The following is a 213,468-nucleotide window of genomic DNA, read 5'->3' on the forward strand; positions in this document are numbered from 1 at the left end:
CTTTTTCGGCTGCGCAACGAGTGTTGCCGGATTCAAGCCGGAGTAGCCGCGTTAGGATCAAAGGGATCATTGGGCGTGGCCGCACCCATGTTGCGGAAACAAAAACGGCGCCCCGGGGGGCGCCGCGTTTTGGTCCGAATGGAGCGGGCGATGAGATTCGAACTCACGACCCTTACCTTGGCAAGGTAATGCTCTACCCCTGAGCTACGCCCGCGCTGCCATTCGGCGGTCCAATCTGGAGCGGGCGATGAGATTCGAACTCACGACCCTTACCTTGGCAAGGTAATGCTCTACCCCTGAGCTACGCCCGCGCCGATTGGTGCGCGTCAGATAGGAAAACCGCGCGGGACGCGCAAGAGGAAAATGCGCCCCGCCCCGCGATTTCTGATCTGACCAACATCAGGATCACGACAATTGCGCCGCTGCCGCCCGCATGGCCGCGCGGGTCTGGTCAAGGTCGGCGTCGGACAGGGCAAGACAGGGATAGGTCTTGCCCGGCGACTTGAATATCCCGCCAGCCCGCAACGCATCGTTCCAGACCTTTGCCCGCCCCGCGTCCGCCGCCTGCACCGCGCGGTAGTCGCGCGGCGGCTGGCCGGTGAACACCACCTCAAACAGGGTCGGATCGCCGACGATCTGGTAGGGGATGCCGGTGGGATCGAGCGCCTCGCGCACCATACCCTGAACCTTCTCGCCCAGCCCGCGCAGCCGGGCATATTGCCCGTCGCGCCGCAGGATTTCCATCGTCTTCAGTCCGGCCACTGCCGCCACCGGATTGCCCGAAAGCGTGCCCAGCTGCATCAGCCAGCGGTCCGCGCCCACAGCGGATTTGTCGAAATGGGCCATGATGTCTGCCCGCCCCGCGATCGCCGCCAAGGGGAAGCCGCCGCCGATGATCTTGCCCAGCGTGGCGATATCCGGGGTCACCCCGTAAAGGGTCTGCGCCCCGCCATAGTCAAAGCGGAACCCGGTCACCACCTCGTCGAAGATCAGGACGATGCCGTATTTATCCGCCTCGTCCCGCAACAGCTGCAGGAAACCGGGCAGGGGCGGGATGATCCGTTGCAGCGGTTCGACGATGATCGCCGCCACCTGATCCCCCCATTCGGCGAGAAGGGACCGGATGTAGTCGAAGTCGTTGAAGGGCGCGATCAGCATCTCGGCCGCGACCGAGGCGGGGATCCCGGCGCTATCCGGCACGGCTTGCGGAAAGTTCACCCGCGTGGTGGGGGCCAGCGACATTTGCGCCTCGGCGCTCATCCCGTGGTAGCCGCCTTCGAACTTCACGATCTTGTCGCGGCCGGTGAAGGCGCGGGCCAGCCGCATGGCATACATGTCCGCCTCGCCCCCGGACGAGACATAGCGGATCTGCTCGGCGCAGAGCACGGCGCGGCAGATCTCCTCGGCCAGGTCGATGCCGGCGGCATTGTTGGCGAAAAAGGTCATCCCTTTGGGCAGTTGGTCGAATACCGCTTCCAGCACCTCGGGGTGGCCGTGGCCCAGCAGCATTGGGCCGGACCCGATCAGGTAATCGACATAGTCGTTGCCGTCCTCGTCGCGGACGCGGGCGCCTTGACCGTCGCGGATCACGATACCGGGGTCGAAATTGCCGAAACCGCCGCCGGGCAGGACGGCGCGGGCGCGGGCAGTCCAGTCGGACTGGCTGTGAATACGGTTCATCGGGGCTACTCCAGAATCAGATCAGGCTGGCCAAGCCGGTCACGGTCGGGGGTGATGCCAAGGCCGGGGCCGTCCGGCGGGGCCAGCCGCCCGGCTTGGCGCATTGGCCCGTTATCGGCGATACGCGGGGACACATAACCCGACAGGTCGCAGACGTTCAGCACCCGGCGCGGGTCTGTCGCCGCGCCCAGATGGGACAAGGCGGCGGTGGCGATGTCCGATCCCCAAGTGTCTTCGATGCACATTTTCGGGCCAAGATGTAGGCACAGGTCGCGCGCCGCCCGCATGGCCGACAGCCCGCCGAATTTCGACAGTTTCAGCGCCACCGCGTCCATCACCCCGGCCCGATGCCCGTGCAGCAGGCTGGCGGTGTCATGGGCGTTTTCGTCCAGTTTCATCGGCAGGTTGGTGGCGGCTTTGACCCGGGCGCAATCCTCGATCGTGGCACAGGGCTGTTCCAGCATCACGTCAAAGGATGCCGCAGCCCGTCCGACCCGGATCGCATCAAGCGAGGTCGCGCCGCAGTTCCAGTCCCCATAGACCAAGGGCCCCGCGCCCACTGCCTCGCGCACCAGCCGCAGGCGGGCCACGTCGGTTTCCCAATTCGCGTCGGCGCCCAGCTTCACCTGAAACTGGGTGATCCCCTGCTCCTGCGCGTCGCGGGCGATGCGGGCCATCTCCTCCGGCGCGATACAGGTGATGGAATGGTAAAGCGGCATATCCGCCGTCCGCCGCCCGCCCAGAAGCGCGAACAGCGGCAGGCCCGCCACCTTGCCGGTGATGTCCCACAGCGCGATGTCCAGCGCCGATTTGGCATAGCGGTGGCCGGGCAGCCAGTCGTTCACCTTCGCCATCAGCGCCTCTGGCCCAACCGGGTCGGCCCCAAGGATCACCGGGGCCAGTTCGCGCAGGGCAGGGGCCACGCCGCGCGCATAGGCCGGCAGGTAATGGGGGATCGGGCAGACCTCTCCCCAGCCGGTCAGGCCGGCGTCCGTTTCAGCCGCGATCACGGCCGTTTCAACGGTGTCGCAGGTCTTGCCATCGGCCATGTAATAGGCCTCGTGGCTGGTCAGGGGCAGGTGCCACAGGGTCAGTCTGGTGATCTTCATTGGTAGACTCCAACAGGATCGCCAAGCGCCCCTTCATCCGGGTGAACTCCAAGGCCCGGCGCCTCGGGCAAGTGCAGGTGGCCGTCGATGTTCCGGGGGCCGCGCCCGCCCGCGATGTCGACGGTCAGCATGTCCTGACAGGCCCAGACCGCGTGGCAATTTTCATCGGGGATGGTTGCGGCAAGATGCAGCGCCTCGCAATCGGCCAGCACGGACCCGCCGGTGGCCATGACGAACATGTCGATCCCATGGGCAAGGGCGATGTCGCGCATCCGCGCCGCCTTGGTCAGCCCGCCGACGCGGTTCAGCTTGATCCCGAACACCTCGGCCAGACCGTCGCGGGCGATCCGGGCGGCGTCCTGAAGGGTGACAAGGCTTTCGTCCACGCTGACCGGGGCGGAATGCAGCGGCCGGATCGCGGCGATATCGTCCAGCGTTTCGCAGGGCTGTTCGAACATGACCTGAAGGTCTTCGGTCGCCCGCATGACCCGCAGCGCCTGCTGCCGGGTCCAGCCCCGGTTCACGTCATAAAGGACGATCTCGCCGGGTTTGCGGATCGATTCCACGTCGCGGATGCGGGCGATATCGCGTTCCACATCGCCGCCGATCTTGACCGAATGGGCCACGTATCCGCGCTGGCGATAGCGGTCCATCACAGCGCGGGTTTCTTCCACGGTCTTTGCCCCGACGGACGATGCGATGGGCCGCGGTGTGCGGCTGCCCCCGCCCATCAGGTCGGCAATCGGCTGGCCCGCCGCCTGCCCGGCGATGTCCCAGCAGGCCATGTCGATGGGCGACTTGGCGTAAAGATGGCCGGGCAGGGACAGGTCCATCACCCGTTCGACCTCCAGCACCTTGCGCGGGTCGAGGCCAAGGAGGAACGGGGCCATGGTTTCGATGCCCGCCCGGATGCCGGGGCCGTGCGCGGGCACATAGGTATGCCCCCACGGCGTGCCCTCGCCCCAACCGGTGATCCCGGCGTCGGTCTCAAGCTTCACCAGCGTGGCATCAAGGCATTCGAACTTCAGCCGCCCGCCGGACAGCCAATAGGGATGCTCCAGCGGCAGATCGACGTGGTAGACGGTGATCGCGGTGATCTTCATGGGGTCACCACGATATTGCCGGTGTGTTGTTTGGCGATAAAAGCTGTCTGCGCCGCGTGCAGCTGGTCCAGCGGATAGGTGGCCGCCAGCGCCGGGCGGATTGCCCCGGATTCGATGTAGGTCACAAGGTTTGCCATCACCTCCGGGTCGATCACGGTCGATCCGGTAAAGGTCAGGTCGCGCAGGTAAAGCGTCCGCAGGTCAAGGCTGACCATCGGCCCGGCAATCGCGCCGGAACAGGTGTAACGCCCGCCGCGTTCCAGAATGTCGATCAGGGTTGGCCAATAGGGGCCGCCGACCACATCGGCGACCACGGTGATCCGGTCGTCACCAAGTGCTGCACGCAGGTTGTCCGGCGCGCGGGGCAACACCCGGTCCGCGCCCTGCGCCGCCACGTCGGCGTGTTTGGATTCAGAGGCCAGCGCAATCACCCGTGCGCCGCGCCGCTTCGCCAGTTGGACCAGCGCGCCACCGACCCCGCCCGAGGCGCCGGGCACCAGAACGGTATCCTCCGCCGTCACTTTGGCGCGGGTCAGCATCCCCTCTGCGGTGGAATAGGAACAGGAAAACGTCGCCAGTTCCGCGTCCGACAGATCGGACCGGATGGCGATGGCATTGCGTGCCGGGATCGTCGTGTACTCGGCAAAGCCGCCATCCCGTTCCGACCCGAAATAGCCGGTCTTGTTCTTGTTCGTCGGGTCCGCCGGGTCGCGCAGCCAGTTGTCGGTGATTACCCTTTCCCCGATCCGGCCCGCGTCCACCCCGTCGCCCACGGCCACGATCCGGCCGCAGACATCGGCGCCCTGAATGCGCGGGAACGCGATCGGCGATCCGCCCCAGGCCGGGTCGTCGTCGTTCAGGGCGGCGAAGGCGCCGCCGGTGGTGGCCTCGGTCACGGCCTTGGAATACCAGCCGGACCGCGTGTTCACGTCGGTGTTGTTCAGCCCGCAGGCGCCGACCCGGATCAGCACCTCTCCCGGCGCGGGATCGGGCCGGGGCCAGTCGTCGCGCATCACCATCTGGTCCATATCGCCATGGCCCATCGTGACCATCGCGCGCATCGTTTTCGGAAGTGTCATTCGGCTGGCTCCATGATTGCGTCGGTTCGGGGCAGAAGGCTTTGGGGATCATGGGCAGGCGCCCCAAGGATACGGCCCTTGCGCGGCTGGCCCGCGATGATCAGATCGACCTCTTGTCCCGGCTGGTTGGCGGCGGGTTTGACATAGGCAAAGGCCAGGATCTTGCCGACCGTATGCCCATAGGCGACCGAGGCGGTGGAGCCCACGACCTTGCCGTCGATCAGCACCGGTTCGCCGCCGTGCCCATCATGCACCCCGTCCGGGTCGATCTCGAGATAGGCGCAGACCCAGCGCAGGGTCGGGTCCAGTGTCCTGTCCTTACCAAGATACGCCTTGTCGGTCCGGGTAAAGCGCAGCACATCGGCCTCGGCCAATGTCACCTCGTTGGTCAGTTCGCCCGCGCCCTTGAACGCCTTTTCCATCCGCAGGCTGTTCATGGCGAAGCTGCCGTAGTCGGCGATGCCATGATCCACGCCCGCTGCCCAAAGCGCGTCATAGACGGCCAGCGCCCCGTCGCGCGGGATGTGCAATTCCCATCCCAATTCGCCTGCATAGGACATGCGGAACGCCCAGAGCTTTACGCCCGCGACGGTGATTTCCTGCGCGGTCAGCCAGCGGAAACCGGCGTTCGACAGGTCCGCATCGGTGCAGGCCGCCAGCACGTCGCGCGCCCGTGGCCCGTTCAGCGCGATCGCCGCCCAATCGGTGGACAGGCAGTTGATCGTCACCTCCTCGTCCGCGCGGTTCTGGGCAAGGTGGTCCAGCAGCCGCTGTTCGAAGAAGGCCGCGCAGACAAGGTAATAGCGCCCCTCGGACAGCTTCACGACAGTGGTTTCCAACTCGATCCGTCCCGCGCGGTTCAGCATATGGGTCAGGGCGATCCCGCCGGTCCTTTGCGGCAGCCGATTGGCGACCAGCCGGTCAAGCAGCGCTTCGGCGTCGGGGCCCGAAACCTCGACCTTGGTGAAGGCCGAGATATCCATGATGCCCACGCGATCGCGCACGGCGCGGCATTCGGCGCCAACCACGTCATGCACCGGGGTGCGGGTGAACCCGTAGTAGTCGCGCTGTTCGATCCCGTCCCGCGCGAACCAGCGGGGCCGTTCGTGGCCATAGACCTCTTCATAGACCGCGCCCTTTTCCTTCAGCCGGTCATAGAGCGGCGAGGGTTTCACCGGGCGGCCTGCCAGCCGGTTGAAATGCGGGAAGGGAATCTCGTGGCGCAGGCAGTAATCCTCATGCGCCTTCACGACCTGCCAATCCTTGGTCGCGTAATTGCCGAAGCGGCGCGGGTCATAGTCCCGCATCGAGATGTCGGCGGCCCCATGCACCATCCAGCGGGCCAGTTCGCGTGTCAGCCCCGGCCCCCAGCCAATCCCGATCTGGGTCCCGCAGCAGCACCAGTAGTTCCGCACCCCCGGCGCCGGGCCGATCAGCGGGTTGCCGTCCGGCGGGTGCGAAATCGCGCCGTGCACCTCGCGCTGAATGCCCAGATCGGCAAAGATCGGCATCCGGTTCAGGCTTTCCTCCAGCCAGGGCATGACCCGGTCGTAATCCGCGTCGAACAGCCAGTTTTCATAGTCCCACGGGCATTCGTCGTGCCAGACGGAATTCGGGTTTTCCTTTTCATAGATGCCGATCAGCCCGCGTTTCTGTTCCATCCGGATATAGCCCGACACCTTGCGGTCGTCGCGGATCACCGGCAGTTCGCGGTCCAGCGCTTCGAATTCCGGCACCGGTTCGGTCACGAAATAATGGTGCGTCATCGAGGTCATGGGCAGTTGCAGCCCTGACCATTCTCCCATCTGCCGGGCATAGGTGCCGCCCGCGTTGACCACATGTTCGCAGGTGATCGTGCCCTGATCCGTCTCGACCACCCATTCGCCACTGTCGGCCTGGGTGATGTTCGTGGCCAGGCAGCGGCGGATGATCTTCACTCCCTTGGCCCGTGCGCCCGCGGCCATCGCCATGGTCACGTTGGTCGGATCGACATGACCATCGTCGGGGGTGTGCAGCGCGCCCAGAACCCCCTCAAGGTTATAGAAAGGGTGCAGTTCAGCGATCTTTTCCGGCCCGACCAGGTCTATGTTGAACCCAAGGCTCCGGCCCACCGACAGCGTGTGCCGCAGCCAGTCCATCTCGTCCTCTGTATAGGCAAGGCGGAAAGACCCGCAGCCATGCCACGTGACCGGCTGCCCGGTCTCGGCCTCCAGCCCGCCCGAGTAGAGGCCGATGTTGTAGTCCACGCATTTGCCAAGGCTGTAGGAGCTGGTCGAATGGGTGATCTGCCCGGCCGCGTGCCAGGTGGACCCGCTGGTCAGTTCGGCCTTTTCCAGCAGGACGGTATCCGCGCCCCAGCCTTCGTGGCCAAGGTGATAGGCAAGGCCAACCCCCATAACGCCGCCACCGACAATGACGACGCGGGCATGGGAGGGCAGGGAGGAAGAGGACATGGGGCTCGCTTTCCGATGTGAGACTCGCAATTTCTGCTCGACAGGCTAATCGGACAAATATACCATCGTCAATCATGAATGATACAAACATACCATCCGAACCGACAACCGTCCTTGATCGCCTGACCGAGGAATGGGATGCGCTGACGCCCGAGGCGCAGAAGGCCGCCCGCTACGTTCTGGAAAACCCGCAGGATGTGGGCGTGTCGACGGTGCGCGAGATTGCCGAGGCGGCGAAGGTCAAGCCTAACACGGTGGTCCGCATGGCCAGGCAGGTGGGCTTTGACGGATACGAGGGTTTCCGCGCCCCCTTCCGCGAGGCGATCCGGCGCGGGTCGGTGACCTTCGAGGATCGTGCCCGCTGGCTGCAAAGCATCGCCAAAGAGGGCGAGTTGGGCGGGCTGTTCGCCGATATGATCGGCGCGGCCATCCGCAATATCGAGGAAACCTTTTCCGCCACCTCTGCCGAGAAACTGCAAGCGGCGGCACAGGCGATCTGGGCCAGTGACAGCACCTATACGCTGGGCGTCGGGGTGAACAACGCCAACGCCCGTAACTTCACCTATCTCGCCTCGACCGGCATGGTCCGGTTCCACGCGATCCCCGGGCCGGGCAATTCGGCGGTGGATGACCTTGCCTTTGCCGGGCCAAAGGATGTGCTGATCGCCATCACCTGCAAGCCCTACCGGGCCGAGGTTGTCGCCGCCGTCGAGGTGGCCCGTGAACAGGGGATGACGGTGATCGGGATTTCCGACAGCCCCGCCTCGCCCATCATCCGCGCTGCCGACCACGGGTTCGTCGTCCGCGCCGACACCCCGCAATTCTTCCCCTCTTCGGTTTCAACCATCGCGCTTCTGGAAACGCTCCTGTCCTTCGTGATCGCGGGCGCCTCGGACGAGATCGTTGGCCGGGTGGAACGGTTTCACGCCCGCCGCCACCGGCTGGGCATCTATCACGAGGACTGACATGACGGCCCCCCTCATTCATTCGCTGGACGCGCGCTACTACACCGATCCGAAGGTCTATGAATTGGAAAAGGCCGGGCTTCTGGCCCGGACCTGGCAATTCGCGGGGCACGCCAGCCAGCTGGAAAACCCGGGCGATTATTTTGCCTTCGATCTGGCGGGCGAAAGCCTGTTTTGCATCAAGGGGCGCGATGGCGAGATCCGTACCTTCTACAACGTCTGCCAGCACCGGGCGCACCAGCTTGTCGAAGGGTCGGGCACGACCCGGGTCGTTGTCTGCCCCTACCACGCCTGGACCTATGAACTGACCGGAGAGCTGCGCGCCGGCCCCAACCTGAAGGCGGTCGAAGGGTTCGACCGGTCCAAGGTCTGCCTGACCAGTGTGCAGACCGAGGTCTTCCTTGGGTTCATCTTCGTGAACCTTGATCCCGATGCCAAGCCGATGGACGACTGGTTTCCCAACGTCCGCGCGGAACTGCGGGATTTCGTGCCGAACTGGGCCGACCTGAAGCCGCTCGAATGGGTGGAGATCCCGGAAAACTGCAACTGGAAGGTCTCGGTCGAGAATTACTCGGAATGCTACCATTGCAGCATCAATCACCCGACCTTCGCCACCGGGGTGATCAAGCCCGAAACCTATGACATCCAGCCGCAGGGCTATTGCCTGCGCCATACAACCGAATGCAATTCGCTGGAAAACATGACCTATGACATCAATTCCGGCTTTGAAAACAACGAGAAGTATTCGTCGTGGTTCCTCTGGCCGATGTTTAGTTTTCAGGTCTATCCCGGCAATCTTCTGAACACCTATCACTGGCGGGCGGTTGATGCCGATCATGTGGTTGTCTGGCGCGGCTGGTATTCGGTGGGCGGCGAAGACAATGAAACGGTCCGCCGCATGGCGGTTCAGGACCGCGCCACCACGGTCGAGGAAGACATCCGGCTGGTGGAATCGGTGCAGCGCGGGTTGAAATCGCGCGGCTATGTCCCGGGACCGCTGGTTGTCGATCCCGGCTGTGGGGTGAATTCGGAACATTCCATCATGCACCTGCAAAAATGGATGCGTGCGGCGGTGGACGGCGCTGCCTGACGGCCCGATACCGCATTCAGGCAATCGAACCGGGGGCGGGCGGGGTAGTCTGCCCCCGAAACACGAACAGCGGAGCCCGACAGATGGCCGACATCAAACCCTATTGGCAGAACTATATCGACGGCGCTTGGGTCGATGGCGGCGAAGGCCGGATCGACGTGACCGACCCGGCGACGGGCGAAAAACTGGCCGAGGTGGCATTGGCCGACGCGGGCGATGTGGACCGCGCGGTGATGGCGGCCCGCCGGGTCCACTTGTCCGGCGCGTTGACCGCGATGCGCCCCATCGAGCGGGGCCGGATGGTGCAGGCGATGGGCCGCTGGATCCTCGACCGCAAGGACGAGATCGCCGAGGTGCTGACCCGCGAACAGGGCAAGCCCCTTTGGGAAGCCGTGATCGAGGTCGAGGGCGCGGCGCTCTACTTCGAATATTACGGCAATCAGGCCAGCACGGTTGAAGGCCGGTCGATCCCGCTGGGCGCGGGTTATTTCGACTTTACCGACCATGAGCCCTTTGGCGTGTCGGCCCAGATCATCCCGTGGAATTACCCGCTGGAAATGACCGCGCGGTCGCTGTCGGCCTCGCTGACCACGGGCAATACGGCGGTGATCAAATCGCCCGAAATGACACCCCTGACCAACACCTATTTCGCCCTTGCGGCCGAGGCGGTGGGTTTCCCAAAGGGCACGGTCAACGTGATCTGCGGGATGGGGCGCACGGCGGGCGCGGCGCTGGCGGGCCACCCCCATGTGAACCAGATCGTCTTTACCGGATCGGTCCCCACCGGCATCGCCATCGCCAAGGCGGCGGCGGGCAACGTTGTGCCCTGCGTGCTGGAACTGGGCGGGAAGTCGGCGGCCATCGTCCATGACGACGCCGATCTGGACGCGTTCGAGACCGACATTCGCTGGGGCATCTATTTCAACGCCGGTCAGGTCTGTTCGGCCATGTCCCGCGTGATCGTCCACGAAAGCCGCCATGCGGAACTGGTGGAACGGGCGACGGCCATTGCCAAATCGCTGTCGGTCGGGCCGGGGATCGAACGGACCGAGTTCGGCGCCAACATGGGCGCGATGGTGTCTGACGGGCAGCGCGACCGCGCCGCCGACATGGTCCGAGATGCCGAGGGGCAGGGGGCCACGGTGGCGGCAGGTGGCCGCCCGCTGAACCGCCCCGGCGCCTTCCTTGAACCCACCGTCCTGACCGGCGTGACCCCCGACATGACCATCGCCCGCGAAGAGGTGTTCGGCCCGGTCCTCTCGGTCCTGTCCTTCCGCGATGACGCCGAGGCGATCGAGATTGCCAATTCCACCGACTACGGGCTGGTTTCGGGCGTCTTCACCCGCGACCTGGACCGCGCCACCCGCGCCGCGCGACAGCTGCGGGCCGGGCAGGTTTTCGTGAACCAATGGTATGCGGGCGGGGTCGAAACCCCCTTTGGCGGCTACAGCAAATCGGGCTACGGTCGCGAAAAGGGGCGCGAGGCGCTATGGAACTACGTTCAGACCAAGAACGTGGCGATCAAGCTGGGGTAAAACGATGGCCAGACTGACGGGGCGCTGCCTGTGCGGCGCGGTGCGATGGGAAACAGACGGGCCGGTCCTTTGGGCCGGGCACTGCCATTGCGACAGCTGCCGCCGCGCGACATCGGCCCCGTTCACCACCTTCTTTGGGGTGCCCCGTGACGGGGTGGTCTGGACCGGCCAGTTGGCCGACCATGTGACCAGCGGCGGATCGGTCCGGCGGCAGTTCTGTCCGGACTGTGGCAGCCAGTTGACCTATCAATCCACCCGCTGGCCCGAGGAAACCCACCTCTACGCCGCCTCGCTGGATGACCCGTCGCAGATCACCCCGGCCGCGCATTTCCATTTCGAGGAAAAATTGCCCTGGCTGGCGATCACCGACGACCTGCCGAAATATGCCGCCACCGCCGATGGGGCGGTGCCGATCCAAGACCAATGAAGGAACCCACGGATGACCGCATTTGACGAAGACCTGTTCCTGAAGGGGCTGGAGCAGCGCAAGGCCACGCTTGGCGCGGAATACGTCGAAAAGAACCTTGCCGCGGCGGATGAGTTCACCCGGCCCTTTCAAGAGGCGATGACGGCCTGGTGCTGGGGCTTCGGCTGGGGCGACGATGTGATCGACCCGAAGACCCGCAGCATGATGAACCTGTCGATGATCGGGGCGCTGGGCAAGATGCACGAATGGGAATTACACTGCCGCGGCGCGCTTAACAACGGCGTCACCAAGGACGAAATCCGGGCGATCATCCATGTGATCGGTATTTACTGCGGCGTGCCGCAGGCGCTGGAGTGCTTCCGCGCGGCCCGCAAGGTGCTCGAGGCGGAAGGGCTGCTCTAGCGCTCTGCCAGAAGATCCTGCACCACCGGGTTCGGGAACCGTCGCCGCAGGGTGATGGCGTAGAAGGTTTCGACAATGGCCGGGTGATCCCGGGCCTCGACCAAGCGGCCCGAGGCGAGTTCATCCTTCACCACGATAGGCGGCACCAGCGCCAGCCCGATGTCCTCGCGGGCCAGAAGGCGCATCATCGCCATGTCGTCCACCTCGGCCACCACCTGCGGGCTGATCCCAAGGCGGCTGGCCTGCGCGTCAAAGGCCATGCGCAGGGTGCTGTCGCGGGTCGGCAGGATCACCGGCTGATCCCGCAGCAGCGTTGCCAGTGGCAGATCGGGGTTCAGACGGGCAGGGGTGCCGACAAGGCTGACCGGCTGTTCGGCCAGACGGTGCGTCTCAAACGGCGCAAGCCCGTCGTCCGGGGGTTCCCGGTTCAGAAGCACAAGGTCGAAGTTCAGGGTCGCCAACCCCTCCAGAAGTTCGGTGGGATGGCCCGACCGCAGGATCACCTCGACATCCGGACGCGACAGGATCGGCCGCAGGAACCCGATCTGAAAGTTGCGGGATAACGTCGCCTGCGCCCCGACCCGCAGCGCCTGCCGGCTGCGCCCGCTGTCCTGCAAGGTCGCCACCAGTTCCTGCCCGGTGGCAAAGATCGCATCGGCGTGGTCCAGCGCGATACGCCCGGCCTCTGTCAGGTGCAATTGCCGCCCGCGCCGGTCAAACAGCGCATGGCCCAGCCGGTCCTCCAACTGCTTGATCTGGGTGGACAGGGCCGATTGCGACAGGTTCAGCCGCTCCGCCGTGCGGGTCAGGTTCCCGTCATGGGCGACGGCCCAGAAATAGCGCAGATGATGATAGTTCAGCGGCATATCGTTCTTAATAATAGAACGATAATCATCAAACAATGAATTTTTATTAAGTCACGTCAGGCCCTATCCCTCCGCCAACGCGTTTGATCCCGTGGAAGGAGCCCGCCGTGACCCATCTGTTCCTGCCGTATCTTGGTCCGATCCTGTTGCTTCTGGTGGCGCTGCGCGCCCGCACAACACCCGGACGCAGGCCCGGTACGCTACCGCGACTGGCTGAATGGGTGGCGCTGGCGGCCTTCGGGATCGCCGGCCTGTCGGTCGCGGCCCTTGTTGCATGGGGCGGCGGAACCTCGCCCCTCATCGGGGTCTGGGGCATTGGCTTGTCGGTCCGGCTGGATGCCGTAAGCGGGGCGATGCTGACCCTTGTCAGCTTCATCGGCTGGGTCGTGCTGCGCTACTCGGCCACCTATCTGGATGGCGAGGACCGGCAAGGCGCCTTTACCGGCTGGATGGCGGCGACGCTGGCGGCGGTCCTACTGCTGGTCACGGCGGGCAACCTTGTGCAGCTTTTCGTGGCCTGGGTCGCAACCAGCGTCCTTCTGGACCGGCTGCTTCTGTTCTATCCCGACCGGACCACGGCACAGCGGGCCGCCCGCAAGAAACGGGTCGTGGCCCGGGCAAGCGAAGGGCTGCTGGCGCTGGCGCTGCTCCTCTTGGCCATCGACTATCAGACCGCCGACATCGCAACGATCCTTGCGGCGGCCACGCCCAGCCTGCCCACCCTTGGCGCGGCGCTGTTGATCGGGCTGGCGGCGGTCCTCGCCTCGGCCCAGTTCCCGGCCCACGGCTGGCTGACCGAGGTGATGGAGGCGCCGACGCCGGTATCGGCCCTGCTGCACGCAGGCGTCATCAACGCCGGGGGCTTTCTGCTGATCCGCTTCGCCGATATGATCCTCGTGGCCCCCGGGGTCATGGCGGCGCTGGTGATGCTGGGCGGGTTCACGGCGCTGTTCGGCGGGCTGGTGATGCTGACGCAACCGGCGGTCAAGACCTCGCTGGCGTGGTCGACCATCGCCCAGATGGGCTTCATGATCCTGCAGTGCGGGCTGGCCCTGTTCCCGCTTGCGCTGCTGCACATCGTGGCCCATTCGCTGTACAAGGCCCACGCCTTCCTCAGCGCGGGCGAGGCGGTGCGCAATGTCGCCGCCCTGCGCAGGCCCGGCCCGGTCGCGGTGCCCAGCGGGCGCAATGTGGTGCAGGCCTTTGGCGTGGCCATCGCGATCTATCTTGGGATCGGCCTGCTTCTGGGCTTTGACGGGAAATCGGTGCAGGCGATCGCGCTGGGCGTGATCCTGATCTTCGGGGTGGCCTATCTTCTGGCACAGGGGCTGGCCGATGCCGCGCCGATGGCGCTGACCCGGCGGACGATCCTCTATGCCGGGGCGACCTCGCTGGGGTACTTCGCGCTGCAAAAGATCGCCGGGGTGTTGACCCATGGCACCCTGCCCACCGCGCCCGCCCCCGGGCCGCTGGAATGGGCGCTGATCCTTCTGGCGCTGTTCAGCTTTGGGATCGTCGCCGTGGCGCAGGCCACCTTCCCGCTCTGGGCCGCGCATCCGGCCGCCGCCGGGCTGCGGGTGCACCTGTCCAACGGACTTTACGCCAACACGGTTTTCGACCGGCTTCTCGCGGGCTGGTCAAAGCGGACCCACGCCTGAAACGGAGTTCCACCATGTTCATGAAGCACGAAACCTATCCCGCCGAACTCCTGTCGCTGGTGGCGACCGCGAACGAGGCTGTCCGGCAAATCCCGCCGCTGTTCCCGCTGGAGGCCAGCGTCGCGGTCAACCCCTTCCTCGGTCAAGTGCAGGAACCGCTGGCGGTGACGGCGGCGCGGCTTGCGCGGGTCGCGGGCGTGCCGGTGTTCCCCGACCGGGCCGTGCGCGCGGCACAGGTGGACGGCGGCCAGATCACCGACACCGACCTGACCGACGCCTTGGCCGCGCAACCCGCCTTCGGACCCCTGACCCTGGCCGAGGTAACCGCTGCCCTGAAAGCCACCCCCGAGGCGCCCGTTGCGCTGCCCACGGTGGCCGATCTTGCGGCGGAGGTATCCGGGATCGACTGGCCCGGCCTGATCGACGACCGGATCGGCCATTGGGCCGCCAGCCATTTCGACCGGGGGCAGGCCCTGTGGCAGCCGGGCCGCGCCGGGGGCGTCTATGCCGCGTGGCGGGCCTACGCGATGCGCGACCTGACGCCGGAAATTCAGGGCCTGTCCGGCTTTGGGGCCTTCGTCGCCGCGACCCCGGCCTCGCCCTGGCGGGCAATGGGCCGCGCGGTCGAGGGGCTGGGGGTCACCCCCGCCGCGACACCCACCGCGCTGCACCGACTGCTGATGTCGCTGGGCGGTTGGGCGCAATACGCCCGCCACCTGCTGTGGCAGGCGGAACTGGCCGGGGACACGGACCCGACGACCAACGAACTGCTGACCATCCGGCTGGTCTTTGACGAGGCGCTGTTTCACCAGTATCGCGACCAGATTTCCGCCCGCTGGGCCAAAGTCATCGCGGCCCACGAACAGCCCGTCACCCCCAGCCGGGACCAGCAGATCGACGCCATCCTGCAAGAGGCAGCCGAACGTGCCGAACAACGGCGGTTGGCAGACACCCTTGCCGCCGCCACGCCGCGCGCCCAACCGGACCGTCCCGCACTTCAGGTCGCGTTTTGCATCGACGTCCGGTCCGAGGTCTTCCGCCGTGCGCTGGAGGCGCAGGATGCAGGCATCCAGACGCTGGGCTTTGCCGGGTTCTTCGGACTTGCCACGCTTCACCACGGGGCCGGCTCGGACGTGGGCGAAAGCCGTGGGCCGGTCCTGCTGACGCCGGGCGTGACCTCCTCCAGCGTCGAGCCGACGGCGACCGACCTTGACCGCCGCTACAAGGCGCGGGCGAAACGGGCTTGGGGGCGGTTCAAACTCGCCGCCGTGTCGTCTTTCGCCTTTGTCGAGGCGACCGGCCCGGTCTACGCGGGCAAGCTGTTGCGCGATACGCTGGCCCTTGGCGGCGCGGGGGCCAAACCGGACCCGATGCCGGAACTGGACCCAGGCGTCGACCTGCCCACGCGGGTGAAAACGGCGGCGACGATCCTGCGGGCGATGTCGCTGACCTCGGGCTTTGCGCCGGTGGTGCTGCTGGCCGGGCATGGGGCCAGCGTCACCAACAACCCGCATGAAAGCGCCCTGCATTGCGGCGCCTGTGGCGGGCACAAGGGCGATGTGAACGCGCGACTTCTGGCCGGGCTGTTGAACGATGCGAACCTGCGCAAGGACCTTGCCGGGGAAGGGATCGAGATCCCCGCCGATACGGTCTTCATTGGCGCCCTGCACGATACGACGACCGACGCGGTCACCCTTTTCGATGGCGACCTGCCCAAGGCGGGCCAAAGGCCCGACCTTGCCCCCCTGCGGCGCTGGCTGGCGGCGGCGGGGCGTCAGGCGCGGACCGAACGGGCCGCCCGCCTGCCGCGCGCCCGTGGCGAAGGCGACGTGTTGCGCCGGGCCGCTGACTGGTCGGAACTGCGGCCGGAATGGGGACTGGCGGGGTGCCGGGCCTTCATCGCGGCCCCGCGCGGGCGGACCGATGGCACGGGGCTGGACGGCCGGGCCTTCCTGCACAGCTACGACTGGCAACAGGACGACGGGTTCCGGGTGCTGGAACTGATCCTGACCGCGCCTGTTGTCGTGGCCAGCTGGATCAGCCTGCAATACTACGGATCGACCGTTGCGCCGCAGGCGTTCGGCGGCGGCAACAAGCTGTTGCACAACGTGGTCGGCGGGATCGGCGTGCTTGAGGGCAACGGCGGCGCGCCGCGCCCGGGCCTGCCGTGGCAATCGGTGCATGATGGCGAAGGGTTCCAGCACGACCCGCTGCGGCTGTCGGTGGTGGTCGAAGCCCCGCGCGAGGCCATCAGCGCGATCCTGACCCGCAATCCGCAGGTTCGGGCGCTGTTCGACAACGGCTGGTTGCATTTGCTGGCGATGGGGGACGACGGGCGGTTGGACTGGCGCTATGTCCCGGGCGGGTCCTGGGCACCCATGCGGGATCAGGCCGATGCCCGGCCCGCGATGGCGGCGGAATAAACGAAAAAGGGCCGGTCAAACCGGCCCTTTTCACATCTGCAAGACCTGTCAGCCCAGCTGATCCTTGACCAGCGGCCCGACCTTGCCGAAATCCATCTGCCCGGTATAGCGGGCCTTCAAGGCGCCCATGACCTTGCCCATGTCGCGGATGCTGGTGGCGCCAACCTCGGCGATTGCATTGGTGACGGCCTTGGTCACCTCGTCCTCGGACAGCTGCCGGGGCAGGAATTCCTCGATCACTCGGACTTCGGACAGTTCCTTTTCCGCCAGTTCCAGCCGGCCGCCCTCTTCATAGGCGCGGGCCGATTCATGGCGTTGCTTGACCATCTTGCCAAGGATGCCAAGGATCATGTCGTCGCCGACCTCGCCCTCGTCGCCGTCGCCACGGGCGGCAATCTCGCGGTCCTTGATCGCGGCGTTGATCAGCCGCAGGGTCGAAAGCCGTTCGGTGTCCTTGGCCTTCATCGCCTCTTTCAGGGCGTCGCTGACCCGCTGTCGCATTTCCATCGTTTCGGTTCCCGATTGTCCCATCCGTTTGCGCAAACGCAGGCCGTTCCTTTATCCTGACGGGGCAGGGGTTACAACCTTTCGAAGCGACAGGCAGTCGCAACGGCACGACCTTGCCGCAAAGGGGCTTTGGCCCCTTGACCCCCCCGCCGCCAGACCTTAGGACCGCAACAATTTGCGCAAATGGGAGTCGTGTGATGCCGGATCGGAACCAGAAGAAACCGACTGCCTGCCTCGCCCTTGCCGATGGCACCGTGTTCTTCGGCAAAGGATTTGGTGCAACCGGGCAGGCCGAGGCGGAATTGTGCTTTAACACCGCCATGACCGGGTATCAGGAAATCATGACCGACCCGTCCTATGCCGGGCAGATCGTGACCTTTACCTTCCCGCACATCGGCAACGTCGGCGTGAACGTCGAAGACGATGAAACCGCTGAACCGGTCGCGTCCGGCATGGTGGTGAAATGGGACCCGACCGAGCCGTCGAACTGGCGCGCGACCGAAAACCTGACCGCATGGCTGACCGCCAAGGGCCGGATCGGCATCGGCGGCATCGACACCCGCCGCCTGACCCGCGCGATCCGCCAGCAGGGCGCGCCGCATGTGGCGCTGGCCCATGATCCCGAAGGCAACTTCGACGTCGAGGCACTGGTCGCCGCCGCCCGCGGGTTCAAGGGGCTGGTCGGGCTGGATCTGGCCAAGGACGTGACATGTGCCCAGTCCTACCACTGGAACGAAATGCGCTGGGCCTGGCCCGAGGGCTACCTGCCGCAAGAAGCCCCACGTCACAAGGTCGTCGCGCTGGACTATGGCGCAAAGCGTAACATCCTGCGCTGCCTTGCCAGTGCCGGCTGCGATGTGACCGTCCTGCCCGCGACCGCCACGGCGGACGAGGTGCTGGCCCACAACCCCGATGGCGTCTTCCTGTCCAACGGCCCCGGCGACCCTGCGGCGACCGGTACCTATGCCGTGCCGATGATTCAGGAAATCCTGAACAAGACCGACCTGCCGGTCTTCGGGATCTGCCTTGGGCACCAGATGCTGGCGCTGGCGCTGGGCGCCAAGACCATCAAGATGAACCACGGCCACCACGGGGCGAACCACCCGGTGAAGGACCACGAAACCGGCAAGGTCGAGATCACCTCGATGAACCACGGCTTCGCGGTGGACAGCCAGACCCTGCCCGACGGCGTGCGCGAAACCCATACCTCGTTGTTCGACGGGTCGAACTGCGGGATCCGCATGACCGACCGGCCGGTATTCAGCGTGCAGCACCACCCCGAAGCCAGCCCCGGCCCGCAGGACAGCTTCTACCTGTTCGAACGGTTCGCCGATGCGATGGAGGCCCGAAAGGGCTGACAAAAGGGGGCCGAACAGGGTAGGATGGGCGCATGGATCATCCGTTGATTGACCTGATCACCGCCCGCATCCGCGCGGCCGAGGCCGAGGGGCAGTTCGACAACCTGCCCGGCGCGGGAAAACCGCTGCCGCCCTGCGATGACCCGGAAAACGCGCTGATCAACCGGCTGATGAAGGAAAACGGCGCGACGCCGGAATTCGTCAGCCTGTCGCGGGAACTTCAGCGCCTGCGCGAGGAATTGCGCGATACCGGCGACCGAACCCGCCGCCAGGACATCATGAAAGAGATGTCGATGATGGAAGCGAAAATCGCAATCGCACGTCAGGCCTGGCGGAAATAAGCACGGCCCGCCGCAAGGCAGCAGGCCGTGACAACCATATCAATGCGCCGGTTTGATGAAGGTGCCGTTGCGCAGGTCGCGCATCGCCTGCCGCAGTTCGTCCTGCGTGTTCATCACGATCGGTCCGTGCCAGGCCACGGGTTCCTGGATCGGCGCGCCCGAGATCAGCAGGAACCGGATGCCCTCTGGCCCGGCCTGCACTGTCACCTCCTCGCCCGTGCCGAAGCGGACCAGCGTGCGGTTGCCCGACAGGTCGCGGATGTTGACCTCTTCGCCCATGACCTCTTTTTCCAGCAGGACGCCGAAGGGGTCCGACGCATCAGCGAACTTGCCCGATCCGTTGAAGATATAGGCGAAGGCCCGGCGGTAGGTGTCGATCTTGAACGTCTTCTTCACCCCGGCAGGGACAAAGATATCAAGGTATTGCGGGTCGGCGGCGATCCCGTCGACCGGGCCGGACTGGCCCCAGAAACTGCCGACAATCACCTTCACCCGCGTGCCGTCATCGTCGATGATTTCGGGAATGTCCTTGCCCTTCACGTCCTGATAGCGCGGCGCGGTCATCTTCAGCGACGAGGGCAGGTTCGCCCAAAGCTGGAACCCGTGCATCTGGCCCGCGATGTTCCCCTTGGGCATCTCCTGATGCAGGATGCCCGACCCGGCGGTCATCCATTGCACATCGCCCGCGCTCAGCGTGCCCTCGTTGCCAAGGCTGTCGCCATGTTCGACGGTGCCCTGCAGGACATAGGTGATCGTTTCGATCCCCCGGTGCGGGTGCCACGGGAAGCCGCGCAGGAAATCCTCGGGCCGGTCATTGCGGAAATCATCGAACAGCAGGAAGGGGTCCAGCTCGGTCGGGTCCTGAAACCCGAAGGCGCGGTGCAGCTTCACGCCTGCGCCCTCCATCGTGGGCATGGCCTTGCGCAGTTCGACTGTGGGACGAATGGACATGGTGTGTCTCCTTTCATGACCCAAGGTAGGGCGCGGCGGCCGGGTCGGCAATCTGGCGGGCTGTGTGCAGGCGCATGGTGCCCCTGCGCAAATGATAGAAGCACTGGCAATGGTCCCGAAGCGCGGGTAGGGGTGGGGCGACATTTCCGCCAACAAAGGTGCCCGCCCATGTTCCATCCCGACGACAGCGGAGTCTACGCCCGCACCGCCGCATCTCCCGGCCGGCGATGGCTGGGGGTGGGGATGCAATACCTGCTGGGGCTGCTCGTGCTGTATGTTCTTCTGATGCAGCCGCCCGCGCCGGTCTGGGCCGTGCTGATGGCGGCGGTCGGGATCGGGGCGCTTGTGCTTGGGGAACGGATGCGGCGGGCCACCACCCGCGCGCTGGAACTGCGGGCCGAGACGCTTTGCGACGATACCGGACAGGTCATCGCCCGCATCGAGGATGTCGTGGCGGTCGAACGGGGGGTCTTCGCCTTCAAGCCGTCCAACGGTTTCGTGCTGGTGATGAAGGAAAAGGGAAGCCGCGCCTGGGCGCCCGGCCTGTGGTGGCGCGCCGGTCGGCGGGTCGGCATCGGCGGGGTGCTGCCGCAGGCCGAAACCAAGTTCATGGCCGAGGTGATCGCGACCTGGATCGCGCAGCGCGGCTGATCCCGGTCAGCAGGTGGCGGTGGTATAGTCGCCGTCGTTCACGCTGTTCCAGCACAGCTGATCCGGGGTGAAACGCGGCCGCGTGAAGACCATGTTCTGGAATGTGAACGCATCAAGCCCGATGGAAAAGATCGGCTCGTAGGCGATCCAGTTTTCATACAGGATCAGGATTTCATTGTCCGGCATGACCGGCAGGCGGTCGCGCATGGACAGAAGGGTTGCAGTGGTCAACGGGTTTGCGCCGCCTTGCTGCTGGGACCAGACGACATTATAGGCGTCCGCCCCCTCATCATAGCGGATAACCGTAACCCGGATGCGGCTGTCGTGGTTGGAAGAGGTCAGCGCCTCTTGCAGCCGGTGCAGTGACGTCAGGTATTCGGGCGTCACATAGCCCGACTCGCGGCTGAGCGCGTCCGAGATGGTAAAGGCGGCCTTCAGGTTGTTCGACTGGGACCGGAACGCATCGAAATAGACAAAGGTCGCCAGCACCGCCCAGAACAGTACCGGGAAGACAAGGATCGCCTCGACCGCGATCGAACCCTGATCGTCACGCCGGAACCGGCGCAGGAAATTGTGAAGGGGGGCCAACATCCTACAGGGGCTCCATCACGAAGGCGCTGAGCGAGACCAGCGCATATTGATCGCCCGACTGACGCGGGATGTGATAGCCGATCCCGGTCGTCGGAAAGATCGGGCTGAACAGCGAACAGGCCCGCAGCACCATCAGCTGGTTTTGCTGGCCGCTTGAAAATGACCGCACCGGGGCAAAGGGCTGATCCACATCGACGCAATCCGCGCGCGTGTTGAAATCGGCCCAGTCGCGCGGGTTCAGCACGATCATTTCCAGCTTCAGGCTTTCCATGCAGTTCGGGATGATCCCGGCCCCATTGCAGATCATCCGCTTGACCTGATCATGGGTGGGGGTGACTGCGGTGTTCAGGCGGATTTCCCGGATCGTCATGTCCAGTGCCCGTTCCAGCATCGCGTGGCGCGTCATCATCAGCCCCAGTTCAAAGGCCGAAACGAACAGGATCATGAAGGCCGGGAAGACCAGCACGAATTCGACCGAGGCGGTCCCGTCTTCGCCACGCCGGAAGACTCTGAACAGGTTGAAGATGCGGCGGATCATTGGGTGAGCTTCAGCTGGCGGATGTCGGTCGCGATGGCCGAGAAGGCGTCGGCAATATTCGTGCCCGAGGCGATGAAGAAATGGTTGGGCGAACTGGCGCAATTCTCCAGCGTGGCTTGACCATGCGCCGGCGCCTCGAAGGCGACCGTGTAGATGACGATCCCCGACTGACGGGCGGCCGCGCAGATGTTGGCCAGCCGGCTGTCGGCGCTGGCGCCGCCGACAATCGCGGTCAGGGCGTAGTCGGTGGAAACGTAGGTATCATAGCTCAGCCAGCCATTCTGGTAGGGCTCGTAGAACAACTCGTTGTTCACCCGGCTGTAGACCCAGGTTGCAAAGATGTCCTGCCAGCTCAGATGCCGGACCTGACTGGAATAGTCTATTCCGTGGCCGGGCGTGGCCACCACCCGCGACTCGGAGCGGTAGTTCGGGTAGCCTTGGGGATAGTCGTAAACCGGCGGGCTGTAGGAATTGTAGTAGCCCTGCGCCAGCCAGTAGAACCGGTCGTCGTTTCGGCTCTTGGTGTTGGCGCCGGACACCTGAATCGAGAACCGGCTGCGCGGCACATCGCCAATCGGCTGAGTCGGGTAGTCCTTGTTGATCCAGACGATGGACAGGTCTTCCTTGAAGGTGTCGATCAGATCGTATTCGGTCGTGTTCTGCCCGTCCGTCATCAGGACCATGACCTTCATCACTTCGGCGCTGATGGGGTCCAGCGGCCGGTTCGACACCTGCGTGCCGGAACCGACAACGGCCTGAACAACATTCTGCATTCCGGGATCGAGCATGGCCGCGCCCCATTTGGCGCCAAGGTCGATGGCGGTGTTGCCAAAGGGCTGCAACCCGTTGATCGCACCATGCAGGTCGGATTCGCTGGTTGAATGCACGACCATCTCGTTCTCGGTCCCGGGGAAGCACCACGGGCGGGTGATCGGCGTGGCATAGTAATTCGTGCTGGCGCCGTAGTCGAAATGCGCCAGCCGCTCATAGGTCAGCGACTGATTGAAGCTAGCGGATGAAAACTCGCTATCGGGGAAGATCAGGCAGCTGGAGTAGTCGTGGGTGTTGGTTACATTCAGTTGCGCGACCACATCAGCGCCCGGGTTCACGACCGCCGAATAGGCGATCATCGACACGCTGACCAGCGCGCCGGTCGATGGGTCGTTATTGCTCAGAACCGTCGAGACGAATTCGCGGGCGGCGGGCTTGAGGTTTTCAAACCGGCTGTTGGACAGCATCGACGACGACACGTCGAGGATCAGCGAGACCTCGACCTCCTTCACCCGCTCTTCGGCGGTGCCCGCTGCGGGGGCCGACAGGACGGGCGTCACCGGGGTATAGGGGTCCGCCTCGCCCGAGAACACGTTGAGAAGCCCCCCGAACAGCATCGGCGTGTCCACATGAGCGGTGGCCGAAACCGTGCGGAAGTTCAGCCCTTCGTCCACCATGATGTCGGCGGGGTCGATGGCATAGCCGAGGCCTGATTTTTCGAAATAGTCCACAACCACGTCGCGGGCGGGAAGCGTCTGGTCAAGGTCGGCCGCAGCAAGGACCGCGCGGTCCAGCGTGCCCTGAAGCCGCGTGCGGTTGGTCTCGAAGCGCATCAGGTCCACGGCAAGACCGGCCGCGGCCAGCATGAGTACGAAAATCACCATCGCAAAGATGATGATCCCGCCATCTTCGGACCTACGGAAAGCTCCTCCCCCTGGCAGCGACCTGATTACGGACCTGCCCGGGACACATGGGCGACGTACACACATTGTTAACCTATCCTCGATGACGGTCCGGACTGCAGGCAGACTCGGGCCTTTGGTAAGGTTTGTCGCAAATCCTCATGGCAATAATTGGGCGGAGTCAGGCGAAACCTGGGCCGATTTTCGGGGCAACCGGAAACAGTCCGCCAGGTTTGCCCATCAGTTATGCCGGATTGATGACAGTCGCCGGATATGCGGCAGGCAACCTAAGACTCGAAGTTCTTCCAAATTCGTTAAAAGGGTCCACCTTGGACACAGTGCCTTCCAAGTTTTGCCTCATTTCGCCTCCAGATTGACCGTCTAGTGAAAGAGTCATGAGCGATCTTGAGATGAAATATGTAGCGGCATCAGAATGGGCCCGCCGGTTCCGGAAAGAGGAAACCGGCTCTGCGACCGTTGAAGCGGTGCTTTGGCTGCCGCTGTTCGTCGTCGTCTTTGTGATGATCGCGGACGTGTCCTTCGTCTTCCATCGTCAATCGCAAATGATGCGCATCGTGCAGGATGCAAACCGGGCCTTCTCGGTCGGGCGCCTGTCGAGCGAAGCAGAAACGGAAAACTTCGTCACCGATGCGCTTGCCGGCCTGAGCGAATCCGCCGTTGCGGTGACGACGCTGAACGCCGGGGTCATTTCGACCAGCGTGCAGGTGCCCGTGACTGACATGGTCGCCGTCGGCTTCTTCAATTTTCTCAGCGGCTACAACGTAGAAGTGTCATCTGAACACTATCTGGAGTACTGATCATGTGGATGAATGCAATCGGTCGTAAGTTCCGCGCGTTCTTCAAAGACGAAGAAGGCGGCATGGCCATCTTCGGGCTCTACATCTTCATGGCGATGGCGATCATGGCCGGTGTCGCGATCGACACGTCGAACCTTTTCACCGCCCGGACCCAGCTTCAGATCACCGCCGACATGGCGGCGCACGCCGCACTGTATACCCGCGATACCGAAGATGCGGCGACGGCCCGTCTTGCCGCGCTAGAAGTGGTCGAGGCCACCATGCCGCAAAGCCGCTACGGGATCGTGCTGACCGCCGAGGATATCCAGTTCGGCTACTATGATCGCGACAGCGATACATTCACGGTTGATAATGACAGCCGCGATGCCGTGCTGGTCACCAGCACCCGCCTGTCTGAAAAGGCAAACCCGGTGTCCAGCTTCCTGCTGCAATTCGCCGGTCTGTCGAATTGGGACATCGGGGTGCAGTCGGTCTTTACCACCTTCCGCCCGGCCTGTTTCCGCGAAGGGTTCGTCGCTGACGGCGTCGTCGACCTGCAATCGAATAACGCCTACACCAACGGGTTCTGTATCCACTCGAACAGCCATGTGTCGCTGAATTCGAACAACACCTTCGAGGCGGGGACCGTGGTTTCCATGCCCAACACCACCGACCTGGAACTGCCGACCTCGGGCTGGGAAACCAACGAAGGTCTGGACGCGGCCCTGCGGTCCGGCGCTTACCGGTTGCGGATCATCAACAAGCTTTACGACATCATCGACGGGCTTGCGAACATGGACCCGGAATATCTGCCCGACTACATCGACGCCACGCAGCCGCCGGTGTCCGTCCGGGTGCGCAATGGCCGCGGTCTGTCGATGGCGGATCTGACCCCGAACCGGGTCAACATCGTGGGCTGCCATTCGAACGGCGTCCTGACGTTGAACAACGGCCAGTCGGGCACCATGACAATCAACAACGTGGTCATCCTGGCGGCCTGTGAATTGAAATTGGACCAGAGCCTGATCATCGAAGACGCGATCATCGCGACCACGAACCCCTATATCAAGTCGATCACGGCCAGTTCCAACGTCCAGATCGGCCGCAACGACAACTGCGCCAGCGGTGGCAGTGCCCAGATCCTATCCCTTGGGGGCATGGAGTTCAGCTCGGGCCTCAGCATCTTCGGAAGCCAGCTTCTGGCCGAGAAGGACATCGTTTTCACGGCCAACGCGGACGGTATTCAGGGCGCGTCGATCGTGTCGGGCGGTGTGGTCAGCGGCACGTCGAACATGAACATGGGCTTCTGCGGCACCGGCATGGAAAACAACTTCGAGGCAGAATACTTCCGCCTCGCCCGCTAGGCGCTACGAAAAGAACAGCAGGCAGGCGGTCTTCGGGCCGCCTGTTCCTTTTTGACCCATGGCCCCGTTTTTTCGGGGTCGCAGACAGCGTATTTTTGTCGGCTCCGACCGTTGAACCACTGGCTTGAATTGATAGTGTCGCGCGCAGGACCGGCCCGTCAGGGCCGCAGATGCGAAGGGGCGTTCGATGGGCTATTCCGGGTTCAGGGTGCTGAAGGAAGGGCTGTTTGGCCAGAAAGGGTGGAAACCCGTCTGGCGCGATCCAGAGCCGAAGCCCGAATATGACGTGATCATCATCGGCGGCGGCGGGCACGGGCTGTCCACGGCCTACTATTTGGCCAAGAACCATGGCATCACCAATGTCGCGGTGCTGGAACGGGGCTACCTCGGCGGTGGCAACATCGGCCGCAACACGACCATCGTGCGCGCCAACTATTTCCTTCAGGGCAACTCGGAATTCTATTCCCACTCGCTCAAGCTTTGGGAAGGGCTGGAACACGAACTGAACTACAACGTGATGCATTCGCAGCGCGGGCTGATCAACCTGTTCCATTCCGATGGCCAGCGGGATGCCTTTGTCCGGCGCGGCAATTCCATGGTCAATCAGGGCGACGACGCGATCCTTCTGGACCGTGAAGGGGTGCGCAAACACCTGCCCTATCTTGATTTCGACAACCACCGTTTCCCGATCTACGGGGGGCTCTATCACCCGCGCGGCGGCACCGCCCGGCACGACGCCGTGGCCTGGGGCTATGCCCGCGGGGCCGACCGGCGCGGCGTGGACCTGATCCAGAACTGCGAAGTCACCGGCATCGACATCCAGAACGGCAAGGTCACGGGCGTTCAGACCTCGCGCGGGGCGATCAAGGCCAAGAAGGTGGCGATGGTCGTCGCGGGCCGGTCCAGTCAGGTCGCGGCGATGGCCGGGATGCGCCTGCCGATCGAAAGCCACGTCTTGCAGGCCTTTGTCACCGAAGGGCTGAAGCCGGTCATCGACCATGTGGTCAGCTTTGGCATGGGCCATTTCTACATCAGCCAGTCGGACAAGGGCGGGCTGGTGTTCGGGGGCGATCTGGATTTCTACAGCTCCTACGCACAGCGCGGCAACCTGCCGATGGTCGAACATGTGATGGAGGCGGGGATGTCGCTGATGCCGATGATCGGCAAGGCGAAGGTGCTGCGCAGCTGGGGCGGGATCATGGACATGTCGCCCGACGGCTCGCCAATCATCGACAAGACCCATGTGGACGGGCTGTTCCTGAACTGCGGCTGGAACTACGGCGGGTTCAAGGCGGTGCCTGCCTCGGGCTGGTGCCTTGCGCATCTCATGGCCACCGGAAAACCGCATGACGTGGCCGCGAAATACCGCCTCGACCGGTTCGAAACCGGCCGCAGCATCATGGATGAAGAGGGCAAAGGCTCTCAGCACAACCTGCATTAGGAGACGGGCACATGCGTATCACCTGCCCACATTGCGGCACGCGCGACGGGCGCGAGTTCACCTATCAGGGGGCTGCCGAGATCCTGAACCGCCCCGACCGGGACGCCGATCTGGCGGTCTGGGCCGACTACCTGCACAACCGCGACAACCCCGCCGGCGACACCCGCGACATGTGGTATCACAACCCCTGCGGCGCATGGGTGGTCGTTGACCGCAACACCGTGACCCATGCCGTGCAGGGGTCCACGCTCGCCTCGGAGGCCCGGACATGAGAGTCGCAGGCAAGGGTCTGATCGACCGCTCCCGCTCTGTCCCGTTCGAGTTCGATGGCGAACGGATGACCGGCCACGTGGGCGATACGCTCGCCTCGGCGCTTTTGGCCAATGACGTGCGGCTGATCGGGCGGTCGTTCAAATACCACCGCCCGCGCGGCATCCTGACCGCCGGTTCGGAAGAACCCAACGCGCTGGTGACCATCGGCAACGGGGCCGCGACGGACCCCAACGTGCGGGCCACCACGCAAGAGCTGTTCGAAGGGCTGACCGCCCGCAGCCAGAACCGCTGGCCCTCGCTGCGGTTCGACCTTCTGTCGGTCAACGACCTTGTGTCGCCCTTCCTTGGCGCGGGGTTCTACTACAAAACCTTCATGTGGCCGCGCAGCTTCTGGGAAAAGGTCTATGAACCCTTCATCCGCCACGCCGCCGGTCTGGGCGCGCTGAGCGAGGAATCGAACGCGGACCATTACGAAAAGGCCTTTGCCTTCTGCGACGTTCTGGTGATCGGGGCCGGGCCTGCCGGGCTGATGGCGGCGCTGACCGCCGCGCGGGCCGGGCTGGACGTGATCCTGGCCGATGAAGACAGCCAGATGGGGGGGCGGCTTCTGGCCGAAACCCATCAGGTCAACGGGATGGCCGGTGCCGACTGGGCCGCGCAGGTCGTGGCCGAACTGGCGGGGATGGACAACGTCCGCCTGATGACCCGCACCACCGTCACCGGGGCCTTCGACCAAGGCACCTTTGGCGCGCTGGAACGGGTCAGCCACCACCGGGCGCGGGCCGACGGGCTGCCGCGCGAATGCTTCTGGCGGATCGTGGCGCAGCGGTCGATCCTGTGCGCCGGGGCGCTGGAACGCCCCATCGCGTTTCCCAACAACGACCGACCCGGCATCATGACCGCCGGGGCGGTGCGCGCCTACCTCAACCGCTGGGGGGTCGTGGGCGGCAAAGAGGTCGCGATCTTCGGCAACAACAACGACGCGCATCAGACCGCGCGCGATCTGACCGCCGCCGGGGTCAAGGTGACGGCCCTGATCGACAGCCGCGCCGATGCGGATGTGTCGGGCGATTTCCCGGTCTATACCGGTGCGCAGGTGGTTCAGACCGCCGGGCGGCTGGGACTGGACAGCGTGACCATCGACCAGAACGGCAAGCGGACGAAAATCCGCGCCGATGTTCTGGGCATGTCCGGCGGCTGGAACCCGACCGTGCACATGACCTGCCACATGAACGGGCGGCCCGTCTGGAACGAGGCGATCCAAAGCTTCGTGCCACGGCCCGACATGATCCCCGGGATGACCGTGGCTGGGGCGGCGAACGGAACCTTCTCGACCCACGGCTGCCTGTCCGCCGGGGCCGAGGCCGCCAATGCGGTCGCGCAGGATCTGGGCAAGAAGGCGCAGAAGATCGACCTGCCGCAGGCCGAAGATGCGCCCTATCGCCTGACGCCCCTTTGGGCGGTCGAAGGCAAGGGCCGCAAATGGCTGGACTTCCAGAACGACGTGCATGTGAAGGACGTGCGGCTGGCGGCGCAGGAAAACTTCCGCTCGGTCGAACATATGAAGCGCTACACGACGCAGGGCATGGCCACCGATCAGGGCAAGAACTCGAACGTCTCCGCCCTTGCGGTGCTGGCCGATGCAACGGGCCGGGGCATTCCCGAAACCGGCACGACGACCTTCCGGCCGCCCTATTCCCCGGTCGCCATCGCGGCGATGGGGGCGGGTGGGCAGGCGGCGGGGTTCGCCCCGCAGCGGTTCACCACCAGCCATGACGCCAGCACCGAACGCGGCGCCCCGATGATCGAGGCGGGGCTGTGGTATCGCCCCTCCTACTTCCCGCGCGCCGGCGAAACACACTGGCGGCAATCCTGCGACCGCGAGGTCAACATGGTGCGCGAGGCGGTGGGGATCTGTGATGTGTCGACCCTTGGCAAGATCGACATTCAGGGGCCGGACGCGGCCGAATTCCTTGATTTTGTCTATGCCAACACCTTTGGTACGCTGAAGGTCGGAAAGGTCCGCTATGGGCTGATGCTGCGCGAAGACGGGCACGTGATGGACGACGGCACCACCGCGCGTCTGGGCGAAAACCACTACGTGATGACCACGACCACCGCCGCCGCCGGTCTGGTGATGAGCCACCTTGATTTCGTCGCTCAGGCGCTGCGGCCCGATCTGGACGTGCAGATCGTCTCGGTCACCGAACAATGGGCGCAGTTCGCCGTTGCCGGTCCGAAATCGCGGGACCTGCTGAACGGGGTGCTGGACGCGGCCATCGACGACGACACGATGCCCTATATGGGCTGTGCGGCGGTTGGGGTGTCCGGGGTGGAAGGGCGGCTGTTCCGCATCTCCTTCTCGGGCGAACACGCCTACGAAGTGGCCGTGCCTTCGCGCTATGGCGAAAGCCTCTACCGGCTGCTGCTGGCACAGGCCGAAATGCTGGGCGGCGGTCCCTACGGGATGGAGGCGCTGAACGTCCTGCGGATCGAGAAGGGGTTCATCACCCACGCCGAGATCCACGGGCGGACCACGGCCTTTGACATCGGCATGGACCGGATGGTCAGCCAGAAGAAGGATTGCATCGGCAACGCCCTGTCGCGGCGTCCGGGGCTGATCGACGAGGACCGGGAGCAGCTTGTCGGGCTGAAACCCAATGGCGCGTCAAAGCAACTGACCGCGGGCGCACATCTGTTCAACCCCGGCGACAAGGCCGAACGGGTCAACGATCAGGGCTATGTGACCAGCGTCTGCTATTCGCCCACGCTGGGGACGATGCTGGGGCTTGGGTTCCTGAAAGGGGGCCGGGCACGGATCGGGCAGACGGTGCGGCTGGTCGATCACCTGCGCGGGGTCGAAACTCTGTGCGAGGTCTGTGACCCGGTATTCTTCGACCCGGAAGGAGGGCGGCTTCGTGGCTAAACTGATTGCGAAAACCCCGTGCGAGGGGCTGCTGCCCAAGACGATCGGCACCGTAGAGCTGTCCGAGGTCGTGATCGACCGGGCCTGGTCCGTGGCCCCCTTCAAAGGGCAAGAGGCGGCGGTCAGCGAGGCGCTGACCAAGGCGCTGGGGGTCGGATACCCGGCCGCGAACCGGGCGCTGTCCAAGGGCGGCGCGCGGGCGATCTGGGCCGGCGCGGGCCGGGCGCTGGTGATCGGCGCGGAAATGCCGGACCTGTCGGGGCTGGCGGCGGTGACGGATCAGGGCGACGGGATCGCCGCGGTCCGGATCGACGGGGCCGGGGCCGAGGCGGTGCTGGCCCGGCTGGTGCCGCTGGACCTGCGGGCGGGCAGCTTCAAGCGCGGGCACACCGCGCGAAGCTTCGTCAACCACATGACGGCCAGCGTCACCCGGCTGGGACCGACCAGTTTCGAGGTGATGGTCATGCGGTCGATGGCGCGCACACTGGTGCACGACCTGACCGAGGCCGCAACCGGCGTCGCCGCGCGGGCCGTCTAGGGGCGGTGGGTTAAAACCCACCTTACGTCAGGGGCTCTGCCCCTCTGGCCCTTTCGGGCCATTCACCCCGGAGTATTTGGGGCAAAATGAGAGTCCCTTCTTCTTTGGGTTCAAAATATCCTCGGGGGGTCCGGGGGGCGAAGCGCCCCCGGGTAAGGTGGGTCTTGACCCACCAGCCCCCTTGCCGCCAGCCGGTGGAAGGCCGATATTGCCCCCCATGAGCCTGCCCCCCGGATTCCTTGATGAGCTGCGTGGCCGCCTGTCCCTTGGGCAGGTCGTGGGCCGCAAGGTCATGTGGGACACCCGCAAGTCCAATCAGGCCAAGGGCGACCTTTGGGCCCCATGCCCCTTCCATCAGGAAAAGACCGCCAGCTTCCACGTCGATGACCGCAAGGGCTATTACTACTGCTTTGGCTGCCACGCGAAGGGCGACGCGATTTCCTTTGTCCGCGAGACAGAGAACGTCAGCTTCATGGAGGCGATCGAGATCCTTGCCCGCGAGGCCGGGCTGCCCATGCCCGAGCGCGACCCGCAGGCGCAGGAAAAGGCAGACCGCCGCACCCAGCTGGCCGAGGTGATGGAAGAGGCGGTGAAATTCTACCGCCTGCAGCTGAAGACCGGGGCCGGGGCCGAGGCGCGCGATTACCTTGCCCGGCGCGGGTTGTCGGAGGCGGCGCAGGACCGTTGGGGCATCGGCTTTGCCCCGCCCGGATGGGAGGCCCTGCGCGAGCATCTGACGGCCAAGGGGATCGAGGCGGAGTTGATCCTTGCCGCCGGTCTGGCGCGACCTTCGGACAAGGGCCGCGCCCCCTATGACACCTTCCGCAACAGGATCATGTTCCCGATCCGGGACCTGCGCGGGCGCTGCATTGCCTTTGGCGGCCGGGCGATGGACCCCAATGACAACGCCAAGTACCTGAATTCGCCCGAAACCGAACTGTTCGACAAGGGCCGCAGCCTCTACAACCACGCCCCCGCGCGCGAGGCGGCGGGCAAGGGCCATCCGCTGATCGTGGCCGAGGGCTATATGGATGTCATCGCCCTGTCCGAGGCTGGGTTCCCCGCCGTGGTCGCCCCGCTTGGCACCGCCATTACCGAGGATCAGCTGCGGCTGATGTGGCGCATGGCGCCGGAACCGGTGATCGCGCTGGATGGGGATACGGCGGGCTTGCGGGCGGCTGACCGGCTGATCGGTCTAGCTCTCAAGGAGCTGAGTGGGCATAACAGTCTGTTCTTTCTTGAGATTCCGGGGGGCCAAGATCCGGACGATTTTCTCAGGGCGGATTCAGAGACTGGCCGAAAAGAAAGGCGGCAGGCGTTCCAGGAGTTGCTAGACGGCGCTATGCCGCTGGTCCGCAAATTGTGGAATTCAGAGTTCGGCAAACGTTCAACTGAAACACCCGAACAGAAAGCGGACCTCGACAAGAGACTACGCGGGCTTGTCGCTCAGATTCCTGACCCTGACGTCAGGAAATATTACGGGGAGGCGCTCAAGCAATATAGATTTGAGGCGTTTAGGCCCCAGAACTGGGCTCCAGAATTCAAGCGCAAGCCCCAACGCGCTGCCACGACGGCGGAAGCAAAATCGTCGCTTTTGGCTAGCGGCGTATCCGAGGCGCAGTTGTTTCTTGCGAGAGATCGTATCGTCGCTGGAATTTGTCTCGCGAATCCTTTGGCAACGAGAGAGTTTCGGGACGGCTTGGAACGATTTGATGTGGTTGACGCGAATGCACGAACAATCATTGACGCCGTTTTGGGCTTTGAAGCTGATGATGAAGGAGAGGCCTTTATCAATGCGATACGTGCTGCTGTGGGGAACGCGACAGTGGAACGAATTCTTTTTGATCCACTTGTCAAAATCCAACCAGTAGTCCGCGAGAACTACCCTTTGGACATTGTAAAGCATGAGTTCGCTTACCATATCGCGATTGTAACCTCGCGCCGGGCTCAGCTCGTGGAGAAGGCTGAGGCCGAAGAAGACATTGACCACCTAGCGAATGAAACACTTACATTCCGACTTCGTCAGGCCGGTCTGCTGGTTGACCGAGCTATGAAGGGTGGAGGGGAAGACCGGGCCGAGTTTGAAACCGGCCCGAATGGCGCCCGGATGAAGAAAGAGGAACGAACCGCCTTTGACCGCCTTTTGTCCCAGATCGACTATTCCAAGGGCAGCGGAAAGCGCCGCCCGCACTAGCCCTGCAACAGTTGATTGAAAATACAGGCCGGGTGGTTGCGAATCACCGGCATGCAAGATTGATTCGGCACGAACGAATCGCCTGATTCGAACGACGGCGGCCAAAGGCCCGCCCCAGCAGCCCGTGAAGGAGCCATCATGGCCGCGAAAGACACCGACGACAACGCCAAGACCGACGATCAGGACAACGACATTTCGATGGATGTCAGCCAGGCCGCCGTCAAGAAGATGATCGCCGAGGCCCGCGAACGTGGCTACATCACCTACGACCAGCTGAACGCCGTCCTGCCGCCCGATCAGGTCTCGTCCGACCAGATCGAGGACGTGATGTCGATGCTGTCCGAAATGGGCATTCAGGTGACCGAGGACGACGAAGAGGCGGAAGAGACCGACGAGAACAGCAGCTCCACCGATGTGGTTGCGGTCAGCGGTGGCCGCGACGTGGCCCTGTCGTCGGGCGAAACCGAAAAACTGGACCGGACCGACGACCCGGTACGCATGTATCTGCGCGAAATGGGCAGCGTCGAACTCCTGTCCCGCGAGGGCGAGATCGCCATTGCCAAGCGGATCGAGGCCGGCCGCAACACGATGATCCTTGGGCTGTGCGAAAGCCCGCTGACCTTCCAGGCGATCACCATCTGGCGCGACGAACTTCTGTCCGAAGACATCCTGCTGCGCGACGTGATCGACCTCGAAGCGACCTTTGGCAACCAGATGGACGAGGACGAGGACGAACCCGTCGTCGATACCACCGCCACCGGGACCGCCGAGAAGAAGGAAGACAGCCCCGAGCTGGACGCCGATGGCAACCCGATTGCCAGCGATGACGACGACGATGACGACGAACAGGCCAACATGTCGCTGGCCGCGATGGAGGCCGCGCTGAAGCCGCGCGTTCTGGACACGCTGGAAATCATCGCCCGCGACTTTGCCAAGCTGTCGGACATGCAGGACGCCCGGATGTCCGCCACCCTGAACGAGGACGACAGTTTCTCGGACGGGGACGAGGCGACCTATCAGAAACTCCGCTCCGAGATCGTTGAACTGGTGAACTCGCTTCACCTGCACAACAACCGGATCGAGGCGCTGATCGACCAGCTGTACGGGATCAACCGCCGGATCATGTCGATCGACTCCAGCATGGTGAAACTGGCCGACCAGGCCCGGATCAACCGCCGCGAGTTCATCGACGAATACCGCGGGTCCGAGCTTGACCCCAACTGGCTGGACCGCATGGCCGAGAAATCGGGCCGTGGCTGGCAGATGCTGATGGAGAAATCCACCGACAAGATCGAAGAGCTGCGCTCGGAAATGGCGCAGGTCGGCCAATATGTGGGCGTCGACATCTCGGAATTCCGCCGCATCGTGCAGCAGGTCCAGAAGGGCGAGAAAGAGGCCCGTCAGGCCAAGAAGGAAATGGTCGAGGCGAACCTGCGGCTCGTCATCTCCATCGCCAAGAAATACACGAACCGTGGCCTGCAATTCCTTGATCTTATTCAGGAAGGCAACATCGGCTTGATGAAGGCCGTGGACAAATTCGAATACCGGCGCGGCTACAAATTCTCCACCTATGCGACATGGTGGATCCGGCAGGCGATCACCCGCTCCATCGCCGATCAGGCCCGCACCATCCGTATCCCCGTGCACATGATCGAAACGATCAACAAACTGGTCCGCACGGGCCGCCAGATGCTGCACGAAATCGGCCGCGAACCGACGCCCGAGGAATTGGCCGAAAAGCTGCAAATGCCGCTCGAAAAGGTCCGCAAGGTGATGAAGATCGCCAAGGAACCGATTTCGCTCGAAACCCCAATCGGGGACGAGGAGGACAGCCAGCTTGGCGATTTCATCGAGGACAAGAACGCCGTCCTGCCGCTGGATTCTGCTATTCAAGAGAACCTGAAAGAAACCACGACCCGCGTGCTCGCCTCGCTCACCCCGCGCGAGGAACGGGTGCTGCGGATGCGGTTCGGCATCGGCATGAACACCGACCACACGCTGGAAGAGGTTGGCCAGCAGTTCAGCGTGACCCGCGAACGGATCCGCCAGATCGAGGCCAAGGCCCTGCGCAAGCTGAAACACCCCAGCCGGTCGCGCAAACTGCGGTCGTTCCTGGATCAGTAGGAGGCGAAATGCGGAAGGAAAACGAGTATTCTCCTGTCGCTCAAAGCACCTTGGAGCGCCTCCGCGATCTGGCGTCAGAATTGTTGAACGCAAAGATCGCGCCCGAGGCGCGAGATCGGATCGCGGCTGAGCTGGATCTCCACGAAGCGACCTTGAATGACGCATTCGCATATCGTCAGAAGCACGGGCCGGAACTGGGGGCTGCGGACTCTTTGGGATATTTCAGAGAGAAGCTGTGTGGCGCGATGAGCTTTGTAAGAATGGCTGTCGGCATCGATGAGCGTGGTGGATATTCAGACGAGAAGATCATCGACAATATCGATCATTACTCCTTCCTCGTTTCGCGTCTCTTGGCTGTGAACTGGTCCTCGAGGTCAGCGCGCCCCAAGACCGACCGGGTGATCCGTGAATCATCCTTTGACAATCGTGAGGCGCTACAAAGGCTCGTTGATAGGTGAGCCATTATCGGGTTACGCTTGAAGACGTTCTAGCGGCTCACAAGGAGGCTTTGACCTACGGTGGTCGTGCGGGCCTCGTAAACCTGTCTTTGGTCGAATCTGCAATCGGACGACCGTATTCTGGATATCACAGATCGATATCCAGAAAAGCGGCGGCCCTTCTTGAGGCACTGGTCAAGAACCATGGGTTTGCAGATGGAAACAAGCGCACAGCGCTTCTTGTTGTTGAATTGCTAATTCGCCGAAGTGGATATCGGCTTGTGTTGCTTGAAGGCGAGCGGTTGGACGATATCATTGTATCGACAGCTTGCGGCGATCTTCAGTTCGATTCATTACAGGTTTGGTTTCAGTCAAGGCTGGTCAGATATTCAGATCAAGACTAGCGAATGGGGCTGCGCCCGCGAACCACGCCTTGTCTAGTAGGGAGTTCATTCTGTCGATCCTATCCAAACTTTTCGGCGGCGGTAAACCAGCGCCGGAGCCCGTCGTCTACAAGGATTTCCGCATCTTTGCCGATCCGGTGAAAGAGGCGGGCGGCTATCGCATTTCCGCCCGCATCGAAAAGGACTTCCGGGGCGAGACCAAGACCCATCAGATGGTCCGCGCCGATACGGTCCCCTCGCTGGAGGAGGCGCTGGGCGCGACCGTGGACAAGGCGAAATTCTTCATCGACCAGATGGGCGACAAGATTTTCGGCTGACCGGATGCATGGGGCCTTCACCATCCGCACCTCTGGGCAGGGGCTCTATGAACTCACCGATCAGGTGGCGGATTGGGTGACGGGCTCTGGCCTCCTCACGCTGTTTGTCCGCCACACCTCCTGCTCGCTCCTGATCCAGGAAAACGCCGACCCCGAGGTGCAGACCGACCTGGCCGCGTTTTTCCACAGGCTGGTGCCGCCCACGAGTGACCCCTCCATGGCCTATCTGACCCATACCTACGAGGGGCCGGACGATATGCCAGCCCATATCAAGGCCGCGATGCTGCCGGTCAGCTTGTCGATTCCTGTCGAAAACGGGCGCATGGCGCTGGGAACATGGCAAGGAATTTACCTTTTCGAACATCGCGATCGGCCCCACCAGCGCACCGTCGCCGCCCATCTGCTGCGCGACAGATAGCCCCACGATCTGGTGGGTGACAATTCAGGCTACCCAAATCCTGCCAAGCCCCCTATAGTGACTGTGGATAACTGGGACAAAATACCCAGACGGCAGTAGATGAGGACAGGACCATGCGTTGCCCGTTTTGTGGAAACGTCGATACACAAGTGAAGGATTCACGCCCCGCCGAAGACCACGTCGCCATTCGCAGGCGGCGGTTTTGTCCGGCCTGTGGCGGACGTTTCACCACCTATGAGCGGGTGCAGCTGCGCGACCTCGTGGTGATCAAATCGAACGGCCGGCGCGAGGATTTCGACCGCGACAAGCTGGAACGGTCGATCCGCATCGCGCTTCAGAAACGCCCGGTCGAACCAGAGCGGATGGACCAGATGATTTCCGGCATCGTGCGCAGGCTGGAAAGCATGGGCGAAACCGACATCCCGTCTTCGACCATTGGCGAGATCGTGATGGAAAGCCTGGCCCGGATCGACACCGTGGCCTATGTCCGGTTTGCCAGCGTCTACAAGAACTTCCAGGCCGCCGACGACTTTGACAAGTTCATCGACGAACTGCGGCCCGATCCCAAGCCGGAAGGGTGACCCCCGCCGCTGACAGGCGGTTCATGGCGCTTGCGCTGGCCCTTGGCCGGCGCGGGCAGGGCCGGGTCTGGCCCAATCCGGCGGTGGGCTGTGTCATTGTTCGGGGCGGGCGGATCGCCGGGCGCGGCTGGACCGCCGATGGCGGGCGGCCCCACGCGGAACCGCGGGCCCTGGCGCAGGCCGGGGATGCGGCGCGCGGCGCCACCGCCTATGTCACGCTGGAACCCTGCGCCCATCACGGAAAATCACCCCCCTGTGCCGATGCGCTGATCGCAGCCGGGATCGCGCGGGTGGTTGTCGCCACCGGCGACCCGGACCCGCGCGTCGCGGGCCGGGGCATTGCCCGCCTGCGCGACGCGGGGATCGAGGTGGTCGAAGGCGTTCTGCAGGCCGATGCCGACCGCGACCATGCCGGGTTCTTCCTGCGGATCACCGAAAACCGCCCCTTCGTCACCCTGAAACTGGCCCTGTCCATCGACGGGCGGATCGCCACGGGCAGCGGCGACAGCCAATGGATCACCGGACCCGAGGCCCGGCGCATGGTCCATGCCATGCGGGCGCGGCATGATGCGGTCATGGTCGGGGCGGGCACGGCGCGGGTGGATGACCCATCGCTGACCGTGCGCGGGATCGGGATCACCCGGCAACCGGCGCGGGTCGTGGTGTCGCGCAGGCTGGACCTGCCGCGCGACGGGGTGCTGGCCCGGACCGCGCGCGAGGTGCCGCTGTTCCTCTGCCACGGGCCGGATGCCGATGTCGGCCCATGGCATGATCTTGGCGCGGTGCTGCTGCCGGTGCCGGTCGAGGGTGGTCAGGTGGACGCGGGCGCGGCCCTTTCGGCGTTGGCGGGCGAGGGGATCACGCGGGTCTTCTGCGAAGGGGGCGGGACGCTGGCCGCCTCGCTATTGTCTGCCGATCTGGTGGACGAACTGGTGGTGTTCGGCGGCGGCGTGGCCATCGGCGCCGAGGGCACGCCGGGACTGGCCGCTATGGGCATCGCCGCCCTGTCCGAGGCGCCGCGATTCAGCCTGTCCGAGACCCGGAAAGTTGCGCAAGACGTGCTGACGGTCTGGCGCAGAACTTGAACTTTTCGAACATTTCGGTCCCGGCTACCGCCATAAATGCGCGTATGTGGCAAAGGCACCTTGCAGTTTTGCAATAATGCGATTGACCCGCCCCGGGCTGGGGATCGTGCCCTCCTCCAGCCGTTCCAGCGCCACCTCGACCGGGCAGGGCAGCCCGGTCAGCGGGTCGAAATAGCGCGGGTAGTCGATCAGCGCGGCGTGGGCGAGCGCCACAAGATCGGGCCGCGCCTGCCTGTGTGGCACCGGCATGGCCCTGTCGTCGGTCAGCCCCCATCCGGCATAGAACGGCCGCCCAAGGCAGGTCACCCGCTTGCCCCGCAACAACGCCTCGAACCCGAGGGTCGAGGTGATGGTCCAGACCTCGTCGACCGCATCTATCGCCGCGACCGGATCGGTCCGGGTCAGCACGGCATCTGCCAGGTCTTCGGCCCCTGACACCGCACCCTGGCGCAAACCGGCCTCGACGTCCGGGTGCGGCTTGTACAGGATCACCGCCGCCGGATTGGCCCGACGCGCGGCCTCCAACAGGGCCTGATTTGTCTTCACCTCGCCCGCGCCAAGCTGGATCGAGGCGTCGTCTTCCACCTGTCCCGGCACAAGGATCCGGCGCCCGGCGGGCAGACCGGGGGGCAGGCCCGCGCCGCCCAGATTGTATTTGGTGACACCGGATTTCGTGATCCGCCGGATCAGGCGCTCGGCCCGCGCCCGCGCGTCCCCGGGCAATTCTTCCGCCGCTGCCTCGACCAGCCGGTCCAGCCTGCTTTCCCGCGTCGGGTCATAGTAGATGCCCAGATCGTCGCAGACGAGGCTGAGCGGCGGGATCAGGTCGGCGCCCAAGCCCCGCGACCGCAGGAACCCGTCCTCGACCCGGACCGCGGCGGGGTAGGGAGCGGATTTCCCGGCCCAGACCATCTGCCGCCGCCCGTCCTGTTCGGCCCGCGCCGTGGCGCGGTCTGGCGCATCTTCGAACACCAGTTTCCGGTGCCGCCCAAAGGCGCGCTGCAACGGCCCGCGCTTCCACAGCCGCATTCCCGAGGCGACCCAACCGCGATGGTCCTCGCGCCAGCCACGGGTCAGCGCCTCAAGCGTGGTGATCGCCTCTTCGAGGCTGCACAGCCTGTCGCGGTAGGGGTCGTACCATTTTGGGTAGAGGATCATGGCGCCCGCGAATAACTGTGCCCGCGTCAGCCGCCGTTGCCGCCGGTCCAGCGGCATCCGGTCGTCCGTCAGGCCCCAACCGGCATAAAACGGCTGGCCCATGACCACCGGCTTGTGGCCCGCAAGGATTGCTTCGAACCCCAGTTGCGACGACACCGTATAGACCGCCACCGCGCCCTCCAGCAGGCGCCATGGGGACAGGGCGGCGTCGATGATCTCGGTGTTGTCGTCGCAGTCGTCGGCGGTGAAATACCCCTGCCGGTGGCCCGCGTCACTTTCCGGATGGGTCCGGATCAGGATGCGGGCGCCGGGGTTTTCGTCGCGGGCCAGAAACAGCATCTCGCGGAAGGTGTTGCGATCCGCCCGGCTGGCCTTGATCGAGGCATCGCCCCGGGTCTGATCAATGACAAGGACATAACCGGGGTCGGGCGCGGGCAGGGCGGGATCGAAGGCGTTGTATTTCGACAGATGCCCGGATTTCAGCCGCGCTATCGCCGCGCGGGCGCGGTTCAGGATCACTGTGTCGTCCAGCGGATCGTCCGTCAGAATCCGTTCCAGATCAGAGGGTTGCGCGGGGTCAAAATGCACGCCCGACCGGTCCAGACACAGGCCAAGGGGCGGTTCCCCGTCGCGGCCCGGCAGGACCGACCGCAGAAAGGCGTCTTCGACCCTCAGCACCGGCGCGCCGGTCCAACCGGCCACCTTTTCCCCACGTGGGCTGGTCGGGCTTTGGCCCCAGACGCCGACCATATCGCCCTCGGCCCCCGGCTTGCCGATCCGGATATCATAGCCTGACAATTCCAGAATTCGGCGCACGGTGCCCTGCGTCAGGAACCCGCCGTTATAGACGAAAAGCCGCCGCGAGGTGTCCCCCGCGGCGGGCGTTTCCGGGTTTGACCGCTGTGTCACTGGCCAAGGTTTGCGGCAGCATCCACCTGTTGCAGCGACCCGAAGATGGCGGCGATCGTCTTGTTGAACTGGACGAACGGGGCCTCGGTCACATAGACAGTGTCGCCGTCGCGGATCGCGAAATCGCGGGCCATGAACATGCCGTTGGGCTGGGTCAGGTCAAGGACGTAGATCATCCGCTGGGTGCCGATCAGCGTCGGGTCTCCGACCAGTTGCTGGGCAATCTCCTCGGGTTCGTTGCGGAACACGAAGACGCCGGTCGGGTCGGCCACGTTGGACGACAACCCGCCGACCTGTGCAATCGCCTCGATCGCCGAAATCGACTGGCTTTCAAAGGTCAGGCGGCTTTGCGACCCAGTCGCGCCAAGCGCGGTAAAGCTGCGGGTGTCTTCCTCGACGATGATCCGGTCGCCGGGGCGCAGGGCGATGTCATGGGCGGGGTGGTTGTACAGGTCTTCGAACCAGACCGATCCGGTATGGTCGCCGCGCACGACGCGGACCTGGGCAATCTCGGGGCGGATCGCGATGCCGCCCGCGCGGGCCAGCATGGACGACAGGGTCCGGGTCGGCCGTTCGATGGCATAGACGCCCTGACTGGCGACGCCACCCACGACGGACACGGTGCCACCATCGCCGGCAAGGCGGCGGACCTGCACTTGCGGGTCGGGGGTCTGTTCGCCCAGTTTCTCGGTGATGATCCGGCGGATCGCCTCGGGCGTGTTGCCCGACGCCCGGATGCGGCCCGCGTAGGGCACAAAGATGAACCCGGCGCCGTCAACCTGCACCTCTTCCAGCACGGTCGCGGGCTGGCCCGCGGGCACCAGAAGCCCGTCATCGACGTTTTCCCAGATCGTCAGGCCCAGAACATCGCCCGGCCGGATCGTGTCGGACCCGACAAGCGAGGCGTTCAGGAAACCTTCGGAAAAACCAAGGGCAGGGGTGACAGAGGCGATCCGGTTCACCCGGTCGTCCACGGCCAGAACGAAGGCATCGCCGTCCCGCAGGACAGAACCCGAGAAGATTTCATTCTTGTTCGGGCCCGATCTGGGCAGCCCGCAAGAGGCCACGAAGGCGCATGCGGCAACGATGGCCGCGCCCCGGGCAAGGCGCAAACGAATGGAAGTCACTGCTCGGTCTCCTCGACCTGTTATTTTTCTGCCTCAACTTTTGACGCCAAGCTACCGCAATCGGGGGACAATTGCTAGCCATAGGTCTGGTATTGGGGCATTGCGTGGCCACAACTGTTGCCGTGCCGCCGCGCTGCCTGTTTGGCTATTTGACCACGCGAAGTGTCTGACGCGGCGGGGATTTCCCGGTTGTCAGCGCGTCATAGGGGTCGTCCTCGTCCAGCATCATGTCGACGACCTGCCGCAGCAGTTGCCGACGTCCACGCGCCGAATAGAACCCGCCCGGCACCTGGCTGGTTTCCAGAAGGAACCGGCGATAGTCGCGATAGGCCAGCGCGTCGGGGCGTCCGGGGTGGGCAAAGAATTCCGCCAGCGGCAGGGTCGAAACGAATTCCGGCTTGTCAAAGACCGCCCGGCCAAAGGCCTTGAGCGGGATGCCCCGCCACAGCACCTGCTGCGCGGCGGTGGAATTGACTGTCACGGCGGTGCGGGCGTTGTCCAAAAGCCGGGCAAGCTTGCCCCCGCGGATATAGTGAACCCGGGCGCCGACCCCCCGCCGGGCCGCTTCCCGCCGGATGATCGCCTTCATTGGCGACCGGCCGTTTTCCAGCGGATGCGCCTTGAAAACAAGGTGATGATGGCGCGGCGCGCCTTCGGCAAAGCCGTCGATCAGCAGGGTCAGGAACTCTTCCATCCGGGTAAAGGGCGAATGTTCCCGGAAACTGGCGTCATGTTCCAATTGCAGCAGCGCAAGGTGATAGGGAAAGCCGCCAAACCGGACCCGCGCCGTGGCGATCCGCCGGTCCAGCGCGATCAGCGGCATCAGGAACAGGCGGCGGGTATATAGCCAGGCTTCGGTCAGGACCGGCAGTTCCCGGTGCGGGCGGAAATTGCGATAGTCCCGGTTCCGGAACAGCACGAACCAGTGATACAGCGCGCCATAGAACACATGGTGGCGCATGTCCCCCCAATGGGCGGGCGGTTCCGGCAGGTCCATCTGGCTGACCCGCAGCCGGTCGCGCATATCGGCGATGCTGAAGTCCATCAGCCGCGAATGGCCGTTCGATCCGCCCCGTTCATAGGTCACCCAATAGGGCCGCATGTAGCCTTCTTCGAAGACATGGACCGTCAGCCCGAAGGCTTTCGCGATCTCGACCGCCTGTGCGTGGATTGGGCGGGTGTCGCCGTAAAGCGCGATATCGGTGATCCCGTGGTCGGCCACGATCTGGCGAAAGGTCTCGGGCCAGTCTTCGGGCGTGCCGCGAAAGGGGATGTAGCCGGGCCCGCCGAACCAGAACGCCCGGTCGCCCGCGTTGAACCCGACGCGCCAGACCTGCGCGCCCGCGGCCCGCAGCATCTTGGCAAGCCGATGGAAGAAGGGCCCGTGCGGTCCTTGCAGGAACAGAAATCGCCTGTCTGACGGGGAACCTGTCAAAACCCGTTTTCCCTCATACCCATGTCGCCGCCTGTCATAGCGTTTCGTTAAGGCAAAATTAAGACCCTTGGGGCCGCCGAACCCGCCCCACATGCTTGTCTGGCATCTGGCGACAGGCTAGGTCAGGGGAAAGAACGAAGGGTTAAGGCATGTTTACCGGCATCATCACCGATCAGGGCGACGTTCTACAGCTGGAGCAGCGGGGCGACCTGCGCGCGCGGATCGGCACCACCTATGACGTGGCGGGGATCGACCTTGGCGCGTCCATCGCCTGTAACGGGGTCTGCCTGACGGTGATCGCCACGGGAACCGAGCCGAAAAACTGGTTCGATGTGGAGATCAGCGCGGAATCCGTGTCGCTGACCAATATCGGGGATTGGGTCATCGGGTCCGTTCTGAACCTTGAACGGGCGCTGAAGGTCGGGGACGAATTGGGCGGCCATATCGTGTCGGGCCATGTGGACGGGGTGGCAACCATCACCGCGATGCAGGCGGAAGGGGACAGCACCCGCTTCACCTTTGACGCGCCTGCCGCGCTGGCGCGGTTCATCGCGCCGAAAGGGTCTGTCGCGCTGAACGGCACCTCGCTGACCGTGAACGAGGTCTCGGGCACGACCTTCGGGGTCAACATCATCCCCCACACCAAAGAGGTGACCACCTGGGGTGCGGCGCAGGTCGGCGACCGGGTGAATATCGAGATCGACACGATGGCCCGCTACGTCGCCCGGCTGCGGGAGTTTGAGGCATGACGCAAATCGGTCATAACGGCGGCCCGACGATGGAACCGGGACACAGCTGGCGCAAGACCAGCTGGCAGAAGGCGCGGAAGTCGCTCTTGCCGTCGCTTCCGGTCGAAGTGGTGCGGCTGCGGGTGAAACGGGCGCGAGAGCTGGGTCTTCCCTACAAGACCTATGCCGGGTTCCGCGCGTCGACGGGGCACGACCTTATTGGTTTTCTGTTTTCTTCCAATGCGCTGGGCGTCGAGACCCGCCAAGAGATCAGCCAACAGGCCAAGGAGGTTCTGTCGCGCATCAACGCCGACCGAACAGCGATCGTTCACGCGCCGGTCCGCCCTGAGGATGTCGTGGCCGCCAACGCGATTGACGCCGCGTTTGCTGCCCCGAACCTGACGCATAGCTGGTCCGAAATCCGCAACCGCCTCAAAGCGATTGCCCGCGCCCGCGGATATCCGGCAGACCGTTTCGTGATCGTGGGCAAGACCGCGCTTGAACGTGACTGGGTCGCGGCCTGCGGGGCTGCAGGATATCTGGATGGAACAACCTATTTCGACACCGCATTTGGCGCTGTCTGACTGTGGGGCCTATGCCGATGGCAAGCCTTCCAATAGCGGGGCAGGTGGTCTATCTGCCTGTCCAAAGCCCAAAGGAACGCCCATGACCAACCCCTTCGACGCCCCCGGTCCGGTAGAACGCGATCTGGCCGCCGCCATTTCCCCGATCGAAGAGATCATCGAAGAGGCGCGACAGGGCCGGATGTTCATCCTTGTCGATCACGAGGACCGCGAGAACGAGGGCGATCTTGTGATCCCCGCGGCCTATGCCGACGCCAGGGCGATCAACTTTATGGCGACCCACGGGCGCGGGCTGATCTGCCTGACCCTGCCCGCGGAACGGATCGAACAGCTGCGCCTGCCGATGATGGCGGTTAACAATTCCTCGCGGCATGAAACCGCCTTCACCGTCTCGATCGAGGCACGCGAGGGCGTCAGCACCGGCATTTCCGCCGCCGACCGGGCGCTGACCGTGGCGACCGCGATCAACCCGCAATGCACCTCTGCTGATATCGCCACGCCGGGCCATGTGTTCCCGCTGCGGGCGCGGCGGGGTGGGGTTCTGGTGCGCGCCGGCCATACCGAGGCGGGCTGCGACGTGGCCCGGCTTGCCGGCCATTACCCGGCCTCGGTCATCTGCGAGATCATGAAGGAAGACGGGACCATGGCCCGGCTGCCCGACCTTGTGGACTATGCGGCCACCCATGGGCTGAAGATCGGCACGATCTCTGACCTGATCACCTACCGGTCCCGCAATGACTACCTCGTGCAGGAAACCAGCCGGTCCAATGTCACCTCGGAATTCGGCGGCGACTGGGACATGCGCATCTTCACCGATCAGGTGCACGAGGTAGAGCACGTGGTGCTGGTCAAGGGCGACATCACCACGCCCGACCCGGTGCTGACGCGGACCCACGCCCTGCACGAGGCGCAGGATGTGCTGGGCCTTGGCCCGAAACCGGCGGGCGAACTGGCCCGCGCCATGCAGATCATCGCCGACGAAGGGCGTGGCGTCGTCTGCCTGTTCCGGCAGCCGCGCAAATCGCTCTATGCGCATGAAGACGACGGCCCCCGCACCATCAAGCAGACCGGCCTTGGGGCGCAGATCCTGTCGGACATGGGGCTGCGCGACCTGATCCTGCTGACCGATTCACCGCAGACCCGCTATCTGGGTCTGGACGCCTACGGGCTGAACATCACGGGCACCCGCCCGATCCTTTCGAAGGGCTGAACCCATGGCTGGCGCATCTCATTACATCCTTCCCCGCCCCGAGTTTGACAAGCCGGTCAAACTGCTGATCGTCGTGTCGCCCTACTACAAGGACATCGCCGACAACCTGATCGCCGGAGCCAAGGCAGAGATCGAGGCGGCAGGTGGCACCTGGGAGATCGCCGAGGTGCCCGGCGCGCTGGAAATCCCGACCGCCATCGGCATGGCCGAACGGATGTCCAACTTTGACGGCTACGTCGCGCTGGGCTGCGTGATCCGGGGTGAAACCACCCATTACGACACCGTCTGCAACGACAGCAGCCGCGCCATTCAATTGCTGGGCCTTCAGGGGCTGGCCATCGGCAACGGCATCCTCACGGTCGAGAACCGCACACAGGCCGAGGTCCGCGCCGATCCGGCCGACCAGAACAAGGGCGGCGGCGCCGCCGCTGCGGCCTTGCACCTGATCGCGCTGGGCCGTAAGTGGGGCCGCGCCGACAAGGGGGTCGGCTTTACCGGGGACATCCTGCTCGCCCGGTCCGGTGAAGGAAAGACGACCGCATGACCACCAACAGCCGCCAGATGAAATCCGCCGCCCGGCTTTATGCCGTGCAGGCGCTGTTCCAGATGGAAAGCTCTGGCCAGACGGTGGAACAGGTCTGTTCCGAGTTCGAGACGCACCGGTTCGGCGCGGTCTACGAAGGCGACGAAATGGCCGAGGGCGACGTCAAGCTGTTCCGGGCGCTGGTGGACGAGGCGGTGGACGAGCAAGCCAAGATCGACCAGATGACCGACCGGGCGCTGGTGGCGAAATGGCCGATCGCGCGGATCGACCCGACCCTGCGGGCGCTGTTCCGGGCCGCCGGGGGCGAGCTGTCGCTGGCCAAGACCCCGCCCAAGGTGGTGATCGTCGAGTTCGTGCAGGTGGCCGAGGCGTTCTTTCCGGACGGCAAGGAACCGAAATTCGTCAACGCCGTGCTGGACCACATGGCCCGCGAAGCCCGGCCCGAGGCGTTCTAGATCAATTCCGCCGGGAGGCTTGCGGCCCGGCACACGCCCGCCCGCCCCCCAGGCGGGCGTGTTCCACGCCCCCCTCGGCCGGGCGCGTGCCTGCGAATTCCTGAAGCCACTAAGTCCCGAAAGGGCGCGGGAACAAGGCCGCAGGCCGCCCGCGCATCGCCTGCCCGTCCCGGCGGGCTGGCGACTTGGTGATCGACGCCCGCAGACCCGACCTTGCCCTGACATTACACGATAAACCGCGCAGCAAATCCGGCGCATCGCCACCCCACGGGCAGGCAATGCGCGGGCTTTGTCTTATCCTAAGGCGCGTCGAAAATCAGCGGCGCAAGGTCCGATAACCGGCTGCCCGCCTCGGTCAGCCCCAGCATCGCATCCCTGATCCGGCCCGCCCGCTCCGCGCCCACCACCGGGTCGGCAAAGCTGTGGTATTTCGCGACTACGTCGCTTTCGGAAAACGGCGCTTCCGGACCGCCCCGCGCGTGCACGTCGCCGCTGTCCAGCCGCCGCCCGTCCGTGGTGACAATCGTTACATCGGCCCAGCGACCCAGCGGGAAGCGGTCGGAATGGCGTTTGTCCTCGGCCACGGTGATCCGTTCCATCATGGCGATGACCGCCGGGTCGGACAGGCCCGCGCCGCTGATCTGGTCCACAAGGATCGTACCGTGGGTAAGGAAAGCCGCCACCGCAAAGCGCAGCGAATACTGCGCCTTCGATGTGGTGTCGGGCACCCCGTAGAACAGGCAGGCCGCCTGATGAAAGCTGCGCACCTCGACCCGCGCGATATCCGTCGCGGCCAGCCCATGCGCCAGAACCACCGACCGGACCGCGTCAATCGACCCATGCGCCCAGCGGCAGATCGGGTAGGGCTTCACATATTGATGTTCGACCTGCCAGAACTGCCCCAGATCCTCCCAGAACGGCGCGGCCTCTGTCGCCTCGATGGTAATGGCCGGGGCCCCGGTAAAGCCGCGTTCGGCCATCATCGCCGACGACAGACCGACCAGCGCGCCCCAGCCCGACCCGTCGTGCAGCATGGTCGGGTTGGCGATCTCGCGCATCATCTGGCTGCGGGGGCCGTGGTATTCGGCAATCCCCAGCGCCTCGCGGAACGGGTCGGGGCCCATGCCCCGCATCCGGGCCGCCATCGCCACCACCCCCAGCGCGTTCCACGCGCCCGAAGTGTGATAGTCGCTGACCGTGGCGTGCAGGGTCATTGCCGCGCGGCCCGCCACCTCGTATCCGACCACGACCGTGGCCAGCGCCTCTGGCCCCGTCAGGTCGGGGCAGACCTGCATCAGGGTCGCCAGCGTGGGCAGAACGACCACGCCGATATGGCCCTTGGTCGGGTTATAGCCGTCATGGCCGTCCAGATTGTCGATCTGGCTGGCAAGGGCAAAGGCCGCGCCGGGGATACCCGCCTGCCGCCCATCGAACATCATCCGGGCGCGGGCGTCGGGATCGTCGGAATTGAACATCAGGCAGGCGCTGTCACGGGCGATCCGGCCCGCCTCCATCGGGGCTGCGGCAACGGCGATGCCCATCGTGTCCAGCATCATCCGCGCCGCCGCTGACAGGGCCGAGGCGGGGAAATCCCCGGCGCCGCGTCGTAGGGTGAAGGTTGCAACCTCATCGAAAACCCGCGTCATCCCGTTTTCTCCTCCCCGGCGCTGATGCGCTATTGAGGATCGGCGCGGGGCCGGGTTCACGAAAACAAAATGGGGTCTCAGGCATTGTTTTCGTTTCTCTTGCCGCCATTCCACGCCAGTATGAACCGCAACGAGTCGCCCACAGGGGCACCACCGAAAGGGACCGCGTGAAACATCGCCCGCACCTCAGCTATATCCGCTCGTTCGAGGCGGCGGCCCGGCACCTGTCCTTCACGCTCGCGGCGGAAGAACTGAACTATACCCAGGCCGCGGTCAGCAACCACGTCCGCTCGCTCGAGGAATATCTGGGCCGGCCCCTGTTCATCCGCCATGCCCGCAGCCTTGAACTGACCGGGTTGGGGCAGGCCTATCTGCCCGGCGTGCGGCAGGCCCTGCGCCAGATCGAAGAGGCGACCGAGGCGATCATTTCCCGCACCCATGACAAATCCGTGGTGATCTCCAGCCCGATCAGCTTTGCCGAAAACTGGCTGGCGCCGCAGGTGGCGCGGTTCATGGCCGGGCATCCGGAATATTCGATCACCGTGCATGGCACCATCTGGGGCGATGTCGAGGATGAGGTTGCCGACCTGTCCATCGCCATCAAGCATGACGACAGCGCCCGACCGGGCGAACAGAAGCTGTTCACCGACGGGCTTTGCGTGCTCTGCGCGCCTGACTACCGGATTGATGGCAAGCCGCTGACGCACCCCAAAGACCTGCACAGGGCGCAACTGATCCACATCCTTGCCCGGCAGGATTGCTGGAAACCCATCGCCTCGGCGCTGGGGCTTGAGGAACTGGGCGTCGAAGGCGGGCTGAAAAGCAATTCGTCCAACATCGGGCTGGAACTGGCCGCCAACGGGCTGGGCTGCGTGGCGATGCTGCGGTCACTGGCGCGGCCCTATCTGGACCGGGGGGTTCTGGTGGAACCCTTCCCGGTGTCCGTGCCAAGCCCTTGGAACTATTATCTGACCAATCGAAACGGTGGGTCGAAACCCGCCGTGAAGACCTTTCAGAAATGGCTGGTGGATCAGGCCGCCAGCTACAGCGCGGCGGCCTGATCCGGCCCGCGCCGATCATGGATTTCGCAAGGGACGGCCGCCCTGCGCATGGTCGCAACCGAATGCGTCCCTGAAACCGGAACGAACCCGCGCTTCCCTCTGAAGCCATAGCAGCAGGACCCGAACATGAGCGCCTATCTGATCTACGACGTCGATATCCATGATCCGGCACCCTACGGTGAATTCATGGAAAAGGTGAAACCGATCGTCGAGGCGTTCGGCGGGCGCTATTTGGCGCGTGGCGGGCGGCACGAAGTTCTTGAAGGGACATGGGAGCCCAGCAGGCTGGTGCTTTTCGAGTTTCCGGACATGGATGCTGCCCGCAAACTTTTCACCAGTGATGATTACGCGCCCCTGAAAGAGCTTCGACAAAGCTGTTCAACGGGTCACGCGGTGATCGTGGAAGGCATCTGAAGGCACAGCAGAAGCAGTGGGCGGCTCAGGCCCTAAGCCGTCCGACGCGCAGGTGATGACGCGCCCGGGGAATGGATTTTCTGTCGGGGTCGGAAAGTGACTGTCGCCCATAGAACCGGATCGGTTCCCGTGGGGTCGTCAATCTTGGGTGGTCTGCCGGGCCGCCGTCAATGACGCGGCAGCCCGGAGGGTCGTTGAATTCCCTGCCTATCCCCGCAGCCGTTCGCCCGCTGGATCGAACGGCGGTTCGGACAGGATCACCGCCTTGTGCGGATGCCCAAGGATGTAAACCTCGACCGCGTCACCCGGTTTCGCCACGCCTTCCTTGATCATCGCCAGCGCCAGCGACTTGTCCACGTGATAGCCATAGGCGCCGGAACTGACCTTGCCCGCCGGGGTCCCATCGGGCAGGAAGATCGGCTCGCCGCCGCTGGCGTCGGCGTTCTGGTTGGCCTCGACCGCCAGAATGCGCAGTTGTTCGCGCGGGGCGCGGTCCATCAGCGCGGCATAGGCGGGTTTGTTCAGGAACGCCTTGTCCATCTTCACCAGCCGCTCCAGCCCCAGTTCCTGCGGCCAGTATTCGGGGCTGTATTCGCGGCCCCACGACCCATAGCCCTTTTCGATCCGGAGCGAGGCAAGCGCCCGCCCGCCGACCGGCCCGCCGCCCAATTCGCGGGCGGCCTCGACCAGCGCGGTATAAAGGGCCACCTGATCTTCCTGCGCGCAATGCAGCTCCCAGCCCAGATCGCCGGTAAAGGACACGCGCAGCGCCACCACCTCGACCCCGGCGACCGTGATCCGGGCCGACCGCATGAAGCGGAACGCCTCGTTCGACAGGTCGGCATTGGTCAGCCGCTGCAGCAGGTCGCGCGCCTTTGGCCCGGCCACGTTATAGCCGCAGATCACGTCAGTCTTGTTTTCAAAACTCGTGCCGGCGGGCAGGGGGACCATGTCAAAGAACCGGCGGTGATAGCGCTCGGCAAGGCCCGAGCCGACCATCATGTAGTCGTCCTCGGCCAGCTTGGTGACAGTGAAATCGCCCGCCACGCCGCCGCGGACGCCGATCAGCGGCGCAAGGCAGGACCGGCCCACCTCGGTCGGGATCTTGTTGGCCAGAAGCTGGTCCAGCCAGTCATAGGCCCCCGGCCCCTTGATGAAGTAATTGGCAAAGTTCGAGATATCCAGAACGCCGACGCTGTCGCGCAGCATCCGCACTTCGCGGCCCACCGGTTCCCACCAATTCTGGCGGGTAAAGCCGTTGGTTTCTTTAACACCCGGCTCATCGGCGAACCATAGCGGGTGTTCCCAGCCGCAGTTCAGGCCAAACACCGCGCCCATGCCCTTTTGCATCTCATAGGCGGGGCGCACGCGGGCCGGACGACCGGCGCTGCGTTCCTCGTTCGGGAAATGGATGCTGAACCGGTTGGCATATTGGTCCTGCACCCGCGCCTTGGTAAACTTCTTGTCGGCCCAGTGGCCGAACCGGGCAAGGTCCCAGCCGAACATATCAAGGCTCGACTCGCCCTGAATGATCCATTCGGCGGTCATCTGGCCAAGGCCGCCAGACTGCGAAAATCCGGGGATGATCCCGTTACAGCAGAAATAGCCCTTCAGTTCCGGCACCGGGCCGAACAGGGCGCTGCTGTCCGGCGACCAGATCATCGGGCCGTTGATGACCCGCTTGATCCCGGCCTCGGCGGCGGCGGGGACACGGTCCATCGCCCGCATGACGTTGTCCATGATCCGGTCAAGATCGTCGGCGAACAGCTCGTGGCCGAACCCGCCGGGGGTTTCATCCTCGGCCCAGAACCGCATGTCCTTTTCGTAGGCGCCGATCAGCAGCCCGTTGCCTTCCTGACGCAGGTAGTATTCGCCATCCCGGTCCGCGACCGAGGGCAGGCGGCGGCCCGCATTGGCCACGCCTTCGATGGTTTCGGTCACGAAATACTGGTGCTCTGTCGGCATCAGCGGCAGTTCGATCCCCGCCAGACGGGCCACCTCGCGGCCCCAAAGACCGGCCGCGTTGATCACCCATTCCGTCTGGATGTTGCCCTTGGGCGTTTCCACGATCCAGCTGCCATCGGGCTGCTGCACAGTCGCGGTGACGGGGGTAAAGCGGTGAATCTCGGCCCCGCGCGCCCGCGCCCCTGCCGCATAGGCCATGGTCACGCCCGAGGGGTCAACGTTGCCGCCATCGGGTTCATACATGATGCAGCGGATACCGTCGAAGTTCACCAAGGGGTGCAGGCGTTCGGCCTCGTCCCGGCTGATCTTGTGGAAATTCATGCCGTAGTAACGGGCCTTGGCCTCTTGCAGCAGCAACTGATGTTCCCGCGCCTCGGTCTGCGCCAGATACAGCGACCCCGGCTGGAACACGCCACAGCCCTGACCGGTCTCTGCCTCCAGTTCCTTGTACAGGTTCATCGTGTAGTGCTGGATGCGGCTGATGTTGGTGTTGTCATGCAGGCCATGAATGTTGGCCGCCGCATGCCAGGTCGAGCCGGAAGTCAGCTCGTCCCGCTCAAGCAGCACCACATCCGACCAGCCCAGCTTGGCCAGATGATACAGGATCGAACAGCCGACCAGCCCGCCGCCGATCACCACTGCCTGTGCATGGGTCTTCATCTTATGTTCCTTTTCAGGGTTGCTCAGGAGGTAATCTCGGCCATGACCGCCAGCAGGCGGGCGACCTCTCCCTCGGTGTTGTAATGGCACAGCGATATCCGCACGCAGTCGGCCCGGCCGAGCGGCGCAAGGATATTGCCGGAATAATGGTCCGCCTTGCGGATGTGGCAGCGGATGCCCGCCGCGTTCAGCCGCTCGACAATCTCGGCCGAGGCGACGGTGTCGGACCAGACCGAGACCAGCCCCTCGCGCCCCGGGTTGTCGACACCGCCGACGATATTCAGCCCCGGCAATTCGGCCAGCCCCTTCAGGTTGCCGGTGCCGTGCAGCATCGCCTCGGTCAGATCGTGTTCATGGGCGTGGATGGCGCGGCCCGCGGCCTCGATCCGTTTGCGGCGGTCGGTCTCGTTCGACACCTCGCCGCCCAGCCAGTCCAGATAGTCCACCACGTCCGACAGGGTGGCATAGGCTCCCGTGTCGCGGGTGCCGAATTCCCAGTTCAGGGCGGGGCCACCGTCAAGGCATTCATGGGGCAGGGCGGCCAGACGGTCCGATACCCAGCCCACGCCATAGCCATGCCGCGAAAACATCTTGTAGGGAGAGATCGCATAGCCGTCGATGCCATAGGACGCGATGTCGATCCGCCCGTGGGCGGCGTGCTGGATGCCATCGACGATGATGAAGCAGTCAGGCGATTTTTCGCGGATCGCGGCGGCGATTGCGGCCACGTCCACCCCCATCCCGGTCACCGGCGAGGTATGCAGGATCGTGGCAACGCGGATGTCCGCGGTGATTTCCGGCAGGTAGTCCGCGGCGGTCACCACGCCCGTGGCATCGTCATGGGGCACCAGCACATGGGCCCGGCCCGACCGGTCCGCCCAATGGTGCGCCGCGCTGCGCGATGCGGGGTGTTCCAGCGTGGACCCAAGCACGCGGCCACCCGGCGCGGCCCCCATGCAGGCGGTGCGGATCATCCGAAACAGCATCTCGGTCCCGCTTTCACCGACCACGATCTGCCCGCCCGGCGCATTCAGCAGGAGGGCCATGTCGGCGCGGGCCTTGGCGATGATCTCGACCAGCGCCCGGCTGGCCACGTTGTCGCGGCCCTGATTGTCGGGGATCGCCGCGAACTTGGCCGAAGTGTCGACAACGGATTTCAGGGTCAGTGCCCCGCCCGCGTTTTCGAAGAAGATACGCTCGCCCGCGAAGGGGCAGCTGTCGACATGGGCGAAACGGTCGCGCACGGCCGCAAGAAGTTCGGGGGATTTCAACATGGGCACATTCCGGAATTTCAGGTGAAAGGACTATGGTGCACGGGGGCAGGCGTCACTCAAATATTTTCCTACCTCAGGGGGCGGAATTTTTGCGTCAGCCTTGCCGGGGCGGCGAAACCGGCACAGGATTAGGGCAGGCGTCGCCATCATGTTTACAATGACCCGCGACTCGGTCAGGCAGACCGGACGGTCGGTCCGGGCGCGAAATGTCGCTTTCGGCGGGTCCGTCGGGCCGGGATTGGCCCACTGAGGGCGCAGGCAGCTAGGAAAGAGACGCGAAATGATTCAGGTATTTACAGGGTCTTGGGCGCTCTTCCTTGGCATGTTCATGCTGATGATCGGAAACGGGCTTCAGGGCACGCTTCTGGGGGTGCGCGGCGAATACGAAGGGTTCTCGACCCTGTCGATGTCGCTGATCATGTCCGCCTATTTCGGCGGGTTCCTCCTGTCGTCGCGGATGGCGCCCCAGATGATCCGCCGGGTCGGGCACGTGCGGGTCTTCGCCGCGCTCGGCTCCACCATCTCCGCCGTGCTGATCCTTTACCCGGCCCTGACCGAACCCTGGGCCTGGATCATCGGGCGGGCGGTGATCGGCTTCTGTTTCTGCGGGGTCTATGTGACGGCGGAAAGCTGGCTGAACAACGCCGCGACGAATGAAAACCGGGGCAAGGCCCTGTCACTTTACATGATCGTGCAGATGGCCGGTATCGTGGCCGCGCAATACATTGTGACGCTTGGGGATATCAACGGGTTCATCCTGTTCATCGTCCCCTCGGTCCTTGTGTCGCTGGCCTTTGCGCCGATCCTTCTGTCGATCAAGCCGACCCCGGCCTTTGACACGACCAAGCGGATGTCACTGAAAGACCTGATCGCAGCCTCGCCGCTGGCCTGCGTGGGGATGTTCCTTCTGGGTGGGGTCTATGCGGCGCAGTTCGGGATGTCGGCGGTCTACGGGTCGCGGGCCGGGCTGACGATCGGGCAGATATCGCTCATGGTGTCGGTGATCTATGTCGCCGCGCTGGTGCTGCAATATCCCATCGGCTGGCTGTCCGACCGGATGGACCGGCGGCTTCTGATCCTCGGGCTTGCCGCGGTGGGCGGGCTGGGCGGGGCCGTGGCGATCTTCTTCGACAGCTACCTCATCATCCTGTTCAGCGCCGCCGTCATGGGGGGCACGTCAAACCCGCTCTATGCGCTGCTGATCGCCTACGCCAACGACTACCTCGAACACGAAGACATGGCCGCGGCCTCTGGCGGGTTACTATTTATCAACGGGGTGGGTGCTATTGCTGGTCCGTTGATCGTGGGTTGGGCCATGGATCAGGTCGGCCCGGAAGGGTTTTGGATCTATGTCGCCGTGCTGATGTGCGGGCTGGCGATCTATGCCGCCTGGCGGATGACCCGTCGCCCGACCGTGACCGCGGTGTCGGACATGGTGTCCTACGCTCCGATCAGCGCTTCGGCGACCCCGGTCGCCGCCGAACTCGCCCAGGAGGTCTATATCGAGACCGACCTGGAAGATCAGGCAACACAGAACGCGGGGGCATAAATCCTTGCGTCAGAACCGTTGGTGTGTTGGAATTTCTCCAATAACACCGGGCAAGGAGAAGAGCAGTGGTCACCCCGGAAGATATCCTGCGCTATTGGCTGGACGATGTCGGGCCACGGGGCTGGTATGGCGGCGGCGCGGATCTGGACACCGAAATCCGCGAGAAATTTCAGGAAACATGGCTGGAAGCGATGGAAGGGGCCTGCGGGCTCTGGCTGACATATCCCGCCGGAACGCTGGCCTATATCATCCTGACCGACCAGTTCCCCCGCAACATGTTCCGCGATCAGGGACGGGCCTTCGCCTCTGACAAATCGGCGCGGGCGGCCTCGAAAATCGCGATCACGCGGGATTGGGACCTGAAAATCAAGGAACCGGCCCGGTCTTTTTTCTACCTGCCGCTGGTGCATTCGGAAAATCTGATTGATCAGGACCGCGCGGTGCGGCTGATCTGCACCCGGATGCCCGACACGGGCGACGGCAACCTTTTGCACGCCAAGGCCCACCGCGAGGTGATCCGCCAGTTCGGCCGCTTCCCCAACCGCAACGCGGCGCTGGGCCGGCCGTCGACCGCGCCGGAACAGGCCTATCTTGATGCTGGCGGCTACATGACGACCGTGCAGATGATCGAAGCGCGCGAAACGGCGGCCTGAAGCCTGTCAAATTGTTGCTAGCTTCCGGGCCGGATGACCGCCCGTATTAACCGGTCGACAAGGGTTCTCTCGCAGGATTGGCCAAAGTGCCAGTCGGAGTGGAGCCGTTTTTGTGAAACATGAAAAGATCGCGCAGCCCGGTAAATCGGTCGCCAGCTGGTCGGACGAGCCTGTCGACGCGCCCAGTGACATTCACGACCTCGCGACCGAGATCATGAACATCATGGAACAGGGCATCCTTGTCTGGTCCAAGGATGGCATCTGCGAGTTGCACAACACCCGTATCTTCGACGTGCTGGAACTGTCCGGCGGCGACCTTCAGATCGGCGCCGAACGCGAAGAATTCCGCGACCGTGCCCTTGCCCGTGGCGAGATGAGCGAGGAAGACCGCCGGATGTCACAGGCGCAGATCCGGGCGCATCAACCCTATTCCTTCGACAGGCACCTTCCTTCGGGGCGGGTCGTCCTGACCAGCGGACGGCCCGCGCGGGGCGGCGGCTATGTCGTCACCTTCACCGACGTGACCGAGGCACGCCGCGCCGCCCGCGAAATCGCCAAGGCCAAGCAGGACGCCGAAGATGCCGAATTGCGCGCGCGCGAGGTTCTTGCCTCGGAACGGGCCCGCCAGAACGAAGCGCGGATGCTGGGGCAGCTGGATGAATGGCTGCAATCCTGCAAATCCCTGAACGAACTTTACATGATCGTGTCGCGGTTCATGGAACGGCTGCTGCCCGGGTCCAAGGGCGAGTTGTACATTTATTCAAACAGCCGCGACGCGCTGGACGGGGTCTGCAACTGGAACACCATCGACCTGCACCAATCCATCGCCGCCGACAGCTGCTGGGCGCTGCGCCGGGGCCGGGCCTATGAATATGAATCGGACGGGCTGTGTTTCGTCTGCGACCACGTCGAGGCGCACAACCACGGCGTCGACACCAACGAATATATCTGCGTCCCGATCGTCGCACATGGCGACACAGTGGGGCTAATGCACATGCGGTTCGATCATGCCTCGGACGGGGCGGCTCATGTGCGCGACAGCGCGCAATTCGCGGTGCGGTGTGGCGAACATATCTCGATGGCCATCGCCAACGTCAAACTGCGCGACGAACTGCACGACCAGTCGATCCGCGATCCGCTGACGGGCCTCTATAACCGGCGCTACTTCATGGATGCGATCCGGCGCGAGATTTCCATGTCCGACCGGCGCGGGCGGACCTTTGGCCTGATTTCCTTTGATGCCGACAAGTTCAAGAACTTCAACGACAACCACGGGCATGACGCGGGCGACATGGTGTTGCGGGCCATCGGCACGCGGCTGCAAGAGGTGATGAACAACGGCGAAACCGCCTGCCGCTTCGGGGGCGAGGAATTCGCGGTACTGGTGCCCGAGGCGAGCCTTGAAAAGACGGTGGACCTTGCCGAAACGCTGCGCGACGCCATCGCCGCAACGCAGGTGCGCTATCTCGACGGGCCGCTGCCGCGCGTGACGATTTCTGCCGGGGTGTCGTCCTATCCCAATTGCGGGAATACGCCGCAGGCGCTTCTCAAACGTGCGGACGAGGCGCTCTATCGGGCCAAGGAGGACGGGCGCAACTGCGTGCGCACCGCCAGCGCCAAGAAGGCGGGCCGCGCCAAGGCCGAAAAGACCTGACAAAACGGGCCGGCCCCATGGGGACCGGCCCGGCAGTCATGACTTACCTTCGGAGCTTAGCCGTCGAAGTTCACTTCTTCCATGATCCGCAGCGCGGCGGGGCGGTTGCCAGCCACATCCGACAGGTTCACGTCATCGGCGACAAAGCTGCCCCAGCTGGCCACAAGGTCCGACACCTCGGCCCCCGGCACGACGGGGTATTCGTTGTTCAGCTGGGCATAGATCGCCTGCGCCTTGGGCGAGACAAGGAATTCCATCAGCTGCAGCGCCTCGTCCCGGTTCGGCGCGGCCTCGGTCATCGCAACGCCCGACACGTTCACATGGGTGCCGCCGTCTTCGAAGGTCGGGAAGATGATCCGGACGCTGTCGGCCCAGGCCTTCTGCTCTTCGTCGCCCAGCATCAGGCCCATGTAATAGGTATTGCCAAGGCTGATGTCGCATTCGCCCGCCCAGATCGCCTTGACCTGTGCGCGGTCGTTGCCTTCGGGCTTGCGGGCCAGGTTTTCGCGGACACCGGCGGCCCAGTCGCGGGCGCCGTCCTCGCCGTGGTGGGCGATCATCGCCGACATCAGGGCAAGGTTGTAATCATGCAGGCCGGAGCGGGTGCAGATGCGGCCCTCCCAGGCGTCGCTGGCCAGATCCTCATAGGTGGTCACCTCGCCATCGGCCACGCGGTCGCGGCTGGCATAGACGATCCGGGCGCGGGTGGTCAGGCCGAACCACAGGTTGTCGGGGCTGCGCAGGTCCGCCGGGATGGCCGAGGTCAGCGCCTCGGAGGTGACCGGCTGGACCACGCCCGCATCGACGATCTGCTGCAGGTTGGCGATATCAACGGTCATCACCAGATCGGCGGGCGACCGGCGGCCTTCGGCCTTCAGCCGCTCCACGATGCCTTCGGAGACAAAGGCGAGGTTCACCGCGATCCCGGTTTCCTCGGTAAAGGCGTCCATCACCGGCTGGATCAGCTCGGGTTGACGGGTGGTATAGATGTTCACATCGGCCAGCGCGGGCAGGGCGGTTGCAGTGGCCAGAAGGCTTGCCAGAAGGGTACGAGTTTTCATCTCGGGCTCCGTTGTTTCGATGGCTCCGATAAACCCGAGTCTTTTGGTCAGGTCAATACCTGAATTTTTTACTCGGAATAATTTCGCCCAGCTTTCTCGGCCTGTTTGATCCGGGTCCAAAGGTCGTCCATCTCGGCCAGATCACTCTCGGCCGGGGTCTTGCCTCGGGTCGCAAGAATGTCCTCTATCTTGTTGAACCGGCGCGTGAATTTGGCGTTGGCCGCGCGCAGAGCGACCTCGGGGTCGACCTTCAGGTGCCGGGCAAGATTGGCCATGACGAACAAAAGGTCTCCCATCTCCTCCTCAATCTCGGCCTGGGTCAATTCGTCCCGCGCCTCGACGAGTTCGCGCGATTCTTCGACGATCTTGTCGATCACCTCGTCGGTCGAGGGCCAGTCGAACCCGACCCGCGCCGCCCGCTTTTGCAGCTTTACCGCCCGCATCAGCGCCGGCAGGCCGAGCGCCACGCCGTCCAGCACCCGCACCTCGGCCTTGGCGGCGCGTTCGGCGGCTTTGATCTTTTCCCAATCGGCGGTTTGCTGGTCCGCGCTCTTGTCGCGGGTCTCGTCGCCAAAGACATGCGGATGACGGGCGACCATCTTGTCGGCCATGCCCTGCGCCACCTCGTGAAAGGTGAACAGCCCGGCCTCCTCGGCCATCTGGGCATGGAACACCGATTGGAACAGCAGGTCGCCCAATTCGCCCTTCAACTCGTCCCAGGCCTGCCGGTCGATCGCATCGGCGACCTCATAAGCCTCCTCGATCGTATAGGGGGCGATGGTGGCGAAATCCTGTTCGATGTCCCAGGGGCAGCCGCTGTCTCGGTCGCGCAGCCGCCGCATGATCTCGACCAGCCGGTCGATCCCGCCGTCTGGGTCATGAACGATGGCGTCCGATGTCTTTTGATCCATTGTGCAATCCGTCCTTTCCGGGTCAGATGGCAGGGTATTGTCCCCGCTGGAAGAGTCCACCCATGCCGATCATCAACCGCATCGCTGATTACGCGCCCGACCTGAAGGCCTGGCGCCGCCACCTGCACATGCACCCCGAACTGGCGCTGGACTGTCACGAAACCGCCGGGTTTGTCGCCGCCAAGCTGCGGGATTTCGGCGTGGACGAGGTGCACGTGGGCATCGCCCGCACCGGCATCGTCGCCCTGATCCACGGGTCAAAGGGGCCGGGGCCCGTCACCGGGCTGCGCGCCGACATGGACGCCCTGCCCATGGACGAGGAAACCGGGGCCGAGCACGCCTCGACCGTGCCAGGGCGGATGCACGCCTGCGGCCACGACGGGCACACGACGATGCTTCTGGCCACCGCCCGCTACCTGTCGGAAACCCGGAATTTCCGGGGCACCGCGGCACTGATCTTTCAACCGGCCGAAGAGATTATCGGCGGCGGGCGGATCATGGTGGAAGAGGGGATCATGGACCGTTTCGGGATCGAAGAGGTCTATGCGCTGCACACCGACCCCTTCGCCGAATTGGGGCAGATGCGCACCCGCCCCGGCCCGATCATGGCGGCGGTCGATGATTTCGTCATCACGCTGACGGGGGTCGGCGGCCACGCGGCCTATCCGCATGAATGCGTCGATCCGCTGGCCGCTGCCGTGTCCCTGTATGGGCAGTTGCAGACCATCGTCAGCCGGTCGGTCAAACCGCTGGACCCGCTGGTGGTCTCGGTCACCCAGATCCACGGCGGGTCGGCGATGAACGTGATCCCGGAGGTCGCGCAGGTCATGGGCACTGTGCGCAGTTTCGACCCCGAGGTGCGCCAGATGGCCGAGGACCGGATTCGCGCGATCTGCGCGGGCGTGGGGCAAAGCCACGGGGTCCGGGTCGATCTGGACTACGACAAAAGTTATCCGCCCACGGTCAACCACGCCGCCCAAACCGCCAAGGCCGTGGAAATCGCGGCCGAGGTCGTCGGGCCGGAGCGGGTCGATGACGACTACGGCCCCGAAATGGGGTCCGAGGATTTTTCCTATATGCTGAACGCCCGGCCCGGCTGTTTCCTGTTTCTGGGACAGGGGATCGGCCCGTCCTGCCATCACCCGAAGTTTGATTTCAACGATGACGCCGCGCCAATTGGGGCCTCTTTCTTCTGTCGGTTGATCGAACGGCTGCACGCTTGATTTCCGCCCGCGCTTGCGGCAAATTTGATCAAATTTCAGCCGGGAGCAGATGAGATGGCCCTTGAAGACGCGAAAACCCAGATGGACCTGGCCTTTACCCGGGCCGAGATGCGCGGGCTGGCCTATGAAAACGCCTTTTCCGGGGCGACCAGTTTTCTGCGTCGCCGCTATACCAAGGATCTGACCGGGGTCGATCTGGCGATCACCGGCGTGACCTTCGATCAGGCCGTGACCCATCGCACCGGCACCCGCTTTGGCCCCCGCGCCATCCGCGAGGCCTCGACCCTGCAACCCTATGATCCGCCCTTCGCGCTGGGCGCCAGCCCGCTGGAAGAGCTGAACATCGTGGACTACGGCGATGTGGCCTTTGACTACGCCCATACGCCCAGCTTTCCGGGGCTGGTCGAGGCGCATTTCAACACCATCCTTGCCGCCGGGGCGGGCAGCGTCACCCTTGGCGGCGACCATTTCATCACCCTGCCGATCCTGCGGGCCTATGCCGCCAAATACGGGCCCATGTCGGTGATCCAGTTCGATGCCCATTCCGACCTTTGGGCGGATGACAACATGGAACGGATCGACCACGGGACCTTCATGTACAAGGCGGTGAAGCTCGGGCTGGTGGACCCGGCGCGGTCCCTGCAAATCGGCATTCGCACGGAATGCGACGATTATCTGGGGATGGAATATGTCTCTGCCCGCGAAGTGCATGAAAAGGGCGTGGGATATGTGGTCGACAAGGCCAAGGCCAAGGTCGGCGCGCATCCCACCTATGTGACCTTTGATATCGACGCGCTGGACCCCGCCTTTGCCCCCGGAACCGGCACCCCGGTTTGGGGCGGGCTGCACAGCTGGCAGGCCGAGGCGATCCTGCGCGACCTCTCCGGCATTACCCTTGTCGGCGGCGACGTGGTCGAGGTCTCGCCCCCCTATGACACCACCGGGGCCACGGCGATTGCCGGGGCGCATGTGGCGATGGAACTGGTAAACCTTTTCGCGGCGGCAAAACGGGGGGCATGATGCCGAACCAACCCCTTGGCGGCAACGAGATGCCCCGCTTCGGCGGGCCGAACACCTTCATGCGGCTGCCTGCCGCCGAAACGGCCCAGGGGCTGGACGTGGCCTTTGTCGGCGTGCCGATGGATATCGGCACGTCCTGGCGGGCGGGCACACGGTTCGGGCCCAAATCCATCCGCGCCGAAAGCGCGATGATCCGCCCCTATAACATGGGCACCGGAGCCGCGCCCTTCGATAGCCTGAACTGCGCCGACATCGGCGACGTGCCGATCAACACGTTTGACCTGAAGGACAGTGTGCGCCGCATCGCCGCCTTCTATCGCGGGGTTCTGGGGCAGGGCGCGATCCCGATGACCATGGGCGGCGACCACACGCTGACCTACCCGATCCTTCAGGCGATCGCGGAAAAGCACGGGCCGGTGGCCCTGATCCACGTCGATGCCCATGCCGACATCAACGACCATATGTTCGGCGAATCCATCGCCCATGGCACCCCCTTCCGCCGCGCCCATGAAGAGGGGCTGTTGATCGACAGCAAGGTTTGGCAAATCGGACTGCGGGGCACCGGCTATGCGGCGGGTGACTTTGACGAGGCGCGCGGCTGGGGCTTCAACGTGCGGCAGGCGGACACGCTTTGGCACAAGTCCCTTGCGCCCCTCGCGACCGAGGTGAAGGCGCAGATCGGCGATGCGCCCGTCTATATCACCTATGACATCGACAGCCTTGATCCCGCCTATGCGCCCGGCACCGGGACGCCGGAAATCGGCGGGCTGACCACGCCGCAGGCGCTGGAGCTGATCCGGGGGCTGCGCGGGCTGAACATCGTCGGCTGCGATCTGGTCGAGGTCTCGCCCCCCTATGACCCCAGCGGCAATACCGCGCTGACCGGGGCGAACCTGCTGTATGAAATGCTCTGCATCCTGCCGGGTGTGGACTACCGCTAGACAGTTCACAGCACCAGCCAATCGCCAGATTGGCCACGCGCCGACCGCCCCCATGGGCGGCGCGTTCCGCGCCACCCGCGGTCGGCTGGATGCAAAATCCTGCCCGGCCAACATCTTGTCTGTCCCGAGGTTGGGCCTACTTAGCCCATACCAAACACCGGACCGCCCATGAAAACCCTCGCCCTTCTCCTCGTCCTGATCCTCGGCTTTGCCGCCTTTGTCCGGCTGGCCCCGTCGGACCCGTCCCGTTGGCACCGGCCCGTGCCCGACCTCGCGCTTGGCGACCACCCGCGCGACGGCAGCTTTGCCACTGTGCGCGACGGCGCGGACCCCGAGGCGCTGTCGCGGATCGACGCCATCGCCCGCGCCACGCCCCGCACCACCGTGCTGGCCGGATCGGTGGCCGAGGGCCGGATCACCTATGTCACCCGCTCGCGCCTCTGGGGGTTTCCCGACTACACCACCGTTGAACAGTCCGGCGACCGGATCACGCTTTACGGGCGGCTGCGGTTCGGGCGCGGCGACATGGGGGTGAACCGGGCCCGGATCGAAGACTGGCTGGGGCAGGCGGGGCTCTGATCCCCGCTGATCCCTTGACGGCTCGCGCGGGATAGGGGAATGCAGGCGCATGATACCCAATGACCGCCTCCGCCAGATCACCGAACGCTTCGAATACCTCGAGGCCCGCATGTCCGCCGGGCTTTCGGGCGATGAATTTGTCACCGTGTCCCGCGAATATGCCGAACTGCGGCCCGTGGTGGACACCGTGCGCGACTACCAATCCCTGATCGACGAAATCGACGGGGCCGAGGCGATGCTGGCCGACCCCGAGATGAAGGTACTGGCCGAGGCCGAATTGCCCGACCTGCGCGCCCGGCTGCCCGAGGCGGAACAGGCGGTCAAACTGGCGCTTCTGCCAAAGGACTCCGCCGATGCCCGCCCCGCGATGATCGAGATCCGGCCCGGCACCGGCGGGGAAGAGGCGGCACTGTTCGCAGGTGACCTTCTGCGCATGTATCAGCGCTACGCCGATGCGCGCGGCTGGAAATTCGAGATCATTGAAGAAGCCCAGACCGAACTTGGTGGCATCAAAGAGGTCGTGGCCCGCGTTGCCGGCGACGGGGTCTTTGCCCGGCTGAAATACGAATCCGGCGTGCACCGGGTGCAGCGGGTGCCCGAGACCGAAAGCGGCGGGCGCATCCACACCTCTGCCGCAACCGTCGCCGTCCTGCCCGAGGCCGAGGACGTGGACATCAAGATCGACGCCAACGATATCCGCATCGACACCATGCGGTCCTCCGGCGCGGGCGGGCAGCACGTGAACACCACCGACTCGGCCGTGCGGATCACCCACCTGCCCAGCGGGATCGTCGTCACCAGCTCCGAGAAATCCCAGCACCGCAACCGCGAGATCGCGATGCAGGTTCTGAAAACCCGGCTGTATGACATGGAACGGCAGCGGGTGGACAGCGAACGCTCCGCTAACCGCAAAAGCCAGGTCGGATCGGGCGACCGGTCCGAACGCATCCGCACCTACAACTTCCCCCAAGGCCGGATGACCGACCACCGGATCAACCTGACGCTCTATAAGCTGGATCAGGTGATGCAGGGCGATCTGGACGAGGTGATCGACGCGCTGATTCAGGACGCGCAGGCCACCCTTCTGGCCGAGATGGACGGATGAACCTGACGGTTCAGGACGGGCTGACCGCGCTGACCGCAAAACTGGCCGCAGGGGGCATCGACGGGGCCGGGCGCGAGGCGCGGTTGATCCTGTCCCATATTCTGGACACCACACCTGACCGCATGTCGCTGATCGCGCGTGATCCGCTGGCCTCCGACCTTCTGGACCGGGCGCTTGGTCTGGCCACGCGTCGGGCGGGCGGCACCCCGATGAGCCACATTCTGGGGCACCGCGACTTCTGGGGCCGCCGGTTCGAAGTGACAGCGGATGTGCTGGACCCACGGCCCGAAACCGAAACCCTGATCGCCGCCGCGCTCGCCGTTCCCTTCGCCTCGGTCCTCGACCTTGGCACCGGGTCGGGCTGCATCCTGTTGACGCTTCTGGCCGAACGGCTGCCAGCGCGGGGCTTGGGGGCGGACCTTTCTGACGCGGCCCTTGCCGTGGCCCGGCGCAATGCCGCCGCGCTGGGCGTCGCGGACAGGGCCAGGCTGATCCGTTCTGATTGGTTCGCCGAGATCTCCGGCAGCTTCGACCTGATCGTATCGAACCCGCCTTATATCGCGGCCGAAGAAATGCCTGCGCTCGCCCCGGAATTGTCCTTTGAACCCCGCATGGCCCTGACGGATGAGCGGGACGGGCTGACCGCCTACCGCGCCATCACGGCCGGGGCAGGGGCACATCTGACCCCCGGCGGGCGGCTGATGGTCGAAATCGGCTGGCAGCAGGGGGCGGCGGTGGCCGAGCTGTTCCAACAGGCCGGGCTGAGCGGGGTGCAGATTCTCCCCGACCTCGACGGGCGGGACCGGGTCGTTTCCGGGCAACACCCGGGCTGATTCCCGCTGATTTGGGGGAAATGCAGCGCACACCCGCGTGAAAAACGTGATTTCGGGCCTGAATCCCCTTGCCGGGCCGGGGTTTAGGTGTTTAATCGGGGCTATCGGCAGGGACGCGGGCCTTTCGGCCTCCCCCCGATATTACGCCAGACAAGAGATGGGCACATCAGCGGCGCCACGGGGCGCCAGCGGCCCGAAGCGCAAATTTCACGCAGCTGAACGAAAGAACGTTCATGAGATCTTCCAAATCACGGTCGCGGAACAAGAACCGCAACAATCGGCCTTCGGGCGGCAATATCATCAACCGGGTTTTCGACAGCTCTGGCCCCGATGGCAAGGTGCGCGGCACGCCGCAGCAGATCATCGACAAGTACAACCAGCTGCACCGCGACGCCCAGCTTTCGGGCGACCGGGTCGCGGCGGAAAACTTCGCCCAGCACGCGGAACACTACACCCGGTTGCTGGCCGAGGCGCAGCGCGAGGTCGACAAGGCTCGCGAGGAACAGGAAGAAGCCAACCGCCAGCGGCAGGCTGAACGGGACCGGGAACGGGCCGAACGGCTGAAGGCGCAGGAAGAGGCGGCGAACGGTCCGGCGTCGGACGATGCGACCGCCCCGGCCGAAGCTGACAACGGTCTGGTCGAGACCCCGGAAAACCGCGTGGAAGAGGCCCCCAAGCCCAAGAAACCGCGCCGCCCGCGCAAGCCCAAGGCGGCAGAGGGCGAAGGGTCTGCGGACAATACGCCCAGCGAAGCCGCGGAATAACGCGATTGGAAATGAAGCAAAGGCCCGGACACTTCCGGGCCTTTTTCGTTGTCGCTACGACCGGCCGCGCCCACCTTCGCGCAGCCATGCCCCGACGATCAGCAGCCCGGCCAGACACAGGAACAGCCAGGCGGGGACCAGCGGCGTGATCCGCACCTCGGCGGTCTGGTAGGCCCCGCGCGGGGTAATCCCGAACCAGCCCCGGCCGGCGGCCGGTCGGCCCGGGCGCACGCTGCGCAGGTCCGGCGCGCCGTCTTCCATGCGCAGCACTCCGCCATTCGTCGCCTCGACCATCGGGGTCAGAAGGGCGGCATCGGCGATGGTTTCCTCGAATTCCCGCGGCGCCGCGGGGCCAAGCGCGATCACCGCCTCCCGGTCGCCTTCGCGAAGGCGGTACAGCCCCACCTCGGGCGCCTCCCAAAGGGTTTCGAACCGGCCTGGCGAAACCTGGTCCAGCGGCACGAGCGTTTCCGTCCCGTCGGGGTGGGTCACGGTGACATCGCCTGCCCCGTCGCCCAGCGTGCGCCGGATGATTCGCATGGTCTGCCCGGCGGGTTCCGCCCACAGCGCCTCTTCCTCCAGCTCCGGTTCCTTCATCATCCAATGGGCCAGCCGCCGCAGCAGTTCCAACTGCGGGCCGCCGCCTTCGAACCCCCGGTCCCACAGCCAAGAATGGTCCGAGGTCAGAAGCGCGACCCGGCCCTCACCCACCCTGTTGAGCAGCAACAGCGGGCGGCCATCCGGGCCCTGCATGACCACATCGGCCTCGGGCGCGGGGAACACGTCGATCAGGCGGAACCAGCGGCCCCAGCCGGGCAGCCCGTCCGCCCCGGGCGCGGGGCCGAAATCCTCCAGCCCCTCGGTCACCGGGTGGCGCTGGCCAAGGTCGGTCAGGTCGGGCGTGAACCCTTCCTCGAACAGCCGCGCTGTGGGCGCGCCGGGCAGCACCGCGCCAAGGGGCGAGCGATAGATGCTTTCCGCCCCGCCATATTCCGGCCCGGAGGAGATCAGAACCGCGCCGCCGGTCTCTACGTAATTGCGGATGTTTTCCAGATAGCTGGACGGCAGGATGCCGCGCCGCCGGTAGCGGTCAAAGATGATCAGGTCGAACTCGTCGATCTTTTCCAGAAACAGCTCGCGCGTGGGGAAGGCGATCAGCGACAGCTCGTTCACCGGCACCCCGTCCTGTTTCTCGGGCGGGCGCAGGATGGTGAAATGCACCAGATCGACCGAGGCATCGGATTTCAGCAGATTGCGCCATGTGCGTTCGCCCGGATGCGGTTCGCCCGACACCAGAAGCACGCGCAGCCGGTCGCGCACCCCGTTGATCTGAACCACGGCGGCATTGTTGCGGTCGGTCAATTCGCCCGCGACGACCGGCGTGTTGAATTGCAGCACGTTCATCCCGCCATGGGGCAGGGTCAGGGGCAATTCCACATCCTGCCCGGTGGGAATCTCGAACTCCATTGGCAGGCCGCCGTCGATGGCGATGGACAGGGGCGCAAGGGCGGCCGCCGGGGCCGCGCCCTGATCCTCGATCCGCAGGGTCAGGGTGATCTGTTCGCCCAGCACGGCAAAGGCCGGGGCGTTCTTGACGATCAGCCGCCGGTCCCAGTCGCCCGCCTGCCCGGACAGCAACAGGTGCACCGGCGCGGGCACGCCGGGCGCCTGTTCAATGTCATGCACCCGCCCATCCGACAGGATCACCACGCCCGCGATCCGGCCCTGCGGTTCTTCGGTCAGGGCCTCGGTCAGGGCGGACAGCAGGCGGGTGCCCTCGTCGCCCTCGCCATCGCCCAGCCGGATGACCCGAAGTTCGGTATTCTCGCGCGCGGCAACCTCGGCCCGCAGCGCGTCCAGCGCCGCGGCGGTCTGATCGGCGCGGGTGCCGATCCGCTGGCTCGCGCTTTCGTCTACCACGGCGATGACGATATCGGACAGGGGTTGCCGGTCTTCCTGCTGCAGCGAGGGATTGGCGATGGCCACCAGCAGCGCAATCGCCGCCAACCCGCGCAGCCACCAGCCAGGCAGCCGCCGCCAGATCGCCAGCGTGGTCCCAGCAAAGGACACACCGGCCGCGACATATAGCAGCCAAAGCGGCAGAAGCGGATCAAGAACCACGGTCCCCGTCATTGGCCCAGCCTGTCCAGCAGGTCAGGCACATGCACCTGATCGGATTTATAATTCCCGGTCAGCACATGCATGATCAGGTTCACCCCGAACCGCATCGCAAACTCCCGCTGCCGTTCGCCCGCGCTGCCGCGCCCCACGGGGTACAGCGGGACGCCCGTTTCATCCGTCGCCCAGGCCGAAGCCCAGTCGTTGCCGCCGATGACAACCGGCGTCACCCCATCGTTCAGATCGCGGAACGGCATCCCTTCGGCGGCCTCCGCGTCGGGCGGGGCGGCCTCGACCCACAATTCGCGGCCCACATAACGGCCGGGGAAATCCTGCAGCAGATAGAAGGTCCGGGTCAGAACATGGTCCGAGGGGATCGGCTCCAGCGCCGGCACATCCAGCCCCAGCGCAATGGCCTGCAGCTTGCGCCCCTCCGGCGTGCCGCTGCCAAAGCCAGCGCGGTCGGCGTCGCGGGTGTCGAACAGGATCATCCCGCCGGACCGCAGATAACGGTTCAGCTTGTCATAGGCCGCGCGCGACGGCATCGGCTGGTCTGCCGTGACGGGCCAGTAGAGGAAGGGAAAGAAGGCCAGTTCGTCCCGTTCGATATCCACGCCAATCGGCATCGCCGGCTCGATCGAGGTGCGCTGGTACAGCGTGCTCGACAACCCATACAGACCCGCCGCCGCCCGGTCGTCCACCGACCTGTCGCCGGTCAGAACATGGGCCAGAACGACATCGCGGGTGGCGGCGATGGCAAAGGCGTCCAACTCGGCGTCCTGCGCGCGGGGCGCGTCCGGCTGGACCATCAACAGCCCCGCCAGCAGGGCCGCCACCACATTGCCGCGCGGCCCGCGCAGCTTGCCCGACAGCCACAACGCGGCAAGGACATCCGCCAAAAGAAGCGCCAGCGCCGCGCCCAAGAGCCAGCCTTTCAGCGCCAGTTCACGTGCCACGGTCAGCCCCTCGACCGGGATACGGGCGGGCCATGCGGCGGGCGACAGGGTGCTGTCGGCCCCCATGACATTGACCGCGATGCGCCGGTCCTCGCCCGCATAAAGGCCGGGCGGCAGGTCCGCTCCGGGGGTCGCCTCGGCCAGCCGGGCGCCGGGAACGCCGGGCAATGTGTCCACCTCGTCCAACCGGCCTTCGGCGGTCAGCAGCACCTCGGGCAACCATGTGGTGCCCTCCAGTTCCGCCGCGTCCGGCCGGGCCGGACGGGTCGAGACGGCCAGCCGTTCCAGCATCTGCACGAACAGGCCCGACAAGGGCAGCGACGACCATTCGGCATTGGCGGTGACGTGGTAGAGAACGATCTGCCCTTCGCCCATTGCCTTGCGGGTCACCAGCGGCGTGCCATCGGCCAATTGTGCGATCACTCGTTCGGCCAGCGTAGGGTCGGGCTGGGCCATGACCTGCGTCGTGACCGTCACGTCACCCGGAACCGCCAGACCGAAAAAGGGTGACGTCTCGGCAAAGGGGGCCAGCGCCTTGGGGTCGCCCCAACTCATCGCGCCGCCGATACTGCGGCCCCCGGCGCGCAGCCGCACCGGCATCAGCGGGTCTTCCTCGGCGCGGCTCACGTCGCTGGCGGCAAGGCGCGGCCCGGCAAAGCGCAACAGCAGCCCGCCATTGTCCACCCAATCCGACAGGTCCTCGGTCTCCGACGGTGACAGGGCGGCCACATCGGCAAGGATGATCACATCCGGGTTCGCGGGCAGGATATCGGCGAGGGGCCCTTCCAGCAGGTCGGCGGTCGGGGCCAGCGCCTCGCGCAGGTAGTGCAGCGGCGACAAAAGGTCGAGCGTTTCATCCGCCCCGCCGCCCGCGATCATCGCCACCTCGCGGCGACGCAGGCTGTCGTCGGTCAGGGTCACGGCCCCGGCCGACCGCAGGCCGGTCAGTTCAAACCGGGTGACGCGGTTGCGCAATTCGGGTGGCAGCGACAGGGCCAGATCGGCCACTGGTTCGCCCGCCTCGAATGTGAAACTCGCCGTGGCCAACTGCCGTTCAACGCCTGCCGGGTCCAGCCCGACGGCGGCCACGCCGACCTCGCGTGCGTCGCCCACCGGGGTGCGCACCGCCTGAAGCGCCACGGCCCCGTCGGCATAGCTGGCAGGGCGCAGGGCGATTGTCTGGCGCGGGCTTTGGAACACGGTGACCGGCCCGCGATCTTCCAGCGCCTGCAACAGCGGCGCGCGGCCCGCACGGTCCAGCCCGTCGGACAGCCAATAGGTCTCGAACCCGCCCGACAGGGTGCCCGCGAATGCGGCCAGATCGGCCTCGGACGGTTCCCACGGGCGCGGCGACAGGTTCGGCAGCCGGGCAATGGCCGCATCGGCGGATTGGAACAGCGGGCCATCGGGCGGCAGATCGGTCAGCGTGGTGAGGGCCACCGCGCGGCCCGCCGCGCCCGCCTCGGTCAACAGCGCCTCGATCCGGTCCACCCGGGCGGTCCAGTCGCGGGCATCGGCCCATGTGCCGTCCGCCACGATCAGCAACGGCCCGGACCCGGCCCGGTCCGCCTGCGGGTTCAGCACCGGCCCGGCAAAGCCAAGGATCACCGCCGCCACCGCCAGAATGCGCAGCAAAAGCAGCCACCACGGCGTCCGGTCGGTCTGCGCCTCGTCATCGGTCAGGCCCAGCAACAGCGCGACACCGGGAAACCGGCGGCGGATCGGGGCAGGGGGCACGGCCCGCAGCAAAAGCCACAGGATCGGCAGCACGATCAGCCCCAGAAGCAGCCAGGGCGCGGAAAACGCTATCGGGCCAAGGGTCCACATCAGCCGCGCCGCTCCAGCCCGCGATAAAGCCATTGCAGCGCGCCCGCCGCCGGATCGCCCGTGTGATGGGTGGAATAGAGCCAGCCTGTGGTGCGGGCCAGCCCCGCCAGCCGGTCCTTGCGTTCCGCCAGCCGGTCAAGATAGCGGGCGCGCAACTCGCCCGCCTTCAGGGTCTCATGGGTCACGCCGCCGCCCATGCTTTCGAAAATCGTGCGCCCGTCGTAGGGAAACGCCTCCTCCGCCGGGTCGAGCACCTGCAGGATCACCCCGTGCACGTCCCGGTCGGCGGCCCGCAGCAGCGCCTCTTCGGCGGCATCCATATTGCCCATGAAATCGGACATGAACACCGCGCGGCTATGCGCCAACATCCCTTCGGTTTCCGGCTGGCCGTAATCGGTGGGGGCGTCTTCCGCCAGACGGTCGGCCATGCGGGCGATTTGGGCCGTGCCCCTGCGCGGCGGCAGGCGCAGTCCGGTCAGCCCCACCCGTTCACCGCCCCGGATCAGCAGGATCGTCGCGGCTAGCGCCAGCAGGCGGGCGCGGTCGGCCTTGGTCGGGCCACCCTTGACCGACCCGAACGACATCGACGCCGCCAGATCGACCCAGAAGACCACGCTTTGCGCGACCTGCCATTCCTTGTCCTGCACGAAGGCTGCGTCGGACCGGGCCGACCGGCGCCAGTCGATGGACCTTGCATCGTCAAAGGGCATCGCCGGGCGGTATTGCCAGAAATCATCGCCCAATCCCGCGCGCCGGCGCCCGTGATCGCCAAGGATCACGGTCGTCGCCAGATGTTCGGCAGCGGCCAGAAGCGGCGGCAGCGGGGCGGCAAGCGCCTCTGCCCCGGCCCGCAGGGTGGCGGGGGCGTCGGTCACGCGGCGGCCTCGACCTTCGTGATGCGGGCCGCGACCTCGGCGATGACATCGGGCAGGGTGACGCCCCGGGCGCGGGCGGCAAAAGACAGCGCCATCCGGTGCGACAGGACCGGCGCGGCAAGGCGGCGGACGTCTTCGGGCGAGGGGGCAAGGCGGCCATCCAGAAGCGCCTCGGCCCGGACGGTCAGCATCAGCGCCTGCGCCGCGCGGGGGCCGGGACCCCAACTGACGTTCTGGCGGACGATCTCGGGGGCGTCGGCATCGGGGCGGCAGGCGCGGACCAGATCAAGGATCATCTCGACGATGCTGTCACCCACCGGCATACGGCGCAGCAGGGTCTGCGCGGCGATCAGCTCGGCAGCGGTAAAGACAGGCTCGGCCGCGGCCTCCTCGACACCTGTGGTGGCCAGCAGAATATCGCGTTCCGTGGCGCGGTCGGGGTAGGGCACGTCGATCTGGACAAGGAAACGGTCCAGCTGCGCTTCGGGCAGGGGATAGGTGCCTTCCTGTTCAATCGGGTTCTGGGTGGCCAGCACATGAAACGGCGCGCCAAGGGGGCGGTGTTCGCCGGCAATGGTCACCTCGCGTTCCTGCATCGCCTGCAACAGGGCGGACTGGGTGCGCGGGCTGGCGCGGTTGATCTCGTCCGCCATTAGCAACTGGCAGAAAATCGGTCCTTCGATGAACCGGAACGCGCGGCTGCCGTCCTTGCCGGTCTCCAGCACCTCGGACCCAAGGATATCGGCGGGCATCAGGTCGGGCGTGAACTGGATGCGGTTGCCGTCAAGGCCCATCACGGTCGACAGCGTATCCACCAGACGGGTTTTTCCCAGCCCCGGCAGGCCGATCAGCAGGGCATGGCCCCCCGACACCAGCGCCGACAGGGTCAGGTCCACCACCCGGTCCTGCCCGATAAAGCGCCGCCCGATCGAGGCCCGCGCCGCGCCCAGTTTTTCGCCAAGCGCTTCGATCCCGGCCACCAGATCGTCGGTCCCTGCCATGACAACACCTCCTGCAAATACTATCTTCGGGTCAGACTACAGATATTGCAGCGGACCCCAATGGCAAAAACAACAGGAAGTGAACGAAACCCCGCTTCGGCGGAAAGCCTCGCATCGGCGGCGAAATGGGCGTCGAAAAAGGGGCCCCCGCCGGTGCACCTGTGGAACCCCGAGTTCTGCGGTGATCTGGACATGCGGATCGCCCGGGACGGGACGTGGTTCTACCTTGGAACGCCCATCGGGCGGCACGAGCTGGTCAAGCTGTTTTCGTCGATCATCCGCAAGGATGGCGAGGCTTATTTCCTTGTGACCCCGGTCGAGAAGGTGGGGATCACGGTGGATGACGCCCCCTTTGTCGCAGTGGATTTCAACCGGGTCGGCGACGGGCTGGAGTTCGAAACCAATGTGCAGGACAGGGTCATTGCCGGGCCGGATCACCCGATCCGCGTGGCGCGCGACCCGGACACCGGGGAACCTTCGCCCTATGTGCTGATCCGCCGGAACCTTGAGGCGCTGATCGACCGCAAATCCTTCTACCGGCTGGTCGATCTGGGCGAGGTGGCCGAACAGGACGGGGAAGACTGGTTCGGAGTGCGGTCGCAGGGCGTGTTCTTTCCGATCATCCCGGCGGCAGAGTTGCAAGGATAGGATGTTGGGACCGGGCGGCCAGCCCGGTCCGCGCCCGCCCCGCCCCATCCCTGCGCGGGAACAAGGCCGCAGGCCGCCCGCGCATCGCCTGTCCGTCTCGGCGGGCTGGCGATCTGGCGGAACGTCCGCCCAAGCCAGCCGTCTTTGCGGTGTTGCACGATAAAGCGCTTGGGCCTGTCCGTTTCGTCGCCATCCCACGGGCAGGCGATGCGCGGGCGGAGGCAGGATTGACTGCAACTGCGACTCCGGCTATTTATTGAACAACTGTTCATTTAACGCCCGGAGGCCCCGATGTTCACCGCAACCATGCGATTTGACCTTGGCGAAGATGTGAACGCCCTGCGCGATATGGTGCACGGCTGGGCGCAAGAGCGGGTCAAGCCGCTTGCCGCCGAGATTGACCGGACCAACGACTTCCCCGCGCATCTGTGGACGGAAATGGGCGACCTTGGGCTTCTGGGGATCACCACGCCCGAGGAATACGGCGGGGCCGGGATGTCCTATCTCGCTCATGTGGTCGCGGTCGAGGAAATCGCCCGCGCCTCTGCCTCGGTCAGCCTGTCCTACGGGGCGCATTCCAATCTTTGCGTCAACCAGATCAAGCTGAACGGCACCGAAGAGCAGAAACACAAATACCTGCCCGGCCTGATTTCCGGCCAGCATGTCGGCGCGCTGGCCATGTCCGAGGCCGGGGCCGGGTCCGACGTGGTGTCGATGAAACTGCGGGCGGAAAAGAAGAACGACCGCTTCGTGCTGAACGGCACGAAATTCTGGATCACCAACGGGCCGGACGCCGACACGCTGGTGGTCTATGCCAAGACCGACCCCGACGCCGGGTCCAAGGGGATCACCGCCTTCATTGTGGAAAAGTCGATGAAGGGTTTTTCGACCTCCAAGCATTTCGACAAGCTGGGGATGCGCGGATCGAACACCGCGGAACTGGTGTTCGAGGATGTCGAGGTGCCGTTCGAAAACATCCTTGGCGAAGAGGGCAAGGGCGTGCGGGTGCTGATGTCCGGGCTCGACTACGAACGGGTCGTGCTGTCGGGGATCGGCACCGGCATCATGGCCGCCTGTCTGGACGAGGTGATGCCCTATCTGGCGCAGCGCCAGCAGTTCGGCCAGCCGATTGGAAGCTTCCAGCTGATGCAGGGCAAGATCGCGGACATGTATACCAAGATGAATTCGGCCCGCGCCTATGTCTACGAGGTGGCCAAGGCCTGCGACCGGGGCGAGGTCACACGGGCCGACGCGGCGGCCTGCGTGCTCTACGCCTCGGAAGAGGCGATGACCGTCGCGCATCAGGCGGTGCAGGCCATGGGCGGCATGGGCTTCATGAACGAATCCCCGGTGGCTCGCATCTTCCGCGACGCCAAGCTGATGGAAATCGGCGCGGGCACCTCCGAGATTCGGCGGATGCTGATCGGGCGCGAAATGATGGGGGCGATGGGATGACGCCGCGCGCCGCTCGACCCCGGCCATGCCGGGATCATCGCCCCGCCCGCCGTCCCGCAGAGGTGCCGCATGACTAACCTTCCCCTGACAGGTCGCGCTGGCCACGAAGCGGCGCTCACCCAAGTGGCCGAGGCCGCCCGTCTGGCCGCGCTTGGCGGCGGCGAGAAATCCCGCGCCCGCCATGTGGCCCGGGGCAAGATGCTGCCGCGTGAACGGGTCGCGAACCTGCTCGACCCCGGATCGCCCTTCCTCGAAGTCGGGGCGACGGCGGCGCATGGCATGTATGGCGGCGCGGCCCCCTGTGCCGGGGTCATCGCCGGGATCGGCCTGGTCGAGGGGCGGCAGGTCATGGTGGTGGCCAACGATGCCACCGTGAAGGGCGGTACCTACTACCCGATGACCGTCAAGAAACATCTGCGGGCGCAAGAGATTGCCCAGCAGAACCGGCTGCCTTGCGTCTACCTTGTCGACAGCGGCGGCGCCAACCTGCCCAATCAGGACGAGGTCTTTCCCGACCGCGATCACTTTGGCCGCATCTTCTACAATCAGGCCCAGATGAGCGCCGCTGGCATCCCGCAAATCGCCGTGGTCATGGGGTCGTGTACCGCCGGGGGCGCCTATGTCCCGGCGATGGCCGATGTGTCGATCATCGTGAAGGAACAGGGGACGATTTTCCTCGCCGGTCCGCCGCTGGTGAAGGCCGCGACGGGCGAGGTCGTCAGCGCCGAAGACTTGGGCGGCGGCGACGTGCACACCCGGCTGTCGGGGGTCGCGGACTACCTGGCAGAGGACGACGCGCATGCGCTGGCACTCGCGCGGCGGGCGGTACAAAACGCGCAACCTGCCCCGTCGGAAGTGTACAAACCGGACAATTTCGACGCCCCGGCAAGGCCCATCGACGACCTCTTCGATGTGATCCCTTCGGACCTGCGCACCCCCTATGACATCCGCGAGTTGATCACCCGGATCGTCGACGGATCGCGATTTGACGAGTTCAAGGCGCGGTTCGGGGAAACGCTCGTCACCGGCTTTGCCGAGATCGAGGGCATGGCCTGCGGCATCGTCGCCAACAATGGCGTGCTGTTTTCCGAGGCCGCCCAAAAGGGCGCGCATTTCGTGGAACTGTGCAGCCAGCGCCGTATCCCGTTGATTTTCCTTCAGAACATTACCGGGTTCATGGTCGGGCGGAAGTATGAAAACGAAGGGATCGCGCGGCACGGAGCCAAGATGGTGACCGCCGTGGCAACCACCGCCGTCCCCAAGATCACCATGATCGTCGGCGGATCGTTTGGCGCCGGGAATTATGGAATGTCTGGAAGGGCTTACAGTCCGAATTTCATCTGGTCCTGGCCCACGTCGCGCACCGCCGTAATGGGCGGGGAACAGGCGGCAGGCGTGCTGGCAACCGTTCAGGCCGACGCGGCGGAACGGGCCGGAACGCCGCTTACCGACGACCAGATCGACGCGATAAAATCACCGATTATCAAACAGTTCGAAGAGCAATCTCATCCCCTCTATGCCTCGGCCCGGCTGTGGGATGACGGTGTGATCGACCCGCGCGACAGCCGCAAGGTGCTGGCCCTGTCCTTGCGGGCGGCACTGAATGTGCCGATCCCGGAAACCCGCTTCGGCGTGTTCCGGATGTGAGGGCAGGATGACCGAATTTCCCGACGAAGGACGTTTTGAACGCGGCAAGATGGACCGGCTGACCGGTGCGCAATGGGTGCATGTGACACCCGAAATGGCGCGGGCGCATCCGCAGGGAAACCTGTCGCCAATGCTTTGGATCATCGTGATAATTTTCGTGGGCGCAGCGGGTTTTCAGCTTTGGGAAACGCTCGGCGGGGTGGGACGGTTCAGCTGGGTTGGCGTGGTACTGAAACTGGGTACCGCGATCCTTCTTGTGTTGCGCGCGCCCTATGCGCTGGTGCTGGCGATGGTGCAGTTGATCTTTTCCGTCTTCACGCTGGCGACCTTTCTTGCGGACGGAATCAGCCCCTTTGCAATCGTCGAGCTGATTTTTGTAATATTGGCAGTATCTTACCTGATGGAAGGCGACCGGCCGAACCTGATCTACCGGCACCGGTTCCGCAGCTATCCGAAGGGGGAGTGAATGCGCCCGTCGCCCATCCTGCGCCGTCCCCATGTGCGGGGTCGTGGCACGGTCCGCCGGTTTCGCATGGCGGCGCTGGCCCTTGTCGTGCTTGTCGGGGCCGGGCCGATGGTTCTGGACGCTGCAATCCTGGCGACAAAAGACCAGTCCGGCTGCACCATTCGCGGGGTGGTCGATGGCGACACGGTGCGGCTGACCTGCCCGGATCTGGGCCGGGTGAATGGCCGCATTACCGGGATCGACACGCCGGAACTGCGGGGGAGGTGCCTGTCGGAACGACTTCAGGCATTGCACGCAAAGGCTTGGCTTCATTGGACATTCTGGTCCGCCCGCAGCCTTGAGGCCAAACCCGGCGCACCCGATCTGTATAACCGCCCGCTGACGACGGTCATGATCGATGGCCGCCCGCTGACAGAGATGATCATCGCCGCAGGTCTGGCCCGTCCCTATGACGGGGGCCGCCGGGCAAGCTGGTGTGAAGAGGAACGCTGATGTTTGACAAGATCCTGATCGCAAACCGGGGCGAGATTGCCTGCCGGGTCATAAAAACCGCCCGCGCGATGGGCGTTCGAACCGTGGCCGTCCATTCCGACGCGGACGCCACCGCCCTGCATGTCGAACTGGCGGATGAGGCGATCCATATCGGTCCGTCGCCGGTGTCCGAAAGCTACCTTAAGGGCGATGCGATCATCGCCGCCGCGCTGGCCACCGGGGCAGAGGCGATCCACCCCGGCTATGGCTTCCTGTCGGAAAACCCGGATTTCGTTGAGGCGGTCGCGGCCGCGGGGCTGGTCTTTATCGGCCCGTCGGCCAAGGCGATCCGGGCGATGGGCCTGAAGGACGCGGCCAAGGCGCTGATGGAACGGGCCGGCGTGCCGGTCGTGCCCGGCTATCACGGTCCGGACCAGTCCGATGACCTGCTGGCGGCAGAGGCCGGGCGGATCGGCTATCCGGTGCTGATCAAGGCCGTGGCGGGCGGTGGCGGCAAGGGGATGCGGCTGGTCGAAGACCCCGCCGAATTCGCCGAGGCGTTGGCCAGCGCCCGGGCCGAGGCAAAGACCGCCTTTGGCAACCCCGATGTGCTGATAGAAAAATTCGTGACCCATCCCCGCCACATCGAGGTGCAGGTCTTCGGCGATGGCACCCGAGCCGTGCACCTTTTTGAACGGGACTGTTCGCTGCAACGCCGCCACCAGAAAGTGATCGAGGAGGCCCCCGCGCCGGGCATGACCGAGGAGGTCCGTGCCGCCATGGGTGCCGCTGCTGTCCGCGCGGCCGAGGCGATCGGTTACTCCGGGGCTGGGACGGTGGAATTCATCGTGGATGGGTCCGGCCCGCTGCGCGTCGATGGCTTCTGGTTCATGGAGATGAACACCCGCCTTCAGGTCGAACATCCGGTGACCGAGGCCATCACGGGCGTCGATCTGGTGGAATGGCAATTGCGCGTCGCCGCCGGAGAGCCATTGCCCGCCCGGCAGGAAGATCTGGAAATCAACGGTCATGCGTTCGAGGCGCGGCTGTATGCCGAGGACGTGCCTGCCGGGTTCCTGCCCGCGACGGGGCGGCTGGCGCATCTGGCTTTCCCCGCACAGGTCCGGGCGGACAGCGGCGTGCGGGCGGGGGATGACATCTCGCCCTTTTACGATCCAATGATCGCCAAGGTCATCGTGCATGGCCCCGACCGGGACAGCGCCCTGCGCCGCCTGTCGCGTGGGCTGGCGCACACGCAGGTGGCGGGGACCGTCACCAACCTGTCCTTCCTCAAGGCCCTGGCCGATCATGCGGGATTTGCGGCGGGGCAGGTGGATACCGGGCTGATTGCCCGCGACCTTGCCGACCTGACGCAGGTGGCGGAGGTCACCCCGCAGGTCGTGGCGCAGTCGGCGCTGATCCTGTCGGGCCTGTGGGACGGCGGCGCGCCGACCCGTGGCTTTGCCCTGTGGGCGCCCCTAACCCGGACGGTCAAGACGACCGCGGGGCCGGTCGTTCTTCAGGTCCGGGGGGCGGACAGCGTGCTTGTCTCGGTCGATGGGCTGGTGGTCGAAGCGCTGCGCGACCGGCTGGGCTGGACATTTGACGGGGACCGGGCGGTGCCCTTCGCCCGCCACCCGCGCGGCGTGACCCTGTTTGACGGGGTGGGCCGCGAAATCGGACTGGTGGACCTTTTGGACCGGGGCAGCGCCACCGGTGCTGGCGGCGATGCGGTTCTGGCCCCGATGCCGGGGCTGGTCACGGCCCTGTTCACCACTGTGGGCGCAGAGGTGAAGGAAGGCGACCGGCTGGCCACGCTGGAGGCCATGAAGATGGAGCACACCCTGCGCGCCCCCCGCGACGGGACCGTAGCCCGCATCGGGGCCGAGGCAGGCGGGCAGGTGGAAGCCGGGGCGCCGATCGTGGTATTGGACCCCGAAGGAGAGGTTACATGATCCGTCTGCACCACTGCCACCAGACCCGGTCGATGCGGGTTCTTTGGCTGCTGAATGAACTGGAGGCGGACTTTGAGCTGATGGTCTATCCCTTCGACAAGACCCTGCGCTCGGACGCCTACCTGAGCCTCAGCCCGGCGGGCCGGGTCCCGGCGATCGAGGTGGACGGAGAGGTGATGTTCGAAAGCCTTGCCATCCTTGAATACCTGACCGAACGGTTCCCCGATGCGGGCCTTGGCCGCGCGCCCGGCGACCTTGACCGGGCCGACTTCCTGAACTGGTTGCATTTCGCGGAAACGATCAGCCAGCATTGCGCCGCCCTGACCCAGCAGCACATCATGCTGTACGAGGATCACATGCGGTCGCCGCTAATCATGTCGTTGGAATCACGGCGGCTGGCCAATTGCCTGAAGGCGCTTGAGGGGCGGCTGTCCACCCCTGTCGAGAACCGCGACTACGTTCTGACCAGCGGGTTTTCGGCTGCGGATATCGCGCTGGGGCAGGCCGTTTATATGGCGCGGCACTTCGTCCGGCTGGACCCGTTCCCGGAGGTGGCGAAATGGTATGACCGTATCACTGACCGGCCCGCCTTCCGCGCCTCGATCCCAGACGGTGACGTGCCGCTACTCTATGAACAGGACTTCTATCCGCCGTGGGAGGTGACAGGTGGCTGACCGCATCCGCATCTACGAGGTCGGGCCGCGCGACGGGCTGCAGAACGAACCGGGCGTGATCCCCATGGCCGGGCGGCTGGAGTTGATCCGGGCGCTGGTTGCAGCGGGACTGCGGGATATCGAGGTGGGCAGTTTCGTCTCGCCCCGCTGGGTGCCGCAGATGGCGGGCAGCGCCGAGATTCTGGCCGGGATCGACCTCGGCAACGACGTGAATTTCGCCGCCCTGATTCCCAACATGAAGGGGTGGGAGGCCTATGCCGAGGCCATCGCGCCCTTGCCACGGATTCCGGGCGAGGTGGCGGTATTCATCTCGGCCTCGGAAGGGTTCAGCAAGGCGAATTTGAATTGCTCTGTCGCCGAAAGCCTTGACCGGATCGCGCCGGTTGTGGACGCGGCGCGCGCAGCGGGGGTCACAGTGCGGGGCTATGTGTCTTGCGTGACGGACTGCCCCTTTGACGGGCCGACCGACCCAGCGCTGGTGGCCCGCGCGGTGGCGGGCCTGCGGGCGCTGGCGCCGATGCAGGTGTCGTTGGGTGATACCATCGGTCGGGGCACGCCCGACACCGTCAGCGCCATGCTGGACGCGGTTCTGGCGGTTTGCGGGCCGGGGAATCTTGCCGGGCATTTCCATGACACGACCGGGCTGGCGCTGGCCAATGTCGAGGCGTCAATCGCGGCGGGGCTGCGCACCTTTGACAGTTCGGTGGCGGGGCTGGGCGGTTGCCCCTATGCGCCGGGCGCGCCGGGCAATCTGGACACCGGGGCGCTGGTGGATCGCTGCATGGCGCTGGGGTTCGAGACAGGCGTGGACCGGGCGGCACTGGACCGTGCCGCAGATATTGCACGTGGGCTGAGGGCGGCAGCATGACAGAACAGACGATTTCGGTATCGGTGGATGACCGGGGGGTGGCCCGGCTGACCCTTGCGCGGGCGGAAAAGCACAACGCCATGTCGGCGGAGATGATCGGGGAACTGACGCAGGCCGCCAAACGGCTGGGCACGGACCCGGCGGTGCGTGTGGTGGTTCTGGCCGCCGAGGGGGCCAGTTTTTGCGCCGGGGGCGATCTGGGCTGGATGCGAGATCAGATGCAGGCCGATGCCGCGACCCGCGCACGAGAGGCGACGAAACTGGCGATGATGCTGAAGGCGATCAACGATTGCCCCAAGCCGGTGATCGCGCGGGTGCAGGGCAATGCCTTTGGTGGCGGCGTCGGGCTGATGTCGGTGGCCGATGTGGCGGTGACGGTCGAGGGGGCGAAATTCGGGCTGACGGAAACCCGGCTGGGCCTGATTCCCGCGACCATCGGCCCCTATGTCGTCGCCCGCATGGGCGAGGCGATGGCACGGCGCGTGTTCATGTCCGCCCGGATTTTCGGCGCGGCAGAGGCGGTGACGCTTGGGCTGGCGGCCCGCGCGGTCCCGTCCGAGGCGCTGGACGCCGCGGTCGAGGCAGAGATCGCGCCCTATCTGTCCTGCGCCCCCGGTGCGGTGGCCGAGGCCAAGCGGCTGGCCCTGTCGCTTGGCGGGGCCCCGGACGAGGCCACCATCGCCCGCAGCATTGACGCGCTGGTGACCCGCTGGGAAAGCGCCGAGGCAGAGGCGGGAATCGCGGCCTTCTTCGCCAAGACGCCGGCACCCTGGGCACAGGGCTAGAACACCGCCCGACCTTCGATGCTGGCGAATTCGATCCGGGCCCGGCCCATTTCCTTGGCCCGGTACAGCGCGGCATCGGCAAGCGTCAGCATCTTTTCGATACTGTCGGCGGCCCGCACGGGCGTCGCCCCGACCGATAGGGTGATCTGCACCTCCGTCCCCTCCTTCGGGACCGGAATCTTAACCCCTTCGCAAATACGCTCGCCAACCGCACGGGCCATGTCCGGGGTCGCCTTGGGCAGGAAGACGGCGAATTCCTCGCCTCCGAAGCGACCCACGATATCGCCCGAACGGACCAGTTTGCGCATCCGCCCGGCGATTGCCTGAAGGCACAGGTCGCCAATCGCATGGCCATAGGTATCGTTGATCCGCTTGAAATGGTCGGCATCCACCAGCAGCAGCGCGCCCCCCTGACCGGCGACCGAGGCCATTGATGCCCGTTCAAGGAAATCCCCCCGGTTCGACAGGCCGGTCAGAAGATCGGTGGCCGCCAGATTGGCAAGGCGGCACTGCAGCCGATACTGATGCGACATCACCGCAAGGGCGAAAACCAAGAATGGTGTCGAGACGATCACGGTGACAAGGATCTGGCTGGTCGGGTCGAATCCAGCCTCGGGCCGGACCAGTCGTTCCACGGTCAGATTGACCAGATTGATCGCCAGTTCGAACAAGAGCCATTTCACAACGAAGTCGGGCCACGACTTTGGTGCGACGCGGTTGACGATGCGATGCATGAGGCCAGACGAAGGCATGTATTCGGCTCTTCTACCCGGTGGTGAACAGATGTCCCAGATGTCCGCCAAAACCGTTCACGAATCCCAAATTTCCGGACCTTGATTGCTCACATTGGATTCAAACTGGCGCGAACGGCCGAAAAACCGGGCGCTAGCCTCTCGCCCTTGGTTGACCCTCTACCGCCCGAAGGGTAAAGCCTGACCAAGCCAACATGCGCCGGGCCGGTCTTGCGGCCCCGCGGCGCGATGCGTGAAAGGAACCGGCCTTGGAAGATCTCCTGCGCGAATACCTTCCCATCATCATTTTTCTGGGACTTGCCATCGTTCTTGGCGTGATCCTGATCCTTGCGGCGGTCGTGCTGGCCGTGCGCAACCCGGACCCGGAAAAAGTGTCCGCCTACGAATGCGGGTTCAACGCCTTCGATGACGCCCGGATGAAGTTCGACGTGCGCTTCTACCTCGTGTCGATTCTGTTCATCATCTTCGACCTTGAAGTGGCCTTCCTGTTCCCATGGGCGGTGGCCTTCCAGGACATTTCGATGGTGGGCTTCTGGTCGATGATGGTGTTCCTGGCCGTGCTGACCATCGGCTTTGCCTATGAATGGAAGAAAGGGGCTCTCGAATGGGAGTGATGACCGGATCCAATACCGCGGGCGTCGACAAGGAAGTCGTCACCAGCGCGATCAATGCCGAGCTGCAGGACAAGGGGTTCATCGTCACCTCGACCGCCGACATCATCAACTGGGCGCGGACCGGGTCGCTGCACTGGATGACCTTCGGCCTTGCCTGCTGCGCGGTCGAGATGATGCATACCTCGATGCCGCGCTATGACCTTGAACGTTACGGCACCGCGCCGCGCGCCTCTCCGCGCCAGTCGGACCTGATGATCGTCGCGGGCACCCTGACCAACAAGATGGCCCCGGCGCTGCGCAAGGTCTATGACCAGATGCCGGAACCGCGCTACGTGATCTCGATGGGGTCCTGCGCGAATGGCGGTGGCTATTATCACTACAGCTATTCCGTGGTGCGCGGCTGTGACCGGATCGTGCCGGTTGACGTCTATGTGCCCGGCTGCCCGCCGACGGCAGAGGCGCTGATGTATGGCATCCTGCAGTTGCAGCGGAAGATCCGCCGCACCGGCACCATCGTTCGCTAAGGGGGCGCATATGTCTGATGCACTGAATGAACTGGGCGCCCTGCTGGAACTGAAGCGCAAGGATTGCGTGCTGGGCTGGGACGTCGCCTTTGGCGAACTGACCGTCGATGTGGCCCCGTCCAACCTTGTGGCCTTTGTCGACTACATCAAGTCCGACAGCGCCTGCCAGTTTTCAAGCCTCGTGGATATCACCGCGGTCGATTACCCCGGCCGGGCCAAGCGGTTCGACGTGGTCTATCACTTCCTGTCGATGTACCAGAACCACCGGATCCGCCTGCGGGTGTCGATCGGGGAAGAAGAGATGGTCCCCTCGATCATCGAGGTACACCCCAGCGCCAACTGGTTCGAACGTGAAGTCTTCGACATGTTCGGGATCATCTTTTCCGGCCACCCGGACCTGCGCCGCATCCTGACCGACTACGGATTCCGCGGCCATCCGCTGCGCAAGGATTTCCCGACCACCGGCTATACCGAGGTCCGCTATGACGAGGTGCAGAAGCGCGTCGTCTATGAACCGGTCAAGCTGGTGCAGGAATACCGCCAGTTCGATTTCATGAGCCCGTGGGAAGGGGCGGAATACATCCTTCCGGGCGACGAGAAGACGGAAAAGGCCGGGAGCTGAGGGTGAGCGACCGGGCGGCCATAAACGCGGGCCCCGATGGTGGGGCAGGGCAGGCGACGCTCCTTTTCGGGGTGGGCGCGACCAAGGCCGGCACCAGCTGGCTTTACCGCTTTTTGGCGTCCCATCCCGAATGCCACCTGCGCACGATCAAGGAACTGCATTTCTACGATACGCTGGACCGGGACAACCTCGATTTCCAGTCCAAGCAGTTTCTGACGAAGCACGCCGCCCTTCTGGCCCGCCGCGAACAGGTGCCCGCTGGCGATCCGCGCCGCCGCTACCTGCGCCGCCAGATTGCCGATCTGGAAGCCTATCTTCCGGTCCTCGAAGCCGGGGACGAAGGCGGCTACCTGTCCTACCTGTCTGACGGGCGCGGACAAAAGGGGTTGGTCGCGGATGTGACCCCGGCCTATTCGCTTCTGTCGCCAGAGCGGCTGAAATCCATGGCGTCGCTGGCCCCGGTCACCCGGTTTGTCTACCTGATGCGCGATCCGGTCTCCCGGCTGTGGAGCCACGTTCGCATGATGGCCAACCGCGCCGCCAAAGCGGGCAAGACCCTTGCCGATCATGCCGCCCGCATCTTTGACAACGCCCTGTCGGGCAAGGCCCTGCATGTGACCGACCGCGGTGACTATGTCGGGGCGCTGGACCGGCTGGATGCGGCGCTGGACCCCAAGGCGCTGTTTCTTGGGTTCTACGAAGAACTGTTTTCCGAGCAGGCCATCGCGCGCCTCTGCGCCTTTCTTGGCCTTGCCCCGGTGGAGGCCCGTTTCGACAAGCGGGTGCACGAAGGGGTGAAGATTGAAATGACCGCTGACCAGCGGGCCCGCGCAGCCGCCTATCTGCGGCCGCAATATGATTACGTCTTGGCCCGGATGGGCCGGCTTCCCGCCAAATGGGAAGCCAACTACGCAGGAGTATGACGATGATGGACGGCTCCAAGGGATTCGAAGACGCCGAAACCGGCGAACAGAAGATCCGCAACTTCAACATCAACTTCGGACCGCAGCACCCTGCGGCCCACGGGGTGTTGCGCCTTGTGCTGGAACTGGATGGCGAGATCGTGGAACGCTGCGACCCGCATATCGGGCTTTTGCATCGCGGCACCGAAAAGCTGATGGAAAGCCGGACCTACCTGCAAAACCTGCCCTATTTCGACCGGCTGGATTACGTGGCCCCGATGAACCAGGAACACGCCTGGTGTCTGGCCATCGAAAAGCTGACCGGGACCGAGGTGCCGCGCCGTGCCTCGCTGATCCGGGTGCTCTATTCCGAAATCGGCCGGGTGCTGAACCACCTGCTGAACGTCACCACGCAGGCCATGGACGTGGGCGCGCTGACCCCGCCGCTTTGGGGCTTTGAAGAGCGTGAAAAGCTGATGATCTTCTACGAGCGGGCCTGTGGCGCGCGCCTGCACGCGGCCTATTTCCGGCCCGGCGGCGTGCATCAGGACCTGCCCGATGCGCTGCTGAACGACATCGAGGAATGGGCCCACGCCTTCCCCGCCGTTCTGGACGATATCGACGGGCTGCTGACCGAGAACCGCATCTTCAAACAGCGCAACGTCGACATCGGCGTCGTCACCGAACAGGAAATCCTTGATTGGGGGTTCTCGGGCGTGATGGTGCGCGGGTCGGGCCTTGCCTGGGACCTGCGCCGCGCCCAGCCCTATGAATGCTACGATGAGTTCGACTTCAAGGTGCCGGTCGGCAAGAACGGCGACTGCTATGACCGCTACCTTGTCCGCATGGAAGAGATGCGCCAGTCGACCAGCATCATCCTTCAGGCCATCGAAAAGCTGCGCGCCCCCGAAGGGCAGGGCGACATCATGGCCCGCGGCAAGATCACCCCGCCGAAACGGGGCGACATGAAGACCTCGATGGAAGCGCTGATCCATCACTTCAAACTGTACACCGAAGGGTTCCACGTCCCAGCGGGCGAGGTCTATGCCGCCGTCGAGGCCCCTAAGGGCGAATTCGGCGTCTACCTTGTCGCCGACGGGACCAACAAACCCTACCGCGCCAAACTGCGTGCCCCCGGATACCTGCACCTTCAGGCCATGGACCACGTCGCCTCTGGCCACCAACTTGCCGACGTCGCCGCCATCATCGGCACGATGGACGTCGTTTTTGGAGAGATTGACCGCTAATGCTCCGCCGTCTTCATCCCGAACAGCCCGAAAGCTTTGCTTTCTCCCCCGCCAACCAGAAATGGGCCGAGGCGCAGATCACCAAGTATCCCGAGGGTCGTCAGGCCAGCGCGGTGATCCCGCTGTTGTGGCGCGCGCAGGAACAGGAAGGCTGGCTGACCCGGCCGGCGATCGAAGAGGTCGCCAAGATGCTGAACATGGCCCCGATCCGCGTGATCGAGGTGGCCAGCTTCTACTTCATGTTCCAGTTGCAGCCGGTCGGCTCTGTTGCCCACATCCAGATTTGCGGCACCCTGTCCTGCATGATCTGCGGCGCCGAAGACCTGATCGCGGTCTGCCGCGAAAAGATCGCGGACAAGCCCCATGCGCTGTCGGCGGATGGCAAGTTTTCCTGGGAAGAGGTGGAATGCCTTGGCGCCTGCGCCAACGCCCCCATGGCCCAGATCGGCAAGGACTATTACGAAGACCTGACCGCCGACCGCCTGCGGGGCATTCTGGACGAACTGGCCGCGGGCAAGGTGCCGGTGCCGGGTCCGCAGAATGGCCGCTATGCGGCCGAGCCGCTGTCGGGGCTGACCTCGCTGACCGATCACGAAAGCGGCCGGACCCAGTATAACGCCAGCGCCCAGCTGGCCGTGGATATCGGCGATACGGTGAAACGGATCGACGGGACCGAAGTGCCGCTGCTGACGCCCTGGCTGGGCAAGGGTGGGGCAAAGCCCGCGAAACCGGCAGCCAAGCCCGCCGCGAAACCGGCAGCCAAGACGGCCGCCCCGAAAGCCGCCGCCAAGGCTGAAAAGCCCGCCGCCCCCGTTGCAGCCCCTGCCGCCGTGACCGCCCCCGCGCGGGAAAAGAAGCCGCGCACCATGGCGGCCCCGCGCAAGGCCGGTGCCGACGATCTGAAGCGGATTTCCGGGGTCGGCCCCAAGCTGGAAGGCGTGTTGAACGAATTGGGCTTCTGGCACTTCGACCAGATCGCCAAATGGACCCCCGAAGAGATCGCCTGGGTCGACAGCCGGTTGAAGTTCAAGGGCCGGATCGAACGGGATGACTGGATCGGGCAGGCCACGAAACTCGCGGCCGAGGGCTGACGGATCGCATTGAAGCCACGCACATGATGCCGAAACCGCGCAATCTGTTGACTGAAGGCCGCAAGCGGGGCGGGAAACGTCCCGTCCGGCCCGGTTTTCTTTGCCCGTTCTGCGCGGTTTCCCCTACAAATGCCCTGTCGGCCAAGCCGCGCGCCATGACGCGGCAGGCCAAACAGGGAAGTTGAAGGAGTTAAGCGTTATGTCGCAATCAAACGAAGCCACCAGCTGCCGCAATCTGTCGTGGCTTGTCGCCCTGTTGGCGGGGCTGGTCGTCACCCTCTTGATGCGCGGTGCGGATCAGGGATGGATTCTCTCGATCATCTTCGGGCTGGTCGTCTTGTTCGCGCTTGGGTTCGTATTGACCCGGTACTTCTGCGCCGATTCCGGGGTCACGAAATCCGCCGTGTCCCAGACCGTTGCACCCGTTTCTGCGGCCGCAACCCCCACGCCGCGCGCCGCCGCGCCGGCCGCCGCCGCGACACCGGTTGCGACTTCGGCCCCGGTGGCTGCAGAGCCTGCGCCCGAACCGGCCCCGGATGCCGAACCGAAGGCCGAGGCGGAGCCCAAGGCAGCCGCCAAGCCGAAAGCGGCGGCAAAGCCCAAGACCGCAGCAAAACCGAAGGCCGCCGCAAAGCCCAAGGCAGAGACCAAGCCCAAGGCCGCCGCTGCCAAGGTAGAGGCCAAGCCCGCGGCGGCGAAACCCGCCCGTCCGCCGGTGGCCAAGGATGGCACGCCCGCCGATCTTCTTGCCAAACCGCGCGGCGGCAAGGCGGACGATCTGAAGATGATCAAGGGCGTCGGGCCGGGCATCGAAAAGACGCTCAACGAGATGGGGATCTGGCACTATGATCAGGTTGCCGGATTGCGGGGCAAGGAAATCAAGTGGGTAGATGACCGGCTGAAGTTCAAGGGCCGGATCACGCGCGACGAATGGATCAAGCAGGCCCGGGTTCTGGCCCGGGGCGGCGCGACCGAATTCGCGGCCCGCGCCAAGAAGGACGGCACCTACAAAGCGTAGGGCCGATAGAAGACACGAATGGGAGACGATTCAGACCGCAAACGGGCCGAGGCCGGCAAACGCGCCGCCAAGGTATTGATTGCCACCGGGCTGTTCTGGATCGTCACCACCTATCTTGGGTCGCACCTGGGCTGGCCGCAACGCACGCGGGCCCTGTTCGACCTGATCGCCCTTGCCGGTTTCGGCTGGGCATTGTGGATGACTTATGGCATCTGGCGGTCACGCCAGAACGACAAGGGGTGAGCCGATGCTCAAAGACCAGGACCGGATCTTTACCAACATCTACGGCATGCATGACCGGACGCTGAAAGGCGCCCAGTCCCGTGGGCATTGGGATGGCACTGCCGCGATCATCAAGAAGGGCCGCGACTGGATCATCGACGAGATGAAGGCCAGCGGCCTGCGGGGCCGGGGCGGCGCGGGTTTCCCCACGGGCCTGAAATGGTCGTTCATGCCCAAGGAATCGGATGGCCGTCCGTCCTACCTTGTGATCAACGCCGACGAATCCGAACCGGGCACCTGCAAGGACCGGGAAATCATGCGCCACGATCCGCATACGCTGATCGAAGGGGCGCTGATCGCCAGTTTCGCGATGCAGGCCCATGCCTGCTACATCTACCTGCGCGGCGAATACATCCGCGAACGTGAAGCCCTGCAAAACGCCATCGACGAAGCCTATGCCTCGGGCCTTCTGGGCAAGAACGCGGCCAAGTCGGGCTGGGACTTCGACCTTTATCTGCACCACGGCGCGGGCGCCTATATCTGTGGCGAGGAAACCGCCCTTCTTGAAAGCCTTGAGGGCAAGAAGGGGATGCCGCGGATGAAACCGCCGTTCCCGGCGGGCGCGGGCCTTTATGGCTGCCCGACCACGGTGAACAACGTCGAATCCATCGCCGTCGTGCCGACCATTCTGCGCCGGGGCGCATCGTGGTTCGCGGGCTTTGGCCGCCAGAACAACGCGGGCACCAAGCTGTTCGCGATCTCGGGCCATGTGAACAACCCCTGCGTCGTCGAAGAGGAAATGTCGATCACCTTTGAAGAGCTGATCGAAAAGCACTGTGGCGGCATCCGGGGTGGCTGGGACAACCTCAAGGCCGTGATCCCCGGTGGGTCGTCCGTGCCCTGTGTCCGTGGCGAGAAGATGAAAGACGCCATCATGGACTTCGACTACCTGCGCGGAGAGCTGGGCTCGGGCCTTGGCACCGCTGCGGTGATCGTGATGGACAACTCTGTCGATATCATCAAGGCGATCTGGCGCCTGTCGAAGTTCTACAAGCACGAAAGCTGCGGCCAGTGCACCCCCTGCCGCGAAGGCACCGGCTGGATGATGCGGGTGATGGAACGGCTGGTGCAGGGCAATGCGAGCGTCGAAGAAATCGACATGCTGTTCGACGTGACCAAGCAGGTCGAAGGCCACACCATCTGCGCCCTTGGCGACGCGGCGGCCTGGCCGATCCAGGGTCTGATCCGCAACTTCCGAGACGAGATCGAGGACCGGATCAAGAGCAAGCGGATCGCGGCTGAATAACCGGAGCGATGCAATACGATCAGTTCCACCCCAACAGTTGCCCCAGTTGCGGAACGCGCCCCTATCCTTGGGGCAAGGCCTGCGAAACCTGCGGACTGGTTGGGGAGGAACGGGTTGGCCCGGCATGGATGCCGCGCCTTGCGCCTGTCGCGGCCTCGCTGTTTGTCATTCTGGTGATCATGGCCGTGATCGGAGCGGTTTTTTCGGCCGGATAGCCGTGGCATCCCGCCCCGATAGGCGAATCTAATGACGATGGAACTTTTCCTTGCCTGCCCGCCGGGCTTTGAACCGACCCTTGCCGCCGAGGCGCGCGAGGCGGGGTTCAAGGGCGTGGCGGAAACGCCGGGCGGCGTGACCTGCGCGGGCGACTGGGCCGAGGTCTGGCGTGCCAACCTTGTTTTGCGGGGCGCGACCCGCGTGCTGGCCCGGGTCGAAGAGTTTCGCGCCTTCCACCTGGCCCAGCTCGACAAACGCGCGCAAAAAGTCGATTGGGCCGCGATCCTGCCCAAGGCCACCCCGGTCAAGGTCGAGGTGACAAGCCGCAAATCCAAGATCTATCACGCGGGCGCGGCTGCCCAGCGGATCGAAAAGGCGCTGACCGACAGCATCGGCGCTGTGATCGACCCGGAGGCCGCGATCAAGTTGAAGGTGCGGATCGACGACAACCTTGTGACCTTTTCCATCGATACGTCGGGCGAAAGCCTGCACAAACGCGGCCACAAGGTCGCGGTGAACAAGGCGCCGCTGCGGGAAACGCTGGCTGCGCTGTGCCTGCGGGCCTGCGGATTTGACGGGACCCAGACCGTGCTGGACCCGATGTGCGGGTCGGGCACCTTCCCGATCGAGGCGGCGGAATGGGCCGCAGGGCTGATGCCTGGGCGGGACCGCCGGTTCGCCTTTGAAGACCTGCCCAGCTTTGACGCGGCCAGTTGGGCGCGGATGAAAACGGGTGCTGCACGGCCAACGTCGGCCCGTTTCTACGGGTCCGACAGGGACGCAGGCGCGGTGCGTATGGCGCAGGACAATGCAGGCCGGGCCGGGGTGGACGACATCTGCCTGTTCGAATGCAAACCCATCTCGGACATCGCGCCGCCCGATGGGCCGCCTGGGCTGGTGATGATCAACCCGCCCTATGGTGGCCGGATCGGCAACAAGAAGCTGTTGTTCGGCCTTTATGGCGCGATGGGCAAGGTCCTGTCGGAGCGGTTCTCCGGCTGGCGGGTCGGCTTTGTCACCTCGGACGGGGGGCTTGCCAAGGCGACGGGGCTGGACCTGTCCGCAGGCCCGCCCATCGATAACGGCGGGATCAAGATCCGGCTGTATCAGGCGCAGCTGTAGCGCCGATCGCGGCCGAGATTTCGGCCGCCGCGCGGGCCACTTCCGCCCCGAAGGCCGCAAGCCGCGCTTCGGTGAACCGGGCCGAGGGGCCCGAGATGGAAATCCCGCCCACCACCTCGCCCCGCGCGTCGCGGATCGCCGCGCCCATGCAGGACATGCCGATGTGCCGTTCTTCGCGGTCGAACGACCAGCCGCGCGCGGCGGTCTTGTCCAGATCGGCCTCCAGCACCGGGCGATGCGACAGGGTGCTGCCGGTAAAGGCGACCAATTGCATTGACCCGATCAGCCGGTCGCGCCGGTCGCGGGGCAGGGCGGCAAGGATCGCCTTGCCGGTGCCAGAGGCATGCATCGCGGTGCGGGTGCCGGGGTGAAAGAAGGCCCGGATCGGGTTCCGGCTTTCGACCTGACCGACGAAGACCACCTCGGCCCCGTCCTGAACCGCAAGGTTCGCGGTTTCCCCCGTCGCCTCCATCAGCTGGCGCATCACCGGGCGGGCGGCATCCAGAAGCGTGGTGCGCCGCAGATAGGCGGACCCGGTGCGATAGGCCTCGATCCCGACGGCCCATGTTTGGGCCGTGCTGTCAAAGGCGGCAAAGCCCCGGTTCTGAAGCGTGGTCAGAATGCGGTGGGTCGTGGGGGCGGGGATGTCCAGCGCCTCGGATATCCCGGTCAGGGTCCTGTCTTCGGCCCGGGCCAGATGTTCCAGCACCAGAAGCGCCCGGTCCAGCGCCTGAAGCGTGGGCGCGGTGGATTCGGTGAAAGTGGAGCGGGGGCGGCCGCGGCTGCGTTTTTCCATGGCGGGTCTCCTGTCGGATCTAGTCTAGGTGCGTGAAAATATTTTTCAATCTTGATCATGTGGGCAGTGTGAAAAGAAATAAAATGAATATGAACAACGCGTTAGATATTTTAATGCGGTAGTGAAAAATAATTTTGAAAAAATTGCGAATAGCGGGCGCTGGCCGCATGATCTGCGCATACAGCCCGAAAGGAGCCTTCGATGTCAGATCAGAACCCGGTTTTCATTCCCGGCCCGACCAATATCCCTGACCGCCTGCGACGCGCGATGATGGTGCAGACCCGCGACCACCGCGCGCCGGATTTCGTGGATACCCTGCTGCCGGTGCTGGAGCGCTGCAAGACGGTCTTCGGCACGACCGACGGCACCGTCATCACTTTCCCGTCCTCGGGCACTGGTGGCTGGGAAGCGGCGATCACCAATACCCTGTCGCCCGGCGACGCGGTTCTGATCGCCCGTTATGGCATGTTCTCGCACCGCTGGATCGACCTGTGCCAGCGGCACGGGCTGGACGTGCGGATCATCGAATGCGACTGGGGCAGCGGTGCCCCCGCCGACAAGTTCGCCGAGGCGCTGGCCGCCGATACCGCCCATGACATCAAGGCGGTCCTTGTCACCCATAACGAGACCGCGACCGGCGTCCTGTCCGATATCGGCGCGGTGCGGGCGGCGATGAACGGGGCCGGTCATCCGGCGCTGTTGATGGTCGATGCGGTGTCATCGCTCGCTTCCGTCCCGTTCCGGATGGACGACTGGGGCGTCGATATCTGCGTTTCGGGCAGCCAGAAGGGGTTCATGCTGGCCACCGGCATGGCGATCCTTGCGGTCAGCCCAAAGGCGCTTGCCGCGATGGAGGGGGCGACCCTGCCGCGCACCTTCTTTTCCTTCAAGGACATGATGGGGGCGAATGCCAATGGCGGCTTCCCCTACACCCCGCCGCTGCAACTGATCTATGGTCTGTCCGAGGCGCTGGACATGTTGGAAGAGGAGGGGTTGGACAATGTCTATGCCCGCCATCACCGGCTGGCCGAAGGGGTTCGCCGCGCGGTCGCGGCATGGGGGCTGAAGCTGGTTGCCCAATCGCCCGACCTGTACAGCGATACGGTCAGCGCGATCTACGTCCCCGAAGGGTTCAACAGCGATGCGCTGACCGATCACGCCTTCCATGCTTATGGCGTGTCCTTCGGGGTTGGCCTTGGCCAGATGAAGGGCCGCGCCTTCCGCATCGGCCATCTGGGTATGCTGACCGAAACCATGGTCTTGTCGGGCCTTGCCACCATTGAAATGGCGATGGCCGATCTGGACTACCCGATCACCCTGGGCAGCGGGGTTGCCGCCGCGCAGGACTATTTCCGCAAATCGCGCCCCGCGCTGTCCAAAGCCGCATGAGGACCGAATGACACACTGGCCCACCTTCGATGACGTGATCGCGGCCCATGACCGGATCGCGCCATATATCCACCGGACCCCGGTCCTGACGTCCGAGTTCATCAACGGGCTTGCCGGGTGCGAGCTGTACTTCAAGTGCGAGAATCTGCAAAAGGCGGGCGCGTTCAAGGCGCGCGGCGCGTCCAACGCCGTCTTTGGTCTGACCGACGAGCAGGCCGCGCGGGGCGTTGCCACCCATTCCAGCGGCAACCACGGCACCTGCCTGTCCTATGCCGCCGGACGCCGGGGCATTCCCTGCACCGTGGTCATGCCGCGCACCGCGCCGCAGGCCAAGAAGGACGCGGTCAAGGGCTATGGCGGCCGCGTGGTGGAATGCGAACCCTCGACCACCTCGCGAGAGGCGGTCTTTGCCGAGGTCGTGGCCGAGACCGGGGCCGAGTTCGTGCACCCCTACAACGACCTGCGCGTCATCACCGGGCAGGCCACCTGTAGCCGCGAGCTGATGGAACAGGCGCCGGGGCTGGACGCGGTCATCGCACCCATTGGCGGCGGCGGCATGGTGTCGGGCACCTGCCTGACCCTGTCGAACATCGCGCCCGGCGTGAAGATCTACGCCGCCGAACCGGAACAGGCCGATGACGCCGCCCGCAGTTTCCGCGCGGGCCACATCATCGCCGATGACGCGCCGGTGACGGTGGCGGACGGGCTCAAGGTGCCGCTGAAGGAAAACACATGGCACTATGTGTCAAACCATGTGACCGACATCCTGACCGCATCCGAGCAAGAGATCATCGACGCGATGAAGCTGATCTGGAAACGGATGAAGATCGTGATGGAACCCTCCAGCGCCGTGCCGCTGGCCACCATCCTGAAGAACCCTGACATTTTCGCGGGCCAGAAGGTCGGCGTCATCATCACCGGCGGCAACGTCGATCTGGACAAACTGCCTTGGCAGTGAAGGAGGATACCATGAACGCAGAAACCAAATTCGAAGGGCTTGAGGTCGGGTTCGACGTGCCCGCACTGCCCGGCATGGACGAGGCCGATATCCAGACCCCCTGCATCGTGCTGGATCTGGACGCGCTGGAACGCAACATCGTCAAGATGGGCGACTATGCCAAGGCGCATGGGATGCGCCACCGGGTGCACGGCAAGATGCATAAATCCGTGGATGTGGCCAAGCTGCAGGAACGGCTGGGGGGCGCCGTCGGCGTCTGCTGCCAGAAGGTGTCCGAGGCCGAGGTTTTCGCCCGCGGCGGCATCAAGGATATCCTTGTGTCCAATCAGGTGCGTGACCCGCTCAAGATCGATCGTCTGGCCCGTCTGCCCAAGCTGGGCGCGCGGACCATCGTCTGTGTCGATGATGTCGCCAATGTCGCGGACCTTTCGGCGGCGGCGGTCAAGCATGGCACCGAGCTGGAAGTCTTTGTCGAGATCGACTGCGGCGCGGGCCGCTGCGGCGTCACCACGACCCCGGCCGTGATCGAGATTGCCAAGGCGGTTCAGGCGGCACCGAACCTGAAGTTCACCGGCATTCAGGCCTATCAGGGCGCGATGCAGCACATGGACAGCTATGCCGACCGCAAGGCCAAGCTGGACGCCGCGATTGCGCAGGTGAAGGACGCCGTGGACGGGCTGAAGGCCGAAGGGATCGAGTGCGAATTGGTCTCGGGCGGCGGTACGGGCAGCTATTATTTCGAAAGCAACTCGGGCGTTTACAACGAATTGCAGTGCGGGTCCTACGCCTTCATGGATGCCGACTATGGCCGCATCCTTGACGCGGACGGCAACCGCATTGACCGGGGCGAATGGGAAAACGCGATGTTCCTTTACACCCAGGTCATGTCCCACGCGAAGGCGGACAAGGCGATTGTCGATGCCGGGCTGAAGGCGCAATCAGTCGACAGCGGGTTGCCGGTGGTCTTTGGCCGCGACGATGTCGAATACATCAAATGTTCGGATGAACACGGCGTCGTTTCGGACCCGAAGGGCGTGCTGAAGGTCGGCGACAAGCTGCGGCTTGTGCCCGGTCACTGCGACCCGACCGCGAACGTCCATGACTGGTATGTCGGTGTCCGGAACGGCAAGGTCGAAACCCTTTGGCCCGTGTCGGCCCGTGGAAAGGCCTACTGATGGCCGAGGGTTTGCTGATCGTGAACGAGGCCGCCTGCGAGGCGGTCGTGACCCGCGGCGCGGCCTTTGCCGCCGTGGAAAGCACATTCGCCGCCATGGCGACGGGGGAGGCGTGGAACTTTCCCGTGGTGCGCGAGGCGCTGGGCCATGCGGACGCGCTTTACGGCTTCAAGTCCGGGTTCGACCGGGCGGGGATGGCGTTGGGCGTGAAATCCGGGGGCTACTGGCCGGGCAACGCGGCCAAGGGGCTGACCAACCACCAGTCCACCGTGTTTCTGTTCGACCCGGACACCGGGCAGTTGGCGGCGCTGGTCGGGGGCAACTACCTGACAGCGATCCGCACCGCGGCCGCGTCGTCGGTTTCCATCGCGCATCTGGCGCGGCCGGACGCCAAGGTGATCGGCATGGTCGGGGCGGGGCACCAATCGGCGTTCCAGCTGCGCGCGGCGCTGGAACAGCGGGACTTTGAAAAGGTCGTCGCCTGGAACCCGCATCCGGACATGTTGCCCCGGCTTCAGGCCGTGGCGGAAGAGGCCGGGCTGCCCTTTGAAGGGGTGGAGCGCGAGGAACTAGGGGCGCAAGCGGATGTGATCATCACCATCACCTCGGCCTTCGAGCCGCTTTTGATGCGCGACTGGATCAAGCCGGGCACCCATCTGGCCTGCATGGGCACCGACACCAAGGGCAAGCAAGAGGTCGACCCGGCGATCCTGACCGCCGCGACCGTGTTCACCGATGAGGTCGCCCAGTCGATCACCATCGGCGAGGCGCAGCACGCGGTGGGCCACGGGCTGATGGGCGAGGGGGATATCACCCCCATTGGGGCGGTCATCAACGGCACACATCCGGGCCGGACGTCAGAGGCAGAGATCACCCTGTTCGACGGAACCGGTGTCGGGCTTCAGGACTTGGCGGTGGCACAGGTGGCCGCAAAGCTGGCGGAAGAGCAAGGCAAGGCGCAGCGGATCGCCCTGTGACGGGGGTGGTGGGTTAAAACCCACCTTACGTTCAGGGGCGCTGCCCCTCTGGCCCTTCGGGCCATTCACCCCGGAGTATTTGGGGCAAAATGAGAGAGGGCAGGCTGGTTTCGATCGGCCTGCCCTTGCCGGTTCCGGGGGAATGCGGTTTCCTCGGTCCATTCAGGAAGACGGGGGGTGACATGGCGGGTTTGGAACAGCGAATTGCGCAGGGGCGCGGCGACGACGTGGCCGATCTGGTTCTGCGCGGCGGTCGGGTGCTGGATGTTGTCACGGGCGATTTGATCGCGGGCGATGTGGCGATCTGCGGCGATACGATCGTCGGGATCGGGGCCGATTATGACGGGGCCGAGATCGTCGATGTGTCCGGCCTGACGCTGGTGCCCGGCTTCATCGACACCCACCTGCATATCGAATCGAGCCTGATCACCCCTTTCGAGTTTGACCGCTGCGTCACCCCGCGCGGCGTGACCACCTGCATCTGCGACCCGCATGAGATCGCCAATGTCCTTGGCGTTCCGGGGATCGAATATTTCCTTGAAGCCGCGACCCGGACGGTTCTGGATATCCGCGTGAACCTGTCGTCCTGTGTGCCATCGACCGAGATGGAGACCGCAGGCGCCCGGATCGAGGCGGCCGACCTTGCCCCGTTGATGTCGCACCCCAAGGTGATCGGGCTGGCCGAGTTCATGAATTACCCCGGCGTGATCCACCGCGACCCGGGGGCCATGGCCAAGCTGTCCTTGTTCGAGGGGCGCCATATCGACGGCCACGCGCCGCTTTTGTCGGGCAAGGATCTGAACGCCTATATCGCGGCGGGCATTCGCACCGAACACGAGGCGACCACCGCCGCCGAGGCCCGCGAGAAGCTGCAAAAGGGGATGCGCGTGCTGATCCGCGAAGGGTCGGTGTCGAAGGACCTTGATGCGCTATTGCCGCTGCTGACGCCGCTGACCTCGGCCTATATGTGTCTGTGCACGGATGACCGGAACCCGCTGGATATCGGGGAACATGGGCATCTGGACTATATGATCCGCCATGCCATCGCCGAAGGGGTTGATCCCGTCGCCATCTACCGCGCGGCCAGCCTGTCGGCGGCAGAGGCGTTCGGGCTGAAGGATCGCGGCCAGATCGCGCCGGGCAAGCGGGCCGATATCGTGGCGCTGGGCAGTCTGGAGGGTTGCGACGCCCGCGCTGTCTGGGCCGGTGGGGTCCGGGTGGGCGGGGCCGCCTTTGCCGCCCGCACCGAGATCCCCCCCATCGGGCGCGGGTCGGTCAAGGCCCCGGCCATTGTTGCGGCCCATTTCCGCACCGCGTCGAACCGCGACCAGACCGATGTGATCGGCATCCTGCCCGGCAAGATCATCACCGAACACCTGCACGAGGAGATCCCCGTGCAGGACGGCGACAAGCGGCCCGATATTGCCCGCGACCTGATCAAGATCGCGGTGATCGAACGGCACGGCAAGAACGGCAATGTGGCCACCGGCTTTGTGCGTGGGTTCGAATTGAAGCGCGGGGCCATCGCCTCGACCGTCTGTCACGATCATCACAACATCGCCGTGGTGGGCGCCGATTACGACGATATGGCGCTGGCCGCCAACCGGCTGGCCGAGATCGAGGGCGGGTTCGTCGTCACCGAGGGCGGCAAGGTTCTGGCGGAACTGGCGCTGCCGGTAGCGGGGCTGATGTCGCTGCTGACCTTTGAAGAGGTCCGCGACCGGCTGGTCGCCCTGCGCGACGCGGCGAAATCACTGGGGGTCACATTGGAAGAGCCGTTCCTGCAACTGGCCTTCCTTGCCTTGCCGGTGATCCCGATGCTGAAGATCACCGACCGGGGTCTGGTCGACGTCACCAAGTTCGAGATCATCGGCTGAAACGAAAGAAGCCGGGCGTTGCCGCCCGGCCAGTTTCACGAACAAGGGACGTTCGTGGGTGTTATGGGTCAGTTCTTGAACTTCCGGATCTGGCCCGACCGCAGGCGCGACAGGTAGCTGTCCATCTCGCCCCGAACGATCGGCATCAGGAAGTAGAGCGCCACGATGTTGACCACGGCCATGGCGAAGATCGCCGCATCCGAGAAGTCGATCACCGGGCCAAGGCTGGCGGCGGCGCCGATCACCACGAAGAGGCAGAAGATCACCTTGAACACCAGTTCCGTGGTCTTGCCTTCGCCGAACAGGTAGGTCCAGGCCTTGAGCCCGTAGTAGGACCAGCTGATCATCGTCGAGAAGGCAAACAGGATCACCGCAAGCGCCAGCACATACTGGAACCAGCCAAAGGCCGAGGAGAAGGCGGCAGAGGTCAGGGCGACGCCCTTGTTGCCGTCCACGGTCTGGATGGTCGTGGCACCTTCGTCCAGGAGGTAAAGGCCGGTTGCCGGATCCTGGATCAACTGCCCGGTGATGATGATCACCAGCGCGGTCATGGTGCAGATCACCACGGTGTCGATGAAGGGTTCCAGAAGCGACACGAAGCCTTCGGTGATCGGTTCCTTGGTCTTCACGGCAGAGTGCGCGATGGCGGCAGAGCCGACCCCGGCCTCGTTCGAGAAGGCGGCCCGCTTGAACCCCTGGATCAGCGCGCCGACCATACCGCCCGCAACACCGGCCCCGGTAAAGGCCCCGGCAAAGATCTGGCCAAAGGCCCAGCCGATCTTGTCGACATTCATCAACAGGATCACAAGCGCGGCGGCGACATACATCACCCCCATGAAGGGCACGACCTTTTCAGTGACGCTGGCGATGGATTTCAGCCCGCCGACGATCACAAGGAAGACGATGATGGCGAAGATCACACCGGTGATCCAGCCCGGATAGTCACCGATCACGTTGGTCAACTGGGCATGGGCCTGGTTGGCCTGGAACATGTTGCCGCCGCCGAAGGCGCCAAGGATACAGAAGATCGCGAAGAGTACCGCAAGGAACTTGCCCGCGGGCAGGCCACGTTCGGCAAAACCCTTGGTCATGTAATACATCGGGCCACCGGAGACGGTGCCGTCGTCGTATTCATTGCGGTATTTCACGCCCAGCGTACATTCGGTGAATTTCGATGCCATGCCCAGAAGGCCGGCAAGGATCATCCAGAAGGTCGCGCCGGGGCCACCGATGCCCACGGCCACCGCCACACCGGCGATGTTGCCAAGGCCGACGGTGCCGGACAGGGCGGTCGCAAGCGCCTGAAAGTGGCTGACCTCGCCCGCGTCGTTCGGGTCCGAATAATCGCCCCGGACAAGCCGGATCGCGTGGCCGAAGGTGCGGAACTGCACGAAGCCGAAATAGAGCGTGAAGACGGTCGCCGCGATTACCAACCACATCACGATCCAGGGGAAGCTGGTCCCCGGAAACGGGCTGAAGATGAAGTTGACGAACCAGCCCGTCGAATTGGCGAACACTTCGTTCACCTTTTCATCAAGGCTTTGGGCCATGGCCGGGGCTGCGCCCAAGGCAAGGCCGGTCGCGGCCAGCGCCGCGGATTTGAAAATGCGTGTCATGTATGTCCCCCTGAAGGCTTACGGCACGATGGTGACGGGCACGGGTGCGGCCTGTGCAAGGCTGCCCGCGACCGACCCGAAGAGACGGCTGGCCATGCCGGAATGCCCGGTGCGGCCGATGACGATCTGGTTGGCGCCCGCGTCTTTCGCGGATGCGGCCAGAACCTCGGCGATATGGCCGTATTTGACCGCGCCTTCGACCATGACGCCGGCATCGCCCAGACGGGACAGGACCGGGTCGATGATCGCGCTTTGGGCGCGGGCCAGTTCTTCGCTGCGGCGTTTGTGCCGTTCTTCCAGTTCGGTCGGTGTCAGGAACGAATAGGGTGACCATTCCAGCACATGGACCAGCAGCACGCTGCCGCCCTGCGCCTTGGCCCGGTCGACCGCGAAATCCAGCGCCCGGTTTGCGCTTTCGCTGCCGTCAAAGCCGACGACGATTTTTTGGGGCATCTTGTCCCTCCCTTTGTTGGTTCATGTCCTAAAGGACAGGGTCAGTATGCCATTGAAACGGGCGGAAATGATCGCCTCATTTTCCTTGATTTCGGAAAATTTCCGGAAATACTTGGGTGAAACGGGGTGTGAGTGGGAAAATTTACAATGGATACATTGGATATCCGTATTCTTTCTGTTCTTCAGAAAGACGGTCAGATTTCGATGGCGCGCCTGTCAGAGGAGGTCGGGCTGTCGCTTTCGGCCTGTCACCGGCGGGTAAAACTTCTGGAACAATCCGGCAAGATCGCCAACTACGCGGCGCGGTTGAACCGGCGGGCGATCGGGCTGGAAATTCAGGTCTTTATCGAGGTGCAGCTGACCAGCCAGCGGCGCGAGGATATCGCCGCCTTTGAAGACGCGATCGCGCGGATGCCCGAGGTTCTGGAATGCCACCTGATCTCGGGCGAGTTCGATTACCTGATGCGGGTGGCGGCGCGGGATACGGGCGCTTACGAGGCGCTGTATCGCAACCGTCTGTCGGACATTCCGTCCGTCGCCAAGATGAAAACCCTGCTGAGCCTGTCGACCGTCAAGGAGTTCCGGGGCTTTTATCTGGAAGGGTAGGGGCCGGGCGTCCCGGCCCCCGTCACCGTCAGGCGGCCTTGGCGGTTTCCGGCGACAGGGCCGCCAGCGCATCGAACTGCGCAAGGAAGACCTTGCCGGTCAGATCGTCAAGGAAGTGCGTCTTCTTCAGCCGGTCCATGACCGGGCCTTTCACCTCGGACAGGTGGAACCGGATGCCCAGTTCCTTCAGGCGGGTGTTGATCGCCTCGAGGCTTTCGAGGGCGGACATGTCCACCTCGTTCACCGCCGGGCACATCAGAACCACGTCGCGGATCGGGCAATCCTGCACCACCCGGTCAAGGATGTAGTCCTCGAGGAAGCGGGCGTTGGCGAAATAGAGGCTTTCGTCGACCCGGATCGTCAGCAGGCTGGGCGAGGTCAGCACCGCGTGCCGCTTCACGTTGCGGAAGTGCTGGGTGCCGGGGACAAGCCCCACCTCGGCGATATGCGGCTTGGACGTCTTGTAGAGGTGCAGGGCGATGGACAGGATCACGCCTGCCGATACGCCCGCCTCGACCCCCAGGGCCAGTGTCACGGTGATGGTGGCGGCCACGGCAAGGAAGTCGGCAAAGGAATAGCCCCAGGCCTTTTTCAGGATCGACAGGTCCACAAGCGACAGGACCGCGACGATGATGGTGGCGGCCAGCGTGGCCTTGGGCAGGAAGAAGACCAGCGGCGTCAGGGCCACGGCGGCGATGGCAAGGCCCACGGCAGTGAAGGCCCCGGCGGCGGGGGTTTCGGCGCCCGCGTCAAAGTTCACGACCGAGCGGGCAAAGCCCCCGGTGACCGGATAGCCGCCGGTGAAGGCCGCGCCGACGTTCGCCATGCCAAGGCCGATCAATTCCTGATCCGGCTTGATCCGCTGCCGCTTTTTCGCGGCAAGGGTCTGCGCGACCGAAATGGATTCGACGAAGCCGATGATGGAAATCAGGATCGCGGGGATCAGAAGCTGGCCCACCAGCTCTGACGACAGGTCGGGCATGGTCAGGGGCGGCAGGCTTTGCGGCACCTCGCCCACGACGGCGACACCCCGGTCGGCCAGTCCCAGCCCCCAGGTGGCAACGGTGGTCGCCACCACGGCGGCAACCGGCCCGGCCTTGGTGATCACATCGGCAAGACGCGGGCCAAGCCCGTAGCTGCGCAGCAGCGGCTTCAGCCCCTTGCGGACCCAGAACAGGAAGGCCGTGGCGGCAATGCCGATGATCGCGGTGATCAGGTTCATCTGTCCAAGGTTGTGCCACAGGCTCTCCAGCCGGTGAATCAGTGTGTGCCCGTCGCTTTTGATGCCCAGGATATGGCCGACCTGACTGGTCGCGATCAGGATGCCCGAGGCGGTGATGAAGCCCGCGATGACCGGGTGCGACAGGAAGTTAGCGATGAACCCCAGCCGCAGGACCCCGAGGATCAGCAGAAAGACCCCGGACAGAAACGCCAGCGTCAGCGCGGCGGCGGCGTATCCCATCGTCCCGCTTTCGGCCACTTGCCCCACGGCGGCGGCGGTCATCAGCGACACGACCGCGACCGGTCCGACGGCCAATGCCCGGCTGGTCCCGAACATGGCATAGAAGATGATCGGCACGATCGAGGCATAGATCCCCGCCTCGGGCGGAAGCCCGGCGAGAAGGGCGTAGGCCAGTGATTGGGGGACCAGCATGATCGTCACGATCACGGCGGCGATCAGGTCGTTCGACAGGGCGTTGCTGTCGTAGGTCCGGCCCCAGTCAAGGATCGGCATGTAGCGGGCGAGGGTCTTGGGGATCATTGCAGTAATCCAAAGGCGAAAGAGAAAAGGGGCCGACAGGGGGCCTGCCGGGGTCCCGACCCGCCCCGTACTTGGGACGGTCCGGTGCGTGTATTAGCTGGAAACCGTTACTTTTTCCGGTTTGACCATCCATTCGCGGCCACGCAGCATGGCCTTCCAATAGATTGGCGGCAGGGCGGTTTCCTTCAGCCACCAGGCCAGACGCGTAGGCTTGGTCCCGTTCAGCAGCCATTTCGGGAAAGAAGGCAGCAGCGCACCGCCATAGCCAAACTCGGCCAGAACGATCTTGCCGCGCTCAACAGTCAGCGGGCAGGAGCCATAGCCGTTGTATTGTACCTGCGGGCCCTTGCCGTCGATGTCGGCGGCCAGATTGGTGGCAACGATGGGGGCCTGCATCCGGGCGGCGGCGGCGGTTTTGGCGTTGGGGGCGTTCATCACATCGCCAAGGCTCCAGATGTTGTCATAGGTCTTGTGGCGCAGGGTGGCCTGATCCACATCGACCCATCCGGCGGCATCGGCCAGCGGCGACACGCGGATGAAATCGGGCGCGGTCTGCGGCGGGGTGACATGCATCATGTCAAATTCCACCGTGACCCGTTCCTTGGGTGTGTCGGGCTTTGCGACCTCGAAGGTCGCCGTGCGGGCTGCCCCATCCACCGCGACAAGGTTGTGGAAGAAGTTCAGCGTCGCGTCGTATTTCTGGACATATTCCTCAAGCGCGGGGACGTAATCCTTGACCCCGAACAGCACGCCGCCCGCGTTCATGAACTGGATGTCGATGTCCTTCAGCACGCCGGTCCGGAACCAGTGATCGCCGGACAGGTACATCGCCTTTTGCGGGGCGCCGGCGCATTTGATCGGCATGGGCGGCTGGGTGAACAGGGCGCGGCCCTCTTTCAACTCTTTCACCAGCTGCCATGTGTAGGGCGCGAGGTCGTAACGGTAGTTGGAGGTCACGCCGTTCTTGCCCAGTGTTTCCACCAGACCTTCGACCTTGTTCCAGTCGAGTTTCAGCCCCGGTGTGACGACCAGACGTTTGTAGCCGACAACCCGACAGCCATCGAGGATGACGGCATTGTCCTTGGGTTCAAAAGCCGCGACGGCGGATTTGATCCAATGGACCCCTTTGGGGATCAGGCTGCCCATGGTCTTGGCGGTGTCCTGCGCATCAAAGACGCCGCCGCCCACCAAGGTCCAGCCGGGTTGGTAATAGTGGATGTCGGCCGGATCGATGATCGCGATGTCCAGATCGGGCTTGCGCGCCTTCAGCGACGAGGCGACCGAGATGCCACCCGCGCCCGCGCCCACGATCACCACGTCATAGCTGGCGTCGGTCTGGGTCGTCGGGGTCTTGCCGCCGTTGACGATGCGGCGCACCACACCGCCCATGTCATAGCCCGCCGCCTTGGTGGCCGACAGGATGTCTGCCGGTGCCATTGTCGCCGCCTGACTTAGCGACCAGAGCGTCGCCGACCGGGTGCCGGTCCGGCAGTAGGCAAGCACCGGGCCGGGCAGGGTATCAAGTGCATTCCCGAAATCGGCGGCGTCCTGATCGCTGACCTTGCCGGCGACGATCGGCAGATAGGCGATTTCCAGCCCCGCGGTTTTCGCGGCGGATTCGATCTCTTCAAAGGTCGGCTGATCCGCGGCTTCGCCATCGGGGCGGTTGCAGATGATCGCGCGGAAACCCGCGGCCTTGATCGCGTCGATGTCCGACGCAGCGATCTGCGGCGAAACCGAAATCCGTGGGGAAATTTTCTTGATGTCCATGGGTCCGTTCCTGTCGTGTCACCCGGAAGGTAAGGAGGCCCGGCGCTGGGCCGGGCCTTTCTTGTGGTCAAAGGCCGTTAACCGGCACCTTCAGCATCTTCTTGCCGTCCTTGTCGGTCGGGATTTCGCCCGCCCGCATGTTCACCTGAAGCGAGGGGATGATCAGCTTGGGCATATCAAGGGTCGCGTCGCGTTCGGTGCGGAACTTGACGAAGTCCTCTTTGGTCTTTCCGGCGCCGACGTGGATGTTGTGCTCCCGTTCTTCGCCGACGCTGGTTTCCCATTTGATGTCGCGGCCGTTGGGGCCGTAGTCGTGGCACATGAACAGGCGGGTTTCATCGGGCAGTTCCAGCACGCGCATGATCGAATCGTACAAGATGCCGGCATCGCCACCCGGGAAATCGGCGCGGGCCGATCCGCCGTCGGGCATGAACAGCGTGTCGCCGACAAAGGCCGCGTCGCCGATGACATGGGTCATGCAGGCGGGGGTATGGCCCGGGGTGTGGATCGCGAACCCGGTCATCGTGCCGATCTGGTAGGTGTCGCCATCCTTGAACAACCGGTCGAACTGCGACCCGTCGCGCTGGAATTCGGTGCCTTCGTTGAAAACCTTGCCGAAAGTGTCCTGCACGATGGTGATATTCTCACCGATGCCGATCTTGCCGCCCAGCTTGTCCTGAATATACGGCGCGGCGGACAGGTGGTCTGCGTGGACATGGGTTTCGATCTGCCATTCCAGCTTCAGCCCGTTGTCCTGCACGAACTTGATGATTTCGTCGGCGTTTTCATAGGTGATCCGCCCGGCGGCATAGTCGATGTCCATGACGCTGTCGACGATGGCACAGGCGTTCGAATTGGGATCCTTGACCACATAGGAAATCGTGTTTGTCGCCGGGTCGAAAAACGCGGTGACCTCGGGTTTGACCGAAAGATCGGTGGACGGAATGGCCATGATGAACTCCTCGTGTTCTGTCGTTCGGGGATATGTCGTCTTTACATATCACAATATTGGAATGTGTATGGATGTATACAAGGGGGGTGTCAAGATATTCTGTCAGCGGTTGGTGCTGACAAAGGCGCGCAGGCGATCCGGGGACAAAAGCACGATGCGGCCACGCCCCTGTTCGATCCAGCCACGCCGTTGAAATTCAAGCAATTGGCGCGATACGACCTCGCGCGCGGTGCCCAGTTCGGCGGCAAGCTGTTGGTGCGTTGCCTGCACCCCGGACCCATCCGACAGCTCCAGCAACTTGTCGGCCAGCCGCATGTCGATTCGATGAAAGGCAATTTCCTCGATCGTCAGGAACAGGTCGGCCATGCGCTGCGAATACGAGGCGAAGACGAATTTCCGAAATGCGGCGGAGGAGGCGATGAGCCTGTCGAAGGCGGCCTTTGGCACGGCGATGGCTTCGGCCTCGGTCTCGGCGATGCCTTCGGCGGAATAGGGTTCTTCGCCGATCAGACAGGCGGTTGTCAGAACGCAGCTTTCCCCGGCGTGCACCCGGTAGAGGACAATCTCGCGCCCGCCCTCGGTGACCTGCTGCACCCGCACCACGCCCCGCGTCACCAAAAGCAGATGATCCGGGGTCTGGCCCACCCCGAAGACAGACGCGCCCTTGGGGACGGTCACGACATGACCCGCAGCGCGGGCAAGATCAAGGGGGGGCGGGGCGCTGTCCATGACCCGACTATCCGCCAAAGCCGGCAGCGGGCAAAGACGTTTCGGCGGATCGTGCCTGCGACCAATGATCCGCAGTTGACAGGCGGCGCGCGCTGTCGTTCCACTGCGCCCATGATCAAAGGTATTCTCTTCGACAAGGACGGCACGCTGTTCGATTTCAACGCGACCTGGGGGGCGTTCACCGAAACGCTGCTTTTGTCCGAAGTCGGTGGCGATCTGGCGCGTGTTCAGCAACTGGCGGACCGGCTGGGCTATGACCTTGCCAACAAGGTGTTCTTTCCCGGGTCCATCGTCATTGCCGAAACCGTCGAGGTGGTCGCGGGCCACATCCTGCCGCTGCTGCCCGAGACCGACAAGGCGTCGCTGATCGGTCGGATGAACGGGTTGGCGGCGCAGGTGCCGCAGATCGAGGCGGCCCCGCTTGTGCCCTTTGTCGGGGGCCTGAAGGCGCGGGGGCTGCGCATCGGGGTCTGCACCAACGATGCCGAGGCGCCCGCGCGGTCCCATCTGGGCCGGGCCGGGGTTGAGGAGGCGTTCGACTTCATCGCCGGTTATGACAGCGGGCATGGGGCGAAACCGGCCCCTGGTCCGCTTCTGGCCTTTGCCCGTGCGGTCGATCTGGATCCCGCGCACTGCATCATGGTGGGCGACAGCCTGCACGACCTGCACGCCGGACGCGCCGCGGGAATGCGGCCGGTGGGTGTGCTGACCGGCCCGGCCGGGGCCGAGGAACTGGGCACCGTGGCCGAGGTCGTGCTGGACAGCATCGCGGACCTGACCGACTGGGTGGACGAGCAGAACGCCTGAAAGAAATACGACAGGTTCTGTCGCTGATGCGCCAACCATCGGCCTTCGACCGTGCGAAACTTTTCCCAACAACAGGAGAGTCTCCATGGCCGATACGCCAAACCGTCGCCGCCGTTCCGGTGGCCGCGCCGCCAATACCGCCAAACGCAGCGCCGAACTGTTCAAGCAAAGCCCCTGGCGTCTGCCGGTCAACATCGACCGGCCCACCGAACCGCTGGGCCCGGAGGGGGTTGAGGCGATCCATGATGGCGCCATGCGCATTCTGGAAGAAATCGGGATCGAATTCCTGAATCAGGAAGCGATCGAGATTTTCAAGGAAGCGGGCTGCAAGGTCGAGGGCACCAACGTGAAGATGGGCCGCGATTGGGTGATGGAGATGGTCGGCAAGGCCCCGGCCCAGTTCACGATCACCCCGCGCAACCCGGACAAGCAGATCACCGTGGGCGGCAAGCACATCCTGTTCGGCAATGTGTCGTCACCCCCCAACTATTTCGACCTTGAGATCGGGCGCAAGGTGTCGGGCAACCGCGAACAATGCGCCAACCTGCTGAAGCTGACCCAGCATTTCAACTGCATCCATTTCGCGGGCGGCTACCCGGTGGAACCTGTGGATGTTCATGCCTCGGTCCGGCATCTGGATGTGGTCCATGACAAGCTGATGCTGACCGACAAGGTGGCCCATGCCTACAGCCTTGGCAGGGAACGGGTCGAGGATGTGATGGAGATGGTGCGGATCGCCGGGGGCCTGACCCATGAGGAGTTTGAATCCCGCCCGCATATGTACACCAACATCAACTCTACCTCGCCGTTGAAGCATGACGAGCCGATGATCGACGGCTGCCTGCGGCTGGTGCGCAAGGGGCAGGCGGTCTATGTCACCCCCTTCACGCTGGCGGGGGCGATGGCGCCGGTGACGATGGCGGGCGCGGTGACCCTGTCGATCGCCGAGGCGCTGTCGGCCATTGCACTGTTCCAATATGTGCGCCCCGGCTGTCCCTGTGTGATCGGCACCTTTACGTCGAACGTGGACATGAAATCGGGCGCGCCCGCCTTTGGTACGCCGGAATACATGCGCGCCACCCAGATGACCGGCCAGATGGCCCGGTTCTACGGGCTGCCGATGCGGGCGTCGGGGTCCTGCGCGGCCAACGTGCCGGACGGGCAGGCGATGTGGGAAACATCAAACGCGCTGTGGTCGGCGGTGCAGTCGGGCACCAACGTGGTCTATCACGCGGCGGGCTGGCTGGAGGGTGGGCTGATCGCCAGCCCCGAGAAATTCGTCATGGATTGCGAGGTGATCCAGATGATCCAACGCTATCTGGAGCCCGAGATCTGCGACACCAGCCCCGAGGCCATTGCCGTGGACGCCATCAAGGAGGTCGGCCCGAACGGCCATTTCTTCGGCATCCAGCACACGCAGGACCGCTATCAGACCGCCTTCTACGAACCCTTTGTCAGCGACTGGCGCAACTTCGAGGCCTGGGAAGTGGCCGGCAGCGTCTGGACCCCGGAACGGGCGCATCGGGTGTTCAAGGACATCATCGCCAATTTCGAGGCCCCGCCGATGGACGCGGGCATCGCCGAGGAGCTGGCCGATTTTGTCGCCCGCCGCAAGGCCGAGGGCGGTGCGCCGACAGATTTCTAGGGAAAATCAAACCGCTTCCCCTCGCTTCGTTTGTGGGCTGGCCCCTGTCGAGAGACTTGGGAGCGATCTGCCCCATGGAGTCGCTGTTACCCAACGAGATGACCGATCCTCTAGAGCCGGGAAAGGTCTGTAAAGAGCCCCATGCCTACCGATCTTCTGCTACGCGGCGAAGGTCCTGCAATCGTCTTTTTTGCAGCCCACTTTCATCGAAGTTCGCTGGCGAAAGCCATTCTTCGATCGCTGTTCTACACAAGGGCCATTCGCTACGGAGGATGGAAAACCAAGCAATGTCGCGTTGCCATCTGTCGTACACTAATGCATTTCGCCACGTTCCCTCGTGTTTGAAGCCAAGGCTGATTGCCGCACGGAATGAGCGTTCGTTTTGCGCCTGACAGCGCCAAACAAGCCGCTCATACTGAAAATCATCCATACCTAAACACATCAGTAGAAAGATTGCTTCACGAGCTTCGCGAGACCCCTGAAGCGACGGTGCAAACCAGATGCTTCCTATTTCGAACGCGCCATCATTTTGATAAACATCGCAAATTGACAGCCATCCTTCTGCGCGGCCATGCTTTCCGAGTACGGCCCAGAACGGTTGATCCTTTCGCGAACCTAGGTCTGAAATTAATTCGGCTAGCTGTTCACGCGTTTGGAAAGGCCCGTAGCGCAAGTAGAGAAAGCTGTCAGGGGCGACACTCGCACAGGTCCAAAGGTCATCAATATGAGCAGCAGAGAGCAGCTCGAGCCGAACATAATTTCCCTGAAGGGTCGCCCTTCGAGGAAATTTCCACGGACCACGATTCATGGGGTTACCTAGCGACAATTCATGAATCCTTCCGAAGACCGATGTGACCCGGACACATGCCAGCATTTGAGGAAATGCTCAACGGCAGCCTTCATCCGCACAATTGAAGCAAGCACAGTCCCACGGCGGCTAGGTGTGGGTTTCCTTTCAGTGCAGGGTCGGCACGTCACAATAGCGTCGGTCTTCTAAGGTCCATCACGGTGCAGAAGACCCCCGGACTGCTGACGAAACGAACGGGTTCTGTGCGAAAATGAAGGAGGCGCCGGCGCTTCTGCCCTGCTAGGACTGGGAAAAAGGAGCCTTTGCCCATGTCCGATCTTGAATTCGCGCTTGATACCTTCGGGGATGTGACCGTCGGGCCTGATGGGCAGCTGATCCCGCAGGATCAGGTGATCCGTGACGTGGTCGAGCAGGCGGTTCTGGCCGATGAACTGGGGGTCGACTATTTCGGCCTTGGCGAGCATCACCGCGACGATTTCGCGGTCTCCTCGCCCGAGGTTTTGCTGGGTGTCATCGCTGGACGGACCAGCCGCATTCGCCTTGGCACGGCGGTTACGGTCCTGTCCACGGATGACCCCGTGCGCCTGTTCCAGCGGTTTTCGACCCTTCAGGCGGCCAGCGGCGGCCGGGCCGAGGTGATCCTTGGCCGTGGGTCGTTCACCGAAAGCTACGGGTTGTTCGGCCACGACCTGCACGATTATGGCCTGCTGTTCGAGGAAAAACTGAACCTGTTTCACCGTCTGTTGCAGGGCGGCCCGGTCGAGTGGTCGGGCCAGACCCGTCCCGCCCTGACCGGGCAGGAGATTTTTCCGCCCCTTGGGCCCAAGGGCCTGCCGACATGGATCGGGGTCGGGGGCAGCCCGGAATCGGTGGTGCGGGCGGTCCGCTATGACCTGCCGATGATCCTGGCCATCATCGGCGGCAACCCAACGCGGTTCCGGCCTTTCGTCCAGCTGTATCACGACGCCTATGCCAAGCTGGGCAAGCCGCCCCGCCCGCTGGGCGTCCATTCGCCCGGCCATGTGGCCGAGACGGAAGAACAGGCACAGGAAGAGGCCTGGGCAGGCTACCGCGTCCTGCGCGACCGGATCGGGCGCGAACGCGGCTGGCCCCCCGCCGACAAGGCGGAATTCCTGCGCGAGGTCAGCCACGGGTCGATGTATGTGGGCACGCCCGAGACCGTGGCCCAGAAGATCACCCGCACGATCCGGGCGCTGGGCCTGACCCGGTTCGAGATGAAATATTCCCAAGGCACGCTGCCACATCCGGCGCTGATGACGTCGATCGAGCTGTATGCCACCCGCGTCATCCCCCGCGTCCGCGAGTTGCTGGCCGACGACGCGGGTTAGGATATCCCCACTGTCCCGGCCATGGGCCGCCTGCTAGGGTCTGCGAAAAGGGCAGGGACGATGACGCAGGCGGATATCCGGATCGAGGTCGATAATTTCGGGGCCTTCTTCGAGGCGCCCTTTGCGGCCTATGGGCCGGACAGCGCCTATGTCTCGCCCCTCAAAGCCGACCTGCGCCGGTATCTGGACAAGACCCGCAACCCGTTGTTCAAGGATCCGGGCAGCGACCTGACCTATTTCACCGCCCATCGCGGCGACCGGGTGCTTGGCCGGATCACCGCCCATGTGCATGGCGCGTCGAACCGGCTGCACGGGGTGAACCGCGCCTATTTCGGCTATTTCGACTGTGCCGATGATCCGGCTGCCGCCCGTGCCCTGCTGCTTGCGGCCGAGGAGTGGGCCCGCGCCCGGGGCCATGACGAGATTGCGGGGAACTTCAACCTGACCGCGATGCAGCAGATCGGAGTGGTCACCGAAGGGTTTGAGGCGGACCCTTTCCTTGACCAGATCTGGTCGCCGCCGCAGATCGCCCGGCATCTAAAGGCCAATGGTTATGAAGCGGTCTTTCCGATGACGACTTTCGCCGTGGACCTGACCCGATCCGACCCGCCCGCGATCGGGCCGAAGCAGCGGGCGATCCTTGATGACCCGGATTTCACATTCGCCCCGATCACCCGCCGCACCATCCCGCAGCGGATGGAGGAAGCGCGCGCGGTCCTGAACGCCTCCTTTGCCGAAAACCCGATGTTCGTGCCGGTCACCGAGGAAGAGTTCCATTTTCAGGCCAAGGACATGAAATGGGTCATGGATCCGCGCATTTCGGCGGTGCTGCACCACAAGGGGCGGCCGGCCGCCTGCATCATCTGCGTGCCCGACCTCAACCCCTTCCTGAAGAAGGTGCGGTCGCGGATGGGGTTGCTTGCGCCGTGGCATTTCCTCCGTCACCGCATGAGCAATCGACGGGCGGTCCTGATCTTTTCCGGTGTGATCCCGGAATTGCAGGGGCAGGGGATCAACCCGGTGGTCCTTCACCGCGTATTCATGGCCGCGAAACAGGCTGGGTATACCCATGTCGCCAATACCTGGATCGCGGATGAAAATGGGCCCAGCCTTGCCCAGAAGGAAAAGGCCAGCGCCGGGGCGATGCACCGGCTGCACCTGTTCCGAAAGTCGCTGGATCCCGCGCCAATTGGTTGAAAACGGGCGAATTGTCGCCAGATCGCCCCTCTGCTGCCGCGCGGTTGCCTAGGTTGCCTGCCAAGGACCTTCCGGTGGGGCGAGATGAAGAGGATGCGACATGCGTCGAGCATTTACTGCGGCGGGCTTTGCCGTGGCTTTCATTCTGTCCTCCGGGCAGGTGCAGGCCTCGAACGCCTGCCAGATCCCAACCAACCAGCAGGCCCTGTTTCAGGACATCGACCGGGGATTGAACCAGATTCGGCGGCAGAACGGGTTGCGCGGCCTGCGCTATAACGCGGAGCTGAGCCAGGCGGCGACCAACCATGCCTGCGACATGGCCGTGCGCGGATACTTCAGCCACACAGGTCGCAATGGGTCCACCGTGCAGCGGCGGGCCCGGAGTGCCGGCTATCGCGATTGCCTGATTGCCGAAAACATCGCCCATGGCACCCCCTATGCCGCGCCGAATGCGGTACTGAACGGCTGGATGAATTCGGAAGGCCATCGGTTCAACATGATGCTGGACCGGGTGCAGGACTATGGGATCGGGATCGCCGTGGATCAGAACGGCCCCTATTGGGTGCTGGTGCTGGCCAAGGGCTGCTGAGGGGTAGGGTGGGTTGAAACCCACCTTACGACATCGGAAAGGTTCCGCGTAAGGTGGGTCTTGACCCACCGCCCGTCTAGACGTCCATCCAGATCGTCACCGGCCCGTCGTTGACAAGGCTGACCTGCATATCCGCGCCGAACCGCCCGGTTTCGACCGGAACACCCTGCGCCCGCAGCGCATCTGCGAAGGCAAGGTAGAGCCGTTCACCCACTTCAGGCGCGGCGGCAGCGGAAAACCCGGGGCGGTTGCCGCTGCGGGTGTCGGCAGCGAGGGTGAACTGGCTGACCACAAGGGCCGAGCCGCCAATGTCCACGACCGAGCGGTTCATCTTGCCCGCCTCGTCCTTGAAAATGCGCAGCTTGGCCACTTTGGCAGCCAGTTTCGCCGGGGCGTCCTCTGCGTCCCCGTCCATCGCGCAGACCAGAACCAGAAGCCCCTGACTGCAGGCGCCGACCAGATCCCCATCCACGTGAACGGAAGCCTGCGTGACCCGCTGGATCAGTGCCCTCACAGCTCTGACGCCCAGGGCGGGTTGGCCCCGGCGCGGCTGACGGTGACTGCCGCAGCCTTTGCCCCAAGCTCAACCGCCGCCCGCAGGGTTGCCTCGTCCGCGTCGTCCAGCCCGTCAAGGGTCAGCGCCCCGGCCTGATGCAGCCCGGCAAGGAAGCCCGCGTTGAACGTGTCGCCGGCGCCGACGGTGTCCACCACCTCGACCCGGGTTGCGGGGACGTCAAAGGTGCCGTGGTCACAGATCACCGTCACCCCATCCGCGCCGCGCGTGACCAGAACGACCGAGGCGGCGCAGCTGTCGCGGAAGGCTTCGCCGTCGGTGCTGCCGGTGATCCATTCCAGATCTTCGTCGGACACTTTGATGATGTCGGCACAGGCGAACATGACGTTCAGCCGTTCCCGATAGGCTGCCTCGTCCTTGATGAAGCCGGGGCGGATGTTCGGGTCAACCATCACCGGCGCGGTTCCGGCGACCCGCCGGGCGAGCGCCTCGTAGGCCTGGCCGCAGGGTTCCACCACCAAGGATATCCCGCCGAAGAAATAGGCACTTACCGAGGTGTCGGGCAGGTCGTCGGGGCGGAGCATCCGCCCGGCGGTGTTTTCATCGTAAAAGGCATATTTGGCGTGGCCGTTGGTCAGGGTGACAAAGGCCAGCGTGGTCGGCCTGTCCGACCGGATCAGGTGGCCGGTGCCCACCTTAGAGGCTTCGAGCGAGGCCAAGAGCTGTTGCCCGAACAGGTCGGTCGAGACGCCCGACAGGAACCCGGTCGGCACCCCGAGCCGCCCCAGTGCGATGGCGGTATTGAACACCGCACCGCCCGCATAGGGGGCAAAGGCGGGTTCACCGGCGGTGCTTTCACGCGGCAACATGTCAATCAGGGCTTCGCCACAGGCAAGGATCATTGGGCCATTCCTTCTTCAGAGACGCGCGACTGATAGCGCAAACATTTCCGCGAGGCGAGCGGTTTCCGCCGGGTCAGCCCTGTTGCGTCGCCATGACATAGCCGACCGCCCCTGCCACGATCAGCCCGATCAGGACGGCAAAGGCGATCTTCCATGCCGACCAGGGCCGTTCGCCCTGCACCCGTCCGGTCTGGCCGTTCACGACGAAACGATAGGTTTCGCCCCGGTATTTGTATGCGGCCATCCAGACCGGCAGCAGGATATGCTTGAAGGTCACGGCACTGACCGCGGTGTCAATGTTGTGGACCCGTTGATGGTCGCCGCCGATGTCGAATTTCACGTCCCGCAGGATGATCCGGTCCATGATCGTCCGCGCCTCGGTATAGCCTTCGGCCAGTTCGACCTGATAGCCCTCGGCCCGGAACCCGGCAAGATAGTCCGGCGCATAGGGTTCCAGCCGCGACAGATCCCAGGGTTCCAGCGCGTCGGTGTAGCGTTTGGGCAGGCTGCGCGAGGCCAGCACCAGCACATCGTCGAAGAACCGCGCCACCCGGCCGGATTTCGGCCGCCAGCGGGTCTTGCGCACCCGGACCGTCTGTTTCTTGCCGTCGCGCACGACGGTGCGGGTTTCATAGTAATCGTCGCCCCGTTCGCCCCGGTAGCTGGACTTCGTATCGGCGTCGAAGGTCCAATAAGGGACATAGATGCCGTTCATCCGGCGTCCCTTGCGGGCGTAATCCTTGAGCCCGTTCGGCGCAAACCACAGCCGCCCCAGCCAATCGGTCATCGCCTTGCGGGCCTGGGTTTCGTCCAGAACGAAGGGGACCAGCCCCTTGGGTTTGATTTGCCGGTGCGTGCCCGTGTCGGTGACGACCGGGGTGGCGCAGAACGGGCATTCGGCGGCGTGGTCCTTTTCGCCCAGATCGGTCTGCGCCCCACAATTGGGGCAGGTCACGACACGGGTTACTTCGATCTCGGTCTCGGGCAGGTGGTTTTCGATGGCGGTCCGGAAATCCAGTTCGCGGATCGCCCCGCCGGCCCAGGGCCCCCGGTCGATCGCCTGCTCGGCGCCGCAATGGTCGCAGATCAGCCGGTCGGCGCCGGGGTCAAACCGCATGTCCGCGCCGCATTGCTCACAGGGAAAGCGGTGTTCGGTTTCGGGCGCGGTGGTGGCAGAGCCGTCAAAGTCGGACATGTCGGGGCGCTTTGGTCTGGATGGGGTGGGGCAGGGCGGGCCTGCCCCCTTGCAAGGCTCAGATACCGGGGGGCGGGGGTGGCGGCATCACCGTGAACAACTGCGCCAGTTCGGCCACGTCGCCTGCGGGCATCCAGCCGTCCTGCCCCTGCGTCCAGACCATGCTGGCGCGGGTCAGGGCGCCATCGGTGACCATCCGGCCCATCGACGCCTTGGAATAGGGGCCTTTCACCTCGCCCCCTTCGGCGATGTGCCAGACATGTTCGACGGGGGGCGGGGGCGGCGGGGCCATCGGGGCGGCCTGTGGCGCGGGGGCCCGGCCCCAGGGGCCCGATTGGGTCGCCATCTGCTGTGCCATGGCCAGGCCCATCCCGGCGCCCATGCCCGCGCCCATCGCGCCCGAGGCATCGCCGCCCTTCATCAGCGCCTCGGCGGTGGCGTATTTCAGGTGATCGCCCAGATCGCCCGTCAACCCGCGCGAGGTGCGGGTATCCAGCGCCGCCTCGACCGCCGGGGGCAGGCTGATGTTTTCGATATAGAGTTCGGGGACGGACAGGCCGTATTGCTCCATCACCGGTTCAATGGCCGTGGCGATATGTTTGCCCAGATCGGCGGTATTGGCCGCCATATCCAGAACCGGGATGCCGGATCCGGCGATCACCCGGCTGAATTCCTGAACGATGATGTTGCGGATCTGGAAGCTGATCTCGTCCATCGTAAACTCGCCGTCGGTGCCGACGATTTCCGACATGAAGCGGGCCGGGTCGGAGACTTTGACCGTATAGGTGCCAAAGGCGCGGATGCGGGTCGGGCCGAATTCCGGATCGCGCAGGATGATCGGGTTCTTGGTGCCCCACTTGAGGTTCGCAAATCGGGTGGTGTTGATGAAGTAGACCTCTGACTTGAAAGGCGACTGGAACCCGTGGTCCCAGTGCTGCAACTTCGTCAGGATCGGCATGTTGTTTGTTTCCAGCATGTAGAGGCCGGGGGTGAAGACATCGGCCAACTGCCCTTCGTGCACGAAAACGGCGGCCTGCCCTTCGCGCACCGTCAACTTGGCCCCGTATTTGATCTCGTGGCCTTCGCGTTCGAACCGCCAGACCATCGTGTCGCGGGTGTCATCGACCCAATGGATCACGTCGATGAATTCGCCCTTCAGAAAATCGAGAATGCCCATGTGGTGGTTCCTTTCTTGGTCAGACGGGGCCTGTTTCCAGGTATTCGCGTGCCAGTTGCCGCGCGATTGGCGCGGCCTCTGCGGCGCTCATTCCCGGGTGCAGCCGGTCGTCATACAGCAGTTTGAGGAGGAGTTCATCGTGGCTGGTCAAAAGCCCGAATTCCTCGTCGTCGTTGAAGATAGAGGGGCGGGCGCGGGGGCTGTCGTTGGCCAGCCCCATGCCCTGCGCCAGTTCCTCGTGAATACAGGACAGGCGCATCATGTCGGGATGTTCCGCCCGGATCAGGACGATTGCCTGCCGATAGGTTGCGGTGCCCGGCACGAAGGTGCCGATCACGATGCAATACTGGTCGCGCGGCAGGGTCAGGAAGGCGTTGACCGAGGCCTGCGACAGGTTCGGCTCCAGCGCCAGCAGCTCCGGTCCAAAGGCGCGGCGTTCGGCCTCGCTCAGGAACAGGACGTGGAAATTCGGGTTGGCGGTGGTCTGGGTGATCGGCACGCCGGTCAGCCCCGACAGACGCCGGGCAAAACTGGCCACTGCGTTGCGGTCGGTCACCCGCTGTTCAAACCCGACACTGTCGCCGAAGCGGATGTTCATCCGGATCGGGCTGTCCCAGCGATGGATGGAATTGATCCGCTGCTGCGACCGAAGAACACCGCCGTTGTCGGTGTATTCCTCGAACAGGGCGATCCGCACGAAGTTCTGCGCCAGTTGCACATCGGTAAAGGGGGTGTCAGGCCCGCCCCCGTCGGTGCGCAGCAACCCCTGCGCCAGCAGGTCGGCCTGCACCCGGCGATAATACAGCGCCAGCGCCTCGCTTTGCGCATCCGGCACCGGATCGGGCGGCGGGGCGACCCGCGCTTCGGGCCGGGCCGAGGTGTCGGGTGGGTTGGGGCCGCCAAAAGGCAGGTCGTCGCAGGCGGCAAGGGACAAGGCCCCTGCCACCAGCGCGAACCGAAAACCCCAGCGGCCCCGCATCCGGGACTTATCCCGCGGCCGTGCCGATGGTGTCGCCGACCCCATCGTTGCGGGCCTTGGCGCTGGCCAGCGTGGCCTTCAACTCGGCTTCCATCTTCTGCAGCTCGATCTCGGCCTCGGCCCGCTTGCGCTTGCCTTCGTCCGCGATTTGCAGGCTTTCGTTGATGGTGGCGATCAGGTTCTCGTTCGCCTCTTTCACAGCGTTGATGTCGAAGACGCCGCGTTCCATTTCCTCGCGGACGACCTTGTTGGCCTCGCGCAGGTTCTTGGCGTTGGCGGTCAGCAGTTCGTTGGTCAGATCGTTCGCCTCGCGCACGGCCTTTGCCGCCTCGGCGGACCGCTGGATGGTGACGGCCTGTGCCAGCTGGGTTTCCCACAGGGGCACGGTGTTCACGAGGGTCGAGTTGATCTTGGTGACCAGCGACTTGTCGTTTTCCTGAACCAGACGGATCGAGGGCAGCGACTGCATCGTGACCTGGCGGGTCAGTTTCAGGTCGTGCACCCGGCGTTCCAGATCGTCGCGGGCGGCGCGGAGGTCGCGCAGTTCCTGCGCCTTCATCACACCCTGATCTTCGGGCGCGGCGGCGACTTCGGCCTCTTTCGCCGGGATGATCTTTTCGTCCAGTTCCTTCAGCTTGGCCTCGCCCGCGGCGATGTAGATGGCAAGCTCGTCGTAGAAGGTCAGGGTTTTGTCATACAGAACGTCAAGCGATTCAATGTCCTTCAAAAGCACATGTTCGTGGCGCAAAAGGTCATCAGTGATCTTGTCGATCTGGCCCTGAACGCTTTCGAAGCGGGCAACGAATTTGGCCATCGGCGCGGCGCGGCCCAACAGCTTTTCCCACCATGTCCGTTTGCGGCGCACGTCCAGTTCGGACACCGAAAAGCCCCGGATCGTGGTGACGATGTCGCGCAGGCTGTCGCCGGCCGGGCCGACGTCCTTGTTGCGGACGCCCTGAAGCATCGACTGGCTGATTTCCTGCAATTCGGCCTGCGCGCGGCTGCCGAAACGGACGATGGAATTGGTGTCGCCCATGTCGATCTCGCCCATGGCGCGGGTGATCTCGGCGCTGGTCGGCGCGTCGGCGGCATCCAGCGTGATCAGCTCCCCTCTTGGTTCGGGCAGGACCACGGCGGTGACCTTTTCAACCTCGGCAAGGGTCGCTTCGGCCTTCTGGCGGATGGTGTCGGACATGTTTTCTGTTCCCTCTCGTTACTCGGGCCTGACGCCCTCGCGCTGCAAACGGTCGCGCAGCACCTTGATTTCAATTTCCATATCGCTGCGGTCGTCCGTCAGCATCTTGCGGGTCTTGGCGTCGAAGCTTGTTTCCAGATCGGTCAGCAGCTGTTCGAAATCGCCGCGCGCGGCCGGGTCTGCGCCGCGCCGGTAGAGGTCGGCGAATTTTGCGGCGGCGTCGCGCGCGCCCATCAGGTAGACACCGAGGTATTTCCGGGCGCCGGTCAGGTCGCGGGGGTCTTCTTCGACGGTGCGGATCATCTCGCGGGCGGCGTTCTGGAACTGCACCACGCGCAGGTCCAGCTTGCGGTCCTTCAGGCTGGCAATGTGGTCGGCCATTGTGGAAAGATAGGCCTCTGCCTCGTCCACGACCCGGGCAACGCGGTCTTGCTGGAAGGTGTCGATCCCTTCCATCCGCTTGTCCGACAAGGGGTCGATCCCGAAGGCCGCCACATGCAGCCCGGTGGCCGCGATGCCAAAGGCGACAGCGCCGATCAGACCGGCGTCGCCGGTCATGGCCGCAAGGAAGACACCGATCCCGGTCAGGGCCGAGGCAAGCATCTTGCGGGGCAGGGCGGGGCGGCGGGCGATCTTGCGGGCGTCATAAGCGGCTTCGGCCCGTAGGCCTTCGTGCAGAAGCCATGCCGCAAGCGCAAGAATGCCCGCGCCGATCAGGCCCAGCATCAGTCCGGTCGGCCCTTCGTTCAGCGAGGTGAAGGCAAGGATGACAGGCGGCAGGAACAAAAGGTTGGCCTTGGTTCCGGCCGCATCGACCGTGACCTTGACCGATCCCTTGGGCGCTGTGCCCTTGCCCTCGCCATCGGGGCTGAATTCTCCGCCATAGCGTTTCGCCATCAAACCGCCCCCAGCCAGCCCGTGACCACGCCGAACATCAGCGCAAGCAACAGGAGATAGGCGATGGTGCTGAACGTCTTGCCCATGGGCACGTCCACTCCTCTGCCGGCCCTTGAAACCTCTGCCGCGCTTGTGGCCAGCACGCGCAACAAGATGATGACAGTGATCAGGGCCAGGCCCACAACCGCCACCAGAACAAAGAAAAGGATGATCCGTCCCATTGGTCGAATGCCCCCGTTTCAGAGGCAGGATAGGCAGCCGCGCCGCAGAAAGCGAGTGTGACCTGACGCCGACAAGAAAAAGTTGCACGACAGCAGGCGGCCCTCGCGTGGCGTATTTGCCAAGTGCCCCATCCCCCAAAACATGGGCGGGCGCGGCGGCAAGGGCAAGGGGTCAATCGGCGCGGGTTTTCCCCCTTGGGGGCTTGCGGGACCGGGTCGGGCGCGGGCGGGGTTTGTCCGCAGGCTTAAGCTCCGCGTCCAGCCCAAGCTGGTCACGCAGGACGCGGCGCTTGATCTCTTCCACCTCGCCTTCCTTCAGGTTGCCCAGTTGGAACGGCCCGTAGGATATCCGGATCAGCCGGTTCACTACCGCGCCGACGGCTTCCATCGCGCGGCGGATCTCGCGGTTCTTGCCTTCGCGCAGGCTGATGGTCAGCCAGGAATTCGCGCCCTGCTGCCGGTCAAAGGTCACTTCCATCGGCTGGTAGCGCAGCCCCTCGACCTCGATCCCCTTGCGCAGCTGGTCCAGTTTTTCCTCAGACGGGGCCCCCTTGCAGCGCACCCGGTAACGGCGCAGCCAGCCGGTGGCCGGCAGTTCCAGCCGCCGTTTCATCTCGCCGTCGTTGGTCAGCAAGAGCAGCCCTTCGGAATTCAGGTCAAGCCGCCCGACAGACATGACCCGCGGCATATCGGCGGGCAGGCCGTCAAAGACCGTGGCCCGGCCCTTTTCATCCCGCGCACTGGTCACAAGGCCGGCGGGCTTGTGATACAGCCACAGGCGCGGCGGTTCCGGTTCGGACACCGGTTTGCCGTCGACGAGGATTCGGTCCCGCGCGGTTACGTTCAGCGCGGGCGAGGTGATGGTCGTCCCGTTCACCTTGACCCGTCCGTCTTCGATCATGCGTTCCGCTTCGCGGCGCGAGGCGACGCCCGCGCGCGACAGGACTTTGGCGATCCGGTCGCCGGAGGGAGGGGTGGTCGGAGGTGTCTGTGTCATGACCTTCCGGTTACGCGCAGGCCGCGGTCTTGTCCAGCGGGCGGTGGGTTGAAACCCACCTTACGTTCAGGGGCTCTGCCCCTCTGGCCCTTCGGGCCATTCACCCCGGGATATTTTTGACCCAAAGAAGGGGGCTGGACTCGCGGGTCCACTCTTCTTTGGGTTCTAAATATCCTCTGGGGGTCCGGGGGGCGAAGCGCCCCCGGGTAAGGTGGGTCTTGACCCACCGCCCCCTTGCCCGCGCCGGGCGGGCCTGCAAAGAAGGGACATGACGTTTCGAAGCCATATGGATGCCGCGCTGGACGAGGCGCGGGCCGCCGCCGGGCGGGGCGAGGTGCCTGTGGGTGCTGTCGTCGTGGGACCGGGCGGGGCGATCGTCGCTCGTGCCGGGAACCGCACCCGTGAATTGAGCGACCCGACCGCCCATGCCGAGGTTCTGGCGATCCGCGCAGCCTGCGCGGTGCTGGGGCAAGAGCGGCTGCCGGGGCACGATCTCTACGTCACCCTTGAACCTTGCCCGATGTGCGCCGCCGCGATCTCCTTTGCCCGCATCGGCAGGCTGTATTACGGCGCCGCCGATCCCAAATCCGGCGGCGTGGCACAGGGCGCCCGCGTCTATGCCCATCCGCAATGCCACCATGTCCCCGAGGTCTATGACGGAATTGGCGCGGGTGAGTCCGAGGCCCTTTTGAAACGGTTTTTCGAGGATCGCCGCGGCTAGTCCCACGCTGCCTTTGTGAAACGGACTTGACAGGCGGGGTTTGCGGGATCACTATTTGAACAATGTTCACGTTGATCGGGAGATCCCAATGGCCGTCAGAGAAGAGCTTGTCACCTTTACCCGTGACGCCCTTGTTGCGGGCAAATCGCGTGAGGATATCTCGGGTGCGATGGAGCGGGCCGGTTGGTCTGGGCCGGAAGTGGCCGAGGCGCTGGCCGCCTTTGCTGACACGGATTTCACACCGCCTGTGCCGCGTCCCCGTGCCGTGGTGTCGGCGCGGGATTTCTTCATTTACGTCCTGATTTTCGGGATGATGCTGACCTCGGCCATCGCACTTGTTGTCCTCTGCTTCAACCTGATCGAGCTGACTGTCGGCGACACCAACTACCCGCGCTATGTGCTCAACAGCATTCGGGACGGGATCGCGGTGTTGATCGTTAGCGTGCCGCTCTTGATCTGGCTGCACCTGCGCGAGAACAAGCGCCTTGCGGCCTCGCCCGGGCGGCGGCGGTCCGCGATCCGCAAATGGGTCGCCTCCATTTCCCTTCTGATCGCGGCCGGTGTGTTTCTGGGGGATGTGATCTATGCCCTGCAACAGCTGCTGCGTGGGGATTTGACCCTTGAATTCCTGCTGCGGGTTCTGGTCGTTGCCATCGTGTCGGGCGGGGTGTTCCAGTTCTATCGTCACGACCTGTCGGAAGACGAGGGGGCGGCATGACCCGCGTCGCGCTTGCCGGTCTTGGGGTGCTTCTGGTCGCGGCGCTGGGCTATGCCTTCTGGCTGGTTGGCGGGCCGGAGCAGGCGCGGGTCGACACCCGCGACCAGCAACGCCTGCAAAACCTGGAAACCGTGATTGGCCATCTGCGCTGCACCGACCCGTCGGTCGTCTTGCCGGACAATCTGCGCGACATTGCGGATACGCGGTATTGCGACCGGTCGATGTGGGGCTTTGACCGGGCGGTCACTGACGAAGAATTGCCAATGGTCTACACGCGCCTGTCGGATACCGAATTCCGCCTGTGTCAGGAATTCGAGGATATCGACCGACTGTCCAGCCTGCTTCGCCTGCCTGAAGGGCTGGATCCGGCGACCGGATGCTATACCGGCCGCCTGCGTCCCTGACCGTCAGAGGCTGATCGGCTCCAGCACGCTGGGTTCGATCAGCCGCACGTTGGCGGGCAGGCCGTTCTTCAGGTCCTCGGCGTCCTGTGCAAGGATCGGGAAGGTCTTGTAGTGGCAGGGGATCACCACGTCGAAGTCGAAGAAACGGCGCGCCGCGTAGGCTGCCCCCTCCATGTCCATCGTGTAGTGCCCACCGGCGCAGAGGATGCCGATGTCTGGTTTGTAGCGGTCGGCGATCACCTCCATATCCGCCATCACGTCTGTATCGCCCGAGACATAGATGGAATGATCTTCGCCCCGGATGATGAACCCGGCCTCGCCGCCCGCGTATTGCACGCCACCCCGGAAATCGATGCTGGAGGAATGCAGCGCATGCACCATGCTGACCCGCGCCGCACCCAGCGCGATGGTGCCGCCCTTGCCGAAGCCAAGGGTCTGGACCCCATCTTCGCTGCCCAGCAGCTCTGCCAGTTCGTGGATGCAGGCAATCGGCACCCCGTGATCCCGCGCAATCCCGATCGCATTGGCTGCGTGATCGCCGTGGCCGTGTGTCAGAAGGATCGCGGTGACGCCCGCCACGGCCTCTGCCTCGCGCTCTTCGGGGAAGGCGGGGTTGCCGGTCATCCACGGGTCGATCAGCAGCACCTGATCCTCGATCTCGATCCGAAATCCGGAATGTCCTAGCCAGGTGATTTTCATGGAGCCCTCCCTGTGATCCTATACGGGGCAGGATAGGGCAGGATGGGCGGGACGCAAATGGATTGGATGGCGCAGTCGATCGACTATTGCGAACGGGTGGGGTTCGGGTTCTGGGACGAGCCGGTCAACGCGGTGACCAACCTGTCCTTCGTCCTTGCGGGTCTGGTCATGTGGGGCCGCTGTCGGGGGCTACCCATGGGGCGGGCGCTGTCGGCGCTGATCATGGTGATCGGGGTGGGCAGTTTCCTGTGGCACACCTTTGCCACCCGCTGGGCCGAGATGGCCGATACCCTGCCCATTGGCATCTTCATTCTGACCTACCTGTTCGCGGTGAACCGGGACATGCTGCGCTGGCCCCTGTGGAGGGCGGCGCTGGGGACTGCGGCCTTTATCCCCTATGCGATGGTCGTTGTGCCCCTGGCCAATGCGCTGCCGTTCTTCCGGGTGTCGAACTTCTATTGGACCGTGCCACTGCTTCTGGTGATCTATGCCCTGATCTTCCTGCGGGGCCGGGCCGAGGCGCGGGGGTTCTGGATTGGCGCGGGTCTGTTGGCGGTGTCTATCTCGGTCCGGTCGGTGGACCGGGCGTGGTGCGAGGTGCTGCCCATCGGCACCCATTTCCTGTGGCACACGATCAACGGCGTGATGCTGGGTTGGATGGTCGAGGTCTATCGCCGGTCCCGGATCACCTGACCTGCCGCAACGCGTCGTGCAATTCGCCATAAAGGGCACGGCGTTCCTCGGGGGTCAGGAAGCTGCCGATCTCCACCTCCCGGTCGCCGCCCCGAAGTGTCAGGTAGTCGGGCACCGGGCCGTCGTGGGGATGGAGACGGACCTGCACCCAATAGGGGTTTGCCTCCCAGCGTTGACGGGGGCCGCGCGGGTTCTGCCGGACCAGTTCGATCCGGTCACGTGTCAGGGTCAGCGCCTCGACCAGTTCGCCATCCCGGTAGCTGCGGCCAAGGCCCCACCAGACCCCGGCCACCGCCAGAATCAGGAACGGCAACAGCCCCCAAAGCACCAGCGAGCCGACCACGGCCAGAAGCGGCAGCAGGAGAAACCCGGCGGTCAGGCCGATGAAGATGACGAAGCCGCGCTTGGGCAGGGACCGGTAGGGCCAAAGATGCAGCTCGGCGCCCGCATCGCTGTCCACGCGGGCAGAGGTCCATTCGTAGGGCATGATCGTCCGGGGCTGGTTCGCGTCCGGCGTAAGGGTAGCGGTGGCCGGGATCATGTAAAGGGGCCAGCCGGTCGCAGGGGCGGCGGCGGATGGTGGGTCAAGACCCACCTTACACCATCGGCCGGCCGGGCACGGAACCCCTAAGGTGGGTTTCAAACCACCCGTCCAAAACGAAACCGGCCCCGGAGATCGCTCCGGGGCCGGTTCTGTTGGATCAGGTCGGGATCAGTGGGCGTGGCCCTTGTCCCAGTCCTCCTGCTTCGGCAGCTGCTCGAACGTGTGTTCGGGCGGCGGCGAGGGCAGGGTCCATTCCAGCGTGTCAGCCCATTCGTTCCACGGGTTGTTTTCGGTCGCGTTGCGCGGGCGCATCAGGACGATGGCCAGCATCACGATGAAGAACAGGAACGAGGCAAAGGCGATGAAGGCGCCGATCGACGAGACATAGTGCCAGTAGGCAAAGGCCTCGGGGTAGTCGATGTAGCGGCGCGGCATGCCCTGACGGCCCAGGAAGTGCTGCGGGAAGAATGTGACGTTCGCACCGATGAACATCGCCCAGAAGTGCAGCTTGCCTGCCCATTCCGGGAACTTCCGGCCCGAGAACTTGGGCATGTAGAAGTAGATCCCGGCGAAGATGCCGAACACGGCGCCAAGCGACATCACGTAGTGGAAGTGCGCAACCACGTAGTAGGTGTCGTGATAGGCCCGGTCGACGCCAGCCTGGCTCAGGACGATCCCGGTCACGCCACCGACGGTGAAGAGGAACAGGAACCCGAAGGCCCAGACCATGGGCGTCTTGAATTCAACCGACCCGCCCCACATCGTGGCGATCCAGCTGAAGATCTTCACGCCGGTCGGCACCGCGATGACCATGGTGGCCAGCATGAAGTAGGACTGCTGGGTCAGGGACATGCCGACGGTGTACATGTGGTGCGCCCAGACGACGAAGCCCAGCGCGCCGATGGCGACCATTGCGTAGACCATCGGAAGGTAGCCGAAGATCGGCTTCTTCGAGAAGGTCGCGATGACGTGGCTGATGATCCCGAAGGCCGGCACGACGATGATGTACACCTCTGGGTGACCGAAGAACCACAGGATGTGCTGGTACAGGATCGGGTCGCCACCACCTGCCGGATTGAAGAAGGTGGTGTCGAAGTTGCGGTCCATCAGCAGCATGGTGATGGCGCCTGCCAGAACCGGAAGCGACAGAAGGATCAGCCATGCGGTGACGAAGATCGACCAGGCGAACAGCGGCACCTTGTGCAGGGTCATCCCCGGGGCGCGCATGTTCAGGAAGGTGGTGATCATGTTGATCGCGCCGAGGATCGACGAGGCACCTGAGACGTGCACCGCGAAAATGGCGAGGTCCATGGAAATCCCGGTCTCGTTCGTGGACAGCGGCGGGTAAAGGACCCAGCCCACGCCGGACCCGGACTGACCGTTGCCACCGGGCGCGAGAAGCGACGCAACGCCAAGCGACACACCGGCCACATACATCCAGAAGGACAGGTTGTTCATCCGCGGGAAGGCCATGTCCGGCGCGCCGATCTGCAACGGCATCAGGTAGTTGCCGAAGCCGCCGAACAGGGCCGGAATGACCACGAAGAACATCATCAGCACACCGTGATAGGTGGTGAAGACGTTCCAGCGGTGTCCGTTGGGCGTACATTCGGCGGTCGCGTCAGCAACAAGACGCATCCCTTCCTGACACATGTACTGCACACCGGGCTCCATCAGCTCCAGTCGCATATAGACAGTCATGGCGACCGAGATGAACCCGACAACCCCGGAAACCCAGAGGTAAAGGATCCCGATATCCTTGTGGTTGGTGGACATGAACCACCGGGTAAAGAACCCCCGGTCGTCGTGATGTTCATGGCCGTGAACGGCTGCGTCTGCCATGTGGCACTCCCGTATTGGCGTCAATTCCAGTGCGGGGCCGAGTCAGACTCCGCCCCACCATTGGCAGTGGTTCTAAGGCGAAGGGGCGGGCGGGGCAATATTCGAAACGCCCGATGTGTCGGGATAAATTGGCGCACCCCGCGCCGGAACGCGGGGGTGTCGGGAATCGGTGGCCTCTTTCTGGGGGGATGGGGCCGCCGTTGCCTTGATTTGGATCAGATGGGCGGGCAGGGGGCGCGTTTCAACCCGCTGCGCGCCCGCGCTGGCGCCCTTGCCCTGCGATCCGATCACAAATTCAGGCCGGGCCGGGGCTTTTTTGAAATAATAGGTCAGGACTATTGACTAAAAGGCAGCACCTCGCCTTGTCTTGCGCAAACGATGTGCGAGGAGGGCACGGGATGGAGTGGCATCATGTTCTGGCAGGGCGGACCGGGCGGATGAAGGCCTCGGAAATCCGCGAGTTGCTGAAGCTTCTGGACCAGCCCGACATCATTTCTTTTGCCGGGGGCATCCCGGACCCCGCATTGTTCCCCAAAGCCGCCTTTTCCGAAGCGATGACCGAGGCGCTGTCAGGGCCGGGCGGCGGTGCGGCCCTGCAGTATTCGGTGTCCGAAGGCTATCGCCCGCTGCGCGACTGGATCGCGGCGGAGATGGGCCGGATCGGCGTGCCCTGCGACGCGGACAACATCCTGATCACCTCCGGATCGCAGCAGGCGCTGGACTACCTTGCCAAGCTGATGATCGATCCGGGCGATACGATGCTGTTAGGCTGGCCGACCTATCTGGGCGCGCTTGGGGCCTTCAACGCCTATGAGCCGCGCTTTGATCAGCTTGTGCCCGGGGGAAACCGGGGTGCCGCCGACTATGCCGCCGCAGCCGAAGCCGCCGGCGGGCGGGTCAAGTTCGCCTATCTGTCCGTCGATTTCGCCAATCCCACCGGCGAAACCCTGTCACGGCGACAGCGCGAGGCGGTCCTGGATCTGGCCGAGGCGCTGGATATCGCCATCGTGGAGGACGCGGCCTATCAAAGCCTGCGTTATGACGGAGAGGCCGTCCCGCCGATCCTTGCGCTGGAACTGGAGCGGACCGGCGATCTGGAAGCCTGCCGCACACTCTATTGCGGGTCGTTTTCGAAATCCCTGTCGCCCGGATTGCGGGTCGGCTGGGTTGTCGGGGCAAAATCGGTTATTTCGCGCCTTGTCCTTATGAAGCAGGCGGCGGACCTGCATTCCGCGACATTGAACCAGATCGCGACCCAGAAGGTCGCGCAATCCACCTTCGACGCCCATGTGGCGACCCTGCGCAGCGTTTATTCGGCGCGCCGCGACAAAATGTTGGATGCGCTAACGCGCCATATGCCCGAAGGGGTCAGCTGGACCCGGCCCGAAGGGGGCATGTTCGTCTGGGTGACCCTGCCGGTGGGGCTGGACGGCGCGGACCTGCTGGCGCGGTCGCTGGAAACCGAACGGGTTGCCTTTGTGCCGGGGCGGGCATTCTTTGCCGACGGGTCGAACGGAAATACCCTGCGGCTTAGCTTTTCTTGCGCCGATGAGGCGATGATCGAAGAGGGGATATCGCGGTTGGGCCGGTTGATCCGGGGGCAGTTGGACGGCTAGGCGACCCGGTGCCCCGCCTTCGGCGCGTCCACGTCGCGCAGCAGCCGGCCAAGCTCTGACCGGTCGACGCTGCGGCTTTCGTCGGCAAGCGTCCGGATCAGGCCAATGCAGCAGTCGCGGGCGTCTTCGAACGGCACGATTGCCGCGATTTCGAGAACTTCACGGCCATAGGGTTCGTCCAGCCAGCGAACGAGGGTTTGCACCCCCGTGCCATGCGCGGCCTGAAGCCTTGCGGCACGGTTGATCGCCTCGGCCATGATGCCAAGCTGGATCTGGCGTCTGCGAAAATGGAACGGGTTCGTGGTTCTGGATCGTCTGGCTGACATGTTCGCTCACTCTCCCATCTCCTGACGTGGCCGGTTGCGTTGCTGCGCCCGACACTCGCAAGGGTTGTTAACAAATGTGGCGAAAATGTGGCGGACCTATCCAAAAGTTAGGTCCGAGCCGATTTTAGCCCGCGCAGCGGGGGGTAAGTGCGGTTTCAAAGGTCTTTTTCAGCGCAACATCGACGTCGTCCATGCTGACCGGAAGGCCCAGATCTACAAGGCTGGTGACCCCGTGTTCACGAATGCCGCAGGGCACGATCCCGTCGAAATGGCCAAGATCCGGTTCGACGTTGATGGAAATGCCATGGAAGCTGACCCATTTGCGCAGGCGGATGCCGATGGCGGCGATCTTGTCTTCCTTCACCGATCCGTCCGGGTTCTGGCCCTTTTCAGGGCGTTCCACCCAGACGCCGACCCGACCGGGGCGGATGTGGCCGGTCACGTTGAATTCGGCCAGCGCCGCGATCACCCAATGTTCAAGGTCACGCACGAAACAGCGCACGTCGCGCCCGCGTTCGCCGACGTTCAGCATGACATAGGCCACCCGCTGGCCCGGGCCGTGGTAAGTATATTGTCCGCCGCGCTTGCTGTCGTAGACGGGAAACCGGTCCGGGTCGGTCAGGTCTTCGCGCTTGGCCGAGGTGCCGGCAGTATAGAGCGGGGGATGTTCGACCAGCCATATCGCGTCCTCGGCCTCGCCCTTGGCGATCGCCTCGGCGCGCGCTTCCATAAAGGCGACGGCAGCGTCATAGTCGGTCAGCCCCGTGCTGGTGATCCATTCAACCATCTGAACCGCGGGGCGCAGGGCCCCGTCCTGAATTGCCTGCCCGATCGGGCATTCTGTGATCTTTTCAGGCTTAGACCGCTTTCCCCGGATTTGCCAGATCGGACGGCGGCGGCACGGTTTTCGCGGCAGGCCGGAGCCATGTCGGACAATCGTGAATTTTGCACTTGTCGTTGTCTGGACCATCGGCTAGAGAGCCGCCACCAAGCCAATGGCAAGTGCGGTCGTGGCGGAATTGGTAGACGCGCAGCGTTGAGGTCGCTGTTCCTTAACCGGAGTGGAAGTTCGAGTCTTCTCGACCGCACCATTTCCCAGACAGATCTGGGACACCACCGAACAGGCATCCCGAATGGGGTGCCTTTCGACTTTCCGGGCGCACCGCTTTTCCCGATTCTGGCTTGGTTGCGGATTATTTGGGCTAAGATCCTGACCGCCCTGCGGGACATTTTCCCGAATCCAGCGATTCTAAAGCCGAATCGTCGCAATTTCGGTCGAATACGCCGCAAACGCGGCCATTTTTTCGGAAATTATGCCTGATAGCGGCAAGACGGTTGCATCGCAAAACAGGGTTTGTTTTGCTGTGACGCGACAAGAGCGCAGCAAAAAAGCTGCCGATAGACAGGGAGAGTCGGTTTGACGACATCTGGAACGGACGCCGCGTTCGTTGAATTTGAACGTGTGCAGAAGAGCTACGACGGCGAAACACTCGTTGTAAAAGACCTCAACCTTTCGATGCCCAGAGGAGAGTTTCTGACGATGCTTGGGCCGTCGGGGTCGGGCAAGACAACCTGTCTGATGATGTTGGCCGGCTTCGAGACGGCGACCCACGGCGCAATCCGCCTTGGTGGCCAGTCGATCAACGACATCCCGCCGCACAAGCGGGGCATCGGGATGGTGTTCCAGAATTACGCCCTGTTCCCGCACATGACGATTGCCGAAAACCTGTCCTTCCCGCTGGAAGTGCGCAAGCTGGGCAAATCCGTGCGGGAAGAAAAGGTCAAGCGGGCGCTGGACATGGTGCAGATGGGCGCCTTTGGCGGCCGCCGCCCGGCGCAGCTTTCGGGGGGGCAGCAGCAGCGGGTCGCCCTTGCCCGCGCGCTGGTGTTCGAACCGGAACTGGTGCTGATGGACGAACCGCTTGGCGCACTGGACAAGCAGCTGCGCGAACATATGCAGTTCGAGATCACCCGCCTTGCCCACGATCTGGGGATCACCACGGTCTACGTGACGCACGACCAGACCGAGGCGCTGACTATGTCGGACCGGGTTGCCGTGTTCAACGATGGCGTCATTCAGCAGCTGGCCCCGCCGGACGAGCTGTATGAAAGCCCGCAGAACAGCTTCGTTGCCCAGTTCATTGGCGAGAACAACACCCTGTCTGGCGTTGTGAAATCCATCGACGGCGACCGTTGCATCGTGGAACTTGACGGCGGCGGCGAGATCGACGCCAAGCCGGTCAACGTGTCCAAGGTCGGCGAGCGCACCACCCTGTCGATCCGCCCCGAACGGGTCGAGATCGACAAGAAGCGCCTGCACAAGGATGCCCATACCCTTAAGGCCGAAGTGCTTGAGTTCATCTACATGGGCGACATTTTCCGGACCCGCCTGCGGGTTGCCGGTTCGGAAGACTTCATCATCAAGACACGCAACGCGCCCGACCAGGTGCGTCTGCAGCCGGGAACCCAGATCGAAATCGGTTGGCTTCCGGAAGATTGCCGCGCGCTCGACGCCTCCTGAGGGGCGCAGGCGCGTGCGAACGGAGTGGCCGACCCCCGCCCGGAGGGCGGTCACCTGAAACGATGAAACCGGGTTATAACACGGGAGAATAGTATGAAACTCACCAAGACTCTGCTTGCTTCGACGGCCCTGACCGTTGCTGCTGGTGGCGCCATTGCAGAAGGCCACATGGCCGGTGACATGACGCTCGTCAGCTGGGGCGGTGCCTATCAGCAGTCGCAGATCAATGCCTATGCGACCCCCTATTCGGAAAACACCGGTGTGACCATCACCTGGGACGAAAGCTCTGCCGAAGCCGTGGCCAAGCTGCGCGCCATGAACGAAGCCGGCAACATCACCTGGGATGTGGTCGATGTGGTTGCCGCCGACGCCCTGCGTCTGTGCGACGAAGGCCTTGCCATGGAAATCGACCCGGACGAGCAACTTGCCCCGGCCCCCGATGGCACCTCGGCTGAAGATGACTTCGGTGACCTGCTGGTCGGCGACTGCTTCATTCCGCAGATCGTCTATTCGACCACCTTTGGCTACCGCACCGATATGGTTCCGGAAGGCGTCGAAGCGCCGAACGACATCTGTGACGTGTTCGACCTCGAAACCTACCCGGGCATGCGTTCGCTGGAAAAGCGTCCGATCAACAACGTCGAATGGGCGCTGCTGTGTGACGGCGTTGCCAAGGAAGACGTCTATGACGTTCTCGCCACCGAAGAAGGTCAAGAGCAGGCGCTTGCCAAGCTCGACACCATCAAGGACAGCGTGATCTGGTGGTCCGCCGGTGCCGACACCCCGCAGCTTCTGGCTGACGGTGAAGTCTTCATCGGGTCGACCTACAACGGTCGTCTGTTCTCGGCCATCGTCGAACAGAACCAGCCGATCGGCATGATGTGGGACGCTCAGGTGTTCGACCTTGACGGCTGGATCATCCCGACCGGTCTGTCGCCCGAGCGTGAAGCCCGTGCGCTGGACTTCGTCTACTTCGCCACCGACACCCAGCGTCTGGCGGATCAGGCCAAGTACATCTCCTACGGCCCGGCCCGTCTGTCCTCGGCTCCGCTGGTTGGCCAGCACGAGACCCTCGGCATCGACATGGCGCCGCACATGCCGACCGATCCGGAGAACGCCAAGAACACGTTCCTCTACAACTACGAGTTCTGGGCTGACTACCGCGACGACATCGACGCCAAGTTCCAGGCATGGCTGGCCCAGTAAGGGCAACCCTTCGGAAGGGGCCGCGCGCCGGCCCCTTCCACCCCTTTATTCGTTTGGACATTTTCAAAGATCCGACCGGCAAAAACAAAGACCAACGGGGACGCGATGACTGATACGACCAATTCAGGCCCAATGCTGGCCGCGGACGGACGGCCGCTCAAGCAAAGCCTTGCCCGCGCGCTGCGGCGTCAAAAGATCCGCGCCCTGATGTTGATCGCGCCGCTGTTGATCTTCATCATGCTCACCTTCATCATTCCGATCGGCAACATGCTGTTCCGGTCAGTCGAAAACGACATCGTCGGCAATACGCTTCCCGGAACGGTCGAAGCGCTTGAGGATTGGGATGCCCAATCCGCCGAAACGCTGGACGATGTTGTTTTCCAGAACCTCTTTATCGACCTGTTCAAGGCGGCCGAAGCCAAGGAACACACCAAGCTCGGCACCCGCCTGAACTATGAACAGACCGGGATTTCGTCCCTGTTCCGGACCACGGGCCGCAACCTTGACGATATCGGGGAACCCTATCAGGACTGGCTGGAAGACACCGACGAGCGGTTCAAGGACGGCGCATTCTGGTATGAAATGATGTCCGGGTCCGGGGGCGAGGCGATTCTGGAAGAACGCCGCGATCTTTGGGCCGCGCTGGTGGGCGAGGGCATGGCGGGCGACATCGGCTTTACCCTGTCGGGCGAGGTGGCGGAGCTGCTGCCCTGGACCGCGAAGGCCTATTCCGACTGGGCGATCTATACCGCCATCGCCGACGAAGACGTCGTCGCCGAGGAAGACCCGTGGGAGGCCGTTTACGGCGCCCTTGGGATTGACCTTCGCAACGCCGACACGGTTGCGGCGATCGCCGGGTATTCCGGCCCGGGCGCCGATGCGCTTCGGGCTGCGGTTGCCAATATCGGCGCCATGCCAACCACAACCTTCCGCGACGCGTTTGCCGCCGAAGATGAGGACTGGCTGAAGACCGAGAACTGGCAGACCATCAAGATCTACAGCCCGAACTACACGATGGGCTACTTCCTGAACTCCATTGACATGGAAAAGGGACTGGATGGGGCACAGGCCCGGCCGGAGAACCAGCAGATCTACGTCAAGCTGTTCCTGCGGACGCTGAAGATGTCGGTCATCATCACGCTTAGCTGCATCCTTCTGGGGTATCCGGTGGCCTGGATCCTAGCGAACCTGCCTGCCCGCAGCGCCAACGTCCTGATGATCCTTGTCCTCCTGCCGTTCTGGACCTCGCTTCTTGTGCGGACCTCGGCCTGGAAGGTGCTGCTGCAACAGCAGGGGGTCATCAACGACCTGCTGGTCTGGCTGGGCTTCGTGGACGATGCGAACCGTCTGATCCTGATGAACAACTCTACCGGCACGATCATCGCGATGACGCATATCCTGCTGCCGTTCATGATCCTGCCGCTTTACTCGGTGATGAAGACCATCCCGCCCAGCTATCTGCGCGCAGCCAAGTCGCTTGGCGCGACCAACTGGACGGCCTTCTGGCGGGTCTATTTCCCGCAGTCGGTGCCGGGCATCGGGGCCGGGTCGATCCTCGTGTTCATCCTTGCCATCGGCTACTACATCACGCCGGAAATCGTGGGTGGGACCGACGGTGTCTTCATCTCGAACCGGATCGCGTACCACATCTCCAGCTCGCTTAACTGGGGTCTGGCGGCGGCACTGGGCACGATCCTGCTGTCGGTGGTTCTGATCCTCTACTGGCTCTACGACAAGATCGTGGGCATCGATAACGTGAAACTGGGGGGCTGATAGCGATGTCTAACCTGATCGTTCAAAACCGCCGGCCCGAGCTGGCGACCTTCACCGCCCCCCTGTCCGGCCTGTTTGGCGCCATGTTCGGATTTGTCGTCGGCAATGTCTTTGGCAACCCGTGGCAGGGCGCGCTGGCCGGGGTAATCTTCGGCGCCGCGCTGGCCGTTGTCCTGCACATGGCGCCGATCTCGCGCCGGAACGGCCGGCTGGGCACAATCGCGATCTGCCTGATCGCCGGTCTGGTGATCGGCGGCGTTGGCGGGGCCGTCGGCGGCGCGATCATCGGCGCCGTCCTCAGCTGGTTCGTCTACTGGCTGGACAGCGGCGACTACCGCGCTGGCAGCCCGATCTATGCCACCTCGCTTCAGGTGCTGTGGGACAATACCTTCCTGCTGATCTGCGGGCTGATCTTCTTCTTCCTCGTGGCGCCGCTGGTCCCGGTCATGTGGCTGTCGTTCAACGCCGAGGACTTCTTTACCTTCACCCCCGAGATGCTGAGCTTTGATCCCGAGGGCTATTCGCTGAAGCATTATCGCAGTTTCTTCGGCACCGAGGGTAACCCGCTTCTGGGTCTGATCCTTGGCTTTGGCGCCGGTGTGGCGCTGGCCGTGGTGCTGCGGGTCATGTCCGGCCCGCGCGAGGTGCTGGGCTGGGTCGCACCGATCATCAGCCTGACGCTGATCGGCCTTGTGGTTGGCAAACTGTGGGGTGTCGGCGGGGCCGAATGGATGACGCCGCTGAAGAACTCGCTCATCATCGCACCGATTGCGACCGTTCTGTCGGTCAGCTTTGGTACGCTGGCCGCCATCGGCCTGTCGCAAAGCCATGTGCCCGGCCGTCGCGCGATCATGGCGATCCTGATTTCGCCGATGATCGTTCCGCTGATCATTTCCGCGACCGGGATGTTCTTCTTCTACGCGCCGCTGGGTAACTGGCTTGAGGCGACATTCGGCCTGAACCAATCCTTCGTCGGCTTCGTGAAGGTGATCCTGGCGCACGCCGCGCTTGGCATTCCCTTCGTGATCATCACCGTGACCGCGACGCTTGTCGGCTTTGACCGGTCCCTGACCCGTGCCGCCGCTAACATGGGGGCCGATCCGGTGACCACCTTCTTCCGGGTGCAGATGCCGCTGATCCTTCCGGGCGTGATTTCGGGCGGGCTGTTCGCCTTCATCACCTCGTTCGACGAAGTGGTCGTGGTGCTGTTCGTCGGCTCTGCCCAGCAGCAGACCCTGCCGTGGCAGATGTTCACCGGGTTGCGCGAACAGATCAGCCCGACGATCCTTGCTGCGGCGACGATCCTTGTGACGATTTCGATCCTGCTTCTGGCGACGGTCGAAATGTTGCGCCGCCGGTCGGAACGGCTGCGGGGCATGTCGCCCAGCTGATCCCATCAGGGACAAGACAGTGATCAGGCCCGCCCAACCGGCGGGCCTTTTTCATGGCAGGATGGACAGCCAGAAGGTGCCGGTCAGGATCGTCCCCGCCGTGCCGACCAGAACCGCCGATGCCGCGACCCGCTTGGCCCGGTCATACATGTTGGCAAAGAGATATGCGTTGACCCCCGGCGCCATGGCCGCGGTGATCACCGCCGAGCGGACGGAGCCAGTTTCAAGCCCGAACAGGTGAACCAGCGACCACGTCACGGCGGGGTGCAGCAGAAGCGAAACCGCGACGATGAACAGGATCGTGCGCATGTCCCCTTCGGGCCGGTAGCGGAACAGAATTCCCCCCAGCCCGAACAGTGCGACAGGCAGGCCCGCCCGGACCACAAGGTCCACCGCCTCGGTGAAGACGTGGGGCAGGGGGATACCGCCAAGGTTCACGGCAAACCCAAGGGCGATCCCGATCACCAACGAATTTCGGAACATCGCCCGCAGCACCTTACCCGGCAGCGCCGAGAGGCGACCGCCGCGGTTGCGGATGATCTCCATCGCGGTGATCCCGACAAAGTAGCAAAACGGCGAGTGGATCGCGATGATGGCAAAGTTCGATTGCAGCGCGTCGGTCCCATAGGCCAGTTCCGTGATCGGCAGGCCCAGAAGGACAGAGTTGGAAAACAGCCCGACAAAGCCGATGGCCACCGCGTCCTCCCACTCGCGCCCGAACAGGTAGCGCGCGCCCAGAAGGCCCGCGGCAAAGCCCGACAGCGCCCCGGCATAGAAGGCCCCGAGTAGCGCGATATCGAAGTTCTGCCCAAGGTCGAGGGTCGAAATGGCGCGGAACAGCAGCGCGGGGATCGCAAACCCTTGGGCGAACTTCATCAGGCTGTCGATGGCCTGATCCGTGATATAGCCGCGCCAGACCGCAAGATATCCAAAGCCGATCACGATGAAGACGGGCAGGATCACTTCAAGTAGGGCGGCCATGTTCAGTTCTCCGTGGCCCTGGGCGCCGGGGGATCAGTCCGCGTCGAAGGCGATTTCCATGCCGTCAAAGGCCGGTTCGATATGGGCGGGCGTTTCGGCCTTGACCGTCTCGTAGTCCAGATCGACATGCATGTTTGTCAGGATGCCGCGTTCCGGCGCGGCGCGGGCGATCCACTCTAGCGTCTGGTCAAGGTGCGAATGGGTCGGGTGCGGCTGGCGGCGCAGCGCATCGACGATCCAGACCTGCGCGCCGGTGACGGCCTCCCAGGCTTCGTCGGTCATCTGGGCTACGTCCGGCAGATAGGCCAGCCGCCCGATCCGGAACCCCAGCGCGTCGATCGACCCGTGATTGACCTGGAACGGCGACAGGGTGATCGGCCCGCCCGCGCCGGTGATCGTCACCGGGCCGTCAAGGTTGTTCAGTTCAAGAATGGGCGGGTAGGGCGACCCCTTGGGCTGAACGAAAGCATAGCCGAAGCGCGACAGAAGCGCGTCCGAGGTATCGCCGTCGGCCCAGACTTGAAGCCGTTCCTTCATGTTGAAGACCACCATCCGCAGGTCGTCGATCCCGTGAACGTGGTCGGCGTGGGAATGGGTATAGACCACCCCGTCCAGATGGCCGACCCCGGCCGCCAAAAGTTGCTGGCGCAGGTCGGGGGCGGTGTCGATCAGGACGCGGGTGATGCCCTCCGGCCCCTGTCGGGTGACAAGGGCGGAACAGCGGCTGCGGGCGTTCTTGGGGTTTGTCGGGTCACAGTCGCCCCAGATGCCGCCCAGCCGGGGAACCCCGCCGGACGACCCGCAGCCAAGAATGCGAAAGGTCAGCGTCATGCCGCGGCCTGCCATTCGGCGGCCTTCCAGAACAGCCGGTCGAAATTGGCCTGTGTCTGGGTGGCGAATTCTTCGTAGGACATGTGGAACACATCCGCCCCGATCCGCGCGGTCAGGGCCGAATAGGCGGGTTCGTTGCGCCGGCCCCGGTGCGGCGGCGGCGCAAGGTAGGGGCTGTCGGTTTCGACCAGAATCCGGTCCACCGGGGCGGCGGCGAAGATGTCGCGCAACTCCTGACTGCGGGGGAAGGCGGCGATGCCGGACATCGACAGGTAGAACCCAAGGTCGATGGCCGCGCGGGCCAGATCGGCCGAGGACGAAAAGCAATGCATCACGCAGGAATAGGGTTGCCGGTTGAACCCTTCGCGCAGGATCTGGGCCATATCGTCATCGGCCGCGCGGGCGTGGATGATCAGCGGCAGGCCGGTGGCCTGCGCTGCCTCGATATGGACCCGCAGGCTGTCTTTCTGCACCTCAGCGCTGTCTGCAGTGTAGTGGTAATCCAGCCCGCTTTCACCGATGCCCACGAATTTCGGGTGCCGGGCCAGCGCGACCAGCTCTTCCAGCGTGGCCATGGGCTCTTCGGCGGCGCTCATCGGGTGGGTGCCGCCCGCCCAGAAGACCGGGTCGTGGGCCTCGGCGATGGCCCGCACCTGCGGCGCGTTGCGCAGCCGGGTGCAGATGGTGACCATGCGGGTCACGCCGGCATCGTTCGCCCGCGCGATGATCTCGGGCAGTTCGCCGTCGAAATCGGGAAAATCAAGGTGACAATGGCTGTCGGTAATCTCGGGGGTGTTCATGCGCCTGCCTCAGGCGGCGGCGGTGCCGCGCGCGGTCTCTTCGATCCTGAACAGCATATCTAGGATCAGGGAGGCAGGGTCAAGGTTGACCGCCCGCCCGTGCCGCGCGCGCGACGACAGCTCTTGCTGCAATTCGGCCCAGCGGCGCGCCGCATGGGGGCCGGGCGACAGGCGAGACAGCAGCCGGGCCTCGTGCGGGGCGCCCTGGCTATGGGGTTCGCCCACCAGCCCGGTGCGGGCGGCGCGGGCAAGGAACAGGTCCATCAGGTCCAGAACCATGTCGAACCGCAATTCCGCCCCCTTGCCCGCGCAGCTGTTGGCAAGCGACAGCGCGGCGGGGCGGTCCATGCGTGGCATCCCTTCCAGAAGCGAGATGATCGAGGCGTAAAGCTGTAGCCCATCATGCTGGGCCAGCCGGATCGCCTCGCCCACGGACCCAGACGACAGGGTCGCCAGCGCCTCGGTCTCGACCACCTCGACGCCGGCCTGATGCAGCGCGGCGGCCATGTCATCGGACCCAAGGGCCGACAGGCGTAATTCACGGCAGCGCGACCGGATCGTCGGCAAAAGGCGCGATGGCTGATGCGCGACCAGCAGAAGTGTCGTGCGGGCAGGCGGTTCTTCCAGTTCCTTCAGGATCGCGTTGGCGGCGTTGCGGTTCAGTTCGTCCGCCGCATCGACGATCACCACCCGCCGCCCGCCATCGGCAGCGGACATATGGAAGAAGTTCTTCAACCGGCGCACCGGGTCGATGGTGATCTCGGTCTTCAGCTTGCCGGTCTTGTCATCCACCGGGCGGCGGACCACGAAAAGGCGCGGATGGGCGCCCGATTGCACCAGCCGCGCGTCCGGGTGATCGGCAGATACGGCAAGCGAGGTCGGGGCAGGGGGCGCATCGCCAAACAGGCCGCCGCCTGCGTCCTCAGCAGGTTCCGCCAGTAGAAAGGTTGCGATTTTCCATGCCAGCGTTGCCTTGCCCACGCCGCGCGGCCCGGTGATCAGCCAGCCGGAATGCAGCCGGCCAGAGGTATAGGCCTGAAGGAAATCCGCCTGCGCCCGGTCCTGCCCGAACAGGGTGGGGGTTTCGCGCGGGTGCGGGGCACCGGGAATGCGGTCCGGTTCGGGGGCGGTTTCCTCGGTCATGCGCGGGCCTCGAACTGGGCGAGGACTTCGGCGGCGACGGCCTCGGGCGGGCGGTTGCCGTCGATCACGACGCAGCGGTCGGGGGCCGCATGGGCCAGCGCAAGAAAGCCGTGCCGCAGGGTTTCCTGAAAGGACAGGCCGAAATCTTCGAACCGGTCTTCGCCCGACCCACGCGCCAACCCGCGGTTCAGCGCGGTTTCCGGGTCCATGTCGATGATAAAGGTCAGGTCGGGGTCCCGTCCGATCATCAGGCTATGCAGCTTGTCCACCGTGGCCCGAAGATCACCGCGCGTTGCGCCTTGGTATACGCGTGTGCTGTCGGCGAAGCGGTCCGAAATCACAATACGGTCGGCGGCCAGCGCCGGGCGGATCGTCTTTTCCAGATGGTCGCGGCGGGCGGCGGTGAACAGCAGGATCTCTGTCTCGGCCGACCAGCGGTCCGGGTCGCCGGTCAGAAGAAGCTGCCGGATTTCCTCGGCCCCCGGGCTGCCGCCCGGTTCACGGGTCAGCAGGACGTCCTGCCCCTCGGTCCGCAGCCGTTCGGCCAGCATCCGGGCCTGAGTGGACTTGCCGGACCCGTCGATCCCTTCGAAGGTGATGAACCGTCCCGTGCCGCCCAGCCCCTGCCTCATACGGCGCCGTCTTCCAGAACCTGCGCGGCTTCGGGGGCGAATTTGTGCAGCAGGACAATGGCGGCGGTGCGAAGCCGCACGCCAAACCCGCCCCGCGCCACGTCGTCGGTGGCGACAAGCGCGACGCGCGTTTCGGGCAGGCCCGGCGGGCTGATCACCAGTTCACCGACCGTCTGACCGGCGGCAACCGGCGCTTCCAGAGGGCCGCGAAATTCAAGGTTCGCCTCGACGCTATCGTTGTTCAGTAGTGGCAGCAGGATCGACACATCCTCGGCCACGGTCAGGCCGACGGTTGGGGCATTGCCCATCCAGACATCGGCACGGGCAAGTTCGGTGCCTGCCTCGACAACGTCGTGTTGGGCGAATTGGCGGAAGGCCCAGTTCACGATCTTTTCGGATTCCTGTGCGCGTGCCGCGGTGCTGTCGAGCCCGGTCAGGACGAAGATGATCCGCCGGTCGCCCTGCTTTGCCGATCCGACAAGGCCATAGCCAGCCTCTTGCGTGTGCCCGGTCTTGAGCCCGTCAGCGCCAATCCCGAGCCCCAGAATGGGATTGCGGTTCTGCGTGTTGGCGGGCACCCGTCCGTCGAACAGGAATTCCTGTTCCGAAAACAGGGGGTAGAAGGTCGGGAAATCGGTGATCAGATGGTCGGCCAGAATGCCAAGGTCGCGCACCGACATCCGGTGCCCGGCGGCGGGCCAGCCGTTGGAATTAGCGAAGGAGGAATTGGTCATGCCCATCAGGCGGGCCCGTTCCGTCATCATCCGGGCAAAGCCAGCCTCGGTTCCGTCCGGGGACAGGGCCTCGGCGATGACCGCGCTGGCGTCGTTGCCGGACAGGACGATGATGCCGCGCAAAAGGTCTTCGACCCGGACCCGTTCCCCGCTGCGCAGAAACATGGATGACCCAGTGTAGTTCATCGCGTGCTGCGAAACCGTCAGTTCGTCGTCAACGTGAAGCCGCCCGTCCGCGATCGCCTCGAACGCCATGTAGATCGTCATCAGCTTGGACATGGAGGCGGGCGGCAACGGCTCGTCCGCGTTCTTGGCCAGCAAGACGGTGCCTGTCGTCTGGTCATAGACATAGGCCGCCCGGGCAGGGGTTTCGAAATCCTGCGCCTGGGCGGCGATCGCCAGCACGCAAGCCAGCAGGGTTCCGAGGATCAGGCGGGCGGTCTGTCGGATCGGCATCGGGTCGGTTGGTCCTTTGGTCTTGGGCGTTCGGGGATCAGTTGGTCACGAAATAGGCGTCGGTGAACCCTTGGCCCTTCACCTGTTCCAGAAGCGCGGCGCGGTCTGCGGTGGTGCCAGCAGGGCCGACGATGACCCGCCAGAAGGTGCGGCCCTGGCTGGACTGTTCCAGCACGGTCGGGACGATCCCGGTGGCGCGCATCATGTCCGCGGCGCGTTCGGCATTGGCCTTGACCGAGAAGATGCCGATCTGGATGAAGGGTTTTTCAAGGCTGCTGGCAGGGGCAGCCGGACGCGGGGCAGGGGCCGCGGGGGCGGCGGCCACGGCGGTTTCGCCACTCGCCTCTGCCGCGTCGATGGCGGCCGCGGCGCTGGCGATCGGGTCAAGCGTGGTCGCCTCGATCTCCGCCGGTTCGTCGAAATCGGCAATGGCGGCGGGCGGGGCCTCGGCCGGAACCTCTTCACGGCGCAGGGCGGTCACGTTGAGGCTGGCAGGGGCACCGGCCAGCATTTCAAGGGCGGCGGCAGCATCCGACGACACCTGCAGCGCCGGGCCGGGCTGTTCACGTTCGCGGCGGAACAGGGCGCCGATCACGAACTTTCCGTTTTCGGTGTTGCGGATGATGACCCGTTCGGGGTCCGCCACATCGGGATGGGCGACCCAGACACCACCCAGCGACGGGCGTCCGTCCCACAGGCCGCTGTCGGTCACCTGAAACACATCGGGGGCTTCGACATCGCGTTCGACCAGTTGCACGGCCTGACCGGACGTCGCGCCGTCTGCCGCGTCGCGGTTGCCGCCCGCCCCGAAACTGAAGCCGCCGGTTTCGTCGCAGCCCGCAAGCGTCAGTGCCGCGAATGATACCATCGCAAGCAGTCCTGCCCGCGTCCCGCCCAAGGTCATGCCCGCCATCTGTCGCCCCTCTCGTGCCTGTGCGCCGCCGATTGTCGATCCATTCGGTCTGTCGCCCCGGCCGCATCCGGGCCGGTTGCGCGCGAGAATAGCGATGCAACGCCCTTAATGAAAGTGGTCTCCCCCGGTGTTCGGCGGATTTCCACGTAATTGCAGACCCGCCGGCGGGGCTTTCAGAATCGTTTCGACCATCCTAAGGCTTCTGATGACCGGAGGAGTGGCAGAGTGGTCGAATGCGGCGGTCTTGAAAACCGTTGGGCGTGAAAGCGTCCCGTGGGTTCGAATCCCACCTCCTCCGCCACCTGCCCCCACGAAAGCGTTCTCCCGATCCGGCTCCGGCCGGATTTTCTCGTTGTTTTCGAGGGTTATGCGGAAGGGGCTGAGCATTGGCCCTGGCGTCGCGAGACCCCGAAGCGGTCTGCCGAACATGATCTCGATCCGGTTCCGGCGTTTGCAGCGGCGCTTGTCGTATTTCACCGGCTTCTTGCGCTGCTTACGGCCGGGGATGCAGGCGCGTATCCCTTTGTCTTTCAACGCTTCTCGGAATCAATCGGCGTCATAGCCACGATCTCCAATCAGCCAATCGACATTTGGCAGGCTGCTCTGCAATGTCCGCGCGCCAATGTAGTCACGGACCTGCCCGGCAGTGACGAACAGGTTCAGCGGACGTCCGGGACTATCGCAGATGGCGTGCAGCTTCGTGTTCATGCCGCCTTTGGTGCGGCCGATCAGACGTCCACGCCCCCCTTTTTCACGCCCATGCTGGTCGCTGTCCGGTGGGCCTTCAGGTACGTGGCGTCAATCATCACAGTCTTCTTTTCGCCGCGATCTGCGGCCAGACCGGCCATCATTCGGGCGAAGATGCCTTTGTCGCTCCACCGCTTCCAAGGTTGTAGAGCGTCTTGTGTGGCCCATAGACTGCAGAGGCATCCCGCCACCGCAAGCCATTGCGATTGATGAAGATAATCCTACGCAAGACACGCCGATCATCGATGCGCGGCTTGCCTTGGGACTTTGGAAAAAAGGGCTCAAGACGCGCCATCTGCGCGTCGCTCAGCCAGAAGAAATCAGACATGTTCACTGCTCGTTTTTGGACCGTGACTCACGCCATCCCAGAGAAATCAATTGGTCCTGAACCTAGAAAGCGCGACGTAAGAGCGAAATGGGTCATGCATCGTTCCCGATGTGTGGCTGTTGGCAAGTCGATGACTTGCCAACAGCCCGATGCAGGTTTGGTCAGGTATAATCCCCTGAAGTGCCTGTGGTCTGTGATTGGCGATGTGACCTTACCGCCCCGTGATTCCTGGAAATGCGATCAGCACGGCCAGCGCCAGCACTTGCAGGGCGATGAACGGAAGGAGCGAGCGGAAGATTTCACCTAGGCTGATGTCGGGCGGGGCCACGGACTTGAGATAGAATGCCGCTGGGCCAAAGGGGGGCGAGAGAAAGCTCACTTGCATGTTCATGCAAAACACCACGCCAAACCACACAGGGTCATAGCCCAGATTTTGGACGATCGGCACAAAGATGGGCATGGTCAGCAGCGCCACACCCACCCAGTCAAGAAACATGCCCAGCACAAAGAGGATCGCCATCATGAACAGGATCACAACAGTCGGATTGTCAGAGATGCCCGTGATAAGTTCGGAAACGAAATGGATGCCGCCCATGAAGTTGAACACCCCCACCAGTGCCGAGGCGCCGATGCCGATCCATACGATCATACCCACGGTTTGCAGGGTTTGCAAAGCGGCGTCCTTGAGAAGGGACAGGCTGAATTCACCCCGCATCATGGTCGAGAGGATCACACCCATCACGCCCACGGCTGAGGCTTCGGTCACGCTGGCGATGCCGCCATAGATCGAGCCCAGCACGGCCGTCACCACCAGAATGGGCAGGATCAGCCCGCGCAGCAACTGCAGCTTTTCCGAGCTTGGCATTGTGTTGGGCTCGGAAATTGGCGCAAGCGCCGGGTTGATATAGGCACGGATCAGCACATAGGCCACGTAAAACCCGGCGAGCATCAGGCCAGGAATGAAAGAGGCCGTAAAAAGCGCGCCGATCGATACGTTGGCAGTCAGGCCATAGATGATCAACACGATCGACGGGGGCACCATCGTGCCCAAGGCGCCACCAGCGCAGACAACGCCAATCGCAAGCCGCCGGTCATAGCCCAGCCGCAACATCTGCGGCAAGGCAATAAGCCCCAGCAATACGACTTCGCCGCCGATGATGCCCGACATGGCCGCAAGAATAACCGCCACGATGATCGTCTGAATGGCAACGCCGCCGCGCAGCCTGCCGCCCACCAGCTTCATCGCGTCAAACAGGTCGCGGGCAATCCCGGATCGGTCGAGGATCGCGGCCATCAGCACAAACATCGGTACCGAGACAAACACGAAACTCGCAACGAAGGAATAGACGCGGCTGGTGATCAGGGGCACCACCATGGGCCCGGTCCAGCCAAGCGCAAAGATCAGCGCGACAAGCAAGGTGACGAAGGCAAGCGGCATGCCTGTCACTAGCAAACCGAGGATCAGGCCGAACATCAGCAATGTTGCGTATTCGATACCAAGACCTTGAAGGGAGCCAAAAAGTTCCATCATTTGCGGCCTTTCGCGTAATTCCATGCGAGGATCAGAAGCTGGATCGCCATCAACCCCATGACGACGAGCAGAAAGATTTTCGACAAGCCCGGAAACATCGGATCCCAGGCGCTGCCCGAGCGTTCGAGCCGGAATTCACCGGTAGGGGTAAAGGTGGATCGGGCCACCATCGTCCAGGATGCCCAGGCAAACATCGCCGAGGCGGCGGCACAGACGAGCGAGATCACAATATCAAAACTGCGTCGCACCGGGGGTGAGAGCATATCGTAGAGCAGCACGACGCGGATATGCCGGTCGCGTGCAGTGCAATAGAGCCCGCCGTAAACAAAGGCTATCCCGCACAGAAAGATCGTGGTTTCATGGGCCCAGATCGTCGGCGACCCAAACACATATCTCAGGATGACTTCCTGAATCAGGATCAGCATCGCCAGAATGATGCCAATTGCAAAAATGATGCCCCCCCGGTCGATCCAGCGCCCGAGCGCGCCGGCTTGTGGTATTGCGCCGGGTTCAGGGCGGTGCAGCACCGCATCCTTTTCGGCGTCGGCATTAATTCGGTGATGCGCCATGATATCCTCCCTTGCGCCGGAAGCGGCCGACCCGAAAGGGCCGCCCGCTTCGGTTTTGGATGGGCATCAGTTCAGCAAACCAGCTTCTGCGAGGTAAGTGGTCAGCGTGTCGAACACTAACTGCGCATTGTCCGACCGCTCTGCCACTTTCTGCCATTCGCCCAAAGCAATGGTGCGGAATTTGGCGCGCTCTTCAGCCGACCAGTCGTGAATGGTAATCGTGCCCGAGGCCTGAGCTTCGGCAACCGCGGCGATATCAGCTTCGCGCAATGCTGCGACCTGCATTTCGGCAAATGCCTCGACGGACTGTGTCAGCTCTTGCTGAATATCTTCTGGCAGCGCATCCCATGTCGATTTGTTCATCGAAATCTCAACCAGCGGCATTGAATGGAACCCAGGGTAAACAGGGTGCGGTGCCACGTCGTTCAGGCCTTGTGCCTGGTTGGTGGAAAATACGGTATAATCGGCAGCGTCGATCACATGCTTGTCGAGCGAGGTAAACACCTCGGATCCCGGCAGGTTCACCGGAGCAGCACCCGCAGCGGCAAAGACCTGCTGCACGAGGCCTTCGGGCGCGCGCATCTTGAGCCCATTCAGATCGTCAACGCCATCGAGCGGCACCGCTGACACAAAGGCTTCGAGGCCGGGGGTTGTCGCGCCGATGAAATGCAGGCCGTAAGGTTCGACCAGAGTGTTCATCAGCTCATTGCCGCCACCCTCACGCATGAAGGTAAACATCTGCTCGGGTGCGGACCATGCGCCCACAGGGTTGGCAATCAGTCCGAACGCCGGATCCTTGCCCGAGAAATATGATGTGTCAGTGACATGCCCATCCAGAATGCCCGCCGCGATTGCATCCTGCGTCTCGTTATGGGCGACGATGGAATCCACCGGCAACAGCTCGATTGCCACTGCACCGTCAGTCATCTCGGCGACCATTTCGGTCCATTTCTGCTGCAACTCGAAATTCGGGTTGCCAGCCGGATCCGACGACTGAAAGCGGAACGAATAGTCCTGCGCCAGGGCTGAGCCTGCGATCAAGGCCGCGACAGCGGTCATGGTAAGACGTAGTTTCATGGTTTTCTCCCTTGGTGAGTTATTTTGAAGTTTTAGGAAAGGCATCGCTTTACTAGATGAAAGACAGGGCCTGCTTGGTGACGTCTTCGCGCGTCAGCTCAACCCCGATGGTGATGACGCCCGTCCCTTCAGGCGGCTCAAGATCAGCGAATTGGCTGGCAACGAGACTGTTGGGCATGAAATGACTGGGGCGCTGTTCGACACGCTGGCGCAGCAGATCGGGTGTGCCCGTCAGGTGAATGATGGTCATATCGCCGATTTTCGAGCGAAGACGCGCGCGATAGGTTTCTTTCAGCGCAGAACAGGCAATCACGCAGCGCCGCCCTGAGCCCACAACCGCGTCGCCAATCGCGTCGAGCCAGCCGAAACGCATGTCGTCATTCAGCGGCTGACCCGACTGCATATGGGCAATGTTTTCGGGCGGGTGAAACGCATCGCCTTCCACGAAGACGAGGCCGAGATCATTGGCGAGTGCGCGGCCGATGCTCGATTTTCCGCATCCACAGACCCCCATAACCAGCACATGCGTCATGTTTCCCTCCCCCGATGCCAAAACAATACCGATGGCTCGTAATGATAGCGCTATCATTACTTGACAGCGCTGTCATTAGTCAAGACGAATTACATGTCGCAAAGCGTGGAGCGGTGAATGACTAAGGAAAAAAGGGTTACGCTGGATGATGTGGCATCACTTGCCGGTGTTAGCGCAATCACTGTATCGCGCGCGCTGAGGCAACCCGATGTCGTCTCGGAAAAGGTGCGCGCCCGGGTCGAATCAGCGGTGAGAAGGCTGGGATATGTGCCAAATCCGGCGGCGCGGCAACTGGCGTCGGGGCGGTCGAATGTGATCGGTGTGGTTATTCCGTCGGTCACGAACAACGTCTTCGCCGATGTGCTGCGCGGCATTTATGACGGGGTGGGCGAGGCGGGCTATGAAATCCAGCTTGCCAACACACGCTATGCGCCGTCGCTCGAAGAAAATGCACTGCGGCTCTTTGCGAGCCAAAAACCCGCCGGCGTGATCGTGACCGGGTTTGACCAGTCCGACGCCTCCGCCGACCTTTTGGCGGGCCTCGCGTGCCCGGTCGTGCAAATCATGGATCATGGGCCCACCCCGGCGCAAATGTCGATCGGGTTTTCCCATTTTGATGCGGCGGTTGCGGCAACCCGGCATCTGATCGACCAGGGGTATACACGACTGGGGTTTCTCGGGGCGCGTATGGACCCGCGCACGCAGAAACGGTTCAACGGGTTTCGCCAAACGGCGATGCTTGCGGGGGTATATTCTGAGCGCCGGGTGGTGACCACGCCCGAGGCCTCATCCGTGACAAAAGGGGCCGCGCTGCTCTCTGACTTGCTGGCCATTGCACCCGAAGTTGATGCGGTGTTTTGCAACAATGATGACCTCGCGCTTGGTGCCGTTTTCGAAGCCCGCAGGAGGCGGCTTTCGGTTCCGGGGGAATTGGGCATCTGCGGCTTCAACGATCTTGAAATGATGGCCGCCGCCGAACCCCCGGTGACCAGTGTGCGCACCCCACGGCTGGAGATGGGGCGTCGTGCCATCGAAGCCGTCTTGACCTCTCTGGCGGCGGGCACGCGCGACACGGCAGCGATCGACCTTGGCTTTGAGATTGTCGCACGCGAAAGCACGGCGCGGGCGAGCACTTTGTTGTTTCACAAATGAGTGTGCACGCCGCACGCACTGCGCGTGAATTTCAGAAGCCCGACGCAGGCAAGTTCAGTGTCACTTCGCGCGCGACAGCGCCCAGCTTAGATTATGCACCGGCGCAGACTGCGGGTTTATGGGCGCGTCGGCTTACTCTTCCTTATCCACACCATCCAGGGCCGGGTGCAACAGAGCTTGTGCAGGCTAGACACCGAATAACAGGTCAAACGACAACATTGGAGATAGCCAGCATTGATGTAGCGAATGGTAGAAACATAATTGATCGGCTTCAAAGCTTGCGTCGCTCCAGCGAGTTGGCAGCAGAACTGTCAGTTTAACGGGGTCTCCGATCATCTTTGAGGGCGCGCAAGATGGAGAAGGTTAGACGTGGGTCCCGTTCCCTCGGCCACTTGCTCTCGCGAAGGCGTTTTCAAATGTGGCGTAGGTTCATGGCTATGTCAGAGGTGCAGGACGCTGCTGCGGCTGGCGCTTCCGCATGTCCGTGACGGCGAAATCGATCAGCGCGCGCACTTTTCGGGGAAGCGTGCGCCCCTCAAGGTAGACGGCGGCGATGTCGCCGCGTTCCCCGGCGAAACCGTCAAGAAGCCTGACCAAATCGCCGCTTTCGAGCGCGTCGCCCAGTGCGAAGCTTGGGGCATAGGCGATCCCAAGCCCGCGCCGCGCCAGATCCACGGCGGCGCTTGCCGAATTGACGTGAAACCGGCCCTCGATCTGGGTCGCGATCTCGGCGCCGTCGCGGTGAAACGTCCAGCGTCTTGGGGTCTTGCGGTTGGTGTCGACGATGCAGCTATGCTGCGACAGCGCGGCGGGGGTGTCCGGGTGGCCTGCCTGTGCAAGGTAGGCCGGGCTGGCGACCGGCAGGCTTTGGAAGGTGCCCAGCCGCCGGATCTTGAGAGAAGCCATATCGAAACGCCCGATCCGAAACGCAAGGTCGATCCCTTCGGCGGCAAGGTCGCTGAAGGAGTCGCTGAGCCTGAGGTCGATCGTGATCGCCGGGTGCTCTGCGGCAAACCGCGCCAGCATTCCCGCGATATAGACCTCACCAAATGTGATCGGGGCGGAAATCCGCAGGACACCGGACAACCCTTTGGACCCGTCCGAGACCTCGGCCAAGAGGTCGTCGATATCGTCCAGAAGGGCCGGGGCGCGGGACAGGAGATCTGAACCGGCGGGGGTCAGGCCGACCTTACGGGTGGTGCGCTGAAACAGCCTTGCCCCCAGACGCGCCTCGAGCTCGGCGACGTATTTCGAGGTCAGCCGGTTTGAGATGCCCAATTGCGCCGCCGCGCCGGTGAAAGACCCGGACTGCGCGGTTGCGACGAATGCGCGGAGTTGATCGAGGAGGTCCATGCGGAGATTGCGAACAATTTGTGGTTAGTCATTCCAGAGTTTCGCCATTTCGGGGATGATCCGCAAGCGATATGTCGGGGTTCACAGACTTTCCGCCATGCAGGCGGTTAAAGAGGATAGGATATCGACATGACCAACCATACGAACTCTGACTACGCCGCCTTCGCGCTTCGCGTCGCGAGCGGTTCCCTGTTTCTTGCCCATGGCTGGCTCAAGATCAGTGTTTTCACCATCGCCGGGACGGTCGGCTATTTCGAAAGCCTCGGCCTGCCCGGGCTGTTGGCCTATCTCACCATTTTCGCCGAGATCATCGGTGGGGTCGCCCTGATCCTCGGTGTCGGCACGCGGCTGGTGTCGCTGGCGCTGATCCCGGTGCTTCTGGGGGCGACTTGGGTCCACGCAGGCAACGGATGGCTGTTCTCGGCCGAAGGCGGCGGTTGGGAATTCCCGTTGTTCTGGGCTGTGGTGCAGGGGGCCATTGCGGCGCTGGGCGGTGGCGCGTTCGCGCTGAAGGTTCCGGCCCTGCAGAAAACCCTTGGCCAGTTTGCCTGACGATCATGAACCATCGGGCGGCCATATGGCCGCCCGGTCACTAGCGAAAGGGTCCACCATGCGGACATTCTCCCTACAAGAGCTCAAGGATCGCTTTGCGCCGTCCGACCGGATGCCGGTTGTCTTTCTCGGCCACGGAAGCCCGATGCACGCAATCGAAGACGGGCCATTTGGCCGATCCTGGGCGGCGCTTGGCCAGAGCCTGCCGCGACCCGACGCAATCCTCGTCGTCTCGGCGCATTGGATGACGCGCGGGACAACGCTTGTGGATGTCTCGGCCATGCCGCGCACGATCCATGATTTCTACGGGTTCCCTGAGGCGCTTTTCCAACAGCAGTATCCGGCGCCCGGCCAGCCCGAACTGGCGCGCGAGGTGGTTTCGCTGCTGGGCAGCCACCGCGCGGCAGGGGACGATACCTGGGGGCTGGACCACGGGGCCTGGGCGGTCCTGATGTATCTGTATCCAGAGGCGGATGTTCCCGTCTTTCAGGTCTCCATCGACATGGGGCGGGGGCTGGACTACCAGCTGGAGATCGGTCGCGCCCTTTCGGACCTGCGGGACCGGGGCGTCCTGATCCTTGGGTCGGGCAATGTCGTCCACAACCTGCGGGCCATGCGCTGGGGCGGTGCGCCGCAGGACTTCGCGCAGGAATTCGATGCCTTGTTCGCCGACCGCCTTGCCGAGCGGGACTTTGCGATGCTCGCCAATGCGGACGGGCTGGGGACGCTTTTGACCGCGGCCCACCCGACCGTGGATCACTATCTGCCGGCCCTGACGATTGCCGGCGCGTCAGATGGGCGTGACGCGCTGACCTTCATGACCGATGCCATCGACCTTGGATCGGTGTCGATGCGGTCCTTCATCTTTCACCCGAACTGAGGACTGCGCGTCATGCTCGTCGACGGAAAATGGATCGAGAACTGGCAGCCGGTGCAGAAGGCCGACAAGGACGGGCGGTTCGTGCGCCAGACCTCCAGCTTTCGCAACTGGATCACGCCGGATGGCACGCCGGGCCCGACCGGGACCGGCGGGTTCAAGGCCGAGCCCGGCCGCTACCGGTTGTACGTCGCGCTGATTTGCCCCTGGGCGTCGCGGGCGCTGATCGCCCGAAAGCTGAAGGGGCTGGAGCGGATGATCCCGGTGACCGTGGTGAACCCGACCCTGACCGATCAGGGGTGGCAGTTCGGCGGCTTTCCCGGCGCCGGGGAGGATCTGCTGTTCGGGTCGCGCTACATGCACCAGATCTATACGCGGGCCGATCCGGCTTTCACCGGGCGGGCGACTGTGCCGGTGCTGTGGGACACGGCGCAAAACGTGATGGTGAACAACGAAAGCGCGGACATCCTGCGCATGTTCGACACGGCCTTCGAACATCTCGTGCCCTCTGATCTGCGCCTCTATCCCGCAGATCTTGCCGCAGAGATCGACGATCTGAACCCGCGCCTTTACAACCTTCTGAACAACGGCGTCTACAAGGCCGGGTTTGCCTCCTCCCAGACCGCCTATGACGAGGCGATGGACGGGGTTTTCGCCATGCTTGACGCGCTTGAGGGGCAATTGACCGGCGATTTCCTGTTCGGGAACCGACTGACGGAAACGGATATTCGCGCCTTCGTGACGCTGATCCGCTTCGACGCGGCCTATCATGGCCTGTTCAAGACGAACCGGCGGTCGATCAAGGATTACCCGCGCCTGTCGGGCTACCTTGAACGGATAATCAACCTGCCCGGGGTCCGAGAGACGGTGGACATGGACCACATTCTGCGGGGCTACTATTCGATCAAGGCGCTTAATCCGAATGGAATTGTGCCCAAGGCACCCGATCACGTCGTGGATCTGCTGCGGTACTGAGGGGCGCGGCGCATACGGCCCCGAACAGGTGATCCGCATTCCATCTGGCGTTGGCGCGACCGTTTGATCGCGTCCTTTGAATGCAGGCGCGAGCCCGCGGTGCCACCCGGCCCTTTTGTGACAGTCGGAAAGGTGACTGGCCCGTCAAGCTGGACCACGCCATCCTGGGCGGCTCTATTGTCCAGATTTATCCGGTTATGTATGGTCTTAGAAGGGTAGGGGCTGCCTATGCCCGGCCCTGTCTTGGCAGGCGGGCTGATCCATAGACCAAAGCTGCTGTTTTCAAGGGGAAGGTGCCGCCTGTGACCGTGACATTCAAAGACGTCAAGGCAGACCTTCTTGATCAGATCGCGAGTGGCAAGATGCCCCCGGGAAGCCTCGTTCCGAATGAACTGGAACTGGCAGAGGCATATGGTTGTGCAAGGGCCACCGTAAACCGGGCCGTGCGGGAACTGGCGGACGAAGGTCTGGTCGAAAGGAAACGCAAGGCGGGGACGCGCGTGCGCATGGCGCCAATTCGACAGGCCCGCTTTTCCATACCCATCGTCCGGGAAGAGATCACCGCGCAAGGCGCTGAATACCGCTATGCCCTTGTCGACCGCACGGTGCAGGTGGTGCCGGACTGGTTGCGCGTGCGGCTTGATCTGAAAGCCGGCCAAAGCGTGCTGCATCTGGTCTGCATGCATTATGCAGACGGTGTCCCGTATCAGCACGAAGATCGTTGGATAAACCCGGACATCATCCCATCCGCTTTGGACGAGGGGTTTTCCGAGCTTGGGCCGAACGAATGGCTGGTTGCCAAGTTGCCGTTCTCAGACGCCGAGATCAGCTTTGCGGCGATCGAGGCCGATCAGGCCCTGGCGGATCATCTGGGCTGTTCGGTCGGTGACGCCCTGTTCCGGACGGAGCGCACGACATGGCTGCAGGGCACCGCGATTACCCTTGTGCGGCTGACCAATCGGCGCGGCCACAGGGTAACGACGAAATATTGATCGTCACCCTGCGCCATGTCTGCGTGACGTTCAAAGAATGCCCGGCAGGTTCAGGCCGTGCGCGCGCGCGCAGTCCTTGGCGTCCTCATAGCCCGCATCGGCATGCCGCATGACGCCGGTGGCCGGATCATTCCAGAGCACATTCGCGATGCGCCGGTCCGCATCCTCGGTTCCGTCGCAGCAAATGACCATGCCAGAATGCTGGGAAAATCCCATGCCTACGCCCCCGCCGTGGTGAAGCGAGACCCATGTCGCCCCGCTTGCGGTGTTCAGCAGAGCGTTCAGCAGTGGCCAATCAGACACGGCGTCCGACCCGTCCAACATGGCCTCGGTCTCGCGGTTGGGTGACGCGACCGATCCCGAATCCAGATGGTCGCGCCCAATCACCACCGGGGCACTGAGTTCCCCGTTGCGGACCATTTCGTTGAAGGCCAGCCCCAGCTTGTGACGCACGCCCAGACCCACCCAGCAGATCCGCGCGGGCAATCCCTGAAAGCTGATCCGCGCGCGGGCCATGTCCAGCCAGTTGTGCAGGTGCGGGTCGTCCACCAGTTCTTTGACCTTGGCGTCGGTCTTGTAGATGTCTTCAGGGTCACCGGACAGGGCGCACCAGCGGAACGGGCCAATGCCCTTGCAAAACAGCGGCCGGATATAGGCCGGAACGAACCCCGGGAAGGCAAAGGCATCTTCCAGACCTTCGTCGAGGGCGACCTGACGGATGTTGTTTCCATAGTCCAGCGTCGGCACGCCAGCGTTCCAGAAATCCACCATGGCCGCGACATGGACCTTCATCGAGGCACGCGCGGCTTTCTCGACCGCCTTGGGGTCGGTTTCCTGTTTCTCGCGCCATTCGGCGACGGTCCAGCCCTGCGGCAGGTATCCGTGTATCGGGTCGTGGGCCGAGGTCTGGTCGGTGACGATATCGGGGCGGACGCCGCGTTTCACCAGTTCGGGGAACACGTCGGCGGCATTGCCGATCAGCGCCACGGATTTTGCCTCTCCGGCCTTGGTCCAGCGATCAATCATGGCCAGTGCGTCGTCGAGGGAATGCGTCTTTTCATCGACATAGCGCGTGCGAAGCCGGAAATCCGCGCGGGTTTCGTCGCATTCCACGGCAAGGCAGCAGGCGCCCGCCATCACGGCGGCCAGCGGCTGGGCGCCGCCCATCCCGCCAAGCCCGCCCGTCAGAATCCAGCGCCCCCTGAGGTTGCCGCCATAATGCTGTCGCCCGGCCTCGACAAAGGTTTCGTAGGTGCCCTGAACGATCCCTTGTGACCCGATGTAGATCCAGGAACCGGCGGTCATCTGGCCGTACATGGCCAGCCCCTTCTTGTCCAATTCGTTGAAATGGTCCCAGTTGGCCCAATGCGGCACGAGGTTGGAGTTTGCGATCAGAACTCGGGGCGCATCCTTGTGGGTGCGAAACACGCCGACAGGTTTGCCGGATTGCACGAGCAGGGTTTGATCCTCTTCCAGATCCTTGAGGCTCGCGACGATGGTGTCGAAATCCATCCATGTGCGCGCGGCGCGCCCGATGCCGCCATACACCACCAACTCGTGCGGATTTTCTGCGACATCGGGATGCAGGTTGTTCATCAGCATGCGCATCGGGGCCTCGGTCAGCCAGCTTTTGGCGGTGATTTCGGGCCCGGTGGCGGGATAAATGTCGCGGATGTTGTGACGTGGATTGGTCATGGCGTATCTCCCTCGAAATGCCGGAACGTGGCCGGCAATAGTGGTGTCTCAAGCGTCCAACGCGTCCGCGTTGATCTGCGCGACGTCATGTCCGCCCTTCCCGTGCCAGTTGGTCGAGGCGGGACAGGATTTCTGACAGATGGGCACGCAGGCGGTCGGCCTTGCCGGGATCGAAAGCCCATGGCGCGGTTTCAGCCGATAGATAGGTTGATTGGGCCAATTCCATCTGGATGGCATGGATGCCCTCGGTGGGGCGGCCATAGTGGCGGGTCGTCCAGCCGCCTTTGAAGCGGCCGTTCAGGATGCTCGTGTAGCCCTCTGCGCGTTCGCAGATGCCCCGGACTGTGTCTTCAACGACCTGCGAACAGGTCGTGCCCTGATTGGTGCCAATGTTGAAATCGGGCAGGGTACCGTCAAACAGATAGGGGATGCTGCTGCGGATCGAATGGCAGTCATAGAGGATTGCGACGCCGTGCAAGGCGTGCACGCGCTTTAGTTCGGCTTCGAGGGCCGCATGGTATGGGGCGTGAAAGGCCAGACGGCGCGCGTCGATCTCATCGGCGGTGGGCGCGTCGGCCCAAATCGGATGCCCATCGAAATCGGTCGTCGGCACCAGCCCGGTGGTGTTTTGTCCGGGGTAGAGGCTTTTGCCTGACGGGTCGCGGTTGGCGTCGATGACATAGCGGTGGAAGGTCGCCCGCACTGTCGTCGCACCATCGAGCAGCCCATCATACAGCCGGTGAATATGCCAATCCGTATCATCAAGGCCCCGGCCCCGGTCGTTCAACTGGGCGCGGACAGGCTCGGGCAGCCATGTGCCGGTGTGGGGCAGGCCAAGAATGACGGGGCTGTCGCCGCGCGTGACTTCGACGGGGGTCATTGGCCAAGCTCCGGCATGGGGATGCCCGTGACCTGCGAAATCTCACCGCTCCGGACCAGGGTCGCGGCGGTCTCAAGGTCGGGCGCCATGTACCGGTCTTCGTTCAAGGCGGGCACGCTGCGCCGCAGGTGGTCCAGAACATGGATCAAAGGTGCACTGGTCAGAAGAGGCGCGCGGAATTCGATCCCCTGCGCGGCGCACAGCAGTTCGACCCCGATGATGCGTTCAAGGTTCGCCACCATCCGGCCCAGACGCACCGCGCCATGCGCCGCCATGCTGACATGGTCCTCTTGATTGGCCGAGGTCGGGGTGCTGTCGGTCACGCAGGGGTTGGCCAGATGCTTGTTCTCGCTCATCAGCGCTGCGGTTGTCACTTCGGCGATCATCAACCCCGAATTCAGGCCGGGGTTGGGCGTCAGGAAGGGGGGCAGGTCGAAACTTAGCGTCGGGTCTACGATCAGGGCGATGCGGCGCTGGGTGATGGCGCCAATTTCCGCGACTGCCAGCGCAATCATGTCGGCGGCAAACCCGACGGGTTCGGCATGGAAATTGCCGCCGGACACGATCAGGCCGGTGTCGCCAAGCACAAGCGGGTTGTCCGTGGCGGCGTTGGCCTCGATCTCAAGCGTCCGCCCGGCCATGCGCAGCATGTCCATCGCCGCCCCGGTGACCTGCGGCTGGCAGCGAATGCAGTAGGGGTCCTGCACGCGGCTGTCGCCGTCCCGGTGGCTTTCCCGGATATCGGAACCGCCGAGCAATGCGCGCAAGGTCGCCGCAGCTTCGATCTGCCCGGCGTGGCCGCGCAACGCGTGGATTTCAGGCTGCAAAGGGGCGGTCGAGCCCATGATCGCGTCGGTCGACATGGCAGAGGTGACAAGGGCCGCTTGCATCGCGCGCCATGCATCAAACAGACCAGCCAGCGCGAATGCGGTCGAAAACTGCGTGCCGTTGATCAGCGCCAGCCCCTCTTTCGCCCCCAGCGCAATCGGCGTCAGGCCGGCGCGGTTCAGGGCTTCACCGCCCGAAACGGTCTCGCCTACATAGTCGGCCTGCCCATGTCCCATCATGACAGCCGCCATATGCGCCAGCGGCGCCAGATCCCCGGATGCACCGACGGACCCCTGAACCGGGATCACCGGCGTGACGCCGCGCGCAAGCATCTCTTCAAGCAGCGTGACCAGTTCCATTCTGACGCCCGAGGCCCCTCGGCCAAGGCTCAGCAGCTTGAGCACCATCATCAGGCGCGCATGGGCGCGCGGGATGGGCTGTCCAACCCCACAACAATGGGACAGGATCAGGTTTCGTTGAAGGGTCGCCGTATCTTTTGCCGCAATCTTGACCGAGGCGAGTTTGCCGAAGCCGGTGTTGACGCCGTAGACAGCCGCATCGCCACTTGCGGCCGCGGCGATCTGCGCGGCGGCCCGGGTGATCGCGGGGTGACAGGCCGGGTCCAGCCGAACGGCGGCCTCTTCCCGATAGACCCGCTCAAGGTCGGTCAGTGTTGCAGCACCGGGGGCAAGAACGACTGCGGTCATTGGGTGGCTCCGAAAATGCGAGAATGCAGCGGGTTGAATCCCATTCGGTAGGAAAGTTCGGCTGGCTCCGCGACGTTCCAGACAGCCAGATCCGCGTATTGGCCTGCGGCGATCGTCCCGACATCCTGCAGCCCAAGTGCGCGGGCGGCATTTACCGTAACGCCCCTCAGCGCTTCCTCTGGGGTGAGGCGGAACAGGGTGCAGCCCATGTTCATCGCCAGCAACAAAGAGGTCAGTGGCGACGAGCCGGGATTTGCATCGGTTGCCAGGCCGATGGGCACGCCATGGTCACGCAATGCCTGCACCGGGGGCATTTGCGTTTCCCGCAGGGTGTAGAATGCCCCGGGCAGCAACACCGCGACGGTCCCGGCCCGAGACATGGCCGCCACCCCGACCTCGTCGAGGTATTCGATATGGTCCGCCGACAATGCGCCGTAGCCTGCCGCCATTGCCGCGCCGCCAAGGTTCGACAATTGCTCTGCGTGAAGCTTGATTGGCAGGTTCAGCTCTTTGGCGACATCGAAGACGCGGGCGATCTGGGCGGGGGAAAAGGCGATCCCCTCGCAGAACCCGTCTACTGCATCGACCAGACCTTCTGCCTGCGCCGCGCGCAGGGCGGGAATGCAGACCTCGGTGATATAGTCGTCGGCCCTGCCTTTGTATTCGGGCGGGACCGCATGGGCGCCAAGGAAGGTGGTCTTCACCCGCACCGGGCGGTTCACCGTGATGGCGCGGGCGACCCGGAGCATCCGCAACTCGGTTTCGATATCCAGCCCATAGCCCGACTTGATCTCAAGCGTCGTCGCGCCCTCGGCAATCAGGGCATCGACCCGGGCAAGGGCATCGGCAAGAAGCGCGTCCTGGGTCGCTGCCCGCGTGGCATTCACGGTGGAAACGATTCCGCCGCCCGACCGGGCGACCTCTTCATAGCTTGCGCCCTTCAACCGCATTTCGAACTCGGCCGCGCGATTGCCGCCATGAACCAGATGCGTATGGCAGTCGATCAGCCCCGGCGTCACCAATCTGCCCTCCAGATCAATGGCTTGGGCGGTTGCCAGATCCTGTGGGAGGTCGCCTTGCGCGCCGACCCAACGAATGCGCCCCCCGTCGATCACGATCGCCGCGTTCTGAATCAGCCCGTAGGCCTGATTGCCGGTCATTGTGGCAGCGGTCAGATTCGTCAGCAGTCGGAGTGTGTCTGGCATCGTGGGGGCCTCCAGATTCTGCTTTTCTCTTACTTGCGGCCCCTTTATATGTCTAGACATAAAGACGTAAAGAGCGGGTATAACCTCATGATCCATGCGAAGCAGGCGCTGCTGGCCAAAGGGTGGGCCGAAAACGTCAGGGTGACCGCAGAGGGTGGTGTCATCGACGGCGTCAAAGCAGATACCAAGCCCGCCGCCAGCGACGTGATGGTCGACACCCTCTTGCCTGCGCTCGGCAATCTGCACAGCCATGCGTTTCAGCGCGCAATGGCGGGTATGACTGAATTTCGTCAGGCCGGGCGCGACAGTTTTTGGACGTGGCGGGAACTGATGTACCGCTTCTCGGACCGTCTGTCGCCAGAGCAGATTCAGGCGATCGCCGCGCAGGTCTATGTCGAGATGCTAGAGGCGGGATACGCCAGCGTGGGGGAGTTTCACTATGTCCATCACCAACGTGGCGGCGCCCCATATGACAACATCGCGGAACTGTCCGAGCGGATCTTCGCGGCGGCTGCCCAGACCGGGATCGGCCTGACGCATCTTCCGGTCCTATACAGCTATGGCGGGGCGGGTCAGGTCGCGCTGAATGCCGGACAGATGCGGTTTGGAAACGATGTGGATGGCTTTTTGCGGCTTGTCGAGAAAGCCAAAGCCGCACTCGGTTCCCTGCCGCCGGATGCCAGGATCGGCATCGCGCCGCATTCCTTGCGCGCCACGTCGCCAGAGGATCTGGCCCGCGTCGTTGCGCAGCAGACGCAGGGGCCAATCCATATCCACATCGCCGAACAACGTCGCGAAGTGACGGATGTCGAGGCGTGGCTGGGCGCGCGGCCCGTGGAATGGCTTCTTGATCATCACGCCGTCGACGACCGATGGTGCCTGATCCATGCGACGCATATGACGAAAGCCGAGACGGGTGATCTTGCCAGGACCGGCGCAGTTGCCGGGCTGTGCCCGGTGACCGAAGCAAACCTTGGCGACGGTCCTTTCAACGGGTCAGACTTCATCGCGGCAGGCGGGCGCTTTGGCGTCGGTTCGGACTCCAACGTCAATATTTCGCTGACGGAAGAGTTGCGCATTCTGGAGTATTCACAACGCCTGCGCGACATGAGCCGCAACGTGCTGGTTCCGGGCCAAGGGTCCGTCGGCGAATTTCTCTATACTTCGGCGGCGCGAGGAGGCGCGCAGGCCCTTGACCGGAACGCCGGTGTTATCGCGCCGGACCGCCTTGCGGATCTGGTTGCGATCAATAGTGCGGCGCCCTCTCTGTGCGCGTTGTCCCGCGATCAGCTGCTAGATGGGTTGGTCTTCGCGGCGAAGGATACCATTGTGACTGACGTATGGAGCGCCGGCAGGCACGTTGTCCAAGCAGGGCGTCACATCGCGCGCGATGTTGTTTTCGAAGCCTACTGCGCGGCGATGAAAGGCTTGCTGGACGGCTGATGCAGAGCCGCAAAGTCTCGGGTCCGACAGAGGGACGGCCCAATCGCCCCTATCCTTCGGCCGCCGCCCATCCCAAGGTCTTCCACAAGCTATCGTAGCAGGTCGCGAGGCCACGGAGCATTTCCGCTGACGCGGTGCCCTTGGCCTGCCACCCCATCGTGGCGACCCCAAGGATGCGTGGGGCGAGCATCGGTTCCATTTCGGTATCGCGGGTGGTGAATTCCGACCAGAACGTGCCCTGAACCCCAATGATGTTGGCCTCAAGCTCTGGTTCGTCGGCGGGCACGGGATCCCAGTTGATGGTGTCCTCCAGCCCGATGATCGCGGCCCAGCTTGCACCCCAGTCGTCGGGGTCACCTGTATGCGCCATGTCGAGGTAATGGTGCTGGCCCGGTGTCATCACTACCTTGTAGCCATCCCGTGCCGCCGCGATCCCCGGACCCTGGCCGGTCCAGCTGAACAGGATCGCGTCGTTTCCGATGCCCTGTTTGCCACGCGCCGCTTCCTCCCACGCAGCGGGGGTCTTGCCCATGTCGACAAGCCGGCTGGCAAGGCGGTTCATGGTCCAACCCTGAAGATCGTCGGTGCCGTCCAGCCCCTCGGCCTCCATCAGCTTGCGCGCGGCGGGCGACCCGCCCCATGTCCCGTGGGGCAGTTCATCACAGCCCAGATGAAGGACGGAGAAGGGGAAGATTTCGGCCACCTCGTCGGCCATCGCCTCCCAGACCCGCCAGCTTTCGGGTTGGGCCGGGTTCATGACGTTTGCGGGATAGCCCTGCACCGACACCTCGGCCCCGTTTTCCAAGGGGTCACGGGTGTCCGGAAAGACCCGCGCCAGGGCCAGCGCATGGGCGGGAACCTCGATCTCGGGCATGACTTCGATATTCAGGGCGCGGGCATGGGCGACGACACGGTCTGCGTCGGCCCGGGAATAGCTGCCGCCAGACCGGATGCCGCCGCCGAAGACGCCGGGAATCAATTCACCCTCGCCCCGGTAGTGGGTTGCCGACAGTTCCGGCAGGCTGTCCAGTTCCAGCCGGAATGCCTCGTCATCGGCGAAATGCCAGTGGAAGCGGTTCAGCTTGAGCAGGGCCATCAGGTCCAGCAGTCGCAGGATCGTGTCGACGCTGTAGAAATGCCGCGCGCAATCAAGATGTTGGCCGCGCCACTGGAAACGGGGCGCGTCGCTGATCGTGCCGCAGGGCAACTGGCCGTCATGGGTGTGGATCAGCGTCAGCAGGGTCACCGCGCCGTAGAATGCCCCGGCGCGGTCGGCATGCCGCAGGGTGATCCCGTCGGGCGCGATGATCAGGTCATGGGCCTCTGGGGCAAGGTCGGGCGCGTCCTCCAGCCGGAGCGGGACGCCACCGGGCTGGATCAGGGGGGGCATGCCGCAACGCCGGGCCAGCGCATCGGCGGCGGCGATCGGCTCGGCGGTGTTGTCGATGCCGCGACACGCGAGGGTTTCGCCGGTCAGGCTGGCGTCTCGGGGCTGGGGGCACAGCCGCAGCACGGGCAGGGTGCCGCCCCATGCCTTGCCAGACCGCCGCACCCCGGCGGGCAAGGCGGGCAGGGGCAGGGGGCCTTCGGCGGTGCGCAGATAGGGGCCAAGAGTCAGCCACGCCCGGTTCGCCGGGGCGTAGTCCGGGTTTTCATGGGCGATGGTCAGCGTGTGAGGCCGTCCCGGAGCAAGGTCGGGCAGGGCGATTTCGGTATATCCCCCAAGGCTATGAACCCGGGTTCCCCCGTCGATCACGACCATCGGGGCCATGCAGGAAAAGCAGAAGACCGGGGCCGTCAGCGCCCGGTCGCTGGTGATCGTGCAGCGGATTGCGGTCCCGTCGATACGGGCGTCGAATTTCATGTCTTGTCCCCCAAAAGGTTCGGCCTACCCCCCGTCGGGGCGCAGTTCGGCCACAAAGTCGTAGATGTCCGGGCGGTAGTAGCCGCGGGTGAATTCAATCGGCCGCCCGCTGGACAGAAACGCGGTCCGGTCGATCTGAAGGATCGCGGTGTTGTCGGCCACGCCAAGCAGCTGTGCGTTCTCGCCGGTGATATTGATGGCGGTGACCCGCTGGATCGCGCGGCTGGGGGCAAGGCCCGTGCGCCGCAGGACGGCATAAAGGGATGTCTCGACCGCGTCCGGATCGGGCAGAACGTCGGACGGAAGCGAGGACCGTTCGATTGCCATCGGCGTGCCATCGGCGCTGCGCAGCCGGTCGATGCGGGCGACCTGCTGGCTGGGGGACAGGCCTAGGGCCATCATCTCGTCCGGCGCGGGCGGAAACAGGCCCCGGCTCAGCACGCGGCTGGTAGATACCCGGCCACGGGCCTGCATGTTCTCGGTAAACGAGACGAGACTGGAGAGCGATTGTTCGGTCTTGGCTGCCACGCCCATGACAAAACTGCCCGCGCCGCGCCGCTGTTCCACCAGCCCCGCATCGACAAGTTCCGCGACGGCCTTGCGCACGGTAACCCGGCTGACCTCGGCCATTTCGGCAAGGTCACGCTCGGGCGGAAGTTGGCGCCCTTTTTCCAGCCGCCCATCGGTCACTGCCCGCCCGATGTGGCGCGACAACTGGATGTAGCGGGCCCCTTCGCCGGGGCGATACCAGGCGTCCGGGTGGAACAGGGAGGCGTATGAGCTGGGCACGGCGTGATTCCTTATTGGTATTCTTTTTATAGGACCAAAAGTTCGTTGCCGGCTAGTCGGAATATTCGGATACCAGAATATATCATTGAAAATGCGTGATAAATAATATTGCGCTGCATGTTGGTATTATTTTGGTAGTATAAATTGGTTTTCGTGGTAGCGTTCTGCCCACAACACGATTCGTGCCTGTTGCGGGGCGCGCCAGATATCCGGGGGGAACATTGTCCGATCAAAGCCAAACCACGGCACCGATGCGCCGCGCGCTGCCTGAAGCATGGTTCGCCTGGCTTCTGGTGGCCCCAGCCGTCATCTTCATCGGCGTCATCGTCGCATGGCCGCTTGCCGAAACTGTCCGCCTGTCGTTCACCGACGCGAAGCTGAACAGCGAAAGCTATGTCGGGTTTGAAAACTACGCGGATCTCCTGAGCAGCAGCAAGACCTACGAGACGGTCATCCGCACCTTCTACTGGATGTTCCTGTCGGTGGGGCTGAAACTGGTGCTGGGGCTGATCGGGGCCACGCTGCTGAATGCCGCCGTTCCGGGCCGCGCGCTGTTTCGGGTGTTGGTCATGCCGCCCTGGGTCATTCCGATTGCGATCGGCTGTTTCGGTTGGCTGTGGCTTTATAACGGGCACTTCGGGCTGATTTCCGGGATGCTGCAACGGTTCGGTATCCTCGATGGCCCGTTTGAATTCCTCGCCTACAAGACCTCGGCCTTCTATTCGGCCATCGTGACGGATGTCTGGATCGGCACGCCCATGGTGACGCTGTTCCTTCTGGCCGCGATGCAGGGGGTCAGCCGTGACCTGTACGAGGCGGCCTGGGTCGATGGGGCAGGGCGTTGGTACCGGTTCCGCCGGATCACGATCCCGCAGATCATGCCGGTGCTTGTCTCCATGGCGCTCCTCTCGGCGATCTGGACCTTCAACAGCTTCGAAATCATCTGGATCCTGACCGAGGGCGGCCCGCGTGGCGCAACCACGACGCTGATCGTGGACACCTACAAGACAGCGATCGGCAACTACAAATTCGGCGAAGGCGCAGCCCGCGCGGTGATCATCGTGATCCTGCTGGCCCTCTTCAGCCTCATCTACCTGTTCTTCCTGAACAAGGTGAACCGCAAGTACGGGGTGAAGTAAGATGATGATGGACCGCTACAGCCTTTTGCAGAAGATCGGCATCTACCTTGCCGTCGCGATCTTCCTCGGCTTCATCCTTTTGCCCTTCGTGGAAATGTTCGTGGTGTCCCTGCGCCCGCTTGAACACCTGTTTTCCTCTCCCTATCGGTTCTGGGGCGAGAACTTCAGCTTCGACGCCTATAGCCGGATGTGGGAAACCGTGCCGCTTCTGGGCCGCTATATCTGGAACTCCATCTTCATCTCGGGGATGGTGACCGGGTTGACCCTGATCTTCGTGATCCCCGCGGCCTATGCCTTTGCCCGGCTGGAATTCCCGTTCAAAAACGGCACACTGGGCATCTTTCTGGCCGTCAACATGTTCACCGGCGCTGTGCTGCTGATCCCGCTCTACCGGGTGCTGCGGACGCTGGGCCTGCTGAACACCTATTGGGCGATGATCGTGCCCGGCGTTGCCTTCCTGATCCCGACCGGCATCTGGCTCTTGCGCAGCTATCTGGAAAAGATCCCGCGCGAGCTGGAAGAGGCGGCTTTTGTCGATGGGGCCAGCCGCCTTTACACCCTGCGGCGCGTGGTCCTGCCGCTGGCGGTGCCGGGCCTGATCGTGGTCAGCGTGGCCGTCTTCATCACCGCCTATGCCCAGCAATTCCTCTTTGCGATCACCTTCAATCAGGTGCGCGAACTGCAACCCCTGCCGGCCGGTCTGTATGAATTCATCGGCTATCAGGATGTCACCTGGAACGAGATGATGGCGGCCTCGCTGACCGGCGTCCTGCCCGTCATGCTGATCTTCCTCTTCTTGCAGAAATACCTCGTCGCGGGTCTGACCGCGGGCGCGGTGAAAGAATAACAACCCAAGGTCCAACACAAAGGGAGAGACCGAAATGAAGACCGTAAAAACCCTGTCACTCGGCGCCGTGCTTCTGGCCGGATCGGCCCTGTCGTCTCAGGCGGAAGAGCTGCACTTCATCATGTGCGGCGGCGAAGTCCGCGAGGCCGATCAGGTCGCCGTCGATGCGTTCGAAGCCGCCCACGAGGGCGTTACCGTGAACATCGAAGCGGTTCCGTGGGGCAACTGTCAGGACAAGTCGCTGACGCTGGCCGCCGCGGGCGATCCGCCGTCGATCGCCTATATGGGGTCGCGCACCCTGCGTCAGCTGGCCAACAATGACCTGATCGTTCCGGCCCAGATCCCGGCCGAGTGGGAAGAGGCCTACCAGCCCGGCATCCTGAATACCGTGACCATCGAAGGCACCCGCTGGGGCTATCCGCACGCCTTCTCGACCAAGGCGCTGTATATCAATTGCGATCTGGCCGAAGCGGCGGGCGTCGCCTGTGAAGCACCGGCCACCTGGGACGACATGTATGCGATGGCCGAAGCCATCCACAACAACACGGATGCTGCCGGGATCGGCCTTGCGGGCAAGGATTTCGACAACACCATGCACCAGTTCCTGAACTACCTCTATTCCAACGGTGGGGTGGTGATTGATCCGGCGACCGGCGAAAACAAGCTCGACAGCCAGCAGACCCGCGAAACGCTCGACTTCTACGGCCGCCTTGCCGCCGTGGCGCAGGACGGGCCGACCGCTTGGGAACGTGACCAGCTGAAGGACCTGTTCAATGACGGTCAGATCGGCATGTATGTTCAGGGTCCGTGGGGCCGTGGCCAGCACAACGAAAGCATCAACGCCATCACCGTTCCGGTCCCGCACGGGCCCAGCGGCGACAGCGGCACCATCCTGATCACCGACAGCCTTGTGGTGTTCAAGGGCTCGGGCCACGAAGACCTGGCACAGGAACTGGCGCAGGCGCTGGCCTCGGGCGAGGCGCAGTATGACCTCGACCAAAGCTGGGGTCTGACCCCGATCTTCCAGTATGAAAAGCTGGGCATCGAAAACCCCTACTACGTGGGTGACGATTTCTGGGGTGTCTACACCGCCGGAATCGCCGCCGGGGGCCCCGAGCCGCTGGTCGAGGATTTCAAATCGCTCCAGTCGGTCTTCACCAACATGGTGCAGGGCATCCTTCTGCAGGATGACACCGTCGACAACCTCGTGACCATCGCGGGCGAGGAACTCGACGACGCGCTCTAAGGCGTTTCTCCCTGGTTTGGGCGGCGGTGCGCCGCCGCCCGGATCATCCCAACAGATTCCAACGACAGGACAGTCCCGTGGCGACACTCGATCTTGAAAACATCAGCAAATCCTTCGGTTCGGCCAAGGTCTTGCACGACATCGACCTTGCGATCCGGGACAAGGAATTCGTGGTCTTCGTGGGCCCATCGGGCTGTGGCAAATCCACCCTTCTGCGGATCATCGCCGGGTTGGAAGAGTCGACGGCTGGCAAGATCGTCATCGGCGGTCAGGATGTCAGCGGGGCCCATCCGGTTGACCGGGGGATTTCCATGGTGTTCCAGTCCTACGCGCTTTATCCGCACCTGTCGGTGTTCGAGAACATCGCCTTCCCGCTGCGGGTTCAGAAGATGGGCGCGGACGACCTGAAGGCGCGGGTCCATCGCGCCGCCGATATCCTGCAGCTGACCGACAAGCTGCAGCTGAAACCGGGGCAGTTGTCCGGCGGGCAGCGGCAGCGCGTCGCCATCGGCCGGTCCATCGTGCGCGAACCCAAGGTGTTCCTGTTCGACGAACCCCTGTCCAACCTTGACGCCGCCCTGCGGGGCGACATGCGGGTGGAACTGTCCCAGCTTCACCGCGAGTTGAACGCGACCATGGTCTATGTGACCCACGATCAGGTTGAGGCAATGACGATGGCCGACCGGATCGTGGTGCTGAACGGCGGGCGGGTCGAACAATTCGGCACCCCGATGGAGCTGTACCACCACCCGGCGACCAAATTCGTCGCGGGCTTTATCGGGCAGCCGAACATGAATTTCGTCCCCGGCGTTGTCGCCGGTGTGGACGCGGCGGGTGTGGCCGTTGACCTTGATGCCGGGGGCCGGTTGGTCTTGCCGATCGAGGCGGATGGCGCGGCCAAGGGCGACCGGGTCGAGGTCGGGATGCGCCCGGAAGATATCCGGCTTGGTGAGGGGCTAAGCCTGAATGTGAAGGTCATCGAACGGCTGGGCGGCGTGACCCTTGCCTATGGCGCGCTGGGTGATGACACAAGGTTCTGCGCGGCGCTGGACGGGGTGGCCCCCGCGCGCGAAGGCGAACCGCTGGCGCTGTCCATCGACCCCGCCGCCTGTCACCTGTTTAATTCCGATGGCCGGGTCATGCGCCGCAAGGCCGCCCCCGCCCTCGTCGCCTGAGGGAGAGACGCGATGAAAGTTGCAACCGCCGGGATCGGCCTGCGGGCCGGTCATGTCCTCTCTGTCCTGAAAGAGACCATGCCCGAGGTGGAGTTCGTGGGCTTCTACGACCCGCAGCCGACCCATCTGGAGATGATCGGCGAGGATGTGCCGCGCTTCGACAGCGTCGAGGAGATGCTGGCGACGACCAAGCCCGATCTCTATTTCGTGGGTTCCCCCAACCGCTTCCATCTGGAGCAGATCCGCGCGGGGCTACAGGCGGACGTTCCCCATATCTTCACCGAAAAGCCGGTGGTCGTCTCGATCGCCGAAACGATGGAGCTGGCCCGCCTTCTGCACACGCACGGCGGGGCAAGCCGGCTCATGGTCGGGCTGGTCCTGCGCTATTCCCAGCACATGGTCGATCTGCGTGCGGCCCTTGGGGCCGGGGTTCTGGGGCAGATCGCCTCGCTTGAGGCCAATGAACACATCGGCCCCTACCACGGCGCGTTCTTCATGCGCGACTGGCGGCGCAAGGTCGAACATTCGGGCGGCTTCATGCTGGAAAAATGCTGCCACGATCTGGACCTTTACAACATGATCACCGCCTCGCGACCTGCGCGGGTGGCCAGTTTCGGCGGGCGGCGGTCGTTCCTGCCCGACTACGCCCCCGCTTCGAACGCCGAGGCCGAGATTTTCCACGTCAAGAAATCGGTCTGGGACTCCACCGATGATCCATTCCGGTCGGATGGCGATATCATCGACTTCCAGACAGCGATCCTGTCCTATGAAAGCGGCGCGAGCCTTGCCTTTCACACCAACCTGAACGTGCCGGACGAACACCGCCGGTTCTGCGTGATCGGGGCAAAGGGCATGGCCGAGGGCGATTTCATGCGCGGCTATCTGAAGGTCACGCAACGCGACGGGACCGTCTATGCCGACCATGACTACACCACGGGCGACCGCGCCGGGCAGGGCCACCATTACGGCGCGGATCATATGATGGTCGAAGATATCGCCGCCTTCCTGCGCGGGCAGGCCGATGCGCTGCCCGTGTCCATCGTGGACGCGCTCGAGGCCGGGGTGGCGGCGTTGGCGCTGGACGAGGCGCGGGTCAAAGGGCAGGTCGTGGACCTGACGGACGCCTGGGCCGAGTTCGATCAATACGGGCTTCGGGGATGAGCATGGACACGTCGCAGCCGGGCCGCCATATGGCGGCAGAGATCGAAGAGGCGGCAGGTGTGTTTGCCCGCTCCGCCGCGTTGGACCTTTCCGCGCCAGTCGCGGCGCTGGGTCTGGCGGGGGCGCGGGCGTTCTATACCGTCGCGCGGGGATCGTCGGACGCGGCGGCGAACATCCTGTCCTATGAATTCATGCGCGAACTAGGGGTGCCGGTGACCTCGCTTCCGCCATCGGTCTTTTCGGTGGGGGCTGGGGTCGCCATGGAGGGGACCGCCGGGCTGGTCATCTCGCAATCCGGGGCGAGCGAGGACCTTATCCGCGCCGCGCAGGGGATGCGCGACCGGGGCGCGACCGTCACCGCAATTACCAATGTCGCGGGATCGGGCGTTGAGGGGGCCGCGCAGATCACCGTGCCGATCAATGCCGGGCCGGAACAGGCCGTGCCTGCCACCAAGACCGTGATCGGATCGGTCGGCGCGGGTCTTGCGCTTTTGTCGGCCCTGTCCCCGGCCTATGCCAGCCGTCTTGGCGGGTCGGTTTCCGGGTTCGTTGGCGTTGGCGGCCTGCCGGATGTCGACCACGACCGGCTGCGCGCGGCCCTGTTGCGGGCGCGGCATGTCTATGTCGTCGGGCGCGATACCGGATTTGGCGCGGCGCAGGAACTGGCCCTGAAGATCAAGGAAACCTGCGCCATCCATGCCGAGGCCTATTCAGCTTCGGAAGTGCTGCATGGGCCGCTGCAACTGGCCACCAACCCGCTGACGGTTCTGGTGCTGGATACGGGCGCGCCGGGGACGGCGGAAAGCATCGACAACGCCGTGGCGCGGTTCCGCGCGACCGGGTCGGACGTGCACCGGATCGCCCCGACCGTGGCCGGGCTGACACCCGCGGCGGCCGCCGCCGCGATCCTGCGCCATATTTATCCGGTGATCCTTGATACCGCGCTCGCTTTGGGGCACGACCCGGACGCACCCGTCACCCTGTCGAAGGTAACCGTGACCCGATGACCGAACATGCCCTCAGCCGTTGGGCCACATGGTCCGAAACCCTGTCCCAGCCGGGGATCTGGCGGGACTGGGCGAAAAGCTGCGATTTCGCCGGGCACCGGGACTGGGTCGCGGCACAGGGCGTGGACGAGGTCTGGTTCTGCGGCGCCGGGACCAGTGCCTTCATCGGCGACATCATCGTGGCCGGACTGGAGGGCCAGCGCGGCGGGCCACGCCTGCGGTCGGTTCCGACGACGGATCTGGTGGCCCGGCCACAAGCCTATCTGCGCGACCGCCGCCCCTTGGTGGTCAGCTTTGGCCGGTCCGGCAATTCGTCGGAAAGCCTTGGGACGCTGGACGCGCTGGATGCGCTGGCCCCCAACGCGCCCCGGCTGAACATCACCTGCAACGGCGACAGCGCGCTGGCCAGGCGCGGCGGCGCTGAAACCCGTGTGATCATCTTGCCCGAGGCGACCCACGACAGCGGGTTCGCCATGACCAGCAGCTTTTCGACCATGCTGCTGACCGCGCTTGCGATCTTCGGGGATGGCGCGGGGGCGGGCGGCCTGACCCGCGCCGCTGACAGGTTTGACGCGATCCTACCTGCGGTTCAGGCGGCTGTCGGCCCCGCGCCGGGCCGCGCGGTCTTTCTGGGGACCGGCCCTCTGGCCTTTGCCGCGCGCGAGGCCGCGTTGAAGGTGATGGAACTGTCCGCCGGCGGTATTCCTTGCCTGTGGGACAGCATCCTTGGCTTCCGGCATGGACCGAAATCTTTTGTCACCGACGACACCCGTCTGGTCGCCTTCATCGGGGCGGATACCCCGGGCGCGGCCTATGAGGCCGATCTGGTGGCCGAGTTGCGGGCGCAGTTCCCGCGCGCGACCGTGACGACCATCGGGCCGGGGGGCGATATCGACCTTCCGATGACCGATGGCCCGGTCTGGGCCGCGCCACTGGCGGTATTGTTCGCGCAGGTCGCGGGCGTCGTCTGGGCCGATGCGATGGGGATGAATGTGGACGACCCATTCGCGGGGCAGGGCACGCTGACCCGCGTCGTGTCCGGTGTCACCCTTTACCCGGTGCAACCATGATCGCGGCAGCGGGGATCGACCTTGGCGGCACCAAGTCCGAGGTGCAGCTGTTCGACGCCGACTGGCGCCTGCTGGACAAACGCCGGGATGCAACGCCGGACACCTACGACGCGCTTGTCGCGATGCTGGCCGATCAGGTCCGCTGGGTGGTGGACCGCGCAGGCGGGTCGATCCCGGTGGGGGTTGGGGCGGCCGGGCTTGTCGATCCGGACGGGAATGCCTTTACCGCCAACCTGCCTGCCAAGGGACGCCCCTTGCCTGCCGATATTGCGGCGGCGGCGGACCATCCGATCACCTATGTCAACGATTGCCGGGCGCTGGCCCTGTCCGAGGCCGCCTTTGGCGCCGGGCGTGGCCATTCCACGGTCATGTCCCTGATCCTTGGCACCGGGGTCGGCGGCGGAATTGCCTTTGACGGCCAACTGCGCCCCGGCCCGGTGGGAACCGGGGGGGAGTTCGGGCATACACCCGCGTCGGCCGCCGTGGTGTCGGCCCACGCCCTTCCGATCCATACCTGCGGCTGCGGGCGGATGGGCTGTGTTGAAACCTATATCGCCGGACCGGGGCTGACCCGCATGGCCCGCGATCTGACCGGGCGCGACTGGACGCCCGAGACCCTTGCCGCCGCCCGCGCCAGCGATGCGGGGGCCGCGCGGGTCTGGGACGTGTGGCTGGCGATGACGGGCGATCTTTTGTTGTCCCTTGTCCAGACGGTCGACCCGGACGTGATCGTGCTGGGCGGCGGGCTAAGCCGGGTGCCGAATGTCACCGATGATCTGGACAGGGCATTGCGCCAAAGCCAGATCGCGGGCTTTGGTGCCCCGCCGATCGTGCTGGCAGAGGGCGGCGATGCAAGCGGGGCGCGGGGCGCGGCGCTGGCGGCGATGAATGCAAGTCGGGAAGGACCACGGGATGACTGAACGCTGGATCCTGCCCGACCTTCTGTTCGATGGCGACAGCCTGCGCCGCGACATGGCCCTGCGGATCGCAGACGGCCATGTGGCCGAGCTGACCCGCGCGGGCGGGGCCGGGAACCGGGTGGAACGCGTCCAGGGGATCGTCGCGCCGGGTTACGTGGATTTGCAGGTCAACGGGGGCGGCGGCGTCCTTCTGAATGCAACGCCGACGGTCGAGGCGATGGACCAGATCGCAGCCGCCCATCGGGGGCTTGGGACCGTGGGCATTCTTCCGACCGTGATCACCGACCGGGCCGAGGTTCTGGCGCAGGCGGTCGATGCCGCCATCGCTGCTTCCGGTCGCGAAGGTATTCTGGGCCTGCATATCGAAGGGCCGCATATCTCTGTGGCGCGGCGCGGCACCCATGCGCTTGCCCATGTGCGCCCGTTCGAAGGGGCGACACTGGCCCATGTCCGGCGGCTTCGGGCTGCCGGGGTTCCGGTGATGATCACCGTCGCGCCCGAGGCGGCGACACCTGAGCAGATCGCTGAACTGGCGGAGGCGGGCGCAGTTGTGTCCCTTGGCCATTCCGATGCGGACGCAGAGACCACCCGCGCGGCGCTGGACGCCGGGGCAGGGTGCTTTACCCATTTGTTCAACGCGATGTCGCCGATGCTGAACCGCGCGCCCGGCATGGTCGGGGCCGCCATCAACTCGGACACCTACGCCGGGCTGATCGTCGATGGCATCCATGTGGCGGACGAGATGATCGGGCTGGCGATCCGGGCGCGGCCTGTTGCCGACCGTATGTTCCTAGTCTCGGACGCAATGCCCACTGTTGGCGGGCCGGACTGTTTCGACCTTTACGGCCAGTCGCTGCACCTTGAGGATGGGCGGCTGGTCAACGCCGAGGGCAGCCTTGCCGGGGCGCATCTGACCCAGGCCGAAGGGGTGGCGCGGCTGGTCAATGTTCTGGGTCTGAACCGGCTGGAGGCCCTGCGTATGGCGATCACCGTCCCGGCGCGGCTGATGGGGCTTGAGACCCTCGCAAAGGTCGAGGGCAGGGCCGTCAAAGACCTGTTGATCCTTGATGATGACATGGGTTTCCGGGGCTGGCTTGGGGCCTAGGCATGGCGTGTCCGCTTGAGATTTGCGTCGATGCGCCAGACGATCTTGCCGCCGCCATCGCGGGCGGGGCGGACCGGATCGAGCTGTGCAGCGCGCTGGCGCTGGGCGGGCTGACCCCGACACCGGGGCTGATCCGCGCGGCCCAATCCTGTCCTGTGCCGGTCTATGCCATGATCCGGCCCCGTGGCGGCGACTTCCGGTTTTCGCTGGCCGAGGCGCAGCAGATGGAGGCAGAGATCGCGGCGGTTCGCGCGGCGGGTCTTGCCGGGGTCGTGCTGGGCGCGGCGGATGCGGCGGGCGGTCTTGATTTGCCCCTTTTGCGGCGGCTGATGCAGGTGGCGGCGGGGCTTGGGACGACCCTGCACCGGGTTGTCGATACATTGCCCGACCCGGTCGCGGCTGTGGGTCCGGCAATGGACCTTGGGTTCGAACGTATCCTGACCTCTGGCGGCGCGGACAAGGCGCCGGCTGGGGTGGTCACGCTGTCACGGATGATCGACCGGGCCGGGTCGGGGGTCGAGGTGATGGCGGGCAGCGGCGTGGCTGCCGAAAACGTGCCCGCACTTGCCGCAGCCGGGGTGCGGTCGTTTCACGCCTCCTGTTCTGTCACCGACCCTGACACGGGAACCCGGCGGATCGACGTGGCGGCGCTGCGGGCGCTGCGGGATGCAGTCAACCGGGTCACCTGAACGAAAAACGGGCCCCGAAGGGCCCGTTTTCGTGACTGTCTTTGGGCGCTACTCAAGCTCAACCAGCAGGTCCTTGGCGTCGATCTGGCCACCGGCCTGAACATGCACCGCCTTGATCACGGCGTCCCGTTCGGCGTGGATGCCGGTTTCCATCTTCATCGCCTCGATGGTCAGCAGAAGATCGCCCGCCTTGACCGATTTGCCCACTTGTGCGGCAACGGTCGCCACAACCCCCGGCATCGGCGCGCCGATGTGGTTGGGGTTTCCGGCCTCGGCCTTGGGGCGCTGGACGGTCTTGGCGGCGGCGATCCGGTTCATCACCCGGATGGCGCGCGGCTGGCCATTCAGTTCGAAGAAAACTTTCACCTCGCCGTTTTCATCCATGTCACCCACGGCCTGAAGGCGGATCTCAAGGATCTTGCCGGGGTCGATCTCGGCGCTGATCTCTTCGCCCTGTTCCATCCCGTAAAAGAAGGTGCGGGTGGGCAGGGTGCGGACCGGGCCGTAGATCCGGTGGCGACCCATGTAGTCCAGGAAGACCTTGGGATACATGAGATAGCCGTTCAGGTCTTCGTCATCGACGGGCTTGCCATCCAGTTGCTTGGACAGATCGGCGCGGGTGGCTTCCAGATCGACAGGGGGCAGGTGCTTGCCTGCCCTGTCGGTCAGGGGCTTTTCGCCTTTCAGAACCTTCTTTTGCAGCGCCTCGGGCCAGCCGCCCGGCGGTTGGCCAAGGTTACCACGCAGCATGTCGACGACCGAATCCGGGAAGGCCACATCGGTGTTTGGATCTTCCACCTGCGCCCGGGTCAGCCCCTGGCTGACCATCATCAGGGCCATGTCGCCCACAACCTTGGACGAGGGCGTGACCTTCACGATATCGCCGAACATCTGGTTCACGTCGGCATAGGTCTGGGCGACTTCGTGCCAGCGCTCCTCAAGCCCCATGGACCGGGCCTGCGCCTTGAGGTTGGTGAACTGCCCACCGGGCATTTCGTGCAGGTAGACCTCGGACGCGGGGGCCTGAAGCCCGGATTCAAAGGCTGTGTATTGGCCGCGCACCGCTTCCCAATAGTTGGAAATCTCGCGGATGGCGGCGATGTCCAGCCCGGTGTCCCGGTCTGTCCCGCGCATGACCTCGACCACCGATCCAAGGGTCGGCTGCGAAGTGTTACCGGAGAACGCATCCATCGCCGCATCGACCACGTCAACGCCCGCGTCCGACGCCGCAAGGATCGTTGCGATCTGCGCGCCTGCGGTGTCATGGGTGTGGAAGTGCAGCGGCAGGCCGACCTCCTCTTTCAGGGCAGTGAACAGGGCCTTGGCGGCAGTGGGTTTCATCAGCCCGGCCATGTCCTTGATCCCCAGAACATGGGCGCCTGCGGCCTCCAGTTCCTTCGCCATGCCGATGTAGTATTTCAGGTCATACTTGGACCGGGCCGGGTCAAGCATGTCGCCGGTATAGCAGATCGTGCCCTCGCACAGCTTGCCCGAGGCGACGACCGCATCCATCGCGACGCGCATGTTTTCGACCCAGTTCAGGCTGTCGAAGACGCGGAACACATCCACGCCCGACACCGCCGCCTGACGCACGAATTCCTGCACCACGTTGTCGGGGTAGTTGGTATAGCCAACACCGTTCGACGCCCGCAGAAGCATCTGGGTCATGATGTTGGGCATATTGGCGCGGATGTCGCGCAACCGCTGCCACGGGCATTCCTGCAAGAAGCGGTAGGCCACGTCAAAGGTCGCCCCACCCCAGCATTCAACCGAGAACAGGCCGGACATTTTCGCCGCATAGGCCGGGGCGGCGTTGATCATGTCGATCGACCGCATCCGCGTCGCCAAAAGCGACTGGTGCCCGTCGCGCATGGTGGTGTCGGTGATCAGCAGCTGTTTCTGCTCTTTCATCCAGGCCACCACGGCCTCGGGTCCCTTGCTGTCCAGCAGGGTCCGGGTGCCTGCGGGGGCATCCGCCGCCGCGCCACGCTTGACCGGCGGGCGGGCCGGTTTCGCCTCGGCCGCGGGCTTCGGACGTCCGACGGTTTCGGGGTGCCCGTTCACGGTGATGTCCGCGATATAGGTGAGGATCTTGGTCGCCCGGTCCCGCCGCTTCTTGAAGTTGAACAGGTCCGGCGTCGTGTCGATGAACTTGGTCGTGTATTGGTTCGACAGGAAGGTCGGGTGCTTCAGCAGGTTCTCGACAAAGGCGATGTTGGTGCTGACCCCGCGGATACGGAATTCGCGCAGCGCCCGGTCCATCCGCGCGATGGCCATTTCCGGTGTCGGCGCATGGGCGGTGACCTTGGTCAGAAGGCTGTCGTAATAGCGGGTAATGACCGCGCCGGAATAGGCGGTGCCGCCGTCAAGCCGGATGCCCGGCCCGGTGGCCGACCGATACATCTGGATGCGGCCATAGTCGGGGATGAAGTTGTTGGTCGGGTCTTCGGTCGTCACGCGGGTCTGAAGCGCGTGGCCATTCAGGGCCACATCATACTGGCTGGCCACACCGGTCGCCTCGGTCAGGGATTTCCCTTCGGCGATCAGGATCTGGGCGCGCACGATGTCGATGCCGGTCACTTCTTCGGTGACGGTGTGTTCCACCTGCACGCGGGGGTTCACTTCGATGAAGTAGAATTCGCCCGTGTCCATATCCATCAGGAATTCGACCGTGCCGGCGCATTCATAGTTCACATGCTGGCAGATCTGCTTGCCGAGGTTGCACAGGTTTTCGCGCTGCGCGGCGGACAGGTAGGGGGCAGGGGCGCGTTCCACGACCTTCTGGTTGCGGCGCTGGACCGAGCAATCCCGTTCCCACAGGTGATAGATGTTGCCATGCTTGTCGCCAAGGATCTGCACCTCGACGTGGCGGGCGCGCAGGATCATCTTTTCCAGATAGCCCTCGCCGTTGCCAAAGGCGGCCTCAGCCTCGCGGCGGCCTTCCAGAACCTTGGTTTCCAGCTCCGCTTCGTTTTCGATGGGACGCATGCCACGGCCACCGCCGCCCCAGGACGCCTTGAGCATCAGTGGGTAGCCGATCTCGGCGGCTTCCTTGCGGATCGCGTCCATGTCGTCGCCCAGCACTTCGGTCGCCGGGATGACGGGGACGCCAGCGGCAATCGCGACCTTGCGGGCCGAAGCCTTGTCGCCCAATTCGCGCATGGTCTTGGCCTTGGGGCCGATAAAGGTGATCCCGGCGGCTTCGCAGGCGTCCACGAAATCCGGGTTCTCTGACAGAAGGCCATAGCCGGGGTGGATCGCGTCCGCGCCGGACATCTTGGCGACGCGAATGATTTCGTCGATCGACAGATAGGCAGCAACCGGGCCAAGCCCCTCGCCGATCCGATAGGCTTCATCCGCCTTGAAACGGTGGAGGCCCAGCTTGTCCTCCTCGGCGAAGACCGCGACGGTCTTCTTTCCCATTTCGTTGGCGGCACGCATGATGCGAATGGCGATCTCGCCACGGTTCGCGATGAGGATTTTCTTGAAATCGGGCATGGGGCCTCTCCCGGTTTTGCAATTGCAGCAAGTGTTAGGGGCAAAATCGGGCAAGGTAAACCGCTAGAACGGTCAATTGTTACCGCTAACACGACCAGTTATCGCGAACATGCAACATATGGCGCATTTTCTTTGAAATCAGAGGGATCAGAGCCGCATTTGATCAAAAAAGGATTCGACCCAAGGGAAGGGTACCCCTTGGGTCGCGCCTTAGTTTGCAACTGCAGAAAACCTTACTCTCCGCGCGGCACCATCCGGTTGGTTAACGGGATTTCCTGTAGCCGGACCGCGAAAAACAGGCCGCACACCGCCAAGCCGGCGGCGATCCAATAGACCGGATGCAGGGCGTTGACGACGGCACCCGCGACCGCCTCGCGCGCCTCGGGGGGAAGGCTGGCAAGGGCGCGGGGGCCCATCTCCAGTCCGCCGCCCATGACCTCGGTGCCCAGTTCGGCAGCCATGCGCGCCGCGAAAATCGCACCGAACAGCGCCACCGCCAATGATCCGCCGATCTGCCGGAACATGACCCCGGCGGCCGTCGCCGTGCCCAGTTGATCGCGCGGCACCGCGTTCTGGACCGAAGTTGTCACGACCGGGAAAATGAACCCCATGCCAAAACCGACGGTGCCAAGGAACAGGCAGAAGACCCAGATCGGGGTATCGACCTGCAATTGCGACAGCATCAGCAAGCCAACTGTCAGCGCCGACAGCCCGATGATGGTCAGGTAGCGATAGCGCCCGTTCCGCCCCATCGCCCGGCCCGCAAAGGTGGAGGACAGGACGATCCCCACGGTCAGCGGGATCAACAGCAGCCCGGACATGGTGGGGGACGTGCCCTGTGCGATTTGCAGGTAGACCGGCATGAAGGTCACCGCCCCGAACATGGCCGCGCCCGCGACGAAACCGATCACCGAGGTGATGGTAAAGACGTTCATCTTGAACAGCGACAGCGGCAGGATCGGCTCTGCCGCGCGGCGTTCGGCCATGATGAAAAACACCAGCGCAAGGCCCGACAGCGCACCCAGACCGATGATTTCGACCGACCCCCAGGGCAGGGTATTGCCGCCCAAGGAGGTCAACAGCGTCAGGCTGGCCAGCCCGATCGACAGGGTCGCGGCGCCGGCCCAGTCGATCTTGTGACTGATCCGGCGGCCAGTGGGCTTGAACCCTGACGCAAAACCGACGACTGCGATGACCCCAAGGGGGATGTTGATGAAGAAGATCCAATGCCAGCTGAACGCGTCCACGAACCAGCCGCCCAGCAGTGGCCCGATCACCGAAGAGACAGAGAAGACCGCGGCAAAGACCCCTTGCACCTTGCCCCGCTCGCGCGGGGGGATCACATCGCCAATCACCGAGAGGGCCAGCACGAACAGCCCGCCGCCGCCCAGCCCCTGCAAGGCGCGCGACAGAATCAGGAAGGTCATGTCGGTGGCGACGCCACACAGAACCGACCCCAGCAGGAACAGCCCGACCGACACGAAAACCGTGTTCCGCCGTCCGTAAAGATCACCCAACTTGCCATACAGTGGGGCCACGACCGTAGAGGCAAGGATATAGGCGGTGACCACCCAGCTTAGGTGCTCCAGCCCGCCAAGGTCTGCAACGATGGTCGGCAGGGCGGTCGAGACGATGGTTTGGTCAAGCGCCGCCAGCAGCAGCAAAAGCGCGATGGAGCCAATGATCAACCGGGTCTTGCCCGCATCGGGCATCGGGTTTGCGTCGGAATGGGTCATGAGGTCAGTCCTTGAAATCTGAACCAACCGGTTCAGCCTTTGCCTGACTATGTGGCGCAACCGGGGAAAGTCAATTGCTGCGGATGTGTGAACATAGGGCGAACACTTCTTTAACTTGGGCAACGAGTCATCTATCCTGCCGCGCATGAGCAGTTTCGACGAAGATGACGCATTCAACGCCGCCGCCAAAGTGCCGCTAAGCCAGCGGGCGATGATGAGCGCGCGGCCCGCCGCCCCCTATCTGGACGATCTGAACCCCGCGCAGCGCGAGGCGGTCGAGGCGCTGGATGGTCCTGTGCTGATGCTGGCCGGGGCGGGGACGGGCAAGACCAAGGCGCTCATGAGCCGTCTTGCGCATTTGGTGCTTTCGGGCCGCGCCCGGCCCGATGAGGTCTTGGCGGTTACGTTTACGAACAAGGCTGCTCGGGAAATGAGAGAGCGGCTAGAAAAGGAGCCGTTTGGTATTGCGACGCCGATGAAGTGGATGGGCACGTTCCATTCCATCTGCGTAAAAATCCTTCGACGGCATGCCGAACTGATTGCATTCGAGAACTCGGCATCGTTTTCAAGGCCATTGCCTGATCTCATTGATCCGTCACCGGATGCGAGTCTGGGTCTCTATGACCATGGAAACACGCCAATGCCTCAAGTTGGTGCCAATTCTGCGCGCATATCGGAGCATCGAGGTGGTCTACATCTCCGCTCGAATTTTTCGATCTTAGATACCGACGACCAGATCCGGCTCCTCAAGCAGTTGATCGCGGCCGCCAATATCGACGACAAACGCTGGCCCGCGCGGATGCTGGCCGGGATCATCGACCAGTGGAAGAACCGGGCCTGGACGCCGGAAAACGTTCCCACGAAAGAGGCCGGGGCATTCGACGGTAAGGGCATCGCCCTTTACGCCCAGTATCAGCGCCGCCTGCTGGAACTGAACGCGGTCGATTTCGGCGACCTATTGCTGCATGTGGTCACCATTTTCCAGAAACACGAAGACATTCTGGCCCAGTATCAACGCTGGTTCCGCTACATCCTTGTGGACGAATATCAGGATACCAACGTGGCCCAGTACCTGTGGCTGCGGCTGCTGGCCGGCGGGCACAAGAACATCTGCTGCGTCGGCGACGATGACCAGTCGATCTATGGCTGGCGCGGTGCAGAAGTGGGCAATATCCTGCGGTTTGAAAAGGATTTTCCGGGGGCCAAGGTTGTCCGGCTGGAACAGAACTACCGCTCGACCGGGCATATCCTTGCCGCCGCTGGCGGGGTGATCGAGGCGAACAAAGGCCGCTTGGGCAAGACCCTTTATACCGAGGCCGGGGATGGCGAGAAGGTCCGCCTGATCGGTCATTGGGACGGCGAGGAAGAGGCGCGCTGGATCGGGGAAGAGATCGAGGCAATGCAGCGCGGTACGCGAGGAATGGATCGCAAGTCGCTGAACGACATGGCAATTCTTGTTCGGGCCTCGCATCAGATGCGGGCGTTCGAGGATCGGTTCCTGACCATCGGCTTGCCCTACAAGGTCATCGGCGGCCCGCGCTTTTACGAACGGCTCGAGATACGCGATGCCATGGCCTATTTCCGGCTGGTGGTCAGTCAGGACGACGATCTGGCGTTCGAGCGGATCGTGAATACCCCAAAGCGCGGCCTTGGCGACAAGGCGGTGCAGACGATCCAGCGGGCCGCCCGGTCAAACGGCGTGAACCTTGTGGAAGGGGCGCGGCTCTGCGTGCAAGGCGGGTTGATCAAGGGCAAGGGGGCGGCAGCGCTGGGCGAGTTGGTCACGAACCTTGACCGCTGGCACGGGCAGTTCCTGGCCGAACAGGACACCCATGTTGAACTGGCCGAGATGATCCTGGATGAATCCGGCTATACGGGGATGTGGCAAAACGACAAGACCCCCGAGGCACCGGGGCGGTTGGAGAACTTGAAGGAACTTGTCAAAGCTCTTGAAAACTTTGACACTTTGCAGGGGTTTCTGGAGCATGTCGCGCTGATCATGGACAATGACAGCGATGATGCCGAGGAGAAGGTCAGCATCATGACCCTGCACGCCGCGAAGGGGCTGGAATTTCCCGCCATCTTCCTGCCGGGGTGGGAGGACGGGCTGTTTCCGTCGCAGCGCAGCATGGATGAAAGCGGGCTCAAGGGGCTCGAGGAAGAGCGGCGTTTGGCCTATGTCGGCATCACCCGCGCCGAGGAGATCTGCACGATTTCCTTTGCTGCCAACCGCCGGGTCTATGGCCAGTGGCAATCGCAATTGCCGAGCCGGTTCATCGACGAATTGCCCGAGGAACATGTGGAGGTGCTGACCCCGCCGGGCCTGTATGGCGGCGGGTTCGGGGCGGCGGCGCCCACCGCCTCGATCAACGATCGCGTGGCCAGCGCGGATGTCTACAATTCCCCCGGCTGGCGGCGGATGCAGGGCCGCATGGGCGCCCCGCGCGGCATGACGACCCCGTCCGAGGCGCGGCACATGACCATCGACCTTGACGCCGTGTCGTCCTTTACCGTGGGCGACCGGGTGTTCCACCAGAAATTCGGCTATGGCGAGGTGATGGATATCGAGGGCGACAAGCTGGATATCGAGTTCGACCGGGCAGGGACAAAGAAGGTCGTCGCGAAATTCGTCGTGGGCGCCGCGCAGGCGGACGACGTGCCGTTCTAGGTCAATTCAGTCGGATCGCCGCGCTATTTCGGTCGATGATAGGTAAGCGTCGATCCATCCGCACGTGTCCAGGTCACCTGCACGCACTTGTTGGCGGTGTTTGGTTCGACGCGGACCTTGTAGGTGAGTTCAACGGATTGCTGTGAGCCGTTTTGAGTTACTTCTCGAAGTGCGTCAGCCATGACCGCGTTAGACACCAAGACCCCGACTTCGGTGAAATGATCGAGGTTGGGAGAGCCATGTTGAAGCAGATAGTCGGGTGTAATGGATTTGGTCACGGTTGATCCTTTGCTGTTATATAACAGCATCTTAGGTGAAACACTTCACTTGGCAACCCAAGAAGATCAATTGTGCCAGAACACCGGCACGACCGAGGCGACCAGCAGCGCGGCCATGGTCCAGTTGAAAGCCCGCAGCCGCGCGGGCGAGGTCAGGAACCGCCGCATCTGTTGCCCCAGCACCGTCCAGAAGGTGATTGACGGCAGGTTGGTGCAGGCAAAGACCCCGGCCACGATCAGCACCTGAACAAAGCTTTGGTCGGCGGTATAGGCCGTCAGCGCGGTCAGGGCCATGAACCACCCCTTCGGGTTGACCCATTGGAACCCGGCCGCCTGCAGGAAGGTGAAGGGGCGACCCTCGGCCTGCGGTGCTTCGGGGGTTTTGGGTGCAGCATTGGCGATCTTCCATGACAGCCACAGAAGATAGGCGACCGCGACATAGGTCATCGCGTCCTGGATGCGGGGGTAGGCGCGGAACACCTCCATCAGGCCCGCGCCCAGGACCACGATCATGAAGGAATGGCCAAGGCTGACCCCGGCCATATGCGGTACGGTCCGGCGCAGGCCGAAATTCGCCCCCGAGGCCAGAAGCATCATGTTGTTCGGCCCCGGTGTGATCGAGGACACGAAGGCAAAGCCGACAAGGGCGAGGAGGAGTTCGATTGTCATTTGCGCATATTGCGCGGAAACCGGCGCAATGTAATTGTCGAGTTGTGCAAAATCCCGGAAAGGATGCAATTTATCGTGGCGGAAGATCGGATCAACCAACATATATTGCGTATCCTGTCTCAGGATGGGCGGATATCGAATCTGGATCTGGCGGATCGTGTCGGCCTGTCCCCCTCGGCCTGCCTGCGCCGGGTTCAGGATCTTGAAAAGCGCGGCGTGATAAGAGGTTACCGGGCAAAGCTCGACCCGGTGCAGACCGGTCGCGGCTTTGTGGTCTATGTGGCGGTTGGCCTGTCCGAGCACACGAAGGAGGCGCAGGAAGGGTTCGAGGCGGCAATGCGCGCCACGCCCGAAGTCGCGGAATGCCATAACGTCGCCGGGGCATTCGAATATCTGCTGCGGGTCGAAACGGCTGATTTGCCCGCCTACAAGGCCTTTCACACGGACCGGCTTGGGACCGTGGCCCATGTCCGGTCGATCACCAGCTATATGGTCATGGGCACCCCCAAGGACGACCGGGGCTAGCCAAAATGGGGTGGGGTGCCTTGCAGCCCCCGACACGCACCACTAAGACTCTCTCAAGACAATTCCGGATAAGACCTTTTGGTCCCTGTCAGAGAGGCAAGCACACGATGAGAGACCCGATCGAGACCTACATGAACCTCGTGCCGATGGTGGTGGAGCAGACCGCCCGGGGCGAGCGTGCCTATGATATCTTCTCCCGCCTCCTGAAAGAGCGGATCATCTTCGTAAACGGCCCGGTCCACGATGGCATGGCCAGCCTGATCGTGGCCCAGCTTCTGCACCTCGAGGCGGAGAACCCGAAGAAAGAGATCAGCATGTATATCAACAGCCCCGGTGGTGTCGTCACCTCGGGCCTGTCGATCTATGACACGATGCAATACATCCGCCCGAAGGTGTCGACGCTGTGCATCGGGCAGGCGGCGTCGATGGGGTCGCTTCTGCTGACTGCGGGCGAAAGCGGGATGCGGTTTTCGCTGCCCAACAGCCGGATCATGGTGCACCAGCCGTCGGGCGGGTATCAGGGGCAGGCGACGGACATCATGATCCATGCCGAAGAAACGCTGAAGCTGAAGCGGCGCCTGAACGAGATCTATGTCAAGCATACCGGCCAGAAGCTGAAGGATGTCGAAGCGGCGCTTGAGCGCGACAATTTCATGGATCCCGAAGAGGCCAAGAAATGGGGCCTGATCGACGAGATCCTGACCAGCCGGGCCACCCCGGAAGAATAGGTTGCCATGCGGCCGTCCCGACAGCGGGGCGGCCACACCCCTGTGACAAAGTTGTGTTTTTGGCGTTGTAGCCCCCCGATGGCTGGCCTACTCTGGGGCCGACGACAGTCCGACCGAAACCAAACCGGCCCCCATGCCGCAAGAGGACCGAAATGGCGAATAACTCCGGCAGCGACAGCAAGAACACGCTTTATTGCAGCTTTTGCGGCAAGAGCCAGCACGAGGTGCGCAAGCTGATCGCGGGCCCGACCGTCTTCATCTGCGATGAATGTGTCGAGCTGTGCATGGACATCATCCGCGAAGAGACGAAATCCTCGGGGCTGAAGGCGACCGAAGGGGTTCCGACCCCGCGCGATATCTGTGATGTGCTGGACGACTATGTGATCGGCCAGTATCACGCCAAGCGGGTCCTGTCGGTTGCAGTTCACAACCACTACAAACGCCTGCATCATTCGTCGAAATCGGATATTGAACTGGCGAAGTCGAACATCCTGCTGATCGGCCCGACCGGCTGCGGCAAGACCCTTCTGGCGCAGACGCTGGCCCGTATTCTGGACGTGCCGTTCACCATGGCCGATGCGACCACCCTGACCGAGGCCGGTTACGTGGGCGAGGATGTGGAAAACATCATCCTCAAGCTGCTGCAGGCCAGCGAATACAATGTCGAACGGGCGCAGCGCGGCATCGTCTATATCGACGAGGTCGACAAGATCACCCGCAAGTCCGACAACCCCTCGATTACCCGTGACGTGTCGGGCGAAGGGGTGCAGCAGGCGCTTCTGAAGATCATGGAAGGCACCGTGGCCAGCGTTCCGCCGCAGGGCGGGCGCAAACATCCGCAGCAGGAATTCCTGCAGGTGGACACGACCAATATTCTGTTCATCTGCGGCGGGGCCTTCGCCGGTCTCGACAGGATCATCAGCCAGCGCGGCAAGGGCAGCGCCATGGGTTTTGGCGCCGATGTCCGCGATGTGGACGCCCGCAACGTGGGCGAGGTGTTCAAGGATCTGGAACCCGAAGACCTGCTGAAGTTCGGCCTGATCCCCGAATTCGTCGGCCGCCTGCCGGTGATCGCGACGCTGGAAGATCTGGACGAAGACGCGCTTGTCACCATCCTGACCGAACCGAAGAACGCACTGGTCAAGCAATACCAGCGCCTGTTCGAGATCGAGGATACCAAGCTGAGCTTTACCGATGACGCCCTGCGCGCCATTGCCCGCCGCGCGATCGAACGCAAGACCGGCGCCCGCGGGCTGCGGTCCATCATGGAAGACATCCTGCTGGATACCATGTTCGACCTGCCCGGCATGGACGGCGTGGAAGAGGTTGTGGTGAATGAAGAGGCCGTGGGCCCCGATTCCGCACCCCTGATGATCTTCGCCGAGGGCAAGAAGGAAAAAGAGGCGACGGCCGGCTAAGGTATCGTCCCTTTTCGACTGGCGGCCCCTTCGGGGGCCGTTTTCGTTCGGGGGGGGGCGGTGGGTTTAAACCCACCTTTCTTCAGGGGCGCTGGCCCTCTGGCCCGTGCCCGGGCCATTCACCCCGGAGTATTTGTGGCAAAATGAGAGTATAGGCGTAAGGTGGGTCTTGACCCACCGTGCCTGTGGGGCGGAGATCGGGGTTTCATGACTGTGCGCCATATTTCGACGGGATCGCCATTCGAGGAAAAGATCGGCTACAGCCGCGCGGTCGTCGCGGATGGCTGGGTCTTTGTCGCGGGCACCACCGGGTATGACTATGCGACCATGACCATGCCCGAGGATGTCACCGACCAATGCCGCAACGCGCTGGCCACCATTGGCCGCGCGCTGGAAGAGGCGGGAAGCGGGCTCGACCACGTTGTGCGCGTAACCTACATCCTGCCGGACAAGGCCGATTGGCTCGCCTGCTGGCCTGTCACCTCTGCCGCCTTCGCGCTGGCCCGACCGGCGGCGACGATGATCCAGGCGGGTCTGCAGGAACCCGAGATGAAGATCGAGATCGAGGTCACAGCCCGGGTTCCGTGACTTGCGGCGCAAATCCCCGCCCGTCCGGCCCGAACCGCCCTTTGGGCACTGGACCTTTGCGCCGCTCTGGTGCAAGAGAGGGGCAGACAAACGGAGACGACCCATGGGCCTGATGACCTTTGTAAAGCGGATCTTCACGTGGTGGGATGGGCAGACCATCGGCACCCAGCTGTTCACCTGGCGCAAGGGCGTCAAGGTCGGGCAGGATGCCGAGGGCAACATCTATTACAAGACCCGTGACGACAGCCGCCGCTGGGTGATCTACAATGGCGAGGTCGAGGGCAGCCGGGTTCCCGCCGACTGGCACGGCTGGCTGCACTGGACCTGGGACGAGGCGCCGACCGACAAGCCGCTGGCCCATAAGGTCTGGGAAAAGCCGCACCATGAAAACCTGTCCGGCACCGTGATGGCCTATGCGCCCAAGGGGTCGATCCGCCGCACCGACGGTCCGGCAGATCGCCGCGACTACGAAGCCTGGCAGCCCGAATAGGGCCCCCGCCGGTAACCGCGAGAGGGCCGGGTAAATGCGTGAAAACACGACAGAAGTGATCATCGGGGCGCTGGTTCTGGCGGTCGCGGGCGGCTTTCTGGCCTATGCCGCGCGGTCCACGGGATTTTCGACTGGTGGGTCTGACAATTACGATCTTGTCGCGTCGTTCCGGTCGGCCGAGGGCGTGTCGCTGGGCGTGGACGTGCGCATGTCCGGCGTCAAGGTGGGCAGCGTGACCGCGCTGGCCCTGAACCCGGAAACCTTCCGGGCTGATGCAACGCTTAGCCTGCGGTCGGATATCCCGGTGCCCACTGACAGCACCGCCATCGTCCAGACCGAAAGCCTGCTGGGCGGCACATTTGTCGAGCTGGTTCCCGGCGGATCCTTCGACAACTATCAGGCGGGCGATGTGATCCTGGATACTCAGGGCGCGGTCAGCATCGTGAACCTTCTGGCGAAATTCGCGGCCGGAGGGTCGGAGGAATGATCCGCCGCTTGGCCCTTGCCTTGTCCCTTGCGGCCACGCCGATCTGGGCCGAAACCGTGGCGAATGCCCCGCAGGGCGAACTGCGGGTGCTGGACAAGATCACGGGGCAGGTCACGGACCTGACCCTTGCGGCCGGGGAGACCCGCGAGGTGGGCCACCTGCTGATCCGCCTGTCCGAATGCCGCTATCCGGTCGAAAACCCGTCGGGCAACGCCTATGGCGAATTGACCATCACCTACCGTGACCAGCTGAGCCCGGCGTTTCAGGGCTGGATGATCGCCTCGGCCCCGGCGCTGAACGCGATGGACCATCCGCGCTATGACGTTTGGATACTGCGCTGTATCACGTCCTGAGGGGCGGGAACGGCTCCGGCCCGGTCAAAATCTGCAGTCACGTTCAACGCTTCGGCAAGCCGGCGGCGGTAGTCGGCCCGGCTGATCTCGACCGCGCCAAGGCTGGCGAGATGCTTGGTGATGAACTGCGTGTCGAACAGTGTGAAGCCGCCCAGCCGCAGCCGGTCGATCAGGTAGGCCAGACCGACCTTTGACGCATCCGTGGCCCGGCTGAACATGCTTTCGCCGAAGAATGCCCCGGCAAGGGCGACGCCATAGACCCCACCGACAAGATTGTCGCCTTTCCAGACTTCGACCGAATGGGCGTATCCGCGGTCGTGGAGCGCCTGATAAAGGTCAAAGATCGCGTCGTTGATCCAGGTTTCCGGACGGTCGGCACAGCCGGTCAGAACGCCGGTGAAATCCTGATCGAAGGTGATGGCGTAGTCGCCCCGTCGCATCCGCCGCACAAGGCTGCGCGAGATGTGAAATCCGTTCAGGGGGAAGATGCCGCGCCGCTTTGGGTCGACCCAGAACACCTCGGGGTCGTCGCGCCCCTCGGACATGGGAAAGACCCCTGCCGCATAGGCATGGAGCAGCAGTTCCGGGGTCAGGATCGGGCCGTCGTCGCGCATGGGCCAAGGCCTATCCGATCTGGGGCAGGCGGCCAACGAAAAAGGCCCGGGCGGGGTGCCCGGGCCTTTCCAACTTTCGCAATCCGCTACCCGAAGGTGCGGTCGAGCCATTTTTCCAGCCAATGGATGTTGTAATCCCCGGTCTGAACGTCCGGTTCGGCCAGAAGCGCGTGGAACAGCGGCACTGTGGTGTCGATCCCGTCGACGATCAATTCCCCAAGTGCGCGCTGAAGCCGGGCCAGCGCCTCGGGCCGGTCGCGTCCGTGGACGATCAGTTTGCCGATCAGACTGTCGTAATAGGGCGGGATCTTGTAGCCGTCATAAAGCGCCGAATCCATCCGCACTCCCAGACCGCCGGGGGCGTGATACTGGGTGATCTTGCCGGGGCAGGGGGCAAAGTTCGGAAGCCGTTCGGCGTTGATCCGCACCTCGATCGCGTGGCCGTTGATCTTCAGATCGTCCTGGCTGAACGACAGCTTGTTGCCTGCGGCCACGAGGATCTGTTCGCGCACGAGGTCCTGGCCGAAGATTGCTTCGGTAACCGGGTGTTCCACCTGCAGGCGGGTGTTCATTTCGATGAAATAGAACTCGCCATCCTCGTAGAGGAATTCGACGGTGCCCGCGCCGGAATAGCCCATCTTGCCGATGGCGTTGGCGCAGATCTCGCCGATGCGCTTGCGCTCTTCGGGGGAAATGCAGGGCCCGGGGGCCTCTTCAAAGACCTTCTGGTGACGGCGCTGAAGCGAACAGTCGCGTTCGCCCAGATGGACGCCGCCGCCCTGTCCATCACCAAAGACCTGAATCTCGATATGACGGGGCCGCTGGAGATATTTCTCCATATAGACCTCGTCATTGCCAAAGGCGGCCTTGGCCTCGGACCGGGCAGTGGTAAAGGCACTTTCCAGCGACTTCTCGTTCTCCGCGACTTTCATCCCGCGGCCACCGCCACCGGCGGTTGCCTTGATGATGACCGGATAGCCCATGTCGGCCGCGGCCTTCTTGGCGGCGGCAAGGTTGGCCACGCCGCCCTCGGATCCGGGAACGACCGGAATGCCCAGTTCCTTGGCGGTTTCCTTGGCGGTGATCTTGTCGCCCATCATGCGGATATGTTCCGCCGAGGGGCCGATGAAGGTCAGGCCGTGGTCTTCGATCGCCTGCACAAAGGCCGCGTTTTCAGACAGGAAGCCGTATCCGGGGTGGATCGCCTGCGCGCCGGTGATTTCGGCTGCCGACAGAACCGCCGGGAAGGACAGATAGGATTGGGCCGACGAGGGCGGCCCGATGCAGACGGCCTCGTCGGCCATGCGCACGTGCATGGCGTCGGAATCGGCCGTGGAGTGAACCGCGACGGACTTGATGCCCATCTCGCGGCAGGCGCGGATCACGCGCAGCGCGATCTCGCCCCGGTTCGCAATGAGAATTTTGTCGAACATCCGCGTCCCCGGCCTATTCGATGATCATCAGCGGCGCACCGTATTCGACCGGGCTACCGTCTTCGACCAAAAGCCGCTTGACCGTGCCGGACTTGGGCGCGGGAATGTGGTTCATGGTCTTCATCGCTTCAATGATCAGAAGCGTATCGCCTTCCGACACCTTCGCGCCGACGGCGGCAAAGGCGGCGGCGCCCGGTTCGGGCGACAGGTAGACAGTGCCGACCATGGGCGAGGTGACCGCGCCGGGGTGGCTTGCCGGATCGTCGCTGGCCGCAGCGGCAGGGGCCGCGGGCGCCGCAGCCGCGGGGGCGGCGGCGGGCGCGGCCATGGGGGCGGCGGCAGGCATGCTGACCTGTGTCACAATGTTGTTGTGGCGGCTGACAGTGACGTTCAGCCGGTCGTTTTCACCGTAGTCCCGTTTGACCTGAAGTTCGGTCAGATCGTTTTCACGCAGCAGTTCGGCCAGCGCCTTGATGAAGTTCACGTCGCTGTCATGACTGTTCTTGTTGCTCATGTCCTGTCCTCGGCAAGTTGCCCGTATCAACCCGGATCACTCCGGTCCTGCCACAACGGCAGGCAAAAGTCATCCCGTGGCTTATAGGGCATGCCGAAACAGGTGGAAAGCGGGGAGGGCGAAATTGCCTGACCTAGGGTCAGGTCTCCGTCTCCTCGGCCTTCGGGGCCAGTGCGCCGGGGGCGCGTTCGGGCAACATGGCGATCCCGTAGGGTTTCAGAACCCGTTCGGGGGCCTGCGGGGCCGGCATGTCCGCGGTGCCATCATCGTCGGTCGCGCGCGGCGGCAGATTCGCTTGCTGCACAAGGCCGATCTGGCTGGTCGCCGGGGCAATGGGCGCCGGAATATCCGGCCGCGGATTGCGCGACAACGCAGCGCTGTCGGCGCTGGGCCGCTGGTCGGCCACGTGTTGCGGGGCCTGAGCCTGCGGGGCCGGGACATGCGGCACCGGCGCGGAAAGGTTCGTGATCTCCATCTTAGGCTCCATCCTGACGACAGAGCCCCCACCGATCCCGATCCTAGCGAAACGCGGTTGTCAGGGGGTTAATATCCCCAAGATTCGCAGCTGATGGTTAATGCCGGTTGAACCACTTCCCCTTCGCGGCGCACCTTCCCAATATGACCGGATCGTCGACACAGAAGGAACGGGCGCTGCTGGCCTATCTTGCGGCGGGGGCCCGGTTGGGGGACCGGGCGGCGCTGGACCGGCTGTGCCGTCTCCTGCATCCGATCATGCTGGCCCATGCGACCCGGCTTTTGCAGGATCGCGAAGGCGCGCGGGACGCGGCGCAATCGGCCCTTGCCGATGTGATCCGCGCCTTGCCCAGCCTGCGCGATCCGGGCGCGGTCCTGCCCTTCGCCCTGCGGATCACCGCCCGCCGGGTGGCGCGGGTGATCGGGCATCGGCAACGGGACCGGCGCCTGACACGCGATTGGGCGCGAGAGGCCGATACGGACGTGCCGCCGACCGGACCCGAGGCGGCCGATGCCCGCGCGGTACGGGCGGCGCTGGCGCAATTGTCCCCCGACCACCGGGCAACGATTGCCCTGTTTTACCTGCATGACATGACCGTGGCCGAGGCCGCAGCGGCGCTGGATGTGCCGCCCGGCACGGTCAAAACCCGATTGATGCACGCCCGCGCGAAACTGCGCGATATCCTTGGAGGACCTGAAGATGACCGACCGACTTGACGACCTGATCCGCGACGCGCTGGAGGCGGAGGAGCGGGACATTCTGAGAGACACAGAGGAACTGGGCTATTTCGCGCTGGGCCTGTCCCAATTCCGGGGCAAACTGGGCTGGGTGACCTGGGTGGTGATGATCGTTCAGGGGGCAATGTTCCTTGGCGGCGTCTGGTGCGCGATCCGGTTTTTCGCCGCGACCGATGCGCTGACCGCCCTGCATTGGGGGGTGCCCGCCGCGGTCTTGATGCTGGCGGCGACCACACTGAAACTCAGCCTCATGCCACAAATGCAGGCCGACCGGATTCTGCGCGAACTCAAGCGGGTGGAACTGATGATCCTGTCGCGCGGCTAGGCCATCGCGCGATAGCCCTGCGCCGCCGTCCGGATCGCGTTTAACTGGTTGGGCACCAGCCGCCCTTCGGGCGCGTCCGGACCCGATGCGGCGAGGGAGGCCTGCACGACCGAGGCCAGCGATACGGTGCTGGCCGGGCCGGGGGACGGACGCCCGTCATTGGTCGAGGCACCGCGCAGCATCTGGTCCTGTCGGTCGGACAGGCTTTCGGCGGCAACCGGCGACACGGGTCGGCTGCCGGGGAACCCGATGGGCGAGGGAAGTTGAGATACGAGCATCTTTCAGTCCTGATCAGAATCGCGCCCCCGCCCGATTTGCGGGGCTTTTTAGACAAATCCGATTTTGGGGAAAGAAGAACCGCGCAGGCTGGTTAACGCCCCAGAAAAAAGGGGCCCGGAACACCGGGCCCCTGAGGGGAGAGATACCTTTGCGGGGATCAGCCCCGGTTCTTGATCAGGTCATCCACAACCGACGGATCGGCAAGAGTCGACGTATCGCCAAGGCTGCCAAAGTCGTTCTCGGCGATCTTGCGCAGGATGCGGCGCATGATCTTGCCCGACCGGGTCTTGGGAAGGCCCGGGGCCCATTGGATCACGTCGGGGCTGGCGATCGGGCCGATTTCCTTGCGGACCCAGTTGCGCAGCTCGACCTTCAACTCGTCGGTATATTCCTCGCCGTCCATCAGGGTGACATAGCAGTAGATGCCCTGACCCTTGATCTCATGCGGGAAACCGACAACGGCGGCCTCGGACACGGCCTTGTGGGCGACAAGCGCGCTTTCGACCTCGGCGGTGCCCATGCGGTGGCCCGAGACGTTGATCACATCATCGACCCGGCCGGTGATCCAATAGTCGCCATCGGCGTCGCGGCGGCAGCCATCCCCGGCAAAGTAATAGCCTTTGTAGTCCGAGAAATAGGTCTTCACGAAGCGGTCATGGTCGCCGTAGACGGTGCGCATCTGCCCGGGCCAGCTGTCCTTGATGCACAGCACGCCTTCGCAGGCGACCTCGGCGATTTCCTGGCCCGTCTGCGGTTCAAGAACCACCGGTTGCACCCCGAAGAAGGGCTTCATCGCAGCACCCGGTTTGGCCGCATGTGCGCCGGGCAGGGGGGTCATCATGTGGCCGCCGGTTTCGGTCTGCCACCAAGTGTCAACGATGGGGCAGGTCCCCTTGCCGACAACCTCGTTATACCAGTTCCAGGCCTCGGGGTTGATCGGTTCGCCGACCGACCCCAGCACCTTGAGCGACGACAGGTCGTATTTCTCGACCGGCTCGGACCCGTGGGCCATGAGCGCGCGGATCGCAGTGGGGGCGGTGTAGAACTGGTTCACCTTGTGCTTTTCGCAGACCGCCCAGAACCGGCCAACGTCCGGGTAGGTGGGCACGCCTTCGAACATCAGGGTGGTCGCGCCATTGGCCAGCGGACCATAGACGATATAGCTGTGACCGGTGACCCAGCCCACGTCGGCGGTGCACCAGTAGATATCGCCGTCATGATAGTCGAACACGTATTCATGGGTCATCGCGGCCCAGACAAGGTAGCCGCCGGTGCAATGCTGCACGCCCTTCGGCGCCCCGGTCGAGCCGGAGGTGTAGAGGATGAACAGCGGGTCTTCGGCGTTCATCGCTTCCGGCGCGCAATCGGTCGAGGCATGGACCATCAGCGTGTGATAGGGGTGATCGCGCCCCTCTTTCATCGGCACATCGGCGCCGGTGCGTTCAACGACCAGAACCTGCGTGTCGCCGCAGATGTCCAGCGCCTTGTCGACATTGGCCTTCAGCGGCGTGTTGCGGCCGCCGCGCGGGGCCTCGTCAGCGGTCACGATCAGCGATGCCTTGCAACCGTCCACGCGGGCGGCCAGCGCCTCGGGCGAGAAGCCGGCGAAAACGATGGAGTGGATCGCGCCGATCCGGGCGCAGGCCAGCATGGCATAGGCGGCCTCGGGGATCATCGGCATGTAAAGAACGACACGGTCGCCTTTGCCCACACCAAGCGATTTGTAGACATTGGCCAGCTTGTTCACCTGCTCGGACAGCTCCAGATAGGTGATGTGCTTGGAAATGCCGGGATCGTCGCTTTCCCAGATGATCGCGGTCTGGTCGCCACGGGTGGCGAGATGCCGGTCGATACAGTTGGCCGAAACGTTCAGTTCCCCGTCTTCGAACCATTTGATCGACACATCGGGGTAGCCGAAGTTGACGTTCTTCACCTTGGTGAAGGGCTTGATCCAGTCGATCCGCTGACCATGTTCGGCCCAGAACGCGTCCGGATCCGCGATAGAGGCCGCATACATCGCGTCGTATTTCTCGGCGGTGATATGGGCGTTGGCGACGAAATCGGCCGAGGGCGGATAGGTCTTGCTCTCGCTCATTTGGAAACTGTCCTTCCGGTCTTGAATGGTGTTGGCCCGGACGCGCGCGGGTGGCGCAGCCGGGCAGGGTGGCTCAGATGGCCAGATACTTCGCCCGAAGCGCGTCGTCTTCAAGCACTTCTTTCGCAGAGCCGTCAAAGACGACCGATCCGGTATCGAGGATCACCGCCCGGTCGGCCAGCTTCAGCGCGGCCACGGCGTTCTGTTCGACGATGACGGTGGTGATCCCCTGATCGCGGATGATGCCAAGGGTCTTGGCGATTTCCTGCACGATCACAGGCGCCAGCCCTTCGTAGGGTTCGTCCAGCAGAAGCACCTTGATGTCACGGACCAGCGCGCGGGCGATGGCCAGCATCTGCTGTTCGCCGCCCGACAGGGTCACGCCTTCCTGCTTGCGCCGTTCGCGCAGGCGCGGGAACAGGTCATAGACCCGGTCAATCGACCAGCCCTTGGGCGGGGCGATCTGCGCCAGTTGCAGGTTTTCCTCGACCGTCAGGCCGGGAATGATCCGCCGGTCTTCAGGGACCAGCGCGATGCCCGCTTGCGCCGCCTGCCACGCCTTCATGTCGTGCAGCGGCTGGTGGTCGAGCCAGATTTCCCCGTGGGTCAGGGCAGGGTCGTCCAGACGGGCGATGGTCCGCAGGGTCGAGGTCTTGCCCGCGCCGTTGCGGCCCAGAAGGGCAAGGATCTCGCCCTCATGGATGTCAAAGCTGACGCCCTGAACAATGTAGCTTTCGCCGTAGTAAGCCTGCACGTCCCAGACCGATAGGTATTTGGGATGGGTTGCGGCCATGTTGGTATTGGGTGCTGCGTTCATCTTTCGGGCCTCCCTCAGACCTGCGCCTCGCCAAGATACGCTTCGCGCACCTTGGGATGGCCCTTGATGTTGTCCGGCGTGTCTTCGACCAGCGGGGTGCCCTGCGCCAGCACGGTGATCCGTTCGGCAAGGCTGAAGACCACGTTCATGTCGTGTTCGATGATCGCCATGGTCAGGCCCCGCTTGACGCGGATGTCCTTCAGCAACTGGATCGTCGCCTCGGTATCGGCACGGGCCATACCGGCGGTCGGTTCGTCCAGCAGAAGAAGGCGCGGTTCCTGCACAAGGCACATGGCCATTTCCAACCGGCGCTTGTCGCCCCGGCTCATCGACGCGGCATGCATGTTCAGCTTGTCGAGCATGTTCACGTCTTCAAGAATCGCCTCGGCCTTTTCGCGAATGTCCTTTTCGGCGGCCACCGTTTCATAGGCGTGCATCCGGAAAGCCCCGTCGCGCTTGGCAAAGCAGGGGATCATGACGTTTTCGATGACCGTCAGGTCGCCGAAAATCTCGGGGGTCTGGAACACCCGCGAAATCCCCATCTGGTTGATCTCATGCGGCTTGCGCCCCAGAACCGAATTGCCGTCGAACATGACCGACCCGCTGTCGGGGATCAGTTTGCCCACCAGCACGTTCAGCAGGGTGGACTTGCCCGCGCCGTTCGGCCCGATGATGGCGTGGCAGGTGTTTTCCTGCACGCTGAGGTTCACGTCCCCCAGGGCCTGCAGCCCGCCGAAGCGCTTGTTGACGCCTTTGACTTCAAGAATACCCATCGGTCTTCCTCCTTATTCGGCAGGCTTGGTGGTTTCGTCGGCGGCGGTTTCCCGGCCCGACTTGCGCCGGACCCAGCGGGCGATCCGCTGCCCCCCTTCGACCAGACCACCGGGTAGGGCGATCACGACGATCATGAACATCAGGCCAAGGGTCAGGTGCCAGCCTTCGCCGACGAAGCGGGCGAAGAACCAGACAACGATGTCCTCAAGCCCGTCCGGCAGCCAGCCAAACCAGCCGTGCAGGACGCTCTCGTTGATCTTGGAGAAGATGTTCTCGGCGTATTTGATGAAGCCAGCACCGATGACCGGGCCCATCAGCGTGCCGACGCCACCCATGATGGTCATCAGAACGACCTCGCCCGATGCGGTCCACTGCATCCGTTCTGCCCCGGCAAGCGGGTCCATCGCGGCCAGCAGACCACCGGCCAGACCGGCATACATGCCCGAGATCACGAAGGCAGCAAGGGTGTAGGGGCGCGAGTTCAGGCCTGTATAGCTCATCCGGGTCTGGTTCGACTTGATCGCGCGCAGCATCATGCCAAAGGGCGAGCGGAAGATGCGCAGCGACAGGTAGAAGCCAAGAATCGCGATGACGGCACAGAAGTAGTAGCCGATGTTGAAGGTGAAGTCCCAAGGGCCCACGTTCGCGGTCCAACTGGCGTTCATGTCCAGCCCGAACAGGGTCGGGACCGGAAGCGAACCACCTTCGGGCGCACTGTCAAGAATGCGCGGGTCGGACAGCGTCAGCTGAAGCCCGGTTTCCCCGTTGGTGATCGGGGTAAACACCGAATAGGCCAGACGATAGGACATCTCCGCGAAGGCCAGCGTCAGGATCGAGAAGTAGATCCCCGACCGCCGCAGCGAGATGTAGCCGATCACCAGCGCGAAGAGACCCGATACGATGGTGGCGAGGATGATCGCCGGAAGGACGTTCATCGACAGAAGCTTGAACATCCAGACCGCGGCGTAGGAGCCCACCCCGAGGAAGGCAGCGTGCCCGAAGGAGAGGTAGCCCGTCAGGCCGAACAGGATGTTGAACCCGATCGCCATCAGCCCGTAGATCGCGAACCGCTGCATCAGCGCCGGGTAGCCCGCGTTGAACTGGGCCAGCCCGCTTTCGGACGGGAAGGGGTTAAGAAGGATCGGCGTAAGAAGCGTCAGCGCCACGACGATCAGCAGGAATTTGGTGTCTTTTTGCGACAGACCGAACATGGCTTAGTCCTCCATCACGCCCTTGCGGCCCATAAGGCCCCGAGGACGGGTCAGCAGAATGACGATTGCGACGAGGTAGATGATGACCTGGTCGATACCGGGGATGAGCGATTTCACCTCGTTCATCGAGGCGAAGGACTGCAGGATGCCCAGAAGGAACCCTGCGGCGACGGCACCGGGCAGCGAGCCCATGCCGCCGACCACGACGACCACGAAGCTGAGCACGAGGAAGTCCATCCCCATATGGTAGTTGGGCGACAGGATCGGCGTGTACATGACACCCGCAAGACCCGCGACCGCGGCGGCGATGCCGAACATCAGCGTGAACCGCTTGTCGATGTCGATGCCCAGAAGACCCACGGTTTCCCGGTCGGCCATGCCTGCCCGGACCACCATCCCGAAGGTGGTGAATTGCAGGAAGGCGAAGACACCGGCAATGACGAAGGCCGAGAAGAAGAAGTAGATCAGACGCCAGACCGGATAGGCGATGGCCTGAGTCAGCTGCACCGTGCCCTGATAGTCGGACGGGGCAGGGGTCTGGATCGGGTTGGCGCCAAAGAAGTAGCGGATGAATTCCTGCAACACGATGGCAAGGCCGAAGGTCACAAGGATCTGGTCGGCGTGGGGACGCTTGTAGAAATGCTTGATCAGACCGCGCTCCATGGCCCAGCCGATCAGCATCATCACCGGAATGGTCGCGATGATGGCGAGGGGGACCGACCAGTCGATCAGGGTGGTACCCGCACCTTCGCCGAACCAGCCTTCGACATAGGGCACCTGAACCTTCAGCGGATTGCCCAGAAAGTCGGTCTGGGTTTCATCGACCACCTCGTAGGACAGGCTGAACAGCCGTTGCATGGTCACGGCACAGAAGGCGCCGATCATGAACAGCGCCCCGTGGGCGAAGTTCACCACGCCAAGGGTGCCGAAAATAAGTGTAAGGCCCAGCGCGATCAGCGCATAGGCCGAGCCCTTGTCGAGCCCATTGAGAATTTGCAGTAGGATTGCGTCCATCGTCCCCGCCCCTCAGTGATGGGTTTGGTCAGGTTTCCGATCAGGCGGCCAGAGGGCCATGCTCTTGCGGAAAGAAGGGGACCTGGCCGCATCAGCGGCGGCCAGGTCCGGTCGGCGTTTACGCGCCGTCGTTGCATTCACCCAGGTCGCCACCGGCGAACATCGGGTGATCGGGTTCGTACATGACCTGCTCGACCGGGGTAACTTCCACGATTTCCAGCGTGTCGTACTCGTTGGTCGGGTTGTCGCGGCCTTTCATGACCAGCACGTCCTTGAAGCACTGGTGGTCGGCGCCGCGATACAGGGTCGGGCCGTTGCCCATGCCGTCGAATTCGAAGTCCTCGAGGGCTTCGGCAACCGCACAGGGGTTGAACGACCCGGCGCGGGTCACGGCGTCTGCGTACAGAAGGGTCTGCACATAGCAGGTGTGGGCCGAGCCCGACGGCGGACGGCCGTACTTTTCGCCGAACGACCGGACGAACGCCTGGGTCCCGGCATCCTGAAGCTGCCAGTTCCAGTTCATCGAACCGAACACGCCCTGGATGTTGGAGCCTGCACCAGCGGCCATCAGTTCCGAGTAGAGCGGAACGATGATGGTGAAGTCCTTGCCGTTGACCTGCTTGTCACGCAGACCGAACTGAACGGCTTGGGTCAGCGAGTTGACCATGTCCCCGCCGTAGTGGTTCAGGATCAGCGTATCGGCACCCGAGTTCAGAACCGGCGCGATGTAGGACGAGAAGTCGCCAGCGCCGACCGGGGTCAGCACGTTCTGGACGGTTTCCCAGCCAAGGGCCTCGGTCGAGGCCGCGATCGATTCCTGCTGGGTCCAGCCCCAAGTGTAGTCGGCGGTCAGGTGATAGGCACGGCGGTCGTTGCCGTATTCCTTTTCCAGCACCGGGCCCAGCGCAGCGCCGGACATGTAGCCGTTGAAGAAGTGACGGAAGCCGTTCGCCTTCTTGTCCTTGCCGGTGGTGTCGTTCGAGTGGGTCAGACCGGCCATGAAGATGATGCCGGCCTCTTGGCAGAGACCCTGCACGGCGATGGCCACGCCCGAGGACGAGCCGCCGTTGATCATCACAACGCCGTCTTTCTGGATCATCGACTGGGCCGAGGCACGGGCCACGTCCGACTTGGTCGCGGTGTCACCGGTCACGAACTGGACCTGCTTGCCAAGAATGCCGTCGCCGCCAAGCGCCTTCGACGAGAAGGTGTTCAGCATGCCGCCGTCGCCGATCCCGTTCAGGTGTTCGACAGCGAGTTCCTGCGCGCGCAGTTCGTCAAGGCCTTCTTCGGCGTAGGGGCCGGTTTGCGGCACGTTGAAGCCGAAAGTCACCGTCGAACCGGTCGGTTCGTTGGTGAATGCGGCAGCGGACGAGCCGGTGAAGATGGTCGGCAGCGCCAGACCGGCGCCAGCAACGGCCCCGGACTTCAGAACGCCACGGCGCGAATAGTTGGTTTTGGACATTTAATCCCTCCCTTGGATGGAACGTGACCGGAAGGGCCTCCACACCCTCGGCCGATCACGCGCATTTTTACAATGCTTCCCCATTATCGGTCCGGGTTCGAAAATTTCGCAACAACCCTCTCTGAACGAACGATTTTTTTGTAAAGACTTACACAATACGATTGTGTACATTGTAAAAATATTTTCGCCGCAATGCGGGAAGCTCATGAAAATGTTACCGGAATCCCGATGACTGGACGTCAACTGACCGGCACCCGTATCCGTGAACGGCGCATTGACGTCGGAATGCGACAAACGGCGTTAGCGCAAGCAGTCGGCATATCCGGGTCCTACCTGAATCTGATCGAACACAACCGGCGCAGAATCGGCGGCCGCCTCTTGAACGAGATCGCCCGCGCGCTGGATGTCGACCCGGCCCAACTGACATCGGGCGCGGAAAGCGCGGTTCTCGATCAGCTGCGCGTCGCCGCCAGCGCGGACCCTGACGCCGGGGCCGAACTGGCGCGGGCGGAAGAGTTCGCAGGCCGGTTTCCGGGCTGGGCGGCGCTGGCGGCGGGGCAAGCGCGTCGGATCGACATGCTGGAATCCCGGGTCGCCGCACTGACTGACAGATTGGCCCATGATCCACAGCTTGCGACCTCTCTGCATCAGGTGATTTCGGCGGTGACCTCGATCCGGTCGGCGGCCTCGATCCTTGCCGGGGCGGATGAGCTTGACCACGATTGGCAGAACCGGTTCCACCGCAACATCTATGAAGACAGCCAGCGTCTGGCCGACAGCAGTCGCGCGCTGGTGCGGTTCCTTGATATGCCCGAGGATCAGGGCGGGGCAGCGCTGACGCCTGTGGAAGAGGTCGAACAATGGCTGGACGGGCAGGGGTGGCATCTGCCCGCGATCGAGGAGGCCGCAGCGACGGGCGCAGACCCGGGCGAAGCGGTTTCGGCGCTGGTCAAAGGGGCGGGGCTGGCCAGCCCGGCGGCATCGACGATGTTGTCATCCTATCTGACACGGGCGCTGGCCGATGCGCGGCTGCTGCCGTTGACGACAATTACCCAGCTTTTGGCGGCGACCCGCGACCCCGCCGAACTGGCCGCCCGCGCGGGCGTGCCGTTCGATGTCGTCTTGCGGCGGTTGGCGGTGCTGCCGGCGGGCGTGTTGGGGCATACGCCGGGACTGGTCATCGCGGATGCCGCGGGGGCTATCGGCCTGCAACGCGCGGGCGTTGCGGTAGCGCTGCCCCGGGGCGGGGTGGCCTGTCCGCTCTGGCCGATCTTCGGTGCGCTGGGCCAACCCGGTCAGCCGATCCGCGCCACGGTCGTTCTGCCGGGGGACCCGGTCCAGCACGTCCAGTGTTTCGCCATCGCCACACGGCGCGGGCCACCGCGGTTCGACGCGCCACCGGTGATCGAGGCGGTGATGGTTTTTTGGCCCAGATCCGCCCCCAGCGACTCCGGTGGGGCGGGCGTTGTGCCGGTGGGGACCAGTTGCCGGATTTGCCCACGCGGCGACTGCGCCTATCGGCGTGAACCGTCGATCCTGCCCGAGGTCGGTTTGGGCTGAGGCGGCGGGGCACGCCTGCCGGGCGGTAAGGGACGCGGCCCATACGGGGGCCGCGCCAAACGTCAGTTGATCGTCGCCATCGCCACCATGCCCGCCTCTGCATGGCCCGGGATCTCACAGGAAATCTGGACCGGCTCGTCGGTTGTCTGCACAGGCACGAAGAACCATTCGACGGTCTGGCCGGGGCCAACTTCGACCTCGCGGATGGTACCCTTGACCTCGGTCACAAGGTTGCCATCGGCATCCGATACCTCGATCTTGCGGGTGAAGATCCGTTCGACCATTTCGTTCAGGCTGAGTTCGTGAACGATTTCGTCCGAATTGGTGAGGACGAGAACGTAGGCCTGCCCGGTAACAAAGGTATATTCGGCAGGGGCGAAAAACATGCCGTCGGCATTGCTGCCCATCTCCAGCGGAACTTCAATCACATTGGCCCGGCTCAGGTCGCCTTCGGCCCGTCCGGGACCAGCCGCGAAGGCGGCCGCGGCGGCAAGGGCAACCAGGGTGAGGGAACGTGTCATGTCGTGTCTCCTTTGGGTGACTGCGCAATGGTGCGCATTCTGAATCTTAGGCGCCTTTGGGTGTCTGCGCCTTGATCTGACCCCGGACGCCGATCCGGGGCCAACCGGTGTTGCCCCCGTGCGTGCCCTGCGACGTCAGAGGTTTTGACACGCTGCGGCTTTGCGGGGATAGTTAACCGGCGCCCGCAACAGACCGGTTGAACCGGCGTCGGCGGGGTGCGGCCTTGGGAGGGGCAGGCGGAATGGCCAGAGGGATGGGCAAGCGCGTTCTCTTGATCGAGGACGAGCCGAATATCATTGAGGCGATCAGTTTCATCCTGTCGCGCGACGGGTGGACGGTGCACACGCATTCGGACGGGGAAACCGCCAATGACCGGATCAAGGCGACGCCGCCGGACGTGGTGATCCTTGACGTGATGCTGCCGGGCAAGTCCGGCTACGACATCCTGCGTGACCTGCGCGCCGATCCGGCAACCGCTGCCCTTCCGGTTCTGATGCTGACCGCGCGGGGACAGACCCGCGACAGGGAACTGGCCGAACAATTGGGCGCCAGCGAATTCATGGTCAAACCCTTCTCGAACGAGGAAGTGCTGGCGCAGGTCCGCACCCTGGCCGGCGGCTGACGGGCGGCGCATGGGCCGATCCCCGAAACCCCAGACCTTTCTTGCCCGCGCGAGCTATCGCCAGCGCCGGTTGCGGGATGCGGCGAAGGTCCTGCCGATTGTCGGGGGGCTGCTGTTTATGGCGCCGCTTCTGTGGCCGCGAGAAGCGGTGGCCGAGGGCGGCAACGGAACCTCTCATGCGATCCTCTATCTGTTCGGGGTCTGGACCGCGCTGATCGTCGTCGCCTTTGTGCTGGCCCGGATCATCCGGCCGACAGAGGATGACGACATCCAGCAACCGCCGGAACAGTCGCCGGGCAGCGGGCCCCAGGCCGGGGGGCGTTGATGGTATCCTTCAACCTGCTGATCGCCGTCGCCTTGGTCTATGTGGCCTTCCTGTTCATCATTGCCTTTGCTGCCGAACGCCGGGCAGAGCGGGGGCGGGAAGGGTGGCTTCGGTCCCCGATGATCTACACCCTGTCACTGTCGATCTATTGCACCGCATGGACCTTCTATGGCGCGGTCGGCTATGCCGCCCGGTCGGGGCTTGAATACCTGACCATCTATCTTGGGCCCTCGCTGGTGATGATCGGCTGGTGGTGGATCCTGCGCAAACTGGTGCGGATCGGGCGCAGCCAGCGGATCACCTCGATCGCCGACCTGATCTCGTCCCGGTTCGGGAAATCGACGCCGATCGGGGTTCTGGTCACGCTGGTCGCGGTTGCGGCGGCGACCCCCTATCTTGCGCTTCAGCTTCAGTCGGTGACCCTGTCCTTTGCTGTCTTTGCCGAAGGGTCGGGGCAGGTCTGGGGCGAACAGGAACTGGCGTCGGCGGCCCTTTGGGTTGCCATCGGGCTGGCGGTTTTCACGGTCATCTTCGGCACCCGGAACCTTGACGCGAACGAACGCCACCACGGGATCGTCATGGCCATCGCGGTCGAGGCGGTGGTCAAGCTGTGCGCCCTTGTCGCCGTGGGCGTCTTCGTGGTCTGGGGGCTGGCCGGGGGCGTGGGCCGCACGCTGGACCTGATCGACGCCTCGCCCATCTCTGACTGGACGCAGCCGGGCGGGCGCTGGGTCGGGCTGACGTTCCTTGCCGCCGCCGCCTTTCTTTGCCTGCCGCGGATGTTTCAGGTGCTCGTGGTGGAAAACGCCGATGAACGGCACATGGCAACGGCAAGCTGGGCTTTCCCGCTCTACCTGATGTTGATGAGCCTTTTCGTGGTGCCCATCGCTGTCGTCGGGCTGAACCTGTTGCCCGCCGGATCGAACCCGGACCTTTTCGTGCTGACGGTGCCCCTTGCCGAAGGGCGCAACGGGCTGGCGATCTTTTCCTTCCTCGGTGGGTTTTCCAGCGCAACCTCGATGGTGATCGTGTCGACGATCGCGCTTGCCACCATGGTGTCGAACCACATCGTTGTCCCGATCTGGCTGTCCAGCCGCGGCACGGGCGCGATGGTGTCGGGCGATGTGCGCGGGGTGGTGATCATGGCCCGCCGCCTGTCGATCATGGGGGTGCTGTTTCTGGGCTACCTCTACTATCGCCTGTCGGGCGGAGGAGAGGCGCTTGCCGCCATCGGCCTGATTTCCTTTACCGGGGCGGTGCAGGTACTGCCCGCGATGCTGGTCGGGGTGTTCTGGCGCGGAGCGACCCGCTGGGGTGCTGCGTCTGGCCTTGTGCTGGGTTTTGCGGTTTGGATGTGGTCGCTGTTCCTGCCGTCCTTTGGGGCGGATGCGATCATTCCGCATTCGGTGATGGCCAACGGCCCGTTCGGGATCGAATGGCTGCGACCGCAGGCGTTTTTCGGGATCGACGGGATCGACCCGGTGATCCACGCGGTGATGTGGTCGCTCTTGCTGAATACCGGGGCGCTGTTCCTCGGCTCGATCCTGACCTTCCCCTTGCCGATGGAACGGCTTCAGGGGGCGCAATTCGTCAATGTGTTTGAACATTCGCCGAACGCGCGCAGTTGGACCCAATCTTCGGCCCATGCCGAAGACCTGCTGATCACGGCGCAGCGCATTCTTGGCGCGGAAGAGGCGCAGACCCTGTTTCAGGCCGAGGCACGGTCGCAGGGGAAGGCCGGCTTTCTGCCCGACGTGACCCCGGGATTCGTCGAAGGGCTGGAACGGGAACTGGCGGGGTCCGTGGGGGCCGCGACGGCGCACGCGATGCTGGGCCAGATCCTTCAGGGGGCCTCGGTCTCGGTCGAAGACCTGATCAAGGTGGCCGATGAAACCGCGCAGATCATGGAGTATTCCAGCCAGCTTGAAGCGAAATCGGCAGAGCAGGAACGAACCGCCCGCGCGCTGCGTGAAGCGAACGAAAAGCTGACCGCCCTGTCGATCCAGAAAGACGCCTTTCTCGGGCAGATCAGCCACGAACTGCGCACGCCCATGACCTCGATCCGGTCGTTTTCCGAGATCCTGCGCGAAGGCGGGATGCCGCCAACCCAACAGGCAAAATACGCGGGCATCATCCATGACGAGGCGGTGCGGCTGACCCGCCTGCTGGACGATCTTCTGGACCTCAGCGTTCTGGAAAGCGGACAGGTCACCCTGAACCAGCAGGACGGGGTGCTGCGTGACGTGATAGACCGCGCAGTCGATGCCGCCGATAACCGCGAAGGGGCGCTGAAGATTGACCGCCGCCGCTCCGAAGAGGGGGTCGAGCTGTCGACCGACCTTGATCGGTTGACGCAGGTGTTCATCAACCTGATCGCGAACGCGCGGAAATACTGCGACGCGCAACAACCGACGTTGCGCATCAAGGTCGGACGGCACGAAGGACGCCGGGTTGTCGACTTAATCGACAACGGAAGTGGTATCCCCGAAGACAAGCAGGGGGTGATCTTCGAAAAGTTCTCGCGTCTGACGGATGACCGAAAGGCCGGTGGCGCCGGACTTGGACTTGCCATCTGCCGGGAGATCATGAACCGGCTGGAGGGTGATATCACCTATCTTCCCGGGCAGGGCGGGGCGGCGTTCCGGGTGACACTTCCGAGTGTTGAATGACCTTGTCAGGCTTAAGGCCTTAGTAACTACGCAGGGCTAGATTGGGACAGGGCGTGGATCGCCTTTTGATTTCCTTGGCAAAAAGGGTCGGTGCAGCCGGTGCAGCCATATGACCGAAGACCGTGATTCCAGAAGTGTCCTGCACAGGATGGCGCGGGGGCCTGGCGAACAGGGGGAAATGTCCCCGCAAACACCGCCGCCCAGTTCCAGCCGTATCCTTCGCGTCGGCATGGAAAAGGCCGCGGGCAGTGCGCTTGCCTTGCCGCTGTCGGTGACCGGTGTCTCTGACGAAGAACTGTCACTTGATGCATTGATCGAGGGTCTGGACGAGGACGGGCTGATCCTCGGCATCGAAGAAGGGGGCGTTGTCGTCGGCATCGCAACCCTGGATCTGGATTTCATATCCGCGGCCGTGGAGATGCAGACCATCGGACGGCTGCACAATGCGAAACCGGCAAAGCGGCCCGTAACGAATACGGACGCGGCATTGGCCCGGCCCTTGGTCGCGGCCCTGCTGGCCAATTTGGCCGTTGTAGGGGCAGGGACCCCGGTTGCGGATTGGGTGGCGGGTTGCCAGCCGGCCGGCCGCCTGCCTGCGGCGCGCGCGATCTCCTTGGTTCTGGCCGATGTCGATTATCGGATATGCCGTCTGCCCTGCGATCTGGGCGTGGCGGACCGCCAGGGTGAAGTGGTGCTGGCCCTTCCCGTTCGGCGGGGGATGATCCACCACGACGTGTCAGCGCTGGTCGAAGAGCGGCAGTCTGTCGGATGGGCAGACTCCTTCACGACGGCCGTGCTGTCCGCTCCTGCCCAGTTGGATGCCGTGATCTATCGGGCGCGGGTGCCGCTCTATCGACTTGAGGCGCTTCAGGTTGGGCAGGTTTTGCCCTTGGCCGGGGCCGACGCCGCCCATGTGCAGATTGTCGCCCCCGGCGGGCTGTCGGTTGGCGCGGCACGATTGGGGCAGGCCGCAGGCATGCGTGCGATCCGGCTTGAAGGGCGGGTTCAGCTTGCCTTGGACGAAGGGGTCTTGACCCCAAGACCGGCAATCGCGGCGGCGGAGCCGGAAAAAGAACAGCCCCCGGGCGATCCGGGGGCCAAGCTTGCTGCGACCGGCTAGTCGTTATCCAGACTGGTTGGCCATGGCCAGCGCGTCGATCCGGGGCCGCAGACCGTCAAGGTCATAGCCCGCGCTGGCCGCGGTGTTAAGGATGGCATCCGTGCTCATCCGTCCGGCCTGTCCCAGCGCCCAGACGATCGTGGATCGCGTGCCCGATGCGCAATAGGCCAGAACCGGCCCCTCGGCCCCGGCGATGGTGTCCCGTTGAAGGGCGACCATCTCCATGTTCAGGCCCTGATGGGTAACCGGGTTGACCACAAATGCCAGACCGGCTGCTTCGGCCGCCGCTTTCACGGCTGCCGCGTTGGTGTCCGGCCCGACCTCTGCGTCGGGGCGGTTGCAGATCACCGCGCGGAACCCGGCCGCGGCAATCGCGGGCAGGTCCGACGGGGCGATCTGCGGGCTGACGGAATAGTCAGCGGTAAGGTGTCTTATATCCATGACAGCCTTTTAGGTCGGCCGTGCGATTGCGTCCAGACGGGTTTTGAAGGCCGGGGCAATGCGCATCCCCGCTGCCATTGCTATGATGAACACCAGCCCGCCGATCCCGCCATAGGAAAGCGAGGCAACCGACGGTCCCGGGCACAGGCCGACAAGGCCCCAGCCCGCGCCGAACAGGGCCGATCCGATGACAAGGTTATGGCCCACCCGTTGTTCCGGCCGCGGCGGGAACATGCCACCCAGCGCCGGGTTGCGCCCGCGCGTCAGCCGCCACGCCAGCATCATCGGTAGGATCGCCCCACCCATGACAAACGCAAGGGTCGGATCCCAATCGCCGAAGATATCCAGCCAACCCTGCACCTTCTGGGTGTTGGTCATGCCTGAAATCATCAGGCCAGCGCCGAACAATCCTCCGGCAACGAAAGCAAAGAAACCGCGCATCAGACCACCCCCAGGATATGCTTGAACAGGATGACGGACAGGCCGCCTGCCATGATGTAGAAAACCGTCGCGACCATGCCGCGCAGCGAGAACCGCGAGATCCCGCAGACCCCGTGACCCGACGTGCAGCCGTTGGCGATCCGGGTGCCGACCCCGACCAGAAGCCCGGCCCCGATGACGGCGGCAAGGTTCGGCGTCAGGTTCGTTTCGGGCTTGCCGATGAAGAACGACAGGATCAGCGGAATCGCGAAAAGTCCCGCGATGAACCACAGCCGTTCCGAGGTTTGTTTGCCCGCGGACCCGTCCACAACGCCGCCGATGATCCCCGACGCGCCCATGATCCGGCCGTTGACCAGAAGATAGACCGCCCCTGCGGTCCCAATCAGCCCGCCCCCGGCGAGCCCCCACAACCAATCTGCCTGCATTTCCAAAATCCTGATGTTTCCGTTCCGGCGAGAGAGCAGTCCGGCCTATTGGGCCGCTGCCCGGCGATCACACCGTCCCCGCCCGCAAAGCTGTCACGCTTGCGGCAAAGCCCCGTTCCATGGCAGGTTGCAGCCTGTCAGGTCTATTGGGCCAATCGGGTCGAGAATGCGAATCTCCGTCCGATGAAGATAAGAGATGCGGAAAGCATTGCAAGAATGAAATATGTAACTATGCTGATTTTTAATTGTTCCGGGATGAAAAAATCATGACCGTCACCGATTTTTCCAATGCAATGGATGCCGCAGCCGATGAGGCGGCAGAGGTTTTGAAGGTTCTGTCCAACCCGGCGCGCCTGCGGTTGCTGTGCGCGCTCTTGGGTGGGGAACGGTCCGTTGGCGAGCTGGAAGAGGCGCTTGGGGCGAGCCAGTCCTATGTCTCGGGCCAGTTGGCGCGGATGCGGGCCGAAGGGTTGGTCAGCTGCGACAGGGACGGGCGGATCATCCGCTACCGCATTTCCGACCCGCGCGTCGAACCGATCCTTGAACGCCTTTATGATGTCTTCTGCCCTGTCCCGCCCACCTAAGGTGGTGCGTGCTCGCAGGGGGCCCACAGGGTCGGGGACTTGCGGTCTGGAACCAGTGTTAACCTGATGCAATGATTGGAGCTTTGGTCTCCCGCCCGGCCTGAGCGGCGATTGAGCGGGCCCAGTTTTCCTTGCTTGCCCTTGTTTGCCTCTGGCGCTTCCCCGGGTCTTGCGCGGGTTTGTTTCCTGAAGCGGAGAAGGATCGCCCCTATGGCACACTCACAAGACCGGACGCCCGCACTTCCAAACGCTACACCCACCTCGATGGCTCCCCCCTCAACTAGGCTGCCGACACCCTCGCCAAAAACATCGACGTTTGTTGCAGCCCAACTTTGAGCGTCTCTGCAATTCGGTCCTTGGGGATGGTAAGGTGGCCGGAACGTGGCCAGTCGGCTCAGGCGGTCCCCGGGATCTCTTGCCTCTCGCGGTGGGGTGTGACACGTTTTGCCTCTAGGTCACATGTCGGTTGTGTTTCATGAAGCTTTCCAGTCGGTTGCCAGTCAGCACATTGTTTTTCAAGCATTGGGGCCCTGACGACGCCGAAGTTGGCGTTGTTGTGGTCAAGGCGGAATTTCGACGTTACCCGGATGGGCGGTTGCGGGCCGAACTGGCGCCCGAGATCGCCTTTGAAGAAACCTTTGTGGGTGATCCGGCGTGGTCACCGCTCTTGGCGGATCAAGACATCGCGCCGGGCAAGCTGGCGACCGATCTGACGATCAGGGCAACCGCCCGCGCGCCGGACGGCGGTCCCGCGACCGACTGGCCCGTCACCGTTTCGATCCCGGACAGGCTGCACTACGGGTTTCAGGTCCGGGGGCCATCGGTCTGGACACATCGGCGGATAACCGGCTGGCGGCGGGAGGCGCCGGAACTGGTGAGCGAGGTGCCGATCACCTATGCGCTGGCCTTTGGTGGGCGGGCGCCGGGGCCGGAGGGCCAGGACGCAGTGCACGAGTTCAACCCCGCGGGGATTGGCCTTGTGACCCGGGAACGTCTGGCCGCGAGGGCGGATATTTCTGTGCCGCAGATCGGCGCGCTAGGGGAGTTCATGGTCGATGATCCCCTTGCCGAAATGGGGGTGCACGGGTTCGGCCCGATTGCCAAGGCCTGGCTGCCGCGCCGGTCCGACGCGGGCACCTTCGATGAAGACTGGCAGCGCAGCCGCCACCCGCGCATGCCGCGCGATTATTCGTTGCGGTTCTGGAATGCCGCGCCGGGGCCGCTCCGGATCGCGCCCTACCTGCGCGGAGATGAAGAAATTTCGGTCACCGGCATTGCGCACGGGCCCGATCCGGTACGCCTGCGGCTGCCGGACGTGGCCTGCGCGCTTGACCTGACCGGACCCGAGACCGCCCGGGTTGCCATGTGTCTTGATACCGTGGCGCTGGACCTGAACGACGAAAACCCTCAGGCGCATACCGCGACCCTGACCTGGCGGGCGACCATCGCGGCACCGCACCGCTTTACCGCGGCCGAGGTCGTTCCCGCCGCGCCCCAGCCGGAGACCTGAGATGTCCCAATCCGCCGCCCGCCATTCCGGCAAGAACGCCAAGATCATCTGCCTTGCCCCCGATGTCTGTCTGACGCCGGTTGGAAACGCGGTGGTCCCGATCCCCTATATGATCGTGTCGCAGCTGGATTGGTCGGACAAAACCGTGTCGAACACCCAGTTCACCGGGCAAAAGGCGTTTACCATGCACAGCCGGACCAACAAGGTGACCGGCGACGAGGCAGGCACCAAAGGCGGGGTCGTCTCGGGCGTCAACACCGGCTGGTGCCGGCCGATATCCAAGAAGACATCCGTCTTCGTGAACGGCGCCGAACTGATCCAGAATGACAACATGTACGACATGAACTGCAACGGCGCCGATGGGCCGGGAAATACCGTCGGAAAACTCGTCTACTGGGAATAACGTCCTAGCGTTCGGCCAGGCCAATCGCCATCGAGGCATCCAAGTAGGGCCAGAAATCCACGGGGTTCGCAAGGGTACAACGGGTTCCGTCGACGAAATACGCAATGCCTGCGGGTTCATGGCACTGCGCAGGTCGTCATTGAGATCAAGAAGAATACAGGCGCCGCCACCAACGGACAGGATCTCAAGGACCTTCTCGGGATCCCGTGTCGCGACGAAGTCGTCATACCAGTTGATGTCCGCATCGGCGTGGTACAGCCGCCTGACGCCGATCGCGTCGGCGCCCTAACCCGGCGTTCAGGCTATTGAAAATCCTCGGGAAAGGCATCGCCGACGATGATGCGATAGGCGTCGCGTGCGTTGGTGGGGCCAATTTCCCAGCGGCTCTTGTCGTCGAACTCGAAGAGCATCCTCAGCGCCCGGTCTTCGAAACGGATCATCGCAAGGCAGCGGATCCACGGATCGTCGCCCGCGATCTGGGTGAGGTCGCGCAGGCGCAGGAAACTCTGGCGCAGCTCGCGACGGATGTTCCCTGTCTCCAGCGATCCGCGAATGCCATCGGTGTAGAGATAGGACGAGCCGCCCTTGCTTGCCGTATCGAACATGAAACCCGCATAGTCCCAGTGTTCGACACTGGCATTCGCTGCCTGGCCGATCAGGTTGCCGATCTGGAAAACGATCTCGTCTTTGGGCGAGGTCATGCTTTCTCCCTTTCCTATATCTATCGAGGTCTTCCGTCGCGGAACGAGATGCGTTCGAACCCCTCACCGGGTTGGTTGTCGAAGTAGTGGGCGCGGTTATGAACTTCGATCCGGTTCCCGTTGGCGTCAACTTCAAAGACCTTGTATTCCACATCGAACCCATCCGGCACTTCCGCCCCCGGCGGGTCCACGAAGATGTCCACATCGATCTCCACCCGGTGACCGGGCGGCGGCCGGTAGACGTTGAGCCAGTCGGCCCATTCGTTCTCCATGGTTTTCCAGGCGCCACGATTGAGGTTCCTGACCTGCGGCGCGATGCCGCCATCCACCGTGTCGCCCATGAAGCGATGCCCGATCAGGTGCCCGCCATCATAGCCGCCACCGCCCATCCGCCGTCGCGTTGTCGTTGCGCGGAGTCGTGGTCTTGGGGGCTCGGCTTAGATGTCGATTTGTTCCTGCAGGAAGGCGAAATAGCGCGGCTCTTCCTCCCTGAAAATGTCGGCCCCTTCGGACAGATAGGCACGGATAAAGTTGTCGAGTGCCCGATCCTTCTGGCCCGTCTCAAAATAGGACTGCCCCAAACGAAGATGTAGAAATGGATTTCCAATTGCGTCCGGACCATTCAGCGCGTTCAGAAATGACCCAAGCGCGCTATCCCAGTTGGCTTCAAGAAAATATGTGTCACCGATTGCCGCCCAAAGCCAAGTAAACGCTGACCAATCGGATTGGCGAGGAGGCAGCAAAGTCAGCGCTTGTTCGAAGAAATCCCGCGCTAACCCGAAGTCTCCTCTGTCAATTGCGACGTTGCCGCTGGTCGACAGCTCGGTCACGCGGTCATAGATGTCATCCGGCAGTTCAGCCATTCTCCTTCCCCTTGAAGAACAGAAAGTACTTCGGGTCCTCATCTCGAAACGCGCGTTCGCTGATGTCAGCGGCCAACTGGAAGTATTCACGGGCCTTCTCCGGTTCGTCGAGGTGATCGAGATAGATCGTGGCGAGTCGGAACGGGCTGTCCGAGAACCGGCGGTTAACATCTACCTCGATTGCGCGCAGAAAATGCTCCGCCGCGGCGGCATAGTTGTGGCGCTCCATTTCGACATATCCCATGCCGGCGATCGTCGGGCTGGCGAGCCCCCAATCGGTTTTCGGCTCGGGAATCGCATCCCAAGTTTGCTGCAGCAACGACATTTTCCTGTCCAGATCAAAGGTTTCCGCGCTCGAAGCGCGCTTGAGTGCGAATGCCTCGGCATATTTCTTATCCAAGTACGTGTCCTCCTCTTCAGCCTCTAAAAGCGGGGTCTTCCGGCATAACCGGATCAAGGTATGTTTCCGTCATGCGCCCACCACTGGCCCGATTTATTGAAAAGTGATCAAGCTCATAATTGCCTGGGTCTAGCATCCATTGGCGCACCGCTGACGATCTTGGGCCATAGAAGCGCCCTGTGGTATTCCAATAGGTAACGGCGTCGGTCCTGTGGGACATGTCCGCATCCTTCAGATCATACCATTCACCGTCCGATGCCTAGAAAATTGGGGGCGGACCATCGTCGAACCGGCCTTCTTCGCGCATCCTGTCGATCACTTCTCTTCCTGTCCGACTGGTCTTGCGAGGCGTTGACTCCATGAATTCTTCACGGCGCGGCCGTTCAGCTCCCCGCACCACCGTCGTTGTCGGCGTGTCGGGCCGGGGTGTGGTCTCCGCATCTACATCGGGGTGGCCCTGCAGCTCTTCGAGGTCGGGCACCCGGTCTTCGATATCGCCGGGGATGTCCGCATCGGCGTGGTAGAGCCGCCTGACGCCGATCGCGTCGGCGCCTTAACCCGGCGTTCAGGCTATTGGAAATCCTCGGGAAAGGCATCGCCGACGATGATGCGATAGGCGTCATGGACGTTGGTGGGGCCGATCGCCCAGCGGGTGGTGTCTTCGAACTCAAACAGTATCCTCAGCGCCCTGTCCTCGAAACGGATCATCGCAAGGCAGCGGATCCACGGGTCGTCGCCCTCGATCTGGGTGAGGTCGCGCAGGCGGAGGAAGTTCTCACGAAGATCGCGACGGAAAAGGCGGGTATTGAGAGATCCGTATTCGCCATTGGCAAAAAGATATGGGCTGCCTCCTCGTTGGGCCGCGACGAACATGTAGCCCGCATAGTCCCAGTGTTCTGCACTGGCATTGGCGGCCTGGCCGATCATGTTCCCGATCTTGTGTACGACTTCATCCTTTGGGGTGGTCATTGCATTCACTTTCTTCGTCTTATTGCGGTAGTCCATCCCGGAATGTCACCCTCTCGAATGATTCGCCCGGTCGATTGAGAAATTGGTATTCGTTCTCATAGATTTGCTTACGGTTCCCATAAGCATCGACTTCAAACACCCTGTATGCGACATCGAACCCATCCGGCACTTCCGCCCCCGGCGGGTCCACGAAGATATCCACATCAATCTCCACCTGGTGGCCCGGCGGCGGCCGGTAGACGTTGAGCCAGTCGGCCCATTCGTTCTCCATGGTTTTCCAGGCGCCACGATTGAGGTTCCTGACCTGCGGCGCGATGCCGCCATCCACCGTATCGCCCATGAAGCGATGCCCGATCAGGTGCCCGCCTTCAAAGCCGTCACCGCCCATCCGCCCAACCGCCGTCGCGTTGTCGTTGCGCGGGGTCGAGCCGAAGTCTTCTCGGATCGTCGCAATGACGCTCTCGGGGCGGCCGTTTTCGGCTACAATCCATTCGGCGTCATTATCGCCACGCCTTCCCCGCACCAACGTCGTTGTCGGCGTGTCTGGCCGGGGTGTGGTCTCCGCTTCTACATCTGGGTGGCCCTGCAGCTCTTCGAGGTCGGGCACCCGGTCTTCGATATCGCCGGGGATGTCCGCATCGGCGTGGTACAGCCGCTTGACGTCAATCGCGTCGGCGCCTTCGCGCACGATACGTATGGCGATCTCGGTGCCGTCCCTTGCCACGCGCTGCCCGACGATGCGGATTGCCCGGAACGCCGCGCCGCCCCAGCCCGCGGTGACCATCCCGATCCCGACGTCGATGGCCAGTTCGGCGATGAGAAAGCCCGCATCCACATGGGCCTGACCGATGGCGATGATCAGCCCTTCGCTTTCCACCGTCGCGGTGAACCAATCCCACCATTCCCTGGCGCCGTCGACGATCGAATTCCACAGATCACGGACCGCCTGGAGGATCATTCCATCGTAGTTGGTATAGATCTTGCCGACACCTTCCGAGATGTCTTCGTCGCCCCAATCCTGCAGGGTCGGACCGACATTCGTCGCGCCAAGGCCTTCGAGCCCCGCGCCAACGAGCCGTTGCGTGCCACCCCATATCGATTCGATGCTCCCCACCCCGGTGCTGAGAAGATCAACGGGCGAGTTGAAATCCGAATACCAATGCTCGCGCTGGTTCTGGTCACGAAGGCTCCCCGCGTAGGTGCGAATGCTTGCCTCGATCGCGTCGAGGATCTCCTGTCGCTGTTCCGCGGTCCCGGTCACGCCGGCAATGATGCCGATCGTGTAGATCATCGCCCGATATTGCTGGATGTGATGGTTCACCCGGTCGGCATAGCTGTCCTCGGCATGCAGCAGGAATTCCGCCGGCGTCATGTCGACATTCTCGCCAAACAGGAAGTCTTCGAGCTGCGCAGGAAGGTTCAGGCGCGCCCCGATAGAGCCATCGGGCGGGGCATCGACTATGGGGGTAGGCGTTCCCATCGTACCCCCTCAGAAAAAGAACTTCTTCAGGTTGGCATAGCTGAAGGGATCAAACGATGTCGTCGTCGCAGCCTGTGCGCCCAACTCACCACTGCCTAGCCCGACCGTCATGATCTGCGCCTTGACGGTCTCCAGCATCTCGACCTGATCATTGGTCAGGGCGCCACCGCTCTTTGTTATCTCCATGAGCTTCAGGACCCGCTCGCGCTGGTTCTGCGGAGCGCCGGAGAATTTCAACGGGTCGGCGCCCTTGGTTATGCCGTTCTCTGCGAAGAACTTGTCGCGGTAGTGATCGCGGATTGCCTTGCGTTTTCTCGCCTTGGTGGCCCATTCAGCAGAGCAGAGCTTTGTCATGTCAGTTGATCTTCACGTCTTTGGCATTCACACGGATCAACTCTTTGCCGCCAATGAGAATCTTGGTGCCGCTCAAGCTTATGACGCCATCCTCGGTCAGGGTGATCTTGGCATCTCCACACACGATCTCGTATTGCTTGCCGACAATGGTTGTCTTGTTGTGGCCGATCTCTTCGTAGCTGGCCACGCCGACCGAAGTGTTGTGAACCCCGCCAACCGCAACCTGATAGCCACCGCCGACCGAAAGCGCCTTGCCCGCGCCCACCATCTCGGTTGACGAAAGCATGATTGTTTCAGACTTGTTCTTTGCGACGCCGATGATCAGGTTGCCTTCGCCCATGTTCATCACGTCCGGCAGCCCCAACTTCTTGGACATGTCGCCAAGTGCCGATGTCAGCGCCTTGAACTTCCCCATGACCGCGCGCTGAAGTCTGTTCGGGCCAACCAACAGGGTCATGTTGCCGCCGATCACCTCGTGGTGGTTGTTGCCCACTTCGATGTTCTTGTTGCGCCCGACACTTTCCAATTGGTTGCGATCGACCCGCTTGGTCCGGTCGTTCTCGATATGAAGTTCGTGATCCTTCTGGGCGTGCAGGTAGATCTTCTCCTCATCGCGCTTGTCCTCAAACGTCAGTTCGTTGAACCCCTCGCCTTCATGCGTGTCGGTTCGGAAGACGGATTTGGTTTTATGTTCCGGCAGCGGGTAGGGCGTGTCGTTTTTGCCGTTGTAGACGCAGCCTGTGACGATGGGTTTGTCGGGGTCTCCGTCGAGGAATTCGACGATCACCTCCATGCCGATCCGTGGGATCACCA

The 213,468-nt window shown here is 63.9% G+C and carries 207 protein-coding genes, 4 tRNA genes and 1 pseudogene (1 of these 212 cut by a window edge); 118 read left to right on the forward strand and 94 right to left on the reverse strand.

Annotation, left to right across the window (positions count from 1 at the left end; genetic code table 11):
- A protein-coding gene (locus tag EU803_RS03315; RefSeq protein ID WP_129679717.1) for a class I SAM-dependent methyltransferase crosses the window boundary here: on the forward strand, positions 1-46 show its end. 683 nt of this gene lie to the left of the window's left edge; 46 of the gene's 729 nt are visible here — the last part of the coding sequence; its start codon lies off the left edge, out of view; its stop codon occupies positions 44-46.
- Positions 47-139: 93 nt separating this feature from the next.
- Here the strand turns inward: EU803_RS03315 and EU803_RS03320 are convergent.
- The 7 genes from EU803_RS03320 to EU803_RS03350 all read right to left on the reverse strand — a co-directional run bounded on the left by EU803_RS03320 (position 140) and on the right by EU803_RS03350 (position 7,424).
- Positions 140-214, reverse strand: a tRNA-Gly gene (locus EU803_RS03320).
- A 22-nt stretch (positions 215-236) separates the two neighbouring features.
- Positions 237-311, reverse strand: a tRNA-Gly gene (locus tag EU803_RS03325).
- Between the two features lie 94 nt (positions 312-405).
- On the reverse strand, positions 406-1,680 hold the full coding sequence (locus tag EU803_RS03330; RefSeq protein ID WP_129679719.1) for an aminotransferase class III-fold pyridoxal phosphate-dependent enzyme: 1,275 nt from the start codon (positions 1,678-1,680) through the stop codon (positions 406-408).
- 5 nt (positions 1,681-1,685) lie between these two features.
- On the reverse strand, positions 1,686-2,789 hold the full coding sequence (locus EU803_RS03335) for an enolase C-terminal domain-like protein (RefSeq protein ID WP_129679721.1): 1,104 nt from the start codon (positions 2,787-2,789) through the stop codon (positions 1,686-1,688).
- Positions 2,786-3,892 (reverse strand): enolase C-terminal domain-like protein, encoded by a 1,107-nt coding sequence (locus tag EU803_RS03340; protein WP_129679723.1) that lies wholly within the window; start codon positions 3,890-3,892, stop codon positions 2,786-2,788. The genes EU803_RS03335 and EU803_RS03340 overlap by 4 nt, the downstream gene beginning before the upstream one ends.
- A complete protein-coding gene (locus tag EU803_RS03345; RefSeq protein ID WP_165352762.1) occupies positions 3,889-4,971 on the reverse strand; it encodes an alcohol dehydrogenase family protein in 1,083 nt (360 codons plus the stop codon). The genes EU803_RS03340 and EU803_RS03345 overlap by 4 nt, the downstream gene beginning before the upstream one ends.
- Positions 4,968-7,424: an FAD-dependent oxidoreductase gene (locus EU803_RS03350; RefSeq protein ID WP_129679725.1), complete on the reverse strand. Its 2,457-nt coding sequence runs from the start codon at positions 7,422-7,424 to the stop codon at positions 4,968-4,970. Before EU803_RS03350 ends, EU803_RS03345 begins: the two co-directional genes overlap by 4 nt.
- Positions 7,425-7,498: 74 nt before the next feature.
- Between EU803_RS03350 and EU803_RS03355 the strand changes: the two genes are divergently transcribed.
- The 5 genes from EU803_RS03355 (at position 7,499) to EU803_RS03375 (ending at position 11,843) form a co-directional block, all read left to right on the forward strand.
- The gene (locus EU803_RS03355) at positions 7,499-8,389 is read left to right on the forward strand and encodes a MurR/RpiR family transcriptional regulator (RefSeq protein WP_129679727.1); all 891 of its coding nucleotides are present in this window, start codon (positions 7,499-7,501) and stop codon (positions 8,387-8,389) included.
- Between the two features lies 1 nt (position 8,390).
- A complete protein-coding gene (locus tag EU803_RS03360) occupies positions 8,391-9,479 on the forward strand; it encodes an aromatic ring-hydroxylating dioxygenase subunit alpha (protein ID WP_129679729.1) in 1,089 nt (362 codons plus the stop codon).
- Between the two features lie 83 nt (positions 9,480-9,562).
- Complete coding sequence (locus EU803_RS03365) at positions 9,563-11,014, forward strand: aldehyde dehydrogenase family protein (RefSeq protein WP_129679731.1); 1,452 nt, start codon at positions 9,563-9,565, stop codon at positions 11,012-11,014.
- 4 nt (positions 11,015-11,018) lie between these two features.
- Positions 11,019-11,441, forward strand: a complete 423-nt coding sequence (locus EU803_RS03370) for a GFA family protein (protein ID WP_165352763.1) — start codon at positions 11,019-11,021, stop codon at positions 11,439-11,441.
- A 12-nt stretch (positions 11,442-11,453) separates the two neighbouring features.
- Positions 11,454-11,843: a carboxymuconolactone decarboxylase family protein gene (locus tag EU803_RS03375; protein ID WP_129679735.1), complete on the forward strand. Its 390-nt coding sequence runs from the start codon at positions 11,454-11,456 to the stop codon at positions 11,841-11,843.
- Here EU803_RS03375 and EU803_RS03380 read toward each other — a convergent pair.
- Positions 11,840-12,709: a LysR family transcriptional regulator gene (locus tag EU803_RS03380; RefSeq protein WP_129679737.1), complete on the reverse strand. Its 870-nt coding sequence runs from the start codon at positions 12,707-12,709 to the stop codon at positions 11,840-11,842. The two genes, EU803_RS03375 and EU803_RS03380, sit on opposite strands and share 4 nt — an antisense overlap.
- Before the next feature lie 107 nt (positions 12,710-12,816).
- Here EU803_RS03380 and EU803_RS03385 point away from each other — a divergent pair, with 107 nt between their 5' ends.
- Together EU803_RS03385 and EU803_RS03390 are read left to right on the forward strand one after the other, a co-directional pair.
- Positions 12,817-14,367: a proton-conducting transporter membrane subunit gene (locus EU803_RS03385; RefSeq protein WP_129679739.1), complete on the forward strand. Its 1,551-nt coding sequence runs from the start codon at positions 12,817-12,819 to the stop codon at positions 14,365-14,367.
- Between the two features lie 14 nt (positions 14,368-14,381).
- Positions 14,382-16,790 (forward strand): DUF2309 domain-containing protein, encoded by a 2,409-nt coding sequence (locus EU803_RS03390; RefSeq protein WP_129679741.1) that lies wholly within the window; start codon positions 14,382-14,384, stop codon positions 16,788-16,790.
- Between the two features lie 48 nt (positions 16,791-16,838).
- On the opposite strand, the gene EU803_RS03395 is transcribed toward EU803_RS03390, so the two are convergent.
- On the reverse strand, positions 16,839-17,297 hold the full coding sequence (locus EU803_RS03395; protein ID WP_129680165.1) for a GatB/YqeY domain-containing protein: 459 nt from the start codon (positions 17,295-17,297) through the stop codon (positions 16,839-16,841).
- Positions 17,298-17,494: 197 nt separating this feature from the next.
- Here EU803_RS03395 and carA point away from each other — a divergent pair, with 197 nt between their 5' ends.
- Together carA and EU803_RS03405 are read left to right on the forward strand one after the other, a co-directional pair.
- Entirely contained in the window at positions 17,495-18,655 is a 1,161-nt protein-coding gene (gene carA, locus EU803_RS03400) for a glutamine-hydrolyzing carbamoyl-phosphate synthase small subunit (RefSeq protein WP_129679743.1), read from the forward strand.
- 32 nt (positions 18,656-18,687) lie between these two features.
- Positions 18,688-18,996: a DUF1992 domain-containing protein gene (locus EU803_RS03405; protein WP_129679745.1), complete on the forward strand. Its 309-nt coding sequence runs from the start codon at positions 18,688-18,690 to the stop codon at positions 18,994-18,996.
- 39 nt (positions 18,997-19,035) lie between these two features.
- Here EU803_RS03405 and EU803_RS03410 read toward each other — a convergent pair whose 3' ends face one another.
- The gene (locus tag EU803_RS03410; protein WP_129679747.1) at positions 19,036-19,947 is read right to left on the reverse strand and encodes a pirin family protein; all 912 of its coding nucleotides are present in this window, start codon (positions 19,945-19,947) and stop codon (positions 19,036-19,038) included.
- A gap of 168 nt (positions 19,948-20,115) precedes the next feature.
- Between EU803_RS03410 and EU803_RS03415 the strand changes: the two genes are divergently transcribed.
- Positions 20,116-20,598 carry a hypothetical protein gene (locus tag EU803_RS03415; RefSeq protein WP_129679749.1) on the forward strand — a complete coding sequence of 161 codons (483 nt, stop codon included), beginning with the start codon at positions 20,116-20,118 and terminating at the stop codon, positions 20,596-20,598.
- Positions 20,599-20,604: 6 nt separating this feature from the next.
- Here EU803_RS03415 and EU803_RS03420 read toward each other — a convergent pair whose 3' ends face one another.
- From EU803_RS03420 to EU803_RS03430, 3 genes are read right to left on the reverse strand one after another with little or no spacing between them, the layout of a single operon-like run.
- Positions 20,605-21,189 carry a TadE/TadG family type IV pilus assembly protein gene (locus EU803_RS03420; RefSeq protein ID WP_129679751.1) on the reverse strand — a complete coding sequence of 195 codons (585 nt, stop codon included), beginning with the start codon at positions 21,187-21,189 and terminating at the stop codon, positions 20,605-20,607.
- 1 nt (position 21,190) lies between these two features.
- Positions 21,191-21,727, reverse strand: a complete 537-nt coding sequence (locus EU803_RS03425; protein ID WP_129679753.1) for a TadE/TadG family type IV pilus assembly protein — start codon at positions 21,725-21,727, stop codon at positions 21,191-21,193.
- Positions 21,724-23,487: a TadE/TadG family type IV pilus assembly protein gene (locus EU803_RS03430; protein WP_129679755.1), complete on the reverse strand. Its 1,764-nt coding sequence runs from the start codon at positions 23,485-23,487 to the stop codon at positions 21,724-21,726. Before EU803_RS03430 ends, EU803_RS03425 begins: the two co-directional genes overlap by 4 nt.
- A gap of 308 nt (positions 23,488-23,795) precedes the next feature.
- Here EU803_RS03430 and EU803_RS03435 point away from each other — a divergent pair, with 308 nt between their 5' ends.
- The 14 genes from EU803_RS03435 (at position 23,796) to ribD (ending at position 38,299) form a co-directional block, all read left to right on the forward strand.
- Entirely contained in the window at positions 23,796-24,218 is a 423-nt protein-coding gene (locus tag EU803_RS03435; RefSeq protein WP_129679757.1) for a TadE/TadG family type IV pilus assembly protein, read from the forward strand.
- 2 nt (positions 24,219-24,220) lie between these two features.
- Entirely contained in the window at positions 24,221-25,561 is a 1,341-nt protein-coding gene (locus EU803_RS03440) for a TadE/TadG family type IV pilus assembly protein (protein WP_242494263.1), read from the forward strand.
- Between the two features lie 187 nt (positions 25,562-25,748).
- The gene (locus tag EU803_RS03445; RefSeq protein ID WP_129679759.1) at positions 25,749-27,002 is read left to right on the forward strand and encodes a sarcosine oxidase subunit beta family protein; all 1,254 of its coding nucleotides are present in this window, start codon (positions 25,749-25,751) and stop codon (positions 27,000-27,002) included.
- 11 nt (positions 27,003-27,013) lie between these two features.
- Positions 27,014-27,274, forward strand: a complete 261-nt coding sequence (locus EU803_RS03450) for a sarcosine oxidase subunit delta (RefSeq protein WP_129679761.1) — start codon at positions 27,014-27,016, stop codon at positions 27,272-27,274.
- Positions 27,271-30,201, forward strand: coding sequence for a sarcosine oxidase subunit alpha family protein (locus EU803_RS03455; RefSeq protein WP_129679763.1), 2,931 nt, complete (start codon positions 27,271-27,273; stop codon positions 30,199-30,201). Before EU803_RS03450 ends, EU803_RS03455 begins: the two co-directional genes overlap by 4 nt.
- A complete protein-coding gene (locus EU803_RS03460) occupies positions 30,194-30,739 on the forward strand; it encodes a sarcosine oxidase subunit gamma (RefSeq protein ID WP_129679765.1) in 546 nt (181 codons plus the stop codon). The genes EU803_RS03455 and EU803_RS03460 overlap by 8 nt, the downstream gene beginning before the upstream one ends.
- A 217-nt stretch (positions 30,740-30,956) precedes the next feature.
- A complete protein-coding gene (gene dnaG, locus EU803_RS03465) occupies positions 30,957-32,933 on the forward strand; it encodes a DNA primase (RefSeq protein WP_129679767.1) in 1,977 nt (658 codons plus the stop codon).
- Positions 32,934-33,071: 138 nt separating this feature from the next.
- The gene (gene rpoD / locus EU803_RS03470) at positions 33,072-35,057 is read left to right on the forward strand and encodes an RNA polymerase sigma factor RpoD (RefSeq protein ID WP_129679769.1); all 1,986 of its coding nucleotides are present in this window, start codon (positions 33,072-33,074) and stop codon (positions 35,055-35,057) included.
- Positions 35,058-35,065: 8 nt separating this feature from the next.
- On the forward strand, positions 35,066-35,515 hold the full coding sequence (locus EU803_RS03475) for a hypothetical protein (protein ID WP_129679771.1): 450 nt from the start codon (positions 35,066-35,068) through the stop codon (positions 35,513-35,515).
- The gene (locus tag EU803_RS03480; RefSeq protein ID WP_129679773.1) at positions 35,512-35,898 is read left to right on the forward strand and encodes a type II toxin-antitoxin system death-on-curing family toxin; all 387 of its coding nucleotides are present in this window, start codon (positions 35,512-35,514) and stop codon (positions 35,896-35,898) included. The genes EU803_RS03475 and EU803_RS03480 overlap by 4 nt, the downstream gene beginning before the upstream one ends.
- A gap of 29 nt (positions 35,899-35,927) precedes the next feature.
- Complete coding sequence (locus EU803_RS03485; protein ID WP_242494264.1) at positions 35,928-36,215, forward strand: HlyU family transcriptional regulator; 288 nt, start codon at positions 35,928-35,930, stop codon at positions 36,213-36,215.
- A 4-nt stretch (positions 36,216-36,219) separates the two neighbouring features.
- On the forward strand, positions 36,220-36,633 hold the full coding sequence (locus EU803_RS03490) for a secondary thiamine-phosphate synthase enzyme YjbQ (protein WP_129679775.1): 414 nt from the start codon (positions 36,220-36,222) through the stop codon (positions 36,631-36,633).
- Positions 36,634-36,746: 113 nt separating this feature from the next.
- A complete protein-coding gene (gene nrdR, locus EU803_RS03495) occupies positions 36,747-37,214 on the forward strand; it encodes a transcriptional regulator NrdR (protein ID WP_129679777.1) in 468 nt (155 codons plus the stop codon).
- Entirely contained in the window at positions 37,211-38,299 is a 1,089-nt protein-coding gene (gene ribD / locus EU803_RS03500) for a bifunctional diaminohydroxyphosphoribosylaminopyrimidine deaminase/5-amino-6-(5-phosphoribosylamino)uracil reductase RibD (RefSeq protein ID WP_207209156.1), read from the forward strand. The genes nrdR and ribD overlap by 4 nt, the downstream gene beginning before the upstream one ends.
- A 24-nt stretch (positions 38,300-38,323) precedes the next feature.
- Here the strand turns inward: ribD and EU803_RS03505 are convergent, their stop codons facing one another.
- From EU803_RS03505 to EU803_RS03515, 3 genes are all read right to left on the reverse strand, one after another.
- A complete protein-coding gene (locus EU803_RS03505) occupies positions 38,324-40,366 on the reverse strand; it encodes a capsular polysaccharide biosynthesis protein (protein WP_129679779.1) in 2,043 nt (680 codons plus the stop codon).
- Positions 40,363-41,493 (reverse strand): polysaccharide biosynthesis/export family protein, encoded by a 1,131-nt coding sequence (locus tag EU803_RS03510; protein ID WP_129679781.1) that lies wholly within the window; start codon positions 41,491-41,493, stop codon positions 40,363-40,365. The genes EU803_RS03505 and EU803_RS03510 overlap by 4 nt, the downstream gene beginning before the upstream one ends.
- Before the next feature lie 145 nt (positions 41,494-41,638).
- Positions 41,639-42,850, reverse strand: coding sequence for a capsular biosynthesis protein (locus EU803_RS03515; protein WP_242494265.1), 1,212 nt, complete (start codon positions 42,848-42,850; stop codon positions 41,639-41,641).
- A 227-nt stretch (positions 42,851-43,077) separates the two neighbouring features.
- On the opposite strand from EU803_RS03515, the gene EU803_RS03520 reads away from it, so the two are divergent.
- The 5 genes from EU803_RS03520 (at position 43,078) to nusB (ending at position 46,449) form a co-directional block, all read left to right on the forward strand.
- Positions 43,078-43,677: a riboflavin synthase gene (locus EU803_RS03520; RefSeq protein ID WP_129679785.1), complete on the forward strand. Its 600-nt coding sequence runs from the start codon at positions 43,078-43,080 to the stop codon at positions 43,675-43,677.
- Complete coding sequence (locus EU803_RS03525) at positions 43,674-44,240, forward strand: hypothetical protein (protein ID WP_129679787.1); 567 nt, start codon at positions 43,674-43,676, stop codon at positions 44,238-44,240. Before EU803_RS03520 ends, EU803_RS03525 begins: the two co-directional genes overlap by 4 nt.
- A gap of 82 nt (positions 44,241-44,322) precedes the next feature.
- The gene (gene ribB / locus EU803_RS03530; RefSeq protein WP_129679789.1) at positions 44,323-45,450 is read left to right on the forward strand and encodes a 3,4-dihydroxy-2-butanone-4-phosphate synthase; all 1,128 of its coding nucleotides are present in this window, start codon (positions 44,323-44,325) and stop codon (positions 45,448-45,450) included.
- A 4-nt stretch (positions 45,451-45,454) separates the two neighbouring features.
- Positions 45,455-45,994 carry a 6,7-dimethyl-8-ribityllumazine synthase gene (locus EU803_RS03535; protein WP_129679791.1) on the forward strand — a complete coding sequence of 180 codons (540 nt, stop codon included), beginning with the start codon at positions 45,455-45,457 and terminating at the stop codon, positions 45,992-45,994.
- Complete coding sequence (gene nusB, locus EU803_RS03540) at positions 45,991-46,449, forward strand: transcription antitermination factor NusB (protein ID WP_129679793.1); 459 nt, start codon at positions 45,991-45,993, stop codon at positions 46,447-46,449. Before EU803_RS03535 ends, nusB begins: the two co-directional genes overlap by 4 nt.
- 299 nt (positions 46,450-46,748) lie before the next feature.
- On the opposite strand, the gene EU803_RS03545 is transcribed toward nusB, so the two are convergent.
- Complete coding sequence (locus tag EU803_RS03545; RefSeq protein ID WP_129679795.1) at positions 46,749-48,095, reverse strand: MmgE/PrpD family protein; 1,347 nt, start codon at positions 48,093-48,095, stop codon at positions 46,749-46,751.
- Positions 48,096-48,262: 167 nt separating this feature from the next.
- Between EU803_RS03545 and EU803_RS03550 the strand changes: the two genes are divergently transcribed.
- Both EU803_RS03550 and EU803_RS03555 read left to right on the forward strand, forming a co-directional pair.
- Complete coding sequence (locus EU803_RS03550; protein WP_129679797.1) at positions 48,263-49,156, forward strand: LysR substrate-binding domain-containing protein; 894 nt, start codon at positions 48,263-48,265, stop codon at positions 49,154-49,156.
- 126 nt (positions 49,157-49,282) lie between these two features.
- Entirely contained in the window at positions 49,283-49,570 is a 288-nt protein-coding gene (locus tag EU803_RS03555; protein ID WP_129679799.1) for a DUF1330 domain-containing protein, read from the forward strand.
- A 207-nt stretch (positions 49,571-49,777) separates the two neighbouring features.
- On the opposite strand, the gene EU803_RS03560 is transcribed toward EU803_RS03555, so the two are convergent.
- Entirely contained in the window at positions 49,778-52,195 is a 2,418-nt protein-coding gene (locus tag EU803_RS03560; RefSeq protein ID WP_129679801.1) for an FAD-dependent oxidoreductase, read from the reverse strand.
- 23 nt (positions 52,196-52,218) lie between these two features.
- Positions 52,219-53,469 carry an aminotransferase class V-fold PLP-dependent enzyme gene (locus EU803_RS03565; RefSeq protein ID WP_129679803.1) on the reverse strand — a complete coding sequence of 417 codons (1,251 nt, stop codon included), beginning with the start codon at positions 53,467-53,469 and terminating at the stop codon, positions 52,219-52,221.
- A gap of 280 nt (positions 53,470-53,749) precedes the next feature.
- On the opposite strand from EU803_RS03565, the gene EU803_RS03570 reads away from it, so the two are divergent.
- The 3 genes from EU803_RS03570 to EU803_RS03580 all read left to right on the forward strand — a co-directional run bounded on the left by EU803_RS03570 (position 53,750) and on the right by EU803_RS03580 (position 57,325).
- Positions 53,750-55,018 (forward strand): MFS transporter, encoded by a 1,269-nt coding sequence (locus tag EU803_RS03570; protein WP_129679805.1) that lies wholly within the window; start codon positions 53,750-53,752, stop codon positions 55,016-55,018.
- 65 nt (positions 55,019-55,083) lie between these two features.
- Positions 55,084-55,671: a DUF924 family protein gene (locus tag EU803_RS03575; protein WP_129679807.1), complete on the forward strand. Its 588-nt coding sequence runs from the start codon at positions 55,084-55,086 to the stop codon at positions 55,669-55,671.
- 112 nt (positions 55,672-55,783) lie between these two features.
- Entirely contained in the window at positions 55,784-57,325 is a 1,542-nt protein-coding gene (locus EU803_RS03580; RefSeq protein WP_129679809.1) for a sensor domain-containing diguanylate cyclase, read from the forward strand.
- A 56-nt stretch (positions 57,326-57,381) separates the two neighbouring features.
- Here EU803_RS03580 and EU803_RS03585 read toward each other — a convergent pair whose 3' ends face one another.
- Positions 57,382-58,386 carry a Fe(3+) ABC transporter substrate-binding protein gene (locus EU803_RS03585; protein WP_129679811.1) on the reverse strand — a complete coding sequence of 335 codons (1,005 nt, stop codon included), beginning with the start codon at positions 58,384-58,386 and terminating at the stop codon, positions 57,382-57,384.
- Positions 58,387-58,454: 68 nt separating this feature from the next.
- Positions 58,455-59,297 carry a nucleoside triphosphate pyrophosphohydrolase gene (mazG, locus tag EU803_RS03590; RefSeq protein ID WP_129679813.1) on the reverse strand — a complete coding sequence of 281 codons (843 nt, stop codon included), beginning with the start codon at positions 59,295-59,297 and terminating at the stop codon, positions 58,455-58,457.
- A gap of 62 nt (positions 59,298-59,359) precedes the next feature.
- Between mazG and EU803_RS03595 the strand changes: the two genes are divergently transcribed.
- The 7 genes from EU803_RS03595 to EU803_RS03625 all read left to right on the forward strand — a co-directional run bounded on the left by EU803_RS03595 (position 59,360) and on the right by EU803_RS03625 (position 65,762).
- Positions 59,360-60,520, forward strand: coding sequence for a M20 aminoacylase family protein (locus EU803_RS03595; protein WP_129679815.1), 1,161 nt, complete (start codon positions 59,360-59,362; stop codon positions 60,518-60,520).
- Positions 60,521-60,574: 54 nt separating this feature from the next.
- Complete coding sequence (speB, locus tag EU803_RS03600) at positions 60,575-61,540, forward strand: agmatinase (RefSeq protein ID WP_129679817.1); 966 nt, start codon at positions 60,575-60,577, stop codon at positions 61,538-61,540.
- The gene (gene speB, locus EU803_RS03605; RefSeq protein ID WP_129679819.1) at positions 61,540-62,481 is read left to right on the forward strand and encodes an agmatinase; all 942 of its coding nucleotides are present in this window, start codon (positions 61,540-61,542) and stop codon (positions 62,479-62,481) included. Before speB (EU803_RS03600) ends, speB (EU803_RS03605) begins: the two co-directional genes overlap by 1 nt.
- A gap of 168 nt (positions 62,482-62,649) precedes the next feature.
- A complete protein-coding gene (locus tag EU803_RS03610) occupies positions 62,650-63,060 on the forward strand; it encodes a DUF1499 domain-containing protein (protein ID WP_129679821.1) in 411 nt (136 codons plus the stop codon).
- Positions 63,061-63,109: 49 nt separating this feature from the next.
- Complete coding sequence (gene prfA, locus EU803_RS03615; RefSeq protein ID WP_129679823.1) at positions 63,110-64,165, forward strand: peptide chain release factor 1; 1,056 nt, start codon at positions 63,110-63,112, stop codon at positions 64,163-64,165.
- Positions 64,162-64,998: a peptide chain release factor N(5)-glutamine methyltransferase gene (prmC, locus tag EU803_RS03620; RefSeq protein ID WP_129679825.1), complete on the forward strand. Its 837-nt coding sequence runs from the start codon at positions 64,162-64,164 to the stop codon at positions 64,996-64,998. The genes prfA and prmC overlap by 4 nt, the downstream gene beginning before the upstream one ends.
- Positions 64,999-65,231: 233 nt before the next feature.
- On the forward strand, positions 65,232-65,762 hold the full coding sequence (locus EU803_RS03625) for a DUF4167 domain-containing protein (protein ID WP_129679827.1): 531 nt from the start codon (positions 65,232-65,234) through the stop codon (positions 65,760-65,762).
- A gap of 54 nt (positions 65,763-65,816) precedes the next feature.
- Here the strand turns inward: EU803_RS03625 and EU803_RS03630 are convergent, their stop codons facing one another.
- From EU803_RS03630 to EU803_RS03645, 4 genes are read right to left on the reverse strand one after another with little or no spacing between them, the layout of a single operon-like run.
- On the reverse strand, positions 65,817-67,895 hold the full coding sequence (locus EU803_RS03630; protein WP_129679829.1) for a hypothetical protein: 2,079 nt from the start codon (positions 67,893-67,895) through the stop codon (positions 65,817-65,819).
- Positions 67,892-70,663, reverse strand: coding sequence for a DUF4159 domain-containing protein (locus tag EU803_RS03635; protein WP_129680174.1), 2,772 nt, complete (start codon positions 70,661-70,663; stop codon positions 67,892-67,894). Before EU803_RS03635 ends, EU803_RS03630 begins: the two co-directional genes overlap by 4 nt.
- Complete coding sequence (locus EU803_RS03640) at positions 70,663-71,538, reverse strand: DUF58 domain-containing protein (RefSeq protein ID WP_129679831.1); 876 nt, start codon at positions 71,536-71,538, stop codon at positions 70,663-70,665. The genes EU803_RS03635 and EU803_RS03640 overlap by 1 nt, the downstream gene beginning before the upstream one ends.
- Entirely contained in the window at positions 71,535-72,539 is a 1,005-nt protein-coding gene (locus tag EU803_RS03645; protein WP_129679833.1) for a MoxR family ATPase, read from the reverse strand. The genes EU803_RS03640 and EU803_RS03645 overlap by 4 nt, the downstream gene beginning before the upstream one ends.
- A 60-nt stretch (positions 72,540-72,599) precedes the next feature.
- Here EU803_RS03645 and EU803_RS03650 point away from each other — a divergent pair, with 60 nt between their 5' ends.
- The 9 genes from EU803_RS03650 to EU803_RS03690 all read left to right on the forward strand — a co-directional run bounded on the left by EU803_RS03650 (position 72,600) and on the right by EU803_RS03690 (position 81,508).
- Positions 72,600-73,187 (forward strand): DUF1285 domain-containing protein, encoded by a 588-nt coding sequence (locus tag EU803_RS03650; protein WP_129679834.1) that lies wholly within the window; start codon positions 72,600-72,602, stop codon positions 73,185-73,187.
- 291 nt (positions 73,188-73,478) lie between these two features.
- Entirely contained in the window at positions 73,479-74,642 is a 1,164-nt protein-coding gene (locus tag EU803_RS03655; protein ID WP_129679836.1) for an isovaleryl-CoA dehydrogenase, read from the forward strand.
- A 69-nt stretch (positions 74,643-74,711) separates the two neighbouring features.
- Positions 74,712-76,289, forward strand: a complete 1,578-nt coding sequence (locus EU803_RS03660) for a carboxyl transferase domain-containing protein (protein ID WP_129679838.1) — start codon at positions 74,712-74,714, stop codon at positions 76,287-76,289.
- Positions 76,290-76,296: 7 nt separating this feature from the next.
- Positions 76,297-76,755 (forward strand): hypothetical protein, encoded by a 459-nt coding sequence (locus EU803_RS03665; RefSeq protein WP_129679840.1) that lies wholly within the window; start codon positions 76,297-76,299, stop codon positions 76,753-76,755.
- Positions 76,756-77,247 carry a thermonuclease family protein gene (locus tag EU803_RS03670; protein WP_129679842.1) on the forward strand — a complete coding sequence of 164 codons (492 nt, stop codon included), beginning with the start codon at positions 76,756-76,758 and terminating at the stop codon, positions 77,245-77,247.
- A complete protein-coding gene (locus EU803_RS03675; protein ID WP_129679843.1) occupies positions 77,247-79,181 on the forward strand; it encodes an acetyl/propionyl/methylcrotonyl-CoA carboxylase subunit alpha in 1,935 nt (644 codons plus the stop codon). Before EU803_RS03670 ends, EU803_RS03675 begins: the two co-directional genes overlap by 1 nt.
- Entirely contained in the window at positions 79,178-79,855 is a 678-nt protein-coding gene (locus EU803_RS03680) for a glutathione S-transferase family protein (RefSeq protein WP_129679845.1), read from the forward strand. Before EU803_RS03675 ends, EU803_RS03680 begins: the two co-directional genes overlap by 4 nt.
- The gene (locus EU803_RS03685) at positions 79,848-80,723 is read left to right on the forward strand and encodes a hydroxymethylglutaryl-CoA lyase (RefSeq protein ID WP_129679847.1); all 876 of its coding nucleotides are present in this window, start codon (positions 79,848-79,850) and stop codon (positions 80,721-80,723) included. Before EU803_RS03680 ends, EU803_RS03685 begins: the two co-directional genes overlap by 8 nt.
- A complete protein-coding gene (locus EU803_RS03690; protein WP_129679849.1) occupies positions 80,720-81,508 on the forward strand; it encodes a crotonase/enoyl-CoA hydratase family protein in 789 nt (262 codons plus the stop codon). Before EU803_RS03685 ends, EU803_RS03690 begins: the two co-directional genes overlap by 4 nt.
- Here the strand turns inward: EU803_RS03690 and EU803_RS03695 are convergent.
- Entirely contained in the window at positions 81,505-82,242 is a 738-nt protein-coding gene (locus tag EU803_RS03695; RefSeq protein WP_165352765.1) for a GGDEF domain-containing protein, read from the reverse strand. The genes EU803_RS03690 and EU803_RS03695 overlap by 4 nt on opposite strands.
- Before the next feature lie 266 nt (positions 82,243-82,508).
- Between EU803_RS03695 and EU803_RS03700 the strand changes: the two genes are divergently transcribed.
- The 11 genes from EU803_RS03700 (at position 82,509) to EU803_RS03750 (ending at position 91,144) form a co-directional block, all read left to right on the forward strand.
- Positions 82,509-82,874, forward strand: coding sequence for an NADH-quinone oxidoreductase subunit A (locus EU803_RS03700; protein WP_129679853.1), 366 nt, complete (start codon positions 82,509-82,511; stop codon positions 82,872-82,874).
- Positions 82,874-83,398 carry an NADH-quinone oxidoreductase subunit B gene (locus EU803_RS03705; RefSeq protein ID WP_129679855.1) on the forward strand — a complete coding sequence of 175 codons (525 nt, stop codon included), beginning with the start codon at positions 82,874-82,876 and terminating at the stop codon, positions 83,396-83,398. Before EU803_RS03700 ends, EU803_RS03705 begins: the two co-directional genes overlap by 1 nt.
- Positions 83,399-83,408: 10 nt before the next feature.
- Positions 83,409-84,020, forward strand: a complete 612-nt coding sequence (locus EU803_RS03710) for an NADH-quinone oxidoreductase subunit C (protein ID WP_129679858.1) — start codon at positions 83,409-83,411, stop codon at positions 84,018-84,020.
- Between the two features lie 2 nt (positions 84,021-84,022).
- The gene (locus EU803_RS03715) at positions 84,023-84,943 is read left to right on the forward strand and encodes a sulfotransferase (RefSeq protein ID WP_165352766.1); all 921 of its coding nucleotides are present in this window, start codon (positions 84,023-84,025) and stop codon (positions 84,941-84,943) included.
- A 2-nt stretch (positions 84,944-84,945) separates the two neighbouring features.
- Positions 84,946-86,169: an NADH-quinone oxidoreductase subunit D gene (locus tag EU803_RS03720; RefSeq protein ID WP_129679862.1), complete on the forward strand. Its 1,224-nt coding sequence runs from the start codon at positions 84,946-84,948 to the stop codon at positions 86,167-86,169.
- Positions 86,169-87,260, forward strand: coding sequence for an NADH-quinone oxidoreductase subunit E (locus EU803_RS03725; protein WP_129679864.1), 1,092 nt, complete (start codon positions 86,169-86,171; stop codon positions 87,258-87,260). The genes EU803_RS03720 and EU803_RS03725 overlap by 1 nt, the downstream gene beginning before the upstream one ends.
- A gap of 199 nt (positions 87,261-87,459) precedes the next feature.
- Positions 87,460-88,278, forward strand: a complete 819-nt coding sequence (locus EU803_RS03730) for an NADH:quinone oxidoreductase (protein ID WP_129679866.1) — start codon at positions 87,460-87,462, stop codon at positions 88,276-88,278.
- Positions 88,279-88,296: 18 nt separating this feature from the next.
- Positions 88,297-88,521, forward strand: coding sequence for a DUF5337 domain-containing protein (locus EU803_RS03735; RefSeq protein ID WP_129679868.1), 225 nt, complete (start codon positions 88,297-88,299; stop codon positions 88,519-88,521).
- Positions 88,522-88,525: 4 nt separating this feature from the next.
- Positions 88,526-89,806: an NADH-quinone oxidoreductase subunit NuoF gene (gene nuoF / locus EU803_RS03740; protein ID WP_129679870.1), complete on the forward strand. Its 1,281-nt coding sequence runs from the start codon at positions 88,526-88,528 to the stop codon at positions 89,804-89,806.
- An 8-nt stretch (positions 89,807-89,814) separates the two neighbouring features.
- On the forward strand, positions 89,815-90,021 hold the full coding sequence (locus EU803_RS03745; RefSeq protein ID WP_129679872.1) for a hypothetical protein: 207 nt from the start codon (positions 89,815-89,817) through the stop codon (positions 90,019-90,021).
- A 31-nt stretch (positions 90,022-90,052) separates the two neighbouring features.
- Positions 90,053-91,144 carry a class I SAM-dependent RNA methyltransferase gene (locus EU803_RS03750; RefSeq protein ID WP_129679874.1) on the forward strand — a complete coding sequence of 364 codons (1,092 nt, stop codon included), beginning with the start codon at positions 90,053-90,055 and terminating at the stop codon, positions 91,142-91,144.
- Here EU803_RS03750 and EU803_RS03755 read toward each other — a convergent pair.
- On the reverse strand, positions 91,113-91,940 hold the full coding sequence (locus tag EU803_RS03755) for an IclR family transcriptional regulator (RefSeq protein WP_129679876.1): 828 nt from the start codon (positions 91,938-91,940) through the stop codon (positions 91,113-91,115). The two genes, EU803_RS03750 and EU803_RS03755, sit on opposite strands and share 32 nt — an antisense overlap.
- Positions 91,941-92,141: 201 nt before the next feature.
- On the opposite strand from EU803_RS03755, the gene bhcA reads away from it, so the two are divergent.
- The 5 genes from bhcA to ade all read left to right on the forward strand — a co-directional run bounded on the left by bhcA (position 92,142) and on the right by ade (position 98,316).
- Complete coding sequence (bhcA, locus tag EU803_RS03760; RefSeq protein ID WP_129679878.1) at positions 92,142-93,329, forward strand: L-aspartate--glyoxylate aminotransferase BhcA; 1,188 nt, start codon at positions 92,142-92,144, stop codon at positions 93,327-93,329.
- A 7-nt stretch (positions 93,330-93,336) separates the two neighbouring features.
- Positions 93,337-94,287 carry a beta-hydroxyaspartate dehydratase BhcB gene (gene bhcB / locus EU803_RS03765; protein WP_129679880.1) on the forward strand — a complete coding sequence of 317 codons (951 nt, stop codon included), beginning with the start codon at positions 93,337-93,339 and terminating at the stop codon, positions 94,285-94,287.
- An 11-nt stretch (positions 94,288-94,298) separates the two neighbouring features.
- Positions 94,299-95,462, forward strand: coding sequence for a 3-hydroxy-D-aspartate aldolase BhcC (gene bhcC, locus EU803_RS03770; RefSeq protein WP_129679882.1), 1,164 nt, complete (start codon positions 94,299-94,301; stop codon positions 95,460-95,462).
- Positions 95,462-96,439, forward strand: a complete 978-nt coding sequence (bhcD, locus tag EU803_RS03775; RefSeq protein WP_129679884.1) for an iminosuccinate reductase BhcD — start codon at positions 95,462-95,464, stop codon at positions 96,437-96,439. Before bhcC ends, bhcD begins: the two co-directional genes overlap by 1 nt.
- A gap of 182 nt (positions 96,440-96,621) precedes the next feature.
- Positions 96,622-98,316 carry an adenine deaminase gene (gene ade / locus EU803_RS03780; protein ID WP_129679886.1) on the forward strand — a complete coding sequence of 565 codons (1,695 nt, stop codon included), beginning with the start codon at positions 96,622-96,624 and terminating at the stop codon, positions 98,314-98,316.
- A 68-nt stretch (positions 98,317-98,384) separates the two neighbouring features.
- On the opposite strand, the gene EU803_RS03785 is transcribed toward ade, so the two are convergent.
- Positions 98,385-99,932 carry an alanine/glycine:cation symporter family protein gene (locus tag EU803_RS03785; protein WP_129679888.1) on the reverse strand — a complete coding sequence of 516 codons (1,548 nt, stop codon included), beginning with the start codon at positions 99,930-99,932 and terminating at the stop codon, positions 98,385-98,387.
- Between the two features lie 18 nt (positions 99,933-99,950).
- The gene (locus tag EU803_RS03790; RefSeq protein WP_129679890.1) at positions 99,951-100,385 is read right to left on the reverse strand and encodes a universal stress protein; all 435 of its coding nucleotides are present in this window, start codon (positions 100,383-100,385) and stop codon (positions 99,951-99,953) included.
- Between the two features lie 147 nt (positions 100,386-100,532).
- Between EU803_RS03790 and EU803_RS03795 the strand changes: the two genes are divergently transcribed.
- Positions 100,533-100,991, forward strand: coding sequence for an Lrp/AsnC family transcriptional regulator (locus tag EU803_RS03795; RefSeq protein ID WP_129679892.1), 459 nt, complete (start codon positions 100,533-100,535; stop codon positions 100,989-100,991).
- A 28-nt stretch (positions 100,992-101,019) separates the two neighbouring features.
- On the opposite strand, the gene sulP is transcribed toward EU803_RS03795, so the two are convergent.
- From sulP to EU803_RS03815, 4 genes are all read right to left on the reverse strand, one after another.
- Positions 101,020-102,753, reverse strand: a complete 1,734-nt coding sequence (gene sulP / locus EU803_RS03800) for a sulfate permease (RefSeq protein WP_129679894.1) — start codon at positions 102,751-102,753, stop codon at positions 101,020-101,022.
- A 93-nt stretch (positions 102,754-102,846) separates the two neighbouring features.
- Entirely contained in the window at positions 102,847-104,523 is a 1,677-nt protein-coding gene (locus EU803_RS03805) for a bifunctional protein tyrosine phosphatase family protein/NAD(P)/FAD-dependent oxidoreductase (protein WP_129679896.1), read from the reverse strand.
- Positions 104,524-104,590: 67 nt separating this feature from the next.
- Entirely contained in the window at positions 104,591-105,475 is an 885-nt protein-coding gene (locus EU803_RS03810) for an MBL fold metallo-hydrolase (RefSeq protein ID WP_129679899.1), read from the reverse strand.
- A gap of 102 nt (positions 105,476-105,577) precedes the next feature.
- Positions 105,578-106,204, reverse strand: a complete 627-nt coding sequence (locus tag EU803_RS03815) for a Crp/Fnr family transcriptional regulator (protein ID WP_129679901.1) — start codon at positions 106,202-106,204, stop codon at positions 105,578-105,580.
- Positions 106,205-106,315: 111 nt separating this feature from the next.
- On the opposite strand from EU803_RS03815, the gene EU803_RS03820 reads away from it, so the two are divergent.
- Together EU803_RS03820 and EU803_RS03825 are read left to right on the forward strand one after the other, a co-directional pair.
- Positions 106,316-107,011, forward strand: a complete 696-nt coding sequence (locus tag EU803_RS03820; RefSeq protein WP_129679903.1) for an HAD family hydrolase — start codon at positions 106,316-106,318, stop codon at positions 107,009-107,011.
- Between the two features lie 85 nt (positions 107,012-107,096).
- Positions 107,097-108,656 carry a trimethylamine methyltransferase family protein gene (locus EU803_RS03825; RefSeq protein ID WP_129679905.1) on the forward strand — a complete coding sequence of 520 codons (1,560 nt, stop codon included), beginning with the start codon at positions 107,097-107,099 and terminating at the stop codon, positions 108,654-108,656.
- Between the two features lie 145 nt (positions 108,657-108,801).
- On the opposite strand, the gene EU803_RS03830 is transcribed toward EU803_RS03825, so the two are convergent.
- Positions 108,802-109,464: a GNAT family protein gene (locus EU803_RS03830; protein ID WP_129680176.1), complete on the reverse strand. Its 663-nt coding sequence runs from the start codon at positions 109,462-109,464 to the stop codon at positions 108,802-108,804.
- A 308-nt stretch (positions 109,465-109,772) separates the two neighbouring features.
- Here EU803_RS03830 and EU803_RS03835 point away from each other — a divergent pair, with 308 nt between their 5' ends.
- From EU803_RS03835 to EU803_RS03845, 3 genes are all read left to right on the forward strand, one after another.
- Positions 109,773-110,813 (forward strand): Atu2307/SP_0267 family LLM class monooxygenase, encoded by a 1,041-nt coding sequence (locus EU803_RS03835; protein WP_129679907.1) that lies wholly within the window; start codon positions 109,773-109,775, stop codon positions 110,811-110,813.
- A 60-nt stretch (positions 110,814-110,873) separates the two neighbouring features.
- Positions 110,874-112,010, forward strand: a complete 1,137-nt coding sequence (locus tag EU803_RS03840; RefSeq protein ID WP_129679909.1) for a GNAT family N-acetyltransferase — start codon at positions 110,874-110,876, stop codon at positions 112,008-112,010.
- A 100-nt stretch (positions 112,011-112,110) separates the two neighbouring features.
- On the forward strand, positions 112,111-112,599 hold the full coding sequence (locus EU803_RS03845) for a CAP domain-containing protein (protein WP_129679911.1): 489 nt from the start codon (positions 112,111-112,113) through the stop codon (positions 112,597-112,599).
- A 76-nt stretch (positions 112,600-112,675) separates the two neighbouring features.
- On the opposite strand, the gene dtd is transcribed toward EU803_RS03845, so the two are convergent.
- The 9 genes from dtd to EU803_RS03890 form a co-directional block, all read right to left on the reverse strand.
- Positions 112,676-113,113 (reverse strand): D-aminoacyl-tRNA deacylase, encoded by a 438-nt coding sequence (gene dtd / locus EU803_RS03850; RefSeq protein ID WP_129679913.1) that lies wholly within the window; start codon positions 113,111-113,113, stop codon positions 112,676-112,678.
- Complete coding sequence (locus tag EU803_RS03855; protein WP_129679915.1) at positions 113,110-114,015, reverse strand: carbohydrate kinase; 906 nt, start codon at positions 114,013-114,015, stop codon at positions 113,110-113,112. The genes dtd and EU803_RS03855 overlap by 4 nt, the downstream gene beginning before the upstream one ends.
- Before the next feature lie 73 nt (positions 114,016-114,088).
- Entirely contained in the window at positions 114,089-115,210 is a 1,122-nt protein-coding gene (locus EU803_RS03860; protein ID WP_129679917.1) for a TFIIB-type zinc finger domain-containing protein, read from the reverse strand.
- Positions 115,211-115,268: 58 nt separating this feature from the next.
- A complete protein-coding gene (locus EU803_RS03865; RefSeq protein WP_129679919.1) occupies positions 115,269-116,387 on the reverse strand; it encodes an SPFH domain-containing protein in 1,119 nt (372 codons plus the stop codon).
- Positions 116,388-116,406: 19 nt separating this feature from the next.
- Positions 116,407-117,366: a DUF2927 domain-containing protein gene (locus EU803_RS03870; protein ID WP_129679921.1), complete on the reverse strand. Its 960-nt coding sequence runs from the start codon at positions 117,364-117,366 to the stop codon at positions 116,407-116,409.
- Positions 117,367-117,373: 7 nt separating this feature from the next.
- A complete protein-coding gene (locus EU803_RS03875) occupies positions 117,374-118,561 on the reverse strand; it encodes a toxic anion resistance protein (protein ID WP_129679923.1) in 1,188 nt (395 codons plus the stop codon).
- 18 nt (positions 118,562-118,579) lie between these two features.
- Complete coding sequence (locus EU803_RS03880; protein WP_129679925.1) at positions 118,580-119,458, reverse strand: 5-bromo-4-chloroindolyl phosphate hydrolysis family protein; 879 nt, start codon at positions 119,456-119,458, stop codon at positions 118,580-118,582.
- Positions 119,458-119,679, reverse strand: a complete 222-nt coding sequence (locus tag EU803_RS03885) for a hypothetical protein (RefSeq protein WP_129679927.1) — start codon at positions 119,677-119,679, stop codon at positions 119,458-119,460. Before EU803_RS03885 ends, EU803_RS03880 begins: the two co-directional genes overlap by 1 nt.
- Positions 119,680-119,851: 172 nt before the next feature.
- A complete protein-coding gene (locus EU803_RS03890; RefSeq protein WP_129679929.1) occupies positions 119,852-120,676 on the reverse strand; it encodes a pseudouridine synthase in 825 nt (274 codons plus the stop codon).
- Positions 120,677-120,944: 268 nt separating this feature from the next.
- On the opposite strand from EU803_RS03890, the gene EU803_RS03895 reads away from it, so the two are divergent.
- From EU803_RS03895 to EU803_RS03905, 3 genes are all read left to right on the forward strand, one after another.
- Positions 120,945-121,397, forward strand: a complete 453-nt coding sequence (locus EU803_RS03895; RefSeq protein ID WP_129679931.1) for a nucleoside deaminase — start codon at positions 120,945-120,947, stop codon at positions 121,395-121,397.
- Between the two features lie 88 nt (positions 121,398-121,485).
- Positions 121,486-122,115 carry a DUF5671 domain-containing protein gene (locus tag EU803_RS03900; protein WP_129679934.1) on the forward strand — a complete coding sequence of 210 codons (630 nt, stop codon included), beginning with the start codon at positions 121,486-121,488 and terminating at the stop codon, positions 122,113-122,115.
- Complete coding sequence (locus EU803_RS03905; RefSeq protein WP_129679936.1) at positions 122,112-122,519, forward strand: hypothetical protein; 408 nt, start codon at positions 122,112-122,114, stop codon at positions 122,517-122,519. Before EU803_RS03900 ends, EU803_RS03905 begins: the two co-directional genes overlap by 4 nt.
- Positions 122,520-122,522: 3 nt before the next feature.
- Here the strand turns inward: EU803_RS03905 and EU803_RS03910 are convergent, their stop codons facing one another.
- The gene (locus EU803_RS03910; protein ID WP_129679938.1) at positions 122,523-123,218 is read right to left on the reverse strand and encodes a metal-dependent hydrolase; all 696 of its coding nucleotides are present in this window, start codon (positions 123,216-123,218) and stop codon (positions 122,523-122,525) included.
- Between the two features lie 42 nt (positions 123,219-123,260).
- Between EU803_RS03910 and EU803_RS03915 the strand changes: the two genes are divergently transcribed.
- Positions 123,261-123,911: a ceramidase domain-containing protein gene (locus tag EU803_RS03915; RefSeq protein WP_242494266.1), complete on the forward strand. Its 651-nt coding sequence runs from the start codon at positions 123,261-123,263 to the stop codon at positions 123,909-123,911.
- On the opposite strand, the gene EU803_RS03920 is transcribed toward EU803_RS03915, so the two are convergent.
- A complete protein-coding gene (locus tag EU803_RS03920; RefSeq protein WP_129680180.1) occupies positions 123,904-124,398 on the reverse strand; it encodes a DUF2244 domain-containing protein in 495 nt (164 codons plus the stop codon). The genes EU803_RS03915 and EU803_RS03920 overlap by 8 nt on opposite strands.
- A 225-nt stretch (positions 124,399-124,623) precedes the next feature.
- Positions 124,624-126,297: a cytochrome c oxidase subunit I gene (ctaD, locus tag EU803_RS03925; RefSeq protein ID WP_129679940.1), complete on the reverse strand. Its 1,674-nt coding sequence runs from the start codon at positions 126,295-126,297 to the stop codon at positions 124,624-124,626.
- Positions 126,298-126,695: 398 nt separating this feature from the next.
- Here ctaD and EU803_RS03930 point away from each other — a divergent pair, with 398 nt between their 5' ends.
- Positions 126,696-127,913 carry a PLP-dependent aminotransferase family protein gene (locus EU803_RS03930; RefSeq protein ID WP_129679942.1) on the forward strand — a complete coding sequence of 406 codons (1,218 nt, stop codon included), beginning with the start codon at positions 126,696-126,698 and terminating at the stop codon, positions 127,911-127,913.
- On the opposite strand, the gene EU803_RS03935 is transcribed toward EU803_RS03930, so the two are convergent.
- Entirely contained in the window at positions 127,910-128,239 is a 330-nt protein-coding gene (locus tag EU803_RS03935) for a DUF6280 family protein (protein ID WP_129679944.1), read from the reverse strand. The genes EU803_RS03930 and EU803_RS03935 overlap by 4 nt on opposite strands.
- A 124-nt stretch (positions 128,240-128,363) precedes the next feature.
- Complete coding sequence (lipB, locus tag EU803_RS03940; RefSeq protein WP_129679946.1) at positions 128,364-129,026, reverse strand: lipoyl(octanoyl) transferase LipB; 663 nt, start codon at positions 129,024-129,026, stop codon at positions 128,364-128,366.
- Between the two features lie 217 nt (positions 129,027-129,243).
- Here lipB and EU803_RS03945 point away from each other — a divergent pair.
- The 5 genes from EU803_RS03945 (at position 129,244) to EU803_RS03965 (ending at position 135,130) form a co-directional block, all read left to right on the forward strand.
- Positions 129,244-129,330 (forward strand) — tRNA-Leu (locus tag EU803_RS03945).
- A 326-nt stretch (positions 129,331-129,656) separates the two neighbouring features.
- Positions 129,657-130,760: an ABC transporter ATP-binding protein gene (locus EU803_RS03950; protein ID WP_129679948.1), complete on the forward strand. Its 1,104-nt coding sequence runs from the start codon at positions 129,657-129,659 to the stop codon at positions 130,758-130,760.
- A gap of 93 nt (positions 130,761-130,853) precedes the next feature.
- Positions 130,854-131,966, forward strand: a complete 1,113-nt coding sequence (locus EU803_RS03955) for an extracellular solute-binding protein (RefSeq protein WP_129679950.1) — start codon at positions 130,854-130,856, stop codon at positions 131,964-131,966.
- Positions 131,967-132,071: 105 nt separating this feature from the next.
- Positions 132,072-133,739 carry an ABC transporter permease gene (locus tag EU803_RS03960; protein WP_129679952.1) on the forward strand — a complete coding sequence of 556 codons (1,668 nt, stop codon included), beginning with the start codon at positions 132,072-132,074 and terminating at the stop codon, positions 133,737-133,739.
- Between the two features lie 5 nt (positions 133,740-133,744).
- Positions 133,745-135,130: an ABC transporter permease gene (locus tag EU803_RS03965; protein WP_207209157.1), complete on the forward strand. Its 1,386-nt coding sequence runs from the start codon at positions 133,745-133,747 to the stop codon at positions 135,128-135,130.
- Positions 135,131-135,181: 51 nt separating this feature from the next.
- On the opposite strand, the gene EU803_RS03970 is transcribed toward EU803_RS03965, so the two are convergent.
- The 7 genes from EU803_RS03970 to EU803_RS04000 are packed head-to-tail and all read right to left on the reverse strand — an operon-like array spanning position 135,182 to position 141,620.
- On the reverse strand, positions 135,182-136,111 hold the full coding sequence (locus tag EU803_RS03970) for an AEC family transporter (protein ID WP_129679954.1): 930 nt from the start codon (positions 136,109-136,111) through the stop codon (positions 135,182-135,184).
- 33 nt (positions 136,112-136,144) lie between these two features.
- A complete protein-coding gene (locus EU803_RS03975) occupies positions 136,145-136,942 on the reverse strand; it encodes an MBL fold metallo-hydrolase (RefSeq protein WP_129679956.1) in 798 nt (265 codons plus the stop codon).
- Entirely contained in the window at positions 136,939-137,742 is an 804-nt protein-coding gene (locus EU803_RS03980) for a TatD family hydrolase (RefSeq protein ID WP_129679958.1), read from the reverse strand. The genes EU803_RS03975 and EU803_RS03980 overlap by 4 nt, the downstream gene beginning before the upstream one ends.
- A gap of 9 nt (positions 137,743-137,751) precedes the next feature.
- The gene (locus EU803_RS03985) at positions 137,752-138,885 is read right to left on the reverse strand and encodes a DNA polymerase III subunit delta' (RefSeq protein ID WP_129679960.1); all 1,134 of its coding nucleotides are present in this window, start codon (positions 138,883-138,885) and stop codon (positions 137,752-137,754) included.
- Positions 138,882-139,517, reverse strand: coding sequence for a dTMP kinase (gene tmk, locus EU803_RS03990; RefSeq protein WP_129679962.1), 636 nt, complete (start codon positions 139,515-139,517; stop codon positions 138,882-138,884). Before tmk ends, EU803_RS03985 begins: the two co-directional genes overlap by 4 nt.
- Complete coding sequence (locus EU803_RS03995) at positions 139,514-140,707, reverse strand: D-alanyl-D-alanine carboxypeptidase family protein (RefSeq protein WP_129679964.1); 1,194 nt, start codon at positions 140,705-140,707, stop codon at positions 139,514-139,516. The genes tmk and EU803_RS03995 overlap by 4 nt, the downstream gene beginning before the upstream one ends.
- A gap of 37 nt (positions 140,708-140,744) precedes the next feature.
- On the reverse strand, positions 140,745-141,620 hold the full coding sequence (locus tag EU803_RS04000; RefSeq protein WP_242494267.1) for an SPOR domain-containing protein: 876 nt from the start codon (positions 141,618-141,620) through the stop codon (positions 140,745-140,747).
- 211 nt (positions 141,621-141,831) lie between these two features.
- On the opposite strand from EU803_RS04000, the gene EU803_RS04005 reads away from it, so the two are divergent.
- Positions 141,832-141,921, forward strand: a tRNA-Ser gene (locus EU803_RS04005).
- A gap of 116 nt (positions 141,922-142,037) precedes the next feature.
- Here EU803_RS04005 and EU803_RS04010 read toward each other — a convergent pair.
- The 5 genes and pseudogenes from EU803_RS04010 to EU803_RS04030 form a co-directional block, all read right to left on the reverse strand.
- Positions 142,038-142,695 (reverse strand): annotated as a pseudogene (locus EU803_RS04010) (IS5 family transposase); the annotation flags it as partial.
- A gap of 211 nt (positions 142,696-142,906) precedes the next feature.
- Positions 142,907-144,223 carry a TRAP transporter large permease subunit gene (locus EU803_RS04015; RefSeq protein WP_129679966.1) on the reverse strand — a complete coding sequence of 439 codons (1,317 nt, stop codon included), beginning with the start codon at positions 144,221-144,223 and terminating at the stop codon, positions 142,907-142,909.
- Positions 144,223-144,795 carry a TRAP transporter small permease gene (locus EU803_RS04020; protein ID WP_129679968.1) on the reverse strand — a complete coding sequence of 191 codons (573 nt, stop codon included), beginning with the start codon at positions 144,793-144,795 and terminating at the stop codon, positions 144,223-144,225. Before EU803_RS04020 ends, EU803_RS04015 begins: the two co-directional genes overlap by 1 nt.
- Positions 144,796-144,861: 66 nt before the next feature.
- On the reverse strand, positions 144,862-145,872 hold the full coding sequence (locus EU803_RS04025; RefSeq protein WP_129679970.1) for a TRAP transporter substrate-binding protein: 1,011 nt from the start codon (positions 145,870-145,872) through the stop codon (positions 144,862-144,864).
- A gap of 52 nt (positions 145,873-145,924) precedes the next feature.
- Positions 145,925-146,404 (reverse strand): gluconokinase, encoded by a 480-nt coding sequence (locus tag EU803_RS04030; RefSeq protein ID WP_165352767.1) that lies wholly within the window; start codon positions 146,402-146,404, stop codon positions 145,925-145,927.
- 117 nt (positions 146,405-146,521) lie between these two features.
- Between EU803_RS04030 and EU803_RS04035 the strand changes: the two genes are divergently transcribed.
- Entirely contained in the window at positions 146,522-147,556 is a 1,035-nt protein-coding gene (locus tag EU803_RS04035) for a LacI family DNA-binding transcriptional regulator (RefSeq protein WP_129679974.1), read from the forward strand.
- A gap of 435 nt (positions 147,557-147,991) precedes the next feature.
- On the opposite strand, the gene EU803_RS04040 is transcribed toward EU803_RS04035, so the two are convergent.
- Positions 147,992-148,909 carry a LysR family transcriptional regulator gene (locus EU803_RS04040; RefSeq protein WP_129679976.1) on the reverse strand — a complete coding sequence of 306 codons (918 nt, stop codon included), beginning with the start codon at positions 148,907-148,909 and terminating at the stop codon, positions 147,992-147,994.
- A 129-nt stretch (positions 148,910-149,038) separates the two neighbouring features.
- Here EU803_RS04040 and EU803_RS04045 point away from each other — a divergent pair, with 129 nt between their 5' ends.
- From EU803_RS04045 to EU803_RS04060, 4 genes are all read left to right on the forward strand, one after another.
- Positions 149,039-149,461: a DoxX family protein gene (locus EU803_RS04045; RefSeq protein WP_129679978.1), complete on the forward strand. Its 423-nt coding sequence runs from the start codon at positions 149,039-149,041 to the stop codon at positions 149,459-149,461.
- Positions 149,462-149,519: 58 nt separating this feature from the next.
- Positions 149,520-150,341 (forward strand): 4,5-DOPA dioxygenase extradiol, encoded by an 822-nt coding sequence (gene ygiD / locus EU803_RS04050; protein WP_129679980.1) that lies wholly within the window; start codon positions 149,520-149,522, stop codon positions 150,339-150,341.
- Between the two features lie 12 nt (positions 150,342-150,353).
- Positions 150,354-151,313: a glutathione S-transferase C-terminal domain-containing protein gene (locus tag EU803_RS04055; RefSeq protein ID WP_129679982.1), complete on the forward strand. Its 960-nt coding sequence runs from the start codon at positions 150,354-150,356 to the stop codon at positions 151,311-151,313.
- 302 nt (positions 151,314-151,615) lie between these two features.
- Complete coding sequence (locus EU803_RS04060; protein WP_129679984.1) at positions 151,616-152,305, forward strand: GntR family transcriptional regulator; 690 nt, start codon at positions 151,616-151,618, stop codon at positions 152,303-152,305.
- Between the two features lie 30 nt (positions 152,306-152,335).
- Here EU803_RS04060 and hutU read toward each other — a convergent pair whose 3' ends face one another.
- The 4 genes from hutU to hutI all read right to left on the reverse strand — a co-directional run bounded on the left by hutU (position 152,336) and on the right by hutI (position 157,620).
- Entirely contained in the window at positions 152,336-154,000 is a 1,665-nt protein-coding gene (hutU, locus tag EU803_RS04065; protein WP_129679986.1) for a urocanate hydratase, read from the reverse strand.
- A gap of 85 nt (positions 154,001-154,085) precedes the next feature.
- Positions 154,086-154,880: an N-formylglutamate deformylase gene (hutG, locus tag EU803_RS04070; protein ID WP_129679988.1), complete on the reverse strand. Its 795-nt coding sequence runs from the start codon at positions 154,878-154,880 to the stop codon at positions 154,086-154,088.
- Positions 154,877-156,415, reverse strand: a complete 1,539-nt coding sequence (gene hutH / locus EU803_RS04075) for a histidine ammonia-lyase (protein WP_129679990.1) — start codon at positions 156,413-156,415, stop codon at positions 154,877-154,879. The genes hutG and hutH overlap by 4 nt, the downstream gene beginning before the upstream one ends.
- Positions 156,412-157,620, reverse strand: a complete 1,209-nt coding sequence (gene hutI / locus EU803_RS04080; RefSeq protein WP_129679992.1) for an imidazolonepropionase — start codon at positions 157,618-157,620, stop codon at positions 156,412-156,414. The genes hutH and hutI overlap by 4 nt, the downstream gene beginning before the upstream one ends.
- Positions 157,621-157,707: 87 nt before the next feature.
- On the opposite strand from hutI, the gene EU803_RS04085 reads away from it, so the two are divergent.
- Positions 157,708-159,063, forward strand: coding sequence for a formimidoylglutamate deiminase (locus tag EU803_RS04085; RefSeq protein WP_129679994.1), 1,356 nt, complete (start codon positions 157,708-157,710; stop codon positions 159,061-159,063).
- A gap of 49 nt (positions 159,064-159,112) precedes the next feature.
- Here the strand turns inward: EU803_RS04085 and EU803_RS04090 are convergent, their stop codons facing one another.
- Both EU803_RS04090 and EU803_RS04095 read right to left on the reverse strand, forming a co-directional pair.
- Entirely contained in the window at positions 159,113-160,927 is a 1,815-nt protein-coding gene (locus tag EU803_RS04090; RefSeq protein WP_129679996.1) for a family 20 glycosylhydrolase, read from the reverse strand.
- A gap of 24 nt (positions 160,928-160,951) precedes the next feature.
- Entirely contained in the window at positions 160,952-161,716 is a 765-nt protein-coding gene (locus EU803_RS04095; protein ID WP_129679998.1) for a GntR family transcriptional regulator, read from the reverse strand.
- A 251-nt stretch (positions 161,717-161,967) separates the two neighbouring features.
- On the opposite strand from EU803_RS04095, the gene EU803_RS04100 reads away from it, so the two are divergent.
- The 10 genes from EU803_RS04100 (at position 161,968) to EU803_RS04145 (ending at position 172,075) form a co-directional block, all read left to right on the forward strand.
- Complete coding sequence (locus tag EU803_RS04100) at positions 161,968-162,855, forward strand: sugar ABC transporter permease (protein WP_129680000.1); 888 nt, start codon at positions 161,968-161,970, stop codon at positions 162,853-162,855.
- A gap of 7 nt (positions 162,856-162,862) precedes the next feature.
- On the forward strand, positions 162,863-163,702 hold the full coding sequence (locus tag EU803_RS04105; protein WP_277985697.1) for a carbohydrate ABC transporter permease: 840 nt from the start codon (positions 162,863-162,865) through the stop codon (positions 163,700-163,702).
- 34 nt (positions 163,703-163,736) lie between these two features.
- Entirely contained in the window at positions 163,737-164,948 is a 1,212-nt protein-coding gene (locus EU803_RS04110; RefSeq protein ID WP_129680002.1) for a sugar ABC transporter substrate-binding protein, read from the forward strand.
- A 77-nt stretch (positions 164,949-165,025) separates the two neighbouring features.
- Complete coding sequence (ugpC, locus tag EU803_RS04115) at positions 165,026-166,123, forward strand: sn-glycerol-3-phosphate ABC transporter ATP-binding protein UgpC (protein ID WP_129680004.1); 1,098 nt, start codon at positions 165,026-165,028, stop codon at positions 166,121-166,123.
- 12 nt (positions 166,124-166,135) lie between these two features.
- The gene (locus tag EU803_RS04120; protein ID WP_129680006.1) at positions 166,136-167,284 is read left to right on the forward strand and encodes a Gfo/Idh/MocA family oxidoreductase; all 1,149 of its coding nucleotides are present in this window, start codon (positions 166,136-166,138) and stop codon (positions 167,282-167,284) included.
- On the forward strand, positions 167,281-168,291 hold the full coding sequence (locus tag EU803_RS04125) for an SIS domain-containing protein (RefSeq protein WP_242494268.1): 1,011 nt from the start codon (positions 167,281-167,283) through the stop codon (positions 168,289-168,291). The genes EU803_RS04120 and EU803_RS04125 overlap by 4 nt, the downstream gene beginning before the upstream one ends.
- On the forward strand, positions 168,288-169,361 hold the full coding sequence (locus EU803_RS04130; protein WP_129680007.1) for an SIS domain-containing protein: 1,074 nt from the start codon (positions 168,288-168,290) through the stop codon (positions 169,359-169,361). The genes EU803_RS04125 and EU803_RS04130 overlap by 4 nt, the downstream gene beginning before the upstream one ends.
- Positions 169,358-170,281, forward strand: coding sequence for an ROK family protein (locus tag EU803_RS04135; RefSeq protein WP_242494269.1), 924 nt, complete (start codon positions 169,358-169,360; stop codon positions 170,279-170,281). Before EU803_RS04130 ends, EU803_RS04135 begins: the two co-directional genes overlap by 4 nt.
- On the forward strand, positions 170,274-171,386 hold the full coding sequence (locus EU803_RS04140; RefSeq protein ID WP_129680009.1) for an N-acetylglucosamine-6-phosphate deacetylase: 1,113 nt from the start codon (positions 170,274-170,276) through the stop codon (positions 171,384-171,386). The genes EU803_RS04135 and EU803_RS04140 overlap by 8 nt, the downstream gene beginning before the upstream one ends.
- Positions 171,387-171,388: 2 nt before the next feature.
- Positions 171,389-172,075 (forward strand): copper homeostasis protein CutC, encoded by a 687-nt coding sequence (locus EU803_RS04145; RefSeq protein ID WP_129680011.1) that lies wholly within the window; start codon positions 171,389-171,391, stop codon positions 172,073-172,075.
- Between the two features lie 48 nt (positions 172,076-172,123).
- Here the strand turns inward: EU803_RS04145 and EU803_RS04150 are convergent, their stop codons facing one another.
- Together EU803_RS04150 and EU803_RS04155 are read right to left on the reverse strand one after the other, a co-directional pair.
- Positions 172,124-175,573, reverse strand: coding sequence for a pyruvate carboxylase (locus EU803_RS04150; RefSeq protein ID WP_129680013.1), 3,450 nt, complete (start codon positions 175,571-175,573; stop codon positions 172,124-172,126).
- A gap of 233 nt (positions 175,574-175,806) precedes the next feature.
- Entirely contained in the window at positions 175,807-177,309 is a 1,503-nt protein-coding gene (locus tag EU803_RS04155) for an MDR family MFS transporter (protein ID WP_129680015.1), read from the reverse strand.
- Positions 177,310-177,454: 145 nt separating this feature from the next.
- Between EU803_RS04155 and EU803_RS04160 the strand changes: the two genes are divergently transcribed.
- Complete coding sequence (locus EU803_RS04160; RefSeq protein WP_129680018.1) at positions 177,455-179,977, forward strand: UvrD-helicase domain-containing protein; 2,523 nt, start codon at positions 177,455-177,457, stop codon at positions 179,975-179,977.
- Between the two features lie 23 nt (positions 179,978-180,000).
- Here the strand turns inward: EU803_RS04160 and EU803_RS04165 are convergent, their stop codons facing one another.
- Both EU803_RS04165 and EU803_RS04170 read right to left on the reverse strand, forming a co-directional pair.
- Positions 180,001-180,255 carry a hypothetical protein gene (locus EU803_RS04165; RefSeq protein ID WP_129680020.1) on the reverse strand — a complete coding sequence of 85 codons (255 nt, stop codon included), beginning with the start codon at positions 180,253-180,255 and terminating at the stop codon, positions 180,001-180,003.
- A gap of 66 nt (positions 180,256-180,321) precedes the next feature.
- Entirely contained in the window at positions 180,322-180,924 is a 603-nt protein-coding gene (locus EU803_RS04170) for a LysE family translocator (protein ID WP_129680022.1), read from the reverse strand.
- Positions 180,925-180,987: 63 nt separating this feature from the next.
- Between EU803_RS04170 and EU803_RS04175 the strand changes: the two genes are divergently transcribed.
- The 7 genes from EU803_RS04175 to EU803_RS04205 all read left to right on the forward strand — a co-directional run bounded on the left by EU803_RS04175 (position 180,988) and on the right by EU803_RS04205 (position 185,513).
- Positions 180,988-181,449, forward strand: coding sequence for an Lrp/AsnC family transcriptional regulator (locus EU803_RS04175; RefSeq protein ID WP_129680024.1), 462 nt, complete (start codon positions 180,988-180,990; stop codon positions 181,447-181,449).
- A 107-nt stretch (positions 181,450-181,556) separates the two neighbouring features.
- Positions 181,557-182,177 (forward strand): ATP-dependent Clp protease proteolytic subunit, encoded by a 621-nt coding sequence (locus EU803_RS04180; RefSeq protein WP_129680025.1) that lies wholly within the window; start codon positions 181,557-181,559, stop codon positions 182,175-182,177.
- Positions 182,178-182,329: 152 nt separating this feature from the next.
- A complete protein-coding gene (gene clpX / locus EU803_RS04185; protein ID WP_129680027.1) occupies positions 182,330-183,595 on the forward strand; it encodes an ATP-dependent Clp protease ATP-binding subunit ClpX in 1,266 nt (421 codons plus the stop codon).
- A 207-nt stretch (positions 183,596-183,802) separates the two neighbouring features.
- Positions 183,803-184,183 carry a RidA family protein gene (locus EU803_RS04190; RefSeq protein ID WP_129680029.1) on the forward strand — a complete coding sequence of 127 codons (381 nt, stop codon included), beginning with the start codon at positions 183,803-183,805 and terminating at the stop codon, positions 184,181-184,183.
- Between the two features lie 103 nt (positions 184,184-184,286).
- Positions 184,287-184,673: an NADH:ubiquinone oxidoreductase subunit NDUFA12 gene (locus EU803_RS04195; protein WP_129680031.1), complete on the forward strand. Its 387-nt coding sequence runs from the start codon at positions 184,287-184,289 to the stop codon at positions 184,671-184,673.
- Between the two features lie 34 nt (positions 184,674-184,707).
- On the forward strand, positions 184,708-185,160 hold the full coding sequence (locus EU803_RS04200) for an outer membrane lipid asymmetry maintenance protein MlaD (RefSeq protein WP_129680032.1): 453 nt from the start codon (positions 184,708-184,710) through the stop codon (positions 185,158-185,160).
- The gene (locus EU803_RS04205; RefSeq protein ID WP_129680034.1) at positions 185,157-185,513 is read left to right on the forward strand and encodes a DUF2155 domain-containing protein; all 357 of its coding nucleotides are present in this window, start codon (positions 185,157-185,159) and stop codon (positions 185,511-185,513) included. The genes EU803_RS04200 and EU803_RS04205 overlap by 4 nt, the downstream gene beginning before the upstream one ends.
- Here the strand turns inward: EU803_RS04205 and aat are convergent.
- The 4 genes from aat to EU803_RS04225 form a co-directional block, all read right to left on the reverse strand.
- The gene (gene aat, locus EU803_RS04210) at positions 185,477-186,127 is read right to left on the reverse strand and encodes a leucyl/phenylalanyl-tRNA--protein transferase (RefSeq protein WP_129680036.1); all 651 of its coding nucleotides are present in this window, start codon (positions 186,125-186,127) and stop codon (positions 185,477-185,479) included. The two genes, EU803_RS04205 and aat, sit on opposite strands and share 37 nt — an antisense overlap.
- 86 nt (positions 186,128-186,213) lie before the next feature.
- Positions 186,214-187,560, reverse strand: coding sequence for an acetyl-CoA carboxylase biotin carboxylase subunit (accC, locus tag EU803_RS04215; RefSeq protein WP_129680039.1), 1,347 nt, complete (start codon positions 187,558-187,560; stop codon positions 186,214-186,216).
- A 13-nt stretch (positions 187,561-187,573) separates the two neighbouring features.
- Entirely contained in the window at positions 187,574-188,074 is a 501-nt protein-coding gene (gene accB / locus EU803_RS04220; protein WP_129680041.1) for an acetyl-CoA carboxylase biotin carboxyl carrier protein, read from the reverse strand.
- Between the two features lie 139 nt (positions 188,075-188,213).
- Positions 188,214-188,549, reverse strand: a complete 336-nt coding sequence (locus EU803_RS04225; RefSeq protein ID WP_129680043.1) for a hypothetical protein — start codon at positions 188,547-188,549, stop codon at positions 188,214-188,216.
- A 143-nt stretch (positions 188,550-188,692) separates the two neighbouring features.
- Between EU803_RS04225 and EU803_RS04230 the strand changes: the two genes are divergently transcribed.
- A complete protein-coding gene (locus EU803_RS04230; protein WP_129680045.1) occupies positions 188,693-189,265 on the forward strand; it encodes a sigma-70 family RNA polymerase sigma factor in 573 nt (190 codons plus the stop codon).
- On the forward strand, positions 189,249-189,611 hold the full coding sequence (locus tag EU803_RS04235; RefSeq protein WP_129680047.1) for a DUF6768 family protein: 363 nt from the start codon (positions 189,249-189,251) through the stop codon (positions 189,609-189,611). Before EU803_RS04230 ends, EU803_RS04235 begins: the two co-directional genes overlap by 17 nt.
- Here EU803_RS04235 and EU803_RS04240 read toward each other — a convergent pair.
- The 7 genes from EU803_RS04240 to EU803_RS04270 form a co-directional block, all read right to left on the reverse strand.
- On the reverse strand, positions 189,608-189,889 hold the full coding sequence (locus EU803_RS04240) for a hypothetical protein (protein ID WP_129680049.1): 282 nt from the start codon (positions 189,887-189,889) through the stop codon (positions 189,608-189,610). The genes EU803_RS04235 and EU803_RS04240 overlap by 4 nt on opposite strands.
- A gap of 158 nt (positions 189,890-190,047) precedes the next feature.
- On the reverse strand, positions 190,048-191,985 hold the full coding sequence (gene acs / locus EU803_RS04245; RefSeq protein WP_129680051.1) for an acetate--CoA ligase: 1,938 nt from the start codon (positions 191,983-191,985) through the stop codon (positions 190,048-190,050).
- A gap of 73 nt (positions 191,986-192,058) precedes the next feature.
- Entirely contained in the window at positions 192,059-192,802 is a 744-nt protein-coding gene (locus EU803_RS04250; RefSeq protein ID WP_129680053.1) for an ABC transporter ATP-binding protein, read from the reverse strand.
- A gap of 14 nt (positions 192,803-192,816) precedes the next feature.
- Positions 192,817-193,575, reverse strand: coding sequence for an ABC transporter ATP-binding protein (locus EU803_RS04255; protein ID WP_129680055.1), 759 nt, complete (start codon positions 193,573-193,575; stop codon positions 192,817-192,819).
- 12 nt (positions 193,576-193,587) lie between these two features.
- Positions 193,588-194,787: a branched-chain amino acid ABC transporter permease gene (locus tag EU803_RS04260; RefSeq protein ID WP_129680057.1), complete on the reverse strand. Its 1,200-nt coding sequence runs from the start codon at positions 194,785-194,787 to the stop codon at positions 193,588-193,590.
- 3 nt (positions 194,788-194,790) lie between these two features.
- A complete protein-coding gene (locus EU803_RS04265) occupies positions 194,791-195,801 on the reverse strand; it encodes a branched-chain amino acid ABC transporter permease (protein WP_129680059.1) in 1,011 nt (336 codons plus the stop codon).
- 118 nt (positions 195,802-195,919) lie between these two features.
- Positions 195,920-197,266 (reverse strand): substrate-binding protein, encoded by a 1,347-nt coding sequence (locus EU803_RS04270; protein ID WP_129680062.1) that lies wholly within the window; start codon positions 197,264-197,266, stop codon positions 195,920-195,922.
- A gap of 228 nt (positions 197,267-197,494) precedes the next feature.
- Here EU803_RS04270 and EU803_RS04275 point away from each other — a divergent pair, with 228 nt between their 5' ends.
- Positions 197,495-198,826, forward strand: a complete 1,332-nt coding sequence (locus EU803_RS04275) for a helix-turn-helix transcriptional regulator (RefSeq protein ID WP_129680064.1) — start codon at positions 197,495-197,497, stop codon at positions 198,824-198,826.
- Between the two features lie 62 nt (positions 198,827-198,888).
- On the opposite strand, the gene EU803_RS04280 is transcribed toward EU803_RS04275, so the two are convergent.
- The gene (locus EU803_RS04280) at positions 198,889-199,347 is read right to left on the reverse strand and encodes a biphenyl 2,3-dioxygenase (RefSeq protein ID WP_129680065.1); all 459 of its coding nucleotides are present in this window, start codon (positions 199,345-199,347) and stop codon (positions 198,889-198,891) included.
- A gap of 254 nt (positions 199,348-199,601) precedes the next feature.
- Here EU803_RS04280 and EU803_RS04285 point away from each other — a divergent pair, with 254 nt between their 5' ends.
- The 4 genes from EU803_RS04285 to EU803_RS04300 all read left to right on the forward strand — a co-directional run bounded on the left by EU803_RS04285 (position 199,602) and on the right by EU803_RS04300 (position 204,084).
- Complete coding sequence (locus EU803_RS04285; RefSeq protein ID WP_129680067.1) at positions 199,602-199,970, forward strand: response regulator; 369 nt, start codon at positions 199,602-199,604, stop codon at positions 199,968-199,970.
- A gap of 10 nt (positions 199,971-199,980) precedes the next feature.
- Positions 199,981-200,295, forward strand: a complete 315-nt coding sequence (locus tag EU803_RS04290) for a hypothetical protein (RefSeq protein WP_129680068.1) — start codon at positions 199,981-199,983, stop codon at positions 200,293-200,295.
- Complete coding sequence (locus EU803_RS04295) at positions 200,295-202,964, forward strand: ATP-binding protein (protein WP_129680070.1); 2,670 nt, start codon at positions 200,295-200,297, stop codon at positions 202,962-202,964. Before EU803_RS04290 ends, EU803_RS04295 begins: the two co-directional genes overlap by 1 nt.
- A 178-nt stretch (positions 202,965-203,142) precedes the next feature.
- The gene (locus EU803_RS04300) at positions 203,143-204,084 is read left to right on the forward strand and encodes a FliM/FliN family flagellar motor switch protein (RefSeq protein ID WP_165352768.1); all 942 of its coding nucleotides are present in this window, start codon (positions 203,143-203,145) and stop codon (positions 204,082-204,084) included.
- Positions 204,085-204,087: 3 nt separating this feature from the next.
- Here the strand turns inward: EU803_RS04300 and EU803_RS04305 are convergent, their stop codons facing one another.
- From EU803_RS04305 to EU803_RS04315, 3 genes are read right to left on the reverse strand one after another with little or no spacing between them, the layout of a single operon-like run.
- On the reverse strand, positions 204,088-204,525 hold the full coding sequence (locus EU803_RS04305) for a TIGR01244 family sulfur transferase (protein ID WP_129680074.1): 438 nt from the start codon (positions 204,523-204,525) through the stop codon (positions 204,088-204,090).
- A gap of 9 nt (positions 204,526-204,534) precedes the next feature.
- Positions 204,535-204,966 (reverse strand): DUF6691 family protein, encoded by a 432-nt coding sequence (locus tag EU803_RS04310; protein WP_129680076.1) that lies wholly within the window; start codon positions 204,964-204,966, stop codon positions 204,535-204,537.
- Positions 204,966-205,391, reverse strand: coding sequence for a YeeE/YedE thiosulfate transporter family protein (locus EU803_RS04315; protein WP_129680078.1), 426 nt, complete (start codon positions 205,389-205,391; stop codon positions 204,966-204,968). Before EU803_RS04315 ends, EU803_RS04310 begins: the two co-directional genes overlap by 1 nt.
- A gap of 266 nt (positions 205,392-205,657) precedes the next feature.
- Here EU803_RS04315 and EU803_RS04320 point away from each other — a divergent pair, with 266 nt between their 5' ends.
- From EU803_RS04320 to EU803_RS04330, 3 genes are all read left to right on the forward strand, one after another.
- Positions 205,658-205,975 carry a metalloregulator ArsR/SmtB family transcription factor gene (locus EU803_RS04320; RefSeq protein ID WP_207209158.1) on the forward strand — a complete coding sequence of 106 codons (318 nt, stop codon included), beginning with the start codon at positions 205,658-205,660 and terminating at the stop codon, positions 205,973-205,975.
- Positions 205,976-206,483: 508 nt separating this feature from the next.
- Positions 206,484-207,485: a DUF2169 domain-containing protein gene (locus EU803_RS04325; protein WP_207209159.1), complete on the forward strand. Its 1,002-nt coding sequence runs from the start codon at positions 206,484-206,486 to the stop codon at positions 207,483-207,485.
- 1 nt (position 207,486) lies between these two features.
- Positions 207,487-207,888: a DUF4150 domain-containing protein gene (locus EU803_RS04330; RefSeq protein ID WP_129680081.1), complete on the forward strand. Its 402-nt coding sequence runs from the start codon at positions 207,487-207,489 to the stop codon at positions 207,886-207,888.
- A gap of 302 nt (positions 207,889-208,190) precedes the next feature.
- Here EU803_RS04330 and EU803_RS04335 read toward each other — a convergent pair whose 3' ends face one another.
- The 8 genes from EU803_RS04335 to EU803_RS18855 all read right to left on the reverse strand — a co-directional run.
- The gene (locus tag EU803_RS04335; protein ID WP_129680083.1) at positions 208,191-208,589 is read right to left on the reverse strand and encodes a hypothetical protein; all 399 of its coding nucleotides are present in this window, start codon (positions 208,587-208,589) and stop codon (positions 208,191-208,193) included.
- Between the two features lie 20 nt (positions 208,590-208,609).
- Positions 208,610-208,978, reverse strand: a complete 369-nt coding sequence (locus EU803_RS04340; protein ID WP_129680085.1) for a DNA/RNA non-specific endonuclease — start codon at positions 208,976-208,978, stop codon at positions 208,610-208,612.
- Between the two features lie 48 nt (positions 208,979-209,026).
- Positions 209,027-209,452 carry a hypothetical protein gene (locus EU803_RS04345; protein ID WP_129680087.1) on the reverse strand — a complete coding sequence of 142 codons (426 nt, stop codon included), beginning with the start codon at positions 209,450-209,452 and terminating at the stop codon, positions 209,027-209,029.
- Entirely contained in the window at positions 209,445-209,852 is a 408-nt protein-coding gene (locus tag EU803_RS04350; RefSeq protein ID WP_129680089.1) for a hypothetical protein, read from the reverse strand. The genes EU803_RS04345 and EU803_RS04350 overlap by 8 nt, the downstream gene beginning before the upstream one ends.
- A 570-nt stretch (positions 209,853-210,422) precedes the next feature.
- Entirely contained in the window at positions 210,423-210,821 is a 399-nt protein-coding gene (locus EU803_RS04360) for a hypothetical protein (RefSeq protein WP_165352769.1), read from the reverse strand.
- 19 nt (positions 210,822-210,840) lie between these two features.
- Positions 210,841-212,301 carry a DNA/RNA non-specific endonuclease gene (locus EU803_RS04365; protein WP_129680093.1) on the reverse strand — a complete coding sequence of 487 codons (1,461 nt, stop codon included), beginning with the start codon at positions 212,299-212,301 and terminating at the stop codon, positions 210,841-210,843.
- Positions 212,302-212,310: 9 nt separating this feature from the next.
- Positions 212,311-212,655 (reverse strand): hypothetical protein, encoded by a 345-nt coding sequence (locus EU803_RS04370; protein ID WP_129680095.1) that lies wholly within the window; start codon positions 212,653-212,655, stop codon positions 212,311-212,313.
- A 1-nt stretch (position 212,656) separates the two neighbouring features.
- The coding region (locus tag EU803_RS18855; protein WP_277985698.1) for a phage baseplate assembly protein V at positions 212,657-213,468 on the reverse strand (812 nt) is incomplete at its 5' end.

The organism is Loktanella sp. IMCC34160, assembly GCF_004145845.1.
Lineage (GTDB): Bacteria > Pseudomonadota > Alphaproteobacteria > Rhodobacterales > Rhodobacteraceae > SELP01.

Bases quoted from the DNA above. Each gene is read 5' to 3' on its own strand.
- EU803_RS03330 (WP_129679719.1), bottom strand. From the start codon at position 1,680: ATGAACCGTATTCACAGCCAGTCCGACTGGACTGCCCGCGCCCGCGCC.
- EU803_RS03335 (WP_129679721.1), bottom strand. From the start codon at position 2,789: ATGAAGATCACCAGACTGACCCTGTGGCACCTGCCCCTGACCAGCCAC.
- EU803_RS03340 (WP_129679723.1), bottom strand. From the start codon at position 3,892: ATGAAGATCACCGCGATCACCGTCTACCACGTCGATCTGCCGCTGGAG.
- EU803_RS03345 (WP_165352762.1), bottom strand. From the start codon at position 4,971: ATGACACTTCCGAAAACGATGCGCGCGATGGTCACGATGGGCCATGGC.
- EU803_RS03350 (WP_129679725.1), bottom strand. From the start codon at position 7,424: ATGTCCTCTTCCTCCCTGCCCTCCCATGCCCGCGTCGTCATTGTCGGT.
- EU803_RS03355 (WP_129679727.1), top strand. From the start codon at position 7,499: ATGAATGATACAAACATACCATCCGAACCGACAACCGTCCTTGATCGC.
- EU803_RS03360 (WP_129679729.1), top strand. From the start codon at position 8,391: ATGACGGCCCCCCTCATTCATTCGCTGGACGCGCGCTACTACACCGAT.
- EU803_RS03365 (WP_129679731.1), top strand. From the start codon at position 9,563: ATGGCCGACATCAAACCCTATTGGCAGAACTATATCGACGGCGCTTGG.
- EU803_RS03370 (WP_165352763.1), top strand. From the start codon at position 11,019: ATGGCCAGACTGACGGGGCGCTGCCTGTGCGGCGCGGTGCGATGGGAA.
- EU803_RS03375 (WP_129679735.1), top strand. From the start codon at position 11,454: ATGACCGCATTTGACGAAGACCTGTTCCTGAAGGGGCTGGAGCAGCGC.
- EU803_RS03380 (WP_129679737.1), bottom strand. From the start codon at position 12,709: ATGCCGCTGAACTATCATCATCTGCGCTATTTCTGGGCCGTCGCCCAT.
- EU803_RS03390 (WP_129679741.1), top strand. From the start codon at position 14,382: ATGTTCATGAAGCACGAAACCTATCCCGCCGAACTCCTGTCGCTGGTG.
- EU803_RS03395 (WP_129680165.1), bottom strand. From the start codon at position 17,297: ATGGAAATGCGACAGCGGGTCAGCGACGCCCTGAAAGAGGCGATGAAG.
- carA (WP_129679743.1), top strand. From the start codon at position 17,495: ATGCCGGATCGGAACCAGAAGAAACCGACTGCCTGCCTCGCCCTTGCC.
- EU803_RS03405 (WP_129679745.1), top strand. From the start codon at position 18,688: ATGGATCATCCGTTGATTGACCTGATCACCGCCCGCATCCGCGCGGCC.
- EU803_RS03410 (WP_129679747.1), bottom strand. From the start codon at position 19,947: ATGTCCATTCGTCCCACAGTCGAACTGCGCAAGGCCATGCCCACGATG.
- EU803_RS03415 (WP_129679749.1), top strand. From the start codon at position 20,116: ATGTTCCATCCCGACGACAGCGGAGTCTACGCCCGCACCGCCGCATCT.
- EU803_RS03420 (WP_129679751.1), bottom strand. From the start codon at position 21,189: ATGTTGGCCCCCCTTCACAATTTCCTGCGCCGGTTCCGGCGTGACGAT.
- EU803_RS03425 (WP_129679753.1), bottom strand. From the start codon at position 21,727: ATGATCCGCCGCATCTTCAACCTGTTCAGAGTCTTCCGGCGTGGCGAA.
- EU803_RS03430 (WP_129679755.1), bottom strand. From the start codon at position 23,487: ATGTGTGTACGTCGCCCATGTGTCCCGGGCAGGTCCGTAATCAGGTCG.
- EU803_RS03435 (WP_129679757.1), top strand. From the start codon at position 23,796: ATGAGCGATCTTGAGATGAAATATGTAGCGGCATCAGAATGGGCCCGC.
- EU803_RS03440 (WP_242494263.1), top strand. From the start codon at position 24,221: ATGTGGATGAATGCAATCGGTCGTAAGTTCCGCGCGTTCTTCAAAGAC.
- EU803_RS03445 (WP_129679759.1), top strand. From the start codon at position 25,749: ATGGGCTATTCCGGGTTCAGGGTGCTGAAGGAAGGGCTGTTTGGCCAG.
- EU803_RS03450 (WP_129679761.1), top strand. From the start codon at position 27,014: ATGCGTATCACCTGCCCACATTGCGGCACGCGCGACGGGCGCGAGTTC.
- EU803_RS03455 (WP_129679763.1), top strand. From the start codon at position 27,271: ATGAGAGTCGCAGGCAAGGGTCTGATCGACCGCTCCCGCTCTGTCCCG.
- dnaG (WP_129679767.1), top strand. From the start codon at position 30,957: ATGAGCCTGCCCCCCGGATTCCTTGATGAGCTGCGTGGCCGCCTGTCC.
- rpoD (WP_129679769.1), top strand. From the start codon at position 33,072: ATGGCCGCGAAAGACACCGACGACAACGCCAAGACCGACGATCAGGAC.
- EU803_RS03475 (WP_129679771.1), top strand. From the start codon at position 35,066: ATGCGGAAGGAAAACGAGTATTCTCCTGTCGCTCAAAGCACCTTGGAG.
- EU803_RS03490 (WP_129679775.1), top strand. From the start codon at position 36,220: ATGCATGGGGCCTTCACCATCCGCACCTCTGGGCAGGGGCTCTATGAA.
- nrdR (WP_129679777.1), top strand. From the start codon at position 36,747: ATGCGTTGCCCGTTTTGTGGAAACGTCGATACACAAGTGAAGGATTCA.
- EU803_RS03515 (WP_242494265.1), bottom strand. From the start codon at position 42,850: ATGCTGCGGGCCGCGGGCGCGCAGGTCTGGCGCGTCGGGTTCAACGCG.
- EU803_RS03520 (WP_129679785.1), top strand. From the start codon at position 43,078: ATGTTTACCGGCATCATCACCGATCAGGGCGACGTTCTACAGCTGGAG.
- EU803_RS03525 (WP_129679787.1), top strand. From the start codon at position 43,674: ATGACGCAAATCGGTCATAACGGCGGCCCGACGATGGAACCGGGACAC.
- ribB (WP_129679789.1), top strand. From the start codon at position 44,323: ATGACCAACCCCTTCGACGCCCCCGGTCCGGTAGAACGCGATCTGGCC.
- EU803_RS03535 (WP_129679791.1), top strand. From the start codon at position 45,455: ATGGCTGGCGCATCTCATTACATCCTTCCCCGCCCCGAGTTTGACAAG.
- nusB (WP_129679793.1), top strand. From the start codon at position 45,991: ATGACCACCAACAGCCGCCAGATGAAATCCGCCGCCCGGCTTTATGCC.
- EU803_RS03545 (WP_129679795.1), bottom strand. From the start codon at position 48,095: ATGACGCGGGTTTTCGATGAGGTTGCAACCTTCACCCTACGACGCGGC.
- EU803_RS03555 (WP_129679799.1), top strand. From the start codon at position 49,283: ATGAGCGCCTATCTGATCTACGACGTCGATATCCATGATCCGGCACCC.
- EU803_RS03560 (WP_129679801.1), bottom strand. From the start codon at position 52,195: ATGAAGACCCATGCACAGGCAGTGGTGATCGGCGGCGGGCTGGTCGGC.
- EU803_RS03565 (WP_129679803.1), bottom strand. From the start codon at position 53,469: ATGTTGAAATCCCCCGAACTTCTTGCGGCCGTGCGCGACCGTTTCGCC.
- EU803_RS03570 (WP_129679805.1), top strand. From the start codon at position 53,750: ATGATTCAGGTATTTACAGGGTCTTGGGCGCTCTTCCTTGGCATGTTC.
- EU803_RS03585 (WP_129679811.1), bottom strand. From the start codon at position 58,386: ATGAAAACTCGTACCCTTCTGGCAAGCCTTCTGGCCACTGCAACCGCC.
- mazG (WP_129679813.1), bottom strand. From the start codon at position 59,297: ATGGATCAAAAGACATCGGACGCCATCGTTCATGACCCAGACGGCGGG.
- EU803_RS03595 (WP_129679815.1), top strand. From the start codon at position 59,360: ATGCCGATCATCAACCGCATCGCTGATTACGCGCCCGACCTGAAGGCC.
- speB (WP_129679817.1), top strand. From the start codon at position 60,575: ATGGCCCTTGAAGACGCGAAAACCCAGATGGACCTGGCCTTTACCCGG.
- speB (WP_129679819.1), top strand. From the start codon at position 61,540: ATGCCGAACCAACCCCTTGGCGGCAACGAGATGCCCCGCTTCGGCGGG.
- EU803_RS03610 (WP_129679821.1), top strand. From the start codon at position 62,650: ATGAAAACCCTCGCCCTTCTCCTCGTCCTGATCCTCGGCTTTGCCGCC.
- prfA (WP_129679823.1), top strand. From the start codon at position 63,110: ATGATACCCAATGACCGCCTCCGCCAGATCACCGAACGCTTCGAATAC.
- prmC (WP_129679825.1), top strand. From the start codon at position 64,162: ATGAACCTGACGGTTCAGGACGGGCTGACCGCGCTGACCGCAAAACTG.
- EU803_RS03625 (WP_129679827.1), top strand. From the start codon at position 65,232: ATGAGATCTTCCAAATCACGGTCGCGGAACAAGAACCGCAACAATCGG.
- EU803_RS03630 (WP_129679829.1), bottom strand. From the start codon at position 67,895: ATGACGGGGACCGTGGTTCTTGATCCGCTTCTGCCGCTTTGGCTGCTA.
- EU803_RS03635 (WP_129680174.1), bottom strand. From the start codon at position 70,663: ATGTGGACCCTTGGCCCGATAGCGTTTTCCGCGCCCTGGCTGCTTCTG.
- EU803_RS03645 (WP_129679833.1), bottom strand. From the start codon at position 72,539: ATGGCAGGGACCGACGATCTGGTGGCCGGGATCGAAGCGCTTGGCGAA.
- EU803_RS03650 (WP_129679834.1), top strand. From the start codon at position 72,600: ATGGCAAAAACAACAGGAAGTGAACGAAACCCCGCTTCGGCGGAAAGC.
- EU803_RS03655 (WP_129679836.1), top strand. From the start codon at position 73,479: ATGTTCACCGCAACCATGCGATTTGACCTTGGCGAAGATGTGAACGCC.
- EU803_RS03660 (WP_129679838.1), top strand. From the start codon at position 74,712: ATGACTAACCTTCCCCTGACAGGTCGCGCTGGCCACGAAGCGGCGCTC.
- EU803_RS03665 (WP_129679840.1), top strand. From the start codon at position 76,297: ATGACCGAATTTCCCGACGAAGGACGTTTTGAACGCGGCAAGATGGAC.
- EU803_RS03670 (WP_129679842.1), top strand. From the start codon at position 76,756: ATGCGCCCGTCGCCCATCCTGCGCCGTCCCCATGTGCGGGGTCGTGGC.
- EU803_RS03675 (WP_129679843.1), top strand. From the start codon at position 77,247: ATGTTTGACAAGATCCTGATCGCAAACCGGGGCGAGATTGCCTGCCGG.
- EU803_RS03680 (WP_129679845.1), top strand. From the start codon at position 79,178: ATGATCCGTCTGCACCACTGCCACCAGACCCGGTCGATGCGGGTTCTT.
- EU803_RS03690 (WP_129679849.1), top strand. From the start codon at position 80,720: ATGACAGAACAGACGATTTCGGTATCGGTGGATGACCGGGGGGTGGCC.
- EU803_RS03695 (WP_165352765.1), bottom strand. From the start codon at position 82,242: ATGCATCGCATCGTCAACCGCGTCGCACCAAAGTCGTGGCCCGACTTC.
- EU803_RS03705 (WP_129679855.1), top strand. From the start codon at position 82,874: ATGACCGGATCCAATACCGCGGGCGTCGACAAGGAAGTCGTCACCAGC.
- EU803_RS03710 (WP_129679858.1), top strand. From the start codon at position 83,409: ATGTCTGATGCACTGAATGAACTGGGCGCCCTGCTGGAACTGAAGCGC.
- EU803_RS03720 (WP_129679862.1), top strand. From the start codon at position 84,946: ATGATGGACGGCTCCAAGGGATTCGAAGACGCCGAAACCGGCGAACAG.
- EU803_RS03725 (WP_129679864.1), top strand. From the start codon at position 86,169: ATGCTCCGCCGTCTTCATCCCGAACAGCCCGAAAGCTTTGCTTTCTCC.
- EU803_RS03730 (WP_129679866.1), top strand. From the start codon at position 87,460: ATGTCGCAATCAAACGAAGCCACCAGCTGCCGCAATCTGTCGTGGCTT.
- EU803_RS03735 (WP_129679868.1), top strand. From the start codon at position 88,297: ATGGGAGACGATTCAGACCGCAAACGGGCCGAGGCCGGCAAACGCGCC.
- nuoF (WP_129679870.1), top strand. From the start codon at position 88,526: ATGCTCAAAGACCAGGACCGGATCTTTACCAACATCTACGGCATGCAT.
- EU803_RS03745 (WP_129679872.1), top strand. From the start codon at position 89,815: ATGCAATACGATCAGTTCCACCCCAACAGTTGCCCCAGTTGCGGAACG.
- EU803_RS03750 (WP_129679874.1), top strand. From the start codon at position 90,053: ATGACGATGGAACTTTTCCTTGCCTGCCCGCCGGGCTTTGAACCGACC.
- EU803_RS03755 (WP_129679876.1), bottom strand. From the start codon at position 91,940: ATGGAAAAACGCAGCCGCGGCCGCCCCCGCTCCACTTTCACCGAATCC.
- bhcA (WP_129679878.1), top strand. From the start codon at position 92,142: ATGTCAGATCAGAACCCGGTTTTCATTCCCGGCCCGACCAATATCCCT.
- bhcB (WP_129679880.1), top strand. From the start codon at position 93,337: ATGACACACTGGCCCACCTTCGATGACGTGATCGCGGCCCATGACCGG.
- bhcC (WP_129679882.1), top strand. From the start codon at position 94,299: ATGAACGCAGAAACCAAATTCGAAGGGCTTGAGGTCGGGTTCGACGTG.
- bhcD (WP_129679884.1), top strand. From the start codon at position 95,462: ATGGCCGAGGGTTTGCTGATCGTGAACGAGGCCGCCTGCGAGGCGGTC.
- ade (WP_129679886.1), top strand. From the start codon at position 96,622: ATGGCGGGTTTGGAACAGCGAATTGCGCAGGGGCGCGGCGACGACGTG.
- EU803_RS03785 (WP_129679888.1), bottom strand. From the start codon at position 99,932: ATGACACGCATTTTCAAATCCGCGGCGCTGGCCGCGACCGGCCTTGCC.
- EU803_RS03790 (WP_129679890.1), bottom strand. From the start codon at position 100,385: ATGCCCCAAAAAATCGTCGTCGGCTTTGACGGCAGCGAAAGCGCAAAC.
- EU803_RS03795 (WP_129679892.1), top strand. From the start codon at position 100,533: ATGGATACATTGGATATCCGTATTCTTTCTGTTCTTCAGAAAGACGGT.
- sulP (WP_129679894.1), bottom strand. From the start codon at position 102,753: ATGATCCCCAAGACCCTCGCCCGCTACATGCCGATCCTTGACTGGGGC.
- EU803_RS03805 (WP_129679896.1), bottom strand. From the start codon at position 104,523: ATGGACATCAAGAAAATTTCCCCACGGATTTCGGTTTCGCCGCAGATC.
- EU803_RS03810 (WP_129679899.1), bottom strand. From the start codon at position 105,475: ATGGCCATTCCGTCCACCGATCTTTCGGTCAAACCCGAGGTCACCGCG.
- EU803_RS03815 (WP_129679901.1), bottom strand. From the start codon at position 106,204: ATGGACAGCGCCCCGCCCCCCCTTGATCTTGCCCGCGCTGCGGGTCAT.
- EU803_RS03820 (WP_129679903.1), top strand. From the start codon at position 106,316: ATGATCAAAGGTATTCTCTTCGACAAGGACGGCACGCTGTTCGATTTC.
- EU803_RS03825 (WP_129679905.1), top strand. From the start codon at position 107,097: ATGGCCGATACGCCAAACCGTCGCCGCCGTTCCGGTGGCCGCGCCGCC.
- EU803_RS03830 (WP_129680176.1), bottom strand. From the start codon at position 109,464: ATGAATCGTGGTCCGTGGAAATTTCCTCGAAGGGCGACCCTTCAGGGA.
- EU803_RS03835 (WP_129679907.1), top strand. From the start codon at position 109,773: ATGTCCGATCTTGAATTCGCGCTTGATACCTTCGGGGATGTGACCGTC.
- EU803_RS03840 (WP_129679909.1), top strand. From the start codon at position 110,874: ATGACGCAGGCGGATATCCGGATCGAGGTCGATAATTTCGGGGCCTTC.
- EU803_RS03845 (WP_129679911.1), top strand. From the start codon at position 112,111: ATGCGTCGAGCATTTACTGCGGCGGGCTTTGCCGTGGCTTTCATTCTG.
- EU803_RS03855 (WP_129679915.1), bottom strand. From the start codon at position 114,015: ATGATCCTTGCCTGTGGCGAAGCCCTGATTGACATGTTGCCGCGTGAA.
- EU803_RS03860 (WP_129679917.1), bottom strand. From the start codon at position 115,210: ATGTCCGACTTTGACGGCTCTGCCACCACCGCGCCCGAAACCGAACAC.
- EU803_RS03865 (WP_129679919.1), bottom strand. From the start codon at position 116,387: ATGGGCATTCTCGATTTTCTGAAGGGCGAATTCATCGACGTGATCCAT.
- EU803_RS03870 (WP_129679921.1), bottom strand. From the start codon at position 117,366: ATGCGGGGCCGCTGGGGTTTTCGGTTCGCGCTGGTGGCAGGGGCCTTG.
- EU803_RS03875 (WP_129679923.1), bottom strand. From the start codon at position 118,561: ATGTCCGACACCATCCGCCAGAAGGCCGAAGCGACCCTTGCCGAGGTT.
- EU803_RS03880 (WP_129679925.1), bottom strand. From the start codon at position 119,458: ATGGCGAAACGCTATGGCGGAGAATTCAGCCCCGATGGCGAGGGCAAG.
- EU803_RS03885 (WP_129679927.1), bottom strand. From the start codon at position 119,679: ATGGGACGGATCATCCTTTTCTTTGTTCTGGTGGCGGTTGTGGGCCTG.
- EU803_RS03890 (WP_129679929.1), bottom strand. From the start codon at position 120,676: ATGACACAGACACCTCCGACCACCCCTCCCTCCGGCGACCGGATCGCC.
- EU803_RS03895 (WP_129679931.1), top strand. From the start codon at position 120,945: ATGACGTTTCGAAGCCATATGGATGCCGCGCTGGACGAGGCGCGGGCC.
- EU803_RS03900 (WP_129679934.1), top strand. From the start codon at position 121,486: ATGGCCGTCAGAGAAGAGCTTGTCACCTTTACCCGTGACGCCCTTGTT.
- EU803_RS03905 (WP_129679936.1), top strand. From the start codon at position 122,112: ATGACCCGCGTCGCGCTTGCCGGTCTTGGGGTGCTTCTGGTCGCGGCG.
- EU803_RS03910 (WP_129679938.1), bottom strand. From the start codon at position 123,218: ATGAAAATCACCTGGCTAGGACATTCCGGATTTCGGATCGAGATCGAG.
- EU803_RS03915 (WP_242494266.1), top strand. From the start codon at position 123,261: ATGGGCGGGACGCAAATGGATTGGATGGCGCAGTCGATCGACTATTGC.
- EU803_RS03920 (WP_129680180.1), bottom strand. From the start codon at position 124,398: ATGCCCTACGAATGGACCTCTGCCCGCGTGGACAGCGATGCGGGCGCC.
- ctaD (WP_129679940.1), bottom strand. From the start codon at position 126,297: ATGGCAGACGCAGCCGTTCACGGCCATGAACATCACGACGACCGGGGG.
- EU803_RS03930 (WP_129679942.1), top strand. From the start codon at position 126,696: ATGGAGTGGCATCATGTTCTGGCAGGGCGGACCGGGCGGATGAAGGCC.
- EU803_RS03935 (WP_129679944.1), bottom strand. From the start codon at position 128,239: ATGTCAGCCAGACGATCCAGAACCACGAACCCGTTCCATTTTCGCAGA.
- lipB (WP_129679946.1), bottom strand. From the start codon at position 129,026: ATGGTTGAATGGATCACCAGCACGGGGCTGACCGACTATGACGCTGCC.
- EU803_RS03955 (WP_129679950.1), top strand. From the start codon at position 130,854: ATGAAACTCACCAAGACTCTGCTTGCTTCGACGGCCCTGACCGTTGCT.
- EU803_RS03960 (WP_129679952.1), top strand. From the start codon at position 132,072: ATGACTGATACGACCAATTCAGGCCCAATGCTGGCCGCGGACGGACGG.
- EU803_RS03965 (WP_207209157.1), top strand. From the start codon at position 133,745: ATGTCTAACCTGATCGTTCAAAACCGCCGGCCCGAGCTGGCGACCTTC.
- EU803_RS03970 (WP_129679954.1), bottom strand. From the start codon at position 136,111: ATGGCCGCCCTACTTGAAGTGATCCTGCCCGTCTTCATCGTGATCGGC.
- EU803_RS03975 (WP_129679956.1), bottom strand. From the start codon at position 136,942: ATGACGCTGACCTTTCGCATTCTTGGCTGCGGGTCGTCCGGCGGGGTT.
- EU803_RS03980 (WP_129679958.1), bottom strand. From the start codon at position 137,742: ATGAACACCCCCGAGATTACCGACAGCCATTGTCACCTTGATTTTCCC.
- EU803_RS03985 (WP_129679960.1), bottom strand. From the start codon at position 138,885: ATGACCGAGGAAACCGCCCCCGAACCGGACCGCATTCCCGGTGCCCCG.
- tmk (WP_129679962.1), bottom strand. From the start codon at position 139,517: ATGAGGCAGGGGCTGGGCGGCACGGGACGGTTCATCACCTTCGAAGGG.
- EU803_RS03995 (WP_129679964.1), bottom strand. From the start codon at position 140,707: ATGCCGATCCGACAGACCGCCCGCCTGATCCTCGGAACCCTGCTGGCT.
- EU803_RS04000 (WP_242494267.1), bottom strand. From the start codon at position 141,620: ATGGCGGGCATGACCTTGGGCGGGACGCGGGCAGGACTGCTTGCGATG.
- EU803_RS04015 (WP_129679966.1), bottom strand. From the start codon at position 144,223: ATGGAACTTTTTGGCTCCCTTCAAGGTCTTGGTATCGAATACGCAACA.
- EU803_RS04020 (WP_129679968.1), bottom strand. From the start codon at position 144,795: ATGGCGCATCACCGAATTAATGCCGACGCCGAAAAGGATGCGGTGCTG.
- EU803_RS04025 (WP_129679970.1), bottom strand. From the start codon at position 145,872: ATGAAACTACGTCTTACCATGACCGCTGTCGCGGCCTTGATCGCAGGC.
- EU803_RS04030 (WP_165352767.1), bottom strand. From the start codon at position 146,404: ATGACGCATGTGCTGGTTATGGGGGTCTGTGGATGCGGAAAATCGAGC.
- EU803_RS04035 (WP_129679974.1), top strand. From the start codon at position 146,522: ATGACTAAGGAAAAAAGGGTTACGCTGGATGATGTGGCATCACTTGCC.
- EU803_RS04040 (WP_129679976.1), bottom strand. From the start codon at position 148,909: ATGGACCTCCTCGATCAACTCCGCGCATTCGTCGCAACCGCGCAGTCC.
- EU803_RS04045 (WP_129679978.1), top strand. From the start codon at position 149,039: ATGACCAACCATACGAACTCTGACTACGCCGCCTTCGCGCTTCGCGTC.
- ygiD (WP_129679980.1), top strand. From the start codon at position 149,520: ATGCGGACATTCTCCCTACAAGAGCTCAAGGATCGCTTTGCGCCGTCC.
- EU803_RS04055 (WP_129679982.1), top strand. From the start codon at position 150,354: ATGCTCGTCGACGGAAAATGGATCGAGAACTGGCAGCCGGTGCAGAAG.
- hutU (WP_129679986.1), bottom strand. From the start codon at position 154,000: ATGACCAATCCACGTCACAACATCCGCGACATTTATCCCGCCACCGGG.
- hutG (WP_129679988.1), bottom strand. From the start codon at position 154,880: ATGACCCCCGTCGAAGTCACGCGCGGCGACAGCCCCGTCATTCTTGGC.
- hutH (WP_129679990.1), bottom strand. From the start codon at position 156,415: ATGACCGCAGTCGTTCTTGCCCCCGGTGCTGCAACACTGACCGACCTT.
- hutI (WP_129679992.1), bottom strand. From the start codon at position 157,620: ATGCCAGACACACTCCGACTGCTGACGAATCTGACCGCTGCCACAATG.
- EU803_RS04085 (WP_129679994.1), top strand. From the start codon at position 157,708: ATGATCCATGCGAAGCAGGCGCTGCTGGCCAAAGGGTGGGCCGAAAAC.
- EU803_RS04090 (WP_129679996.1), bottom strand. From the start codon at position 160,927: ATGAAATTCGACGCCCGTATCGACGGGACCGCAATCCGCTGCACGATC.
- EU803_RS04100 (WP_129680000.1), top strand. From the start codon at position 161,968: ATGCGCCGCGCGCTGCCTGAAGCATGGTTCGCCTGGCTTCTGGTGGCC.
- EU803_RS04105 (WP_277985697.1), top strand. From the start codon at position 162,863: ATGGACCGCTACAGCCTTTTGCAGAAGATCGGCATCTACCTTGCCGTC.
- EU803_RS04110 (WP_129680002.1), top strand. From the start codon at position 163,737: ATGAAGACCGTAAAAACCCTGTCACTCGGCGCCGTGCTTCTGGCCGGA.
- EU803_RS04120 (WP_129680006.1), top strand. From the start codon at position 166,136: ATGAAAGTTGCAACCGCCGGGATCGGCCTGCGGGCCGGTCATGTCCTC.
- EU803_RS04125 (WP_242494268.1), top strand. From the start codon at position 167,281: ATGAGCATGGACACGTCGCAGCCGGGCCGCCATATGGCGGCAGAGATC.
- EU803_RS04130 (WP_129680007.1), top strand. From the start codon at position 168,288: ATGACCGAACATGCCCTCAGCCGTTGGGCCACATGGTCCGAAACCCTG.
- EU803_RS04135 (WP_242494269.1), top strand. From the start codon at position 169,358: ATGATCGCGGCAGCGGGGATCGACCTTGGCGGCACCAAGTCCGAGGTG.
- EU803_RS04140 (WP_129680009.1), top strand. From the start codon at position 170,274: ATGACTGAACGCTGGATCCTGCCCGACCTTCTGTTCGATGGCGACAGC.
- EU803_RS04145 (WP_129680011.1), top strand. From the start codon at position 171,389: ATGGCGTGTCCGCTTGAGATTTGCGTCGATGCGCCAGACGATCTTGCC.
- EU803_RS04150 (WP_129680013.1), bottom strand. From the start codon at position 175,573: ATGCCCGATTTCAAGAAAATCCTCATCGCGAACCGTGGCGAGATCGCC.
- EU803_RS04155 (WP_129680015.1), bottom strand. From the start codon at position 177,309: ATGACCCATTCCGACGCAAACCCGATGCCCGATGCGGGCAAGACCCGG.
- EU803_RS04160 (WP_129680018.1), top strand. From the start codon at position 177,455: ATGAGCAGTTTCGACGAAGATGACGCATTCAACGCCGCCGCCAAAGTG.
- EU803_RS04170 (WP_129680022.1), bottom strand. From the start codon at position 180,924: ATGACAATCGAACTCCTCCTCGCCCTTGTCGGCTTTGCCTTCGTGTCC.
- EU803_RS04175 (WP_129680024.1), top strand. From the start codon at position 180,988: ATGCAATTTATCGTGGCGGAAGATCGGATCAACCAACATATATTGCGT.
- EU803_RS04180 (WP_129680025.1), top strand. From the start codon at position 181,557: ATGAGAGACCCGATCGAGACCTACATGAACCTCGTGCCGATGGTGGTG.
- clpX (WP_129680027.1), top strand. From the start codon at position 182,330: ATGGCGAATAACTCCGGCAGCGACAGCAAGAACACGCTTTATTGCAGC.
- EU803_RS04190 (WP_129680029.1), top strand. From the start codon at position 183,803: ATGACTGTGCGCCATATTTCGACGGGATCGCCATTCGAGGAAAAGATC.
- EU803_RS04195 (WP_129680031.1), top strand. From the start codon at position 184,287: ATGGGCCTGATGACCTTTGTAAAGCGGATCTTCACGTGGTGGGATGGG.
- EU803_RS04200 (WP_129680032.1), top strand. From the start codon at position 184,708: ATGCGTGAAAACACGACAGAAGTGATCATCGGGGCGCTGGTTCTGGCG.
- EU803_RS04205 (WP_129680034.1), top strand. From the start codon at position 185,157: ATGATCCGCCGCTTGGCCCTTGCCTTGTCCCTTGCGGCCACGCCGATC.
- aat (WP_129680036.1), bottom strand. From the start codon at position 186,127: ATGCGCGACGACGGCCCGATCCTGACCCCGGAACTGCTGCTCCATGCC.
- accC (WP_129680039.1), bottom strand. From the start codon at position 187,560: ATGTTCGACAAAATTCTCATTGCGAACCGGGGCGAGATCGCGCTGCGC.
- accB (WP_129680041.1), bottom strand. From the start codon at position 188,074: ATGAGCAACAAGAACAGTCATGACAGCGACGTGAACTTCATCAAGGCG.
- EU803_RS04225 (WP_129680043.1), bottom strand. From the start codon at position 188,549: ATGGAGATCACGAACCTTTCCGCGCCGGTGCCGCATGTCCCGGCCCCG.
- EU803_RS04230 (WP_129680045.1), top strand. From the start codon at position 188,693: ATGACCGGATCGTCGACACAGAAGGAACGGGCGCTGCTGGCCTATCTT.
- EU803_RS04235 (WP_129680047.1), top strand. From the start codon at position 189,249: ATGACCGACCGACTTGACGACCTGATCCGCGACGCGCTGGAGGCGGAG.
- EU803_RS04240 (WP_129680049.1), bottom strand. From the start codon at position 189,889: ATGCTCGTATCTCAACTTCCCTCGCCCATCGGGTTCCCCGGCAGCCGA.
- acs (WP_129680051.1), bottom strand. From the start codon at position 191,985: ATGAGCGAGAGCAAGACCTATCCGCCCTCGGCCGATTTCGTCGCCAAC.
- EU803_RS04250 (WP_129680053.1), bottom strand. From the start codon at position 192,802: ATGAACGCAGCACCCAATACCAACATGGCCGCAACCCATCCCAAATAC.
- EU803_RS04255 (WP_129680055.1), bottom strand. From the start codon at position 193,575: ATGGGTATTCTTGAAGTCAAAGGCGTCAACAAGCGCTTCGGCGGGCTG.
- EU803_RS04260 (WP_129680057.1), bottom strand. From the start codon at position 194,787: ATGTTCGGTCTGTCGCAAAAAGACACCAAATTCCTGCTGATCGTCGTG.
- EU803_RS04265 (WP_129680059.1), bottom strand. From the start codon at position 195,801: ATGGACGCAATCCTACTGCAAATTCTCAATGGGCTCGACAAGGGCTCG.
- EU803_RS04270 (WP_129680062.1), bottom strand. From the start codon at position 197,266: ATGTCCAAAACCAACTATTCGCGCCGTGGCGTTCTGAAGTCCGGGGCC.
- EU803_RS04275 (WP_129680064.1), top strand. From the start codon at position 197,495: ATGACTGGACGTCAACTGACCGGCACCCGTATCCGTGAACGGCGCATT.
- EU803_RS04280 (WP_129680065.1), bottom strand. From the start codon at position 199,347: ATGACACGTTCCCTCACCCTGGTTGCCCTTGCCGCCGCGGCCGCCTTC.
- EU803_RS04285 (WP_129680067.1), top strand. From the start codon at position 199,602: ATGGGCAAGCGCGTTCTCTTGATCGAGGACGAGCCGAATATCATTGAG.
- EU803_RS04290 (WP_129680068.1), top strand. From the start codon at position 199,981: ATGGGCCGATCCCCGAAACCCCAGACCTTTCTTGCCCGCGCGAGCTAT.
- EU803_RS04295 (WP_129680070.1), top strand. From the start codon at position 200,295: ATGGTATCCTTCAACCTGCTGATCGCCGTCGCCTTGGTCTATGTGGCC.
- EU803_RS04300 (WP_165352768.1), top strand. From the start codon at position 203,143: ATGTCCCCGCAAACACCGCCGCCCAGTTCCAGCCGTATCCTTCGCGTC.
- EU803_RS04305 (WP_129680074.1), bottom strand. From the start codon at position 204,525: ATGGATATAAGACACCTTACCGCTGACTATTCCGTCAGCCCGCAGATC.
- EU803_RS04310 (WP_129680076.1), bottom strand. From the start codon at position 204,966: ATGCGCGGTTTCTTTGCTTTCGTTGCCGGAGGATTGTTCGGCGCTGGC.
- EU803_RS04315 (WP_129680078.1), bottom strand. From the start codon at position 205,391: ATGCAGGCAGATTGGTTGTGGGGGCTCGCCGGGGGCGGGCTGATTGGG.
- EU803_RS04320 (WP_207209158.1), top strand. From the start codon at position 205,658: ATGACCGTCACCGATTTTTCCAATGCAATGGATGCCGCAGCCGATGAG.
- EU803_RS04330 (WP_129680081.1), top strand. From the start codon at position 207,487: ATGTCCCAATCCGCCGCCCGCCATTCCGGCAAGAACGCCAAGATCATC.
- EU803_RS04335 (WP_129680083.1), bottom strand. From the start codon at position 208,589: ATGACCTCGCCCAAAGACGAGATCGTTTTCCAGATCGGCAACCTGATC.
- EU803_RS04340 (WP_129680085.1), bottom strand. From the start codon at position 208,978: ATGGGCGGTGGCGGCTATGATGGCGGGCACCTGATCGGGCATCGCTTC.
- EU803_RS04345 (WP_129680087.1), bottom strand. From the start codon at position 209,452: ATGGCTGAACTGCCGGATGACATCTATGACCGCGTGACCGAGCTGTCG.
- EU803_RS04360 (WP_165352769.1), bottom strand. From the start codon at position 210,821: ATGACCACCCCAAAGGATGAAGTCGTACACAAGATCGGGAACATGATC.
- EU803_RS04365 (WP_129680093.1), bottom strand. From the start codon at position 212,301: ATGGGAACGCCTACCCCCATAGTCGATGCCCCGCCCGATGGCTCTATC.
- EU803_RS04370 (WP_129680095.1), bottom strand. From the start codon at position 212,655: ATGACAAAGCTCTGCTCTGCTGAATGGGCCACCAAGGCGAGAAAACGC.